At 65.0% G+C, this 162822-nt stretch carries 123 protein-coding genes and 2 pseudogenes; 61 read left to right on the top strand and 64 right to left on the bottom strand.

Annotated elements, in window-relative coordinates; genetic code table 11:
• Positions 1-73: 73 nt before the first annotated feature.
• The 3 genes from NGM28_RS17580 to NGM28_RS17570 all read right to left on the bottom strand — a co-directional run bounded on the left by NGM28_RS17580 (position 74) and on the right by NGM28_RS17570 (position 1886).
• The gene (locus NGM28_RS17580) at positions 74-811 is read right to left on the bottom strand and encodes a PA3715 family protein (protein ID WP_252090929.1); all 738 of its coding nucleotides are present in this window, start codon (positions 809-811) and stop codon (positions 74-76) included.
• A 159-nt stretch (positions 812-970) separates the two neighbouring features.
• A complete protein-coding gene (locus NGM28_RS17575) occupies positions 971-1153 on the bottom strand; it encodes a hypothetical protein (protein WP_252090928.1) in 183 nt (60 codons plus the stop codon).
• A gap of 46 nt (positions 1154-1199) precedes the next feature.
• A complete protein-coding gene (locus tag NGM28_RS17570) occupies positions 1200-1886 on the bottom strand; it encodes a hypothetical protein (protein ID WP_252090927.1) in 687 nt (228 codons plus the stop codon).
• Between the two features lie 205 nt (positions 1887-2091).
• On the opposite strand from NGM28_RS17570, the pseudogene NGM28_RS29005 reads away from it, so the two are divergent.
• The 5 genes and pseudogenes from NGM28_RS29005 to NGM28_RS17550 form a co-directional block, all read left to right on the top strand.
• A pseudogene (locus NGM28_RS29005) lies at positions 2092-2853 on the top strand (HAMP domain-containing protein); the annotation flags it as partial.
• On the top strand, positions 2851-3714 hold the full coding sequence (locus NGM28_RS29000) for a methyl-accepting chemotaxis protein (protein WP_502943871.1): 864 nt from the start codon (positions 2851-2853) through the stop codon (positions 3712-3714). The pseudogene NGM28_RS29005 and the gene NGM28_RS29000, both read left to right, overlap by 3 nt.
• Positions 3715-4124: 410 nt before the next feature.
• The gene (locus tag NGM28_RS17560; protein ID WP_252090925.1) at positions 4125-5183 is read left to right on the top strand and encodes a GNAT family N-acetyltransferase; all 1059 of its coding nucleotides are present in this window, start codon (positions 4125-4127) and stop codon (positions 5181-5183) included.
• A gap of 63 nt (positions 5184-5246) precedes the next feature.
• Positions 5247-6230, top strand: a complete 984-nt coding sequence (locus tag NGM28_RS17555) for a fatty acid desaturase family protein (protein WP_240062869.1) — start codon at positions 5247-5249, stop codon at positions 6228-6230.
• Positions 6231-6337: 107 nt separating this feature from the next.
• A complete protein-coding gene (locus NGM28_RS17550) occupies positions 6338-8947 on the top strand; it encodes a patatin-like phospholipase domain-containing protein (protein ID WP_252090924.1) in 2610 nt (869 codons plus the stop codon).
• Positions 8948-9059: 112 nt separating this feature from the next.
• On the opposite strand, the gene NGM28_RS17545 is transcribed toward NGM28_RS17550, so the two are convergent.
• The 16 genes from NGM28_RS17545 to NGM28_RS17470 form a co-directional block, all read right to left on the bottom strand.
• Positions 9060-10400, bottom strand: coding sequence for an LLM class flavin-dependent oxidoreductase (locus NGM28_RS17545; RefSeq protein WP_252090923.1), 1341 nt, complete (start codon positions 10398-10400; stop codon positions 9060-9062).
• On the bottom strand, positions 10387-11931 hold the full coding sequence (locus tag NGM28_RS17540) for a DHA2 family efflux MFS transporter permease subunit (RefSeq protein WP_252090922.1): 1545 nt from the start codon (positions 11929-11931) through the stop codon (positions 10387-10389). Before NGM28_RS17540 ends, NGM28_RS17545 begins: the two co-directional genes overlap by 14 nt.
• Before the next feature lie 72 nt (positions 11932-12003).
• Positions 12004-12753, bottom strand: coding sequence for a tRNA-dependent cyclodipeptide synthase (locus NGM28_RS17535; RefSeq protein WP_252090921.1), 750 nt, complete (start codon positions 12751-12753; stop codon positions 12004-12006).
• A 5-nt stretch (positions 12754-12758) separates the two neighbouring features.
• Positions 12759-13535, bottom strand: coding sequence for a 2OG-Fe(II) oxygenase (locus tag NGM28_RS17530; RefSeq protein ID WP_240062864.1), 777 nt, complete (start codon positions 13533-13535; stop codon positions 12759-12761).
• 240 nt (positions 13536-13775) lie between these two features.
• A complete protein-coding gene (locus NGM28_RS17525) occupies positions 13776-14825 on the bottom strand; it encodes an ABC transporter substrate-binding protein (protein ID WP_252090920.1) in 1050 nt (349 codons plus the stop codon).
• 20 nt (positions 14826-14845) lie between these two features.
• Entirely contained in the window at positions 14846-17296 is a 2451-nt protein-coding gene (locus NGM28_RS17520; protein WP_252090919.1) for a TonB-dependent receptor plug domain-containing protein, read from the bottom strand.
• 29 nt (positions 17297-17325) lie between these two features.
• Complete coding sequence (locus NGM28_RS17515) at positions 17326-17820, bottom strand: RidA family protein (protein WP_252090918.1); 495 nt, start codon at positions 17818-17820, stop codon at positions 17326-17328.
• A 69-nt stretch (positions 17821-17889) separates the two neighbouring features.
• A complete protein-coding gene (locus tag NGM28_RS17510; RefSeq protein WP_252090917.1) occupies positions 17890-19452 on the bottom strand; it encodes a flavin monoamine oxidase family protein in 1563 nt (520 codons plus the stop codon).
• 288 nt (positions 19453-19740) lie between these two features.
• Positions 19741-20943, bottom strand: coding sequence for a dipeptidase (locus NGM28_RS17505; protein ID WP_252090916.1), 1203 nt, complete (start codon positions 20941-20943; stop codon positions 19741-19743).
• A 109-nt stretch (positions 20944-21052) separates the two neighbouring features.
• Positions 21053-22006, bottom strand: a complete 954-nt coding sequence (locus tag NGM28_RS17500; RefSeq protein ID WP_252090915.1) for an ABC transporter substrate-binding protein — start codon at positions 22004-22006, stop codon at positions 21053-21055.
• A 9-nt stretch (positions 22007-22015) separates the two neighbouring features.
• Positions 22016-22825 (bottom strand): class II aldolase/adducin family protein, encoded by an 810-nt coding sequence (locus NGM28_RS17495; protein ID WP_240062857.1) that lies wholly within the window; start codon positions 22823-22825, stop codon positions 22016-22018.
• Complete coding sequence (locus NGM28_RS17490; RefSeq protein ID WP_252090914.1) at positions 22822-23757, bottom strand: NAD(P)-dependent oxidoreductase; 936 nt, start codon at positions 23755-23757, stop codon at positions 22822-22824. The genes NGM28_RS17495 and NGM28_RS17490 overlap by 4 nt, the downstream gene beginning before the upstream one ends.
• Positions 23754-24944 (bottom strand): acyl-CoA dehydrogenase family protein, encoded by a 1191-nt coding sequence (locus NGM28_RS17485; RefSeq protein ID WP_252090913.1) that lies wholly within the window; start codon positions 24942-24944, stop codon positions 23754-23756. The genes NGM28_RS17490 and NGM28_RS17485 overlap by 4 nt, the downstream gene beginning before the upstream one ends.
• Positions 24941-25702, bottom strand: coding sequence for an ABC transporter ATP-binding protein (locus NGM28_RS17480; protein ID WP_502943870.1), 762 nt, complete (start codon positions 25700-25702; stop codon positions 24941-24943). The genes NGM28_RS17485 and NGM28_RS17480 overlap by 4 nt, the downstream gene beginning before the upstream one ends.
• Positions 25703-25704: 2 nt before the next feature.
• On the bottom strand, positions 25705-26490 hold the full coding sequence (locus NGM28_RS17475) for an ABC transporter permease (RefSeq protein WP_252090935.1): 786 nt from the start codon (positions 26488-26490) through the stop codon (positions 25705-25707).
• A gap of 374 nt (positions 26491-26864) precedes the next feature.
• A complete protein-coding gene (locus NGM28_RS17470; protein ID WP_252090912.1) occupies positions 26865-27761 on the bottom strand; it encodes a LysR family transcriptional regulator in 897 nt (298 codons plus the stop codon).
• 111 nt (positions 27762-27872) lie between these two features.
• Between NGM28_RS17470 and NGM28_RS17465 the strand changes: the two genes are divergently transcribed.
• The 3 genes from NGM28_RS17465 to NGM28_RS17455 all read left to right on the top strand — a co-directional run bounded on the left by NGM28_RS17465 (position 27873) and on the right by NGM28_RS17455 (position 33140).
• Positions 27873-28475 carry a cysteine dioxygenase family protein gene (locus NGM28_RS17465; RefSeq protein ID WP_252090911.1) on the top strand — a complete coding sequence of 201 codons (603 nt, stop codon included), beginning with the start codon at positions 27873-27875 and terminating at the stop codon, positions 28473-28475.
• Entirely contained in the window at positions 28472-30055 is a 1584-nt protein-coding gene (locus NGM28_RS17460; protein ID WP_252090910.1) for a rhodanese-related sulfurtransferase, read from the top strand. Before NGM28_RS17465 ends, NGM28_RS17460 begins: the two co-directional genes overlap by 4 nt.
• A 100-nt stretch (positions 30056-30155) precedes the next feature.
• Positions 30156-33140, top strand: a complete 2985-nt coding sequence (locus NGM28_RS17455; protein ID WP_252090909.1) for an RHS repeat-associated core domain-containing protein — start codon at positions 30156-30158, stop codon at positions 33138-33140.
• A 135-nt stretch (positions 33141-33275) separates the two neighbouring features.
• Here NGM28_RS17455 and paaX read toward each other — a convergent pair whose 3' ends face one another.
• Positions 33276-34199 (bottom strand): phenylacetic acid degradation operon negative regulatory protein PaaX, encoded by a 924-nt coding sequence (gene paaX / locus NGM28_RS17450; RefSeq protein WP_252090908.1) that lies wholly within the window; start codon positions 34197-34199, stop codon positions 33276-33278.
• 59 nt (positions 34200-34258) lie between these two features.
• Positions 34259-34858, bottom strand: coding sequence for a phenylacetic acid degradation protein PaaY (gene paaY / locus NGM28_RS17445; RefSeq protein WP_252090907.1), 600 nt, complete (start codon positions 34856-34858; stop codon positions 34259-34261).
• A gap of 338 nt (positions 34859-35196) precedes the next feature.
• Here paaY and paaF point away from each other — a divergent pair, with 338 nt between their 5' ends.
• The 15 genes from paaF to paaZ all read left to right on the top strand — a co-directional run bounded on the left by paaF (position 35197) and on the right by paaZ (position 50866).
• Positions 35197-35970: a 2,3-dehydroadipyl-CoA hydratase PaaF gene (gene paaF, locus NGM28_RS17440; protein WP_240062848.1), complete on the top strand. Its 774-nt coding sequence runs from the start codon at positions 35197-35199 to the stop codon at positions 35968-35970.
• 19 nt (positions 35971-35989) lie between these two features.
• Complete coding sequence (paaG, locus tag NGM28_RS17435; protein WP_240062847.1) at positions 35990-36784, top strand: 2-(1,2-epoxy-1,2-dihydrophenyl)acetyl-CoA isomerase PaaG; 795 nt, start codon at positions 35990-35992, stop codon at positions 36782-36784.
• A gap of 2 nt (positions 36785-36786) precedes the next feature.
• Positions 36787-38304 (top strand): 3-hydroxyacyl-CoA dehydrogenase PaaH, encoded by a 1518-nt coding sequence (paaH, locus tag NGM28_RS17430; RefSeq protein ID WP_252090906.1) that lies wholly within the window; start codon positions 36787-36789, stop codon positions 38302-38304.
• Positions 38297-38746 carry a hydroxyphenylacetyl-CoA thioesterase PaaI gene (gene paaI / locus NGM28_RS17425; RefSeq protein WP_252090905.1) on the top strand — a complete coding sequence of 150 codons (450 nt, stop codon included), beginning with the start codon at positions 38297-38299 and terminating at the stop codon, positions 38744-38746. The genes paaH and paaI overlap by 8 nt, the downstream gene beginning before the upstream one ends.
• Entirely contained in the window at positions 38739-39959 is a 1221-nt protein-coding gene (gene pcaF / locus NGM28_RS17420) for a 3-oxoadipyl-CoA thiolase (RefSeq protein WP_286089015.1), read from the top strand. The genes paaI and pcaF overlap by 8 nt, the downstream gene beginning before the upstream one ends.
• A 94-nt stretch (positions 39960-40053) precedes the next feature.
• Positions 40054-41373 carry a phenylacetate--CoA ligase PaaK gene (gene paaK, locus NGM28_RS17415; protein ID WP_252090933.1) on the top strand — a complete coding sequence of 440 codons (1320 nt, stop codon included), beginning with the start codon at positions 40054-40056 and terminating at the stop codon, positions 41371-41373.
• 413 nt (positions 41374-41786) lie between these two features.
• Positions 41787-42776 carry a 1,2-phenylacetyl-CoA epoxidase subunit PaaA gene (gene paaA, locus NGM28_RS17410; RefSeq protein ID WP_011533968.1) on the top strand — a complete coding sequence of 330 codons (990 nt, stop codon included), beginning with the start codon at positions 41787-41789 and terminating at the stop codon, positions 42774-42776.
• A 26-nt stretch (positions 42777-42802) separates the two neighbouring features.
• Positions 42803-43084, top strand: coding sequence for a 1,2-phenylacetyl-CoA epoxidase subunit PaaB (gene paaB, locus NGM28_RS17405; RefSeq protein ID WP_011533969.1), 282 nt, complete (start codon positions 42803-42805; stop codon positions 43082-43084).
• 8 nt (positions 43085-43092) lie between these two features.
• Complete coding sequence (gene paaC / locus NGM28_RS17400; protein ID WP_252090904.1) at positions 43093-43851, top strand: 1,2-phenylacetyl-CoA epoxidase subunit PaaC; 759 nt, start codon at positions 43093-43095, stop codon at positions 43849-43851.
• Positions 43838-44362: a 1,2-phenylacetyl-CoA epoxidase subunit PaaD gene (gene paaD, locus NGM28_RS17395; protein ID WP_252090903.1), complete on the top strand. Its 525-nt coding sequence runs from the start codon at positions 43838-43840 to the stop codon at positions 44360-44362. The genes paaC and paaD overlap by 14 nt, the downstream gene beginning before the upstream one ends.
• A 15-nt stretch (positions 44363-44377) precedes the next feature.
• Complete coding sequence (gene paaE / locus NGM28_RS17390; protein WP_252090902.1) at positions 44378-45454, top strand: 1,2-phenylacetyl-CoA epoxidase subunit PaaE; 1077 nt, start codon at positions 44378-44380, stop codon at positions 45452-45454.
• A gap of 194 nt (positions 45455-45648) precedes the next feature.
• Positions 45649-45957, top strand: a complete 309-nt coding sequence (locus NGM28_RS17385; RefSeq protein WP_213656897.1) for a DUF485 domain-containing protein — start codon at positions 45649-45651, stop codon at positions 45955-45957.
• Complete coding sequence (locus NGM28_RS17380) at positions 45954-47516, top strand: cation acetate symporter (RefSeq protein WP_240062840.1); 1563 nt, start codon at positions 45954-45956, stop codon at positions 47514-47516. Before NGM28_RS17385 ends, NGM28_RS17380 begins: the two co-directional genes overlap by 4 nt.
• A 35-nt stretch (positions 47517-47551) precedes the next feature.
• A complete protein-coding gene (locus tag NGM28_RS17375) occupies positions 47552-48784 on the top strand; it encodes an OprD family porin (protein WP_252090901.1) in 1233 nt (410 codons plus the stop codon).
• A gap of 27 nt (positions 48785-48811) precedes the next feature.
• Positions 48812-50866 carry a phenylacetic acid degradation bifunctional protein PaaZ gene (paaZ, locus tag NGM28_RS17370; protein ID WP_252090900.1) on the top strand — a complete coding sequence of 685 codons (2055 nt, stop codon included), beginning with the start codon at positions 48812-48814 and terminating at the stop codon, positions 50864-50866.
• 77 nt (positions 50867-50943) lie between these two features.
• Here paaZ and NGM28_RS17365 read toward each other — a convergent pair whose 3' ends face one another.
• On the bottom strand, positions 50944-52323 hold the full coding sequence (locus NGM28_RS17365) for a hypothetical protein (protein WP_252090899.1): 1380 nt from the start codon (positions 52321-52323) through the stop codon (positions 50944-50946).
• Positions 52324-52788: 465 nt separating this feature from the next.
• On the opposite strand from NGM28_RS17365, the gene NGM28_RS17360 reads away from it, so the two are divergent.
• On the top strand, positions 52789-53811 hold the full coding sequence (locus NGM28_RS17360) for an MBL fold metallo-hydrolase (RefSeq protein WP_252090898.1): 1023 nt from the start codon (positions 52789-52791) through the stop codon (positions 53809-53811).
• Positions 53812-53901: 90 nt separating this feature from the next.
• Here the strand turns inward: NGM28_RS17360 and NGM28_RS17355 are convergent, their stop codons facing one another.
• The 4 genes from NGM28_RS17355 to NGM28_RS17340 all read right to left on the bottom strand — a co-directional run bounded on the left by NGM28_RS17355 (position 53902) and on the right by NGM28_RS17340 (position 57989).
• A complete protein-coding gene (locus tag NGM28_RS17355) occupies positions 53902-54711 on the bottom strand; it encodes a DNA-binding protein (protein WP_252090897.1) in 810 nt (269 codons plus the stop codon).
• A 74-nt stretch (positions 54712-54785) separates the two neighbouring features.
• Positions 54786-55328: an ankyrin repeat domain-containing protein gene (locus NGM28_RS17350; RefSeq protein ID WP_240062834.1), complete on the bottom strand. Its 543-nt coding sequence runs from the start codon at positions 55326-55328 to the stop codon at positions 54786-54788.
• A gap of 144 nt (positions 55329-55472) precedes the next feature.
• Entirely contained in the window at positions 55473-57014 is a 1542-nt protein-coding gene (gene katB / locus NGM28_RS17345; protein WP_252090896.1) for a catalase KatB, read from the bottom strand.
• Positions 57015-57299: 285 nt separating this feature from the next.
• Positions 57300-57989 carry a type 1 glutamine amidotransferase domain-containing protein gene (locus NGM28_RS17340; RefSeq protein WP_252090895.1) on the bottom strand — a complete coding sequence of 230 codons (690 nt, stop codon included), beginning with the start codon at positions 57987-57989 and terminating at the stop codon, positions 57300-57302.
• Between the two features lie 177 nt (positions 57990-58166).
• Here NGM28_RS17340 and NGM28_RS17335 point away from each other — a divergent pair, with 177 nt between their 5' ends.
• Positions 58167-59132 (top strand): acetoacetate decarboxylase (ADC), encoded by a 966-nt coding sequence (locus NGM28_RS17335; RefSeq protein ID WP_502943869.1) that lies wholly within the window; start codon positions 58167-58169, stop codon positions 59130-59132.
• Positions 59133-59141: 9 nt separating this feature from the next.
• Here NGM28_RS17335 and NGM28_RS17330 read toward each other — a convergent pair whose 3' ends face one another.
• On the bottom strand, positions 59142-59576 hold the full coding sequence (locus tag NGM28_RS17330) for a MerR family transcriptional regulator (protein ID WP_240062831.1): 435 nt from the start codon (positions 59574-59576) through the stop codon (positions 59142-59144).
• A 115-nt stretch (positions 59577-59691) separates the two neighbouring features.
• Between NGM28_RS17330 and NGM28_RS17325 the strand changes: the two genes are divergently transcribed.
• Positions 59692-60522 carry an alpha/beta fold hydrolase gene (locus NGM28_RS17325; protein ID WP_252090894.1) on the top strand — a complete coding sequence of 277 codons (831 nt, stop codon included), beginning with the start codon at positions 59692-59694 and terminating at the stop codon, positions 60520-60522.
• Between the two features lie 26 nt (positions 60523-60548).
• Here the strand turns inward: NGM28_RS17325 and NGM28_RS17320 are convergent, their stop codons facing one another.
• Positions 60549-61487, bottom strand: coding sequence for a Dyp-type peroxidase (locus NGM28_RS17320; RefSeq protein ID WP_252090893.1), 939 nt, complete (start codon positions 61485-61487; stop codon positions 60549-60551).
• A gap of 309 nt (positions 61488-61796) precedes the next feature.
• Between NGM28_RS17320 and NGM28_RS17315 the strand changes: the two genes are divergently transcribed.
• Positions 61797-62585 carry a formate/nitrite transporter family protein gene (locus NGM28_RS17315; protein WP_252090892.1) on the top strand — a complete coding sequence of 263 codons (789 nt, stop codon included), beginning with the start codon at positions 61797-61799 and terminating at the stop codon, positions 62583-62585.
• An 84-nt stretch (positions 62586-62669) separates the two neighbouring features.
• Here the strand turns inward: NGM28_RS17315 and qhpG are convergent, their stop codons facing one another.
• The 4 genes from qhpG to NGM28_RS17295 are packed head-to-tail and all read right to left on the bottom strand — an operon-like array spanning position 62670 to position 68287.
• Positions 62670-63989 carry a flavin-dependent monooxygenase QhpG gene (qhpG, locus tag NGM28_RS17310; RefSeq protein ID WP_252090891.1) on the bottom strand — a complete coding sequence of 440 codons (1320 nt, stop codon included), beginning with the start codon at positions 63987-63989 and terminating at the stop codon, positions 62670-62672.
• Positions 63982-64653 (bottom strand): subtilisin-like serine protease QhpE, encoded by a 672-nt coding sequence (gene qhpE / locus NGM28_RS17305; protein ID WP_252090890.1) that lies wholly within the window; start codon positions 64651-64653, stop codon positions 63982-63984. The genes qhpG and qhpE overlap by 8 nt, the downstream gene beginning before the upstream one ends.
• Positions 64643-66370 carry an ABC transporter ATP-binding protein gene (locus tag NGM28_RS17300; protein ID WP_252090889.1) on the bottom strand — a complete coding sequence of 576 codons (1728 nt, stop codon included), beginning with the start codon at positions 66368-66370 and terminating at the stop codon, positions 64643-64645. Before NGM28_RS17300 ends, qhpE begins: the two co-directional genes overlap by 11 nt.
• A gap of 3 nt (positions 66371-66373) precedes the next feature.
• Positions 66374-68287 (bottom strand): sigma-54-dependent Fis family transcriptional regulator, encoded by a 1914-nt coding sequence (locus NGM28_RS17295; RefSeq protein WP_252090888.1) that lies wholly within the window; start codon positions 68285-68287, stop codon positions 66374-66376.
• A gap of 617 nt (positions 68288-68904) precedes the next feature.
• Between NGM28_RS17295 and NGM28_RS17290 the strand changes: the two genes are divergently transcribed.
• The 5 genes from NGM28_RS17290 to alkB all read left to right on the top strand — a co-directional run bounded on the left by NGM28_RS17290 (position 68905) and on the right by alkB (position 75296).
• Positions 68905-70251 carry a hypothetical protein gene (locus NGM28_RS17290; RefSeq protein ID WP_252090887.1) on the top strand — a complete coding sequence of 449 codons (1347 nt, stop codon included), beginning with the start codon at positions 68905-68907 and terminating at the stop codon, positions 70249-70251.
• Positions 70252-70271: 20 nt separating this feature from the next.
• Positions 70272-72512 carry an Ig-like domain-containing protein gene (locus tag NGM28_RS17285; RefSeq protein WP_252090931.1) on the top strand — a complete coding sequence of 747 codons (2241 nt, stop codon included), beginning with the start codon at positions 70272-70274 and terminating at the stop codon, positions 72510-72512.
• Between the two features lie 15 nt (positions 72513-72527).
• Entirely contained in the window at positions 72528-72998 is a 471-nt protein-coding gene (locus NGM28_RS17280) for a curlin (protein ID WP_252090886.1), read from the top strand.
• A gap of 19 nt (positions 72999-73017) precedes the next feature.
• Positions 73018-74463, top strand: a complete 1446-nt coding sequence (locus NGM28_RS17275; RefSeq protein WP_240062819.1) for a curlin — start codon at positions 73018-73020, stop codon at positions 74461-74463.
• A 188-nt stretch (positions 74464-74651) separates the two neighbouring features.
• Entirely contained in the window at positions 74652-75296 is a 645-nt protein-coding gene (alkB, locus tag NGM28_RS17270; protein WP_252090885.1) for a DNA oxidative demethylase AlkB, read from the top strand.
• 59 nt (positions 75297-75355) lie between these two features.
• Here alkB and NGM28_RS17265 read toward each other — a convergent pair whose 3' ends face one another.
• The 11 genes and pseudogenes from NGM28_RS17265 to NGM28_RS17215 form a co-directional block, all read right to left on the bottom strand.
• Positions 75356-76321, bottom strand: a complete 966-nt coding sequence (locus NGM28_RS17265; RefSeq protein WP_252090884.1) for a LysR substrate-binding domain-containing protein — start codon at positions 76319-76321, stop codon at positions 75356-75358.
• A 57-nt stretch (positions 76322-76378) separates the two neighbouring features.
• Positions 76379-77329 carry a peptidylprolyl isomerase gene (locus NGM28_RS17260; RefSeq protein WP_252090883.1) on the bottom strand — a complete coding sequence of 317 codons (951 nt, stop codon included), beginning with the start codon at positions 77327-77329 and terminating at the stop codon, positions 76379-76381.
• On the bottom strand, positions 77326-77790 hold the full coding sequence (locus NGM28_RS17255; RefSeq protein ID WP_240062815.1) for a YbjN domain-containing protein: 465 nt from the start codon (positions 77788-77790) through the stop codon (positions 77326-77328). Before NGM28_RS17255 ends, NGM28_RS17260 begins: the two co-directional genes overlap by 4 nt.
• A 29-nt stretch (positions 77791-77819) precedes the next feature.
• A complete protein-coding gene (locus tag NGM28_RS17250; protein ID WP_502943868.1) occupies positions 77820-78467 on the bottom strand; it encodes a DNA repair protein in 648 nt (215 codons plus the stop codon).
• Positions 78468-78482: 15 nt separating this feature from the next.
• Positions 78483-80183, bottom strand: coding sequence for a putative porin (locus NGM28_RS17245; RefSeq protein ID WP_240062814.1), 1701 nt, complete (start codon positions 80181-80183; stop codon positions 78483-78485).
• A 38-nt stretch (positions 80184-80221) separates the two neighbouring features.
• Complete coding sequence (locus tag NGM28_RS17240) at positions 80222-80896, bottom strand: energy transducer TonB family protein (RefSeq protein WP_240062813.1); 675 nt, start codon at positions 80894-80896, stop codon at positions 80222-80224.
• An 8-nt stretch (positions 80897-80904) separates the two neighbouring features.
• The gene (locus tag NGM28_RS17235) at positions 80905-81330 is read right to left on the bottom strand and encodes an ExbD/TolR family protein (protein ID WP_011534002.1); all 426 of its coding nucleotides are present in this window, start codon (positions 81328-81330) and stop codon (positions 80905-80907) included.
• Between the two features lie 10 nt (positions 81331-81340).
• Complete coding sequence (locus NGM28_RS17230; protein WP_252090882.1) at positions 81341-83146, bottom strand: DUF2341 domain-containing protein; 1806 nt, start codon at positions 83144-83146, stop codon at positions 81341-81343.
• A gap of 32 nt (positions 83147-83178) precedes the next feature.
• A complete protein-coding gene (locus NGM28_RS17225; protein WP_252090881.1) occupies positions 83179-84729 on the bottom strand; it encodes a ShlB/FhaC/HecB family hemolysin secretion/activation protein in 1551 nt (516 codons plus the stop codon).
• Positions 84730-85009: 280 nt separating this feature from the next.
• A pseudogene (locus NGM28_RS28995) lies at positions 85010-85379 on the bottom strand (transposase); the annotation flags it as partial.
• Positions 85380-85768: 389 nt separating this feature from the next.
• Positions 85769-86857 carry an MBL fold metallo-hydrolase gene (locus tag NGM28_RS17215; protein ID WP_252090880.1) on the bottom strand — a complete coding sequence of 363 codons (1089 nt, stop codon included), beginning with the start codon at positions 86855-86857 and terminating at the stop codon, positions 85769-85771.
• A 445-nt stretch (positions 86858-87302) separates the two neighbouring features.
• On the opposite strand from NGM28_RS17215, the gene NGM28_RS17210 reads away from it, so the two are divergent.
• The 5 genes from NGM28_RS17210 to NGM28_RS17190 all read left to right on the top strand — a co-directional run bounded on the left by NGM28_RS17210 (position 87303) and on the right by NGM28_RS17190 (position 92929).
• Entirely contained in the window at positions 87303-88517 is a 1215-nt protein-coding gene (locus tag NGM28_RS17210; protein ID WP_240062810.1) for a Vps62-related protein, read from the top strand.
• A 165-nt stretch (positions 88518-88682) separates the two neighbouring features.
• On the top strand, positions 88683-90542 hold the full coding sequence (locus tag NGM28_RS17205) for an alpha/beta fold hydrolase (RefSeq protein WP_252090879.1): 1860 nt from the start codon (positions 88683-88685) through the stop codon (positions 90540-90542).
• 139 nt (positions 90543-90681) lie between these two features.
• Positions 90682-91200 carry a GNAT family N-acetyltransferase gene (locus NGM28_RS17200; RefSeq protein WP_252090878.1) on the top strand — a complete coding sequence of 173 codons (519 nt, stop codon included), beginning with the start codon at positions 90682-90684 and terminating at the stop codon, positions 91198-91200.
• An 84-nt stretch (positions 91201-91284) separates the two neighbouring features.
• Positions 91285-92238, top strand: coding sequence for a GSCFA domain-containing protein (locus tag NGM28_RS17195; protein ID WP_286089018.1), 954 nt, complete (start codon positions 91285-91287; stop codon positions 92236-92238).
• A complete protein-coding gene (locus tag NGM28_RS17190) occupies positions 92207-92929 on the top strand; it encodes a hypothetical protein (RefSeq protein WP_252090876.1) in 723 nt (240 codons plus the stop codon). The genes NGM28_RS17195 and NGM28_RS17190 overlap by 32 nt, the downstream gene beginning before the upstream one ends.
• A gap of 136 nt (positions 92930-93065) precedes the next feature.
• On the opposite strand, the gene NGM28_RS17185 is transcribed toward NGM28_RS17190, so the two are convergent.
• Genes NGM28_RS17185 through NGM28_RS17165 form a run of 5 tightly spaced genes read right to left on the bottom strand, consistent with a single transcriptional unit; the run spans position 93066 to position 116697 of the window.
• A complete protein-coding gene (locus NGM28_RS17185; protein ID WP_240062805.1) occupies positions 93066-93935 on the bottom strand; it encodes a TauD/TfdA dioxygenase family protein in 870 nt (289 codons plus the stop codon).
• Positions 93917-94591, bottom strand: coding sequence for a hypothetical protein (locus NGM28_RS17180; protein WP_252090875.1), 675 nt, complete (start codon positions 94589-94591; stop codon positions 93917-93919). Before NGM28_RS17180 ends, NGM28_RS17185 begins: the two co-directional genes overlap by 19 nt.
• Entirely contained in the window at positions 94581-103613 is a 9033-nt protein-coding gene (locus tag NGM28_RS17175) for a non-ribosomal peptide synthetase (protein WP_252090874.1), read from the bottom strand. The genes NGM28_RS17180 and NGM28_RS17175 overlap by 11 nt, the downstream gene beginning before the upstream one ends.
• Positions 103613-107728, bottom strand: a complete 4116-nt coding sequence (locus NGM28_RS17170; RefSeq protein ID WP_252090873.1) for a non-ribosomal peptide synthetase — start codon at positions 107726-107728, stop codon at positions 103613-103615. Before NGM28_RS17170 ends, NGM28_RS17175 begins: the two co-directional genes overlap by 1 nt.
• Complete coding sequence (locus NGM28_RS17165) at positions 107725-116697, bottom strand: non-ribosomal peptide synthetase (protein WP_252090872.1); 8973 nt, start codon at positions 116695-116697, stop codon at positions 107725-107727. Before NGM28_RS17165 ends, NGM28_RS17170 begins: the two co-directional genes overlap by 4 nt.
• Positions 116698-117347: 650 nt before the next feature.
• On the opposite strand from NGM28_RS17165, the gene NGM28_RS17160 reads away from it, so the two are divergent.
• The 15 genes from NGM28_RS17160 (at position 117348) to cprA (ending at position 129986) form a co-directional block, all read left to right on the top strand.
• Positions 117348-118277, top strand: coding sequence for an NAD-dependent epimerase/dehydratase family protein (locus NGM28_RS17160; RefSeq protein WP_252090871.1), 930 nt, complete (start codon positions 117348-117350; stop codon positions 118275-118277).
• 257 nt (positions 118278-118534) lie between these two features.
• Positions 118535-119128: a DUF4274 domain-containing protein gene (locus NGM28_RS17155; RefSeq protein ID WP_252090870.1), complete on the top strand. Its 594-nt coding sequence runs from the start codon at positions 118535-118537 to the stop codon at positions 119126-119128.
• A 199-nt stretch (positions 119129-119327) separates the two neighbouring features.
• On the top strand, positions 119328-119750 hold the full coding sequence (locus NGM28_RS17150) for a nuclear transport factor 2 family protein (RefSeq protein ID WP_252090869.1): 423 nt from the start codon (positions 119328-119330) through the stop codon (positions 119748-119750).
• On the top strand, positions 119747-120499 hold the full coding sequence (locus NGM28_RS17145; RefSeq protein WP_252090868.1) for an SDR family NAD(P)-dependent oxidoreductase: 753 nt from the start codon (positions 119747-119749) through the stop codon (positions 120497-120499). Before NGM28_RS17150 ends, NGM28_RS17145 begins: the two co-directional genes overlap by 4 nt.
• A gap of 6 nt (positions 120500-120505) precedes the next feature.
• The gene (locus tag NGM28_RS17140) at positions 120506-121753 is read left to right on the top strand and encodes an NAD(P)/FAD-dependent oxidoreductase (RefSeq protein WP_240062797.1); all 1248 of its coding nucleotides are present in this window, start codon (positions 120506-120508) and stop codon (positions 121751-121753) included.
• Positions 121750-122559 (top strand): DUF1365 domain-containing protein, encoded by an 810-nt coding sequence (locus NGM28_RS17135; RefSeq protein WP_252090867.1) that lies wholly within the window; start codon positions 121750-121752, stop codon positions 122557-122559. Before NGM28_RS17140 ends, NGM28_RS17135 begins: the two co-directional genes overlap by 4 nt.
• Positions 122534-123793: an SAM-dependent methyltransferase gene (locus tag NGM28_RS17130; protein WP_252090866.1), complete on the top strand. Its 1260-nt coding sequence runs from the start codon at positions 122534-122536 to the stop codon at positions 123791-123793. The genes NGM28_RS17135 and NGM28_RS17130 overlap by 26 nt, the downstream gene beginning before the upstream one ends.
• Before the next feature lie 2 nt (positions 123794-123795).
• A complete protein-coding gene (locus NGM28_RS17125) occupies positions 123796-124323 on the top strand; it encodes a DUF2878 domain-containing protein (protein WP_252090865.1) in 528 nt (175 codons plus the stop codon).
• 173 nt (positions 124324-124496) lie between these two features.
• Complete coding sequence (locus NGM28_RS17120; protein WP_252090864.1) at positions 124497-124931, top strand: bleomycin resistance protein; 435 nt, start codon at positions 124497-124499, stop codon at positions 124929-124931.
• A 104-nt stretch (positions 124932-125035) separates the two neighbouring features.
• On the top strand, positions 125036-125227 hold the full coding sequence (locus NGM28_RS17115) for a hypothetical protein (RefSeq protein WP_240062793.1): 192 nt from the start codon (positions 125036-125038) through the stop codon (positions 125225-125227).
• Positions 125228-125375: 148 nt separating this feature from the next.
• Positions 125376-126065, top strand: coding sequence for a response regulator transcription factor (locus tag NGM28_RS17110; RefSeq protein WP_252090863.1), 690 nt, complete (start codon positions 125376-125378; stop codon positions 126063-126065).
• Positions 126065-127234, top strand: coding sequence for a sensor histidine kinase (locus NGM28_RS17105; RefSeq protein WP_240062791.1), 1170 nt, complete (start codon positions 126065-126067; stop codon positions 127232-127234). The genes NGM28_RS17110 and NGM28_RS17105 overlap by 1 nt, the downstream gene beginning before the upstream one ends.
• A gap of 225 nt (positions 127235-127459) precedes the next feature.
• Positions 127460-127984: an acyloxyacyl hydrolase gene (locus NGM28_RS17100; protein WP_252090862.1), complete on the top strand. Its 525-nt coding sequence runs from the start codon at positions 127460-127462 to the stop codon at positions 127982-127984.
• A 15-nt stretch (positions 127985-127999) separates the two neighbouring features.
• On the top strand, positions 128000-128425 hold the full coding sequence (locus NGM28_RS17095; protein ID WP_252090861.1) for a hypothetical protein: 426 nt from the start codon (positions 128000-128002) through the stop codon (positions 128423-128425).
• A 403-nt stretch (positions 128426-128828) separates the two neighbouring features.
• Positions 128829-129986 carry a cationic peptide resistance protein CprA gene (cprA, locus tag NGM28_RS17090; protein ID WP_252090860.1) on the top strand — a complete coding sequence of 386 codons (1158 nt, stop codon included), beginning with the start codon at positions 128829-128831 and terminating at the stop codon, positions 129984-129986.
• A 48-nt stretch (positions 129987-130034) separates the two neighbouring features.
• Here the strand turns inward: cprA and NGM28_RS17085 are convergent, their stop codons facing one another.
• The 4 genes from NGM28_RS17085 to hflK (NGM28_RS17070) are packed head-to-tail and all read right to left on the bottom strand — an operon-like array spanning position 130035 to position 136032.
• Positions 130035-131966 (bottom strand): heavy metal translocating P-type ATPase, encoded by a 1932-nt coding sequence (locus tag NGM28_RS17085; RefSeq protein WP_252090859.1) that lies wholly within the window; start codon positions 131964-131966, stop codon positions 130035-130037.
• A 55-nt stretch (positions 131967-132021) separates the two neighbouring features.
• Complete coding sequence (hflK, locus tag NGM28_RS17080; RefSeq protein WP_252090858.1) at positions 132022-133056, bottom strand: protease modulator HflK; 1035 nt, start codon at positions 133054-133056, stop codon at positions 132022-132024.
• On the bottom strand, positions 133049-134071 hold the full coding sequence (hflC, locus tag NGM28_RS17075) for a protease modulator HflC (RefSeq protein ID WP_275679096.1): 1023 nt from the start codon (positions 134069-134071) through the stop codon (positions 133049-133051). The genes hflK (NGM28_RS17080) and hflC overlap by 8 nt, the downstream gene beginning before the upstream one ends.
• The gene (gene hflK / locus NGM28_RS17070) at positions 134068-136032 is read right to left on the bottom strand and encodes a protease modulator HflK (protein ID WP_252090857.1); all 1965 of its coding nucleotides are present in this window, start codon (positions 136030-136032) and stop codon (positions 134068-134070) included. The genes hflC and hflK (NGM28_RS17070) overlap by 4 nt, the downstream gene beginning before the upstream one ends.
• A 297-nt stretch (positions 136033-136329) precedes the next feature.
• On the opposite strand from hflK (NGM28_RS17070), the gene pmrG reads away from it, so the two are divergent.
• Positions 136330-137016, top strand: coding sequence for a lipopolysaccharide core heptose(II)-phosphate phosphatase PmrG (gene pmrG / locus NGM28_RS17065; RefSeq protein WP_252090856.1), 687 nt, complete (start codon positions 136330-136332; stop codon positions 137014-137016).
• A gap of 1 nt (position 137017) precedes the next feature.
• A complete protein-coding gene (locus tag NGM28_RS17060) occupies positions 137018-137851 on the top strand; it encodes a phosphatase PAP2 family protein (RefSeq protein WP_252090855.1) in 834 nt (277 codons plus the stop codon).
• On the opposite strand, the gene NGM28_RS17055 is transcribed toward NGM28_RS17060, so the two are convergent.
• Complete coding sequence (locus tag NGM28_RS17055; RefSeq protein WP_240062782.1) at positions 137802-138818, bottom strand: transporter; 1017 nt, start codon at positions 138816-138818, stop codon at positions 137802-137804. The genes NGM28_RS17060 and NGM28_RS17055 overlap by 50 nt on opposite strands.
• Positions 138819-138991: 173 nt before the next feature.
• Between NGM28_RS17055 and NGM28_RS17050 the strand changes: the two genes are divergently transcribed.
• Both NGM28_RS17050 and NGM28_RS17045 read left to right on the top strand, forming a co-directional pair.
• Positions 138992-139954, top strand: coding sequence for a ribonuclease Z (locus NGM28_RS17050; protein ID WP_252090854.1), 963 nt, complete (start codon positions 138992-138994; stop codon positions 139952-139954).
• A gap of 81 nt (positions 139955-140035) precedes the next feature.
• A complete protein-coding gene (locus NGM28_RS17045) occupies positions 140036-140188 on the top strand; it encodes a hypothetical protein (RefSeq protein WP_502943867.1) in 153 nt (50 codons plus the stop codon).
• 82 nt (positions 140189-140270) lie between these two features.
• Here the strand turns inward: NGM28_RS17045 and ppk2 are convergent, their stop codons facing one another.
• Complete coding sequence (gene ppk2 / locus NGM28_RS17040; RefSeq protein ID WP_252090853.1) at positions 140271-141089, bottom strand: polyphosphate kinase 2; 819 nt, start codon at positions 141087-141089, stop codon at positions 140271-140273.
• Between the two features lie 232 nt (positions 141090-141321).
• On the opposite strand from ppk2, the gene NGM28_RS17035 reads away from it, so the two are divergent.
• From NGM28_RS17035 to NGM28_RS17025, 3 genes are all read left to right on the top strand, one after another.
• Complete coding sequence (locus tag NGM28_RS17035) at positions 141322-142935, top strand: AAA family ATPase (protein WP_252090852.1); 1614 nt, start codon at positions 141322-141324, stop codon at positions 142933-142935.
• Positions 142932-144008, top strand: a complete 1077-nt coding sequence (locus NGM28_RS17030) for a hypothetical protein (protein ID WP_252090851.1) — start codon at positions 142932-142934, stop codon at positions 144006-144008. Before NGM28_RS17035 ends, NGM28_RS17030 begins: the two co-directional genes overlap by 4 nt.
• Positions 144009-144139: 131 nt before the next feature.
• Entirely contained in the window at positions 144140-144772 is a 633-nt protein-coding gene (locus NGM28_RS17025; RefSeq protein ID WP_252090850.1) for an SEN1982 family lipoprotein, read from the top strand.
• A gap of 115 nt (positions 144773-144887) precedes the next feature.
• Here the strand turns inward: NGM28_RS17025 and NGM28_RS17020 are convergent, their stop codons facing one another.
• Positions 144888-145775, bottom strand: a complete 888-nt coding sequence (locus tag NGM28_RS17020; RefSeq protein WP_252090849.1) for a hypothetical protein — start codon at positions 145773-145775, stop codon at positions 144888-144890.
• 211 nt (positions 145776-145986) lie between these two features.
• Between NGM28_RS17020 and NGM28_RS17015 the strand changes: the two genes are divergently transcribed.
• Positions 145987-146187, top strand: coding sequence for a hypothetical protein (locus NGM28_RS17015; RefSeq protein WP_252090848.1), 201 nt, complete (start codon positions 145987-145989; stop codon positions 146185-146187).
• Positions 146188-146201: 14 nt separating this feature from the next.
• Here the strand turns inward: NGM28_RS17015 and NGM28_RS17010 are convergent, their stop codons facing one another.
• Complete coding sequence (locus NGM28_RS17010; protein WP_252090847.1) at positions 146202-147143, bottom strand: DUF1848 domain-containing protein; 942 nt, start codon at positions 147141-147143, stop codon at positions 146202-146204.
• Positions 147140-147991, bottom strand: a complete 852-nt coding sequence (locus NGM28_RS17005) for a hypothetical protein (protein WP_252090846.1) — start codon at positions 147989-147991, stop codon at positions 147140-147142. The genes NGM28_RS17010 and NGM28_RS17005 overlap by 4 nt, the downstream gene beginning before the upstream one ends.
• 396 nt (positions 147992-148387) lie before the next feature.
• Here NGM28_RS17005 and NGM28_RS17000 point away from each other — a divergent pair, with 396 nt between their 5' ends.
• Positions 148388-149692: an MFS transporter gene (locus NGM28_RS17000; RefSeq protein ID WP_252090845.1), complete on the top strand. Its 1305-nt coding sequence runs from the start codon at positions 148388-148390 to the stop codon at positions 149690-149692.
• 147 nt (positions 149693-149839) lie between these two features.
• Here NGM28_RS17000 and NGM28_RS16995 read toward each other — a convergent pair whose 3' ends face one another.
• From NGM28_RS16995 to NGM28_RS16965, 7 genes are all read right to left on the bottom strand, one after another.
• The gene (locus tag NGM28_RS16995; protein WP_252090844.1) at positions 149840-151327 is read right to left on the bottom strand and encodes an efflux transporter outer membrane subunit; all 1488 of its coding nucleotides are present in this window, start codon (positions 151325-151327) and stop codon (positions 149840-149842) included.
• Positions 151324-154434, bottom strand: a complete 3111-nt coding sequence (locus NGM28_RS16990; protein ID WP_240066861.1) for an efflux RND transporter permease subunit — start codon at positions 154432-154434, stop codon at positions 151324-151326. Before NGM28_RS16990 ends, NGM28_RS16995 begins: the two co-directional genes overlap by 4 nt.
• A 130-nt stretch (positions 154435-154564) precedes the next feature.
• Positions 154565-157660, bottom strand: coding sequence for an MdtB/MuxB family multidrug efflux RND transporter permease subunit (locus NGM28_RS16985; RefSeq protein WP_252090843.1), 3096 nt, complete (start codon positions 157658-157660; stop codon positions 154565-154567).
• Entirely contained in the window at positions 157657-158949 is a 1293-nt protein-coding gene (locus NGM28_RS16980) for an MdtA/MuxA family multidrug efflux RND transporter periplasmic adaptor subunit (RefSeq protein ID WP_240066859.1), read from the bottom strand. The genes NGM28_RS16985 and NGM28_RS16980 overlap by 4 nt, the downstream gene beginning before the upstream one ends.
• A 246-nt stretch (positions 158950-159195) precedes the next feature.
• Positions 159196-159696 (bottom strand): thiol peroxidase, encoded by a 501-nt coding sequence (tpx, locus tag NGM28_RS16975; protein WP_252090842.1) that lies wholly within the window; start codon positions 159694-159696, stop codon positions 159196-159198.
• A gap of 168 nt (positions 159697-159864) precedes the next feature.
• Positions 159865-161145: a serine/threonine transporter gene (locus NGM28_RS16970; RefSeq protein ID WP_240066857.1), complete on the bottom strand. Its 1281-nt coding sequence runs from the start codon at positions 161143-161145 to the stop codon at positions 159865-159867.
• Positions 161146-161400: 255 nt separating this feature from the next.
• On the bottom strand, positions 161401-162597 hold the full coding sequence (locus tag NGM28_RS16965; protein ID WP_252090841.1) for an amino acid aminotransferase: 1197 nt from the start codon (positions 162595-162597) through the stop codon (positions 161401-161403).
• Positions 162598-162822 lie beyond the last annotated feature (225 nt).

The raw sequence follows: 162822 nt of genomic DNA, 5'->3' as shown, positions 1-162822 counted from the left end.
CATTCGTATTGAGCATCACGCCCAGAGGGAGGCCAGATTTCAGCCTCCATCAAAGCCCCATCGCCAATCCAGCTCACTGGTACGTCAATTCCTTCGGTACTCCATACCGGCCGCCGTCATAATCCAGGCTGAACATCTTCGTCCCCGACTTGACCTCCATTTCTTCACAGTCATCCTCACCCTTGAGAACGGCCTGCCTGCCAGTCGAAACCTCGGTAACCCGTATTTGGCTGAATCCATCCTTGCCAGGTTTGCCAATCGCCAGGGTCCGCTTTGTCTCGCCGAACTCACCGGTGCAGACACCGTCCCATTCGCCCTGGCTCTCACTGACGACCAAGTGCCCCATGATCCGGCGCAACTGCGAACCGTCGTTCACGTACAGACTCAGGGTTTCACTGCCATACGGATTGACCCGTGACGAACCCGAATGGCTGATGCGCACACCAAATGCTCGCAGCCCAGGCGCTACCTGATAACGTGCAGTGTCCAGGCCCAGGCCTGAAAATCGCATCGCATCGGAGATGATCGCAGCGTGTTGATAACTGCGGGCAATAATCTTGCCACTGGCGGCATCAGCCACCAACACATCAAGGCCGTAATGGCCATGCCCGTCTTCATCGATGTCCACTTTCATGGGCAAGGCTGCCACGACCTGGCTGGCGTCTGCGGGATTGACCTTGCAGACCGCATATTCGCTGTCGAGCTTCAGTGTCGGATGCAGCGTCTGGGCCCAGGTCTGCAGGTACTGCGTGCAGTCGCCCCAGGCGGTCAAAGAGAGAAACAGCAGCGGTAATACGGTAAATCCACGCATGGAACTCAATCCTTTGAAGGTTTGTCATGGTAAATAGGCCAGGCACCAGCAAAGCGTGCTCACACCCTTCTTGAAGTCTCGATAAGCCCAGGGTTGATAACTCAACTAAATATTCATTTAGTTGAGTTATCGTTAAACAGGCGTGCTTGTTGAGGCCGTTTACTTAAGCCAAATCAAGATAAATACAACCACACAGGAAAGACTCACCGCTGCGCCGATAGCGGACACCCAGTCACTTCCCTGGGGGGCCTTGAATCGTCCCAGTGTCACGCCCTTCAAGACCCCATAGCCGATGAAATAAAGCAAGACCTCCCAAAACAGGTGGGCCAGGAAATCGAGCATGCCGCCTCTCCTGCTGTGCGCTCCAACGGCAACCAAGCCGGGCCTCTCAACGTTGCGGTGAACCCGGTTCGAACCCCAGCGCGCGAAAGTCTTCTTCGAAAGACTGGCTCGACATCGTGCGCTTCACATTGAAAAACGCTGCAATGCCCCACACCGTCAGGCCGCCCACGATAAGGGGGGCTTTCGCTACAAACCATTTGCCAACCTGCTCGAATCGCTCTGCCAGATCCACCAGCCAGTGCTCGGTTCCAAGTACAGCTTGAAAATAGGTTAACGCCAGTACCGCGAGGATAAAGCCAAGCAGTGCAAGGTCGACGGTGACGACTGTCGCCACTTTGATACGCTGCCACCATCGCCGCACGCCCCCTTCGATGGGAATGATCCGTACGTCCTTTATCCGTAGCACATTGCCTTCGCAGACAGTATCGCGCTTCTCCCAGACCACGTCGCCGAATTCACGGCTCCAGTGCTGACCGAACAGGCGCTTGAAAAAGTGCAGGCCCAAGATCGGATGTGGGGTGAATTTTTCAAGCGCTGCATCGGTAAACAGCAACGCACTGCGAGGCTTGATGGCTTTGGTGACACCCAGTTTCGACATGAAGGACTTGTCGAAATTCAAGGTGTACAACCGGCCTTGAGTCTGAACTTTGAATTGCCCTTGCGGGCGGTCGAAAACGTCGATTTCTGCATGAGAGTAGTGAATCAACGCACGAGGCGATTTAAACAGTTTCATTCAATCACGTAACCCTGGATCTAGGCATCACCTATTAAGTCGGCGATCTGAAACAAAACTGTAATTCTAATCAAACACCTGCCTTGGTCTGCCCGTACCCTGCCCTCGCCTTGAGTTCCCCTTGGTCGTCCACCCACCGCAACACGATAACGGCTTGTCATGCGGCGAATCGCACCCAGCAATCTATGCTCACCAGACCTACCTCATGGAGCCGTTCGATATGGATATTCGGCAGAAAACCATCGGTTTCGGTCTGGTCAGCATCCTCGCTGCCCTGCTGCTCGGCGGCAGCGGCCTGCTCGCCGAGCATGACCAGAACCAGGCGCTGACGCGCAACGAGGACAGCATGTCCGCCCTGCGCAACCACATGGAGGGCGACATGATGCACGATGCCCTGCGTGCCGACGTGCTGGCCGCGTTGCTGGTCAAACCTGGCGACGTCGATACCGCCAACCAGGTACTGGCCGACCTCGACGAGCATGCCAAATGGTTCAGGAGCGTGATCCAGAGCAACCTCAAGCTGCCGTTGGATGCGGATCTGCACGAGGCCATCAGCGAACTCGGCCCATTGCTCGACAACTACATCGCCAGCGCCACATCGATCATCCAGCTGGCACTGAAGTCTCCCGAACAGGCACAGGCTCAGTTGCCCTCATTCATGGAGGCGTTCAAGGAACTGGAGGAACGCAACAGCAGGTTGAGTGACCTTATTGCGAGCAACGCCGACAAGAGCCGCGCACAAAGCAAGGCAACCCTGCATCAAGGCATCGTCGTGCTGATAGGCGGCATGGTCCTGGCGACGCTGGTCCTGGCGCTGTGCACGTTCATGCTGCTGCGTTCGGTGCTGCGCCCCCTGCGCCAGACCGTGGCCGTGGCCGAACGGATCGCCCAGGGCGACCTCACCACCGAGATACGGGTGCATGACCGCGACGAAACCGGCCACCTGTTGCGCTCGCTGGCCGACATGCGCGACAGCCTGGGCGCCATGATCAAAGCGATCCACGAAGAAAACCAGCAACTGCACGATGTCGCCGAAGAGTTGGGCCAGGCTTCGAGCGGCCTGGTCGAGCGTACCAGCCAGCAGTCGGAAAGCGCGGTGAGCATGGCCTCGGCCACCGAGCAGATGATCGCCAACCTGTCGCAGATCGCCGAGCATGCCCGCGATGCGCAGTCGATCTCCGGACAGTCGGAGCGCCTGGCCAGCGATGGCGGCGAAGTCATCCTGAATGTCGTGGGCGGCATGCAGGGCATCGATGAAGCGGTGCACCGCTCTTCCGAGACCATCACGGTACTGGGGCAAAGCTCGGAGGAAATCTACTCTATCGTCCAGGTGATCAACACCATCGCCGAGCAGACCAACCTGTTGGCGCTCAACGCGGCCATCGAGGCGGCACGGGCGGGTGACGCCGGCCGTGGCTTTGCCGTGGTCGCCGACGAAGTGCGGGGCCTGGCCGCGCGCACGGCGCAATCGACTCGAGAGATCGCCGACATGATCGAGCGCATTCGCCAGAGCACGGGCAACGCGGTGCAAAGCATGCAGACCGGCGTCACCCGGGTGCGCGCCGGCGTGGAGCTGGCCACCCAGGCCGGCGCCTCCATCCAACAGATTCGCGAAGGCGCGCGCCAGGCCGCCTCGGTGGTGGAAGAAATCTCCCACACCATTGGCGAACAGACCCTGGCCAGCCAGGAAGTCGCCCACCAGGTCGAGCGGATCGCGCGGATGTCCAGGGAGAGCACGGAAACCACACGACAACTGGCTTCGACCGCGCGACGCCTGGGTGACATCGCGCAGGGCATGCAAGCCAGCGTTTCGCGCTTCCGTGTATGAAGGATCGGGTGCCTGCGGGCACCCTGCCCTTATAGACAACACATATTGGACATCGCGATAAATAACTCAGTCAGATATCCAGCATAGGGCGTCGACACGTGTTCGAGTTATAGTCAGCGAATATATTTGACAGTGTGCCTCAACGCTCTATATTCCCTCCTCGGCAACTGGAAGGAGTCCAGTTGCCCACTTCAATAGTCACACTACTGTCAGGAACGACATAATGTTTTTGCTCATGGATGACGCATATCTGCGACACTCGGCCACCTCGATTTTATTGACCGGCACTTGGCTGCAGCCCTCGCTACCTGAGGCGTCTCGACAGCGTTAACTGCCCTTGCTCGTGCCTGTGAATTGCCTTGGGTAATCACAGCGTTCGCCTGCCGCCAATAAATATATTCAGGTGTGCCATGACCTCGACAAACGTGCTCCATAAGTCCGTATCCACGCCCGTGGATATCGAGACACGTACTGACGCCTTTGATTACCGCCCAGGCCATATCAACGATATTCCTCGACTCGCCCAGTTGTTCCAAAGCGTCTACGGGCAAACCACCCACCCCTGCCAAAGCCCGGCCTATATCCGCAGTTCGATGGACTCCGGGCAACAACAATGGTTTGTCGCCGAACTCGACAGCTTCCTTGTCGGTTGCTGTTGTGTCGCCCGCCGACCGTGGAACCAGTCCTGGGAAATGTCCCATGGCGTGGTCCACCCGGCCGCGCGCAGAACCGGGGCGATTTCCAATCTGGTCAGGCTGGGACTCGAGCGCCATCGGCCACACGCCATGGAGCTGGGTTTCTATGTCACGCGCAACATTGCCAGCCACGCCTTGATGAAGAAGATCAGGCCGGGCGTGCTAGTGGGGCATGACGGCGGGCCAGACAAGGTCGACGGTATCAGGGAGTACCACCTGACCGCCCTGCTCCCTCCGGCGCAGGAAGGTTTCGTGCATGTCGCACCGGGGTATGCGCATAACGGGGTGGCTGGCCCGATCATCGCCAGGCTGTACGACGCATTGCGCCTCACCCCACCGCTCGGCACCTATCCGGCCACTTGCCTGAGCGGCCCACCCGGTGCCGAAGTTCATGGCCCGTTGCGCTTCAACCATGAGCCGGGCGCGGATGCACTGATGGTGTCCGGCCATCTTGGCGACAACCCGACGCAACCAGCCACATTGCAGGCAATCACTGCCCTCCTCCAGCGCCATCCCCAGGTGCAGTACTTCAGCGTGCATATCCTCGCCGACAAGCTGGAACTACTCGCCGGCCTGGTCAGCCTGGGCTTTGCGATCACGGCCTACCTGCCGGCCTGGCACCTGGAGGGCGGTGTCCGCTACGACTGCATCCTGCTGGTGTTCGAAGTATTTGCCGACGCCCCTCGCAGCCATGGCTTCGATGATGAGGTGGCGTTCTTCGACCAGGTCTACGCGAAGTTGACCGACAGCCTATGCGGCATTGCCCTGCAATGAAAACGCCCCATAACTACCGTGCATTCCCATCCCGCAACGGATGAAGACTGGAGTATTCAGACAATGACAAAAGACCAATGGCTCGTCGTACGCAAGCAGATCCCCGATGGCGCGAAAGAGCCCTGGACCGTGATGTTGTGGGTCGCCGACCTGTTGCTGCTGGTGCTGGCGTGGAACTTCTGGCTGAGTGAGCCCACTGCTTTGAAGGTTCTGGGCCTGCTGGTCGCGGGCCTGGCCACGGTGCAGCTGTACCTGATCCTGCACGAAGCCCTGCATGGCGCGACCTCGGACAATCGTCGGCTCAACGACATCATCGGCCACTTCAACGGCTGGCTGATCGCGCTGCCGTTCCTGGTCCGCCGACGCTTCCACATGGCCCACCACACCTGGACCGCGCACCCGCTCAACGACCCGGAGAACCGCGGGATGATCGAGCGGTTCGCGGTCATGACCAAGAAGCAGGAGCGCACCCTGGAGTTCATGTGGAAGCACTGGCTGCCAATGATCGCCGTGAACCATTTCCTGCTGAACTGGCGTGCGCCGTTCATTGCCCGGGCCCAGGGCGACGACTCGCCACGTATCCTCAAGGAGATTCGTTTCGCCCGCCTGTACCTGGTGGGTTACGGGGTGGTGGCGGCCATTGCCTGGGCCTTTGGTCACCTGGCAGACCTGGCGTTGTTCTACCTGATCATCTGGCTGTTCCTCGCCCTGATCGTGGAACTGGTCAACCTGCCCCACCATGCCGAGGCGCCGCTGCTGGCGAAAGATGGCGAGCGCCTGCAGTTCTGGGAGCAGGATCGCGTGTCGCACGATTGCAAGAGCGTGCCGGTGTGGTCGCGCTTCGTGATCCTCAACTTCAACCTGCATATCGTGCACCATGCCTTCCCCTCGGTACCTTGGTACCGGCTGCCCGAGGCGCACCGGATGCTGCACGAGCAGGACGGCAGCCCAGCGGCATCGCAGCTCAATGAGTGGGATTTCTCCAGGAAGAATCGCCGCAGGCCATTGCTGAAGCTGATGGGGCACTTCTTCGATCACCGAACCTGACCTGGCGATGCGTCTATGAATCATCAGGCGTGAGCGACAGGGTGGCACATCGCCATGAATCTGCTTTAACTGATTAGATGTGACCCCCTGCACTTGCGAGAATTGCTATGGAAAGGGAACGTTCCACCTCGGCGGCACAGGTTGAACAATACCGGGCAGAACACGCCCGTATCGACGAACGTCGCCGCCTGCTTGGGCTTCCCCCAAAGAAACAGGGCTACTGGGCGTTGGCGCTGTCCGGCGGAGGGATTCGCAGTGCGACGTTCTGCCTGGGTGTACTGCAGGCACTGGCTCGGGCCAAGGCGGCCAGGACGCCAGACGAACAACAAAGTGTCGGCAAACGCCTGCTGGAACAGTTCGATTATCTGTCGAGCGTGAGTGGCGGTGGCTATCTGGGTGCGTTCTTCGGCACCTTGTTCCTTCCAGACCGCTTGCGTGTGCAAGAGAACGCACAGGTTGCGGTAACGCCTGCAGTCAAGGCAGCGCAAGATGCCTACGAGGTTTTCGATTTCGAACCCCCTGGGCGTATTCACACCAGTACCAATTATCGAGACGCGCCAGTGGGGGATGCGCCATTGGCATGGCTGCGGGAGAATGGCCGATACCTGACACCTGGTGGTTCTGGTGACATCCTTTTCATTCTGGCGCTGTCCATGCGCAACCTGCTTGCGTTGCACTTCGTGATTGGCATGCCGCTGTTGTTCCTGCTGGCCATGGCTGCACTGTTCCAGGCCTACATCCCGAACAGTGGATTGTTCGCGCTGTTGACCCAGGTGTTCTCTCAAGACCAGTTGGGGGGATTGTATGGTTCGCTATGGTGGGTGCCCGCTGCCGCGGCCGTCCTTTGGGTGATACCGCTGATGCTGGCCTATTGGATGGTCTATGCGCGCAAGGATCAGGACGAAGCATTGCATCTGTGGAACTGGTCGACAGTTTTGTACAGTGCTGCAGCGGCAATGTTCATGGCTCTGGCCCTTTCTCCCTGGCCAATCGAAAACGAACTTCGCCTGTTGCTGGGCACCTGCGGATTGGTGTGCGCGCTCGGGGTGATCGCCTGCGTCGTGTTGGTCCTGCGCCTGCGTTGCTCCCGGGACGGTGATAAAGCCCTGGCCCGCCACGACAGTGTGCGCACGTATCGCGTTCTGGTCACTCGATACCTGGGCAAGGCGCTGGGTGGCACGTTGGTGCTGGCATTCTTCGCCTTCATACCCTGGCTAAGCGAACTCGTTTATGCCAAGGGCATTGCCCTTGCCTCTTCCGCGGCGCTGCTACCGGTACTGATCGGGGCCATCCGCACACTTTCCAGCCTGCTTGACGACAAGCACTTGCCGGGCTGGCTGAGCCGCTTGCCTCTGAGCGCCATCGCCGGGGTGGCCGGCCTGCTGATATTCGTGCTCGGCGCCTTGATGTGGGGGCTGTTGGTGCAGTTCGTGCGCCATCAGAGCAACCCACACGACACAATGGTCCATCTGGCCAGTCTTGCTGGCCTGGCGCTGATCCTGAGCCTTGCGGCGGGTAGCTTTATCGGCTTTCTCAACCAGTCCTCTTTACAGTCGTTCTACAGTGGCCGCCTGTCCCGGGCCTATCTGGGGGCCTCAAATGGGCAGCGTTTTTCGGGCAAGACCCGCAAAGCGCGTCGCCAGTACCTGAGCGTTGCCGAGCCCTTGCCTGAAGATGATGTGTCAATCGAACGCTATTATGGCGCCACCCCCTGTGCTCCGGTGCATCTGATCAACGTAACCCTGAATCTCACCGTCGACCCAGCCGAACAACTGGTTCAGCGCGACCGCAAAGGCAAACCCCTTTGCCTGGCCCCCAGCGGCTCGGCCACTTCCGGCAGTGTCAGCTATATCCTCGATGGCGAGCCGCGCGACCGCTCCTTGCAACGCAAGTGGTACAGCGAAATCTATCAGCCACTGGCATTGTCCCACTGGATCGCAACCTCAGGTGCGGCCGTATCCACCGGCCTTGGCCGGGCAACCTCGCTAGGCACCTCCCTGGCGCTGGGCCTGACCAACCTGCGCCTGGGTACCTGGTGGCCGGCCAACTTCCTGGAGGATGGCGAAACCGTTGAAGGGAGCCGGTGCTGGCGTGACGGCCTGATGGCGACCATTTTCCCAAGCCAGGCCTACCTGTTCTGCGAACTGACTGCACGCTTCCATGGCGTGTTGCGTGATTATCAGTACCTGTCTGACGGCGGTCATTTCGAAAACACGGCCACCTACGAATTGCTCCGCGAAGGACGCAAGATCGAGCTGATCGTCACCTGCGATTGCGGGGCTGATCCCACCTACCGTTTTGATGACCTGGCCAACCTGATCCGCTTGGCACGCATCGACCAGGCTCTGGAGATCGAGGAGGATGAGGGCGTGCATCTGATCCCTGAGTTGGCGCCCTACTTTGGCCGCATGGACAGCTTTACCACGCCAGCGCCTGGTAGCATGCGTTGCGCGATGTTGTTCAACGTAAGCAATCGCCTGGGCCAACGCACAGCGCGAATCCTGGTGCTCAAACCTAGCTTGATCGGCGGTCTGCCACTGGACGTACTCAACTATGCCAGCGGTCATCCCACCTTCCCCAACGAAAGTACCGCCAATCAGTTTTTCGATGAGGCACAGTTTGAAAGCTATCGGCAGTTAGGCTTGCAGATTGGTCAGCGTCTGTTTGGCGATGGCCAGGGGAATTCAGTCTCTCAGGCGTTGATGAGTTATTTGTAATTGTGTTGAGCCAGCGACGTCACTTGGGCGGCTGGCGCGGCCAACGACCTGTTTGGTTCATGACGTGCCGGCATGGCTCTGAACCGGCCTGCAAGACAGGCGGGGCGGTCCTTCATCCCATGAACCGTCGGTTGTGTATGTGTTGCAGGCCAAGATTGTCGCGCAAGGTTCGCCCCTCGTACTCGCGCCTGAACAACCCCAGGCGCTGCAACTCGGGAATCACCCACTCGACAAAATCATCCACCCCACCTGGCAGATGGGTAAAGAGCAGGTTGAACCCATCCGCGGCGCCCTCTTCGAACCAGCATGCCATCTCCTCGACGATCTGCCTGGGCGTCCCCACCAGCAAACGATGCCCACCCGCGCCGAGCTTGCGCAGCAACTGCCCGGCGGTGGGGTTTTCGCGGCGGATCAGGTCCACCACCAACTGCTGGCGGCTCTTGTGGCGCTCGGTCAATGGCACCGGGTCTGGCAACACAACAGGCGCATCGGCCGGCAACCGCGCCAGGTCGATACCGATATCCAGCAGGAACGACAGCGCCTTGAGCGCCGCTTCCGGGTCCACCAGCGCCTGCAACTGCTCGGCCTTTTCCTGCGCCTCGCTGACTGTGCGCCCCACCACCGGCGCGAGGCCGGGAAACACCTTGAGCCCCTGCGCAGGCCTACCGGCCAGGGCCAGGCGCTGGTGGATGTCCTCGTAGAAGGTCCTGCCCTCTGCCAATGTCTGCTGGGCGGTGAACACCAGTTCGGCACTGCGCGCCGCCAGCGCTCGGCCAGCTTCCGAAGAGCCCGCCTGGGCAATCACCGGCCAGCCTTGCAGCGGGCGAGGCGCATTCAGCGGGCCACGCACGCGAAAGTATTCACCCTGGTGATCGAGCACACGCATGCGCGCAGGATCGAGGAAGGTGCCCGAGGCCTTGTCCAGCGGGAAGGCGTCGTCCGCCCAACTGTCCCAAAGCCCGGTCACCACCTCGAAAAATTCCTCGGCGCGGGCGTAACGTTCGGCATGGGGCAGGTGCGTGGCGTGGTTGAAGTTCTCACCGCCGATCAGCGCCGTCACCAGGTTCCAACCGGCGCGGCCATTGGACAGATGATCGAGGGAGGCGAACGTACGGGCAATGTTGTAGGGCTCGTTGAAACTGGTGTTGGCGGTGGCGATCAGGCCGATATGACGGGTCACAACCGCCAGTGCCGGCAGTAGGGTCAGAGGGTCCCAGCGCAGGCTGTAGCCACTGCTGCGAAGCACACGCGGATCCAGTTCGCCGACCGCCACGTTGTCGTTGAGGAACAGAGCGTCGAAACGCCCACGCTCCAAGGTTTGCGCATACTGCCGATAGCGCTCGAAGTCGAGCGAGGCATCGGCGTCGGCCTGCGGGTGGCGCCAGCTGCCGGCATGGGCGCCGGTGCCGGAGAGGAAGGCGCCCAGGCGCAGCCGGCCATCAAGCCTCGCCATGGCTGGGCTCCTGGTTGGCGGCAGCGGCAACGGGTGCGCGCAGCAACAGGGCCACCCCTGCCCAAGCCAGCAGCAGCGCAACGGCGAGGAAAACCATCACAGCCTGGTAACCCTGGAGGAATGCTGCATGTACCCAGCCTTGCAGCACATCACCACCCTGCCCCAGGTGCTCGGCCAGCAGCACCGCGCCCTGCTCCGGTGCCGCTGCCGCGAGCGCCAACCAGTCGGTCTGTGCAGGCACGCCACTGGCGCTGGACAGCGCTCGGCTCGCGATTTCGCGATACAACCCTACCCCCGCCGCCAACCCCAGCCCACCGCCGACATTGTGCAAGGTCATCAGCGAACCCATGGCCACCGAGCTTACCTGCTGCGGCACGGAGGAAATCCCCAGCACGGTCGAGGGGCCGAGTATGCAGGCCCAGCCCAACCCCATCACGGCGAAGGCGCCGAGCAGATGCACCAGGGACGTGTGTTCGCCGAACGCCGCCTGCAGCGCCGCAGACAGCACGAACAACAGCAATCCCACCTGGACCAGCAACGCCGGCCCCTTGCGGTCCACCAGGCGGCCGACCACAGGCGAAAGCACCGCCACCCCCAGTGTCGTCGGCAATAGCAGCAGCCCGCTGGCCTGCACGTTTTCACCGCGGATCAACGCCAGGTACAGCGGCATCACGAAGAACGCCACGCAATAGAACAACGCAAGACCGAAGCTGGCCGTCACCGCCGCGACGAAACGCCGGTTGGCGAACAAGCGCAAGTCCACGATCGGCGCCCTCACCCGCAACTCGACCACCGCGAATGCGGACAGCGTCACAAGCGCCAGGCCGAGCAGTGCCAGGGTGTTTGCCGAGACCCAGCCCCAGGTCGCGCCCTGGACGATCACCAGTACCAGGCTCGGCAACCCCACCAAAAGCAGCACCGCGCCAAACCAGTCGAGCCGCACCCCGTCCTGCTCGGCCCGCGACTCGTCCGCCGCCAGTGCGATGATCGCCAGGCTCAGCAGGACAAAGGGTACGTTCACCAGGAAGATCCATTGCCAGCCCAGCGCACTGGTGATCACCCCGCCCAGCACCGGCCCCACTGCCAGCCCGATGCCGTTCACACCGAACAGCACGCCGAACGCCTTGCCCTGCTCCTCGCTGGCGAAGGTCGCCGCGACGATAGCCCCCGAAGCGGTGTAGAGCACCGCGCAGGCCAGCCCTTGTGCCACCCGCGCCGCGACCAGCGCATCGATGCTCGACGCCAGCCCCGCCGCCAGTGACGCCAGGCCGAACACCAGCAGGCCGATGTTCAGCACCCGCCTGCGGCCGTGCAGGTCAGCCAGGCGCCCCACCAGCACCATAGTGCTGGACAGCGCCAGGATGAAACCGTTGATCACCCACTGCAGGCTGCCCACCGACGCACCGAGCTCGGCCTGCACGGCCGGCAGCGCGGTGTTGACGATGGTGAAGTCCACGCACCCGAGAAAGCTGGCGATGCTTACCCCAAGCAAGGCCCACCATTTGCGTTGCTGTTGCGCAAAAACGCCCATGGAAACTCCTGTCCGTCAAAACAAGTGAAGGCCGTCGTCCGTGTGGCGTGGGGCCGATGTCGAAGGTTGTGCTCAGATGGCGATGGCGCTGCCGGCCCAGGCCGGATGTACCGCGCCAGGCGAGGTGAAGGGAATCGGAATGCCGCGCTTCTTGAACTTCAGCGGCAGCCAGTGCACCCGGTCGGGGCTGTGCGGTTCGATCAGCAGGCGCCGTGCCGTGGCCATGGCGTGGGTCATCTGCTGCGGGTAGATTACATAGTCGTAGCCCTCCTCCGCCCACTGCGGGAGGATGATCGGCACTTCCTCGAGGATGTACTCGCGGCATTGCGCGGCGGCACGTTCCAGGTCGGCGTCGGGGTCACGCAATCGTAGCCGTTCGGTGAACACACCAATGGTGGTCTCGATGGCGCTGCGCAAGTCTTCGTTTTCGCGGTACAGCTGGTTGACCTGTTGGCGCAGGTCGGCGTAGCGGTCCGAGGCCAGCTCCTGGTTCCAGCGGCTGATGCGCACTGGTGCCTCCAGCCCAGCCAGGTACTTGCGGTTGCGCGCAAGCCACGCATCACCGTCGCGGATCGCCGCCGACAGCGCCTCGCCCGGCGACTTGCCGTGCTTGTTGTGGCGCTGCAGGGTGTCGGCCACCACGACTTTCACCTGGCTGAAACCGGACTTGTTGATCAGGTGCACGGTGGAGCTGAGCTTCTGCTCCTCGTGGTACTCCTGTCCGACGCTGACGGCCAGCACGCAGCGCTTGCCGGTGAAGTCCAGTGCTTCTCCACCCTTGTTGAAATAGGCTTTGAGGTTGATCGCTTCCACATTGCTCATGTCGCTTAGCTCCAGTAGGCCAAAGGCTGGTCGTCGCCGAAATAACCGATGAATACGCCAAGGGTGACCCGGGTGCTGGTGACCGAGGGGCGCACCGCGTGGATCAGCCGTGGGTTGAGGAAGATCAGGTCGCCGGGCTCTGGCTTGACCACCAGGTCCGGCGGCGGCAACAGGTGGCGCTCGATGCCGTAGGCACGCTCGCCGCGCAGGCGGTCGTACTCCGCCTCGTCGGGGTGCAGGTTCCAGATTTCCAGCTCGCCGCCGTCGTCCGGGATCTGCAGGTAGATGTTGGTGGAAAGCTGCGTCAGCAAGCGCGGTTTATGGTCCTGGGGGGCGTTGCGCGCCAGGTCGTCGGTGTGGGGCGTGAGGTCGACATTGTTGCCCTGGAAGCGGGCGATGCCGACGAAGCATTTCTCGCCGTTCACATCCAGCAGCCGCGCGCCCTTGGGCCAGACCTCGTCAAGCAACAGGCGCAACTGGTCGATGGGTGATGCCAGCGGGCCGAAGGCGCCGCGGATCTTGCGGATGTTGGCGATGGCCTGGCCGTGGTATTCGGCGCGGCTGGCTGCGTCCTTGATTTCGATGTACGCCTTGCCCAGGCGCACGAACTCGGTCTGCTCGCTGAAGGCACCACGCAGTTCGTGGTGGCTCAGGCGCTCCAGCGCCAGGGCCACGGTATCGGCCGAAGCAAAGCCTTTGATCTGGATGCCCAGGGTGCGGGCATCAATGACATCTTGCAACTGAGCAGCGGTCAGATCCTCGACCGTGGTGATGGTCAGCATGAACACTCCCTCGCCTGTCCGTTGATGTTTTATCGCACTTTCCACTGGCATCCCTGCCGAAGTAACAGCGACTTCCAACCGTCGCCAGGCCATATTCAACAAGCCTCAAGCGCTTGTGAAATATCGTTTTTCTCTAACATCAAAACATTTTTCAAAATATTGCCAGCCAACTTTAAGACTATTAACTGCACGCATGAAGATTATAAAAAATGCAACTTCGCCGAGCGCAAAACATAACGTTCACTGCGCGCCGTTCATTTCGTTGAACTGCCTGTCCACCCGTTGCTCGGCGTTGAATCCGGGGCTGATGACACCTTCGTCCTGGTACAGCCGTACGGTGTCGGCCAGGTCCTGGAGCAACCCATCGTCCACGTCCACCCTGCGCGGTCGGGAATAGCGGTTGGAACGCAGGTGAACATCCAGCGGCAAGCCGCTCTGGCGGGCCTGGATGGCCGAGTACTGCTCGATATGGGCATTGGCCCAGGCCCAGGCGCGTCCAACCCTTTGCAGGAAGTCGCGCAATTGCCGGGGTTTGTCGCGGATCGCCTCGACATTCGCCACCAACAGCATGTTGCCGGCGAACAAGCCCTCACCGCTGACCAGCACCCGCGTACCGCCCTCCAGCTGCGCCATGCTGGTGTACGGGTCCCAGGTCGCCCAGGCATCGGCGCCACCGTTGGCCAGCAGGGTGCGTGACTCGCCGGGTTGCAGGAAAACGAAGGTGGCGTCACGGCCACTGTGCCCGCTCGAGTGCAGCGCCGCCAGGGCCAGGTAATGCCCGATGGACCCGCGTGTGGTGGTGATCCGGCTACCGACCAGCGCCTTGCCATCGATCAACGGCGAACCCTGCGGGACGATGATCGCCACCGCCGTGGGCGTGACCTGCAGGCGCACCACACCGACGGCCTTGAGGTCGACGTCAGCCGACGTGGCGAACACGAACGGCGCGGTGCCCAGGGTGCCGATATCCACCGCGCCGGCCGCCAGGGCCTCGGCGGTGGGCGCGGCGGCGCCGAACGAGGCGAACTCGAGTGGGTATGGCACGTTGTCGAGTTCGCCGGCAGCCTGCAATAGCACCTGCAGCGAGTTCTTCTGGCTGGAGACACGCAGTGTTTCATCTGCGTGGGCAATCCCGAGCATCAAGCTCAGTAGCCCGAGCAGGATGTACTTGAACCTCAGATCACCCACCATCCCTGTAGGAGCGGGCTTGACCCGCGATACAGACGACGCGGTGAATGGCACCGGCAATGCCGGTGATCGCGGGGCAAGCCCGCTCCTACAGGACGACATACCGACGCTTCCCTGACCCATCAGAACGCCACGCTCACGCGGCCATAGTAGTAACCGCCACCCAGGCCATAGGGCGAAAACATCCCGTACTCATAAGTGCCCGCCCACGGCACGATGCCGATCTTGTCCGGGTACTTGTCGAACAGGTTGTTGGCGCCCACCGCCACGGTGATGTTCTGCGTCAGGTCGTAGGCCACGTCGAGGTCGGTGATCCACTTGGCGCTGTAGGTACGGTCGTTGGCCGGGATGTTCGAGCCCTCGGTGTACTCGCCGTAGCGCGTCAAGGTGAGGTTCACCGTCCAGTCGTCGACCTTGTAGTTGCTGTTGACGATCCACTTGTCCTTGGGCGTGGCCTTGGTCAGGTCGATCTGCTGCTGGCGGTCGAACAGCACATAGCCGGCACCCAGGCCGGACAGGCTGGCCGGGGTGTCGGCGAGGTCGCGGATGGTGGTCTTGTTGTGGTTGTAGGCCAGGCTCCAGCGCACGGTGCCGTACTCGGCCAGCGGCTGACGGTACTCGGCCACCAGGTCGACGCCTTTGGTGCGGGTATCGGCGGCATTGGCGAAGTACTGCCCGGACAGGCTCGGCGACAACCCGTTGGCCACCAGGATGTTCGACACTGCGGGGCCTGTGAGCACGCCGGTCTGCAGGATGCGGTCATCGATGTCGATCAGGTAGAAGTCGGCGGTCAGGCGCAAGCGCTCGGTGGGCTCGGCGGTAAAGCCCAGGCTGTAGTTGCGCGAGGTTTCCGGTTCCAGGGTCTTGGCGCCGAGCGCGATGGCCTCGGGTGAGCCGGGGCGCATCTGCTTGGTGCGTGCGGTGCTGGTGGCGCCGCCGGCACCGAAGATCGTCACCGAGCTGGTCGAGGAGAACACGTTCTGCGCCAGCGACGGGGCGCGGAAGCCATTGCTCACCGCCGCCCGCACCGCATAGCCCGGGGCGAATTCGTAGCGGGTGGTGAACTTGCCGCTCAGGGTTTCACCAACGTCCTGGTTGTAGCGTTCGTAACGCAGGGCGAAGGCGCTGTACCACTGCGGTGTGATGTTCAAGCCGAAATCCACGTAGGCCGCGCCGCTGTGGCGGATCATCTGCCCGGCATCCTCGGGCGTGGTGCCGTTGACCGAGAACAGCCCTGGGTCCGGGCGCCTGCCGGCCAGGGGGCCGCTGGGGATTACGTAGTCGCCATAATTATAGGAGTTGGGCTCGCCTTCGGTGAGCTCGTACTTCTCCCAGCGGTACTCGACCCCGAACGAAGTCTCCAGCGGGCTGGACCAACCGATGTCCAGGGCACGGCTGAAGTCCAGGTTGGTGGTCCATTGGTCGAAGATCTCGTCGGTGAGGTGGAAGCGCCGCTGGCTCAGTAGCGGGTCGTTGGACAAGTTGAGGTTGTTGTCGGTGTACAACTTGGCCTTGTCGCGCCCGTAGGTGGTGGACAGGTCCCAATCCCACTCGGCCGCCAGGCCCTTGAGGCCGGCGAGGAACTGGTAGTCGGTCTCCTCCACTTCGCGGGTGGCCTGGCCGCCCTTGGGGTAAGGCGGGTTGGGCAGCCAGTTGGTGGCGGTGATGTCGGTGGGGGCGCGGTGGCCGAGCACCTTCTTGCCGTCGCGGTAGCTGAGGGTGGAGAACGAATACAGCTTCAACTCGTCGCCCAGGGGCAGTTCCAGGTTGTAGGCACCGCTGTAGGTGCGATCACGCCCCAGGCCATACTCCTCGCCCCAGCCATGGCGCTCGGTCAGGCGTGGGTCCGGCTGGCCGTTGGCCAGGGTGGTGAAATTGCCGTTCACGGCGCCGGCACGGTCGTAGGGTTCTTGCAACTTGGCGTCGAAGGACACATTGAGGAAACCACCCTCGCCCAACGCGAAACCGGCATTGGCGGCCTCGTGGCCACTGGTGCCGTCGCCGCTGTAGTACTGGCCCACCGAACTGTCGGAACTGATGCCTTCGGCGTCCTGCTTGAGGATGATGTTGATCACCCCGGCGATGGCGTCCGACCCGTACTGGGCGGCGGCGCCATCGCGCAGCACTTCGATGCGTTCGATCGCCGCCGTCGGGATCAGGTCCAGGTCCACCGGCACCGCGGCGGTGCCCACCCGGGCGTTGTTGTTGATCATCGCCGTGTTGTGCCGGCGCTTGCCGTTGACCAGGATCAGCACCTGGTCGCCGCCCAGCCCGCGCATGCTGATGCCACGCACCAGGAACGCGGTGCCACCGCCGTTGATGGTGGGCGCGTTGAACGAGGGCAGCAGGCGCGTGAGCATGTCCTTCAGGCCGTTCTGGCCACTGGTGCGCAATTGCTCGCCGGAGATCACGTCCACCGGCACCGGGCTGTCGGTGACGGTGCGCTCCTGGCTGCCGCGCACGCCGGTCACCAGCACGGTGGACAGCGCCGGGTCGGTGGCGGCGAGGGCTTCGCCGGTGATGGCCAGCGCCAGGGCGGCGCTGAGGGGTGAAAGTACGAGGGACTTTGGCATGGGGGCTTCCTATGGCAATGGGCAGTGGCTCAGCGGGCCTTGGCGGCGACCGCCTCGACCTCGATCAGCGCGCCGGGCAACACCAGGCCGGCGACCTGGACGGTGGTCCGGGTCGGCTTCAATGGCTGGCTGTCGCTGCCGAAGAACTGCCGGAAGCCCCGTTGCAGGCCCTCGAAGTCCATGCGCCCCTGCAAGTTCGGGTCGCCCACCAGGTACACCCGCAGTTGCACCACATCACCGAGCCCCAGACCCCGGGGCGCCAGGGCCGACTCGACCTTGCGCAGCACGGCGACGGTCTGCGCCTCGGTGTCGCCAGCGGCTCGCAGCTGATCCTTGGCGACCTTTGGGTCGGCCGGGTCCGGCAGGATCCCGGAAACGAAGGTCAGCACCGTGCCGGGTGGCAAGGTTGCCGCCTGGAGGATCGGCGAGTTGGGATAGGTCGAGGGAATGCGCTCGATCTCGGCCGCCTGGCCGACGCTGGCGAAAAGCACCCCCAACCCCAGAAGGGCATGTTTGAAAGGCATGGCGAAGCTCCGTTTTTCTAGGCGCCAGCCTCGGAGGTCCGCTACCTGGCTATTTGGTTGTGTGTTGTTTCAGGCGGTCGCAGTGGCCTGCGCACGCTCGGAGAGGTTGCGCACCACCCGCCGCGCGGCGGCAACGGCGGTCTCCTGCCAGATGCCCATGCCGCTGTGGGCCAGGCCATCGCTGGTCAGGTGTACGCGGCCCTGGGGCTGGTTGAGCAGGCCGTAGTCGCTGTCCGGCAGCGGCCGGCTGATCCACGGCCCCAGGCTGTAGGGGATACGGCCCCAATCGACCACCAGCGGCTTGCGCAAGTCCAGGCCATGACCGGGATGCAACAATTCCACCGCCTGGCGCGACAAGGCGATCTGCTCGGCGACGGTCTTGTCGCCGAACTGCCGGGCGACCTCACCATTGTTGTAGGCGGCCACCAGGATGCCTTCGGGCTGGTTGAAGCCACCGCTGGGGTACCACAGCCCGGACGACGCCTGGTTGATGAACGACAGGCCGCCGTAGATCTGGTAGTCGGTCTCCCAGAAGCGCCGCGACTGCCAGGCCACCTTGTTGGCGAAGCCGAACTGCACAGCGGCGATGGCCTGGCGCGCGGGAGCGGTAAAGTTGTTGTCGATCTTAGCCAGCAGCGGCAGCGGCAGCGCGATCACTGCATGGTCGCTGCTGATGCGTCGTTGCTGGCCGTGCTGCTGGTAGCCGATCTCGACGCGGTCTTCGAAGTTGCGGATCGAACGTACCTCGGCACCCAGCTGCAGCGCGCCTTGCAGATGACGCTGGAATGCTTGGGGAATGCGGTCCATGCCGCCCACGGGCTGGAACATGGTCGGCGAAAACTCCGGATACTCATCGATCATCAGTGCCGTGCCCAGTGCCGGGTTGAGCAAGGTGCGCAAAGGTAGCGGGTCGTTGCGCTGGGCCAACTGGTCGCCGGCACCCGGCCAGACCTTGTAGCCGGAGCGGGCCGAACCGAGATACTCGAGCTTTTCCGAAAGATCGCCCCAGGTGCGCAGGAAACCCAGCAGGTTGCGCTGGTCGTCCAGGCTCAGTTCCTGGTCCAGGGCCTGACGGTTGACGGCCTTGGCCAGCAGTTCGGCCAGGTGGCCACGGCTGTCGTTCACGGCCTGGCGGATCTGCATCGGGGGCTGGTCCAGGTCGGGGCGAACCAGCGCGTTGCGGCTGGTGTTGACCAGCACCTCCAGTTCCACACCCAGCTCGCGGCAGTAACCGAGCACCAGTTGATGGTGGCTCGGCAGGCGGCCAGGGCCTGCGTTGAGGTAGAGGCCCTCGTCGAAATCGGCGACCTGCACGCTGCCGTCAGTGAATTCGACGCGATCACCCCGGCGTACCGTCCAGTTGCGCCCGCCGACTCGCTCACGCGCTTCCAGCAAAACGACCGTGAAACCTGCCTTGCGCAGCTCGTAGGCGGCCACAAGGCCGCCGATCCCAGCACCCACCACGGTCACCGTGGCACCCTGCCCCACATTGGCCGGTTTCAGGGCTGCGTAGGTTTCCTGGCTGCCTCGTGCCGGGCTCATTGCACCGAACAGCCCCATGGCTGCGGTGGCAGCCTGGATGCCACCGACAACGCCGATACGGGCAATGAGCTGTCGTCTGGTCAATGGCATCGCGGGCACTCTCCTTGGTCCACGTTTATTGCGTTCAGTTATGACCCGTGGCCACAAGCAGTGAAAACGCTCTATGTGGAGCCATCCTAAAAGAGTGGGATGGGATAAGAGAAATACATTTTGAGCATATGCAAATATTAAAATGTGTAATGTTTTTATCTTTGCAATCTGCATAACGTGCATAATTATTTAGTAACACCTCCACCTCGGCAGGAGCGGCTTCAGCCGCGATCACCCGCAAAGCGGGTGCCAGGCACCGCGATGGCCGCATCGCGGCTGAAGCCGCTCCTACAGGGATCGTGCCGCTTGCGCCATCACCCGCAGCAGGTTGCCACCCCAGATGGCGGCAAGGTCCTCCTCGCTGTAGCCAGCCGCCAACAGGCGCGCACTGATTTCCGGCAACTGGCTGACATCGCGCAAGCCTTCCACGCCGCCACCGCCATCCCAGTCCGCACCGATACCGACATGGTGCGGGCCGACCACCTCCAGGATGTGCAGCAGGTGGCGCATGAAGTCGTCCAGGCTGGTGCTGGGCAGCGGATGCAGCGCTTCGGCGTCGTGAATCCGCCGGGCCAGGTCGGCCACCTGCTCGGGCGGTAGGCTGGCGGCCTGGCGAAACTCCCGATACAGCGGCGCCAGTGCCTTGTCCCGCTCCGGGTTCGGTGGTCGGGGAACAAGATCACTGGCGAAGCTGTTGACCTGCACCACGCCGCCTTTGGCGGCCAATTGGCGCAGGCGCTCGTCATCGAGATTGCGCGGGTGCGGGCCGATGGCCCGGGCGCCGGAGTGGGAGGCAATCACTGGCGCCCGGGACAGCGCCAGCACCTGGTCGAACACCGCGTCGGAGGCATGGGACACATCGATGAGAATCCCCAGGCGGTTCGCCGCCTGCACCAGCTCGCGGCCGGCCGGGCTCAGTCCGTGCCATTGCGGCAGCGCGGTGGCCGAGTCGGCGAAGTCGTTGTTCTGCGCATGCACCAGCCCGAGCATGCGCAAACCCAGGCGGTGATAGGTGGCCAGGCGTCCGGGGTCGGCGGCCAATGGCTCGGCGTTTTCCATGCTGATCAGCACCACCCGGCGTCCGCTGGCGACGATATCCAGGACGTCCTCGGCGCGGGTGGCCAGGGCGAACTCGTCAGGCCGCGTCGCGACCATGTCACGGATGCGAGTGATCACCGCCAGGCCATGCTCGCTGGCCTGGGTGCGCCCCTCGGGCGTGCGCGGGCCCTGGGGGGTGAAGATCGCGAAGAAACCGCCGTCCAGGCCGCCTTCGATCATGCGTGGGAGGTCGACCTGGGAGAGATCCTCGGCGTAGGTGTGGCGCTGGCTGATGTCCCAGCCGGGGCGTGCCAGGTGCATCGGGGTGTCGAGGTGGCTGTCGAGCACCAGCAGGCGTTCGTGCAGGCCGCGGATGGCCGGGGGAACCTCGGCATGGGCGCAGCAGCAGGCGCATAACAGTGCGAGAGAGGCGAAATGGGGGGCGCGACGCATAGGCGCATCCTTGAAATGCCGGGTTTGTGCGCGAAGGAGATACCGTAGCGCCTGGCACCGGCTTGCCGGTGATCGCCGGCAAAGCCGGCTCCTACAGGTACAGCGACGGCTATCCCCAGCGGAAACTGCGGTCCCACAGCGGCGCCACGTCAAGCCGCTGGGGCAACACGCCTGCCGCGAAGAAGGTATCGGCCACCTCCTGCTGTGAGCGCACCGCGGCATCATCGACCGCCTGCAACACCCTCGGGCCGCTCTGGGCCCTGTACTGGGCGATGAATACCTCGCGCGGGATGCCCAGGATCTTCTCGCAGCGCGCCGCCCAGGCCTCGGGGTGGTGCTGCACCCACTGCCAGCTGCGGTACTCGCGCTGCACGTAGTCCTCGATGGCCGCGCGCTTGCCCGGGTCCTCGATTGCATGCTGGTTGGCGGCGATCACGTAGTTGCCCGACAGGTAGCCCTGCCCGGTGCGCAGCACCCGCGCGCCGCTGCGCAGTTCGGCCAGCTGGATGAAGTAGCCGAACGTCACCCAGACATCCAGGTTGCCGTTCTGGAACGCGGCGAAACCGTCCTGCGGCGTCAGCGCCAGGGGCTGGATATCGTCCAGGGTCAGGCCATGCTCCTTCAATGCCCGCAGCAGCATGTAATGGGATGACGTGGAGCGGATATACCCCACCCGTTTGCCGGGCAACTCCGCCAGCGACTGCATCGTCGAACCCTTGGGCACGACGAAGGCCTGGTTGTTGACATCGCCCGTCAGCACGGCGATCAGCTTGACCGGTGCCTGGTTGCGGATGCCGAAGATCGGCGGGATCTCGCTCATCGGCGCCAGGTCCAGGGTGCCGCTGATCAGCGCCTCGAAACCCAGGTTGCCGCCGTTGAACTCGGCATACTTTACCGCATAGGGCGGGCGCTGGATGCCCGCATCCTCGAAGAAGGTCGGCGCGGCACCCTTGTAGGTGGCCACGGCCAGGGTCAGGCCCTGCCAGTTGCGGGCGAAGGCGCCCGGCATGCAGCAGGCGAGCCCGGCCAGGGCGCTGTAGTGCAGAAAACGTCGGCGATGCATGGTGGCTCCTCAGTCGAGAAAGTCGGGTTCGTCGCGCAGCAGGCGGTCCCAGTACGGCTGGAAGCTGAACCAGCCACCAAACTCGGTACCCACCTGGCGTGCGGTGTGTTCGGCCACCGCGGCGGGGATCGGCCGTGGCGTGCCGGCCGCCTCCGCGAGCAACTGGGCGTGGGCGGCATTGTCCAGGGCGATGAAACGCCATACCGCCGCTTCCACCGTGCGCCCCACGGTCAGCAGCCCGTGGTTCTGCAGGATCAGCGCCACCTTGTCCGGCCCCAGGGTGGCGGCGATACGCGCGCCTTCGCTGGCCTCCAGCACTACCCCGGTAAAGTTGTCGAACAGCGCGTGCTTGCCATGGAAGGCGCAGGCGTCCTGGGTCAACGGGTCGAGCAGGCGGCCCAGGCTTGACCAGGCCTTGCCGTACAGCGAGTGCGCATGGGCGGCGGCGACCACGTCCGGGCGTGCCTCGTGCAAGGCGGCATGAATGGCGAAGGCGGCCAGGTTGAGCGCGCCCTGCCCTTCGACGATCTCACCCTGCGGATTGACCAGCAGCAGGTCGCTGACACGGATGTGGCCGAAGTACACGCCCACCGGGTTGACCCAGAAGTGGTCCGGGTACTGCGGGTCGCGCACGGTGATGTGCCCGGCGCCGCCCATGTCGAAACCATGCCGGGCGAACAGTCGGAACGACCCCGCCAGGCGTTGCTTGCGCAGCAGGCGCTCGGCCTCGACGGTCGGCTGCTGCGGTGGTACTTGCCAACGGAATACGGTGTGGCCGTCGCGGGGCAGCGAATAAGCGGTCGGCGGCAAGCCAGTCATGGCGTCTCTCCTTGGGTGGGCAACTGGTTTTCCAGGCGTCGTCCGTGCTGGAAGTGCTCGACATTGCGGGCCAGCAGCGCGGCGAGGTTGTGGTACACCCGCGAGGTGTTGGCCGAGGTGTGCGGGCTCAGCCGTATTTTGGGGTGGCTGTAGAACGGGTGGCCCGCCGGCAGCGGCTCGGGGTCGGTTACGTCGAGGCTGGCTAGGGCCAACTGGCCGTTGTCGAGGGCTTGCAGCAGCGCCTGCTGGTCGATGAGACTGCCTCGGGCGAGGTTGATCAGGTGCAGACCGGGCTTGGCATGGGCCAGCGTTCGCGTATTGATCACATGGTGCGTTGCTTTGCTGGCAGGCGCAGCCAGCACCAGGTGGTCGGCGCAAGCCAACAATGCCTGCACGTCAGTTGCTCGCTGCACGCCCGGCACTTCAAAAGGCTGGGCCGAGCGTCGCAGCGCGACGACCTCGATATCCAGCGCCAGGGCCTTGCGCGCCAGGGCTTGCCCGATGCTGCCGAAGCCGTACAGCCCCAAGGTGCTCCCCGCCAGCGAGGCCAGCGGACGCGGCTGCCACTGCGACGGGGTGTCGATCCACACGCTAGGCAGCTGCTTGGCGGCAGCAAACATCGCGGCCAGGGCGAACTCGGCGAGGCTGTCGGCCGTCACGCCCCGCGCACTCGCCACCGGCAGGCTATCGAGCAGCCAACGCGGGAAAGCGTCCACCCCAGAGCTGACCAGTTGCACGAAGCCAAGGCCGAACGGCCAGCCGGGAGGCGGCCTGCTGGCGTCACGCAGGCCAGCATGTGGCGCGGCCAGCAGGACGCTTGCCTCCTGGGGTAAATCCAATGGCACGCCCCGGGCCAGCGGCAGCACCTCCGCGCCCGGCAAATGATCACGCAACAAGGCGTTGAAACGGCTGTCGAGCTGACTGGCGATCATGCCTGCCCTCCTCGGCTGGGCAACGCAAATGCCGCCCGCCCCGCCGCGCCGAGCACCGCGTCGTTCTGTGGCGTGTGGATACGGCTGCACAGCACATCGCGGTAATGCCGCTCCAGCGGGTTGCCACGGGCCAGCGCCGGGTTGCCGATGGCTTCCAGGCCCAGCTCCACGGCACTGATAGCCTGGGTGGTGACCAGGTACTTGACCTGGGTCGCCTCGCTGGCGGCGATGCGCCCTTCGGCGGCGGCATCGAGCAGCACGCGGTTGGACAACAGCAAGGCATCGATCCGCCCTACCAGTTCCTGGAAGCGCGGCAGGCTCGACAGTGGCGCGCCGAGGTTGGCCGGTGTGCGCCCGGCCAGCCAGCCCACCAGCCAGTCGCGGGCGGCGCGGGCTACGCCGTCATAGAGGCTCGACAGCAGCACGGCCAGCCACAGCACGCCGTTGTGGTCCAGCTCCGATGGGCGGGGTTGATGGGCTGGAAGGATGTCCACCGCGTGATCTTCAGGCACCAGTACATCCTCGAAGATCACGTCATGGCTGCAGGTGGCGCGCATCCCCAGGTGGTCCCAGGTTTCCTCGATGCGGATGCCGGGCGTGTCGCGGTGTACCAGCCAGGTGCCGACGCGTGGCTCGGCTTCGTCACTGCGCGCCCACACCGACAACCACGTCAGGCCGGGAATGCCGGTGGAATAGATCTTGCGCCCGCTGATGCGCCACCCCTCCGGCACGCGCCGGGCGATGGTGGCTGGCAGGCCGCCACGGGCCGGCGTGCCCAGCTCGGGCTCGACGCGCAGGGCGTTGACCAGCGCGCCCTGCTCCACCGCCTCGCGGGCCAGGCGCAGGCGCAGGTGTTCCGGCCAGGCCAGGTTTTGCTGGAGCCGCGTGTGTTGGAGGTACTGCATCACCAGCACCAGTGCCGTGGACGGTTCACCCCGGGCCACGGCAGCGATCACCCGCCGTGCCTGGGCCAGGCTGGCTTCGCGGCCACCCAGGCGCCGAGGCACGGTCAAGGCCAGCAACCCATGCGCGTGCAGCCGCTGGAAGTTGCCGTGGGGGAAGCTGCCCTGGCGATCGTGTTCGCCGGCGCTGGCGGCGAGCTCGTCGCTCAGTCGCGCCAGCACGTCGGCGAAGGCCGGCGAGTCGAGATCCAGTGTACGGCTGGCATGGAAGGTATTCAGGCTCATCGTTGCGCTGTCCGTGCAAGGGTGTGGGCATGGGAAGCCGCCGGTGGCTGGACACCCAGCAGTGCGAGCAGATGCTGGCGCAGGTCCTGGAAACCACGGCTGGCCACTTCGCGATGGCGCGGCAAGCGCACCGGAATCTGCTCGGCAATGCGCCCGGCCTCCAGTACCACCACCCGGTCGGCCAGCAGCAGTGCCTCGTCAACGTCATGGGTGACCAGCAGCACCGAGGGTTGATGAGTGCGCCACAGCTCGATGATCAGCTGGTGCATGCGGATGCGGGTCAGCGCGTCGAGCGCGGCGAACGGCTCGTCGAGCAACAGCAACTGTGGCTCGCGCACCAGCGCCCGGGCCAAGGCGACACGCTGGGCTTCGCCGCCGGACAAGGTGCCTGGCCACGCTGCGGTGCGATGGGCCAGGCCTACCTCCCGTAGCGCGGCCAACGCGCGAGCTTGCGGGTCACCGCCCCGCAGGCCCAAGGCCACATTGCGCCAGGCGCGCTTCCAGGGCATCAGGCGCGGCTCCTGAAACACCGCGGCACGCGCCTCGGGCACCTCCAGCGCACCGGCATCTACCGTGTCCAGCCCGGCCAGCGCGCGCAACAAGGTGGTCTTGCCCGAGCCGCTGCGCCCGAGCAAGGCGACGAATTCTCCGGCCGCCAGGTCCAGGTCGAGGCCATCGAGCACCGCCTGCCCGGCAAAACGGCGCGTGAGCCCGCGCACCCGCACCGGTGGGCGCAGGCGTTGCAATGCGATATCCATGGTCAGTTCCTTATGAAGGTGGGGCGCCAGGCCAGCGCCAGGCGTTCGAGCAGGCGTACCAGGGCGTCGATGGTCAGGCCCAGCACGCTGTACACCAGCAGGCAGATGACGATCACATCCGTGCGCATGAAGTCCCGGGCGTCGTTGACCAGGTAACCGAGCCCCGCGCTGGCGTTGATCTGCTCGACCACCACCAGCCCCAGCCAGCTGATGCCGAAGGCGTAGCGCAGGCCGACGAAGAACGAAGGCAGCGCGCCGGGCAGGATCACATGCCAGACCAACCCCAGCCGGCCCAGGCCGAACAGGCGCCCGGCCTCCACCAGCTTGGGGTCGACGCCGCGGATGCCGGAAAACAAAGTGAGGTAGACAGGAAAGGTGGTGCCCAGGGCGATCAGGGCGATTTTCGGTGTCTCGCCCACCCCGAACCAGAGGATGAACAACGGCACGATCGCCAGGAACGGCAAGGTGCGCAGCATCTGCACGGGCGAGTCGATGGCGAGCTCACCGCGGCGCGACAACCCCGCCAACAAGGCCAGCAGCGTGCCGGCCGAAACACCGATGGCCAGGCCGCTCAATGCGCGTTTGAGCGACACCCAAAGGTGCCCGGCCAACTCGCCGCTGGTGACCATCTGCCAGAGCGTGCCGCCGATGGTGCTGGGGGCGGCGATGATACGGGCCGGCAGCAGGCCGAACCGTGCCGCCAGTTCCCACAGCACAAGCAACAGCAAAGGGCTGAGCAGGCGCAGGCCCAGGTTCTGCCAATCCTGCCAGCGCGGCAGTAACAGCATCGGGGGGTGGCTTTGCCGGGACATTCCTTCTCCTCGCATGGGGCCTTTTCATTGTCTTCGGGCCGCAGGCGGGAGCGTGGATCAGGGCTGCTGCCTGGGTAGATCCACATGCTATCGATCTTAAAAACCGTCGTGAAATTCGATCTGCTTCTAACCTAATATGCGAATTGTTAATTTGAATGTATTTTCTATATGCATGATTTTTAATTTTTTCAGGCGTTAGGCGAGACGTATCTTGCGCCTGCATCGCGGATGAATCCGCTCCTACATGATTGGTGCTATTGCCCTGTAGGAGCGGATTTATCCGCGATGCGCCGCACGAGCGGCGCTCGGCCTCCCAGGCAAAAACGTCCTGGAGGCGTACGCCTCCCCGCTCACCCCTGGTTCGCCACCCGCTGCGCCACCGTCTCGCCAAACATCGCCACCGGCGCCTGCAGGTTGCCGAGAAAACGCGGATGAATCAGCCACAGGTCGATCACCGGCTTGAAATCACTCACTGGCACGACTTCCAGGCGCTCCCGATGCCGACTGTTCTCCAGCAACGGCCGTGGCACCAGGCCATAACCCAGGCCATTGGCAATCAACCCCAACTGCAACTCGGTACCGAAGGTTTCCAGGTTGATCCGCAAAGACAACCCTTCATCGTTCAGCGCCCGCTGCAGGCCTGCACGAAAACCGCAACCGTCCGGGTTGAGCACCCAGCCACGCTGGTAGCAATCGGCGAGCTTGCAACTGCGCTTGCCCACCTCGCCTCGGGCGGCCACCACCACCAGGTCCATGCGTGCCAGCGAGCGCCCGACAATACCTTCGGGAAACACCTTGCCAGCCGGGAACAGTGCGGCCACGGCGTCCAGCTCGCCGTTCTCCATCTTGCCCAGCAAGTGGCTGCCCCATCCGGTGGACACTTGGGTCTGCAGCTCCGGGTACAACGCCTTGAGCTGGCTCAGGGCATCGAGCAGCACCACATCACCGACGGTCTGCGGTACGCCCAGGCGCAGCGCGCCGCTGGGCGAAGAATCGCTGAGCACCAACTCGCGCAACGCATCCATCTCGCGCAGCACCGCCCGGCACTGCTCATACACGCGCATGCCCATGGGGGTCGGCTTGAGGGGTTTGGTGTTGCGGTCCAGCAGGCTGACCCCGAGGGCCTCCTCGAAGTTCTGCACCCGGCGAGTGATGGCGGGCTGGGTCAAGCGCAGCGATTCGGCCGCCTGGCTGATGGACTGGCTGCGGATGACGGCCACGAATGCATCGATATCATCTATCTTCATTCTTAATTCGCATAATAAATATCTGGAAAAATACGCAACAAGAATAATACCTTTTCCCACGCCACGGTAGCGCCCGGCGCTGCCCCTCTCACATGGACATCGAGGGAAGTCATGTCTCAAACGCCCAACCTAGGACGGCTACGCGATTTCATCGGCGAACTGGCCGAGTTGCTGGCCCAGCACCCGGACGAACCACGCCTGCTTGAGCAAGGCGCCGGACTGCTGCGCGCACTGGTGAATGTCGATGATTGGCTGCCGGACGAATACGCTCGGCCCAGCCCTGAACGCTACCAGCAGTACCTGCTGCACGCCGATTCCCGCCAGCAGTTCTCCATCGTCAGTTTTGTCTGGGGGCCGGGCCAGGAAACGCCCGTGCATGACCACCGCACCTGGGGGCTGATCGGCATGTTGCGCGGTGCCGAGACCAGCCAGGGCTATACCCTGTCACCTGGCGCCCTGCGTGCCGACGGCGCCGCTGAAAGGCTTGAGCCCGGCCAAGTGATCGCGGTGTCGCCGCGCATCGGCGACCTGCATCAGGTACGCAACGCCTACAGCGACCGCACCTCCATCAGCATCCATGTCTACGGCGCCAATATCGGCGCGGTGCGGCGTGCGGTGTACAGCGCCGAAGGCGCAGAGAAACCGTTCATCTCCGGCTACAGCAACAGCCACCTGCCCAACCTCTGGGACCTGTCGAAAGAGAACCGCGCATGAGCCAAGTCAACCATCGTTCCTATCACGTTATTCGCAGCGCCCTCCTCGACCGCCAGGAACTGGCCCTGCTCGATGTCCGCGAGGAGGACCCTTTCGCCCAGGCCCACCCGCTGTTCGCCGCCAATGTGCCGCTGTCGCGGCTGGAACTGGAGATCTTCGCCCGGGTGCCACGGCGTGACACGCCCATTACCGTCTACGACGACGGCGAAGGGCTGGCACCGGTCGCCGCGCAGCGGCTGCAGGCCCTCGGCTACACCGATGTGGCGCTGCTCGAAGGTGGCCTGGCGGGTTGGCGGGATGCCGGTGGCGAGCTGTTCAAGGATGTGAATGTACCGAGCAAGGCCTTCGGCGAACTGGTGGAGGCAGAGCGGCACACGCCGTCGCTGGCGGCTGAAGAGGTCAAAACGCTGCTCGACGCCAACGCCGATGTGGTGGTGTTGGATGCCCGCCGCTTCGATGAGTACCAGACCATGAGCATCCCTGGCGGCATCAGCGTACCGGGTGCCGAACTGGTGCTGCGGGTGGCGGAACTGGCGCCCAATCCGGCTACCCGGGTGATCGTCAACTGCGCCGGGCGCACCCGCAGCATTATCGGCACCCAATCGCTGGTCAATGCTGGTATTCCCAATCCGGTGTCCGCCCTGCGTAATGGCACCATCGGCTGGACCCTCGCCGGGCAGGCGCTGGAGCATGGGCAAACACGGCGCTTCGGCGCCGTGTCCAACGCCACCCGTGTCGCTGCCGCACAACGCGCCCGGCAGGTGGCCGACCGCGCAGGCGTGGCGCGCATCGACCTGGAGGGTTTGCACCGATGGCAAGCCGAGACGTTGCGCACCACGTATCTGTTCGATGTGCGCACGCCCGAGGAGTTTGCCCTGGGCCATCTGCCCGGTGCCCGCTCCACACCCGGTGGCCAGTTGGTCCAGGAGACCGACCATGTCGCCAGCGTGCGCGGTGCGCGCCTGGTGCTGGTGGACGACGATGGCACGCGCGCCAACATGAGCGCGTCATGGCTGGCGCAGATGGGCTGGGAAGTGGCGGTGCTCGATGGGCTGTCCGCGTCGGACTTCAAGGAGACCGGCGCCTGGGTTGCCCCCGTCCCCGTGCCTCCTCAGGCCGAAGCCATCAGCCCTGCCACGCTCGTCGAGTGGCTCGAAGAGCCGGGTACGCAGGTGCTGGACTTCACTACCAGCGCCAATCATGTCAGGCAGCATATACCCGGGGCTGTGTGGGCATTGCGCAGCCAGTTGCAGCAGGTGCCGGCGTCGTTGCCCGGGGTGCAGCGATATGTCGTTACCTGCGGCTCGAGCCAACTGGCGCGCTATGCCGCACCGGAAGTGGCGGCCTTGAGCGGCAAGCCGGTGTTCGTGCTCGAAGGCGGCAACAGCGCATGGAACGCAGCCGGGTTGCCGACCGCGCAAGGTGAACAGCACCTTGGGGCGCCGCGTATCGATCGTTATCGACGGCCCTATGAAGGGACGGACAATCCACGTGAGGCCATGCAGGGGTATCTGGATTGGGAGTTCGGGTTGGTGGCGCAGTTGGGGCGTGATGGGACACATGGGTTCTTCGTGGTCTGAAATGATCGCCGGCAAGCCGGCCCCTACAGGGTGATTTTTCGACCTCGGCTAACCTGTAATTGCATGCCGACATTTCTGCGGCATGGTCAAGGAGAACAGGATGAAAACCTCAGATCACTCGCTGCACCACAGAACACCGACGGTGGCGGTCCGCGACAATCGCGGCCTGGCCGTGCGCCAGATCGTCTACCACCGCCATCCGGATACACCCGCGGACATCGACGAACGCATCACCCGCCACCGGTTCGATGCGTTTGGCCATCCCGTGGAAAGCACCGACCCACGCCTACCCGCCCCCAACTTCACCTATCAGCTGTCCATGACCGGTGAAACGCTGCGCACCGACAGTGTCGACGCTGGCCGCAGCATCGCCCTGAACGACAGCGCCGGGCGCCCGCTGATGCACCTCAGCGCCAATGATGTCTTCCGCTATCACCACTATGAATCGGCGCCACTCGCAGGGCGGCCATTAAGTGTCACCGAGAGCTTCGCCGGAGCAACGCCCCGTATCGCCGAGCGCTTTGTCTGGGCCGGCACCGACCAGGCTAGCAAAGACCATAACCTGGCCGGTCTACCTGTCCGTCATTACGACGCTGCCGGCCGTCTCGGGACCGACAGCGTCGCACTCACCGGTCTGCCGCTGTCCTCGACCCGCCGACTGCTGAAGGCCAACGACGAAGCCGACTGGCAAGGCGCGGACGAAGCGGCATGGGAGCGGCTGCTGGCGCCAGAAACCTACACCACCCTCGCTCGCGCCGACGCCACCGGCACGTTGCTCGAACAGACCGACGCACGCGGGCACCAGCAGCGCCTGGCCCATGATATCGCCGGGCAACTGGCCAGCAGTTGGCTCACCGTCAACGGGGGCTCCGAGCAAGCCATTCTCGTGTCCGTCGCCTACTCGGCCGCCGGCCAGAAACTGCGCGAAGAACACGGCAACGGTGTGGTCACCACCTTCACCTACGAACCCCGCACCCAGCGCCTCGTCCACATCCTCGCGGTACGGCCAGCCGATGCGAAACGGCTGCAAGACCTGCGCTATGCCTATGACCCGGTGGGCAATGTGCTCGACCTGCACAATGACGCGGAAGCGACACGCTTCTACCGCAACCAGAAGGTCGACCCCGAGCACCACTACACCTACGACACCCTGTACCAACTGGCCAGCGCCACCGGCCGAGAACTGCTCGACATCGCCAACCGCCCAACGAAACAACGCTCGACCACCCTCCCGCTTCCCTCCGCCGACGGCACCCTCGTCAACTATGTGCGCCACTACCACTACGACCGTGGCGGCAACCTGACCGGCTTCAACCATAACCCCGGCGCCGGCTTCAACAGCTACAAGATCGAACTGACGGTCTCCGATCGCAGCAACCGAGCCGTGTCCAAGGACGTGACGGAAGATCCCTCGCAGGTCGATGGGTACTTCGACGCTGCGGGTAATCAACGCCAGTTGCAGGCGGCCCAACAGCTGGACTGGACCGCCCGGGGCGAACTGGCGCGGGCCGTGCTAGTGGCCCGTGACAGCCTGGCGGCCGATGAAGAGACCTACCGCTACGACGCCCGCAGCCAGCGGCTCGTCAAACGCCGCTCGGACCTGACCGCCGGGACCCTGCGCCTCAGCCACGCGCTCTACCTGCCGGGACTGGAGCTGCGCACTCAATACAACGACACGACCGTGGAATCGTCGCGGCACGAAATCATCGTCGGCGCCGCCGGCAGTGCCCAGGTGCGGGTGCTGCATTGGGAAACCGGCCTGCCCCCGGGCATGGCCAACGACTCGATTCGCTACAGCTATACCGACCTGATTGGCAGTATCGGACTGGAACTGGATAAAGACGCCGAGATCATCAGCCAGGAAGAGTACTACCCCTACGGCGAAACGGCGATGTGGCTGCCGCACAACACCGTGGAGGCGGCGTACAAGACCGTACGTTATTCCGGCAAGGAACGGGATGCGACGGGGCTGTATTACTACGGTTATCGCTATTACCAGCCGTGGCTGGGGCGTTGGTTGAGTGCCGACCCGGTGGGAACGGTGGATGGGCTGAACTTGTACCGGATGACACACAACAATCCGATTACCTATAAGGACATGCTTGGATTGACAGGGACTAACCTTAGAAGGGCCGAAGGCGTGGAGGATCTGTCAGCGGTCAGCAGCGGAAGTGATATGAAAATACACGCGCTTCACGCCCTCGACAAACTCAAGGGCTTTTTCATCCAAGGGGCAGACAGAGAGAGCATGATGACTTATTTCAATGCCGTGGAGGGGGCGCAAGATATTTTTTCAAGCACCCGGGAGGAGGCATTGAGTTTTGTTGACTCAAAGCGCCAACATATTGCTACACGAGGCGGCTTGAATATACTTACAACTTTAATTGCCTCGACATACTCCGGCCTGATAAGCATTTCGTCAGCGTCAATACTGGGGGGTATAGGTGCGACTGCTTTAGGAACCGCCGCAAGTATAGCTGTAAAGTCTTCTGTTGGGGCGCCACCTCCGCTCCCTGATACTGACATGGCGAAAAAAATCAATGACCAATTGCTCTCTACGAGTGAGAAAGTCGGTGGAAAGATAATGGAGCTGATTGATAAAAAAAATGTGGCAGGGATGTTAACGAACTTTTCCCTAAATACAGGGATAGGATATCTAGCCGCCGAGTCCGGGTACAGCGACAGCACGCCGTCCTTCCCATTTCAGGGGCTATTCAATAATGGCGTGGATATAAAAAAAGCAATGAACACCAAAAAAGATGACTTCCTTGCCGAGTTAAGCCAACGCATATCGCAAGCAAGATCTATACTGGAGAGTTTTAATGAAATGTTTGAGGATGCATTCGCCAACACCTCACGTGCCGTCAACTACAGTGCTGCAAATGACGATTGGATGATAGTGAGCGAGGGTGACCATGTTGGCAGGGAAAGGGCCATTCCGACAGAAAAGTATGGACTTCCGTACTTACTTACCCGCACAACATACAATGGCCAGTATTCGATGGCGGTCGCACACCTGGATCTTCTTGAGTCGACGCTCAACCAGGCCATCGCTGAACGTGGCATGAGGTATACGCGTCAGTAATTTATCAAAGAAGCGGGAGCACCCATCTATCTGCGGAGTGTTGTTTTCATCAATTGAAAAACCGAGAACAGGCAAGGTTCGCCTTGGTTCGATCCCGCCCTGCGGCCTAGCCTGTTCTCTATTACCCTTGGACCTTCAACCCAACCCGCCAAATCGCTTGAAGAAACTCTCGCTCGCATCGGGCAACGGCCCATCCGCCGTTTCCAGCGCACTGGCCAGGTATTCCTCCGCCATGCCCTGCACCAATCGATACAGGTTGCGGCACAGTTGCCTCGCCGCACGCCCTTCCCAATCCCCTGGCAACAGCTCATCCGGCAACTGCGGGTCACGCAGCAACAGGCGGCGGTACTCATGAATCAGCAGCGTGCGGGCCAGGAAGCAATCTTGTGGGCTGAGCGTGTCCATGTCCTTCAGGGCCTGCCACAACGGGCGGAACAGGCGAATGAACTCGCTGTAGTGCTGGCCCAGTTCCTCAGTGCTCCAGCTTTCCCGCACCTGCGCACGCAAGGCCTTTGAGGCGAGTACTTCCTGGGCCTGGGTCTCGAAGACGATGCAGTCGTCCTCGACCTCCAGCTCACGCAGGGTGGCGGCGAGGTCGGCACGGTCGGTACGCGGGCAACCCAGCAGGTTTGCGCCCATGGCGCCGAAACCCTGCCATTCCAGTTCTTCACGCACGGCCTTGCGCTTGGCGGCGTCAAGCTGCGACAGCAACACCAAGGTCCAGGCGCCATTCCAGGCCGGCAAGTTGGCGCTGTAGACCCGCTTGAAGGCTTTCTCGAAGCGTCGCCGCCCGGTACCGGTAAGGCTGTAGTAGCTGCGCCGGCCAACTTTCTCGGCAGTCAGCCAGCCCTCCTTGGTGAGGCGGAAGATCGAGGTGCGGATCAGCCGCTCGTTGATGCCCATCGGCTCCAGCAGGTTGATCAGGCTACCCAGCCAGACCGTGCCGCCGTGGGGTTCGATGGCATCACCGTAGAGGGTGATGATCAGCGAGCTGGCGCGGATCGGCGTCTGCTCCTGGAAACGGGTGATCAGGTGATTCAGGGGGGCAAGGCTGCTCATGGGGGGACGAGGCGCGGCTAAAGCCTCGACTATACCTGCCTGCCGCGACCGCGCAAGGCTCATGCACCGCCCTCGGCCTTGGGCCTGAAGCCCGAGTCGCCCATGCGCGGGCGTTGACCCTCCACCTGCGTCAAGGGCGGGCACTCCACCAGCGCGGTCATGCAACGCCGGGTCAGGGTGTGGTACTCGGTGGTACCACGTTGCTTCCAGGCCAGTTCCTGGGCGCTGAGCGCACGCTTTACCTCGGCTGGCGCACCGACCACCAGGCTTTGCTCCGGGCATTGGAAGCCGGCCTTGACGAAGGCGGTGGCGGCGACAATGCAGCGCGGGGCGATGTGCGCACCGTCCATGACCACCGCGTTCATGCCGACCAGGGTGTCCTCGCCTACCCGGCAGCCATGCAGCACGGCGCCGTGGCCGATGTGACCGTTGCGCTCGACCACGGTGTTGCCGCCAGGGAAACCGTGCATCACGCAGGTGTCCTGCAGGTTGGCGCCCTGCTCCAGGACGATGCGCCCGAAGTCACCGCGTAGCGATGCAAGGGGGCCGACATAGCAGTCCGGACCGATGATCACGTCGCCGATCAGCACTGCGCTCGGGTGCACGTAGGCGCTGGGGTGGATCACGGGGGTCAGGCCATCCAGGCGGTAGCAGGGCATTGGTCACCTCAATTAGTGATTCAAAATAATTCAAATAATCAATCTATTGAAATCACATTGTCAATGAAGGCGATACATTCCCCTGTAGGAGCCAGCCTTGCTGGCAAACGGAAAAACAGTGATTTATAGCGTTGGTGCCGGTTCGCCAGCAAGGCTGGCTCCTACAGATCGAATCACACGCAGCGATACCATTTTTATTTTTCATTGTTGATTTTGTGTATCGTATTAGGCCTATACTCCTCCACCAAGGCATGGCCTGCCCCTTCCCGGCGCCATCGCATACAACACCAAGAAAAGCCGGCCACCCCCGTGCCGAGCGTGCAGCCTGAGGTATCACCATGCCGCGCAACCTCGTTGTGCAGGCACCAGCGGACGGCGTCCGCCTGGTCACCCTGCAACGCCCACAAGCCCTCAACGCCTTGAACACCGAGTTATTAGCCGAACTCGCCACCGAACTGGAGGCGGCCGAGCGCGATCCGCAGGTCCGAGCCGTGGTCATCACCGGCAGCCGCAAGGCCTTCGCCGCCGGCGCAGACATCAACGAGATGGCCGAGCGCGACCTGGTCGGCATCCTCAACGATCCGCGGGTGGCCTGCTGGCAACGCATCGGCGCGTTCTCCAAACCCCTGATTGCCGCGGTCAACGGCTTTGCCCTCGGCGGCGGCTGCGAGCTGGTGATGTGCGCCGATATCGTCATCGCCGGCAGCGACGCCCACTTCGGCCAGCCAGAAATCAACCTTGGCATCCTTCCCGGCGCCGGTGGCACCCAGCGCCTGTTGCGCGCCGTGGGCAAGCCACTGGCCATGCAGATGGTCCTCACCGGCGAGGCCATCGATGCCCGCCACGCCTTGCAAGCGGGCCTGGTCAGCGAAGTCACCCAGCCTGAACTGACCATAGAGCGCGCCCTGCAGGTGGCCAACGTCATCGCCGCCAAGGCACCGCTGGCAGTGCGCCTGGCCAAGGAAGCGCTGCTCAAGGCCCAGGACATGGACCTCGCCAGCGGCCTGCGCTTCGAGCGCCACGCCTTCACCCTGCTGGCCGGCACCGCCGACCGCAACGAGGGCATCCGCGCCTTCCAGGAAAAACGCCCGGCCCGATTCCAAGGGCTGTAACTGACGGAGCACACCTGTCATGCCTTACCAGCACATCCTGTTTTCCATCGCCGACGACGGCGTCGCCGTTCTTTCATTGAATCGGCCCGAACAGCTCAACAGCTTCAACACCGCCATGCACCTGGAGGTGCGCGACGCGCTCAAGCAGGTGCGCCTGAGCGAACACGCCCGGGTGCTGCTGCTGACCGCCGAAGGCCGAGGTTTTTGCGCCGGCCAGGACCTGTCCGACCGCAATGTGGCGCCGGGCGCGGACATGCCGGACCTGGGCCAGTCCATCGAGCAGTTCTACAACCCGCTGGTGCGCAGCCTGCGCGACCTGCCGCTGCCTGTGGTCTGCGCGGTCAACGGCGTGGCCGCCGGGGCCGGCGCCAACCTGCCGCTGGCCTGTGACCTGGTACTGGCGGCGCGCTCGGCGAGCTTCATCCAGGCATTCTGCAAGATCGGCCTGGTACCCGATTCCGGCGGCACCTGGCTGCTGCCCCGCCTGGTCGGCATGGCCCGAGCCAAGGCGCTGGCCATGCTGGGCGAACGGCTGAGCGCGGAACAGGCCGAGCAATGGGGGCTTATCCACCGCGTGGTGGACGACGCTGCGCTGCGCGACGAGGCGCTCAAGCTGGCCCGCCAACTGGCCAGCCAGCCCACTTATGGCCTGGCCCTGGTCAAGCGCGCGCTGAACCAGAGCTTTGACAACCGTTTCGACGAGCAACTGGAGCTGGAGCGCGACCTGCAGCGCCTGGCCGGGCGCAGCGAAGATTATCGCGAAGGGGTCAGCGCCTTCATGAACAAGCGCACCCCCGTGTTCAAGGGGTGCTGACCATGAGCGCACTCGATTGCACTGCGCAGGTCGCGGTGATCGGCGCCGGCGCCATGGGTGCAGGCATCGCCCAGGTGGCTGCCCAGGCGGGACATCCCGTCCACCTCTATGACAACCGCCCCGGCGCCGCCACTGAAGCGGTACAGGGTATCGATCGCCAGCTCGGCCGCCTGGTGGAAAAAGGCAAGCTGGACGCTCAAGCTCGCGAAGCGATCATTGCCCGCCTGAGGCCGGTGGAAACGCTCGATTCGCTGGCCGAAGCCAGCCTGGTGATCGAGGCCATCGTCGAGAACCTGGCCGTCAAGCAAGACCTGCTACGACAACTGGAGGCCCTGTGTCACGACGACTGCATCCTGGCGAGCAACACGTCCTCACTGTCGATCACCAGCCTGGCTGCCGGCTTGCGCTTGCCACAGCGAGTGCTCGGCATGCACTTCTTCAATCCGGCGCCTTTGATGGCCTTGGTGGAGGTCGTGTCCGGGTTGGCCACATCCCCCGACGTGGCTGCCAGGGTCCACGCCACCGCGCAGGCCTGGGGCAAGGAGCCGGTTCATGCTCGCTCGACGCCAGGCTTCATCGTCAATCGCGTGGCCAGGCCGTTCTACGCCGAAAGCCTGCGCCTATTGCAGGAAGGCGCGGCCGACTGCGCCACCCTCGACGCACTCCTGCGTGACGCGGGCGGCTTTCGCATGGGGGCCTTCGAGCTCACCGACTTGATCGGCCATGACGTCAATTACGCCGTGACCTGCTCGGTGTTCGAGGCCTTCTACGGGGACTTCCGTTTCCAGCCTTCGCTGGTGCAGAAGGCACTGGTGGAGGCTGGGCGGCTGGGCCGCAAAAGCGGCCAGGGCTTCTATGACTACAACGATGGCGCCGTACGCCCACAGGCGAACGAATTGCACAGCGACACTGCAATCGAGCGCTGTACCGTCGAAGGTGACCTGGGCATCCTGCGACCGCTGGCCGAGCGCCTGCGCAATGCCGGTATCCGCGTGACCGAACGGGCCGGCACCGGCCTGTTGAGAGTCGGCGACGCGACCCTGGCCCTGTCCGACGGCCGCCTGGCCAGCCAGCGCGCCCGTGAGGATGGCTTGCACAACCTGGTGCTGCTGGACTTGGCGCTCGACTACCTGCAGGCCACGCGCATCGCCATCAGCCATAGCGCCGATTGCACGCCCGAAGCCCTTGATCAGGCTGTGGCCCTGTTGCGCAGCACCGGGCTCAAGGTCAGCGCCGTCGCCGACCTGCCCGGCCTGGTGGTGCTGCGCACCGTGGCGATGCTCGCCAACGAAGCCGCCGACGCCGTGCTGCAAGGCGTTGCTTCGCCCGCCGACATCGACCTGGCCATGCGTGCCGGGGTCAACTACCCGCGCGGCCCGCTGGCCTGGGCCGATGCCATGGGTATCGGCTACACCCTGCGCGCGCTGGAAAACCTGCAGCGCAGCTACGGGGAGGAACGCTACCGCCCTTCCCTGCTGCTGCGCCGCACTCATGCCCAAGGAGGACGCCTGCATGGCTGACCATTCCCCTGAAACCTTGGCCTGCGCCTGCGCCAAGGCGATGTTCAGCCGCGACGCAGCGAGCCAGGGCCTGGGCATCGAATTGCTCGAGGCCGGCCCCGGCAGCGCCCGCCTGAGCATGAGCGTGCGCGCCGACATGATCCAGGGCCATGGCACCTGTCACGGCGGATTCCTGTTCGCCCTGGCCGACTCGGCCTTCGCGTTTGCCTGCAACAGCTACGATGAAGCAGCCGTGGCCCTGGGTTGCAGCATCGACTACGTGGCGCCGGCGCGGCTGGGCGACCAGCTGACCGCCACCACCAGCGAGCAGAGCCGCAAGGGCCGCACCGGCAACTACGACGTGCGCATCGAGAACCAGCAGGGCGAGCTGATCGCCCTGTTCCACGGCAAATCCTACAAGGTACGCGGCAGCGTGCTGACACCGGAGACTTCTCATGACTGAAGCCACCCTGCCCCACGCGCTGATCATCGACGCCGTGCGCACCCCCATCGGTCGCTATGGCGGCGCCTTGTCGAGCGTGCGCGCCGACGACCTGGCCGCTGTGCCGATCAAGGCACTGATGGCGCGCCACCCTGAACTGGACTGGAGCGCCATCGACGATGTAATCCTCGGCTGCGCCAACCAGGCCGGCGAGGACAACCGCAACGTCGCGCGCATGGCCAGCCTGCTGGCCGGGCTGCCGATCTGCGTACCGGGAACCACGATCAACCGCCTCTGTGGCTCGGGCCTGGACGCCATCGGCAACGCTGCTCGCGCCCTGCGCTGCGGCGAGGCCGGGCTGATGCTGGCCGGCGGCGTCGAGTCGATGTCCCGGGCGCCGTTCGTGATGGGCAAATCGGAGCAGGCCTTCGGCCGCAGCGCCGAACTGTTCGACACCACCATCGGCTGGCGCTTCGTCAACCCGCTGATGAAAGCCCAGTACGGCATCGACTCGATGCCCGAAACCGCCGAGAACGTCGCCGAGCAGTTCGGCATCTCCCGCGAGGACCAGGACGCCTTCGCCCTGCGCAGCCAGCTCAAGGCCGCCGCCGCCCAGGCCAGCGGGCGCCTGGCGCGGGAGATCGTACCGGTCGAGATTACCCAGCGCAAAGGCCCGCCCAAATGCATCGAACACGATGAGCACCCGCGTGGCGACACCACACTGGAGCAGCTGGCCCGCCTGGGCACGCCGTTCCGCGCTGACGGCAGCGTCACGGCCGGCAACGCCTCCGGGGTCAACGACGGCGCTTGCGCCCTGCTGCTGGCCAGCCCCGAGGCCGCGCGCCGTCATGGGTTGAAAGCCCGAGGCCGGGTGCTGGGCCTGGCCTCGGCGGGCGTGGAGCCGCGCATCATGGGCATCGGCCCGGTGCCGGCCACCCGCAAGGTGCTGGCACTGACTGGGCTGTCGCTCGCCGACATGGACGTGATCGAGCTCAACGAAGCCTTCGCCGCCCAAGGCCTGGCCGTGCTGCGCGAGCTGGATTTGGCCGACGACGACCCGCGGGTCAACCCCAACGGCGGCGCCATCGCCTTGGGGCACCCGCTGGGCATGAGCGGCGCCAGGCTGGTCACCACCGCCCTGCACCAGCTGGAAGCGACGGGAGGCCGCTACGCCCTGTGCACCATGTGCATCGGCGTCGGCCAGGGCATCGCCCTGGTGATCGAGCGCCTCTGATCCGCCCGGCAAGACTCAAGACGATGCGGGCAGTATGCTGCCTGCCATGACACTCAGGGCCCTGGCCCACGACAAGAACAACTCGAGTGAAACCATGAACCTCTACCACGATGCCGAACGCGCCTTGCTTGACCCGATGGAAACCGCCAGTGTCGACGCACTGCGCCAGCACCAGCTGGAGCGCCTGCGCTGGAGCCTGAACCACGCCTACGCCAACGTGCCGTTGTACCGCCAGCGCTTCGACGCCAGCGGCGCCCACCCCGACGACCTGAAGTCGCTGGATGACCTGGCCAAGTTCCCCTTCACCGGCAAGAACGACCTGCGCGACAACTACCCCTACGGCATGTTCGCCGTGCCCCAGGACCAGGTGGTGCGCCTGCACGCCTCCAGCGGCACCACCGGCAAGCCGACGGTAGTCGGCTACACCCAGAACGACATCGACACCTGGGCCAACGTGGTTGCCCGCTCGATCCGCGCCGCGGGTGGGCGCAAGGGCGACAAGGTGCACGTCTCGTACGGCTACGGCCTGTTCACCGGCGGCCTCGGCGCCCATTATGGCGCCGAGCGCCTGGGCTGCACGGTGATCCCCATGTCCGGCGGCCAGACCGAGAAGCAGGTGCAGCTGATCCGTGATTTCCAGCCGGACATCATCATGGTCACGCCGTCGTACATGCTCAACCTGGCCGACGAAATCGAGCGCCAGGGCATCGCCCCGGGCGACCTCAAGCTGCGCCTGGGTATCTTCGGCGCCGAACCCTGGACCGACGAACTGCGCCGCGCCATCGAGCAACGCCTGGGCATCGACGCGCTCGATATCTACGGGCTCTCGGAAATCATGGGGCCGGGCGTGGCCATGGAGTGCATCGAGACCAAGGATGGCCCGACCATCTGGGAGGATCACTTCTACCCCGAGATCATCGACCCGGTCAGCGGCCAGGTGCTGCCGGATGGGCAACTGGGCGAGTTGGTGTTCACCTCGCTGAGCAAAGAGGCGCTGCCGATGGTGCGCTACCGCACCCGCGACCTCACCCGCTTGTTGCCTGGCACGGCGCGGCCGATGCGGCGCATCGGCAAGATCACCGGGCGCAGCGACGACATGCTGATCATTCGCGGGGTCAACGTGTTCCCGACGCAGATCGAGGAGCTGGTGCTAAAAATAAAACAGCTTTCAGAGCTTTATGAAATTCATCTGTATCGCAATGGAAACCTCGACAGCGTGGAGGTACATGTGGAGCTGCGCAGTGACAGCCAGTACCTCGACGAGGGCCAGCGCAAGCAAGTCGTGGGAGAGCTGGCACGGCAGATCAAGACCTATATCGGCATCAGCACGCAGATTCATCTGCAGCCGTGCGGCACGCTGAAGCGCTCGGAGGGCAAGGCCTGTCACGTGTATGACAAGCGGCTGGCCAGCTGACAGGCAGCGTTCTGCGAAAGCCCAGGCATCGTCCTGGGCTTTTTATTGTCTGCGTGGTGGCTGGGTGCCAGACGAATGCCTGGCAGCGCGCTCTAGATCGAGCGCCGCCCGCGCGGCGCATCGCGGATGAATCCGCTCCTACAGCGGCTGCAATGTACCGCACCTGTGAGGCCATGGTTGCCAGCCTTCATGGCCTATCGGTCATGGCCACGCTGCAACGAATGTAGGAGCGGATTCATCCGCGATGCGCCGCGCAGGCGGCGCCCGGTCTCGAACACACCCCGACTCCCCGTCGAGCAGCTAGAAAGCGATACACAAATCTTATTCGATACATCAAATACTATTTGATGTTGCGTTTTGTATCGCTTATAAATGGTCCACGCCCCAAGCAGCCCACAACCGGGAGCCCGACCATGTACGCACAGCTCGTAGAAACCGGCGTCAAGCGCCTCAAGTCGCTGGAAGAGATGTCGCCCGAAGAGCGCGCCTTCCAGGAAAAGATCGACGCCGAGATCAAGATCGAAGCCAAGAACTGGATGCCCGATGCCTACCGCCAGACCCTCATCCGCCAGATCTCCCAGCACGCCCACTCGGAAATCGTCGGCATGCTGCCCGAGGGCAACTGGGTCACCCGCGCCCCCTCGCTCAAGCGCAAGCTGCAACTGATGGCCAAGATCCAGGACGAAGCCGGCCATGGCCTGTACCTGTACAGCGCCATGGAAACCCTCGGCGCCGACCGCGACGAAGAGATCGCCAAGCTGCACAGCGGCAAGGCCAAGTACTCGAGCATCTTCAACTACCCCACCCTCAGCTGGGCCGACATGGGCGCGGTGGGCTGGCTGGTGGACGGCGCGGCGATCGTCAACCAGGTGGTGCTGCAGCGCACCTCCTACGGCCCCTACGCCCGCGCCATGGTCCGCATCTGCAAGGAAGAGAGCTTTCACCAGCGCCAGGGCTACGAACTGCTGCTGACCCTGATGCGCCACGGCACCCAGGCCCAGAAGGACATGGTCCAGGACGCCATCAACCGCCTGTGGTGGCCGGCATTGATGATGTTCGGCCCCAGCGACGAACACTCGCCCAACAGCGCCCAGTCCATGGCCTGGAAGATCAAGCGCCAGACCAACGACGAGCTGCGCCAGCGTTTCATCGACCAGACCGTGCCGCAACTGGAGCTGCTCGGCTGCACCGCGCCGGATCCTGCGCTGAAGTGGAACGAAGCCCGCGGCCACTACGACTTCGGCGAGATCCAGTGGGACGAGTTCTACGAAGTGATCAAGGGCAACGGCCCCTGCAACCAGGAACGCGTCGCCACCCGCCGCAAGGCCATTGAGGATGGCGCCTGGGTGCGCGAGGCCGCCGTGGCCTATGCACGCAAGCAACAGAACAAGAACGCCGCCTGAAGCGGCGAATGATGCGGAGAACCCCGATGTCTGTCTGGACCCTCTTTGAAGTCTTCGTGCGCAGCAAGCACGGCCTCAACCACAAGCACGTCGGCAGCGTGCACGCCGCCGACGCCGCCATGGCCATCGAGAACGCCCGCGAGCTGTACACCCGCCGCAGCGAAGGCGTGAGCCTGTGGGTGGTGCCCTCGGCGCTGATCACTGCCTCCTCCCCCGACGAAAAAGACCCGCTGTTCGCCCCGGCGGACGACAAGGTCTACCGCCACGCCAGCTTCTACGAGCTGCCGGCTGAAGTCGGACACATGTGAGGCGCGCCATGCACAAGCAAGCTTTGATTCAATACCTGCTGCTACTCGGCGACAGCGCCCTGGTCCAGGGCCAGCGCCTGTGCGAGTGGTGCGGCAAGGCGCCAGCGCTGGAGGAAGAGCTGGCGCTGATGAACGTCGGCCTGGACCTGGTCGGCCAGGCGCGCAACTGGCTGGAGTATGCCGCCGAGCTCAGTGCAGACGGCCGCGATGCCGACGCGCTCGCGTTCCGCCGTGACGAGCGTGCCTACCGCAACCTGCTGCTGGTCGAGCAACCCAACGGCGACTACGCCGTGACCCTGCTCAAGCAGTTCCTTTACGACGCCTGGCACCACGCCATGCTCGACGGCTTGAGCACATCGACCGATGAGCGCATCGCCGGTATCGCCGCCAAGGCCCTGAAGGAGGTGACCTACCACCTGCGCCGCTCAGGCGAGTGGGTGCAGCGCCTGGGTGGCGGCACCGAGGAAAGCCGCCGGCGCATGCTCGACGCCATTGCAACGCTGTGGCGTTTCACCGTCGAGCTGACGGCCGCCAGCGACAGCGAAGCGCAACTGGCCCAGGCCGGCATCGCCGCCGACCCGACGCAGGTTATCCGCCGTTGGCAGGCTACGGTCGATGCGATTTTCGTCTCGGTCGAACTGCCGCTGCCCAAAGCCGCCAGCCACTTCTACCTGGACGGACGCAAAGGCCTGCACACCGAACACCTGGGCCTGCTGCTGGCCGAAATGCAATGCCTGCCGCGAGCCTACCCCGATGCGACCTGGTGAGTTGATCGCGGGCGATCGCGGCGCCCGCGCCCTGCGCGACGGCGACCTGGCCCAGGCCTGGGCGGTACTGGCCGAGGTGATGGACCCGGAGGTGCCGGTGGTCAGCGTGGTCGACTTAGGGATCGTCCGCGACCTCGACTGGCGCGCCGGCCACCTGCACCTGGTGGTCACCCCGACCTACTCCGGCTGCCCGGCCACCGAGGTGATCGAGGGCGATATCCGCCAGGCCCTGGAACAGGCCGGTTTCGCCGAGCCCGCCCTTGAGCGCCGGCTGACCCCAGCCTGGAGCACCGACTGGATCAGCGACCTTGGCCGCGAACGCCTGCGCGCCTATGGCATCGCGCCACCCGTTGGCAGCACCAGCCTGCGCGGCGCATCGCCCACCGTGTGCTGCCCGCAATGCGGTAGCAGCCAAACCGAGCTGCTCAGCCAGTTCGGCTCCACCGCCTGCAAGGCCTTGTACCGCTGCCGCGCGTGCCTGGAGCCGTTCGACTATTTCAAATGCCTTTGAGCCGTGGAGAACGCCATGAGCCAGTTTCACAGCCTGACCGTCCGGCAAGTGCGCCAGGAAACCCGCGACGCGGTGTCCATCGCCTTCGACGTGCCCGCGCACCTGCGCGAAGAGTTCCGCTTCACCCAGGGCCAGTACCTGGTCATGCGCACCCGCCTGGATGACCAGGAAGTGCGGCGCTCCTACTCGATCTGTAGCGCGGTGCAGGATGGCGAACTGCGCGTGGCGGTCAAGCGCGTGCCGGGCGGGCGCTTCTCGGCGTTCGCCAACGAAGCGCTCAAGGCCGGCCAGCAACTCGAAGTGATGCCGCCATCAGGCAGCTTCTTCGTGCCGCTGGACCCGGCACGCCAGGGCAACTACCTCGGCGTGGCCGCCGGCAGCGGCATCACCCCGATCCTGTCGCTGATCGCCACCACCCTGGCCAGCGAGCCCCACAGCCGTTTCACCCTGCTGTACGGCAACCGCGCGAGCAACAGCGCGCTGTTTCGCGATCGCCTCGAAGACTTGAAAAACCAGTACCTGGACCGCCTCAACCTGATCTTCGTGTTCAGCCGCGAGCAGCAGGATGTCGACCTGTACAACGGGCGCATCGATGCCGACAAATGCGGCCAGCTGTTCTCCCGCTGGCTCGATGTGAAATCCCTCGACGCAGCGTTCATCTGCGGCCCGCAAGCCATGACCGAAACCGTGCGCGACAGCCTGCAAGCCAATGGCCTGGACAAGGCGCGCATCCATTTCGAGCTGTTCGCCGCCGCCGCTGGCGAGGCACGTCGCGAAGCCCGCGAGGCGGCGCGCCAGGTCGATTCGGCGGTCAGCCACGTCACCGTGATCAGCGACGGCCGCGCCCTGGCCTTCGACCTGCCGCGCAACACCCGCAGCGTGCTCGACGCCGGCAACGCCATTGGCGCCGAGCTGCCCTGGTCGTGCAAGGCCGGGGTGTGCTCGACCTGCAAGTGCAAGGTGATCGAGGGCGAGGTGGAGATGGACAGCAACCATGCCCTGGAGGACTACGAAGTGGCGGCCGGGTATGTGTTGTCGTGCCAGACCTACCCGCTGAGCGACAGGGTGGTGCTCGATTTCGATCAACTGTGAATGCATCTCTGTAGGAGCGGCCTTGAGCCGCGAAAGGGCTGCGCAGCAGCCCCGGCAATCGCTGAAATGTTTCAGATCCCGGGACCGCTTTGCGGTCCTTTCGCGGCTCAAGGCCGCTCCTACAGGGACGGTGCAAACAGCAACACCCGCGTGACCTGAAAAAACAATTACAACAGCCAGAGAGAACGCTCCCCATGACACCCGAACACCTCGAATCCATCAGCAACCACCCCGCCTTCCAGCAACTGATCAGGCGCAAGCGCCGCCTCAACGGCTCGCTGACCCTGACCATGCTCGTCGCCTACTACGGCTTCGTCCTGCTGGTGGCCTTCGCCCCCGGCGTGCTCGGCCAATCGCTCAACGGCGGGGTGACCAGTGTCGGCATGCTGGTCGGGGTGCTGATGGTGCTGCTGTCCTTCGCCCTCACCGGCCTCTACATGCACCGCGCCAATCGCGTCATCGACCCACTGAACGACGTGGTCAAGCAGGAGTGCGCGCGATGAACTGGACGGCTATCTCGATGTTCCTGGTGTTCGTTGGTTTCACCCTGCTGGTGACCCGCTGGGCCGCTTTGCGCACCCGCTCGGCCAGCGACTTCTACACCGCCGGCGGCGGCCTCACCGGCATGCAGAACGGCCTGGCGATCGCCGGTGACATGATCAGCGCCGCGTCCTTCCTGGGTATCTCGGCGATGATGTTCATGAACGGCTACGACGGCCTGCTCTACGCCCTGGGCGTGCTGGCCGGCTGGCCGATCATCCTGTTCCTGATCGCCGAGCGCCTGCGCAACCTGGGCAAGTACACCTTCGCCGACGTGGTCTCCTACCGCCTGGCCCAGGCCCCGGTGCGCCTCACCTCGGCGTTCGGCACCCTGGCCGTGGCGCTGATGTACCTGGTGGCGCAGATGGTCGGTGCCGGCAAGCTGATCGAGCTGCTGTTCGGTATCAGCTACCTGTACGCGGTGATGCTGGTGGGCGTGCTGATGGTGCTGTACGTCACCTTCGGCGGCATGCTCGCCACCACCTGGGTGCAGATCATCAAGGCGGTGATGCTGCTGTCGGGCACCACCTTCATGGCCTTCATGGTGCTCAGGCACTTCGGTTTCAGCACCGAGGCGATGTTCGCCAGCGCCGTGGCCGTGCACGCCAAGGGCCAGGCGATCATGGCGCCCGGGGCGCTGCTGTCCAATCCGGTGGATGCCATCTCGCTCGGGCTGGGGATGATGTTCGGCACTGCGGGCCTGCCGCATATCCTCATGCGTTTCTTCACCGTCAGCGATGCCAAGGAAGCGCGCAAGAGCGTGTTCTACGCCACCGGTTTCATCGGCTACTTCTACCTGCTGCTGATCGTCATTGGGTTCGGCGCCATCGTCATGGTCGGTACCGAGCCCAGCTACCGCGATGCCACCGGCGCGATCATCGGCGGCGGCAACATGGTCGCGGTGCACCTGGCCCAGGCGGTGGGCGGCAACCTGTTCCTCGGGTTCATCTCGGCGGTGGCCTTCGCCACCATCCTTGCCGTGGTGGCGGGCCTGGCGCTGTCGGGGGCCTCGGCGGTGTCCCACGACCTGTACGCCTGCGTGGTGCGCAAGGGCCAGGCCAGCGAGCAGGAGGAGATGCGCGTGTCGCGCCTCGCCACCCTGGGGATCGGCTTGTTCGCGGTGCTGCTGGGGCTGCTGTTCGAGTCGCAGAACATCGCCTTCCTCTCCGGCCTGGTGCTGGCGGTGGCTGCCTCGGTCAACTTCCCGGTGCTGCTGCTCTCGATGTTCTGGAAAGGCCTGACCACCCGCGGCGCGGTGTGCGGCAGCCTGGCCGGGCTGGTCTCGGCGATCGTGCTGGTGGTGCTGGGGCCGGCGGTGTGGGTCAACGTGCTGCACAACGAGCGGGCGCTGTTCCCCTACAGCAACCCGGCGCTGTTCTCCATGTCGCTGGCGTTCATCGGTGCCTGGGCCTTCTCGGTCACCGACACCTCGGAACGGGCGCGGGAAGAGCGCGGGCGCTACCTGGCCCAATTCATCCGCTCCATGACCGGTATCGGCGCCGCCGGCGCCAGCAAGCACTGACTTCAAGAACAATGACACTGTCGGGAACAACAACAATGAACCGCACGTCCTTCACGTCAGCCGCCTGGCTGGCCACCCTCGCCCTGCCCCTGCCGGCCATGGCGGACTTCATCGCTGACAGCCACGCGCGCATCGAGCTGCGCAACCATTACATCAACCGCGATTTCCGCCAGAGCAACGCTCCTCAAAGCAAGGCCGAGGAATGGGGCCAAGGCTTCACCGCCCGCTTCGAATCGGGTTTCACCGAAGGGCCGGTCGGCGTCGGCGTCGACGCCATGGGGCAACTCGGCATCAAGCTCGACTCCAGCCGCGACCGGCGCAACACCGGGCTGCTGCCCTATGGGCCTCGCAGCCTGGAGCCGGTGGACGACTACAGCGAGCTGGGCCTGACCGGCAAGCTGCGGGTATCGAAGAGCACCCTGCGCCTGGGCACCCTGCAACCGATCCTGCCGGTGGTGGTGTACAACGACACGCGCCTGCTGTCGTCAACCTTCCAGGGCGGCCTGCTGACCAGCCAGGAACTGGACGGCCTGACCTTCAACGGTGGCCGCCTGACCAAGGCCAACCTGCGCGACTCCTCCGGGCGCGACGACATCGGCTACGGTGCCGCCACCAGCGACCATTTCGACTTCGGTGGCGGCAGCTACGCCATCACGCCACAGACCAGCATCAGCTACTACTACGCCAAGCTCGAGGACATCTACCGCCAGCAATACGTCGGGGTGTTGCACACTCAACCCCTGGCCGAAGGCGTCAGCCTGCGCAGCGACCTGCGCTACTTCGACAGCCGCGGCGATGGCGCCGAGCGCGCCGGGCGCATCGACAACCGCAACTTCAACGCCCTGTTCACCCTCGGCGTGAAGGCCCACAAGCTCTCCGCCACCTGGCAGCAGATGTCCGGCGACAGCGCCTTCCCGTTCCTCAACGGCGGCGACCCGTACACCGTCAACCTGGTCACCTACAACACCTTCACCCGCGCCGGGCTCGACTCCTGGCAACTGCGCTACGACTACGACTTCGTCGCCCTGGGTATCCCCGGCCTGAGCTTCATGACCCGCTACACCGATGGCCGCCACGCCGAAACCGCCACGGTCAGCAATGGCCGCGAACGCGAGCGCGACACCGACATCACCTACGTCATCCAGAGCGGCCCGTTCAAGGACGTCAGCCTGCGCTGGCGCAACGTCACCTTCCGTTCCGGCAATGGCCTTACCAATGCCGTGGACGAGAACCGCCTGATCATCGGCTACACCCTGGCGCTCTGGTAACCGCGCCCCCCTTCAAAGGAGAACAGCATGTCCGCCGCCCCTACCCTGCAAAGCTTCATCGCCGGCCGCTGGATCGGCCAGCACGGTGCCCAGGCCCTGCGCAGCGCCCTCGACGGCCACGTCCTGGCCTACAGCCACGAAGAACGCCCGGACTTCGCCGAAGCCGTGGACTTCGCTCGGGCCCAGGGCCTGCAACAACTGCTGGCGATGGACTTCCAGCAGCGCGCCGCCCGGCTCAAGGCCCTGGCGCTGTACCTGGCCGAGCGCAAGGAGCAGCTCTACGCCCTGTCCCACCACAGCGGCGCCACCCGCGCCGACAGCTGGATCGATATCGAGGGCGGCAACGCCACGCTGTTTGCCTATTCGAGCATGGGCCGGCGCGAACTGCCGTCCGGCAACCTGGTGCATGAAGGCCCGGCGATCCCGCTGGGCAAGAACGGGCACTTCGTCGGCAGCCACATCCTGGTGCCGCGCGCCGGTGTCGCCGTGCATATCAACGCCTTCAACTTCCCGATCTGGGGCATGCTGGAGAAGTTCGCCCCAACCTTCCTCGCCGGCATGCCGTGCATCGTCAAGCCTGCCACCTCGACCAGCTACCTCACCGAAGCCGTGGTGCGGCTGATGAATGAATCGGGTCTGTTGCCAGCCGGCAGCTTGCAGTTGGTGATCGGCAGCACCGGCGACCTGCTCGACCGCCTGCAAGGCCAGGACGTGGTGACCTTCACCGGCTCCGCCGACACCGCCGCGAAATTGCGCGTCACCCCGAACCTGGTGCGCCACTCGGTGCCATTCACCGCCGAGGCCGACTCGCTCAACTGCGCCATCCTCGGCCCGGACGTCAGCCCCGACAGCGAGGCGTTCGAGCTGTACATCAAGGAAGTGGCGCGGGAGATGACCACCAAGGCGGGGCAGAAATGCACCGCGATCCGCCGCGCCATCGTCCCGGCCAGGCACATCGATGCGGTGGCCACACGCCTGCGCGAACGTCTGCGCAAGGTGGTGGTGGGTGATCCTTCGGTCGAAGGTGTACGCATGGGGGCGCTGGCCTCCCATGACCAGCAGCGCGATGTCGCCGAGCGGGTGCGCCTGCTGCTGGACAGCTGCGACCAGTTGCTGGGGGCCAGTGACGGTTTCAATCCGGTCGGCGATGGCGTGGCCGAAGGCGCCTTCTTCGCCCCGACCCTGCTGCTGGCCCGCGACCCGCACGCCGAGGGCGGCGCCCACGACATCGAGGCGTTCGGCCCGGTGAGCACGCTGATGGCCTATGACGACCTCGACGAGGCCCTGGCCCTGGCCGCCCGGGGCAAGGGCAGCCTGGTGGCGTCGCTGGTCACCGCCGACCGCGCCGTGGCGGCCAAGGCCATCCCGGTGGCGGCGGCCTGGCATGGGCGGCTATTGGTGCTCGACAGCGAGGCGGCCAAGGAGTCCACCGGGCATGGCTCGCCGTTACCTCAACTCAAGCACGGCGGGCCGGGCCGCGCCGGGGGCGGCGAAGAGCTGGGCGGCCTGCGTGCGGTCAAGCACTACCTCCAGCGCGCCGCAGTCCAGGGTTCACCAAGCATGTTGATGGCGGTGACCGGCGAATACGTGCGTGGCGCCGAGGTGATCGAGACCGAAGTGCACCCGTTCCGCCGTTACTTCGACGACCTGCGTATCGGCGAGTCGCTGCTCACCCACCGGCGCACCGTGACCGAAGCCGATCTGGTCAATTTCGGTTGCCTGTCGGGCGATCATTTCTATATGCACTTCGACGAGATTGCGGCGAAGCAGTCGCAGTTCGGCAAGCGCATTGCCCACGGTTACTTCGTGTTGTCGGCGGCGGCTGGGTTGTTCGTTTCTCCGGGCGAAGGGCCGGTGCTGGCCAACTACGGGCTGGACACCCTGCGCTTCATCACGCCGGTCGGGATCGGCGACACGATCCAGGCACGGCTGACCTGCAAGCGCCGGATCGACCAGGGCAAGACCAGCCCGCAGGGGCAGCCGCAAGGGGTGGTGGCATGGGATGTGGAGGTGACCAACCAGCTGGGTGAGCTGGTGGCCAGCTATGACATTCTGACGTTGGTGCTCAAGCGGCCTGAGTAATCCTGAGCACGCGCTCGCGGCAAGTCGGCCATCCCAAGGTCGGCATGCCCGCGAGCGCCATCGGACAGCAGGTGGGCTCAATGGAAGATCAGGCTGTCCACCCTTTCGATCTGGAAGTCTTTGTCAGCTCTCACCAGTAGCACTTCGTCAGGGGCGTTGCGCAGGATTGCTATCATTACAACTGTGCCAGTTTCGGTGAGCCCCACCAGGGCCTCCGTGCCTCGACCTCGAACAGGGACAAAATAGGTTGGCCATTCCTCACCTTTGGCGACAATGTACCCATCGTATTCGGGCGTTCCATACTTCGGAATGACCTTTGCCGCGTCGGGTTTACCTTGGTCCTTGAGCCTTAATCGGAGCAACGTGCTCAGCCTTGCATCGCCGTCGTCGAGCGGCCTGTTGCCAAAAAAGCGGGCCAGCTCGAATCGCAGTTTTTCCGGGTCACTGGTGATCCATTCTCTGAGAAAGGCACGAGCCAGGGTTTGAACCGACTCCGGCGCGTCTGCTCTTGGGTGTGAAAGCAGCTCGTTCAGAGCCTTTTCGTTCTCGAGATCCGATCCATTTTCCGGATCCGGATACCAGCCCGGTACCTGCTTCTCATACTCTGGGATGGTTGGTTGCGGGGTCTTCACCTCGGGTAGAGCGCTCACCAGATCCATCCGCGGCGCCCCATAAAAACTCCGCTTACCGTTTTCCAGGCTCAGATTTCTCGCAATGGCTTCAGGCTGAGGGACCCCTTGCGTCTTTAACCAGTCAGCTTTGTCCGACTTCGTCGGCGCTTTGCAGAAGGATAGCGTCGCCGCCTTCAGTGCCTGCCAATCCTTGGCTGGCCTACTGAGTTGCATATGCTCTCGGTAACTCAGCAGGAGGTCGTAGGCTGTGCGGGCTGCCTCTACGCACTTCTCTGCCTCCCAATGCGTCTGATCGGCCTTGTGTGAAATTACAGAGCCCTTTGCCACGGGGTGCGACCAGATCCACTCACTGGGGCAGAAATACTCAAACCTGTTTGATACGCCTTCGTGCGAGTAGGAATCCTGCCAACCATGAAGCGCCTGGCCAAACTTGCGCAGGTGTTCGACTTGTTCAGGCTTGCCCTCCGCGATCACACTTCTTGCCTGGGTTTGTGCGTAAGGATTGCCCACATTACTGAGGGGGCGATCCTCAGGCTGAGCCGGTGGCGCCTGCCTGGCCCGAAAGTGCAGCTGCCTGGTCTTGAGGCTCGCATCGTGGTTCCCCATGATGCACAGCTCCCAGATGATGGCGTGCTTGGCATCCAGGAAGCCGGTATCGGTGAGCTCATTCCCTTGCGCAATGGCATTGCTCTGTATGGCGTTGTATCCCGCTTTCGAAGCCAACCAATAGGTCAGGCCATAATGGACATCGGACTCATAGGCTAGCGCCGACCCGCTGGTGACGATGAATAACTGCCCGATCACAAGAGAGTGCAAGGGTCTCATAGGTGCCTCCGGGTGGGTCGTTCAGAACCTGACTCAAAGCCACCACGACGTGCCCGTCGGCTTCCCAAACGACAGCCTAGTTCACCAATCCGGAGTACGCACCACCTTGAGGCCGACATGACGCTCGCGCTCCCACACTCCCAACCTCCGTCACATTGTCCAAGGGCAATCTATAGTTACGTGCAATAGCGCGCCCCTCGCAGTTTAGCCGGCCCGCCCCACACCCAAGGCAGTATCGCTTTGTAATAAGGGGTGCCATGACACCGTTAGCGTACGACCCCGCCAACCGAACGCTTCATCACACCAAGGGCTGGCAAAGCCTGCGCCTCCCTGACCAAAGAGCACAGGCGTTCTGGCCCGTTGGGAGCCCAACATGACAAGTTCGGTGATTTCATGCGAATTACCGTAGCAGTTGCGTTGCTGATAATGCTTGCCGGCTGCACCCATGCCCCTGAGGACATTCACATGGAGGTCAGTGATCGGCATGGGCTGGCTGAGCCGAAAATTGAATACCTCGGGGTGGGGGGTTGGCTGGTGCATTGGAGAGGTGAAGGGTTGCTGCTCGCCCCTTCTTTCAGCAATCCTGCCACGCTAGGGCTTCGAGGGGTTCCGCCATTGGGGGTGCACGCCGATGACGCGAAAATCGACAAGTACATGGCGCCTCTTCATGCCGAGGATGTGACGATGTTGCTGGTGGGGCACGCTCATTACGATCACCTCCTTGACGTGATACGCGTGATGCAGGTGCATACGCCCAAGGCCACAGTCTACGGTTCCGAAACCGTGGGGCACATCCTGCAAGTGGCAATCCCCAGGGCGCGCATCGTTGAACCAGAAAGAGCAGATATCGCCTATCAAAAGGACCCCAGCTACAGAGGCACCTGGTTCTACTCGCAACCTGCCAGTGTCGGGAAAGTAATGAAAGTCAGGGATGGCAATTCAACTGATCTGGAAGGCAATCGCCCCACCGGTAAAATCCGCGCCATGCCGCTCAACAGCATGCACGCGGGCCACATCTTTCGAGTGAACTTGATCCCCGGCGCCTACGACCATGACCTGGATGCGCTACCGGGTGGCGTCCTGGACTGGAAGCTTGGTCACCACACGCTGGCCTGGCTGATCGATTTGCTGGGTGATGACGGCAAACCGGTATACCGCATTCACTACCAGGACAGTGCTGCCGAACCACCCTTCGGATTTCCGCCCGTCATTGCCGACAGCAAGGCGGTCGATATAGAAATCCTGTGTGCCGGCGACTGGACGCAAGTGTCGTATTACCCCGACGGTTTGTTGAGGGTTACCAAGCCGCGACTGGTCTTGGTGGGCCATTGGGAGAACTTCTTTGGCAACGATCTTGAAAGGCCCCCTCGCACAATACCCTTGCAGAACCCGAAGCCTATGGTCGAGCGCATAAAAGCCGCCCTGCCTGACGCCGAAGTGGTGGTACCAAAACCGCTTTCCGAGTGGCCGCTGCCAACGCCCAACTAAGCGAACCCTCTGGATAGCTACAACACCGAGGCGACCAACGTCACGAGAGGGAGCCATGGCAACATCTCGGCGCAGGGTTTCACTGCTCTATTACGCTCGCTGGTTCGCCAGTTCGGCTGCCAGGCCAACCAGTTGCCTACCCTGTTCAGCACTGATTTCGCGTTCGGCCTCCAGGCGAAGCGTCTGAGCGTCCAGTTGCCGGCGCATCTCTTCGCTGGCGCCCTGAGCCTGGGCAAGGATGGCGCGCAAGCCCTGCACCTGGGCGTCGCGCTGTTCCAGTTGCTCACTCATCACCTTGCGCTCGGATTGTGCCTGCCGCTGCTCGGCTTGCAGTCGCTCGTTGTCACGGTGCAGGCGAGTCAGCTCTTCCTGGCGAGCAGTCATGCCCAATTGGACGGTCTGCAACTGCCCCTGCAACTGGCGAACCTGGGTCTCATGGCGGCGCTGGTCCTGTTCGCGTTGCTCTCGGTTGCTGGCACGCAAATGCTCGATGTCTTCATGGGCCTGGCGGTGCTTTGCTTCCAATGAGTGGACCTGTTGTTCCTTGTCCGTCAGGCGCACCTGCAATTCACCCAAGGCCTGGCGGGCCAACTGCAGTTGCGACGCCAGTTCCCGGCGTTGGTTGTCCAGCTCGGCCTGGGCGGCATCGATGCGTGCCTGCCCCTCCTCCTGCAGCTGTGCCGCCAGTTGCTCCACCAACTTGCCCAGCGGTTCGCTGAGGCTGGCCATGCCGCTGAGGCTCACTGGCTCCAGCTCTTTCAGATAACGATGAATCGTGGTTTTCGAGCCGGTGTTGCCCAATTCGATACGTACAGCATCGATACTTGGATGCTCGCCCCGGGCAATCAACAACTGCCGCGCACGCTGTACTGCAGCCTTGTCGATTCCGGTCCTGGCCATGTTGGCTCCTGACATTTCATACCATGGTACGTACCATGCAATTACGCGAATTCTGCACCTGTATCGAAGGGATTTCAAGGTGCCGCAGGCATACCCTTCACCTCGCCTCGTTGCAGGCTATCTACCGTGTTGCCCATGGCATCCCGCGCGTCGAGGTCGGCGCCTCGCGCCTCCAGGGCCTGCAGCACCTCGGTGCGCTGGAACAGTGCGGCGTACATCGCCGCCGTCTGCCCGGAGGCATTGTGCTGGTCGGGGCTGCAGGGGGCATCGATCAGGCGTCGAGCGATACGCACCTCGCCCTTGAAGATGGCCCCCATCAGTGCCGTGTTGCCGCGCAGGTCCTGCACGCAAGGGTCGGCACCTGCCGCCAACAGTTGCTCAACGGTTTCGCCCTGGCCGTGATAGGCCGCCAGGATCAGGCCGGTGTAGCCCTTCGCATCACGCACGTTCAGGTCGAACCCGGCTTCGATGAATGTCCGCAGCATGGCCTGGTCGCCGCGTCGCGACGCGTCGAAAAAGTAGTCGTGCAAGCGCTGCTCAATGGCAAAGCCCTGCGCATCGGCCTGAGCAGTCATCGTCGTCAGCGCGACAAGTGCCGCAAGAAACCATGCCCGCATGGTGGCCTCCTCCAATATTTAGCGCGACCGTTGTAGGAGCGGCTTCAGCCGCGAAGCGGGTATCAGGCACCGCGTCGCCTGCATCGCGGCTGAAGCCGCTCCTACAGAGGCTGGAAGCGGGCCCGAAGGCCCGCTCGTGAGTCATCAGTCCTGCAGCTTCGCCGCCAACTGCTGGACCCGCTTCAGGTCGGCCTTGGCCACCTTGGCCAGGCCCGTGCCGTAATTGCTGTCGGCCTTGTAGAAGAACGACAGCATGATGTAGCGGGCCTCCTCGTCCGCAGTCGCCAGCGCGGCGCCCAGGCTGTTGATCAGGTCGGTCTGGTCCTTCTTGCCGTAGGAGCGGAACAGCTCGCCGGTCTGCTTGAAGTTCTGCTCGCGCTGGATCTTCGCCTGCTGGGTGCTACCACTGAGCGGGGTCGCGACGTAGCGGGCGCTGGCCTGCTCATCCCGCGGCTGGCGACGACTCGGCTGGTAGTTCACGCCACTGTCGGTGTGGCCGGTGTTCATCGCACCATCCTGGTTGATGCTGTTGACCTCGGCGCGCGGGCGGTTGACCGGCAGGCCCAGGCCATTGGCGCCGATCCGGTACATCTGGGTGTCGGCGTAGGCGAACAGGCGGCCTTGCAGCAGGCGGTCCTCGGACGGCTCGATGCCCGGCACCAGGTTCGACGGTGCCATGGCGACCTGTTCGGTCTCCTGGAAGAAGTTGTCGACGTTGCGGTCGAGCACCATCTGGCCGACCTTGCGCTCGGGCACGCCGGGCCAGATCTTGGTGGCGTCTAGTGGATCGAAGTCGAACTTCGCCAGTTCTTCAGGCTTGAGTACCTGGATGTACAGGTCCCATTTCGGGAAGTTGCCCTTGCCGATCGCGCTGACCAGGTCGTGGGTCATGTGGCTGTAGTCACGGCCCTGGACTTGCTCGACCTGTTTCGGGTCGAGGTTCTTCTGCCCTTGCAGGCTCTTCCAGTGGAACTTCACGTAGTGCGTTTCGCCCTTGGCGTTGACCAGCTTGTAGGCGTGCACGCTGTTGCCGTCCATCTCGCGGTAGCTGGCCGGGGTGCCTTCGTTGGAATACAGCAGGGTCAGGGTGCGGGTGGCCTCGGGCACATGGGAGAAGAAGTCGAAGCGGCGTGAGTCGTCGTCGAGGTTGCTGCGCGGGTCGGGCTTGAAGGCGTGGACCATGTCCGGGAACTTGATCGCGTCACGGATGAAGAAGGTCGGGAAGTTGTTGCCGACCAGGTCCCAGTTGCCGTCCGCGGTGTAGAACTTGGTGGCGAAGCCGCGCGGGTCGCGCAGGGTCTCGGGGGAATGGTTGCCGTGCACCACCGAGGAGAAGCGCACGAACACCGGGGTCTTCTCGCCAGGGCGGAATACCTTGGCCATGCTCAGGTCGCTGATGTCGGCGCTGGCGGTGAACTGGCCGTGGGCACCGGTGCCACGGGCATGCACCACGCGCTCGGGGATGCGCTCGCGGTCGAAGCGCTGCAGCTTTTGCAGCAGTTGCACGTCTTGCAGCAGGACCGCGCCGTTGGGGCCGGCAGTCTGCGAGTTCTGGTTGTCGCCCACCGGGGCGCCATTGTCGCGAGTCAGGGTGGCGGCCTGTACGGACATCGACAGCAGGCTGGCGGCGAGGCTGGCCGCTACCAGCAGGCGGCCGGGTTGGAACAGTTTGAGAGAAGGGATCATGAAGCTACTCCTAATGGCTCTATCAGGCGTCTTTGGTGCGCCTGGCAGAGGGTAAGGAAGTGGGTCGTGATCGCTAAATTGATACTCCGTATCAGTTCGATTGGTAACTTTTATGGCTATGTATATTCGTTTCGGATATATGTGCAGGGCGTTCGGCGAGAGAAATGTAGCGTGGTTGAAATCGAGCGCCGCCGTGCGGCGCATCGCGGATGAATCCGCTCCTACAGTGAAGTTGCGTCGTCTGTAGGAGCGGATTCATCCGCGATGCGGCGCGCCAGCGGCGCCCTACCCTCGAAGCATCGCCGCCACCTGCCGCGCTGTGGCCTTGGCCGACTGTGGGTTCTGCCCAGTGACCAGACGCCCGTCCACCACCACCTTGGAGGTAAACGGCAACAGCGCCTTCTCGTAGCGTGCGCCGCGCTCGCGCATCAACGCCTCGGCGTTGTAGGGCACCTTGCCCGCGACACCTGCCAGCAGTTCCTCGATCCAGGCATAGCCGGTCAGGCGCCGCCCCTTCACCAGCAGGCTGCCATCGGACAATCGCGTATTGAGCAAGCCACAGTAGCCATGGCACACCGAGGCAACGACGCCACCCTGTTCGTAGATCTCGCGGGTCAGGCGCTGCAGGCCCGGATCGTCCGGAAAGTCCCACATCACGGCATGGCCACCGGTGAAGTAGATGGCATCGAAGTCGGCCGCCAACAGGTCTTCAGGCCTGGCAGTGTGGTCCAGCAACGCCATGCTGGCCGGGTCGTTCAACCAGGCCTTGCCCGTGCCATCGAGCAATGGCCATTTCAGCGAGCGCGGTTCCAGCGGCGATTTGCCGCCTTTCGGGCTGACCAGGCGTTGTTCATAGCCCTTGGCCGCGAACACGTGCCAGGCATGGGTGAGCTCTCCCAGCCACAGCCCGGTCGGTTCGTTCGGGTCGGTGTAATGGGCGACGTTGGTGACGACATGCACGATGCGCTTGGTCATGGAGCCATTCCTGCGGGTGATCGATACCCCTCACGTTAGCCTTCAAGTCGACTTCAAGGTCAAGCGCATGGCGACACGCTGAGTCGACGCTTGACATTAAAGTTGAGTTGAACGTTAGGGTAGTCCCGCATTCAACCCTGGAGAGCTCGAACTGTGAAACTTGCAACTGTTGCGGCAATGACCGGAATGCTCTTGGCGCCCTGCGCGGGCAGCGCACTGGCGGACACAGCCGACACCACGGTGATCGACATCGCCGGCCACCCGGTGCCCGTACTCAAGGGCGGGCTGTACGACCGCTACCGCTCCAACCCGCCCCTGTCGGTGATCCAGGCGCAGGCACCGGAGCTGGACCTGAGCTGGTTCAAGACCTTGCCCAAGACCCAGGTCGATATCGGCTTCGCGTCCTACTCGCCGAACTTCTATTACCGCAACAGCCGGGTCACCGCGGTGTACACCGCCGACCTCGAGCGCCTGCGTGCCCTGATTCCAGCCAAGGTGCTGGAGCAGGTGCAGCCGCTGCAGGTCTGGCCAGGGCGCGGCCTGGTGGCGTTCACCGCCTACACCTACGACTACTGCGACAATGACAGCTACAACGAGGTCGCCCTGTCGATCATCACCAACCAACCGGGCAAGGCGAACCTCGGCCCCATCACCTTGATCGGGCAATCGATGTCGAAGGACTTCTGGGGCTATGTGCTGAAGCTGCCGGTGAACACCGAGCTGGCCCGGGTGCGTGGCGTGGTCGGCTACAACCTGCCGAAATGGCTGACAGGCATCGACCGCCATGAAGACGCTGCCACGGTGACCTACGACATCGTCGACAGCCAGACCGGCAAGGTGGATGTGGTGTTCAAGGCGAACAAGCTCGACGATGTGTCCAACGACGTCGGCATGGTGACCAATAGCTTCACCAACCTCGACCATGACGGCCAACTGACCTACGGCTACGCCACGTCCCGGCAGACCCGCCATGCCAGCAGCACGAGCGCGGATGCGGTGCAGATGCAACTGGGCGATGGCAGCCTGTCGACCTACATCCGCTCGCTGGGCCTGGGCAAGATGGTCAAGTACGAGTACGTGCCGGCGTTCCAGAGCGCGCTCTATGCGCCCAGGCCACTGGCGTTGCCGGGCAAGGGCGTCTGAGGCGCCGGGTCAATTGCCGCCGCCTGCCTTGCTCGCGGCGATGTCCTCGCGCAGGCGGTCCAGCACCCGCTGGGTGTTGTCCACGCACTGCATGCCTTCGGGCTTGCTCTCGATACCGTCGATCACCAGCAGCAACTGCTCCTTGTTACGTGCCAGGCGCTGCTGCAGCAGGTCGATCTCCTCGACCTTGCGCTTGAGCCCGTCGAGCAGTTCGCCATGCTGCCAGCCGCTGGCGTTCACCGGCAGCAGCTGGCGGATCTCTTCCAGGGAAAAGCCCGCCGCCTGGGCGCTGGTGATCATTTCCAGTACCCAGACGGCATCGTCGGTGTAGTCACGGTAGCCATTGGCCTTGCGCCCGACGGTCCGAATCAGCCCGCTGGCTTCGTAGAAACGAATCCGCGAAGGGGCAAGACCGGTAATTTTTGCAAGCTCTCCTATTCTCATCTGGCACCTTGAAAACGCGTTGACCTTAAAGCGCACTTTAATCCTACAGTGGCGGCGTGGCCAAGTGGCTCCCCACCACATGTGTAGTCCGCAGACCTTGAACAGGAGAAGCGAAATGGGATACGTCACGACCAAAGAAGGTGTCGAGATCTTCTACAAAGACTGGGGCCCCCGCGATGCCCAGGTCATCTTCTTCCACCACGGCTGGCCGTTGAGTGCCGACGACTGGGATGCGCAGATGCTGTTCTTCCTCGCCCACGGGTATCGGGTCGTCGCCCATGACCGCCGTGGGCACGGGCGCTCCAGCCAGGTGTGGAACGGCCACGACATGGACCACTACGCCGACGATGTGGCGGCGGTGGTACAGCACCTGGGCGTGCAAGGCGCCATCCACGTGGGGCACTCGACCGGCGGCGGCGAAGTCATCCACTACATCGCCCGGCACACCGAGGACCCGGTCAGGAAAGCCGCCATCATCAGCGCCGTCCCGCCGATCATGGTGAAAACCGCCAGCAACCCGGGCGGGCTCGACAAGTCGGTGTTCGATGGCCTGCAGGCCCAGCTCAAGGCCAACCGGGCGCAGTTCTACCACGACATCCCGGCCGGCCCGTTCTACGGCTACAACCGCCCGGGCGCCAAGGCGGACCCGGGCGTGGTGCTCAACTGGTGGCGCCAGGGCATGATGGGCTGCGCCATTGCCCACTACGACGGCATCGTCGCCTTCTCCCAGACCGACTTCACCGAAAGCCTGAAGAAAGTAACGATCCCGGTGCTGGTGATGCACGGTGACGACGACCAGATCGTGCCTTATGAGAACTCGGGGCCATTGTCCGCCAAACTGTTGCCCAATGGCACGCTGAAGACCTACGCCGGCTTCCCCCACGGGATGCCCACCACCAATGCCGACGTGATCAACGCCGACCTGCTGGCGTTTATCCGCAGCTGAAAGACGTGGGGCGGGCGCTGCTCGCCCTATTCACCGAACCGCTCGAGGAAATCCACCGACGGCACGAAGAACAGGCCTCCCGTGACCGCCCGGCTGTAGTCGAGCAGGCGGTCGTAGTTGCCCGGTGGCTTACCGACGAACATGTTTTCCAGCATCTGCTCGATCGGCGCAGGCGAGCGGGCATAACCGATGAAGTAGGTACCGAACTCACCGGCCCCTGGGCGGCCAAATGGCATGTTGTCGCGCAGTATCTTGATCTCCTTGCCGTCTTCTTCAAGGGTGGTCAGCGAACGGTGCGAACAACTGGGCTTCACACCATCGTCCAACTCGATATCGGACAACTTGGTACGGCCGATAATGAGTTCCTGCTCGTTGGTGGACAACTTCTCCCAGCCCGCCATGTCATGCAGGTACTTCTGCACCAGTACATAACTGCCGCCGGTAAATTCAGGGTCTTCATTACCGACCAGGGTGAACTTCTCCACTTCCCGCGGGCCCGGGTTCTCGGTGCCATCGACGAAGCCAATGATGCTGCGCATGTCGAAATAACGGAAACCCTGAACCTCATCGACCACGGTCACCGCCGATCCCAGGCGCTTGATCAGTTGTGACGCCAGTTCGAAACACAGGTCCATGTGTTCGGCCCGAATGTGCAGCAGCAGATCGCCCGGTGTGGCGACGGCAACGCGCTCACCCTCGCCAAACTCCCGGAAACCGTGCAGTCCAGCAGGTCTCGGTAGCCCGAACAGCCCTTCCCATACCCTGTCGGCAAAACCGATGACGCAGGAAAGATTACCCGACGGCACGCGCTTGCCCACGGAACGCACCAGGGCGGCGATATCGCCGCACAGCCCTTGCACGCGGTCACGGTTGTCATCGCCGGGGTTGAGCGTGGCCACCAGGAAGATCGCGCTACGGGTGATCGGGCTGTCGACCGCCTGGGGCTCTGTTGCGTTGTCGTCCATAGAATGCGCACCTTTTAATACAGGCTCATGTGAAGTTGTGTTATTGCCAGCAAGACAACTAGCGGAATAACATCACGGCCTGTGTGGTATAGCACAGTTTATCCTCGAACAATGCCCTCATAGATGACATCTATCGGTCGATCCAGCCTATCGATTTGACTGCGTCAATTTGCCCCAGATAATGAGCGACGCTTGCTGAAGTTACCGCCAAGTCCGCCTGCCCGTACCTGAGCTGTTCCTGCCCCCTATAAATACGACCCACGGCCTGCCCATCGGCCGTGCCTGTGTCCCTGCGTCCGAGTTGTTGAAATGTCTGTCAATGCCCCCTCCCAGATCACTGAACTGGTCATCGAAGCCGGTGCCAAGAAGGCCCACCTCCCCACCCGCGCGACCCTGATCCTGGGTTTCCTGGCGGGTGCGTTCATCTCCCTCGGGTTCCTGCTGGCGATTCACGTCAGCACGATGATCCCGGCACCCTGGGCGTCGTTCGGCAACCTGCTGGGTGCCGCGGTGTTCCCCATCGGCCTGATTCTGGTGATCCTGGCGGGCGGTGAACTGTTGACCGGCAACATGATGAGCCTGCCGCTGGCGATGTTCGCCGGGCGCATTCGCCTCGGCGCGGTCGCCCGCAACTGGCTGCTGGTGACCGTGGCCAACCTGCTGGGCGCGCTGTTCGTGGCCTATTGCTTCGGGCACCTGCTGGGGCTGGCCGAAGGGCCCTACCTGAGCAAGACCCTCGCGGCAGCGACCAGCAAGGTCAGCGCCGACTTCCTGCATGCCTTCATTTCCGGCATCGGCTGCAACTGGCTGGTGTGCCTGGCGGTGTGGTTGTCGTACGCCAGCCGCGAAGTCAGCGGCAAGATCCTCGGGATCTGGTTCCCGATCATGGCCTTCGTCGCCATCGGCTTCCAGCACGTGGTGGCGAACATGTTCCTGATTCCGGCGGCGATCTTCGCCGGGTACCTGAGCTGGGGCCAACTGGTGCAGAACCTGGCTGCGGTGTTCCTGGGCAATGCGGTGGGCGGCGCGATCTTCGTGGGCCTGGCCTATTACGTCTCCTACGCCGTCCCGGCCCGGGAGCAGCAAGCGCTAAATTGATCCTCTGTAGGAGCCGGCTTGCCGGCGAACCAGGCAACGCGGTGCCTGGCACCGGCTCGCCGGTGTTCGCCGGCAAGCCGGCTCCTACGGGGCGTGATCAACCGCAATGCCGAGGCCTTGCTCGGCCAACCAGCGCTTGAGCATCGAGCGCTGCTGTTCAGAATAGGCAACCAGGCAGTCGTCCACACTTTGCCCGGCCTTGACGGCCCGCACCAGCGGCGCCAACTCCACGCCCTGCAGGTGCCAGATACCCAGCGGCTGGTCCGCCGTCACTACCACCTGTGCCTCCTCCACCAGCGCGTCACGCAACACCGGCCGGGACTCGACCCGCACACTGTCCCAGTTCACCGGCGCATGGATCGGCTGCATGTCCGGCCATGCACTGCGCCGTGCCCAGAATGGCGCAGTTGCCCGTGATCGCTCCTGGGCATGGAAATCCCGGCCGATCCTGGCAAAACGCATGAACAACTGCTCGATGCGCGACTGATGGAAATGCCGCGCCAACTCGGCGTGCTCCGGGTGCTGGAGCAAGGTGTTGATCACCACGGGCGCCTGCAAGGCCGACGACAGCGACTGGAAGATCCCGTTGCCCGACAGCGGGTCGACCGCCATCGCCGCATCCCCAACCCGCAACCAATCCTTGCCACAGCAGTCGCCCGCCAGGATCGCCGTGCTGCTGCGCGCATGAACGCTGGCCGGCACCAGGGCCTGCTCATCGAACAGCTGGGCAACCAGCGCCGAACGCCGCCGACGCTCGGTGCAGTAGTCAGCCAGCGCGGCCTTGCCCGGCAACGCGGCCGTCGCCGCATCCAGGGTGACCTGCCAGTAGCAGCGACCATCGGCCAGGCGCGCCATCCACGCCCAGCCATCGTCCAGGCTTTCCACCGCCGATGCTGGCAAGCCGGGCGCGGCTTGCCAGGCATTGAGCAGGCTCACCGTCTCCGGGCCGCGCACCCGCCCGTCAGCCAGCGGCGCCTGGCGGCCACGGGCCTCGACCAGGAAATCGGCGTGTAGCATCTGGCCGTCATCCAGGCGTACCTGATGGCCATCATCCGCGAGCACTTCGCGAACCCGGCCCTCAATCAGCGCGACGCCCGCACGGTGCAGGTCATCACGCAGGGCCTGGTCGAACCGCTGGCGGTCGAGCAGGAACTCCTGGTTCAGCCGCAGTTGCTCGCCATTCCAGTGCACCTGTCGTTCGGCCGGGGTGGTGGCCTGCGCCAGGGCAGCGCCCAGGCCTGCATGGCGCAAGCCTTCCAGGACCCGTTGCGAAACGCCTTCGACCGCGGCGAAGCGACGCCAGTCGGACACCACCGTCACTGGGTAGCCCAAGCGTCGCAGGCCCAATGCCGTCGCCGCGCCGGCAGGTCCCGCGCCGAGCACAAGGATACGCTGTTCACTCATTCGCCAGGCCCTTGTGCTCAGGACCGCTGAACGCGGCATGGGCTTTGAGCCATTGAAACAGCGCGACGCGGTCCAGCCCTGGCCTGTCGTGCAGCAACGCCGCGATGCGCCCGGACAGCGCCGCACAAGCCTGGCTCGCGCCCGCGCCATCCTCCGTACCGACAAAGGCGCCGAAGTCGGCCTGGGCGGTACCCAGCCACGACCATTGGCCAGGTGCGCAACGCGCATCGCCAGTCACCCGTACCACCCCGGGGTAGCTGGCCGGATACACCGCCGCGCCCCGTGCCGGGCTCGAGGCGCAGAGCAGCACGCCGGCCGCCTGGGCGGCGGCACAGGCCTGGCGCAGCAACGGGCGGTCCTGGTGCAGCCCCAGGCTCAGGTTGATCACGCTCGCGCCCTCCTCCACCAGCCACAGCAGCGCTGCGGCCACCTGCAGGGCGCTGGTGCTCCATTGTTGGGTAAAGACCTGCGCCATCATCAGCGGGACTGCGCCGGCCTCGGCGCGAATGCGTTCGAGCACGGCGCTGCCGTGGCCGAGCGCATCCGGTTGGGGCTCACCTTCCTGAAGCAGGCCGTCCTCCAGCCAGAACCGTCGCGCAGCAAACAACGACTGCCCCGCCAGGCAACCGCTGTCGACCACGCCAATACGCAGCTCAGGGGACATTGTCGATGGGCTCCTTGGCAAGCAGCAGGCCATCGCGCAGTTCCAGGTGCAGGTCGGCACCGGCCAAGGTCGAGGCACGGTGGCTGATCAGGATTCGCGTGCGGCCGGCAAATAGCTGGTCGATGGCGGCGATCACTTCGCGTTCGGTGGCCTCATCCACAGCCGAAGTGGCCTCGTCGAGCACCAGGATCGCCGGCTGTTGCAACAGTGCGCGGGCGATGGCGATACGCTGTTTCTGCCCACCGGAAAGCTGCTGGCCACGCTCGCCAAGCAGCCCGTCAAGGCCCAGCGGCAGGCTTTCCACCAGGCTATCCAGACAGGTCAGGCGCACCACTTCCTGCAGTTGCACGCGGGTGGCCTGCGGGGTGCTGTAGGCGAGGTTATGGGCCAAGGTGCCGCGAAACAGCACGATATCCTGGCTGACCACGGCAATGCGCCGGCGCAGGGCTTGCAGGTCAAGTTCGCGCAGGTCGACGCCATCGAGCAGGATGCGCCCCTCCTGGGGGTCGTAGAACCGTTGCAGCAGGTCGATCAGGGTTGACTTGCCGACGCCCGAGGCGCCGCTGATGGCAATTTTGCAGCCCCCCGGCAGTCGCACGTCGACGCCCTGGAGCACGCCGCCCTGGCGCTGGTCGTGGGCGAACCGCACACGTTCCAGGCGCAGCTCGCCGCGGCCATCGGGGACAGGCCGCGGCGCGGCGGTTTCCCGCACCGCCAGCGGTTCACGCTTGAGTTCCATGACCCGCCCCAGGCTGACGGCCATGCGCTGCACCGCTACATACAATCCCAGCAAGCTCTGCACCGGCCCCACGGCCATGCCCAGGTAAGTGGAGAACGCGATCAGCGCACCCAACTGCCAGGTGCCCTGGATCACCCACCAACCACCGACCAGAAAAGCGCAGGCACGGCACCAGGACGTCAGCGTCCCGGGTACCGCCTGGGTGAAGAACTCGGTGAGCTGCACCTTGAGCAGCTGGCTCATGTAGCCCTGCCCCAGCCCCTCCAGGCGCTCGGCCTCACGCGGTTGCTGGCTGGACGCCTGGATGAACTTCATCGCCGGCAGGGTCTCGACCAGGAACGACGAGACATCCGCCGAGCGCTCGCGCAGGCTGCGCACTTCCCGTTCGACCTTGCGCCGCATCCAGCGCAGCCACATCACCTCCAGCGGGATCAGCAAGGCCAGCAGCAGCGAGAGCTGCCAGGACAGCATCAGCATCAGCGCCACCGCGCCCACCAGCCCGATCACCGCCGACACCGCCGCGAACAGCGAATCCACGGCGAAACGCTGGATCTCGGCGACATCGCCATCCAGCCGCGAGAGGATGTCGCCGGTGCGACGCTGGCCGTAGAAGGTCGGCGACAGTTGTTGCAGATGGCGGTACAGGTCGTCGCGCAGGGCGAACAGGATGCGCCCGGACAGCCGGGTGTGCAGGTAGCGGTTGACACCCGACAGCAGCGTGCCGAGCAGGCCGGCGGCGATCATGATCGCCGCCATGTGCCAGAGCGTCTGGTAGTCGCGGGCCAGCAGCCCGTCGTCGATCAGGGTCTTGACCAGCCAGGGCTGCACCAGCACCAGCAACGATGCTGCGAAGGATAGCGCCAACAGCACGCCGATGGCCCGCCCCTGCGGGCGCACGAAACCGTACAGCCAGGCCAGCGCCTGGCGCATCAGCGCGGGGTCGCTCGACTCGATCAAGCGCGAGAACAATCCTCCCATCGCTCAACCCCGCAATTGCTTGAGCTTGCGATACAGGGTCGCGCGGCTGATTCCCAGTGTCTGCGCGGCCGCCGAGACATTGCCCTGGTGCCGGGCCAGGGCCCCGCGAATCTGCTCCAGTTCGCTGTCGCGCAGGCTGCCGGACGGCGCCGTGCCGCTGGCCAGTTCGTCGAGCAGGCAGTCGGTGAGGTGGTCGAGGGTCAGCACCGGCTCGTTGTCTTCGCGCATGGCCAACGCGGTGCGCACGACCATCTCCAACTGGCGGATATTGCCCGGCCAGTCGAAGCCTTCGAGCAATGTGGCCAGGGCGGTGTCCAGGCTCACGCCCCGGGCGCCGGACTTGTCCAGCAGGCCCTGGATGATCGCCGCCAGGTCGTCGCGCTCGCGCAGGGCCGGCAGGCGCAGGGAGACGCCGTTGACGCGGTAGTAGAGGTCTTCGCGGAACTGTTGTTCGCTGACCAGGCGCTTGAGGTCGCGGTGGGTGGCGCAGATCAACGCCACGTCGATTTCCTGTTCGTCGCCCGCCCCCAGCGGCGCCACCCGGCGCTCCTGCAACACCCGCAGCAGGCGGGCCTGCAAGGCCAGCGGCATGTCGCCGATTTCGTCGAGGAACAAGGTGCCGCCATGGGCCTGCATCAGCCGCCCGACCATGCCGCCGCGGCGCGAACCGGTGAAGGCGCCTTCGCGGTAGCCGAACAGCTCGGACTCGATCAGGCCTTCTGGAATCGCCGCGCAATTGACCGCGACAAAGGGTTTGTCGGCCCTCGGGCCGGCCTGGTGGAGGGCACGGGCCGCCACCTCCTTGCCAGTGCCGGTCTCACCCAGCAGCAGCACCGGCAGGCCGTTGGCCAGCCCCTGACGGGCCATGCGCAGGGCCCGGGCCAGGCGTGCGTCGCCACCCGCCAGGGCTTCCAGCGCCTGGGTTTTCGGTGGCGTGGGCGGTTTGCCGTGCACTGTCGTGCCGTTGACCTGGCCATGACGAGGCAACTGCAGTGCACGGAAGAAGAACTCGCCCTTGGCGGTCTGCACGCTGCTCGTCCCGCCCTGCCACAGGCGGGCGATGAAGGCTGGCGAGCGCTCGCCCAGCAGGTCGCTGCAGCGGCGCCCGAGCAGAGCCGGGCGCGCCACCTGCAGCAGTTGGCAGGCATTGTCGTTGGCGGCCAGCACTTCACCCTCCAGGCTCAAGGCCAGCAGCCCTTGCCAGGCGCTGGCCAGGTACTGTGGCCGGCAATGGAAGGCCAGCACCAGGTGCTCGGGGTGATACAGCCCGAACAGCCGGCTCTCGATATTGCCGGCGGCCAGCAGCAAGGTGGACAGGTTGTCCTGGGGTTGCGCCATCACCCCTTCACGGGTCACGTCGAGCACGCCGATCACCTCGCCGCGCGGGTCGCGCAGCGGCACCGAGGTGCAGGAGAACGGGCTGAGCCGATCGAGGTAGTGCTCGCCGCAGTTGATCAGGGTCGGCTGCCCTTCGACCACCGCCGTGCCGATGGCGTTGGTGCCGCGCAGCGCCTCGCTCCAGCAACTGCCGGGGTGCAGGTCGCGCAGGCCCTCGCGCTCCAGCACGTGTTTCTGGCCCTCGATGGCCAGCACGTTGGCCTGGGCGTCGCCGAGGATGACGATGCCACTCTTGCCCTGGCGCTTGACCAGGTAGTCCAGTTCCGGGGTGACCGCGTCGATCAGCAGGCGGTTGTGTTCGAGCAACGCACCCAGGTCCAGGCCATGGCGAATGCCCAGGCCCACCTGCTCGCCCTGCAGGCAGTCCAGGCCATGGCCCAGGCTGCGGCGCCAGGAGGCGTCGATCTCGTCGCGCAGCACGCCTGAGGGCAGCTCGCCCTCGCTGGCCAGCCGCAGGCGGGCCTGGCGGGATTCGTGCAGCGGGTCATGGGCGGTTGTTATGGGTGTTTGTCGCGCCATTGCGTGCTCCAGTTGTGCCCGGGTCAGGCCGGGCAACGGGCATCGGATTTTTTGGCAGTGTGCTTCAGAAATGTTCGGGCGTCATCAGGTGCATGCCGAGAGAGATGTAGCGCCTATAAGATCGAGCGCCGCCCGTGCGGCGCATCGCGGATGAATCCGCTCCTACATTTGTTGCAACGTGGCCATGACCGATAGGCCATGGTTGTTCGCTTTGTTGGTACGACGCGGTCTTTCGGCTGGCGCTGCCGACGCCCCGCCTGACTCACGCCTTGCGCCAGGGCTGACAACCATGGCCTCACAGGTGCGGTACGTTGCAACCGATGCAGGAGCGGATTCATCCGCGATGCGCCGCACGGGCGGCGCTCGATCTCACAGGCGCAAAAAATCTATCGACGGACACTTGCCGCCATAACGCAATCGCCCCAAATACGCCTGGCACCATTCCCCAATCCTGGGTCTACTTGCCCACCTGCAATACCTTGCCAGGCAATCCAGCGCAACGCTGAAACCATCGCCCCAGAGCCTTGTAACCGCCCCCAAGAAAACCTGGCACAACTGTTGCCGATCCCTCCCCAGACGCCCCATCCCCTGGGCCCGTTCGCAGGAGGAAGCGAGTCATGCACCGACCCAAACCCCACCCGCTGGCCGTGGCGATCTTCGCCGGCCTGCTCCAGCTCCCGGCCCAGGCTGCGCTGTACGCAGTCGACAGCGGGCCCTACTCCCTGCCCAACGGCAAGTTCCCGGCCTGGTTCCAGGACAGCCATGGCCGCACCCTCGACCTGTGCCTGTCCAAGGCCGTGAGCTCGCGGGTGGCCGGTGCCCCCGGCGCGCCGTCGTACATGTGTACGCTGTTGCCCACCCCCGGGGTATTCGACGACACCCAGCCCATCGTCTTCCCCAGCAACTTCCCCGACGAGGCGTTCTGGTTCACCGCCGACGCCACGCTCGTCGATGCCACCCGCGGCATCGACCTGGGCTACGTCTCGGCCATCGAGGCGGCGTTCAGCGCAGAAGAACCGGTGGATGGCGACCAGGTCAGCTTCGCCCGGGTGCGCATCCGCGTCGATGTGCCGGTGGCCGGCACCTACGTGATCACCCACCCCTATGGCGTGGAGGTGTTCGACGTGCAGACCCCGGGGCGCCGGGCAATCAACATGACCCGCGATATCGGCATCGGCTCGCCGGGTGACCATACCGGCGCGCTCAAAGGCGATATCGGGCCGTTCCTGCGCAGCGTCAACGGCCCCTACACCGAAACCAACCCGGGCAACGGCGCCAGCGAGCGCTTCGTCGGCGACCCGAATTTGTCAGAGCCGGTGACCGGCAGCCCGTTCAACACCAACTTCGTGCGTATCGAGGGCCCTAACGGCCTCGACCTGCGCACGGAAGTGTTCGCGGTGTCCGGCAAGCTGTCCACGGTCACCCGCCCGACCCCGCTGATCCCGCAGCGCAGCACTTATTCGCGGCACACCGTGAATGGCGACCTGCGCGCCCAGCAGGACGTGTTCGTAATGGCGCCCCCCGCGCCGGCCACGGTGACGCTGTCCAGCCAGAACCCGGCGCTGCCCCTGGGTGAAGCCAACGGCACCGGCGCCTGGTACGGCCAGTCGGTGCTCAACCCGACCCTGCCGCTGACCCTGCAGGTGACCGCCGACAACAGCCTGGCCATCGCCAGCAGCACGCCGACCACGGCGCCGATGCCGCTGACCGACCTGGTGGTGATCAGCCGCGCCGAATACAGCCTGGCCAGCGGCCAGCTGACCCTGGTGGCCAGCAGCAGCGACGAGACCAGCCCGCCCGCGCTCACCGCCCGTACCGGTAACGGCACGCTGATTGGCAGCCTGGGCGGCAACGGCGCGGTGAAGACCCTGACCACCGGGCTGTCGCCCATCCCGCCGGCCAAGGTGCAGGTCACCAGCGCCAACGGCGGCAGTGACAGCGAAGACGTGGTGCTGGTGCCATGAACAGATTCCTGGGAGGCAGCATGAACATCTGGTCACGCCGGGCGCTGTGCGCCGCCGGTTTCACCCTCACCGTCAGCAGCGCGGCCTGGGCCGCGCTGACCGAGGTCGACCCGGGCCCCTACACCTTCGCCACCGGGGGCTACCCCATGTGGTACAAGGACGCCACCAACCTGTCGCTGGAGCTGTGCCAGTCGCGCGCCACCAGCACCCGCGCCCCGGGCGCGCCCGGGGCGCCGGCCTACCTGTGCACCCTGTTGCCCGAGCCCGGCGTCTACGACGATGCCCTGCCGCTGGTGTTCCCCGACAACTGGCCGCCGGAGATGTTCTGGTTCCTCGCCGAGACCGAGATCCCGGCGGTGGGCAACAGCGGCTATGAGCTGGAGGTCTATGTCGCCGGCCTGGAAGCGGCCTTCGCCGCCGAGAATCCGGTCGACGGCGACCAGCAGAGCTTCGCTCGCATCCGCATCCGCGCCTCGGTGCCGCAAGCCGGCACCTACACCGTCACCCACCCCTACGGCGTGGAGACCGTCACCGTCGCCGCCAACCAGGTTGGCCGCCGCGCCATCAACATCACCCGCGACATCGGCATCGGCGCTCCCGGCAACTTCAGCGGCGCGCTGAACGGCAACCTCGGCCCGTTCCTGCGCGGCGTCGGTGGCCCCTACACCGCAGTCAACCCCGACACCGGCGCCACCGAGACCTTCATCGGCGACCCGAACATCACCGAAGCCGTGACCGGCAGCCCGAACAACACCAACTTCGTGCGCATCCAGGGGCCGGCCGGGACGATCCAGACCAATGTCTTCACGGTTTCCGGCAAGGTCCTCGACGCCCGCCAGCAGACCCCGGTGCAACTGGAACGCGCCACCTACCAACGCAATGGCGCCGGTACCCGTGTCGAGGTGTTCGCCAAGGCGCCGAACAACGCCAGCCTGTGCCTGCGCAACGGCCTGGCACTGGTTGGTTCGCCGCCCTCGCCGTGCCAGTTCAGCTTGCTCGCCGACAATAACGGGTTGTTCTTCAGCCAGCAGCTGAGCCAGGCGGTACCGCCGTCGGTGGTGGTGGTCACCGCCAGCGACCCCACCGGCATCAAGCGCCCAACTGCACTGTCGAGCAAACTCAGCGATGTCGTGCGGGTCACCAACGCACGCTACGACTGGGCCAACAAACGGTTGCTGATCGAGGCCCGCTCCAGCGACGAAGTGCTGGTGCCCGACCTGCTGGTGCAGGGTTTCGGCCGCATGTCCAAGTCCGGCGTGCAGCAGAGCCTGACGGTCAACGACCTGGCCCAGCCGCCGGCCAGCATCACTGTCAAGTCCGCCCACGGTGGCATGGACGTCGAACCAGTGGTGGTGGTCGGCAATGCGCCGGTGCAGGCTGCCAACCAGCCGCCCGTGGCCCAGGCCGACAGTGGCGCCACCAGTGTCGGGGTGCCCATCACCCTCAACCTGCTGGCCAACGACAGTGACCCCGACGGCAACGTGCCGCTGAGCATCAGCGACCTCACCCAACCGGGCACCGGACTGGGCGGCGTGGTCCTGAACGGCACCACCGCGGTGACCTACACCCCGCCCGCCGGGGCCACCTCACCCCTGGTAGCCACCTTCAGTTATCGCGCCATGGACGCCAAGGGCCTGAAGTCGACCCCGGCCACGGTCACGGTCAACGTGGCGCCCAACCAGCCGCCGACGGCGGTGGCCGACAGCGCCGCCACCCTCGGTGTGCCACTGACCATCAACGCCCTGGCCAACGACACCGACCCGGAAGGCAACCTGCCGCTGGCCATCGCCAGCGTCACCCAGCCGACCCCGGCCGGTCGCGGCACGGTCAGTACCGACGGCAGCGTGATCACCTACACGCCACCGGCCACGGTCACCGCGGCATTCACCACCAGCTTCAGCTACGTCGCCCGAGATGCCCTGGGTGCGTTGTCCAGCCCCGGCACGGTCACCGTGCAGGTGTCGCCACGGCCCGCCCAGGAGACCTTCGCAGTCACCGCGGCCACGGTCACGGCGCGCTCGAACAACCGCTACAACTGGGACATCAGCGGCACCTCGTCGGTGACCACCGGCAACACCATCACGGTACGGGTGACCACCACCACCGGCGTGCAGACCCTGGGCACCACCACCGTGCCGGTGACCGGCCGTTGGCGCCTGGCAGTGAGCAACAGCACCACGGCGATCCCGACCGCCAACCCGACGGCGACGGTGACCACCAGCCAGGGCACCACGCGCACCGTCAACGTGACCGTGCAATAGGCCAGGGAGAACGCCATGCCACGCCTGCCCACCCTGCTGTTGTGCCTGGCCCTGGTCGGCCAGGCACAGGCCGACGACCTGATGGACAACGCCGACCTTGCGGCCGGCAACGACCTCGGCGAGCCGGTGCTGGTGCATCTGCTGCCGGTGGGCAGTGGCCAGGCGGCAGTGATCGAGCAGCAGGGCAACGGCAACCGCGCCGCCCTCGACCAGAACGGCCAGGCCCTGCTGGGCCGCATCGTCCAGGCCGGGGGCGCGCAGGAAGCCTACATCCTGCAGGAAGGCAGCGACCTGATGGCCACGATCAGCCAGCAGGGTTACGGCAACAACGCGACGATCCGCCAGAGCGGCAGCGGCAACAGCGCCGCCATCGAACAGATCGGCAACCAGAACAGCGCCACCATCGACCAGCGCGGCACGGGGCTGAACAGCAGCGTGACCCAGGCCGGCAATGGCCAGCAAATCCATATCACCCAATACCGTTAGCAGACCTGGAGGCACCACCATGAACAAGCTCGCCCCCCTGAGCGCCGCCATTGTCCTGGCCCTGGCCGGCCAGGCCATGGCCGCCGACAGCAGCTCGACCCAGAACCAGCAGGGCAACAAGCACATCGCCGAAGTGAAACAGACCCTGGCGCCGTTCGCCTCGGCCACCCAGGACCAGACCGGCCACGACCACAACCACATGGCCGTGCAGGACAGCAGCACCAGCCACATCCAGCAAGGCGCCAGCGGCGCGTTCAACGCCGGCTACGCCGAGCAGTTGTTCGAGAACGGCAGCCAGATCACCCAGCAGGCCGGCGGCACGCTCAACGATGCCTTCGCCAGCCAATCGGTGGGCGAGAACAACCAGGCCCTGCAGGTGCAGGACGGCACGGGCAACCATTCGATCATCTGGCAGGATACCCAGCTGGGCAGCCAGGCCACCACCTTGCAGTCGGGCCAGCGCAACGATGCCACCGTCGAGCAGTTGTTCGGCGGCAGCAACAACAAGAGCCTGGTCATGCAGGCCGGCAGCGACAACCAGGCGGCCGCCGAGCACCTGACCCACAACAACGGCGATATCGCCATCTACCAGGACGGCAAGCAGAACTGGGCCTACGGCGACCAGCGCGACGGCCTGGGCGGCACCATCGGCATCAGCCAGTACGGCACCGGACACTCGGTGGAGGTGTGGCAGGACAACCAGGCCGCCAGCCAGGCCAACGTCTACCAGACCGGGCAGCTCAACGAAGGTTACATCGACCAGAGCTTCGGCCAGGGCAACAGTGCCAGCCTGAGCCAGAACGGGCGCGCCAACGCCAGCTGGTCGGACCAGTTCGAGAGCAACCAGTCGGTGACCAGCATCAGCCAGACCGGCAACAACAACCTGCACTTCACCTACCAGACCGGCGACAACCACAGCCTGAGCATCAATACGACCGGCAACGGCAACAAGATCATGGCCAGCAACTGGAAGGGCGATAAGTCCGGCGGGCAGTTCGGTAACAGCCAACGGGCGGTGGTCAACCAGGCCGGCAACGGCAACAGCGTCAACTTCGAGCAGAAAGGCAGCAGCCAACTGGCCCGGTTGAACCAGAACGGCAACCGCAACCAGATGGAAACCAAGCAGGCCGACAGCAACAACGAGCTGTACTTCGAGCAGAACGGCAGCGACAACCTGTTGATCGCTGACCAGCGGGGTAGCGGCAACTACGCCGAGGGCGTGGCGGCCGGCAATGGCGGCACCGTGACCCTGGACCAATCGGGCAGTGGCAACCAGAGCTTCACCTACCAGCTCTATGGCAGTGGCAACCAGGCTACCGTGAAGCAGGCCGACGGGGTCAATGTCGCCTACGTGACCCAGGGCGGTAACGGTAACCAGGCGTTTGTCGACCAGAGTGGGGCCGGTCAGGCAGCGACCATTACCCAGTTTGGCAATACCAACATGGCGACTGTTACGCAGCAGTGATTCTCTTCCCCTTTGGACCGCAGTGCCGGGTTTCCTGGGCTGCGGTTTTTTCTTTATAGGTTTCGTCGGGGCGTTGCAGCGGGCTTGGGATCGAGCGCCGCTCGCGCGGCGCATCGCGGATGAATCCGCTCCTACAGGTTTTCAACCACCCACGGTACAATCGCCCGATCCAGCCTGGCCTCCTGACCATGATCCAGTCCGACCTCGACCTGTTCGGTTCTCAGCCGCAGCGCCTGGCCAGCCACACCGTGCTGCTGCCGGGCTTCGCCCTGAAGGACATCGAGCCCCTGCTGGACGCCCTGCGCCCAATTCTGCGCGCCGCACCGTTTCGCCACATGCACCCCCCCGGCGGCCAGCGCATGGCGGTCGCCCTGACCAACTGCGGCGCGCTGGGCTGGGTCAGCGACGACCGCGGCTATCGCTACACCCCAGCCGACCCGAAAACCGGCCAGCGGTGGCCCGCCCTACCACCGGTCTTGCTGAACCTGGCCAGCCAGGCAGCGGCGGTCGCAGGATTCGAAGGCTTCGTGCCCGACGCCTGCCTGGTCAACCACTACGTGCCTGGAGCACGCCTGAGCCTGCATCAGGACCGCGACGAGCAAGACTATGGGCACCCGATCGTATCGATCTCACTGGGGTTGCCAGCCGTGTTCCTGTTGGGTGGCCTTCAACGCAGTGATCGCACCCAGCGCATACCCCTGAACCACGGTGACGTACTGGTGTGGGGCGGCGAAGACCGCCTGCGCTTTCACGGGGTATTGCCGATCAAGCCCGGTGTGCATCCCCGCCTGGGCGAACAGCGTATCAACCTGACCCTGCGCAAGGCCGGATAACCACACCGCCCCCTTGTAGGAGCCAGCTTGCTGGCGAAGGTTCGCCAGCAAGCTGGCTCCTACAAGAGTATGGCGGCGTCCTTGAACCACTCCCGGCGCTCATCGAGCGCCGCCCGGATCGCCCCGACCATTACCTGCACCAGCGGATCGCCCTCGGTGTCAGCGTTGACCGCCAACCACACCCGCCGCCGCATCGGTTCCGGGAACAACCCCGGCAACGCCAGCAAGCCACGGTCCAGATGCCCCGCGTAATGCGGCAGCAGGCCAACGCTGGCACTGCACTTGATCAGCTGGCAGTACATCTCGTAACCCTGGATGCTCGTCACCCCTGCGGATCGCCCTGCAAGCAGGGCCTGCCACTGAGCAAGCGCGGCCACGCCCGCCTCTCCCTGCCATTGCACCAGCATGTAGTCCTGCAAGTCCGCCAGGCTGCCGGGACGATTCGCTTCGCGGACATAGCGCTTGGCAATGTGCGGCAGGTAGTCGAGAGTGGCCAGTGCCTCGGCAGGCACTTGGAACAGATCCGGGGCGCGCAGATCACCCAGCCAAAGCGCCACGTCGACCTCCTGGTCCGGGTTCTGGCGCCCATCGAGGGTGACCACTTCAAGACGCATGCCCGCATGTTGGCGCACCAGGTTGATCAAGCTGCGCCCCAGCAGGTCCTGCAATAGTGGCTCGGCCACCGCCAGGCGCACCGGCGTGGTCTGCGCGCGCGCTGGCGCAGGCTCGTCGGGCTCACGCGCCTGCAAGGCCAGCAGCAACCGCTCGCCTTGCTGGCTGAGTACTGGGGTGTTGTTGCGGTTGATGAACAGGCCATAGCCCAGGCGCGACTCCAACACGGCCAGGCGCTTGCGCAGCGCCACCGGCTTGAGGTTCATCCGCCGCGCCGCCTGCATGAAGCAACCGCAACGGGCGGTGATCACGAAGCAGTCCAGGGTGTGTTCGTCCAGGGCCAACGGCACCTGGGAACGAACGACGGGCACGGCGGTTTCCGGGGCTTGGCCCCGGGACAGGTCGATCGGCATTCCTTGCCTCCCACGGGCCCGACGCCCGGGCCCGCCTCTTCCATGAATGGTCAGGGTCTAGCGGCTGCTCTCCAGCACCTGGTTCAACGCCGCGCCATCGATGCTCAGGGTGGCACTGTCGAACATGCCCTCGACGTAGGCCTTGGCCACCTGCTCCTGGCGCTGGGCACGCAGCAACTGGCGCAGCCGCGGCGCGACCTCGTCGAACGTCGCCGCGCGGGCCGGTTGCTGCTCGACCAGCTTGACGATGTGGTAGCCCGCCGCGCTCTGCACCGGCTCGCTGACCGTGCCTACCTTGAGCCTGGCGACCACGCCGCGCACCTCCGGCAACAGCTGGGCCAAGGCTTGCAAGCCGGTGTCACCGCCGTTGGCGGCCGTGCCTGCATCTTGCGAGTGCTCCCGGGCCAGCGCAGCGAAGTCAGCATCGTTGGCCTGCTTGGCCAACGCCTGGGCCTGCTTGCGCACGGTCTCGTCGTCCCTGGGGTTTTCCACCCTCAGGAAAATCTGGCTCAGGCGGTAGCGCGCCGGCAATTGCAAGCCGGCCTTGCCGGCCTCGTAGGCTTGCTTGAGCTCGGCCTCGCTGGGGTAGTCGTCGGGCACCTTGCTCACCGAATCGAGGTAGTCGCGCAGCACGATCTGCTCGGTGGCGGCACGGGTCTGGGCCTGGATGTCCGGGCGTTGCAGCCAACCCTGGGCTTCGGCCTGCTGGTACAGCGCCTTTTCCGCCAGCCGTGCGCGGATCCAGGCTTCCAGTGCCGGCCGGTCACCGCGCAGGCTGGCGCGGGCGTCCTCGGGCAATTGGGCGAACAGTGCCTTGAGCTCGCCACTGCCGACTTGCTGTTCCCCCAGCCGGGCCAGGGTCGGGCCATTGTCGACCGCTGCCTGGAGGGCCGACGATGCCGGGCGCGCCGCCGCCACCGGCTGGTCGCCCGGGCGCAAGGCCAGGGCAACCGCCACCGCGACCAGGGCCAGCGCGCCAGCGCCGGCCCAGAGCGCACGCCCCGTCACGAGGCGCTCACCGCTTCGCTGCCGGTCTGCTCAGCGACATTACGGCTGTAATCACGCAGGTAGACGATGAACTCCTGCAGCAGCCGATCCCACAGCAGCAGGCTGCCCAGCAGGTGCTTCTCGCTGACGCCGTCGGCGACTACCACGTCCTTCTCCATCACCAGGAACTCGCCTTGCACCGACAGGCGGGCGAAGCGGCGCGAGGCGTTCCAGCGTTCGGCCAGGCCTGCTGGCAACTCGCCCTGGATACGCAGGGCGCAACTGAAGGTGAAATCGAGGAACTCACCTTCCTGCTCCTGCGCACGATTGCCAAAACGTACGGCATAGCCCACGCCCTGGCTGGCACTGAGCAACTGCACCACGGCATTCTGCTCGCTGCGGTTGACCCGGCAGCCGGCGTCCTGCAACAGCTTGGTGAGGGAGTCGGCGCTCACGGTTTCGATCAGGGTGACTTCGGTCATGTGTTGCCTTCCTTGTGGTGGTTGAATCGTCACGGGTTGACGCCCTTGGGGGCATCGAACTGGCTTTCGTAGAGTCGATCGCCGTAGGCCTGGGCCAGCTCCTCGAAACGTACCCGGGCCCCGCCGGCGAAGGGCTGGCGCATCTTCACGACATCGGCGATATCGACCTTCTCGTAGGCGGCCAGCATCTCCTTGGCCACCCCGTACATCTGCTGGTTGCGCGCCTGGCACTGGCTCACCTGGCCGTCACGCTCGGTCAGCCTGGCTTGCAGCGCGGCGCGCTCGCCTTCCTTGCCCCGGGCCATGCCCAGCAGCTCTTCATAGGCTTGCTTGTACTTGTGCAGTTGCTCGTTGCTGCTGGCCACCAGCGCCTGGGCCTGGCTGTGCATGGCTTGTTGCTGGCCGGCCAGTTGCTCGCTCTGGCCGCGCGCCTTGGCCAGCAGCGCGGTCAGCTCGCGCACCTGCGCCTGGGCGGCGTCGCGCTGCTGCTCGGCGGCCTGGCGGGCGGCGCTGGCCTGGGCCTGCTCGCTCTGCAGGGCCTGCAATTGCTGGGTGGTGCTGCGCAGTTGGGCGCGCAGGCGTTCCTCGAGGGTGTCGGCCGACACCGAGGCCGCCAGGCTCGCGCCCAGGGCCAGCATCAGCCAGGTGCAACGACGGCGATAGGCTCCCTTGTTCATGCCCGTGCTCCTTCCCTAGAACCGCGTGTTGACTTCAAGTTGTAGCACATCGATATCAAACGGCGCGCCATAGACTGCTTCGCTGCTCAACCAGCGGGCGGTCGCGTAGACGTTGTCGGCCAGGCCGTAGTTGCCGCCAAGGAAGTAGCCCTTGGCGTTGGTGCCGCCCAGGTGGAAGCTGGAATCGTTGAAACCGTCCGGCAGTGCGTCGGGCTCGATGCGCTTGTAGCCGGCGAACAAGTTCCAGTCGCCCGCCTTGCGCATGTCCAGGGCGTTGCCCAGGGTGAACTGGAACATCCAGGCATCGCTGCCGCTCTTGATGTTGCCGTTCTCGTCGACGTTGTTGGCCAGCTGGCCGGCCGCGCGCTTGCGCATGTCGCCCTCGTCGTAGGCCAGGTTGTGGATGTAGTTGGCCTGGCTGCGCAGCTTGAAGTCGTGGGGCAGGTCGGCGTCCCACACCAGGTTCAGGTCGAGCAGGTCGAACTCCGAGGCAATCCCCACGAACTGCGGCTGCGGCGTGGCGGCCGGGTTGGCCGGGTTGGGCGTGATATCGCGCAGCAGGAACAGGGTGTTGCCCTTCTGCATGAAGGTCGGCCGGGTCTCGTCGCTGTCGCAGCCCGGCTGGCCATTCCACGGTGCGCAGGGGCTGGAACGTTCGCCGGCGATATCGTCGAAACGGTAGTAGGCCATGGCGCCCTTGAGCCGGTGGTGGTCGTTGATCGCCCACTTGGCGCCGAGTTGCGCGCCGTACAGCCACTTGTTCTCGCTGTCTTCCTTGTCGAAACCGTTGCTGCTGGCGCTATCGTCGCTGTACTGCACCGGGAACGCGCCGACGGTGCCGAACAGGCTGAGGTCGCGGTTCAGCGGCTGGTCGAAGATCGCCGCCAGGCCGTCGAAGTTGAGGTCATGGGAGTACAGGATGTCGGTGGACATGAACGGATTGGCGATACGCCCGCCGGTCAGGGTCAGCCGCTCGCTCGGGCTCCAGCTGACATAACCCTGGTCGAGCCACAGGTCTTTCTTGCCGAAGCCGCCGCCCAGGTTCTGGGTGGTCGACACCGGGTTGTTGTTCGAGCCGGTGGCGATGCGAATACCCGCCACCCAGTTTTCCGCCAGTTGCGCTTTCAGGCCGAAACGCGCGCGCAGGCGCAGGATACTGTCGCGATCTTCCCGCGTGTTGAGCAGCGGCGGCAGGCTGGAGCTGCTGTTGGGGTTGACGTCGTAGGGGCCCTTCTCGTTGAGCTTGGCGAAGTCGACGATCTCGTTGCTGTTGCCGTCGGCGTAGTAGCGCGACTCGCCGCGCAGGCGCAGGTCGCCGTCGAAGCTGATGCGCGAGGCCCAATCGGGGAATGTGTTGGGCGCGGCCCAGTTTTCCTGCTTGGCGGTGTTCAGCACCTCGGCCTTGATCTCGTCGCGGATCTGCTGGCGGACGATGGCCGGCACGTACTGCACGCGCACCTCGCCATTGGCCGCCGGGGCCTGGGCGACGATCGGCGCGGCGCTGGTGGCGGCGCGGGCCTGCTGGGCCTCGCGCTCGGCCTGGGCGATCAGCGCATCGGCCTTGTCCTGCTTGAGCACGCCCTGCTCCACCAGCAGGCGGATCAGGTTGACGGTCGCGTTCTCCGACGGCGCGGCGTGGGCGACGGCCGGACCGACCGCGGTGGCGGCGGCGAGCAGGCCAAGCGCCAGGGTCAATCGGTTCACTGGGCACTTCATGGGTTTGCAACTCCTGTGGGTCAGTCGTGCTTCGTTGTTCATGGCCGGCGCCCCTGCAGGGCGATCTTCACCGGCAACGTCAGGCTGGCGGGTGGGCGTTGGTCGAGGGCCGGCGCCGAACGCAGGGCGGCGACCACCTGGGCGTCCACCTCGGGCTCGCCGCTGCCGCGCAGCAGCTCGACACGGGTGATCTCGCCAGCGGCACTGAGCCAGATCTCTGCCTGCAGGTTGAACACCAGGTTGCGCAGTTCGGGGTTGTCGCGCAGCAGGCGCTGGAAGGCGTAGGCCAGGTACTGGCTGTAGGTGCCGTTGCCCAGCCCGCCTCCGCCGCCACCGGCCATGCCGCCGCCCTTGCCGGCGCCGACGTTGAAGCTGTCGCCGCCCGCCTGCGCGTCGCCGTCCATCTGCATCGGCTCGGCCAGGTCCTGGGCGGGGTCCGGGGCGTCCTCGGCCGGTTTGACTTCCTCGGCCTCGGGCACCGGTTGCGGCTCGACGATCTTCTCCTCGACCGGTGGCTCGGGCTCCTTGGGCGGTTCCGGCGGCGGTGGCGGTGGGGGCGGTGGCAACGGGATGATCGCCGGCACCTTGGGCGCCTCGCGACGCACCCCGGCCATGTCGTTGGCCCACTGCCAGAGCAGCCAGGCCAGGCCCGCGCCCGCCACGGCGAGCACGGCCCAGGTCAGCAGGCGGCGGGGGTTGGCTGTACGTTCCATGCCTGCCCTCACCCCTGGTTCGGCTTGCCGGTGACCAGCCCGACCTGGGCCAGTTCGAGGCGGCGCAACAGGTCGAGCACCTCGACCACCTTCTGGTACTGCACGCCGGCGTCACCGCGCACGATCAGCGGGAAGTCCGGGTTGCGCGCCTTCTCGCTGCGCAAGCGGTCCTCCAGCTCCTGCAAGGTCACCGGGTAGGCATCGAGAAACACCTGGCCGGCGTCGTTGATCGAGATCGCCTTGGTCTTGGGCTGGGCCAGCGACACCGAGGCGCTGGCCTTGGGCAGCTGCACCTGGATGCCCGACACCTGGGCAGTGGCGGTGAGGATGAACATCACCAGCACCACCATCAGCACGTCCACCAGCGGGGTGATGTTGATGCTGTCCACCGCGGCGTCGGCGTCGTCGTCATGGGCGTTGTTCACGGATGCCATGGCTGCCTCCTCACGCCGGGACCGACGGGCTGACGGCGCGGCCCTGGGGGCGCTGCGCCGCTTCGCCGGCCTGCCCTTCGCCATGCAGCTCGGCCAGGCGGGTGATGAACTCGTCGACGAACACCCGCATGTCGGCACCGACCTCGCGGTTGCGCGTGGTCAGGCGGTTGTAGCCGAACAGCGCGGGGATCGCGACGAACAGCCCCATGGCGGTGGCCAGCAGCGCGGCGGCCATGCCCGGGGCGATGGCGTTGATGTTCACGTCACCGGCCATGGCCGTGCCGAGGAACACCACCATGATCCCCAGCACGGTGCCCAGCAGCCCGATGTAGGGCCCCCCGGCAATGGCGTTGGACAGGGTCGAGAGCTTGGACGACAGGGCCTGGTTCTCACGGGTGCGCACACCGTCCATGGAGCAGCGGATCGCCTCGATGGTGGCGGCGGATACCAAGGTGGTGTCGGCGCCTTGGGCACGGCGGGTGCGCAGCTCCTGTACCGCCACCAGGTACAGGCGCCACAGCGACGAGCCTTGCAAGCGTTCGTGCAGGCCTTGGTCGTCGGCGAACTGCTCGAGGCGCGTGCCCACCGTGGCGAAATGTTCGCGGAACTGCGCATTGGCGGCGGTGACCCGGCTCAGGGCGCGCTGTTTGCGCAGCATGATCACCCACGACTGCACCATCATCAGTACCAGCACGGCGATGATCACCCAGGCATCGACCGGCACTGCCTTGAGCAGGAAGCCCAGGCTGCCGAAGCCGAAGCCCGACTGTTCTTCATCGACGCCATAGGCCACCAGGCGCGACTCCGCGCCCTGGGCCAGTACATCCGCTTGCAGGCTGGCCTGGCTGCGGGCCACGCGGGAGATGCGCAGTTCATCCAGTGCGCCGACGAAGGGGACGAAGCCGCTGGCAGGCATGCCTTCGGTGGCAGGCAGGTCGCCGCCGATGCCCACCGCGCCAGTGAATGCGGCCGGGCTGGCAGCCAGGCGGGCCACGGGTTGGCCATCGACCAGCAGGCTCAGGTTGCCGCCCTCGCCCACCAGGGCCAGGTGTTGCCACTGGCCGGCCGTCAGCGCCTGGTTGGCGCTGGCGCGCTGCCCATCCACCTCGACAAAGGCCACGCCCTGGGCCAGGCCCAGCAGCAGGCTGTGCCCCGCCTCGCGCCGGGCCAGCAGCAGCTGTTCGCCCACCGCCTGGTCCTGGCGCAGCCAGGTGCTGAAGGTGAAAGCCGCGCCGGCCGGCAATTGCAGCGAAGCACTGGCCGGCAGTTGCAGGGCCTGGCCACCCAGCTGGATGGCCCGGCCGATCACACCGTCGACCGCCACGGCCTGGCCTTGCAGTTGATTGCCATACGGGCTGGCATCGCGCGGGCCGGCGCCGTCGAAGTGGTACAACGCGGTGTAGTCGGCGTCGAAGCTGGGCTGGCCGTTGGCGGCCTGGGCCTTGGGGTTGCCGTAGTACATCCAGATGTCCTGGCGCTGGCCGGGCTCGATGCGCGGCACGTCGACCCAGACCAGGGCCATGCCCATCAGCGGGTCGAACTGCTCGATATGGTGGTTGAGCACGGTCTTGTCGTCGGCGCCGACGAAGCGGATGTCCGCGCCGGTCTCGCTGACGCCGTCGAAGGTGAAGTTGCCGGTGTGCAGGCGCACCAGCAACGCAGTGCGGCCCAGCGCCTGGGTCAGGCCGGCGCCTTGCGGGGTGGTGTCCACGGCAATTTGCTTGCGGTACAGCCAGTCGTCCTGCCACCAGGCGCTGGCGCTGCCCGGCAGGGCAAAGCCCAGGCACAGCAGCAGGGTCAATATCAGGCGTTGCATGAGGGCTCTCCAGGGCGATGCCGGTCGGTGATTCAGAAAGTTGCCTGCACGCTGAAGTGCACGCGTGAGTCGTTCTTGTCGGTGTTGGGGCCGTCCTTCAGGGGCACGGCCCAGTCGAGGCTGCCGGACAGCCAGTCGTTGAGCGTGGCGCGGGTGCCCACGCCGACACTGGCCAGGCTGTAGCTGTCGTCCTGCTCGGGCAGGGCATCCTGCAGGCGCAACTGGGCGCCTTCGGCGAACAGGTAGAAACGCCAGTCGCTGATGTAGCTGCCGACATAGCGGCCCAGGGAGGGGGTGCGCAGTTCCTGGGACAGCAGCACGCCGTCATCGCCGGTGCGCTCGGCGGCCAGGTAGCCGCGCACCGAGGTGGCGCCGCCGGCGGCGAACTGCTCGTTCGACACCAGTGGCCCGGAGGCCAGCTGGAAGGCCAGCTTCGAGGCGCTCTGCCATTGCCCGGCGAAGTCGACGGTGTAACTGGCGTCGCCCTTGAGCGCGGCGAAGCTCGAATTGGCGCGGTAGCGCTTGTAGTCGAACGCTTGGTCGTCGCTGTTGTACCCCAGCAGCCCGCGGGTGCCGGCCACCACGCTCAGGCCCAGGCTCAGCTGGTCGTGCTCGGTGAAGCGGTAGCCGTTGTAGCCCAGGGTGATGGGCGAGTACTTGAGCGGGACCTTGTCGTTGTTGCCGCCCAGGGCGACCTTCTCGTCGAAGTCCTTGAAGTCGATGCCGATCGACAGCGCGTTGGCCCAGGCGCCGACGCCCGGCAAGTTGTAGATCGCGGACACACCGTAGGAGTGGCCCTTGCCCAGTACGTTGGTGCCACCCACGGTGGCCACGTTGCTGTCGGAGTGGTAACCGGAGAATTGCAGCGTCCAGCGTTCGTTGAGCGGCGCGGCGTAGGACCCTGACCAGACCTGGGCGTTGTCGCGGTCCTCGGGCGCGGTGAACCAGGTCAGCGAGACGCTATGCCCGGCCTGCCACAGGTTGTTGTAACCGAGGCTGACGACACTGCGCAGCTTCTCGGTGTCGGCGCTGTGGTCGTTGTTCAACCCCAGGCTCAGGTTCCAGGGTTGCTTGTCCTCGACCTGCAGGTCGACATCCATGGTGCCCGCGCGCTGGCCCTCGCGCACCAGCGGCAGCACCTGGCGGCCCGGCGTGCGGTTGAGGGTGGCCAGCTCGTTCTGCACCTGGGCGAAATCGGGCACCTTGCCCTCCTCCAGCGCCGGCACTTGTTCGCGGATCTCCACCGGCGAATAGTGCTTGGCCCCGACCACGCGCACCCGGCCGACCTTGGTCTCGGTGACCTGCAGGTAGACCACCCCGCCCTCGACCTTCTGCTCCGGCAGCTCGACGAACACCGACTGGTAGCCCCGGGCCTGGTAGCTTTTCTGCAGCGCCTCGCGGGCGCCCTCGAGGTCGGCCAGGGTCCGGTCCGGGCCGAGGTACGGGTACACCGCCGCCTCGATTGCCTGGGCATCGAGCACGGTGTTGCCGCGCACCACGTACTCGTTGATCTCGACCCGGCGTTCAGGCTCGTTGGCAAGCGCCGTGGCGGACAGCAGGCACAGCAGTACCCCTGCGCCCATGCCGCATCGTTTGAAGAAAAAGTGCTCCACACCGCCCCCTTGAGCGCCAGGAATTCGTTGGGTTTCTAGTGGTTGTGATCGGGCGTGCCCGGCCCGTGGTGACGGGCCAGCCAGCTGTGCAGCAGGGCCAGGTTGAGGCTGAACTCCGGCACCGCCTGCAGGCTGGCGCCGAGCACTTCGTCGACCATGCGCTGCAACAGCGACACCGCCATGGCGCTGCCCAGCAGCAGCCCGAGGTCGTGGCTGAACAGGGTGAAGTTCCACACCCGCGACTTCAGTTCGAGGCCTGCGAACCAGCGGAACAGCAGGTTGTAGTTGAGCTGCTCGTAGAGCTGCTTCTCGCTGGGCACCGAGTACAGCAGTTGCAATAGCAGTACATGCATCAGGGTGTGCGGGGCGATGGTCATGCCCTGCTGCTCGGCCAGCAGGGCCAGCGGCGCCTGGTACTCGCCCAGGAGTGTGTCGATGCGCGGCTTGAGCAGGGCCAGTGAATGCCCCGGCGGCACGCAGCTGGCCACCTCGCGCAGGGCGCCCTGCCAGTCTTCCTGGGACACGATCCAGACCCACGGCGCGCCGTAGCGGTACACCGAGACCGGCTGCTTGCGCGCCGCCTCGACGATCTTCGCCAGGCGCTGGTCGAGCTCCTGCATCCCCACTTTGGTGTAGCGTTCCATAGTTCCCATCGCCCCACTCCCCGCCCGCTCCTACGGTGCGCCCGGCCTGCGGGCCAGACGCGTCGTCCGTGTCCATGGCTTTGACGGAGATGGCGCTTTGCTACCGAACTTTTGTCATGAAAGGTTCATCAGTGAGCGAGGGGGGAAGGCGTAGGAGCCAGCTTTGCTGGCGAAGCGCTGCGGCGCTCGATCTTAAAGGCGCGGAAATGTGTGGGGCGGGCCCTTTGAAACAAAAAAGCGCCCTGACGGGCGCAAAGGGTGTCGATTCGAATACCTGCCGGCCTCAACAAGCCGGCGCTCTCCTGGCCCCGGCTCGTGCAAGGGCCAAGCAGGCGTGACGCGTCCGTAATTGGCCAGCGACCGCGCTATATCGCTTCCCTGGCCGTACCCAGCCGGCAGCGCCGCGGCTTCTCTCCCTGTTCCTGCTCGACCACCGCTCGCCACCAGCGCTCACCCGCATGTGGCGCACGCAGGTCGATGCGCTCGCCCATTCGTGGCGTGGCCACCTGCACGCCCTGCTCCGCCGCCCACGTGAGCACCTCCTCGAACGGTGCATACCAGGCATGCAGGGCCAGGTCGAAGGTGCCGTTGTGGATCGGCAGCAGCCAGCGCCCGCCCAGGTCCTGGTGTGCCTGCACGGTCTGCTGCGGATGCATGTGCACGTAGGGCCAGTGTTCGTCGTAGGCCCCGGTTTCCATCAGGGTCAGGTCGAACGGGCCGAAACGCCGGCCGATCTCGGCGAAGCCGTCGAAGTAGCCGGTGTCGCCACTGAAAAACAGCCGAAGCGCCGGGGCCTCGATCACCCAGGAACACCACAGCGTGCGATTGCCATCGCGCAGGCCGCGGCCGGAGAAGTGCTGGGCCGGGGTGGCGGTCAGGCGCAACCCGCCCGCCTCTATCCCCTGCCACCAGTCCAGCTGGCGGACCTTGGCCGCCGGCACGCCCCAGGCCAACAGGCGGTCGCCCACGCCCAGGGGGGTGAGGAACACCTCCACCTTGGGCGCGAGGGCCTTGATCGTCGCCCGATCCAGGTGGTCGTAGTGGTCGTGGGACAGGATCACCCCACGTATCGGCGGCAGTTCATCCAGGGTCAGTGGCGGCGCGTGGAAGCGCTTGGGGCCGGCGAACGGCAACGGCGAGGCACGCTTGGAGAACACCGGGTCCGTCAGCCACCAGTCGCCCTCAAGTTTGAACAGCACCGTGGAGTGACCGAGTCGGAACAGGCTGGCATCGGGCGCGGCGTCGAGTTGTGCACGGGTCAGCGTCAACACCGGCACAGGTGCGTGCGGCACTGTGGAGATCGGCTTGTTGAACAGCGCGTTCCAGATCACCTTGGCGTCCGGCTCGGGCATGTCAGCCGGGCGTGGCGACAGGTTGTGGAAACGGCCCTGGCGAGATTGCGGGGAATGACCATGATCGTTGATCGGTGCGCGGAACAATGGATGGCGTTTCAAGGTGATGGTCCCCTGGGGGCGCAGGTCGGGAGTGAGCAGTATAAGAAGACACTGGCGTGTGGCATTGCCTGATCCGGCACGCGCCATGCCTGATCCTGCGATTGCCCTCATCAAGTTGCGAACCGATGCTTTCCGCGCTCAGCCGGGATGAGTGGCGAGGCGCGTACTGGCTGCTCCACCGACACTGCCAGCTTGTTACGAAAGTGATGAAGCGTTATTCAAAATCGTTGCAGCCAATCACGACAGGCGGCATAGCAGTTTGCCACCACCCCGCAAGTGCTGTCCTACAATCAGCAGCGGTCGAATCAGACCCCGGAAATCATGCCCGATATCGACGTTGGCTGTTAAAGCCGGTGCCCTGCTGTTGATCCATTTCAAGGGCGGGCGAAGTATTCCTGGAAACACGATCGGTATCCAATCACGTTCATATAGGGAATATATGTTCATGGACACTTTAGAGTTCAAGGATCTGCGCATCGCATTCACCACCCAGTTCGCATTGCAATGGAACGACCGAGGCTCGGGCGGCAAGCGCGATGGCGCTTACTGGCGCCCCGTGGCGGTCGGCAACCTGAATGGTTATCACCCGCTGGGGGACTATGGCGTCGGCAACTACAACGACGTCAACGGCCAAGCCGCCGTCGCCGTGGTAAGCGACATCAATGGCGCGTCGGGCACCGCCTTGCGCCCTCCGCTCGACTTCGAGCAGGTCTGGACCGACAAGGGCTCGGGCGCGGACCGCGACGGTTCGATGTGGCGCCCTGTCCCACCGGCGGGTTACGTGGCGATGGGGTTGGTCTGCAACAATGGTTACGGCAAGCCCGCCGTCGACATCATCCGCTGTGTCAGGGCCGACCTGGTGATCGCCTCGATGCTGGGGGATCTGGTGTGGGACGATTCTGGCACCGGTGCCGACAGGGACTTCGGCTCATGGCAGATCTCGCCACCGAGCGCACCTGCCGGCGAAGTGTATCTCTCGCCAGGCACCTTCGTCGGCGTGGCCAGCCACAGCAAGCCGAATACGGACCCCAATGCCTACGCACTGCGCCTGCAGATTCCCCTGGCACACTTCAATCCACCGCCAACCCCCGTGCTGCATGGCTACAGCAAGCCCACCGGGTATGAGCAAACCACCGTCACCTACATCAGCAACCTGTCCTGGTTCATGGTCAAGGACCCGAACCTGCAACCGACCCAGCAACTCGTCAAGTCGCCCGTCTACCGCCTGGAGCGTACGGACCAATACACGTTGATCGGTTTCGGCTACAACGAAACCTCTTCCGACCAGAACTTCTCCTGGTCAGTGACCAATGGTGTCAATGGCAGCAGTTCGACGTCCTTCACCTCTACCACGAGCATCGAAATTGGCGGGGAATGGAAGCTGGGCCCGATCTTCACGGCCTCGGCCAAGCTCAACCAGAGCTTCTCCTACACCACCAGTTCGTCGAGCGGCTGGGATCATTCGACCACGCGCACGGTGAACGTGGCGGTGCCCACGAAGCGGGCAGTGGCGGCCTTTGCGATCGAGAGCACCTACAAGCTGTTCCGCGCAGACGGAACGCAAGTCTCGACCAATGTCGGGTACTCCGACGGTGACAACATATACTGGACGCAATATCCGCCTACGCTGGCATTCGACCTCAAGGTCAATGTTGAGTAAGGCGCAGCGTTAAGCCTGCAGTGCAAACCTGAACGGAGGCTGCTCGCTCCGTTCAGGCGAGCTGTTACCCTGACGGAATCCGGCTTTTCAGGAGCCTGTGCTCGACCTCACCTTGCTTTCGCGAAGCCTTCAGCGCAGCAAGCCATTGGCAGAGGAGACGTCGGAATGAGTGAAGCATGCAAAAGTGCTCAGCCTCTTGGTTTGAGTACAGGTCCACTACCCGAGTCAGTCGATGATGAGGAAGGCCAAACAGGAAAGTGCGAAGCAGAGCAGTGCCTGATTATTCTGCTACATGCTTATCTGAACCAAGCCTCCAGCCTCAAGTCGGTGGCTGACGAAATCGCCAAACACTGGCCGAACGCGGCAATCTGCTGCCCTGAACTGGGTGCAAGCGTCCTGTCCTTGAACGACCCCAATGCAATTGTTTGCGATCTGCTCTCGATGGTTGACGAGTGTGTTGACCAGGCGAACCAGGCGGATAAGCCGATAACCTCGATCATCATTGTCGGGCACAGCATGGGGGGGTTGATTGGTCGCAAGCTCTATGTGGCCGCGTGCGGCGAAACCCCTGATGCGCCCTTCGAGGAGATCTATCACCAGGCAGGCGAGGTGAATGCGCAAGGGCTTCTTGCAGCACGCACGTGGGCGCCCTTGGTAAAACGCATCGTGCTGCTCGCCGGGATGAACCGTGGCTGGCAAATTTCCCATCACCTCAGTCTTGTGCATGCGGTCGGTTGGCGATTGGGCACGGTCGCTGGGTATGCGACCAAGTTGATGACGGGGCGTTGGCCGCTGATCTTCAAGCTTCGACGAGGCGCCGAATTCATCACCCACCTGAGAATTCAGTGGCTCCAACTGAGGCGGCTGGCAACAGAACCTGATCGACTTGGCAACCTGCCTGCAGGCAACGCGTTGACCGTGCAGTTGCTCGGGTCTCGGGATGATGTCGTATCACCGGAAGATAATGTTGACCTTGTCGCCGGCTACGACTTTGTTTATCTGGACGTTCCCCACTCCGGTCACGCAGACGTCATACGCTTGCAAGATCCGCATTACGGTCGCGGCCGCGCAAAAGTGCTGATGCAAGCCTTGGGACTGCCAGCTGATGCTCTACGCTCACTGGCAGCGACCCCGGCCGACGATCAATTCCTCACATCGAACGACACTATCAAGAACGTCGTGTTTGTCATTCACGGCATTCGCGACCAAGGATTCTGGACTCACAAGATCGCCAGGAGGGTCAAGCACCTGGCGGGAGACAGCGCTTGCGAATGGGCGACAGAGACCTCCAGCTATGGCTACTTCCCAATGCTTCCATTCCTGCTTCCCTGGTACCGCCGCAGCAAGGTGGAATGGTTGATGGACCAGTACACGGAAGCCTTGGCGCGCTACCCCAAGGCAAGATTTTCGTACGTCGGGCATAGCAACGGGACTTACCTGGTGGCCAAGGCACTGGAGTTGTACCCGTGCTGCAGATTCACCAACGTGGTGTTCGCCGGCAGTGTCGTCAGGGTCGGGTATGACTGGACGAACCTGTTGGGTGCAAACCCGCCCCGGGTTACCAAGGTTCTGAACTTCATCGCGACCTCCGATTGGGTAGTCGCGTTCTTCCCGAAATTCTTTCAATTTCTCAGGCTGCAGGACCTTGGCAGTGCAGGTCACGATGGTTTTCGCACATCGGCTCACTCGGGCAGTTTCTTTCAGGTCCGGTATGTCAAAGGCGGGCACGCTGCAGCTATTACCGAAGATGAGTGGGATTCCATTGCAAAGTTTGTCCTGACTGGCGAAGTCGATACTCAGCGCCTCCCGAATGCGGTTCACCGGAAAAACGCCTTCATCGACCTCCTGGGCCGAATGCCACCCTTGGTATGGGGCGGCATCGGGTTGGTCATGTACCTGATATGGGAAGGGATAGAGCTGCTCATCCACACAAGCGTGATCGACCCCGAAACCCGTGGTCTCGTCACGGGACTGGCACTTTCGTCCTATCTGTTGACGCTGTGGCTCGTTGTGACAAGGCTCTAGGTGCCCTCAACGCTGAGACCCTCGACTCCAGTTCGATGATCAAATCGCGCCCCATCAGCGCACACTCAAAATCTTGAACATCCCGCCCACTGCGCGTACAAAAAACACCCTGCCCTCCCAACCCTGCAAGGAGCACCGGATGCTGGAGCTGCACACTGATCGGCTGTACCTGCGCCCCCTGGTCGAAATCGATTGGCCCCTGTTCCTGAGGCTCCATCGCGAGCCCGGCACCATGCGCCACGTGTTCGATGACTTGCCGGAAAGCGAAGTCCGCCGCGGCTTCGAGCATCGTCTACCCACCTGGACACCTGAAGCCGACCACTGGCTTTGCCTGGTGATGACCCACAAGGCAGCCCAGCAAGACCTGGGCGTCACCGGCTTGCGCATCCTGCGCCCGGGCCATGCCGAGGTCGGTTACCTGCTGCTGCCGGAGCATCAAGGCCTGGGTTTCGGCACCGAGTCCCTTCGCGCGGTGATCGACTACGCCACAACCATTGGCCTCGGTACACTGGAAGCCACCATTACCGACGGCAACAGCGCCTCCTGCCGGGTGATGGACAAATGCGGGTTCACCTTTGAGCGCCGGGAACCGGAAGCCTACCTGCTCGGCGGCACCTGGCGCGACGACCTCATCTACCGCCTCGACCTGCACGGATAGCCCATGAACCCCTACCAATACCTGCCGCCGCGTGCCTTCTGGCGCACGGCGATCGCCGACAGGCCCGCCGAGCAGATCGGCTAACTGTGGTCGCCCGCGTTCGCGATCGACGCCAAGGACGCCATCGTCACCGCCGGGTCCTGTTTCGCCCAGCACATCGGCCGGGCCCTGGTGGCACGCGGGATGAACTGGCTCGATGCCGAACCGGCCCCGGCCGACATGCGTGAGGACGAACGCAAGGCGCGCCAGTACGGCGTGTTCTCGTTCCGTACCGGCAATCTCTATACGCCGGCGATGCTGCATCAGTGGCTGACGTGGGCCTTGGGTACGCAGCCGCAGTCACACGAGACCTGGCAGCACGAGGGGCGTTTCTTCGATCCATTCCGCCCCGCGGTGGAATCGGCTGGCTTCGACAGCGAACAGGCGCTGTTCGATTCGCGGGAAGCAACCCTGGCGGCGATCCGCCTGGCGGTGCGCCGTGCCAAGGTGTTCGTCTTCACCCTGGGGCTGACCGAAGCCTGGGTCAATCGCGAAACCGGCGTTATGTATCCAGTGTGCCCGGGCACCGTGCGCGGCGAGTTCGGCCCTCGGTTGCATGAGTTCCGCAACTTCGGTTTCAACGACTCGTGCCAGGCCATGACCGAGGCCATCGCGCTGATGCGCACGGTAAACCCTGAACTGCGCCTGCTGCTCACCGTCTCGCCAGTACCGCTGACCGCCAGTGCCACCGGCGAGCACGTGCTCAGCGCCACCACCTACTCCAAGTCGGTGCTGCGCGCCGTGGCCGGTCAGTTGTGCCAGGGCTTGCCGCAGGTAGACTACTTCCCGTCCTACGAAATCATCACCGGCACGCCGTTCAAGGGCACTTTCTACCAACCCAACCAGCGCGAAGTGACGCCTGAAGGCGTGGCCTTCGTGATGCGCCAGTTCTTTGCCGGCCTCGACGCCGAGGCTGCGCCAGCAGCACCCGTAACCGCCCCTTCCCTGGCCTGCGAGGACCTTGTCTGTGAAGACGCCATTCTCGATTACTACGCCTAGCTTCCTGCTGTTGGGCGACTCACACGTTGGCGTCGTTGGCCAGGCCGCCAGGGCGAGGGAGCTGGCGTTCAGCGGTGGGCCGCTGGGGGCCGGGCGGGATTTCGGGGTGGACTTCTTCACCCTGGCACCGGATGACGTGGTGTTCCGTGACGCCGAACTCGAACGGCTTTACCGCCAGGCCCTCGCCCAGCTCGATGCCCCCAGCCTCGGCAGGATTCCCGGACCACTGGTCAGCAGCATCGGCCTGAGCCTGCATTACCTGGCCACCCGGCAGAACTGGCTGTGCTACCAGGGCCTGGATGGCGCGTTCGACCCCGGGTTTCTCGAAGGTCCGTTGTTCGCTACGATCATCGACACCCTGTCGCGCCCTGCCCTGGCGTTTTATGAGCAGGCCCTTGGCCTGGGCCTGAAGGTTTACGCCGTGCTGCCGCCGCAGCGGGTGCCGCCGATGGCCGATGAGCGGGTGTTCATGGCGGCCCAGGCGCTGCTGATCGAGCGCCTGGCTGCCTTGGGTGTCGAGCTGGTCGATGTGCGTGCCGCGGCGAATGACGATCAGGGCCTGCAACGCGCCGAGTTCTGCGAGGTCGACGACCCGCTGCATGGCAACCTCGCGTTCGGCGAACTGGTGCTGGGGCAGTTGTTGCGTCAAGTTCCTTCGCAGGGCCCGGCATTGGCGTTGCGGCGCCCATGAGAGCGCATCGCGGATAAATCCGCTCCTACACAGGCAGGCGGAGCACCTGATGTAGGAGCGGATTCATCCGCGATGCGCCGCGCGTGCGGCGCTCGATCTCAAGAACGCTGCAAACCCTGGAGTCCGCCACCACGCGTCAAGCCTGCGGCCGCCCCCCAAGAATCGTCACCCGCTCCCCATACCGCGAATGCGGAAAATAATCCCAAACCGCATGGTGCTGGGTACACCGGTTGTCCCAGAACACCAGGGTGCCCGGCGCCCAGCGCACCCGGCAGCTCAACACCGGCTCACGCGCCACCACGTCGAACAACAGGTTCAAGAGCACCTGACTCTCGCCCGCCGACAACTGCACGATATGCGAGGTGAACCCCGAATTGACGAACAACGATGGCCGCCCGGTCTCGGGATGACGCACCACCACCGGATGCTCGGTCTTGGGCAGGCCGGGTGGCGGCGTATAACCCTTCCACGGGATCTCGCCATCATGGATCGCCGTCAGCGTCCCGAGAAACGCCTGCATCGCCGGCGACAGCATCTCCAGCGCCAGGTGCATGTTGGCAAACAACGTGTCCCCACCTGTACCGATGGCCGGGGTTTCCTTCACGTACAGCATCGACCCCATGGACGGCTCCAGGTCGGCGGTGCCGTCGGTGTGCCAGGTCTCACCGGCGACAAAGCGCGACTGCGCATTGGCGCGGATCACCACCAGCTCGGGGTCGTCGCCGTCGATGTCATCCAGCGGCAAGGCCCGCAATTCACCGAACAGGCGCCCAAAGGCCTTGTGCTGCTCGACGCTCAGGTGCTGGTCGCGGAACACCAGCACATGGTTTTCCAGGAAGGCCCGGCGAATCTCTGCCAGTTGCTCCGCCGCCAAGGGGCGCGACAAGTCGACCCCGCCGATCTCGGCGCCGATGACCGGCGTGAGTCGGCCCACGTTGATGCTGCGGTACGGCGCACGCTGGGCGCCGGCGATACGTTCGATGGCCTTCAGTGCCTGTTGATCCATGCTTTCCTCCCTGATGGGTGTTCGCTGGCCAGGTGTTGCAACCCGGCCGCCAGTTGTTCGCGCACCGCGGCGCGTTGTTCCGTGGAGTTCGCGCAGGCCCAGCTGAAGGCCCTCGCCAAGGCGCCGACAACACTGGCACAAGCCTGTTCGTCCTCGCTGGCGTAGGCGTGGGCGACGAGCGTGCTGCTGGCCGCCGCGTTGGCCGTGGCGAACGCCTGGGCGTTGGCTTCGGTGCTCAGTTGCGCGTAATGCCGGGCGAAGGCCTCGGCGTCGCCGAACTGCCCGGCGATCATCGCCTGGTTGGACGGTGCCAGGCCGTAGTCCAGGGCGCTGTCATAGGCCTGGGTATAGGCCGAGTCGAAGGCGTAGGCCCGACGAAACACCAGCAACAGCACCGGGCCGAGTGCGGCCCGCCATTCACCGACCTGCCCACGCAGGCCCAGGCTCGCGCGTTGATGCAGGCGCCGCAATGTGGTCATGGCGTGGTCATGTTCGGGCAACGCCCGGGCGAGCAACGGCAGCACCACCTCGGCTTGCCAGCAATGCAACAGCCGCCAGTACGCCTCGCAGTCCAACGGCTGGGGCAAGGGGCCGGTTTCCAGCCCCCGTAACAGCGGGCCCAGCCACGCGGGCACCTTTGCAGGCTCACGCGCCATGGACACCCGCCTCCTGTGCTAGCAGGTCGCTATTGATTGCCTCGGCTATCTGACGGGCCCAGGGACCGGCGACGATGCCGTAGTGGTCGGTATCCAGCGCCGCCCAGTTGCGCAGGCCAGGCAGCAACGCCTGCCAGGCCTGGCACAGGTCCTGCGCCTGCCAGCCACTGCCGATGCCGTAGGGGTTGGGCTGGGTGGCGATGAACAGCTGCCCGGTCGGGTCGGCGAGCACGCCGGGGACATGCCCCAGCATGCTCGCCAGGTTGTTGCGACAGCAGGTCACCAGGCGCTCCAGATAGCGCGCACCGTCCGCCGCGCCATTGCGCAAGGCGAACTCTCGTTCGAACACCCGCTGGATCTGCCCCTCGTCGATCGCTTTCAACTCGGTCCCGGCGTCGGGCGCAGGTGGGTCGATCAGGTACAGCGTCGGCAGCTCGAACCCGGTATCGCGGGCCAAGACGCACATGGCCTGGGCCACCCAGGCACCGAAAGACCAACCGACCAGCCGCCAGCTCGCGCCGTCGGGCAGTTCGGCCTGAATCGCTTCCAGGTACAACGCGGCACGCGCGTCCAGGGAGATGTTGGGCAGCTCGGGCTGATGCAGCACCGGGTCGGCGATCACCCGCACCTCGAGGTCCGGGTGCAGCGCCGCCGCCAGTCCGCGGTAGGCCTGGACGTCACCGCCGACCGGGTGAATCAGATACAACCACTGGCGTCCGTTGCCTTTCTGCCATGGGTCGATTCGCAGCGCCTCGTGCCAAGGGTCGCCAACGCTTTCGGCCTGACCTGGGTCATTGCCCACCAATGCCAGCACCTCACGCAAGCTGACCGTGGGACTGAACTGCGACAGTTGCACCACCACGCCCGTGACGCGCTGCAGTTCGTCGATCAGGTCCAGCAGCGTCAGCGAATCGGCGCCCAGGTCATACAGCGAGGCATCGTCATCCAGTGCGTCCACGCCCAACCATTGGCACAGGCAATCGCGCAGGCGTGCAGGCAGAGCGTCCGCTTTCGGCTGGACCTCGACCGGCGCTGCCACGCCGCCATGGCGCACGGGATAGAAGCGTCGGGCATGCTCCAGTGCCGTGGTCGAGACCAGTACCTGAGGCAGTTGCGCGGCCATGACCCGGTCGAACACCTCGCAGCCTTCCTGTGTCGACAGCCCGACGTTCAGATGCTGTTGGTGCGCGGCATCATTGCCAGTCGCCTCGGTGGCCATGCCGATCTCGCGCCAGATATCCCAGTTGATGCCCAGGCGCAGGCAGCCCTGGTCACCCGGCGTGCGGTAATGGGTGAAGCCGTCGAGCACGCCGCTGGCAGCGGCATAGTCCAGGTGGCCGGTACCACCGAACAGCGCCGACATGGACGAGCAGTACAGCACGAAGGCTGGATTCATCCGCGCGATCAGCGCCTCGACAGCGAGCATGCCACGGGTCTTGGCGGCCATCGCGGTCGCCATTCGCTCGGCGTCGCGCTGGCGGATCAGGCTGCCGACTCCGACGCCTGCGGCATGGATCACGCCATCGAAGCGTTCGTACCGTTGAGCCAGATGCTCGAGCACCTGCGGCCAGCGCGTCAGGTCGGCGAGGTCAGCCTCAAGCCACTCGACCCGCTCGCGGTCCACCTGCCACGCCTCTGGCCAAGTCGCCGAGCGCGACAGCAGCACCACGCGCCGCCCTGGCGCGCGCAGCAGGTGCTGGCACAGGGTGCGCCCGATGCCACCGCCGCCGAGAATCAGGAAGGTACCGTGTTCTGGCAAGGTGTTCGGTGCCGCCAACGGCAGTGGGCTTGGCACCAGCCGCGGTTGCCACAGGTAGCCGTCGCGCAGGGCCATGCGCCGGGGCAAGGCATCAGGCTCGGCCAATAGTGCGGCGATTGGCTTGGCATGCTCCAGCAGCGATGGGCTCGGGCAATCCAGCCAGTGGCAGCGCACCGGGTACTCCTGGGGTACCACCTCGGTCACGCCCGCCAGCGCTGCCAGTTCTGGCCGCGCCACCGTGCCCTGTACCGGGCAGGCCTGCCAAGACAACACCCACAAGCGCAGGTTGGCGTCTCGCGGTTGCTGACCCCAGGCCTGCAACAGGCTGCTGGGTGTATCCAGGCAGGCCCAGCGCGCAGCCGCCAGGCTCCGCTCATCGACCGCGCCGTCCACCGACAGGGGCAACGCGTGCAACCAGTCCAGGTCACCCGGCAGTTCAGTGAGCAGACGTCCCAGCGCCTGGGCATCCAGCACATCGAGCTCGAAGTGGTTCGCGGCAAGCTGGCGATAACTTTCCCCTGCGCGCACGTGCACCACGTGCTGGTAGCCAGCCCCCAGCGTACCGAGCAGCGTTTCGTCGGCCGACGCATGGCTGCACACCACCAGGGTCTGGCGAGCCACCGTCTGCGGCTCGGGGCCGGCCATGCGCCGCACTCGCTGCCATTGCCGCTGGTGGAACCAGTCGGCCAGCGGTTTGCGTTCGGGCACGCCGAGGCGCTGGAAGCGGTAGGTTTCAAGGTCGAAGGACGAAGGCGGCAAGTCCCAGGGCGGCGGTGCCGAACGGTGTGCCCACTCGATATGCGCGCCGTCGTACCAGGCCTCAAGCAGCGCCTGAGGCGAATGCTCGCTGGCCTTGAGGCGCACCTGCGACGGCGCGATCTCGCGAATGGCCGACAAGGGTAAATCCTCGCCTGCCCGGTAGGGCACCGCAAAACGCCAGCGCGCCTGCCGACGTCCGGCCTGCAGGTGGCTCAGCACGGCGGGCACGTGTTCGGGGTTGGTCTGCAGCCAAGCCCCAACCGCCACCACATCGCGCTCCAGTGCCGTGCGGCTGTGGGCCGAAAGCAGCAACAGCGGCACGACATCATCGCGGTTTTGCGCCGCGACCTGCACCGCGCCGACGATCATATGGGCATTGGTGCCGCCGATGCCGAAACTGCTGACCCCGGCCATACGTCGGCGCCCTGAAGGCCAAGGGCGTGCCGTAGTCGGGATGTGGAACGGCGAGCGTGCCAGGTCGATCTGCGGGTTGATGCGCGAGAAGCCCAGGTTCGGCGGGATCACCCCGTGGTACACCGCCAGGGTGGCGCGGATCAACCCGACCACCCCCGCCGCCGCGCCCAGGTGGCCAATCTGGCTTTTAACCGAGGCCAAGGCGCAGCTGCCTGCCGGCGTCTCGCCAAACGCCTGGGTCAGTGCGGCGACCTCGATCGGATCGCCGAGCAAGGTGCCGGTGCCGTGGGCCTCGACATAGCCGATATCGGCACCGGTCACCCCGGCCTTGCTCAAGGCCCGGGCGATCACCGCGCCCTGCCCGGCCACCGACGGCGCGGTGTAGCTCATCTTGCCGTGGCCATCGTTGTTCAGCGCCGAACCTTCCACCACGGCGTAGATGCGGTCGCCGTCGGCCTGGGCACGGGCCAGGGGCTTGAGCACCACCACACCGTAGCCACTGGCGCCGAGGGTACCGCTGGCGTCCTCGCTGAACGGCCGGCACAGCCCATCGCGGGAGAAGATGTGCTGCGAGCGATGCCGGTAGCCATCGCTGAGGGTCGGGTCGATCAGCACGCCGGCCGCCAGCATCACCTCGCTGTCGCCCTGGCGCAGCAGGTTGCAGGCCAGGTGCACGCCGATCAGCGAGCTGCCGCAGGCAGCCTGCACGCTCAATGCCGGGCCGGTGAGGTCCAGGTGGTAGGCGGCCTTGGTGGCAAGAAAGTCCTTGTCGTGGTGCAGGGCCAGCTGGAAGCCGTCCGGCAGTTCGCCCTCGCCGCATTCGCGCAGCATCTGCTGGAAATAGGTGGTCTCGCCGCAACTGGCTACCAGGCCGATGCGCGGCCCGTCGGCCGAGGGCACGATGGCGGCGTGCTGCAGGGCCTGCACGCAGGCCATCAGCAGGTGGCGTTGCTGAGGGTCCATCAGCCGCGCTTCCTGGCGGCTGATGCCGAAGTACTCGGGGTCGAAGTCGAGCATGCCCTGCAATTGGCTGCGGGCGCCGACCAGGCCTTCGGCGGCCTCGAAGTGCTCGATGCCCAGCGCGTTACCCTGGACCATCGCCCAGAACTCGCCAAGATCGCGAGCGCCGGCCACGTTGACCGCCATCCCGATGATCGCCATCGCCGGTTCGCCAGCCTCGCCAGGCTGCCCGCGGCGCACTGGCGCGCCCTCGGGACGGCCCAGGTGCGCCGCCAGCCGGCGGATCGTCACATGCTCGAACAGGTCGGCCATGCTCGGTGCATGGGGCAAGGCCTGGGTGTAGCGCGTATGCAGGCGCATCAAGCCCAAACTGGTGGCGCCAGCTTCGAAGAAGGTCTGCTCGGGTTCGATAGCGTGACCGATCACCTCGCGGAACAGCGTGGCCAGCTGGTTTTCCAAAGGATTCAGGGTGGCCGCCACCGTATGCTGACGCTTCAGCACCTCGCCCTGCCCGGCCAGTGCCTTGCGGTCGATCTTGCCGCTGGGGGTACGTGGCCAGGTGTCGAGGCGTCGGTACTGGTCGATGCGCACATGGGCCGGCAACTGCCGCGCCACCAGGCGGTCGAGGTCTTGTACCGAAGGCGTCGTGCCGGTCAGCTGCAAGTACGCCGTCAGCCGCGCAGGTTCGCCTTGCACGGTCACCACGGCGTTGGCCACGGCCTCCAGCCCCATCAACGCCGCCTCGACCTGCCCAAGCTCCAGGCGATGGCCGCTGAGCTTGACCTGCTGGTCATCACGGCCCACATAGTGCAGGCAACCCTGGGCATCGACCCACGCCAGGTCGCCGGTGCGGTAGTACAGGCAGCGGCGGCCGTCGGCCTGTGGCAGTTCGACGAAACGTTCGCAATTGAGCGTCGTCTCCCCCAGGTAGCAACGCGTGACCATTGCACCAGCCACCAACAGGTAGCCTTGGGTGCCCGTGGGTACGGGGTGGTCCTGGGTGTCGACCAGCAGCAAGCGGGCGTTGTCGATGGCCTGGCCGATGGGCGCGCGCAGCGGCCAGTCACGCACCTGCGGCGGCAGCCGATAGGCGCAGACCACGTGGGTTTCAGTCGGCCCATAGTGGTTGAACAGGCGTGCTTCAGGCATGCCGCTGAACCAGGTCCGCAATGCCTCGGTGCACAGCAACTGCTCACCGGCGGTAATCACCTCGCGCAGGGTCTGGGGGTGGCTACCTTGGGCCACGGCAGTCTGTGCCAGGTGCTGCAAGGCCACGAATGGCAGATACAGCCGCTCGATGCCTGCTTGCTGGATGTAGGCCAGCAGCGCCTGGGCGTCCTGCCGCCAGCGGGGTTCGATCAAGTGGTAGCAACCGCCGCCGCACAGGGTGCCGAACAACTCCTGGAACGCCACGTCGAACGACAGCATGGAGAATTGCAAGGTCACCGAGCGCGCCGGCAACTGCCCGGCGTTGCGCTGCCAGTGCAGCAAGTTGCACAAGGTGCGGTCAGACACCTGCACGCCTTTGGGCGTACCGGTCGAACCCGAAGTGAACAGTGTGTACAGCGGCTGCTCGCCATTGTGCCGGGGCCGTTGCAAGTCCCGGGGCGCGGCCTGCAGGTTGACCCGATGGCGGGCGAACGCCTCGACACCCAGCGCTTCCAGGGCAGCCTCGGTGGCACTGCTGAACAACACGCAGCGCGGACAAGCCTGGGCCAGTACCTGGCGTTGCACCGCCACAGGATAGTTCGGGTCCAGCGGCACGGCGGTGACATTGAGCTTGGCCAGGGCCAGCAAGGCGACCACATGCTCCACCGACGGCGCCAGGAACACCACCATGTTCGACGCGCCATCAAGTCTGTGTTGGCTGGACAAGGTCGCGGCCAAGGTATCGGCCAGCGCATCCAGCTCGGCGTAACTCAAGCGCTGCTGGCCGGCCACCAGCGCCGTGGCATTGGGTGTTTCGTGCACCTGATGCTCGAACCAGTCGGCCACCGTGGCGAACGGCAATGGCAGCATGGCGCCTTCGCTGGCCGGCGGCAGGCCCAGGCGGTAAGGCGCCACCAGTGCGTCCAGGGGCGCCTGCGGGTTCTCCAGCAGCAGGTCCAGGCCTCGGTGCATCAGGTCATCCAACGCGGCCACCTGCCGGGCATCGAAATGGCTGCACTGATACTCCCACCAGCACGCCAGCGGCCCGTCGCCGCCGACCACCAGCAGGGTCAACGGGCACTTGGCCTGGGGTGCCGGGTGCGGCTCCAGGGTGGCCCGCAGCGGAGCGTCGGCGAGCCTGGCGTAGTCGGTGTTCTCCAGCACGAAGAGGTAGTCGAACAACGCCTGGCCGGTGGACAGTCGCAGGTCCTCGACCAGATCGGCCAGGGCTACGTCCTGCAAGGCCAGCACCTCACGCACGGTGGCGGTTTGCCGGCGCAGCTGCTCGCCGAGTGATTGCGCGCCGCGCAAATCGGTCGGGATCAGCAGCGTGTTGGCGAACATGCCCACGCAGGCCTCGAACTCAGCCAGCGGCCGGTTGGCCACGGGGCTGGCGATCCGCGGGCGATCACAACCGACCAAGGCGTGCAGGCTCCAGGCGAAGACGCTGAACAGCACCTCAAAGCGGGTCAAGCGCTGCTGGGCGCAGAAGCGCTCGAGCGCGGCGCTGCGCCGCTCGCCCAGGGGCTGACGGTACAACCGCCCTTCGCTGCTGGCCGGACCCATGGCCTGCCGGGCCGGCGTCGCCTCACCGTGGCGTGCGTGCAGTGCTGCCAGAGTACGGCGCTGCTCCCGATAATGCGGGGTGACGCTCCATTGCCGCTGCCACTGGGCGAAATCCAATGTGCTCAACACCTGCATCGGGGCGGCGCGTTCACAACCTTGCAGGGCATCCTGATACAGGCCGGCCAGGTCTTCGAACAGCAGGTTCATCGACCAACCGTCGGTGACGATATGGTGCAGGTTCAGCAGCAATCGGCAGCTACCGTCAGTGTGCGGCGCCACCCAAGCGCGCAGCAGGGTCGGGCTGGCCAGGTCGAACGGTTCGTCGAACACCAGGCTGGCGAAGGCCTGCCAGCTGTCCTGGTGCAACGCCCCCGGTGCCAGTACCCGGCATACCGCCGCCTGTTCGGTAACCACCTGCTCCGGGCCGTCGTTGCCTGCCACGAAGGCGCTGCGCAAGGCTGGATGGCGTGCCACCAGGCGGCGCAGCGCTTCGGCCAGTGCCTGTGGGTCCGCGCCTGCCGCCAGGTGCAGCACCAAGGGCACGCTGTAGGCGGTCGAGCCGGGGGCGCGCTGTTGCTCCAGCCACAGGCGGCGCTGCTCGGCGCTGGCGGGCCCACGCAGTGCGCTCGACGGCGCCGGAACCGGTGGATAGTCCGAGCTTGCGCCCTGCCCCTGTTCAAGACGCTCGGCCAGCGCCACGAACGGCTCGGCGAGCAATGTCGCGATGCTGACCTCCTGCTCCCAGCGGCCACGAATCGCCGAACGCAGGCGCATGGCTTTCAGCGAATCACCACCGCTGCCCAGCCAGTCGTCCTGGCTACCGATCGCAGGTTGCCCAAGCAGCGCACGCGCTTGCTCCAGCAGCCAGGTCAAGGCTGGCGAGTGCTCGCCCTGCTCGATTGCCGGCCTCCACGGTGCGGTGGCCTGCGCAAGCAAACGACCCTGGTCGATCTTGCCGTTGGCCGTCAGCGGCAGGCGCGGCACCTGGAACAGATGGTGCGGGCGCATCCAGGGCGCCAGGCGGGCACGCAGGTAGGCGTCGAACTCGCGATAGTCCAGCTCTTCGCGCAGCACGACGAAGGCCAGCAACTGGTGGTCCTCGGCAGTTTGCCTGCGGCTGCAGACATAGGCTTGGGCCACCTGGGAGTGTTCGAGCAGGCACTGTTCCACCTCGCCCGGTTCGATACGGAAGCCACGCACCTTGACCTGCCGGTCGACCCGCCCCAGGCACTCCACCTGCCCTTCGGGATTGACCCGGACCAGATCTCCGGTGCGGTAATGCACCTCTGCGCCACCGTCGAGCGCAGGCAGGCGCACGAAGCAACGGGCAGTCTCTTCGAGGCGGTTGCGGTAGCCAAGGGCCACGCCACTGCCGCACAGGTACAGCTCGCCGATCTCTCCCGGTGCCACCGGCTGCTGCTGTGCGTCGAGCACGCGCATGCCGGTGTCCGGCAAGGGCTGGCCGATGGGCACGGTGTCAGCGGCGAAGTCCCGCGCAATGGGGTGGCACAGGGCGAAGGTGGTGCATTCGGTGGGGCCGTAGACATTGAACAGGCGGCAGGCGCTGTCTGGGTTGGCCTGGTACCAGGCCCGCACCGCCACGGGGCTGACCTGTTCGCCGCCGGTCAGTACCTGGCGCAGGTTGGCGAAGCAGGCCGGGTATTGTGCATTCAGGGTATTGAACAGCGACACCGTGATGAACAGGGTGTCGACCCGCTGCGTTTCCAGTACCTGGGCCAGGCGCCGGGCGTCGAGCAGGTCGTCATCGGCGACCATCACGCAACAGCCGCCATTGAGCAAGGGTGCCCACAGTTCGAAGCTGCAGGCATCGAAGGCCGGATTCGACAGGCAGGCAAAGCGATCACCCTGTCGGATGTCGATGTAGCTGCCGGCCTGCGCCAGGCGCAGCAAGCCGCGCTCGCCCACTTCCACGCCCTTGGGCACACCGGTGGTGCCGGAGGTGTAGAACAGGCACATGACCTCGGCGAAGGCCCCAGCCAGCGGCTGTGCGGGTTCGTCCGGGTGGTCCAGCAAGGTCTCGACGCTGGCTTCCCACGGGCCGGGCAGCCCTTGTGGCGCATCGGCGAGGCTCAACACCCCCGCACAGTCAGCATCGGCGAGCATCAGCGCGCGGCGTTCGGCGGGGCTGGCCCTGTCCAGCGGCATCACCACGGCCCCGGCCTTGAGCGCCCCGAGCAGTGCCGCGGCCCACTGCCAGCCGCGGGGCAGGTACAGCGCCAACGCCTGGCCCGGTAACAGCCCTTGCGCTTTCAAGCCGTGGGCGATGCGCTCGCTGGCACTGGCCAGTTCGGCGTAGCTGAGGCGCACCTGCTGGTCGATCACCGCCAGGGCTTGCGGGTCTCGCCGCACCTGGGCGGCAAAGCGTGCGAGCACGGTTTCCTGGAGCACGCTCATCATTTCCCCTCCTGGGCAGCGAAACGTCGCAGTTCGCGCTGGATCGTCCGTGAAACACGATGAATTTCGGTGCTTTCCAGCATGTCCCAGTGGCCGCCCTGCACCAGCGTGGCCAGGTAGCCAGCCCCAGCGCGACGGCGCCAGAACCCGCGCAGCGCGCGCAATTGGCCGCGTGCCAAGTCTTCCCTGGCCTGCACCAGCACCACCCGGCCGCCTCCTGGTGGGCAGGCATAGGCCGCCATGGCCAGGCGGTTGTGGTTGTACAGGTGGTAGTAGCGTTCGACCTGGGCATCCTCGATACCGGGGTACATGCCGTTGAAGCGCACCAGCTTGTCGCGGAACTCTGCCATGTCGACCGTGCTGATCTGCGCGCGGAAGGCCGGGTCATCCGAGCCCTGGGTGTCGAGCAGCACCACGCTGACGTACCCGCGCCCGGTCGCCCGCAGGCGCCGGGCCATCTCGTAGGCCACCAGGCCGCCGAACGACAGCCCGGTAAGCACCAGTGGCCGCTCCAGCAGCGGCTCGATCAGCCGCAGGTACGCCTCGGCCATTGCCTCGACCGTGGGCTCGGTGGCCTCCCCCGGGTTGAGCCCCGGTGACTGCACGCCGTACACGCCGACCGCCTCGGGCAGCACCTTGGCCAGCGACAGGTAGCAGAACGCGGTGCCGCCGGCCGGGTGGATGCACACCACATTGCGCTGGCCGTCCCCTGACCGGAAGGTAATGAGGTTGCTGTTCTCCTGGTGGGGGTTGGCCCCTGCCCGCAGCCAGCCGCCCAGCGCCTCGATGGTCGGGTGGCCCAGCACCACCCGCGCCGGCACTTCGACAGCGAAAGCCTGGCCGATCTGGTAGGCCATCTTGATCGCGGCGATGGACGTGCCGCCCACGGCGAAGAAGTTGTCGCGGATACCAATGTGCGGGGCCAGCAGCAGGCTTTTCCAGATCTGGTAGAGGGTCAGCTCGATGTGGTCGCGCGGGCTGCTCAAGTTGACCTGGCGCGCCGCCAGGTCGTGGTCGGCGCGCACGGCCAGCGCTTGGCGGTCGACCTTGCCATTGGCAGTCAGCGGCAGGCTGTCGAGCCACAGGTAGGCATTGGGCAACACGGCGCTGGGCAGGGTTTCGGCCAGGTGCGCGCGCACCGCCTGTTCGTCCGGCGCCTGGGTCACCACGCAGCAGGCTACCAGGCGCTGATGCTGGGCCTCTTCGCCGAGCATCAACACCACGCTGGCAGCAATGCCGGGGAAGGCCAGCAGCCGGGCCTCGATCTCGCTGAGTTCCAGACGCACGCCGCGCAGCTTGACCTGGAAGTCGTTGCGCCCAAGAAACTCCAGCTGCCCGTCGGCACGGTAGCGCGCCAGGTCGCCGCTGCGGTACAGCCGATCACCAGCCACGAACGGGTTGTCGATGAAGCGCTCGGCGCTCAGCGCCGGCAGCCCCAGGTAGCCGCGGGCCACGCCCACGCCACCGATATGCAGGTGGCCGGTGACACCGGCTGGCACCGGGGCATCAAAATCATCGAGCACGTGGAAACGGTTGTTGGCGATCGGTCGGCCGATCGGCAGGCGCAACGCGGGTACCTCGTCGCCCGGCGCCAGGGTCCAGATACTGTTGATGACCGTGGTTTCGGTGGGGCCGTAGACGTTGTGCAGCCGCGCCTGGGGCAGGCGTGCCTGGAACAGCCGCGCCAGGGCCGGCGACAGCTCGCCGCCACCGCAGAATACGTCCTTGAGGCTGTGGCATTGGCTGACCGCCTCCGTTTCCAGGAACAGTTGCAGCATCGCCGGCACGAAGACCATTGCCGTGACCTGCTGCTCGCGCACCACGTTCGCCAGGTAGCCCGGCTCGAAATGCCCACCGGGCCGGGCAATGACCAGCCGCCCGCCGGTCGCCAGTGGCCAGAAGGTCTCCCAGGCCGAGGCATCGAAGCCGAACGGGATCTTGTGCAGCATCGCCCCGGCCTCGCCGCAGACACCGAGGCACCACAACAGCAGGTTGCCCAGGCCACGGTGCGCGACCATCACGCCCTTGGGCAGGCCGGTGGTACCGGAGGTGTAGATCACATAGGCGAGGTGCTCGGGCGTCACACCCACTTCATGGGGGGCCAGGTTGTTACTGGCCAGGTGCCCCCAACTGGCCGCGTCGGCCTGCAAGTCGAGCATCGGTGCTTCCCAGCCCACGCTTTGCATGGCTTGGCGTACGATGCCCTGGGCCGGGCCCAAGGTCAGCAGCACGGCGGGCGTGCTGTCACCGAGCATGTGGCCCAGGCGCCCGACCGGATAGTCCGGGTCCAGCGGCACGTAGGCGCCACCGGCCTTGAGCACCGCCAGCAGCGCCACCGGCAGCTCCAGCGAGCGCTCCACGCAGACGGCCACGCGCACGTCCGGGCCGACGCCCAGGGTGCGCAGGTGGCGGGCCAGGCGGTTGGCCTGGGCATCGAGTTCGGCATAGCTCAGCCGCCGATCCTCGAACGTAACGGCACAGGCCTGAGGAGTGCGTGCGGCTTGCGCTTCGACCAGGCGGTGCACACAGTCGATCGGTGCCTGCAAGGCGGTAGACGAGTTCCAGGCATGCAACACCTGCCTGCGCTCGCGCTCGTCCATCAGCGGCAACTCATGCAGCGACCGCTTGGGCTCGGCGACCACCTGGGCGAGCAGATGGCGGTAGTGATGGCTCAGGCGCTCGATGGTCGCGCGGTCGAACAGGTCGGTGTTGTATTCGACCAGCAGGTGCAACGCACCGTCGCGCTCGACCCATTCGAACGCCAGGTCGAACTTGGCCGTGGCGCTGCCGGTGCCATGAGGTGAAAGCGCCAGGCCCGGCATGGCGACTGCGGCGCCCGGGGTGTTCTGCAGCACCATCATCACCTGGAACAGCGGCGAATGGCCGGGGTCGCGAGGCGGGTTCAGCGCCTCGACCACGCGATCGAACGGCACGTCATGGTGCGCGTGGACCTCCAGCATGTTCGCGCGGACTTCACGCAGCAGTTCGGCGAACGTCTGCGCCGGGTCGAGCTGCTGGCGGATCACCAGGGTGTTGATGAAGTGGCCGATCAACGGCTCCAGCTCTGCCCTGCCCCGGTTGGCGAACGGCGTGCCCACGCACAGGTCGCGCTGGCCACTGTAGCGCCACAGCAGCACGTCCAGGGCGGCGAGCAGCACATTGAACAGCGTGCCCTGGGTCTGTCGGGCCAGGGCATTGAGCTCCGCCAGGGTTCCGCCATCCACCGTCGAACTGAACGTGGCGCCGACAAAACGCTGCACCGGCGGGCGCGGGCGGTCGACAGGCATGTCCAGCAGTGGCGGCGCGTCGGCCAGGGTGCGCCGCCAGTAGTCGAGCTGGCCCTGCAACGTCTGGTCGTCCAGGTGCTGCCGTTGCCAGCAGGCGTAGTCGGCATACTGCACCGCCAGCGGCGCAAGGCTTGGGGCGCGGCCGCCCAGCAGGTCGCCATAGAGAGTGGCGACTTCGTGCAGGATCACGCCCATCGACCAGCCATCGGCGACGATATGGTGCACGCTGTACAGCCACACATACTCATCATCGGCCAGGCGCACCAGCATCGCCCGCAGCAACGGGCCGTTCACCAGGTCGAACGGTGCGCGGGCGTCGGCCTCGACCGCTTCGGCCAGGCGGGCCTGGCGCGCGGTCTCGGGCAGGTCGCGCAGATCCAGCACGGCCAGGGCCAGCGGCCTGCTCGCATGCACCACCTGGCGCGGCTCGCCGTCGACGTTGACGAAGGTGGTGCGCAGCATGGCATGGCGCTCGACCAGCAAATTGAGCGCCCGCTCCAGCACGGCCACATCCAGCTGCCCCTTGAGTGTGAGCGCCGAGGGCACGTTGTAGAACGGATTGCCCGGTTCCAGCTGGTCGAGGAACCACAACTGGCGCTGCGAGAACGACAAGGGGCAGTCTACCTGCCCGTGCGAACGACATGGGATCGGCGCGCTGTCGTCAGGCCGGGCGAGCAAGGCGATCAGCGCCTGCTTGTGGGTCTTGAGGGCCTGCATCAGGGCCTCGTCGAGAAAGCCCTTGGGCGCCTTGCAGCGCAGCTTGTCGCCGTCCACCTCGAGGGCCACGCCATGGCGATCGAAAAACGCCAGCAGTTGATGGGCGTTCATACTTCGAATTCCTCCATGTCAGTGTCGTCCTGCGGCGTGACTGCCAGCGCTTCCGGCTGTGTGCGATGCGGCGCGTCTCCCCCACGCAATCCGCCGACCATCGAGTACACCAGCGCATGGCTGGCGCCCAGGTCGAACAGCGCAACCAGCTGTCGGGGCTCCACCGAACCGACGCCACACAGGCCCAATCCTTGGTCGGCGGCAGCCATGGTCAGCAGTTGCGCCATCGCCCCCGCCTCGATCAGGCAGAAGTCGTGGCTCCCCTCGCCGTACAACGGACGGATCGCCGCCAGGTCGGCGACGAAGAACAGCGCGAACGCCGCACCTTCGTATACCGGGCGATTGACGAAGTAGTCGTAGGTGTCCGGGTCGAGCACGCCCTCGCCCACGGCCACCAGGCGATGCCCCACCGGGTCGTGGTAGTAGGCGCCGCCCGGCACCCCGAGCACCCGCCCGGGCTTGATGTAGAGGTAGGTCTGCAACGGGTAGGCGCCACCCGCCGACGGGAACAGGTACTTCGCCTCGCCGGCCAGCTGCCCCTGGGCCAGCACCGCCAGGAGCTCGGCGAACGCCTGCGCGGCAATGGGTTGCTCCCGATACTGGCGCACCGAACGGTAGTCGCGGTAGCGCTGGGCGAAGGCCGGATCGTCAGGCAGCGCCAGGGCCACCTGCGGCGTGTCGTTGGCGAAGCGCCGTCTTGCGCGCTGCTCGGCCTTGAAAGCTGCGCGCCGCTGCGGGTCTTCCAGCACCTCGTCGACGCTTGTGCCTGGCATTTCCTGGCGCGGCGCACGCTGGCGATACAGCGCGAGCAGGTTGAGCAGGGTCGGCTGCGCCAGCAGGTGCGCCACGTGGGGACGGAAGTGCAGTTCGCTCGACAGCGCGTTGCTGATGCGCACGATATCGATGGACGTGGCGCCGAGGCTCAGCAGGTTGGCGTCGGCGGCGATGCCCGGCTGGCCCAGCACCTGCTGGACGATCGCCACCAGGCGCTGCTCCTGTGGCCCGTTGACCTCCAGTACCAGGCCGTCGGTTTGCAGCTGATCGGGTTCGGGCAGCCGGCTCTTGTCGACCTTGCCATTGGCCGACAGCGGCCAGGCCTCCACGAAGGTGAACGACGACGGCACCATGTACGCCGGCAGCTTGTCGGCCAGGTAGCTGGCGAAGTCGCCGGCCTGCAGCACCGGGTCGGCCTTGAGCACATAGCCGGCCAGGCGCTTCTGCGCCTGGGCCTCGCCGAGGATGCGCACCACCGCGCTGTGCACGCCCGGGTGGCGGTTGAGCACCGCCTCGATCTCGCCCAGTTCGATGCGGTAGCCCTGGACCTTGACCTGGTTGTCGTCGCGGCCAAGGAACTCGATGTTGCCATCCGGCAGCAGGCGCCCCAGGTCGCCGGTACGGTACAGGCGCTCGCCGGTCAGCGGGTGATCGAAGAAGCTCCTGGCACTCAGCGCCTCGTCGCGCCAGTAGCCCTTGGCCAGGCCGATACCGCCGATGTACAGGTGGCCGGTGACCCAGGTCGGGCGCACTTGCAGCGCGTCGTCCAGCACATGGAAGCATTGGTGGTCCAGCGCCTGGCCATAGGGGATGCTGCGCCAGGCCGGGTCGACCTGGGTGATCGGGTAGCCGATCGACCAGATCGACGCCTCGGTGGCCCCGCCCAGGCTCATCAGTTGCAGACCCGGGCGCAGTGCCCAGGCACGCTCGGGCAACGCCAGCGGGATCCAGTCGCCGGACAGCATGGCCAGGCGCAGGCTTGCCGGCAGCGCCCTGCCCTCGCCCTCCAGGTACTCGACCAGCATGCCCAGCAGGGCCGGCACCGAGTTCCATACGCTCACCTGGTGGCGTTCGATCAACCCGGCCCAGTGCGCCGGGTCCAGGCTCAGTTGCGGCTCGAGCATGACCACCGCGGCGCCCGCCGCCAGGGTGCCGAAAAAGTCGTACACCGACAGGTCGAAGCTCAGCGACGAGATCGCCAGCACCCGGTCCCGTGGGCCCACGGCGAAGCGGCGGTTGATGTCGAGCAAGGTGTTGACCGCGCCCTGGTGGTCGATCACCACGCCCTTGGGCGTGCCGGTGGAGCCGGAGGTGTAGATCACGTAGGCCAGGTCATCGGGCCGCACCTGCACTTCACGCAGCGCTTCGACCTCGCTGCCGGGCTGGTCGGTGATTGCCAGGGCGGTGACCTGCGCCGGCCATGCCACCCGCGCCAGCAGGCACGGCTGGGTCAGCGCCAGGGTGGCCTCGGCGCGTTCGAGAATGTGCTGCAGGCGCGTGGTGGGCAAGTTCGGGTCGATGGGCAGGTAGGCGCCGCCGGCATAGAGGATCGCCAGCGTCGCCACCACCTGTTCCCAGCCACGCTCCATCACCACCGCGACCAGTCGGTTGGGCTGCACGCCACGGGCCTGCAGTTGAGCGGCCAACTGCCGAGCCTCCTGGCGCAACTGGCCGTAGCTCAGCTCCCGGACTCCCAGCACCGCGACGGCCTGTGGCAAGGCCAAGGCCTGGCGCTCGAACAGCTCGTGCATCAGCGGCAGGTCGTGTGGCGTCGGCGGCGCTTGTGACAGGCATGCCTGCGGTAGCAACTGTGGCGTACTGGCAGCCCAGGCCTCGGGTGCGAGCAGACGGTCGAGTACTGCGTTATAGGCAGCGAACATCTGCCCGATCATGCCCTCGGGGAACAGCGCGTCGATGCTGTCCCAGTTGAACAGCAGGCGGCCTTCAAGCTCGAGCAGGGTGTGGTCGAGCCACACATGCGGGGTCTGGGTGATGCTGTGTTCCAGCGTCGCGCCCAGGGCGTCGCCCAGGTTGAACTCGGCCAGCTCAGGCGCCGCTTCCGACAAGGTGCTGTTGAACACGATCGGCATCGCCGTCTGCTGCACGCCACGGGCCTGGGACAGCTCGCGCAGCACACGCACACCGCTGACCACCGAATGGTCGATGTCCTGCCATAGGCGCGCCTGCACGGCGCGGGCCTTCTCGGTGAAGCTGGCGTTGCCATCGATGGCCACCTCCAGCAGCACCAGGGAGGTGAAGTCGCCGATGATCGCATCGACCTGCGGATGCAGCGGCAGACGGTTGAACAGCGGCAGGCTCAGGGTGAAACGCGGTTGGCGGCTCCATAGCGCCAGGACTTCGCTGAACGCGGTGAGCAGCATCACCGACGGAGTGACGCCAAACTGCCGGGCCATGGCCTTGAGCTGGGCCCACTGTATCGCCGGTATCTCGCGGTCGCGGCGAGTGAAGTGCGGGTTGGCGATGCTTTCCGGTTGGCACACCCGCGGCAGGTCCGGGGCCGGGGCCAGGTTCTCGAGGCGCCCGCGCCAGTAGTCCAGGGCGCGCTCATAGCGTTGGCCACCGCGCAGGTGGCGCTCGGCAAGCACATAGTCGCGGAAGGTCACGCCGGGTTCCGGCAGTTGCAGATCAGGCGTGGCGTAACAAGCCATCAGTTCGCGGGCGAGAATCTGTGTGCTGGCGGCATCGACCACCAGGGCGTCGAGGCTGATGTGCAGGTGGCTGATGCCGTTGTCCAGCAGCGATACGCAGAAGTCGAACAGCGGCCAGCGGCTGGCGTCGAGCACCTGGTGCGACTGGCGCGCGCGGGTGGCCAGCAGGGCCTCCCGGGCCTGCTCGGCATTCATTTCGCGCAGGTCACTGCGGGTCAGATGGTAGGCCGGCACCTGCTCCAGCACCTGCTGGGTGCCGTCGTCCAGGAACACCACGCGCAGCATGTCGTGGCGACGGATCATGCGGTTCAGCGCGGCCTCGAAGCGAGGCACGTCGAAGTCGGGGATGCGCCACTCTTCATAGCCATGGGCGCTGACACCGCCGAGGCTGATGCTGGCCTCGCGGCCGAACCAGTAGGCCTGCTGGATGTCGGTCAGCGGGAACGGCGCGTGGCGCCCGGCTGGGTCGGTTTGCAGGGCCTGGACCTGCGGCTCGGCTTGCCCCTGCTCCATCGCCGTGACCTGCGCGGCCAGGTCCATCAGCACTGGCGCCTGGAACAAGCTGCTCAGCGACAACTGCGCACCCAGCCGCTGGTTGATCGCGTAGACCAGGCGCGTGGCCAGCAGCGAGTGGCCGCCCAGGTCGAAGAAGTTGTCGCGGATGCCGACCCGCTCGCACTTGAGCACTTCGGCCCAGACCTGCGCCATGCGCCGTTCGATTTCGTCACGCGGTGCTTCATAGTCCGCCGTACCGCTCCGCTCGGGCGCTGGCAGGGCCTGGCGATCCAGCTTGCCGTTGCGGGTCAGCGGCAGCTGCGCGAGGCTGATCCAGGCAGTGGGCAGCATGTGCTCGGGCAGTTGGCGCTGCAGTGCCGCGCGCAGGGTTTGCGCTTCGCCAGTGCCCACCACGTAGGCCACCAGCCGTGGGTCGCCGGCAACGTCCTCGCGCAGCAACACGGCGACATCCTGCACGCCTGGCTGCTGGCGCAACAGGCTGTCGATCTCGCCCAACTCGACTCGGAAACCGCGCAGCTTGACCTGCTGGTCCACGCGCCCCAGGTACTGCAGGTTGCCATCGGCTTGCAGCCGGGCCAGGTCGCCGCTGCGGTACATGCGTGCCCCCGGCTCGGGGCTGAACGGGTCGGGCAGGAAGCGTTCGGCGCTCAGGGGCGCCCGATTGAGATAGCCACGGGCCAGGCAGTCGCCGGCGATGTACAGCTCGCCTGGCACGCCCACCGGCTGTGGGTTGAGGTCGCTATCCAGCACATAGAGCCGCGCATTGGCGATCGGCTTGCCGATGGGGGGTAGTTCCGGCCAGTGTTCGGCGTCAGCACAATCGAGGCTGAACTGGCTGGCCACGTGGGTCTCGGTCGGCCCGTATTGGTTGCGCAGGCTTGCGCCGCCCAGGCCGCGAACGAACGTACGCAGCGCATCGTTGACCTGCAGCGCCTCGCCAGCGGTGACGATCTCGCAGCCACCGGACGGCATCGGCGCGTCGGGCTCGGTCACGGCGGCCAGCTGTTGCAGCACGGCGAACGGCAGGAAGGCGCGTCCCACGCCCTGGGCCACCAGGGTCGGGCGCAGGGTGGCGAGGTCCTTGCGCCCGGCCTCACTCATCAGTTGCAAGGTGCCACCTTGGCATAGGGTGCTGCAGATTTCCTGGAACGACACGTCGAAGTTCAGCGAGGCGAATTGCAGCACGCGGCACGCCGTGGGCGCCTCGTCCAACTGCCAGGCGATCAGGTTGTCCAGGGCACGACGGCTGTGGGCCACGCCCTTGGGGCGGCCGGTTGAGCCTGAGGTGTAGAGCACGTAGCCGAGGTTCGCGGGGTTCACCGCCACCTGCGGGTCGTTGTCCGGGCAGTCGGCCCAGCGTGCCGCGTCGCTGTCCAGGCACAGCAGGTCGACCGCTGGCGGCAGGCCCGGGCGCAGCGAGGCCTGGGTCAGCAGCAGGCTTGGCGCGGCGTCGGCAAGCATGAAGGCCAGGCGCTCGGCCGGGTACGCCGGGTCGAACGGCACATAGGCGGCGCCAGCCTTGAGGATGGCCAGCAGGCCGACGACCATGTGCGCCGAGCGCTCCAGGCACAGGCCCACCCGCTGTTCGGGGCCGATGCCCAGGGCGACCAGATGATGGGCCAGGCGGTTGACCGCACGGTTCAGCTCGGCATAGCTCAGGGCCTGGCCGCCTGCGATCAGCGCCGCGGCATCCGGCATGCGCCGGGCGACAGCCTCCAGGCGCGCCATGCAGCCAGGCTGGCTGGCTGTATTGCGGGCCGTGTGGTTCCAGGTGTCCAGCACCTGCACGCGTTCCTGCGCGTCCAGCAGTTCGAGCGTGGCGATCGACTGCCCTGGGGCACCGACCATCCCCTCCAGCAGATGGCGCAGGTACTCGCCAATGCGCGCCACGGTGGCGCGTTCGAACAGCCCGCAGGCGTATTCCAGCCCACCGACGATCTGCCCATCGCGTTCGCTCAGCGCCAGTTGCAGGTCGAACTTGGCCACGTGCTGGCTAGCGCGCATCGGCGTGATTTCCAGCCCGGGCAAGGCCAGGGTCTGGCCCTGGTCCTGCTCCCAGGCGAACAGCACCTGGAACAGCGGGCTGTAGGCCAGGCTGCGTGGCGGGTTCAGCAGCTCCACCACCTGCTCGAACGGCAAGTCCTGATGGGCTTGGGCGTGCAACGTCACCTGGCGCGCCTGATGCAGCCATTCGGCCAGCGTCGGTGCTCCCGTGCGGGTCATGCGCAGGGCCAGGGTGTTGACGAAGAAACCGATCAGCCCGTCCAGCGCCGGGTCCGGGCGGTTGGCCGAGGGCACGCCGATCACCACGTCGTCCTGCCCGGACAGGCGCATCAGCAGCAGTGACCAGGCGCCCAGCAAGGCCATGAACAGCGTGGTGTCGTGGGCGCCGCACAGGGCCTTCAGGCGTGTGGTCAAGGCCTGGTCCAGCACCAGCGGCACGAAGCCGCCGCGATAGTCCTGGACGGCCGGGCGCGGGTGGTCGGTCGCCAGCGTCAGCAGCGGCGGCGCCCCCTCCAACGCCTGGCGCCAGTAGCGGCGCTGCGCCTCGAGGCGTTCGCCGCTCAGCCATTGGCGATGCCAGGCGGTGTAGTCGACGTATTGCACCGGCAGCGCCGGCAGGTCAGCTTCCTGGCCCTGCAGCGCGGCGCTGTACAGCGCTTCCAGATCGCGGGTGAAAACCCCGACCGACCAACCGTCGGAGATGATGTGGTGCTGGGTCAGCAACAACACATGCTCGTCCTGCGCCAGACGCACCAGGCAGGCGCGCATCAATGGCCCCTCGGTCAGGTCGAATGGCCGCGCGCCCTCCTCCTCGATCAAGGCTTCAAGACGTGCCGAGGCAGCGGGCAAGCCCTGAAGGTCGACCTGGGTGAACGCCATTCCCTGGTCAGGGGCACCAACACACTGGCGGCCTTCGCCTTCGACACTGTTGAAGGTGGTACGCAGCGCTTCATGCCGTGCCACCAGTTTGTCCAGGCTGGCGGCCAGTGCCGGCACCTGCAAGCGCCCCCGCAGGCGCAGGTTCAGCGGCATGTGGTAGGCGGCGTTGCCCCCCTCCATCTGCGCCAGGAACCACAGCCGCTGCTGGGCAGACGACAACGTTTGCGCAGCGGTTCGTTCGACGCTGGTGATCGGCAGGCGCCATTCGTCCTGGCTGGCCTGCAGCCTCAGGGCGAAATCCATGAGCCGCGGGCTTTCGAACAGTGCCGAGGGTGACGCTTCCAGGGCCAGGTCCTGGCGCACTCTGGCCAGCACCCGCATGACCAGCAGCGAGTGACCACCCAGGGTGAAGAAGTGATCTTCACGACCGATGGGCGCGATCCCCAGCACCTCGCTCCAGATCGCCGCCAAGATGCTCTCCAGCACGCCTTGCGGGGCCTGGTAGTCGCGTTGCGCGAAGGCGCTGGCATCCGGCGCGGGCAAGTCGTTGCGGTCGTACTTGCCATTGGCGGTCAACGGCAAGGCGGGCAATTGCACAAAAGCGCTCGGCACCATGTAGTCCGGCAGGTGCGTACGCAACTGCTGGCGCAGCCCGGCCGGGGTCAGCGCAGCCCCCGCGTGCTGAGCGTAGTAGGCCACCAGACGTGACTCGCCCGGTATGTCCTGGCGCAACTGCACGAGGCTTTCCCGAACCCCGGCGATCTCTGCCAGGCGCGTCTCGATCTCGCCCAATTCAAGGCGCAGGCCACGCAGCTTGGCCTGGTGGTCGTTGCGCCCGAGGAATTCGAGCTGGCCGTCGGCGCGCAGGCGCGCGAGGTCGCCGGTGCGGTACAGGCGCTCACCGGCGACGAAGGGACTATCGACAAAGCGCTCGGCAGTCAGTTGCGGCAGGTTCAGGTAGCCGCGGGCAACGCCGACGCCACCGAGGTACAGCTCACCCTCCTCGCTCGCCTCGCCCTGGGCATCGAGCAAGTAGACGCGGCAATTCGCCAGCGGTCGACCGATGGGCAACGACCCCTCGGCCACCTCGGCAGGCACCTCGTGGCAGGTACTGTCGATGCTCGCCTCGGTGACACCGTAGGCCTGCACGACTTGCACCCGCTCGCCGCACAGGCGACGCAATTGGCGGGCACTGTGAGCGGTCCAGACATCCGAGCCGCACACCACCGTGCGCAGGAACGCCAGGTCCCGGCCATTGGCCTCGGCCCAGTCCAGCAGCGGGTTGAGCACCGCCGGCACGAAGTCGCAGAAGCCCACTTCGGCTTCGCACAGCAACCGGTACAGCGCGGGCGGGTCCATCAGCGTGTCGCGCGGGCACAACACCAGGGTGCCGCCAAAGCCCAGGGCGCGGATCAGGTCGGCGCTGAACACGTCGAACGAGAAGCCGGCCATCTGCAGGTGGTTGAGCGGCGCCTGCAACGGGTACAAGCGTGCCCAGGCCGCGCTGAGGGCGACCAGGCCGCGGTGCTCGACCATCACCCCCTTGGGCGTGCCGGTGGAGCCGGAGGTATAGATCACATAGGCCAGGTGGCGGGGCGTCAGCCCGATTGCCTGTGGGTCAAGATCATGGGCTGGCTGGTCGGCCCAGGCCACGGTGTCGTCGAGGTCGAGCACCACGGGGGCCAGCGACAGGCCGTCCAGTGCCGCCCGTGCAGGGCCATGGCTGAGCAGCACCGCCGGGGCGCTGTCGGCGAGCATGTGCGCCAGGCGCGCCCGTGGGTAGCCAGGGTCCAGCGGCACATAGGCGCCACCGGCCTTGAGCACGGCGAGCACGGCCACCAGCATGTCCAGTGAACGCGCCAGGCACAGCCCGACCCGCACATCCGGCCCGACGCCGAGCGTGCGCAGGTAATGGGCCAGGCGGTTGGCCTGGGCGTTGAGTTCGCCATACCCCAGCGATTGCTCACCGAAACGCGCGGCGATGGCACCTGGAGCCCGCCGTACCTGGGCTTCGAACAAAGCGTGCACGCACACGGAAGTATCGAACGGCGTGTCGTGGTGCCAGTTCGCGGGTAATACAGCGGGCTGCGCGCAGGCGTTGGCGCGCGAGGAAGAAGTGTCGAGCATCGAGGCTACCGTCCGTGATTATTGTTCTGGTGATGCGCGCAGGGCGACGGGCGTCCTGCCAGTCAAGGATCGATCAATCGGGGGCGATCAGGGGGAAGACGCACCGAGGGCCAGGCGGGAGCGGTGGGCGGGGCGTCGTGCGGCCAGGTGGCAACGCACGTGTGGGGAAGACTGGCGACAGCGGGCAAGCGGCCCGCCACATCGACGATTCCAAACTGCGAGACCCATTGAAACCTCACCATCCTTATGGGGGGCGTGGAAGGGCCACGAGCGTTGAGCCTGGGTGGTCCCTTCGGCTGCGGTGCCGATGGCCTGTGGGCTGTCGGCATTCCATTACGCACCGGGCTGCTGGCGCCAGCGCTGGCGGATGATAACCACGAGGGTCGGCGGCAAGGCAACAAAAAGAAAAACTTTATGGGCTTCGTCTGGATGTCCCAGCCTGATCCATCACATCGAAAGAGCATGATGTTTAGATATTAAGCCATTGATATATATTATTTTTATTTCGTAACTTAAACCAAAACATGAAGTAATCGCTGCGCCCCTTGACCTTAAAGCGGACTTTAAAGTTAAGGTCTCGTCCGAGCACTGCCATTCACCACTGGCAACTAAGCTCTTTCCCACCTTCCTGACAGATCGAAGGACACCGTATGCAAACCATCCTGGGCGCGACCGGCCAGATTGCCGTGGAGCTGGCGCGCGAGTTGGCCGCCCACTACACCCAAGACCTGCGCCTGGTCAGCCGCAACCCGCGCAAGGTCAACGCCACCGACACCCTGGTGGCAGCTGATTTGCTGGACGTCCAACAGACCGTCAATGCCGTCAAGGGCAGCAGCACTGTCTATTTCACCGCAGGCTTGCCACCGGACACCGCGCTCTGGGAAACGCAGTTCCCGGTCATGCTGCGCCATGCCCTCGACGCGGCCCGGGCGGCCAACGCCCGGTTCGTCTACTTCGACAACACCTACATGTACCCGCAAGATGACCGCCTGCTCACCGAGGACACGGCGTTCGCGCCGGTCGGGCGCAAGGGCCAGGTGCGCGCGGCGATGGCGACCCTGGTGCTTGAGGAAATGGCCCGTGGCGAGATCCCGGTGCTCATTGGCCGGGCACCGGAGTTCTACGGGCCCGGCAAGACCCAGAGCATCACCAACACCCTGGTGCTGGACAACATCAAGGCCGGCAAGGTGCCCCGCGTGCCGGTGCGCGACGACACCCGGCGCACGCTCATCTGGACGCCCGACGCCAGTCGTGCGCTGGCGGCGCTGGGCAATGCAGAGGATGCCTATGGCAGCACCTGGCACCTGCCCTGCGACGACAATCGCCTGACCTATCGCCAGCTCGTGGCGCTAGCTGGCGAGATCTGCGGCAAGGACCTCTCGTACAAGGTGCTGGGCAAATGGACGTTGACCGCTGCCGGGCTGGTTTCCCGGCAGGTCCGCGAGCTGCGGGAGCTGCTGCCGCGCTATGGGCATGACAACCTGTTCGATTCATCGAAGTTCAGCGAGCGTTTTCCGGCGTTTGAAGTGACAAGCTATCGGCGTGGGCTGGAGCAGGTTCTGGCCGGGAATATTTCTTGATCATTGAGGGTTCGGCGGGTGAATTGCAGTGTTCTGAAGATCGAGCGCCGCCCGCGCGGCGCATCGCGGATTACATCCATGGTTGCCCTTCCAGGCATGATTGGCCCGAAACAAACCTGTAGGAGCGGATTCATCCGCGATGCGCCGCGTGAGCGGCGCTCGATCCCATGATCGCCTCACCCCTTCAGACAACCTTGCTTTCTCCACGCATCAGGGTTATCAAGCGCTCCCCATTACCGCTCAAGGAAGAACACCCCATGCCCCTGCGCCTCACCCAGGAACAGTTCCTGCGCGCCTTCGAATGCGCCGAACTCAACGGCATCCCCGACCGCGCCACTCTGCTCGCCCAGCTCGAAGACCCCGACATGCGCGAGACACTCAGCTACTGGAGCGCACAGCTCTACAAGGCGCCGGAGGACCTGGTCTGCGTGGCAGACCTGCAGAGCAAGGAGGAGCTGCACTACGTGGCGTCTCACCTGAACTGGGACGATGGCCTGGTTGCCCCACGGGCGATCCTCGCCCACCCGTTGTGCGACGCCGGAACCGCCTTGCTGCTCTACTGGTACGGCCAGGGGTGGTGGCATTCCGGTGCGGACGATGCGCAGAAGGACGACGCGATCTTCTATGCCCAACTGGTGCGGCGCTTCACCGAAGGCGACTTCAGTTCCTACAGCATCGCCTTCGATCCGTTCGCCGATCAATTCGTGCCGGACCTGGCGACACTGCGCAAACGTGGCCTGCAACTGCCGGGCGTGCTGTTCGCCACTTACCGCTGCCAGGTCGTCGAAACCCGTCAGGATGCCTACCAGCCTTACCTGGACGAGTGGGAGGCCAGCCACGCCAAAGGCTGAGGGTTGGCGTCAGGTTCGACAGGCGAGTTGTAGCGCCCTCGAGGTCGAGCGCCGCCCACGATGAATCCGCTTCTGCGTTTGTTTCGGGCCGGCCCTACAAATACCTGTACAAGGCTATTGACCTGTACAGATATTGACCTAGGCTTTTTCTATACCTGTACAAAACTTTATCGCTGTACAGGTTCGCCTGGAGCGGCCTATGTCAGCGTATCTGCAGCGATTCGCCGAAGCCTTCGCCAGCCTTGACGGGCAGCGCCTCGACGCCTTGGGAACCCTGTACAGCGCAGACGTGGCCTTCAGGGACCCCCTGCACCAGATCCACGGCCTGCCCGCCTTGCGCGCCTACTTCGCCCAGCTCTACGCCAACGTCCACGATATCCACTACAGCTTTTCCAGCGTCGATGAAGTGCGGCCTGGCCAGGGGTACCTGCAGTGGTCGCTGCAGTTCCGCCACCCGCGCCTGGCCAACGGCCGGCCGATCCACCTGCCAGGCTGCAGCTACCTGCAATGGCATGACCGGGTCCACTTCCATCAGGACTACTTCGACGTCGGCGCGCTGCTCTACGAGCATGTCCCGGTCGTGGGTGGCGCCATCCGCTGGCTCAAGGGACGGCTGGCATGAGCCGTTGCTGGTTGACCGGTGCCAGCAGCGGCATCGGTGCGGCACTGGCCAGGCGCCTGTTGGAGCAAGGGCACCAGGTCGCCTTGGGTGCGCGCCGGCCCGACAACCTCGCGCCACTGGTGGCGCAATATCCAGCGCAGGTGTTGCTGGCCATCGGTGACCTCGATGCGCCAGAGCAAGTGGCGAGGATCGCCGAGCAGATCACTCGGCATTGGGGGGCCCTGGACCTGGTGATTCTCAATGCCGGCACCTGCGAGTACCTGGAACCGGGGCAGTTCGACCCGTTGCTGTTGGAGCGTGTGGTGCGCACCAACCTCTTCGCGGTCAGCTACTGCCTCGCCGCCGCCCTGCCCTTGCTGCGGCTCGGTGAGCGGCCGCACCTGGTGGTGACAGCCAGTTCGGTCACCTGGCTGGCCCTGCCACGTGCCGGTGCCTATGGCGCCTCCAAGGCGGCCGTGCGCTACCTGCTGGAATCGCTACGTATCGACCTGGCCAACGAAGGTATCGATGCCACCCTTGTGAACCCGGGCTTCGTCGACACCCCGCTGACCCGGCGCAACGACTTTCCCATGCCCCAGCTCTGGAGTGCCGAGCACGCCGCCCGGCACATCGCCGCGCGCCTGCCACGGCGGCCCCTGGAGATCAATTTCCCCACTGCCTTCACCCTGTTGCTGCGCTTGCTTGGCGCGCTGCCGGTGCGCTGGCGGCTGAAGCTGGGCCAGCGCCTGGCACGCAACCCGAAGGGCTAGACCACCATGCGCATCGCCATCATCGGCAGCGGCATCGCCGGCCTGACCTGCGCCTACCTGCTGTCACGCCGGCACGAGGTGACGGTGTTCGAGGCGGCCGACTGGATCGGCGGGCATACCCATACCGTCGAGGTGGCATGGGGCGGCAGGCAGTATGCGGTGGACACCGGCTTCATCGTCTTCAACGACTGGACCTATCCACATTTCATCCAGTTGCTCGACCAGTTGAACGTCGCATCGAGGCCCACCCAGATGAGTTTTTCCGTGCACGACCCACTCAGTGGCTTCGAATACAACGGCCATAACCTCGCGTCCCTGTTCGCCCAACGTCGCAATGCATTGTCCATCGGCTTCTGGGGGATGCTGCGGGACATCCTGCGTTTCAACCGCCAAGCCCTCGCCGACCTCGACAAGCAGCGTATCGACGAGGACACCACCCTTGGCGGCTACCTGCAGGCACAGGGCTACGGGCAACGGTTCATCAGGCACTACATCGTGCCCATGGGATCGGCGATCTGGTCGATGTCGCGCGCCGACATGCTGGCTTTCCCTCTGCAGTTCTTCGTGCGTTTCTGTCGCAACCATGGCCTGCTGTCGGTCAACCAGCGACCACCGTGGCGTGTGATCGAGGGCGGCTCGCAGCGTTATGTGGCGCCGTTGTGCCGACCGTTTGCCGAACGCATCAGGCTCAACTGCCCCGTACGCCGGGTCAGCCGCGACGACGCAGGCGTTACCCTGCTGAGCGGCGCAGGCATGGAGCGTTTCGACTCGGTGGTGTTCGCCTGCCACAGCGACCAGGCCCTGGCGCTGCTGGAGGCGCCCAGCGCGGACGAGCGGGCCGTGCTGGGCGCCATCACCTACGCCAGCAACGCCGTGGTGCTGCACACCGATACTCGCTTGCTGCCACGCCGCCGTCGGGCGTGGGCCAGTTGGAATTACCGCCTCGCAGGCCCCGAGCAGGCTCCCGCCGCGCTGACCTACGACATGAACATCCTGCAGGGTATCGACGCGCCCGTGACCTTCTGCGTGAGCCTGAACCAGACCGCGCTGATCGACCCGGCGCAGATACTCGCCCGCTTCGACTATGCCCACCCGCAATACAGCATCGCGGCCCTCGCCGCCCAAGCTCACCAGAGCGAGCTGCAGGGGCGCCGGCACAGCTATTTCTGCGGTGCCTACTGGGGCAATGGCTTCCACGAGGACGGCGTGCTCAGCGCACTGAAGGTGGCCGAGCACTTTGGTGAGCGACTGTGAACAGCAGCCTCTGCCAGGGTTGGGTCAGCCACCGTCGCATGACCCCGCGCCCTCATGCCTTCCGCTATCGGATCGGTATGTTCCATGTGGATCTGGATGAACAACACCGACTGCTCGGCCTGTCCCGCTGGCTGGGAAGCTCGTGGTGGACGCCGTTGAGCTGGCGCGAAACCGACTATCTGCCGGCACTGACCCGCCAAGGTCAGCCGCTGGCCCAGGCCGCACGCTCGCTGGTAGCCCAGGCCACCGGACAGCAACCCGACGGCGCCGTGCACCTGCTGACCCAGCCGCGCTGCTGGGGGCTGTCGTTCAACCCGGTGAGTTTCTACTTCTGCCATGACCGCGATGAACAACTGGTGGCGATCCTGCTGGAGGTGCGCAACACGCCCTGGCGTGAGCGCTTCCACTATGTGTTGCCGGTGGGTGGCGACCTTGCCCGTTCGTTCGCCATGGCCAAGGCCCTGCATGTGTCGCCGTTCATGCCGATGGACATGGAGTACCGCCTGCGTTTTTTTCTCGATGCCCGGCGCATTCGCATCCACATGGAGAACTGGCGGGCTGGGCAGCAGGTGTTCGCGGCCGACCTGGCACTGCACCGCCAGCCGCTGGATCGCGCAGCCCTGCACCAGCACATCCTGAGCTTTCCATGGATGAGCCTGCGCACCCTCTCGGCCATCTACTGGCAGGCCCTGCGCCTGCTGCTCAAACGCCTCCCCGTCCACAACCACACTGCCAGCCAGGGCGACCTGGCACTCGGCCACCCCTGCGAGGATCCTGACCATGCCCAATCCGACCCTGAGCGTTAGCAAGTCGGTGGGGCTGAGCCCATGGCTGGGTGGGCTGGCCAGGGTGGCCGTGCTGGCCCAGCTGCGTCACCTGCGTCATGGCCACCTGCGGCTGGTCGACGGCGGGCGGCAATGGGCGTTCGGTGACCCCGACAGCCCCCTGCAGGCCGAAGTGGAGATCCTCGACGACACGGCCTGGGGCCTGGTGGCCAGCAATGGTTCCGTTGGTTCAGGGGAGGCGTATATCCACGGTTACTGGCGCAGCCCGGACCTGGCGGCCGTCACCCGCCTGTTCGTTGCCAACCTGGACGTGCTCGACGCCATGGAAGGTGGGCTGGCAAGCCTGGGGCGCCCGCTCCTGCGCCTGCTGCACCGGCTCAACCGCAACAGTCGGCGTGGAGCCCGGCGCAATATCATGGCGCACTACGACCTGGGCAACGCGTTGTTCGAACGGCTGCTCGACCCGACCATGATGTATTCGGCGGCGCAGTTCGACAGCCTCGGGCAAACCCTGGAACAAGCCCAATTGAACAAGCTCGAGCGCATCTGCCAGAAGCTTGAGCTCAAGCCCCATGAGCACCTGCTGGAAATCGGCAGCGGCTGGGGCAGCCTGGCCATTCATGCCGCCACCCACCACGGCTGCCGCGTGACCACCACGACCCTCTCCACGGCGCAGTACACGCATACGCTCGAACGGGTGCGCAGGCTTGGCCTGGAACAGCGTGTCACGGTGCTGTGCGAGGACTACCGCGCGCTGCGGGGGCGCTTCGACAAACTGGTGTCGATCGAGATGATCGAGGCGGTCGGCCACCGTTTCCTGCCCACCTATTTCCGCCAGTGCGCCGCGCTGCTCAAGGACGACGGCCTGATGCTGCTGCAAGCCATCACCATCCGTGACCAGCGTTACGCCCAGGCACGGCGCTCGGTGGACTTCATCCAGCGCTACATCTTCCCCGGCGGCGCGCTGCCTTCGCTGAGCGTGCTGCTCGCCACCGCCAGCGGGCAGACCGCACTGAACCTGGTGCACCTCGAAGACTTCGGTCTGGATTACGCGCGCACCCTGCGGCACTGGCGCGACAACCTGCGCACGGCGCGCATGGCGCTGACGGAGCTGGGCTACGACGACACCTTCCAGCGCCTGTGGGAGTTCTACCTGTGCTATTGCCAGGGCGGTTTCGAAGAGCGTGCCATCGGTGTGGCGCAGTTGCTGTGGGCGGCGCCCATGGCACGTCGGGCTGCGTTGCCGGGCTGTTGAGCATGGGCCGCCGCTGGCTGATCGGTAACGCCTTGTGGTTGCAGGTGGGTTGGTGGGCTTGCGTGCTCGGTGCACGTTGCTGGTGGTGGCTGCTGATCGTGCCGCTGGGCCTTGCCGTGCACCTTTGGCGTTGCCCGGAGCGCCGCGAGGAAGTACGTGCGCTGTTATGCGTGGCGCCGGCCGGTTGGCTGCTTGACAGTTCGCTGGGGATGATGGGGGTGTTCCGCTTCGAGCAATGGCCCCTGCCCTTGTGGTTGGCATTGCTCTGGCTGGTGCTCGCCAGCGGCCTGCGCCATAGCCTGGCCTGGGCGGCACATCCGTATTGGCGGGCGGCGATGTTGGGCCTGGTGGGCGGGCCGTTGGCTTACCTGGCCGGTGCCAGGTTGGCGGGTGTCGAGCTGCCACTGGGGCCTGCGGTCACCGCCCTGCTGTTGGCGCCGCTGTGGGCCTTGTTCATGCCCCTGGTCTTGCGGTTGGCTGATGCGGCGCCTGGGGGGGCGAGCGCCGCGCGCGCGGCGCATCGCGGATGAATCCGCTCCTACAGGGACCGCACCCACCTGTAGGAGCCGGCCTTGCCGGCGAATGGGTCCACCCTGTTTCGGCCCTGAGGCCATCGCTGTGCGCCTTGTCGAGCGCCTTGTATGCTTGCATGTCGCTGAAAGCGAGCGCATCGTCCCCCGCGCATGACTCAAGGAAGGTTCAAATGTTTGCACGGAGTAAGTTGGTTCCCGAACTGATCGTGACCGATCTGCAACGAAGCCTGGCGTTCTGGGTGCCGTTGCTGGGGTTCCAGGTGGCCTACCAGCGGCCCGAGCAGGGATTCGCCTATCTGGATCTGCACGGTGCGCAGGTCATGCTCGAACAGATCGACCTTGACCAGCAATGGATCACCGGCCGGCTGGAAGCCCCGCTAGGCCGAGGGATCAACTTTCAGATCGAGGTCGCCGAAGTCGCGCCGGTCATCGAGCGCTTGCACCGCAGCGGGTGGCCACTGTTCCAGGCCTGTGAGGATGCTTGGTACAGGGCTGGAGACGTGGAGGTGGGGCAGCGACAGTTTCTGGTTCAGGATCCTGATGGATACCTGCTCAGGCTCGGGGAGCGGCTTGGCGAACGTCCCCTGCCCCTAGGCGGCGGCTGATCTGCCAAAACGCAGGCAAGTCGTGCCAACCCGCCTCCCCCGGCTGTGCAATCTTGCCACGGGCGTTATGGTGGTCGTCACCTTCCTGCCGGAGCGCAATGGCCATGACCGTGACTACCCTCAGCCGTCTCAGCTTGCTGGCACTGGTCGTCGGCGTGTTGCTGGGCGAGATCGTCTTGGCCAGTATCGGGCTGGCGGGCCTGTGTGGCGCCGCTGTCTACCTCAGTGTGCAGCAGGACAGCCAGATAGCGGCCCGTCGGGACGATGGCCCGTCGGATCCGCAGTTTCTCGCCTGACGGATCACATGGGTTTGTCGTCTGTGACGGCCCTTTCGCCGGCAAGGCCGGCTCCTACCTTTCCAGCGCAGGCCTCGGGGAGGCGTAACCTTTGCCGCCGGCCCATGCTAAGCTGCGCCGCCCTACCCCATGCCCCCGAAGGAACGCCATGCTCCCCAAGCGCGTATTGATAGTCGAGGACGACGCCGACGGCGCCAGCATCCTCGAGGCCTACCTGCGCAAGGACGGCTTCGAGGTGGCGGTGGCCGAGGACGGCGCCAGGGGCCTGGCGCTGTTTCGCCAATGGTCGCCGCAGATCGTCCTGCTGGACATGATGCTGCCCAAGCTCTCAGGCCCGGAACTGCTGTCGGAGATCCGCCGCAACGACAACACACCGGTGATCATGGTCACCGCCATCGGCGACGAGCCGGACAAGATCGGCGCGCTGCGCTACGGCGCCGATGACTATGTGGTCAAGCCCTGCAACCCGCGTGAGGTGGTCGCCCGGGTGCATGCCGTGCTGCGCCGCTACGGCGCGCCTGCCGCCGCCCAGCAGCGCTTCGAGTGCGCCGGGGTGTGGGTGGACAACGAACGCATCGTCGCCGGGGTGCGCCAGGCCAACGGCGACGAGACGATCCTGGACCTCACCCGCTCGGAGTTCCTGCTGCTCGCCGCGCTGCTGCGCGCACCTTCCAGGGCCTACAGCCGCGAGGCGCTGCTGGAGCTGTGCATGCCCGACAGCGATGCGCTGGTGCGGATCATCGACACCCATGTACACAACCTGCGACGCAAGCTCGAGGCGGTGGGCATCACCGAGGTGTTGGTGACAGTGCGCTCGGTGGGCTACCGGTTCCACTGATGGCCCTGGGCAGGAACTCGTTGTGGGCCTGGGTCGGCTCGCGCATGACCGTGCTGGCCATCAGCGCGGTGTTCACCGTCGTCGGCTGCATGTACCTGTACTACCACGCCGTCGAGTACCGCGTGATGGCCTCGATGACACCCGCCGACCGTGCGCAGTACATCGCCGCGCTGGCGGACGTGAAACAGCACGAGGGGGTGCTCTGGGAGCTGCTGCGGCGCTACTACGACGTCGAGAGCTTCCTGCCCGACATCGGCAACGACGCCGACTGGCTGGCCCTCTACAGCTTCGTCGCCCTGGTCATCCCGCTGGTGATCATCATTGCGCTGTGGCTGTCCCGGCCGCTTTCCCGGCAGTTCCGCAAGCTCGCCCAGGCGGCGCGCCAGGTGGCCGGTGGCGACCTGGAGGTGCGGGTGGTGCAGTACCCGGGCCAGCCGGCTGAGATGCAACGCCTGTGCGGCGACTTCAACAGCATGGTCGAGCGCCTGTCGCTGTACGAACGCGAAGTGGCACAGTCCAGCTCCAACCTCGCCCATGAGCTGCGCACGCCGCTGAACGCCGCGCTGGGGCGGATCCAGGGCATGCTCGACGACGTATTCCCGATGAGCCCGGAGCAGTTGCGCCTGGTGCAGAGCCAGTTGAACAACCTCAACACCCTGGTGGGCGACCTGCACCTGCTGTCACTGGCCCATGCCGGTCAGTTGCCGTTGCACGTCACCGGGTTCTCCCTGGCCCGGTTGGTCGAGGAACGCCTGGACTGGTTCGCGCCGCAGTTCGAGGCAGCCGGCATGCGGGTCACCTCGCACCTGCCCGGCGCATTGGAAATCGAGGCGGACAGGAGCCGGCTGGGCCAGTTGATCAACATCCTGATCGAGAATGCCATCAAGTACGCGTCCGACGGCCGCACGCTGGAAGTTGCAGCGCGTCGCGAAGGCGCATGGCTGCACCTGGAGTTCCTCGACCGTGGCCAGGGCATCGCGCAGAAGGACCTGGGCAACATGTTCGTGCGCTTCTGGCGGGCCGAACAGTCCCGCGCGCGGGTAACCGGCGGCGGCGGCCTGGGGCTGTCGATCGCCCAGGCGATCTGCGAAGCCCATGGCGGGCATATCGTCGCGCAGCGGCGCGACGAAGGCGGGTTGGCGCTGCTGGTGTCATTGCCCCTCGCCTAGTCACCGCAAACCCGTAGGAGCCAGCCTTGCTGGCGAACACCGGCAAAGCCGGTGCCAAACACCGCGCCGCTGATTCGCAGGCATTCTGACGATTACCTGCAATTCTTGACCGAATCTTGATAATCCCTGAACAGCACCTTCAGCAACCGCCTTTAGCATGCCCGCCCGTCAGCCATGAAGGCTGACGCCGCGCGCGGCTTCATCCAATTCGGTGCTGTGATTCTCATGCCAAGACCTTTCGCTCCAACCCTCGCCCTTCTCGTGCTCTGCACATTCGCCGGCAGCAGCCAGGCCACGGACATCAGCGGCGCCCTCGGTACCACCGGGCAGAACGGCTTCGTCGGCCGCATCGGCCTGGGCTTCGACTGGGACAAGCGCTGGCTGGTGAGCGACACGGGCCACCTGACCGGCTACTGGGACGCCGGCCTGACCCACTGGGAGGCCGGCAAGCGCGCCTCGGCCCGCACCTCGCTGTCCTTCTCGCCGGTATTCGTCTACGAGTTCAACACCGCCGGCAACGTCGTGCCCTTCATCGAGGCGGGCGTCGGCGTGGCGCTGTTCTCGGGCACGCACGTGGGCGACCGAACCCTGGGCTCGGCGTTCAACTTCGAAGATCGTCTCGGCGTTGGCCTGAAATTCGCCAATCAGGACCGGCTCGGCCTGCGGGTCATCCACTACTCCAACGCCGGCATCAAGCAGCCGAACAACGGCATCGAATCGTATTCGCTGTTCTACCGCCACGGGTTCTGAGGTCCACACGCTGCCATGAATCCAATCCGCACCGCGCTCGGGCTTCTGGGCCTTTCCCTGCTGTCCGGCTGTACCCTGCTGGCCCGACCGACGCCCGAGCAGGCCTTGATCAAACTCTATCCTGTGCCCTCTGTGCATCAGGTCAGCCTGGCGGCAGTCGACGGCACGCCCATTGTCGATGCACAGCAGGTCGGTGTGATGCCTGGCGCCCATCGGCTGGCCGTGCAACTGCGCCAACGGCTCCCCTATGACCGCAGTTATGTGGTCGAACTGCACCATGATCGCTTCGAAGCCAACCAGGTCTATGGCGTGTTCGAGGGTGACTGGAATGGCACGCCGACGCTTTTCCTGAAAGGCGATCGGGGTGAACTTCTGGACAGCCGCGATGTGTCCGGCTGCCTCACATCATTAATATCAGCACCTGAAGTACCGGCATCGTAAGCACGCTAACAGTTAAAACTTTTTTAGTGAACTTTAAACAAATTTACATCTTTCATACAAAATCACCTATTTCCCAACACCCATTAAAATTCTTTCACCAAAAACGCCCGCCTGTAACAAGCCAGGCAATTGAAAACCGGCGCCTGGCCAGAGAGAATGGCCCACCGCTCAATTTGAAGCGCCTGTTCTGCTGCCCCTCCGGTCGGCAGGAAGTAGCCACTTACAGCCGGCGCCATCATGGCCGCCAACACGCGCAACCCACGGCCCGCCGCATGGCCATCGAGGCTCGGCGAATACACCGGTTCGACAAGAACCTTGCAACCGAAATAACGACCCACTTTTCACAAAGTTTTTACATCAACTTTGCGTCGTCACGCGGGCAACTAAGTTGCCGAGGATATATATGAATTCCCACGTCACTGGTGCGCCACAAACCCTGCATCAACTCCCTGAACGCATCCTGCTGACCGGCGCCACGGGCTTCCTCGGCGGCTCGGTCACCGCCCAGTTGATCGCCGATGGCCAAGCAGCCAACTTGTGCTTCCTGGTCCGCGCCGAAACCCGCCAGCAAGGCCTCGAGCGCCTGCGCGACAACCTGTTGCAACACGGCGTCAGCCACGCTGACAACCTGGCGCTGGGCGAAGAGCAGATCATCTGCGGCGATTTCCTCGACACCACCTGGCTGCCCCGCGAAACGCCACGCCTGATGCAGTTCGACCGGGTGATCAACTGCGCGGCCGTGGCATCGTTCTCGAAGAACCCGACCATCTGGCCGGTGAACGTCGAAGGCACCTACGCCTTCGCCGAGGTGATGAGCCGCTCCAAGCGCCTCAAGCGTTTCCTGCATGTCGGCACGGCGATGTGCTGCGGCCCGGAGCGCGAGTCGCCGATCAGCGAGTCGTGGGAGTTCCCCGAGGCCGAGCAGCAACTGGTGGACTACACCGCGTCCAAGGCGGAAATCGAACGGCGCATGCGCGAACAGCTGCCAAGCCTGCCGCTGGTGGTGGCGCGCCCGTCCATCGTGGTTGGCCACCGCAGCCTTGGCTGCCAGGCCTCTGGCAGTATCTTCTGGGTGTTCCGCATGGGCTTCGCCCTGGAAAGCTTCACCTGCGGCCTGGACGAGCAGATCGACGTGATCCCGGTGGACTACTGCGCCGAGGCGCTGATCGGCCTGGCGCTCAAGCCGCAACTGGGCCACGACCTCTACCACATCTCCGCCGGCCACGGTTCGGCCTGCACCTTCGCCGAGATCGACGAGGCCTTCGCCCTGGCCAATGGCGCGGAGCCGGTGGGTGAGCGTTACCGCAAGGTGGATGTCGACGACCTGAAGTCGCTGGCCAGCAGCTTCGAAACCCGCATCGGCCCGGCCAACCCGCGCCTGGTGCTGCGCGCCCTGCGCCTGTACAGCGGCTTCGCCGACCTCAACTACCTGTTCGACAACAGCCGCCTGCTCGAGGAAGGGATCGCGGTGCCGCCGCGCTTCACCGACTACCTGGACGTGTGTGTCAAATCATCCAGCGGCGTCAGCATCGCCACCCAGATGCAGTGGGACTTCAAGTAACGATGCCCCTCGGCGCCGCGGGTAACCGCCCGCGGCGCCTCGCCTCGCTCAGCCCTTCGAGTCCCTTTCGTCATAGCGCAGCAAGCGCCCGGCATTGCCCAGCACCAGCAAAGTGCTGAGGTTGTGCAGCAACGCCGCGATCATCGCCCCCGCCGCCCCCAGCAAGCCAAACGCCGCCGCCAGCATGATGCCGAGCGTCCAGCCCAGGCCGATCAGCACGTTCCATTGCAGGGTGCGCCGGCACAGGCGGCTGAGGCGAATGCAGGTGGCCAGGCGGCGCAGGTCGCCGTTGATCAGCACGATGTCTGCCGCGGCCATGGCGATGTCCGTGCCGCCCGCCCCCATCGCCACCCCGACCACGCCGGCCTTGAGCGCCAGTGAATCGTTGATGCCGTCACCAACCACCATCGGCCGGAAGCCGGCGTGGATCTCCTGGTTGACGTGGCGCAGCTTGTCTTCGGGCAAGGCCTGGGCGACCACGCGGGTAATCCCGGTCTGGTTGGCGACCGCCTCGGCGACACTGCGCCGGTCACCGGTGAGCAGCAACTGCCGGCCCAGCCCCAGTTCGCGAAGCTGCTCAAGTGCTTGCGGCGCCTCTTGGCGGATGCTGTCGGCCAGCAGCAGCCAGCCCTGGAAGCGACCGCCCAGGGCCAGCCCGGCTATGGGGCCATCGTGTTCCGGCACCGGCGGGATCTCGATGCCCAGGCGCGCGAACAGCTCAGGACGCCCCAACGCCGCTTCGCCCCGTTCGGTGCGGGCAACCACGCCGAATCCCTGGCGCTCATGCAGTTCGCTGACGTCCAGATGTTGGTCATGAGGCAGCCGACTGGCCAGGGCCCGGCTGACCGGGTGGCTGCTGGCGGTGCCGAGGCTGGCGGCCAGGCGGATGATCTCGTCATGCCCCACGCCTGGTTCGCCCGGCAATACCCGTTGCAGGTGCAGCGCACCGTGGGTCAGGGTGCCGGTCTTGTCGATCACCAGCGACGACAGGTCGGCCAGTTCTTCGAGAAACGCCGAGCCGCGGATCAGGATGCCGTGCCGCGCGGCCACGGCGATCCCGGCGATTGCCGTGGCCGGTGCCGAGAGCACCAACGCGCACGGGCAGGCGGCGACCAGCACCGCGAGCATGGCCTGGGCGTCGCCGGTGACGAACCAGGTGGCAGCGGCGACCAGCAGCACCAGTAGCAGATAACGACCAGCATGGCGCTCCAGCAGGCGGGTGATCGGGGGTTTGGCCTGCTCGGCGCGTTGCATCAAGGCGATCACCTTGCCCAGCGTGGAGTCGTCGCCGATGCCGGTGACCTCGACGCGCAGCAGGCCATCGAGGTTGATCGCGCCGCCGTATACCTGCGCCCCGACGTCCACTTCCTGGGGCAAGGCCTCGCCGGTGATCGGCGCGGTGTCCAGGCTGGCCTGCCCGTGCAGTACGCGGCCATCGGCCGGCACCCGGTCGCCGGCGCGCACTTCCACCTGGTCGCCGGGTTGCAGGCTGGCGTTGTCGACCTCCCGCACCTCACCGTCCGCGCCGATCAGCCGGGCCTGGCTGCGGGTCAGCCGGCCGAGGGCGCCGATGGCCTCCTGTGAGCCCAGCACACTGCGCTCTTCGAGCACATGGCCGAGGATCATGATGATCGGCAGCAGCGCCGCGGTGGCCAGGTCGCCGGTGGCCCAGGCACCGAGCATGGCCAGGGCGATCAACTGGTCGGTGACGCCATGCAGGGACGGTTGCAACAGGCTGTGCCAGGCCGAACGCAGCACCGGCACGGCCACCAGCAGCGACGCCACGCCCAGCAGCAGTTGTGCCACGCCGTCCTGGGAGGGGGCCAGCCAGCGCCAGGCTAACCCCAGCGCCAGCAGGCCGAGGGCAAGCATGGCCAAGGTCAGTTGCTGCCCCGCCTGCCGGCGTTCGTCAGCGGACAACAGTCCGGCACCGAGGTGCAGATGGCCGTGGTGGTGGCCATGATGGTGGTGAGCGCTCATCGCAGTCGGCTCCGGAGGCAATGGGTCGCAAGGTGCGGTTGGCGAAGATCGCGGTTCACGGCTTGGGGCCCTCGAGGATCAGGTGCCCGCTGTCATCGGGGTTGACCGTGGTGACGGCCCCGGCGCGGGACAGGATCGCCGGCATGCGCTCCCGGTACAGGCGCAGCATCAGCCCGGGGTCTTGCTGCTGCGCCAGGCCGGCGATGGTGGCGGTGTCGGCATTGGCCCGGGCCAGGCCCTCACGGGCCTCGGCCTGGGCAACCTGCACGGTGTGGTCGGCGGCCTGGGTGGCCTGCTGCAGTTGCCGGGCCGCATCGTTGCGCGCCTGGGCCACCTCTTTTTCGGCTTGCTGGCTGGCGGTGAGCACTGCATTGAACGCCCCCACCGCCGACAGCGGCAGCGAAGATTGCACATCGACCCGCACCACCTCGATGCCCAGGTCGGTGCCCGCCGCCTTGAGCGCGGCGAGGCTGCGGTTGATGCCGTGTTGCAGGTCGCCGCGCAGGCGCTCGCGGCGCTCGGCGACCTGGGCGTCGGCACCGACCAGTTCCGGGCGGGCCACCAGGATCGTGTCCATGTCGCGGGAGGCGCAGACCTGCACGGCGTTGCGCTCGACCAGGCGATCCAGCGCCGGTTCCAGGTGCACGCCCTGGCGGGTGAAGGCATAGGGCGCGTTGACCTTGTAGAACACCCGCACGTCCAGCTGCACGATGCCGGCGTCGCCGGTCAGCAGGTAACCGGAGCCGGCCGTGGCGTCACTGGCCAGGGTGCCGTTCTTGTCCGACTTCAGCGCCAGTTCCGAACGCAGCAACAGCTCGACCCGGCGTTCGCTGACCCGGTCGGCCGACGGCAGCATCAGCACCTGCTCGAACGGGCGTGGCCAGGCCAGTAGCAGGCCGGCCTCCTGGATGCGCTGCTCGGCGCCCAGCCGCAGCACCACCGCTCGGCTATCGGGCCCCACTTCGCGAACATTGCCGAACAACCAGCCCAGCGCCGCGACCAGGGTCACCCCATAAAGGGCGATGAAGCCGATGCGCGCCGATTGCAGCCAGGGGTTGCCGGTGGCGTCCATCCGGCTCGGGCTAGTCATGGCCGCGCCCTGCCCCATTGCCAGCACTCGAAGGCACTGGCGGCCCATCGACCAGGGCGCGGAACGGCGCGGCATCGGTGCGCAGCACCAGGCGCGTGCCGGGCGTGACCACCGTGCCCAACGTGTCGAGCGAGCGCAGCAGCTTGTACAGCTCCGGCGCGCTGGCGTAAGCCTTGCCGTAGACCTGCGCGGCCTCGACCTGGGCCTGGGCCTGGACCTGCGCCGCCTTGACGTTGGCGTCGGCCTCGAGAATCCGCGCATCACGCTCCGCCGCCGAGCGGATCTCGGCGGCCTTGCGCTTGCCTTCGGCGGTGCGTTCGGTGGCGATGGTCTCGCGCTCGGCGCGCATCCGCTCGACCGTGGCCTCAAGGGTGACTTTGGGCAAGGTGAGCCGCTCGATGCCCACCTGCACCACCTGGATGCCGTAGGTCTGCGCCAGTTGCTGCTCGATCTGCGCCTGCAAGCGCTGCTCGAAGGCGTCGATCCGCACCTGGCTGGCGTCGACGTTGACCAGGTCCGCCAACTCGAAGCCGCTGGCACTGGTTTCCAGCGCCGAGCCCACCAGGGTGCGGATCTGCCGCGCCGCCTCGTCGGGCTGGTTCTGCACCGCGCGCATGAAGCGCTGGATGCTCTGCGGGTCGGCGGCGACCTGCCAGGCGATATAGGCCTGCACGATAATGCGCAGGCCATCGCGGGTGCCGACATCCTGCAGGCCGCTGGAGGTGGTGCGCAGGCGCAGGTCGACCGGCACCGCGTTCTCGAACGGCAATGGCCAGCGCCAGGCCAGCCCAGGCTCGGTCAGCACCCGCGAAGGGTTGCCAAAACGGGTGATGACCGTGGCCTCGCCCACCCGGACCTGGACGAAACACGCCGCCGTGCCCAGCAGCAGCACCAGCAGCAACGCGGCGAGCACCCGCCAGCGCGCGCCCTTCGCCGGTGGCACAGGGGGATGGTCGTGGTCATGGGCATGATCGTGGCCGCACGCGTGGTGGGCATGGGGGGCGTGAGAGCTCAATGGGCGCGCTCCTGCTGAGGTCTGGAAGTGGTCGGGTCGACGGGCGAGGCGAAGGTGCGCAGGTCCACGGTCGGGGCCTGGGCCGCGGTCAACCGGTGGTCGATGATCAGGGCATTGCCGGCGGCCAGCCCCTGGCTCAGGCGCGCCAGGTACTGCTCGAGGATGAAGGCCTGGCCGGCCTGGCGCCAGGCAGCGCTTTCGGCCTTGAAGGCGATGTCCTGGGCCTGTGCCCTGGCGGTGATCTCGTGGGCATCGGCGCTGGCCTTGTCGGTCTGCACGGCGGCGTTCTGTAGGGCCAGGGCCGCCTGCCGGGCGGCCTGGCCACGCTCCTCGGCGACCAGCGCCTGGGCGCCGATCTGCGCCGCTTGCACGCCGTGATAGGCATTGGCCGCGCCGGCCGGTGGGTGGATCGCCTCCACCGCCGTGGCGAGGATCTGCACGCCACTGTCCAGCCGATCAAGGTCGGCTTGCACGGCGTTACCGATATCCCGGCCGAGGGCTTCGCGCTGCGCGCCCAGCAGCCCGTCCAGCGAGCGATTGGCAAAGTCGTGCACCAGCACCCGGTTGGCAATGCTGCGCACCAGTTGCGCAACATCGCTTGTGTGATACGTGGCGGCGATTGCCGAGGCATCGTCCAGGCCGATGCGGTAAATGAAGCGTACGTCCATGTTGACGATCTGGAGGCCCTGCCGGCCGCCGTCACTGCCCGCGATGACCTGGGCGTTCTCGGCAACGTGGGCAGCATCCCACAGACGGTTGGCGCTGGCGGGCGGTGGCCCTTCGGCATCGGTCAACGGGTCGGCCAACGCGGCGTCACCCGAGGTGGCCAGTTCATGGAGCGTGCCGTTGTCCACCGCCAGCACCCGCCCCAACGGCCAGGGCAACCCTACATGCAGCCCAGGCGGATAGACCTCCACGGGGTCGCCAAAGCGCTCATACACACCCCGGCCGTTCATCGGTACTTGCACCACGCCCGTCAGCAGCCACCCCACCAGCGTTACCAGCCCAGCCACCGGCAGCAAGGCCCGGCGCATGAAACCGAATGCCCAGACCTGCCGCAGGTCGATGCCCAGGCGCTGGTGCAACTCGCCCTGGAGGAACGCCAGAGGCCGCGGTGGCCACTGCAACAGCCCGGCCGTCAGGCTGTTCGCCACCAACGTCGGCTCCTCGCGCGGGCGCTGCGGGCGGAACACCGAAAGCACGGCGCGCAGCAACAGTTCCAGGGCCAGCAAGCCGGGCAGGATGGCGATCAGCACGGCCAACCGCGCCGGCCACAGGCGCAGATCGTCGGCGAATACCAGGCAGGGAATGGACAGCACCTGGACCGCGATGACCAACCGCACCACCGCGGCCAGGGCGCCCGCCTCCGGCCAGTCCGTCGCGGGGGTCGCTGCCAGATGACGCTCGAACACCAGCAGGCCGAAGGCGATGGCGCCGAACAGCGCAACGGCGACCCAGCCGGCCTGCCCCGCCAGCATCGGCGCCGGCAGGTCGAGCCGCCAGGCGCCCGCCAGCACGGCCAGGGCGAGCAACGCCAGGGCCGCCAGGCGCAAGGCATCGTGGCCGACCCGCCGCAACTGCTTGCGCCAGGCATCACCGATACGCGCCAGCCAGCGTTCATAAGCATTCGCCGGAGGCTCATCCTCGGGCGCCTGGGCGCGCCAGAACGCCAGTTGTGCCGGCCGTTCGCCAAGGGCCTCGGCCCGCCAGCTGACCGGCGTCCACACGGACTGCGCCACCGCGCCGAGCAGCATGAACGTCGCGGCGTTGACGGCCAGCAGCACACTCCACTGGCTGGCAGGCGCGAACAGCCCGACCAGGAAGGCCAGCAACCACAACAGGCCCGCGCCCAACAAGGTGCAGTGACTGAGCAGCACCAGGCGGCGCGCCTGGCCGAGCGATTGCTGGAAACGTGGCATGCCCTCCAGGTCCAGGTCTGCGGTATCCAGATTGACGCTCATGGGGGCTCCAGGCTTGGTGCGCAACCGAACGGGATGTAGCGGCCGGGCATTTGACGACGGGCGAGTTTATTTCGTTATGTTATAGCGACGCACGTGAAAATATCGTCTACCCGTTCATCCCGCTCACGTCCTACCTCCGCCTCAGTCGTGACACAGGCATGCCGCTGGGCCGGACTCGCACTTTTTTCACATCTGCCTCACCCTTCGCCAACATCTGCCTTCTTACAGTGCAGCCACTTTCGGATGGGCTGCCATAGCGCGCCTTGTCCGCTCCTTCCGCTTTCATGGAGTGTGTGCATGTTGCAGGGCACTATCGATAAACCCGCTGCTCTGAAAACGCCCAAGGTGTTCCGTTGGTCCTCCCTGGCACTCGTCGCGGTCGGCTTGTGTGCGTTGCTGGCATTGGTGGCGGCGACCCGCTGGGCAACCTCCACGCAGGTCGCCGACCTGGGCAGCATGCAGCAGATGCGCAGCCAGGGTGTGTATGGCGAATGGGCCGCCGGTTCGGTGATCGTCCTGGTGCGCCATGCCGAGCGTTGCGACCGCTCCCATGCGGCCTGCCTGAACGACCCCACCGGTATCACCGTTGCCGGCAGCCAGGCCGCCGAAGGGGTCGGCGCTGGCCTGCGCCAGCTGGGCCTGGACAGCGCCGACCTGCTCGCCAGCCCCGAGGTGCGCACCCAGCAGACGGCCGGTTTCATGTTTGCCAAGCCCATTGCCACCCAGGAGTGGCTGGCGCAATGTGACCGGGATTTCAGCCAGGCGGCCTTCGCCCACAAGCGTGCCGACCATAATCTGGTACTGGTCACCCACAGCGGCTGTATCGACCAGCTCGAACGCACGCTAGGGGTTGCCGGCGGCGAACGTTCGAGCAGCTACGCCAGCGCCCTGTTCGTCACCTTGGGCAGCAATGGCAAGGCCCGGATTCTTGGCCAGATGAATGCCACCCAGTGGCGCAAGCTCGCAGTCGGCAAGGGAGCCTGACATGCCATTCACACCGCGTTCGCGTTTCTACCTGAACAACTTCGGCCTGCCGCTGCTGCTGTCGGCGCTGGTGTTCGTGCTGTTCGACCTGACCAGCCTGGACCGTTGGATCAGCAACCTGTTACTGGATCCCGCGACCGGCCAGTTCGTCTTCCAGCACAATGCCTGGTTCGAGAAAGCCACCCACAAGTGGCCGCGGATTCTGCCGGACTGGACCGGCGAGCTAGCGGTCATCGGCCTGCTGCTGTCACTGCTGTGGCCGTTGCTGCGCCGTTCCGCGCAAGCGACCCGCGCCGTCGAAGGCATCCGCGTCGCACCGCTGCTGCGCTTTACCGCCAATCACCGGCGCGACTTCCTGTATGTCGTGGTGGCCTTTGCCCTGTGCACCGGCGTCATCCATTACCTCAAGAGCCACACCGGCGTTTACTGCCCCGTGGAAACCACCCTGTACGGCGGCAACGAGGCGCACCTGGAGTGGTACCAGCAGTTCACCTGGCTGGACAAGGCCGGGCCAGGCCGCTGCTGGCCGGGCGGCCATGCTTCCAGTGGTTTCACCTTGCTGGCCCTGTACTTCGTCGCCCTGCGCCACCGCTGGCCACACGCCCGCAAGCTGTTGCTGGCAATCCTCGTGGTCGGCTTCATCTATGGCACCACCCGGGTATTGCAAGGCTGGCACTACATGTCCCACACGTTCTGGGCCGGGATTTTCGTCTGGCTGACCAGCTGGGGCACGGCGCTGGTGTTCTACGGCCGACCGGCGCTGCAAGCGTCGGCCGCCACCGAGGTCAGTAGTCCCCGCGCTTGCGAAACGCCCAGCGCCCTGCAATTACCGTGAAGGTCACCACCAGCGCCACCAGCACCCAGAAACCGTGAGGGTCGTCCGCCAGCGGCACGCCACCGACGTTCATGCCGAAGAAGCCGGCGATGATGTTGATCGGCAAGGCCAGCACCGTCACCACGGTCAGGGTGAACAACGTGCGGTTGTTCTCCTCTGTGAGCTTGGCGGCGATCTCTTCCTGCAACAGCTTGATTCGCTCCACCAGGCTGGTCAGGTCGTTGATGATCACCGAGAACTCCTCGGTGGAGGCCCGCAGCTGGCGGATATCCTGCTCGCCCAGCCATTCGGGCGGGCGGTTGAGCAGGCGCAGCAACGAACCGGGTTCCAACGCCAGCAGGCGCTGCAGGCGCACCAGCACGCGGCGCAGGCTGCTGAGCTCGGCGCGGTTGTCGCTCAAACGCAGTGATAGCAGCTGGTCTTCGATGCGGTCGACCTTCAGCGTGGTTTCGCGCACCACCTGGGTCAGCAGGTCGCTCTGGTCGCGGACCAGATGCACCAACAGTTCCACCGTGGAACCGAAGCATTCCCCGCGTTTCACCGAGGAACGCAGCTCGTCCACCGAATGCAATGGCTGCAACCGGGCGCTGACCAGCAGCCGGCTGCGGGCGCAGGCCCACAGGGTGGAGACGTCGGAAGACACCAGGCCAAAGCTGAACACCAAGTCATTGACCACCGCCAGCAAGGCTGAGTCGACATGCTCGATGCGCGTGGAGCGCGAGCCCTCGCGCAAGGTCTCGAAGAAGGTTTCCGGCAGATCGAGGTTGCTCTTCATCCAGCGCTCGCAAGCGGCATGGGCAAGGTTCAGGTGCAACCAGAGGAACTCGTCGCTGTGGTCTGGCGCGAGCAGGCGAGCCGTCGCTTGCGCCGCGTCGAGTTCGCGGCCCGGCAGGCCGGGGCGGAACACATAGGCGTAGAGCAGGCCGTGCAGGTCCGCTTCGTGGTGTGGCATGGTGGCGTTGGGCATGCGCGATGCGATCCGGAAGTGTCCTGGCATCCTAGAGTCAGCCTCATGACAAGCGCATGACAGTTTCACGGCCCTGCCTGCGGCGCCGATCGGCTTTGCTCGCGGCCGCGGTCGTGCTAGCCTCCGCGCGCGCCGCGCAATGCGGCGCGTCGTAAACGTCAAGGAGTCAGGCAATGGACCTGCAGTTTCTGGGCACCTCCTCCGGTGTGCCCACCAAGGCCCGCAATGTAAGCGCAACCGCCGTCATCGAATCCACCGGCCACGGCTGGTACCTGGTCGACTGCGGCGAGGGCACCCAGCACCAGCTGCTGCGCAGCCCGCTGTCGATGCGCGACCTGCGCGCGATCTTCATCACCCATGTCCATGGCGACCACTGCTTCGGCCTGCCGGGGCTGCTGGCCAGCGCGGGCATGTCCGGGCGCAAGGCGCCGCTGCCGCTGATCATGCCCACCGCCCTGCACGACTGGGTGCGCCAGGGCCTGGCGGTCAGCGATACCTACCTGCCGTTCGAGCTGCAACTGCAGGCCCTCGAAACGTTCGACGGTTTTGCCTGCGGCAATCTCCAGGTCGGCAAGGTCGAGCTGTCCCACCGCGTGCCGTCCTACGGTTTCGTGTTCGATGAACAGGACCCCGAGCCACGGCTGGATACCGCACGCCTGCAGGCCGACGGCGTGCCGGCCGGGCCGCTGTGGGGCCAGCTGGCCCGTGGCATGACGGTGGAGCATGAAGGACGCCAGCTGGATCCTCAGCACTACCTCCAGCCCCAGCGCCCGCCGCAACGCATCATCGTCTGTGGCGACAACGACCGCCCTGAGCTGCTGGCCGAGCTGGCCAAAGGTGTGGACGTGCTGGTGCACGAGTCGACCTTTACGGAGCCTGTGGTCGAGCGTGCCCAGGCCACCTTCGGCCACAGCACCGCCGCCGCGGTGGCGCGGTTTGCCGAGGCGGCACGGGTGCCGAACCTGGTGCTGACCCACTTCAGCGCGCGGTATCAGGGCGCTGGCGCGGCACGTGGCAGCTCGATCGAGGATGTACGTGAAGAAGCGGTGACGCATTACCGCGGCAATCTGGTCCTGGCGCAGGATCTGCAGCGCTATCACCTGGGGCGCGATGGGCAACTGGTCGAGGTCTTGTAGGAGCGGCTTCAGCCGCGATGCAGGCACCACGGTGGTGGCACCCGCTTCGCGGGTGATCGCGGCTAAAGCCGCTCCTACAGCGTGCGGTATCAGGGCGCTGGCGCGGCACGTGGCAGCTCGATCGAGGATGTACGCGAAGAAGCGGTGACGCATTACCACGGCAATCTGGTCCTGGCGCAGGATCTGCAGCGCTATCACCTGGGGCGCGATGGCCGGCTGGTCGAGGTCTTGTAGGAGCGGCTTCAGCCGCGATGCAGGCACCACGGTGGTGGCACCCGCTTCGCGGGTGATCGCGGCTAAAGCCGCTCCTACAGGTTCAGAACCGCTCCGCGACCATCTTGAACGGATAAGGCGCAGCCTTGTATTTACCGATCTTGCCGCGCTTGGGCAGCGTGACCCTGTGCGCCTGGCTTAAATCCTTGTAGGAAATCTGCTGCAAGAAGTGACTGATAATGTTCAGCCGCGCCTTGCGCTTGTCTTCCGAACGCGCCATGTACCACGGTGCCCAGGATGAATCCGAGGCGGCGAACATCTCGTCGCGGGCGCGGGTGTACTCATCCCAGCGGGTATACGACTTGATGTCCATCGGCGACAGCTTCCACAGCTTGCGACCATCGTCGATGCGGTCCTGCAGCCGCCGCGCCTGCTCCTCGGCGCTGACTTCGAGCCAGTACTTGATCAGGATGATCCCCGACTCGACCATCATCCGTTCGAACATCGGCACCACGGTGAGGAACTTGCGCGCCTGTTCGTCACTGCAAAAGCCCATCACCCGCTCGACGCCGGCGCGGTTGTACCAGCTGCGGTCGAAGATCACCACTTCACCGGCGGCCGGCAGGTGGGTGAGGTAGCGCTGGGCGTAGATCTGGGTCTTTTCCCGCTCGGTCGGCGCCGGCAGCGCCACCACCCGGAACACCCGCGGGCTGACCCGCTCGGTGATGGCCTTGATCGTGCCGCCTTTGCCGGCGCCATCGCGCCCTTCGAAGACGATGCACACCTTCAGGCCCTTCTCCACCACCCACTGTTGCAGCTTCACCAGCTCCACGTGCAGGCGCTTGAGTTCGCTTTCATAATCCTTGCGTCCGAGTTTCCCCGTGCTGCCTCCCTTGCGCTGCTTGCCTACGGCCTTGGCCATCGTCTGATCCCTCGGTAGTTGCCGATTGCCACGGTGCACCGTGACGGGTCAGGGAAGTATGGATGAACGTATCGACTTTGCTTGCCCACTACCGCGAACGGCCCGGAGTCGTTGTTGCGAGGCTGTGAGGGTTGGGCTCTAATGTGCCCGACCTCTTCATTGGCTCGACACACTGCACGTCGGAAACGACAAAGGCGTCGAGCCTTATTTGCCTTTGATCGAGCACTTCTGGATGAAAATTTGCTACCTATGGGCCAAGGAATTCAAAGGCCTTACACGTCACGGCGTCAACCTCGACAGCACATTTGAATACCAGTACGACTCCGTCGAAAATCGACTTTCACGGACGGAGAAGGCGCCGCTACCCGCTGATTTTTTCGGCGAAAGCATCGAGAACATTACCGGCATACTCGGCGTCAACGGTGCCGGCAAAACCAATACACTTGATCTGATATGCCGCGTCCTGAAGTCCAGCGACAGCGTGCCCTGTGAATTCTTGGTCATTTATCAGGAGCGCGGAAGCGTTCACTGCATTTCCTCTACAGCATCAACGCCTGAGGCTGATTTTGAAATCATCCACCAGACAAATGATGCACAGCTGAAAGCCCTGAAAGTCGTATATTTTTCGAATGTGTTCGACAAGAACTACCTGGACCTTGGTGATGAGGTGCTCGACGTTTCCGTCAACAATAAGAACAACCCGAGGACCTTGGCACGACAAAGAGGCAATGAAGAATCAGAATTTATAAATGATTTAACATTCATAACCTCGTCAGAATTCAAAGCACTTGCGCTTGAGCCGCCGCCCGGCATCGAGGTAAAACTTGATAGAACCTTGTCATTCCCCGACATCGACAACGCCGCACCTCCAGAATTCCATGGGTTAATCAACTTTTTGCGCAGCGCACGGCGCGCCAAAAGCCTAGACAAGCTAAAAGCAGCCGTTCACGTGATCAAAATATCGTTTCTCGCGACATTATCAATAAATTTCAGGGAGTACGGTGAACTCCCCGCTGTCATTAAGCCTATCATTGCGGCGCACCCCGCTGATGCCAATGGCGTCGACGCCCTAATCTCCGCACTTACCAAGCATTATTTCAGTTCAGATCGTTCCGCTCACTGGAACAAACAGTTCCTGATGTCCGATTTACTGGGAACCCTTGAGATACTCCATAATCTTTTCCTTGACTGGCACTTCGCCCCCGACAATAGCGCCTCAAAAACTCGACATAACTTTACCCTGTCCTACATACCTGAAGCCACTGAAATTTACCGATACTTTGGATGCATACTTCAGTCTGTTCGATACAGCGCAGTTTCCTGGAAAGGCATCAGCTCCGGGCAGAAAGCTTACATGAACATGTTTGGAACAATTTGGAACTGTTTACAGCGCGGGCAGCATGCCCAACGGGGAAGCACGACCCTCGTTTGTGTCGACGAAGGTGACCTTTATCTGCACCCCCAGTGGCAAGTCGAATTCGTGGAGAAGCTCATCACCACTTTGCCAACGCTCTCGGGTGGCACGGTCCAGATCATTGTCACGACACACTCCCCTATCTTGATAAGTGATTTGCCTCACCAATGCGTTGAGACGCTCTCAGCCGGGCAAATGCCGGCTCGTCTGAAAACCTTTGGGGCCAATATTCATGAAATCTACAGGTCTGCCTTTGGCCTCACAGGGCAGAGAACCGGCAACCTGTCGGCCAAGTACGTGCGAACGATCCTGGAGATACTCGACAAGCCGATGTTGACCGAATCCGACAAGCTGGAACTGACGCGCGCGCGCTCCATAATTGACGACACATTGATACTCCACCATGTGGATCAAACGCTGGGGCAATCATGATCAACATAAAAACCTACCTGTCCAACGCGCACGCCGACGCGTCGCTGTTCTTGGATAACATGGTTGAACGCTTGTGGTCTGACTTGAATCCCGTATTGCCAAATAGCCAATACGGAAAATTCTCCTTGATGTACAGAGCTGAGCAGTTGGTTACCCTTGTCAGTTCGCCAGCACATAAAAAAGAGGTGGGTACTGTGACGGCCGCCCGCCATTTGCAATACGCAAACTATCTGGCCGACCCGGTCAATATGAAACGTATTATCTGCGCGAAACCGAGCGAACTGGATGCTGTCATCGCGGCAGTCGACAACTACCTTCAGCCCGGCGATCTTCACTACGTCAAAGATGGCAAGACGGTCGCCACCGCTTTCGGAAAATTGTTGCTCTCGGATGTTTTCCGCTATGACCTTTACCGACAAAGCGCTCATTGCGTAGCGCGTTACCAAGCACTTGGATTTGGCGAGGCTGCATGCCCATACTGCAATGCCAACGCGATTCAAATCGTCGAACTTGACGAAGGCACAGATGACTCATATGAGATCATGTTGTGCGACATCGACCACTTTTACCCCAAGCTTTTGCACCCTTACCTGGCGCTATCGTTCTACAACCATATTCCTTCCTGCCGCGCCTGCAACCACACCACCAAGGGGGCTGTGCCGTTTACTGTCACCAGTCACATTCACCCCTTTGATCGATGCTTCGATACCCACTACACCTTCAAGCTCAATCATGGCGTTTTGCAGACCCCACACATTGAGCAGGTGCACCTCACAGCATCTTCCGGCACGTCGGATGCCCTAGTGACAGACCTCAAACTCGAAGAGCGCTATAGGAAAAGCCTAACGTTGTCCAGGGCGCGTGACTTGGTGGTCATACTTTCTGACTATTCGCATCTGCTCTATGGCGGCACCCAAGATGACGTGGAGCGCGGCCTGCTTGCCATACGCCTGAAGGACTTCGGCGTTCGTAAAAAAAAGGAGGAAATTATGGCGCATCCCTATGCAAAGTTTCACCGGGACATCGTCAAGATGTTCGACGTCAACCAGACACTGGATTATCTGGAGTCCTGAAACACTCGCTTTCCAAGCCGGGCATATCGTCTTGCCATGATTGCAACCGCTCTGGCCCGCAGGTTCTAATCCAGACCCGCCGGCTAGCCCGGAGTTCGACCCCGCAACTGATACCACAAGGAAGCCTTACGATGGACAGGAAGCTCATCCCCCTGGCCCTGCTGGCCACCCTCATCGGCTGCTCCGACGGCCAGGACACCACCCAGGCCGATCTGCGCCGGGCCGCCCAGGCTTGGCTTGATACCCAGTATCCGCGCTGTTTCGTGATTACTCCCTTCCCTACCCGCACCCGTGACTTCGATGTCGAAGGCTTGAACAAGGCATTGCATGCCCTGGCCCAGGTGGGTGTAGTCAGTGAGCGGGAGATTGCTCGCACCGAAGTTCCCGAGCGCCTGTGGCAACCGGCGCGTACCGACATCTACTACGCTTACGACCTGACCGAGGAAGGCCGCAAGTACTACCGGGCCGACGCGTTCAAACGCAATGACGGCAGCAAGGTGGGCGGCCTGTGCTTTGGCAGAGCCGATATCACCGCGCTCGACGATGCCAGCAAACCAGCCAAAGTCGATGACCGGGTGGTGTCGCGAGTGAGCTACAGCTATATCGTGAGTGATCTCCCTGCCTGGGCCTCTACCCCCGTCGTGCGGGCGGCCATCGTAGGTCTGGACCAGGCTGCATCCGGAGCGCAGAAACCGTTGCAGGACTCCGCCGCGATGATCCGCACCGCTCATGGCTGGGTGCATGAGCAGCTGCTGGTCAATTGAGCCAACACCCCGAAACCGCGAGCATCACATTTACGCCCGGCCGTCCTGCGGCCGGATTCACTTCAACGATGGTGCTTCAGGCATAGCCTTGGCATTCGACAAGTGACCTTCGTGCTCAGCGCCACCAACCAAGGTCCCGTGCTGGGGAAAGGCGGTTGTACTCAAGTAATTGAAAGCCCATGAAGTTGTTGGTTACCACCGGGTACTTCACGACGTTGCACCCCTGGCACTCAGCCTTGGAGCCCTTGCGAGCACACGTGATGAAGTGCGCTTGCGGGTAAGCATAGTCATGCGTGATAGCGCGTAAGCTGCGGCCCCGGCCCATCCCCTTTCTGCCGATATGCGTGGTTTCCCGATCATCCAATGTAATGAAACCTTTGCGCTCCAGTGCAGCATGGATGATGTCAAATCGTCGCAGGTCCGAATCGTCACGGTCTCCTCCACCGTATACAAAGGAATTGAGGAAGAAGACGCGATGTTTCTCTGTCGCGGCGATGGTCTCGGCCAGATGTTCCAGGCCTCCTGTCTGGCCCAGGTCGCTGATCGACTTCGGGAAAATAAATACATCCACCTCATCCAAATCGACCGGCGTGAGCGATTTGATATGCACGTGCTGAAACCCGAGGCTGTCCGACTCCTCCAGCGCGATCAGCTTGCGCGTGGACCACTGGCAGCTGTCATAGCCGATATAGTCAAAATCCAGCCCCTCCAGATTTGCTTTCAGCGCATGGAAATCGGGGCAGACGCCACAGCCGAAGGAGGCGATCTGGACGCTACTGTAGGCATCACCCAAACGCCTCTTCAGCAGGCTCGCCAGGATGCAATACTCGAGGTAATAGGCGGGAAAATATCGAAGCACGTAGAGTTTTTGATAGATCGTGCTGCGGTAGGCTTGCGCACGAAGGCCATCATGAGAGAATTCGCACCAACGGTGCGCGCTTCTGTTGAACGATTTGTGGAACCGCTCAAGCACGCGGTCGACGAACTGGCTGTCGTACTTCATGAATGACAGTGTTCTCCTCAGGCACTGAAAGGATCACGCGACATGGCGCAAGGCCATTATGCCGATCTATTCGCTTCCCGTGAGCATTGATTCAGTGTTTTTCGTTGGCGGCTGCCATGCTGCCCTTAATCCCGGGAAAATCCTGCCACGCCATCATGCCCGTCGACAGGTCGCTCAACGACCATGCCGGTACCACATGTTGGTGATGACGATGATGAAGCCCCTGCTCTACGCCCTCGCACTGGTGGCCACGACTTCGACGACCATGGTGTTCGCTGAAGGTGGAGCCGACCGCCTCAAGGAACGCAGCGAGCAATGGGCCCTGCAACGCCAGCAGGCCCAGGAGGTCGTGGCCAAAGAAAAGCCCCAGCAAGATCAGCACCAGGCCCCCACCACCGACTCATCGAGCTGACCGCTCCGCTTGCCTCAAAACAGTGTTGATTGCTTTACGCGCGGCTCCAGCAAACCTGGCGATACCCCTTCCGTACCACCAATGAGGAAGGGGCTGGCAGGATCGTGCTGCTGACGCTGGGCAAGCGTCTTCTCATGGTTGAACGTGGCATAGCAGTACGCGCAACCATGCAGGCAGGTATTGTAGACACCGATATCGACGCTCTTGATACAACCACAGGCCGCACGCTGGCCGACGTCCTTGGTGCCTTTGAGCGTAATACCGAACAAGTCCGCCAGCAGTCGGTCATCAATACACTTGCCATGGGCGATGCCCGCTGCGTCGGTATCCACTTCTTCGGCGCAACTCTGTATCTGCATGCCATGCGCCTGTGCGACCTGGGCCATGTAGTGGGCAAGGTCGAGCAGTGCGTCGGGGCTGGCCAGTACATCGGAGCAGATCAACCCCTCAACCTTGGCCAGGTTGCTGCTGGTCTTCTTGTAGAAGTCGGCAAAGCTGATGACCACCCGCTCGGTATGCCCTGCCAGCAGGCCGGCGATCTTGGCGAACAGCCGCTTGTGCTCGGCAAGGTCGATCAGGTTGGACACCAGGATCGGGTCGTAGCGCCAGATCACCTTGCCAGGGCCCACGCGCTGGCTCAGGTCGATGAAGCAGCGGATCGCATCCATCGGCCGCGGGACGGACTTTTCAATGGCACGGGGATAACCGGTGATCGTGTAGTGGAAGTAGTAACGCAGCCCGCGAGCGTCCAGGGTGTCCAGTGATTTCATCAGGTGGCGGGGGTTGCGGGTCCAGAACACGATGGCGTCGACATCGGCCGGGTCGAGGGAGACCCGGGAGATCTGGTGATAATTGAACGGATTGCGGGTCAGCAGGAAACCCTGCTGGACACGGTTCATGAACCAGTCGGCATAGAAGGCGGGGATGTCGGTGCGGCGACTGGCGCTGATGATCATGGGCGGGTGTACTCGAGCAGTTGGTACTCCATGAAGCGGTTCCTCATAACGGGTCGTTTGATGACGTTACATCCTTCACAGAGCAATGAGCTACCCTCCCTTTCGCAATTGATCATCAATCGTTCAGGGTAATTGAAATCCGACGAGACCCGTACCAGGCCGACATCGAACGCGCCCCCCTCATAAGAGGTTTTACTCCGATCATCTTCAGTGCCAAAACCGGACTTGATCAAAGCCTCGTGCACGCCATCGAAGCATGACAGGTCAATGGATTTTTCGTTGCGCCCACTCGAAATGAATGAGTTCAAGAAGAACACCCGTTTCTTCTCGGTGCGGGCAATTAAGCGCGCCAAACGTTCCAGCCCGCCACTGCGAGCAATGTCACCAATCGACTTGGGAAAGATAAAAACGTCAACGTCGTCCAGATCAACACTGTCGAGCGCCCCAATATTCAGGTGGCAAAAAGACAAGTTGTCACTGTTGTCTTTCGGCACCAGTTTCCGCATAGACCAACGGCAGCTGTCATAACCGGTATACTCAAATTCTATTTCGCCAAGATTGTCCCGCAAAGCATAGTAATCCGGGCAAATGCCACACCCGAAGGACGCCACTTGAAGACATTCATCATATTGCCCCAAGCGCGCCTTCAGTTTTTCGGCAAGCACGCAATATTCAAGATAATACGCAGGGAAGTAGCGAAGCGTATAAAGCTTCTGGTAAACCCATTTTCGATAGGCATCCCCCTCCGGGTTGACGCGAGCAAAATCACACCACTTGTGTTCGTTCTTAAGAAATGATGCATGGAAATTGCCAAGCAACTCGTCAACGAATGCCGCATTGTAGTTCACGCCCTGCTCTCCTTGAGTACGTAAAAACCCATGCTATCGAAAACGATATCAACCTGCCATCACTAAAAATGGCCAATTAGTTAACGATTATCACTTCACAGAGCACCTGACACTTTCCCTGCGTCCTCTCGCCGCAGCCTCGTCCCCCTTGGCAAATCCCCCACAGCCCGTAAAATCGCGCTTCCTTTTCGCCCGTCGCCCAACCCGGTGGCCAGCACCCGCAAGGACCGCGTCCGTGCCTCGCCACATCGCCCATGTGCACCAGGCTCAACCGCCCCCGCCCGGCCTTTTTCGCAACAGGCCCAGCGGTTGACCCTTGCCAAGGTCGCAGCCTATCCGGCTCGCCGGCTGTAGCCGAAAAGGCGCACATCCGCGTTTTCCAACCTTGAGGTACGTATGTCTCCGCGTTTGCTGGCGATGGCGCTGGCACCCCTGCTCGGCCTGTTCATCATTGCCCTGGGCAATGGCTTCATGTCTTCCCTGACCACCCTGCGCCTGGGCGCCGCCGGCGAGTCGGCTACCACCATCGGCGTGGTGTCCTCGGCCTACTTCATCGGCCTGACGCTCGGTGCGGTGTTCAACGACCGGCTGATCCTGCGCATCGGCCATATCCGCGCCTACAGCAGCTTCGCCGCGCTGATCGGCGCGACCATCCTGCTGCAAGGGCTGTTCTACGACACCACCTGGTGGTCGGTGCTGCGCCTGCTCAACGGCTGGGCCGCGGTGGGCGTGTTCCTGGTGATCGAAAGCTGGCTGCTGCTGGCCGGCGACGCCAAGATCCGTGGCCGCCTGCTGGCGCTGTACATGATCGCCTTCTACGGCGCCGGGGTGATCGCCCAGGCCACCCTCGGCGAGATCACCAGCTGGGGCGATACCGCGCCCTTCATGCTCGCCGGCATGCTCGCCACCCTGTCGGTGCTGCCGATCGTGATCCTGCCGCGGGTGTCGCCACTGCTGGACCAGGTCGAGCCGCTCAAACCACGCCAGTTGCTGGGCGTGGCGCCCACCGGGCTGGTCGGCTGTTTCGGTTCGGGCGTCGCCATCGCGGGCATCTATGCCCTGCTGCCGCTGTACCTGCAGCGCATCGGCCTGGACATCGGCGAGATCGGCGACATGATGGCCTGGGTGATCCTCGGCGCCATGCTGCTGCAATACCCGGTCGGGCGCTGGTCCGACCGCAAGGACCGTCAGGACGTGCTGATCACCCTGGCCGCCGCGTGCGTCGTGTTGTCGGTGCTGATCGTGCTGCTGCCCACCGACACCGTGCTGCTGCCGGCGTTGCTGTTCCTGCTGGGCGGCGGCGTGTTCGCGCTGTACCCGGTGGCGGTCAGCAGCGCGGCCGACCGGGCACCGGCCGATGCCCTGGTACCAATGATCCAAGGCCTGCTGCTGATCAACTCGCTGGGCTCGGCCATGGCGCCGCTGGCCATCGCGCCGATGATGACCTCCTATGGCGAAGTCGGCCTGTTCTGGGCCTTTGCCGTGATCAACCTGGCCATGGTCGGCTTCTTCCTCTGGCGTCGCGGCAAGCGCCCGGCACCTGAACACCCTGCCCCGTTCGCGCCAACCGCGACCTTCTCGCCGAGCGGGGCCGAGCTGCGGGTGACCGAGGATCTGCGCCAGGCGGCGCAGGAGCATCCGACGCTGGATGCGATGGATGGCGGCGCAGCGGCGCCAGCGCCACGGCCTGACACACACTGAGCAATGGTTCGCCGGCAAGGCCGGCTCCTACCGAGCGGTCCGCTTTCGCGATCATCCTGTAGGAGCCGGCTTTGCCGGCGAATACGACTCAAAGGCCACGAACAACCCCGCTGGCGACAGCTGCGTCTGCCCAGGCGCCACTGAAATTCAATCTTCGCCCGCCAACGCCTGCTGGGCATCCCAACCGCCGCCAAGCGCCGCAATCAACTGCACACTCGCCACCAACCGCCCTTGCAGCAGGTTCAACACGCTGCGCTCGTTGCTAAGCGCGGTAGTCTGCACATTCACCACATCCAGGTAACCGATCAACCCCGCCTTGTACTGGTTCTCGGTCAAGCGCAGCGACTCCCGCGCTGCCTCCAGCGCCTCCTGCCGCACCCCGGCCTCGTCGGCGTACACCTTCAGCTGCACCAGGTAGTTCTCCACCTCCTTGAACCCATCCAGCACGGTCTGGCGATACTGCGCCACGGTCTGGTCATACACCGCGACGGTACGGTCCACCTCGGCGCTGCGCTTGCCGGCATCGAACAGGTTCAATGCCAGCTGCGGCCCGACCGACCAGTAGCGGTTGGGCAGCTCGACCCAGTTGCTGAAACTGCTGCTGGAATACCCGCCGCTCATGCTCAACGACAGGTCCGGGAAGTACGCCGCCCGGGACACGCCGATATTCGAGTTGGCCGCCATGACCTTGCGCTCGGCCGAGGCGATATCGGGCCGGCGTTCCAGCAGCTGCGACGGCAGCGACACGGGAATCTGCGGCAAGGCCGGGATAGCGTTGGTGGCGGCCAGGGCGAAGTCGGCCGGGGCCTTGCCCATCAGCACGGCGATGGCGTTCTCGTACTGCGCCCGCTGCCAGGCCAGGTCGATCAGGTCGGCCTGGGTGCTCTTGAGCTGGGTGCGCGCCTGGGCGACCGCGTCGGGGCCAGCCACCCCGGCGCGGTACTGGTTTTCGTTCATCTTCAGCGAACGCTCATAGGCAGCCACGGTGGCCTCCAGCAAGCGCTTCTGTTCATCGATCACCCGCAACTGCAGGTAGTTCTGCACCAGCTCCGACTGCTGGCTCAGGCGGATGGCCGCCATGTCGGCGAGGCTGGCCTCGGCGCTGGCTTCGTTGGCATTCATCGTCTCGCGCAGCTTGCCCCACAGGTCGATCTCCCAACTCACGCCAAGCTGGGCGTTGTAGGTGTTGCGGATGCCGCTGCTGTTGTTCGACAGGCTCGAGCTGGAACTGCCGGTGCCCTGGGCGGAGCGGTTCTTGGTGGTGGTCAGGTCGAGCGAAGGGAACAACGCGGCGCGGCTGCTGCGCACCAGGGCTTGCGCCTGGCGGTACTGGGCTTCGTACTGCGCGACGGTCTGGTTGCTGCGGTTGAGTTCCTCGACCAGGGCATTGAGCTGACGATCGCCATAGATTTCCCACCAGGCCCCCCGGGCGATGGCATCCGACGGGTTGGCCTGGGTCCAGCCTTCGGCCTGCTTGAACTGCGCCGGGGTGCTCAACTCGGGGCGGTGGTAGTCGGGGCTCAGGGTACAGGCGCTGAGCATCGCCACGCACAAGCCCGCGCCGAGCAGGCGCGAGCCGCGCCCCTCGGTCAGCAGCTTGAGGGCACGGTGCAGGCGGGTCTGGGCAAAGTTCATAGCGGGGTATCCAGGGCAGCGTCGGTGCGCACGCCGCGCCAACGGTTGAAACGGTGGCGCAGGCGGTCGAGGTACAGGTAGACCACAGGCGTTGTATAGAGGGTGAGGACCTGGCTGAACACCAGGCCACCGATGATGGTCAGGCCGAGTGGCTGGCGCATTTCGGCGCCCTCGGCACGGCTCAGCAGCAAGGGCAGCGCACCGAGCATCGCGGCCAGGGTGGTCATCAGGATCGGCCGCAGGCGCAGCAGGCAGGCGCGGCGGATCGACTCTTCCGGCGACAGGCCCTCATGGCGCTCCAGCTGCAGGGCCAGGTCGATCATCAGGATGGCGTTCTTCTTCACCACGCCGATCAGCAGGAACAGCCCCAGCAACGAGATCAGGCTGAACTGCCCACCGGTCAGGTACAGCGCCAGCAAGGCACCGACACCGGCCGAGGGCAGCGTGGAGAGGATGGTCAGCGGGTGGATGTAGCTCTCGTACAGGATGCCCAGTACCAGGTACACCAGCACCAGGGCACCGAGAATCATCAACGGTTGGCCCTGGGTGGTCTTGCTGAAGGCATCGGCCGTGCCGCCCAGCTTGGCGATCACCGACTCGGGCAGGCCGAGCTTGGCCACCGCGCGCTCCAGCGCCGCCAGGGCCTGGTCGGGGCTGTAGCCCTCGGCCACGTCGAAGTTGATGCTCTCGGAAGCGAACTGGCCTTCGTGGCTGACCCGGTCGTTGGCCAGGGAGTTCTCGTAGCGGGCGAAGGTCGACAGCGGCACGCGGGCGCCGTCGGCGGTGATCACCTGCACCTGCTCCAGGGTGCTCGGGTCCCAGGCGAACTTGGGGTTGATCTCCAGCACCACCTGGTACTGGTTGAGGCTGTCGTAGATGGTCGAGATCTGCCGCTGGCTGTAGGCGTTGTTGAGCACGGCGGTGACCATGTCCATGTCGATGCCCAGGCGCTTGGCCTGGTCACGGTCGACCACCAGCGTCACCTGCTGGGTGCCGGCGCCGTCGCGGGCGTCGATGGCGGTCAGCTCCGGCAATTTGCGCAGCTCGGCGGTGACTTTCGGGAACCATTCGCGCAAGGCTGCCAGGTCGCCGCTCTGCAGCGTGTACAGATACTCGGAGGTGCTCTGGTCGCGACCACCGCCCCCCAGTTGCAGGTCCTGGTCGGCCATCAGGTACAGGCGCCCGCCCGGGACCTTGGGCAATTCCTTGCGCAGGCGGTCGATCACCTTCTGCGCGTCTTCCTTGCGTACGTTGATGGGCTTGAGACGCACCAGCACGAAGGCGTTGTTGGTGCCGCTGTTGCCGCCGATGAAACCCGCAACGCTCTCTACGGCCGGGTCCTTGAGCAAGGCGCGGCGGTAGATTTCCATCTTCGGCTGCATCACGCTGAAGGACAGGCCGTCGTCGCCACGGATGAAGCCTTGCAACTGGCCAGTGTCCTGCTGCGGCATCAAGGTCTTGGGCACCACCACGTAAAGGGCGATGTTGAGGACGATGGTGGCCAGCAGGCTGAACAGGGTGAGACGTTTGTGGCGCAACGCCCAGCCCAGGCTCCTGTCGTAGCCTGCCACCATGCGCTGGTGAACGCGGTCGCTCCAGCGTTGCAGGCGGGTCTGCTGCTGTGGGCCATGGACCTTGAGCCAGCGCGAGCAGAGCATGGGGGTCAGGGTCAGCGACACCACCAGCGAGACGATGATCGCCGCCGCCAGGGTGATGGAAAACTCCTTGAACAGCCCACGGACGATGCCCCCCATGAACAGGATCGAGACGAACACCGCCACCAGCGAGACGTTCATCGACAGCAACGTGAAGCCCACCTCCTGTGCGCCCTTGTAGGCGGCGCGCATCGGTTTCTCGCCATTCTCGATATGCCGCGAGATGTTCTCCAGCACCACGATGGCATCGTCCACCACCAGCCCGGTGGCCAGGATCAAGGCCATCAGCGACAGGTTGTTCAACGAGAAGCCGCACAGGTACATGACCGCGAAGGTGCCCACCAGCGACACCGGCACCGCCAGGCTGGGGATCAGCGAGGCGCGCAGGTTGCCGAGGAACAGGTAGACCACCAGGATCACCAGCACCACGGCGATCAGCAGCGTGTGCTCGGCCTCCTTGAGCGTGGCCTTGATCACCGGTGAGCGGTCCATGGCCACGTTGAGCTTGACGCTGGCCGGCAGCAGCGACTGCAAGGCCGGCAGCTCGGCCTTGATCTGGCCGACGGTCTCGATGATGTTGGCGTTGGTCTGGCGGTTGATCACCAGCAGCACCGCGCTTTCGTCGTTGAAGAAGCCGCTGTTGTAGCGGTTCTCCACGCCATCGGTGACCTTGGCCACGTCGGACAGGCGCAGGATCGCGCCGTTGGCCTGGCGGATCACCACCGGCTTGTAGTCTTCGGCCTTCTCCAGCTGGTCGTTGGCGCGCACCTGCCAGTTGCGTTCCTGGTCCTCGACGAAGCCCATGGGCCGGCGCTGGTTGGCGTTGGCCACGGCGGTGCGCACATCGTCCAGCGACAGGCTGTACTGGTTGAGCAATTGCGGTTCCAGCTCGATGCGCACGGCGGGCAGCGAGCTGCCGCCAATCTGCACTTCCCCTACCCCGCTGACCTGGGACAGGCTCTGGGACAGGATGGTGTCGGCCAGGTCGTACAGCTTGCCCTTCGACAGCACGTCGGAGGTCAGCGACAGCACCATGATCGGTGCCTGGGACGGGTTGATCTTCTTGTACGTGGGCATGCTGCGCATGCCGCTGGGCAGCAGGTTGCGGGTGGCGTTGATCGCCGCCTGCACCTCGCGCGCCGCGCCGTCGATGTCACGGCCCAGGTCGAAGCCGATGATCACCCGGGTCGAGCCCTGGTTGGAGCTGCTGGTCAGGGTGGTGACGCCGGCGATGGCACCCAGCTTGCGCTCCAGCGGCGTGGCCACGGTGGAGGCCATGACCTCCGGGCTGGCGCCAGGCAGGTTGGCGGTTACCACGATCACCGGGAAATCCATCTGCGGCAGCGGCGAGACCGGCAACAGGCCGAAGCTCACCCCGCCCAGCAACATGATCGCCAGGCTCAGCAGCATGGTGGCTACCGGCCGGCGAATGAACGGTCCGGACAGGTTCATTTCCAGCTCCACGCTTCAAGCGGCAAGCGGCAAGCTTCAAGCCGCAAGAAAAAGCGCGCGCGAGCACCGCACGCGAATCCACCCCGATCAGCTTGCCGCTTGCAGCTTGCCGCTTGCAGCCTGAAGCCGCTCATACCGCCTCCTCGGCCGAACACGAATCGCCCCAGCGGCGCGCCAGGCGGTCGAAGTACAGGTAGATGACCGGGGTGGTGAACAGCGTCAGCACCTGGCTCACCAGCAGCCCGCCGACCATCACCAGGCCCAGCGGCTGGCGCAGCTCGGCGCCGGAACCGGTGGCGAGCATCAGCGGCACGGCGCCGAACAGCGCGGCCAGGGTGGTCATCAGGATCGGCCGGAAGCGCAGCAGCGCCGCCTGGTAGATCGCATCGCGCGGGCTCATGCCCTGGTGGCGCTCGGCCTCCAGGGCGAAGTCGATCATCATGATCGCGTTCTTCTTGACGATGCCGATCAGCAGGATGATGCCGATGATGGCGATCATCCCCAGGTCGTTGCCGCTGAGCAGCAGCGCCAGCAAGGCGCCCACCGCCGCTGACGGCAGCGTGGAGAGGATGGTCACCGGGTGGATGTAGCTCTCGTAGAGCACGCCCAGCACGATGTACATGGTCACCACGGCGGCCAGGACCAGCAGCAAGGTGCTCGACAGCGAAGCCTGGAATGCCTCGGCGGCGCCCTGGAACTGGGTCTGCACGCCGATCGGCATGCCGATGTCGCGCTGCACCTGTTCGATCACCTTGACCGCCTCGCCCAGCGACGCGCCATGGGCCAGGTTGAACGACATCATCACCGCCGGGAACTGGCCGATGTGCGAGATGGCCAGTTGCGCCTGGCGCTGCTCGATGCGCGCCAGCGCCGACAGGCGCACCTGGCCGCCGTCGGTGGCCTTGACGTGGATCGACTCCAGCGCCTGCGGGCCGAGGCTGGCGGCGGTCTGCGACTGCAGCACCACGCGGTACTGGCTGGCCTGGGTGTAGATGGTCGATATTTGCCGCTGGCCGAAGGCGTCGTACAACGCGTTGGTGATCTGCGACACATTGATCCCCAGGCGGCTGGCCATGTCGCGGTCGATCACCAGGTACACCTGCAGGCCCTTGTCCTGCAGGTCGCTGGCCACGTCACGCAGTTCGGGCCGCTGCTGCAGGGCCTGGACCAGCTTGCCGCTCCATTGCGCGAGCAGTTCAGCGTCCGGCGAGCTGAGGCTGAACTGGTACTGGGTGCGGCTGACCCGGTCCTCGATGCTCAGGTCCTGCACCGGCTGCATGAACAGGCGGATGCCCACCAGCTTGTCGAGCTGCGGTTGCAGGCGGCTGATGACCTGGGCGGCGGTGACGTCGCGCTCGCCATGGGGCTTGAGGTTGATCAGCAGGCGGCCGCTGTTGAGGGTGGCGTTGTCGCCATCCACGCCGATGTACGAGGACAGGCTCTGCACCGCCGGGTCCTCGAGGATAACCTTGGCCAGGGATTGCTGGCGCTGGCTCATGGCGGCGAACGAGGTGGACTGCGGTGCTTCCGAAATCCCCTGGATCACCCCGGTGTCCTGCGCCGGGAAGAAGCCTTTGGGTACGATCAGGTAGAGCACCACGGTCAGCGCCAGGGTGGCCACCGCCACCAGCAACGTGAGCGGCTGGCGCTTGAGCACCCAGGTCAGGGCGCTGCCGTAGTGCCTGATCAGCCAGTCGATCCAGGCGCCACTGGCGCGATAGAAACGGCCCTGCTCTTGTTCTTTCGGTTCGCGCTTGAGCAGGCGCGCGCACATCATCGGCGTCAACGTCAGCGACACCACCAGCGAAATCAGGATGGCCACCGCCAGGGTAATGGCGAACTCGCGGAACAACCGCCCGACCACATCGGCCATGAACAGCAGAGGGATCAGTACCGCGATCAGCGAGAAGGTCAGCGAGATCAGGGTGAAGCCGATCTGCTTCGCGCCCTTGAGCGCGGCCTGCAGCGGCGTCTCGCCTTCCTCGATATGGCGGGAGATGTTCTCCAGCATGACGATGGCGTCATCGACCACGAAGCCGGTGGCGATGGTCAGGGCCATCAAGGTGAGGTTGTTGACCGAGAACCCGGCCAGGTACATCACCCCGAAGGTGCCGATCAGCGACAGCGGCACGGCGATCGACGGAATGATCGTGGCCGAGACGCGGCGCAGGAACAGGAAGGTGACCATCACCACCAGGGCGATGGCGAACAGCAGTTCGTGCTGCACGTCGCGCACGGCGGCGCGGATGGTCTGGGTGCGGTCGGTGAGCACGCTGACGTCCAGGCCCGCCGGCAGGTTGTCGGTGATCGACGGCAAGAGCTCTTTGATCCGGTCGACCACCTCGATGACGTTGGCGCCAGGCTGGCGCTGGATATTCAGCAGCACCGCCTCGTTCTGGTTGGCCCAGGCGGCCAGGCGCTCGTTCTCGGCGCCGTCGACGATCTCGGCGACGTCCTTCAGGCGCAGCGGCGCGCCGTTGTTGTACTTGAGGATGAGGTTGGCGTATTCCTCGGGCGAGCGCAGTTGGTCGTTGGCGTCGAGCATCGACACCCGGGTCGGGCCGTCGAAGTTACCCTTGGGCTGGTTGACGTTGGAGGCGCCGATCAGGGTGCGCACGTCGTCCAGGTTGAGGCCGTTGGCGGCCAGGGCATCGACGTTGACCTTGATCCGCACCGCCTGGCGCTGGCCACCGGCGATGCTGACCATGCCCACGCCGCTGATCTGGGCGATCTTCTGCGCCACGCGGGTGTCGACCAGGTCGTTGAGCTTGGGCAACGGCATGGTTTTCGACGAGATGGCCAGCGTCAGCACCGGGGTGTCGGCCGGGTTGACCTTGTTGTACACCGGAGGCGCCGGCAGGTCGCTGGGCAGCAGGTTGCTGGCGGCGTTGATCGCGGCCTGCACCTGTTGCTCGGCGACGTCCATGTTCATGTCGAGGCTGAAGCGCAGGGTGAGCACCGAGGCGCCACCGGAGCTGGTGGAAGCCATCTGGGTGAGGCCCGGCATCTGCCCGAACTGGCGCTCCAGCGGCGCGGTGACGGCGCTGGTCATCACCTGCGGGCTGGCGCCGGGGTACAGGGTCATGACGCGGATGGTCGGGTAGTCAACCTGGGGCAAGGCCGCCACCGGCAACAGTTTGTAGGCGATCAGGCCGGCCAGGACGATGGCCAGCATGCTCAGCGTGGTGGCGACCGGCCGCAGGATGAACAGGCGCGAGAGGTTCATGCGCCCGCCTTGTCGCTCGGCTCACCGGCCTGGGCCGAGCCTTTCGCGCCCTGCCCTTGCAGGTGCTGGCCGGGGGTGGTCGGCACTTGCGAGCTGTCCTCGACGACCTCGACCTTGGTACCTTCGCGCAGGCGGTCGGTGCCTTCGAGCACCAGGCGGTCGCCGGCGGCCAGGCCTTCGACGATCACCGTGTGCTCGCCATCGCTGGCGCCCACCTTGAGCTTGCGGATGTTGACCTTGCTCTCGGCGTTGACCACATAGACGAAGGTGCCGTCGTTGCCGAACTGGATCGCCGCGCTCGGGGCCAGCACCACCTGCTTGAGGGTGTCGGCCAGCAGGCGCACGTTGACGAACTGGTTGGGGAACAGGGCGTGGTCCTTGTTCTGGAAGGTGCCCTTGAACTTCAGGGTGCCGGTGGTGGTGTCGATCTGGTTGTCGAGGCTGCCCAGCACGCCGGTGGCCTGCAGTTTCTGGTCGCCACGGTCCCAGGCTTCGACCGGCAGGCTGGCGCCGCTGCGGTAGCGGGCGAGCACGGTGTCGAGCTGGGTTTCCGGCAAGGTGAAGGCTACGTTGATCGGTTCGGTCTGGGTGATGACCACCAGGGCGGTGGTGTCGTTGGCCGCCACCAGGTTGCCCAGGTCCAGCTGGCGCAGGCCCACCCGGCCGCTGATCGGCGCGCGGATCTGGGTGAAATCGAGGTTCAGGCGAGCATCGTTGACCTGCGCCTGGTTGGTCTTGACCAGCCCCTGGAACTGCCCCACCTGGGCTTCGGCGGTGTCGAGGGTCTGCTTGGCGATGCTGTCTTCGGCGTACAGGCCTTTATAGCGGGCCAGGTCGACCTGGGCATTCTTCAACTGCGCCTGGTTCTGCGCCAGGGTGCCTTCGGCCTGTTGCAGGGCGATACGGTACGAGCGTGGGTCGATTTCGGCGAGCAGGTCGCCGGCCTTGACCTGCTGGCCTTCCTTGAAATGTATCTTGACCAGCTCGCCGGCCACCCGGCTGCGCACGTTGACCGTGTTGGTCGCGGTAACGGTGCCCAGGGCCTTGTAGTACAGCGGGAAATCACCGACCCGCACTGGCTCGACGCGCACCGGCACCGCCTCGGTGGAGGCGCCGAAGCCCGGGCGTCCGCCCATGCCCATCCCTGCGCCCCGGCCTGGGCGGCCGCCCGAGGCTTCGTGGTGGGCCGACGGCGCGGGCCACTGCCACCAGGCCAAGACGGCCACCAGCAGCAGGATCAGCAGGCCGAACAGCCAGCGACGGAGGGAACGGGAATTGGAGGCTTGCATGGGTCGAACGAACCTTGTTCAGAGAAAGACGGCGTGGAGAGCCTGAACGATAAGCACTGGCATCGGTTTAGCAAAGTGGCTTTACCCGCGCTTTACCTTCGGCTGACGTTGAAAAGACGGTGAACTTTAAATGAAAACGGCCTGGAACAGGGTCCAGGCCGTTACCGGGTGTTACCTGGTTCGCCGGCAAGCCGGCCCCTACCTGTGTCCAGTAGGGGCCGGCTTGCCGGCGAACACTGCGAGCGCTTACTTCAAGACAGCCAGCGCCGCCTCATAGTTCGGCTCGTGGGCGATTTCGCTGACCAGTTCGCTGTGCAGCACCTTGTCGTTTTCGTCCAGCACCACCACGGCGCGGGCAGCCAGGCCGGCCAACGGGCCGTCGGCGATGGCCACGCCGTAGGCTTCCAGGAACTCGCGGCCACGCAGGGTCGACAGGTTCTTCACGTTCTCCAGGCCTTCAGCGCCGCAGAAACGCGCCTGGGCGAACGGCAAGTCGGCGGAGATGCACAGCACCACGGTGTTGGCCACGTCATTGGCCTGGGCGTTGAACTTGCGCACCGAGGTGGCGCAGGTCGGGGTGTCGACGCTCGGGAAGATGTTCAGCACCTTGCGCTTGCCGGCAAAGTCCTTGAGCGACTTGTCGGACAGGTCGCCAGCGACCAGGGAGAACGCCGGTGCCGCGGCGCCAGCCTTCGGCAGTTCGCCTTTGACCTGAACCGGGTTGCCTTTGAGAGTCACTTGAGCCATGGCGGAATTCCTTATGCGGGTTTTGAAAAAGACCCTGAGTTAAGCATGAAGCCGCGCAAGTGCCTATAAGCAAACATGAAATTGTTCTATTGCCGGACAATTTTTGTGGACAAAAAAATGCCCGGGTGGCGACAACCGCCCCGGGCATTTGTATCGTTCAGGCGTGGATCAGGCCAGCAGGCCGTACACCACCGAGGTCAGGGCCACCAGGCCGACGACCACCACGAACACGTTGGACAGCGCACCGCTGTACTTGCGCATCGACGGTACGCGACGGATGGCGTACATCGGCATCAGGAACAGCAGCACGGCGATGATCGGGCCGCCCAGCGACTCGATCATGCCCAGGATGCTCGGGTTGAGGGTGGCGACGATCCAGCACACCACCAGCATCAGCGCTGCGACCACGCGGTCCAGGGTCTTGGCGCCCGGGCGCATGCCGGCCTTGACGATCATGCCCTTGAGGCCTTCGCTGGCACCGATGTAGTGGCCCAGGAACGACTTGGCAATGGCGATGAAGGCGATCAACGGCGCGGCGAAGGCGATGGCCGGCTGCTCGAAGTGGTTGGCCAGGTACGACAGGATCGACAGGTTCTGCGCCTTGGCTTCGGCCAGCTGGGCGCTGCTCAGGGTCAGCACGCAGCTGAACACGAAGAACAGCACCATCAGCACCATCAGCAGGTGGGCGCGGCGCAGGATCTGGCCGCTGCGCTCGTCGGCGTGGTCACCGTAGCGGCGCTTCTGGTCGACGGCGAAAGCCGAGATGATCGGCGAGTGGTTGAACGAGAACACCATCACCGGAATGGCCAGCCACACGGTGTGCAGGAACGCCGAGCCCGACGGCACCTGCGATGCGGTGTCGAGGATGCCGCCGGTCCAGTGCGGCACCAGGTACAGGGCCAGCATCGCCAGGGCGACGATGAACGGGTACACCAGCAGGCTCATGACCTTGACCGTGGCCTGCTCGCCGCAGCGCACGATGGCCAGCAGGCCGAGAATCAGCACGAACGAGAGGATCGCCCGCGGTGGTGGCGCGATGTGCAGCTGGTGCTCCAGGAAGCTGCTGACGGTGTTGGTCAGGGCCACGCTGTAGATCAGCAGGATTGGGAAGATGGCGAAGAAGTACAGCACGGTGATCAGCGCGCCGGCCTTGATGCCGAAATGCTCTTCGACCACTTCGGTGATGTCGCCGCCGTTACGGCCGGAGAGCACGAAGCGGGTCAGCCCGCGGTGGGCGAAGTAGGTCATGGGGAAGGCCAGCACGGCCAGGACCAGCAGCGGCCAGAAACCGCCGAGGCCGGCGTTGATGGGCAGGAACAGGGTTCCGGCGCCGATCGCCGTGCCGAACAGGCCCAGCATCCAGGTGGTGTCGTGACGCGACCAGCTGCCGAGGGTGGCGGGGGTCGATTCTACAAAGCGTTGTTCAACGCTTGGGGCCTGCTCATTCATCCGGGTGAAGCTCCACTCGCAAGACTGCAACAGGCTGAGAATGGCGAACTAGACGATTCGCCCAACTCAACCGGGGAAGAGGGGCGCGATTGTGCATGCAAAGGTTGCACTTGGGGAAGCCCCGTCCGAGAGACGGTTGCACTTGTCTTTACAAGAAGGGAAAAAACGCGGGCAGCCTGGTTCGCCGGCAGGCCGGCTCCTACAGAGGTCGGTAGGAGCCGGCTTGCCGGCGAACAGGGGCGCGGGAGGGCTTTGTTACTTCTGAACGGCGGCGAACGCCTCGGCCACCTGGCGCAGGTTGGCCGGACGCAGGCCGGACATGCACATGCGGCCGCTGTCGATCAGGTACACGCCGAACTCGTCACGCAGGCGGCGCACCTGTTCGACGCTGAAACCGGTGTAGCTGAACATGCCGCGCTGGCGCAGGAAGAACTGGAAGTCCTGGCCCGGCAGCAGTTCACCGAGCAGGTCGACCAGGCCCTGGCGCATCTCGAGAATGCGCTTGCGCATCACCTCGACCTCCGCCTCCCACTGGGCGTTCAGGCTGGCCTCGCCGAGCACGCCGGCGACCAGTTGCGCACCGAACGCGGGCGGGCTGGAGTAGTTGCGGCGCACGGTGGCCTTGAGCTGGCCCAGCACGCTGCCCGCAGTGGCGGCGTCGTCGCAGACCACCGACAGCCCCCCTACCCGCTCGCCGTACAGCGAGAAGATCTTCGAGAACGAGTTGCTGACCAGGCAAGGTACGCCGGCACGGGCCATCTCGCGGATGGCGAAGGCGTCTTCCACCAGGCCTTCACCGAAGCCCTGGTAGGCGATGTCGAGGAACGGGATCAACTGGCGCGCCTTGACCACCTCGACCACCTGTTGCCACTGCTGGGCAGTGAGGTCGGCGCCGGTGGGGTTGTGGCAGCACGGGTGCAGCAGGACGATGCTGTTGGCCGACAAGGCTTGCAGGGCGGCGAGCATGCCGGCGAAGTCCACGCCACGGGTGGCCTGGTCGAAGTACGGGTAGGTGTGCACCTTGAAGCCCGCGCCTTCGAAGATCGCCCGGTGATTGTCCCAGGTCGGGTTGCTCACCCAGACTTCGGAGCCCGGGAAGTAGCGCTTGAGGAAGTCGGCGCCGACTTTCAGCGCGCCGGAACCGCCGACGGTCTGCACCGTGGCCACGCGACCGTCGGTGACGGCTGGGTGGTCGGCACCGAACAGCAGGGCCTGGATTGCCTGGCGGTAGGCGGCCAGGCCTTCCATCGGCAGGTACAGTGAGGCTTCGTGGGGCTGGCCGGCCAGGCGTTTTTCCACCTCGCCCACCGCCGCCAGTTGCGGCACCACGCCGGCTTCGTCGTAGTACAGGCCGATACTCAGGTTGACCTTGTCGGCGCGCGGGTCGGCCTTGAAGGTTTCCATCAGCGAGAGGATCGGGTCGCCGGCATAGGCATCGACATGTTTGAACACAGCGTGCAGCTCCTTGGAAATCAGGACAGTTCAGGGAAGGCTCAGGCGAGGATACCCGCAGTCGGGCGCAAGGAACATCACCGATGCGCAAGCGGTCGATGCAGGGGTGCAAAGGCGCCGGGGTTCAAGGGGGCGGCGGGAGCCTTGTGGCGCTTTCGAAATCGAGCGCCGCACGGGCGGCGCTCGATCTCATGGGCGATGCAACTACTGCGCCTGACGCCTGGA

It is taken from the genome of Pseudomonas sp. MWU13-3659 (assembly GCF_023757525.1).
Taxonomy (GTDB): domain Bacteria; phylum Pseudomonadota; class Gammaproteobacteria; order Pseudomonadales; family Pseudomonadaceae; genus Aquipseudomonas; species Aquipseudomonas entomophila_E.
This window is presented reverse-complemented; position numbering and strand designations above follow the sequence as displayed.

Coding starts and splice junctions, on each gene's coding strand:
- NGM28_RS17550 (WP_252090924.1), top strand. CDS start 6,338: ATGGAAAGGGAACGTTCCACCTCGGCGGCACAGGTTGAACAATACCGG.
- NGM28_RS17025 (WP_252090850.1), top strand. CDS start 144,140: ATGGACAGGAAGCTCATCCCCCTGGCCCTGCTGGCCACCCTCATCGGC.
- NGM28_RS17145 (WP_252090868.1), top strand. CDS start 119,747: ATGAGCCGTTGCTGGTTGACCGGTGCCAGCAGCGGCATCGGTGCGGCA.
- NGM28_RS17465 (WP_252090911.1), top strand. CDS start 27,873: ATGTCTCAAACGCCCAACCTAGGACGGCTACGCGATTTCATCGGCGAA.
- hflK (WP_252090858.1), bottom strand. CDS start 133,056: ATGACTAGCCCGAGCCGGATGGACGCCACCGGCAACCCCTGGCTGCAA.
- NGM28_RS17335 (WP_502943869.1), top strand. CDS start 58,167: ATGACCGGAATGCTCTTGGCGCCCTGCGCGGGCAGCGCACTGGCGGAC.
- NGM28_RS16980 (WP_240066859.1), bottom strand. CDS start 158,949: ATGCAAGCCTCCAATTCCCGTTCCCTCCGTCGCTGGCTGTTCGGCCTG.
- NGM28_RS17030 (WP_252090851.1), top strand. CDS start 142,932: ATGATCAACATAAAAACCTACCTGTCCAACGCGCACGCCGACGCGTCG.
- paaX (WP_252090908.1), bottom strand. CDS start 34,199: ATGAGCAGCCTTGCCCCCCTGAATCACCTGATCACCCGTTTCCAGGAG.
- NGM28_RS17015 (WP_252090848.1), top strand. CDS start 145,987: ATGATGAAGCCCCTGCTCTACGCCCTCGCACTGGTGGCCACGACTTCG.
- NGM28_RS17510 (WP_252090917.1), bottom strand. CDS start 19,452: ATGCCATTGACCAGACGACAGCTCATTGCCCGTATCGGCGTTGTCGGT.
- NGM28_RS17275 (WP_240062819.1), top strand. CDS start 73,018: ATGAACAAGCTCGCCCCCCTGAGCGCCGCCATTGTCCTGGCCCTGGCC.
- NGM28_RS17315 (WP_252090892.1), top strand. CDS start 61,797: ATGTCTGTCAATGCCCCCTCCCAGATCACTGAACTGGTCATCGAAGCC.
- NGM28_RS16995 (WP_252090844.1), bottom strand. CDS start 151,327: ATGAACTTTGCCCAGACCCGCCTGCACCGTGCCCTCAAGCTGCTGACC.
- qhpE (WP_252090890.1), bottom strand. CDS start 64,653: ATGTCCCCTGAGCTGCGTATTGGCGTGGTCGACAGCGGTTGCCTGGCG.
- katB (WP_252090896.1), bottom strand. CDS start 57,014: ATGATCCCTTCTCTCAAACTGTTCCAACCCGGCCGCCTGCTGGTAGCG.
- paaK (WP_252090933.1), top strand. CDS start 40,054: ATGAACCTCTACCACGATGCCGAACGCGCCTTGCTTGACCCGATGGAA.
- NGM28_RS17375 (WP_252090901.1), top strand. CDS start 47,552: ATGAACCGCACGTCCTTCACGTCAGCCGCCTGGCTGGCCACCCTCGCC.
- NGM28_RS17570 (WP_252090927.1), bottom strand. CDS start 1,886: ATGAAACTGTTTAAATCGCCTCGTGCGTTGATTCACTACTCTCATGCA.
- NGM28_RS17320 (WP_252090893.1), bottom strand. CDS start 61,487: ATGGACGACAACGCAACAGAGCCCCAGGCGGTCGACAGCCCGATCACC.
- alkB (WP_252090885.1), top strand. CDS start 74,652: ATGATCCAGTCCGACCTCGACCTGTTCGGTTCTCAGCCGCAGCGCCTG.
- NGM28_RS17525 (WP_252090920.1), bottom strand. CDS start 14,825: ATGTCGTCCTGTAGGAGCGGGCTTGCCCCGCGATCACCGGCATTGCCG.
- NGM28_RS17485 (WP_252090913.1), bottom strand. CDS start 24,944: ATGAGCCTGAATACCTTCCATGCCAGCCGTACACTGGATCTCGACTCG.
- NGM28_RS17205 (WP_252090879.1), top strand. CDS start 88,683: ATGAGTGAAGCATGCAAAAGTGCTCAGCCTCTTGGTTTGAGTACAGGT.
- NGM28_RS17175 (WP_252090874.1), bottom strand. CDS start 103,613: ATGAGCGTGCTCCAGGAAACCGTGCTCGCACGCTTTGCCGCCCAGGTG.
- NGM28_RS17125 (WP_252090865.1), top strand. CDS start 123,796: ATGGGCCGCCGCTGGCTGATCGGTAACGCCTTGTGGTTGCAGGTGGGT.
- NGM28_RS17185 (WP_240062805.1), bottom strand. CDS start 93,935: ATGGATCAACAGGCACTGAAGGCCATCGAACGTATCGCCGGCGCCCAG.
- pcaF (WP_286089015.1), top strand. CDS start 38,739: ATGACTGAAGCCACCCTGCCCCACGCGCTGATCATCGACGCCGTGCGC.
- NGM28_RS17165 (WP_252090872.1), bottom strand. CDS start 116,697: ATGCTCGACACTTCTTCCTCGCGCGCCAACGCCTGCGCGCAGCCCGCT.
- NGM28_RS17255 (WP_240062815.1), bottom strand. CDS start 77,790: ATGACCGAAGTCACCCTGATCGAAACCGTGAGCGCCGACTCCCTCACC.
- NGM28_RS17035 (WP_252090852.1), top strand. CDS start 141,322: ATGAAAATTTGCTACCTATGGGCCAAGGAATTCAAAGGCCTTACACGT.
- NGM28_RS17060 (WP_252090855.1), top strand. CDS start 137,018: ATGCCATTCACACCGCGTTCGCGTTTCTACCTGAACAACTTCGGCCTG.
- NGM28_RS17225 (WP_252090881.1), bottom strand. CDS start 84,729: ATGGGCGCAGGGGTACTGCTGTGCCTGCTGTCCGCCACGGCGCTTGCC.
- NGM28_RS17500 (WP_252090915.1), bottom strand. CDS start 22,006: ATGCATCGCCGACGTTTTCTGCACTACAGCGCCCTGGCCGGGCTCGCC.
- NGM28_RS17055 (WP_240062782.1), bottom strand. CDS start 138,818: ATGCCCAACGCCACCATGCCACACCACGAAGCGGACCTGCACGGCCTG.
- NGM28_RS17470 (WP_252090912.1), bottom strand. CDS start 27,761: ATGAAGATAGATGATATCGATGCATTCGTGGCCGTCATCCGCAGCCAG.
- paaH (WP_252090906.1), top strand. CDS start 36,787: ATGAGCGCACTCGATTGCACTGCGCAGGTCGCGGTGATCGGCGCCGGC.
- NGM28_RS17385 (WP_213656897.1), top strand. CDS start 45,649: ATGACACCCGAACACCTCGAATCCATCAGCAACCACCCCGCCTTCCAG.
- NGM28_RS17340 (WP_252090895.1), bottom strand. CDS start 57,989: ATGACCAAGCGCATCGTGCATGTCGTCACCAACGTCGCCCATTACACC.
- NGM28_RS17010 (WP_252090847.1), bottom strand. CDS start 147,143: ATGATCATCAGCGCCAGTCGCCGCACCGACATCCCCGCCTTCTATGCC.
- NGM28_RS17360 (WP_252090898.1), top strand. CDS start 52,789: ATGGAGGTCAGTGATCGGCATGGGCTGGCTGAGCCGAAAATTGAATAC.
- NGM28_RS16990 (WP_240066861.1), bottom strand. CDS start 154,434: ATGAACCTGTCCGGACCGTTCATTCGCCGGCCGGTAGCCACCATGCTG.
- NGM28_RS17330 (WP_240062831.1), bottom strand. CDS start 59,576: ATGAGAATAGGAGAGCTTGCAAAAATTACCGGTCTTGCCCCTTCGCGG.
- NGM28_RS17120 (WP_252090864.1), top strand. CDS start 124,497: ATGTTTGCACGGAGTAAGTTGGTTCCCGAACTGATCGTGACCGATCTG.
- NGM28_RS17130 (WP_252090866.1), top strand. CDS start 122,534: ATGCCCAATCCGACCCTGAGCGTTAGCAAGTCGGTGGGGCTGAGCCCA.
- NGM28_RS17180 (WP_252090875.1), bottom strand. CDS start 94,591: ATGGCGCGTGAGCCTGCAAAGGTGCCCGCGTGGCTGGGCCCGCTGTTA.
- NGM28_RS17210 (WP_240062810.1), top strand. CDS start 87,303: ATGGACACTTTAGAGTTCAAGGATCTGCGCATCGCATTCACCACCCAG.
- NGM28_RS17490 (WP_252090914.1), bottom strand. CDS start 23,757: ATGATCGCCAGTCAGCTCGACAGCCGTTTCAACGCCTTGTTGCGTGAT.
- NGM28_RS17170 (WP_252090873.1), bottom strand. CDS start 107,728: ATGAACGCCCATCAACTGCTGGCGTTTTTCGATCGCCATGGCGTGGCC.
- paaY (WP_252090907.1), bottom strand. CDS start 34,858: ATGCCCTGCTACCGCCTGGATGGCCTGACCCCCGTGATCCACCCCAGC.
- NGM28_RS17050 (WP_252090854.1), top strand. CDS start 138,992: ATGGACCTGCAGTTTCTGGGCACCTCCTCCGGTGTGCCCACCAAGGCC.
- NGM28_RS17475 (WP_252090935.1), bottom strand. CDS start 26,490: ATGCTGTTACTGCCGCGCTGGCAGGATTGGCAGAACCTGGGCCTGCGC.
- NGM28_RS17350 (WP_240062834.1), bottom strand. CDS start 55,328: ATGCGGGCATGGTTTCTTGCGGCACTTGTCGCGCTGACGACGATGACT.
- NGM28_RS17530 (WP_240062864.1), bottom strand. CDS start 13,535: ATGCTGACCATCACCACGGTCGAGGATCTGACCGCTGCTCAGTTGCAA.
- NGM28_RS17160 (WP_252090871.1), top strand. CDS start 117,348: ATGCAAACCATCCTGGGCGCGACCGGCCAGATTGCCGTGGAGCTGGCG.
- paaB (WP_011533969.1), top strand. CDS start 42,803: ATGTCTGTCTGGACCCTCTTTGAAGTCTTCGTGCGCAGCAAGCACGGC.
- NGM28_RS17290 (WP_252090887.1), top strand. CDS start 68,905: ATGCACCGACCCAAACCCCACCCGCTGGCCGTGGCGATCTTCGCCGGC.
- NGM28_RS17300 (WP_252090889.1), bottom strand. CDS start 66,370: ATGGGAGGATTGTTCTCGCGCTTGATCGAGTCGAGCGACCCCGCGCTG.
- NGM28_RS17515 (WP_252090918.1), bottom strand. CDS start 17,820: ATGCCTTTCAAACATGCCCTTCTGGGGTTGGGGGTGCTTTTCGCCAGC.
- NGM28_RS17575 (WP_252090928.1), bottom strand. CDS start 1,153: ATGCTCGATTTCCTGGCCCACCTGTTTTGGGAGGTCTTGCTTTATTTC.
- paaA (WP_011533968.1), top strand. CDS start 41,787: ATGTACGCACAGCTCGTAGAAACCGGCGTCAAGCGCCTCAAGTCGCTG.
- paaZ (WP_252090900.1), top strand. CDS start 48,812: ATGTCCGCCGCCCCTACCCTGCAAAGCTTCATCGCCGGCCGCTGGATC.
- NGM28_RS17495 (WP_240062857.1), bottom strand. CDS start 22,825: ATGACTGGCTTGCCGCCGACCGCTTATTCGCTGCCCCGCGACGGCCAC.
- NGM28_RS17265 (WP_252090884.1), bottom strand. CDS start 76,321: ATGCCGATCGACCTGTCCCGGGGCCAAGCCCCGGAAACCGCCGTGCCC.
- qhpG (WP_252090891.1), bottom strand. CDS start 63,989: ATGAGTGAACAGCGTATCCTTGTGCTCGGCGCGGGACCTGCCGGCGCG.
- NGM28_RS17365 (WP_252090899.1), bottom strand. CDS start 52,323: ATGAGACCCTTGCACTCTCTTGTGATCGGGCAGTTATTCATCGTCACC.
- NGM28_RS17240 (WP_240062813.1), bottom strand. CDS start 80,896: ATGGAACGTACAGCCAACCCCCGCCGCCTGCTGACCTGGGCCGTGCTC.
- NGM28_RS17285 (WP_252090931.1), top strand. CDS start 70,272: ATGAACATCTGGTCACGCCGGGCGCTGTGCGCCGCCGGTTTCACCCTC.
- NGM28_RS17555 (WP_240062869.1), top strand. CDS start 5,247: ATGACAAAAGACCAATGGCTCGTCGTACGCAAGCAGATCCCCGATGGC.
- NGM28_RS17250 (WP_502943868.1), bottom strand. CDS start 78,467: ATGAACAAGGGAGCCTATCGCCGTCGTTGCACCTGGCTGATGCTGGCC.
- NGM28_RS29000 (WP_502943871.1), top strand. CDS start 2,851: ATGCGCGACAGCCTGGGCGCCATGATCAAAGCGATCCACGAAGAAAAC.
- NGM28_RS17105 (WP_240062791.1), top strand. CDS start 126,065: ATGGCCCTGGGCAGGAACTCGTTGTGGGCCTGGGTCGGCTCGCGCATG.
- NGM28_RS17150 (WP_252090869.1), top strand. CDS start 119,328: ATGTCAGCGTATCTGCAGCGATTCGCCGAAGCCTTCGCCAGCCTTGAC.
- paaI (WP_252090905.1), top strand. CDS start 38,297: ATGGCTGACCATTCCCCTGAAACCTTGGCCTGCGCCTGCGCCAAGGCG.
- hflK (WP_252090857.1), bottom strand. CDS start 136,032: ATGAGCGTCAATCTGGATACCGCAGACCTGGACCTGGAGGGCATGCCA.
- tpx (WP_252090842.1), bottom strand. CDS start 159,696: ATGGCTCAAGTGACTCTCAAAGGCAACCCGGTTCAGGTCAAAGGCGAA.
- NGM28_RS17480 (WP_502943870.1), bottom strand. CDS start 25,702: ATGGATATCGCATTGCAACGCCTGCGCCCACCGGTGCGGGTGCGCGGG.
- NGM28_RS17140 (WP_240062797.1), top strand. CDS start 120,506: ATGCGCATCGCCATCATCGGCAGCGGCATCGCCGGCCTGACCTGCGCC.
- NGM28_RS17230 (WP_252090882.1), bottom strand. CDS start 83,146: ATGCAACGCCTGATATTGACCCTGCTGCTGTGCCTGGGCTTTGCCCTG.
- paaF (WP_240062848.1), top strand. CDS start 35,197: ATGCCGCGCAACCTCGTTGTGCAGGCACCAGCGGACGGCGTCCGCCTG.
- NGM28_RS16985 (WP_252090843.1), bottom strand. CDS start 157,660: ATGAACCTCTCGCGCCTGTTCATCCTGCGGCCGGTCGCCACCACGCTG.
- NGM28_RS17505 (WP_252090916.1), bottom strand. CDS start 20,943: ATGCGTCGCGCCCCCCATTTCGCCTCTCTCGCACTGTTATGCGCCTGC.
- NGM28_RS17155 (WP_252090870.1), top strand. CDS start 118,535: ATGCCCCTGCGCCTCACCCAGGAACAGTTCCTGCGCGCCTTCGAATGC.
- NGM28_RS17540 (WP_252090922.1), bottom strand. CDS start 11,931: ATGGGCGTTTTTGCGCAACAGCAACGCAAATGGTGGGCCTTGCTTGGG.
- NGM28_RS17280 (WP_252090886.1), top strand. CDS start 72,528: ATGCCACGCCTGCCCACCCTGCTGTTGTGCCTGGCCCTGGTCGGCCAG.
- NGM28_RS17000 (WP_252090845.1), top strand. CDS start 148,388: ATGTCTCCGCGTTTGCTGGCGATGGCGCTGGCACCCCTGCTCGGCCTG.
- NGM28_RS17545 (WP_252090923.1), bottom strand. CDS start 10,400: ATGGCGAGGCTTGATGGCCGGCTGCGCCTGGGCGCCTTCCTCTCCGGC.
- NGM28_RS17020 (WP_252090849.1), bottom strand. CDS start 145,775: ATGAAGTACGACAGCCAGTTCGTCGACCGCGTGCTTGAGCGGTTCCAC.
- NGM28_RS17115 (WP_240062793.1), top strand. CDS start 125,036: ATGACCGTGACTACCCTCAGCCGTCTCAGCTTGCTGGCACTGGTCGTC.
- NGM28_RS17520 (WP_252090919.1), bottom strand. CDS start 17,296: ATGCCAAAGTCCCTCGTACTTTCACCCCTCAGCGCCGCCCTGGCGCTG.
- NGM28_RS17380 (WP_240062840.1), top strand. CDS start 45,954: ATGAACTGGACGGCTATCTCGATGTTCCTGGTGTTCGTTGGTTTCACC.
- NGM28_RS17095 (WP_252090861.1), top strand. CDS start 128,000: ATGAATCCAATCCGCACCGCGCTCGGGCTTCTGGGCCTTTCCCTGCTG.
- NGM28_RS17455 (WP_252090909.1), top strand. CDS start 30,156: ATGAAAACCTCAGATCACTCGCTGCACCACAGAACACCGACGGTGGCG.
- NGM28_RS17085 (WP_252090859.1), bottom strand. CDS start 131,966: ATGAGCGCTCACCACCATCATGGCCACCACCACGGCCATCTGCACCTC.
- NGM28_RS17580 (WP_252090929.1), bottom strand. CDS start 811: ATGCGTGGATTTACCGTATTACCGCTGCTGTTTCTCTCTTTGACCGCC.
- NGM28_RS17535 (WP_252090921.1), bottom strand. CDS start 12,753: ATGAGCAATGTGGAAGCGATCAACCTCAAAGCCTATTTCAACAAGGGT.
- paaE (WP_252090902.1), top strand. CDS start 44,378: ATGAGCCAGTTTCACAGCCTGACCGTCCGGCAAGTGCGCCAGGAAACC.
- NGM28_RS17295 (WP_252090888.1), bottom strand. CDS start 68,287: ATGGCGCGACAAACACCCATAACAACCGCCCATGACCCGCTGCACGAA.
- NGM28_RS17110 (WP_252090863.1), top strand. CDS start 125,376: ATGCTCCCCAAGCGCGTATTGATAGTCGAGGACGACGCCGACGGCGCC.
- NGM28_RS17560 (WP_252090925.1), top strand. CDS start 4,125: ATGACCTCGACAAACGTGCTCCATAAGTCCGTATCCACGCCCGTGGAT.
- NGM28_RS17245 (WP_240062814.1), bottom strand. CDS start 80,183: ATGAAGTGCCCAGTGAACCGATTGACCCTGGCGCTTGGCCTGCTCGCC.
- pmrG (WP_252090856.1), top strand. CDS start 136,330: ATGTTGCAGGGCACTATCGATAAACCCGCTGCTCTGAAAACGCCCAAG.
- cprA (WP_252090860.1), top strand. CDS start 128,829: ATGAATTCCCACGTCACTGGTGCGCCACAAACCCTGCATCAACTCCCT.
- ppk2 (WP_252090853.1), bottom strand. CDS start 141,089: ATGGCCAAGGCCGTAGGCAAGCAGCGCAAGGGAGGCAGCACGGGGAAA.
- NGM28_RS17355 (WP_252090897.1), bottom strand. CDS start 54,711: ATGGCCAGGACCGGAATCGACAAGGCTGCAGTACAGCGTGCGCGGCAG.
- NGM28_RS17235 (WP_011534002.1), bottom strand. CDS start 81,330: ATGGCATCCGTGAACAACGCCCATGACGACGACGCCGACGCCGCGGTG.
- paaC (WP_252090904.1), top strand. CDS start 43,093: ATGCACAAGCAAGCTTTGATTCAATACCTGCTGCTACTCGGCGACAGC.
- paaD (WP_252090903.1), top strand. CDS start 43,838: ATGCGACCTGGTGAGTTGATCGCGGGCGATCGCGGCGCCCGCGCCCTG.
- NGM28_RS17100 (WP_252090862.1), top strand. CDS start 127,460: ATGCCAAGACCTTTCGCTCCAACCCTCGCCCTTCTCGTGCTCTGCACA.
- paaG (WP_240062847.1), top strand. CDS start 35,990: ATGCCTTACCAGCACATCCTGTTTTCCATCGCCGACGACGGCGTCGCC.
- NGM28_RS17200 (WP_252090878.1), top strand. CDS start 90,682: ATGCTGGAGCTGCACACTGATCGGCTGTACCTGCGCCCCCTGGTCGAA.
- NGM28_RS16970 (WP_240066857.1), bottom strand. CDS start 161,145: ATGAATGAGCAGGCCCCAAGCGTTGAACAACGCTTTGTAGAATCGACC.
- NGM28_RS17460 (WP_252090910.1), top strand. CDS start 28,472: ATGAGCCAAGTCAACCATCGTTCCTATCACGTTATTCGCAGCGCCCTC.
- NGM28_RS17325 (WP_252090894.1), top strand. CDS start 59,692: ATGGGATACGTCACGACCAAAGAAGGTGTCGAGATCTTCTACAAAGAC.